Source organism: Xenorhabdus budapestensis (genome assembly GCF_017743015.1).
Classification (GTDB): Bacteria; Pseudomonadota; Gammaproteobacteria; order Enterobacterales; family Enterobacteriaceae; genus Xenorhabdus; species Xenorhabdus budapestensis.
Genome location: NZ_CP072455.1, coordinates 527,844 through 758,529 on the forward strand (window position 1 = coordinate 527,844; position 230,686 = coordinate 758,529).

Genomic DNA, 230,686 nt, shown 5'->3' on the forward strand with positions numbered 1-230,686 from the left:
AGATAATTTGCTCAAGAGTTTTGAGTTGTGCGGACTATAGCCCTTTCTATCAGATAGATACAATGAGAAAAACTAATACTGATGAATGAAAAGATTTATGAATAAAGGGGATGATAAATGGTTCTATGTCTTGGATGATATCGACAGAATTAATTTAGAATACACTTAGAAAAGCTCAAAAAAACGCAAACTGAAGTAGCCATGTTCTAATTTTTTATCGTTAATAGCCTGAACTAAAAATAAGCACCATTATCGTTCAACGTATGAACCATTATTGTGCAAATTGTTGCTTGCTAACACACTTGTTCAAGCTAATCGTTTGAATGTTAGCACATATATTATTTGGCATGCGTATTGCTGTGAAACTCCAATCATACCAATTGGAGTTTCACAGTATGGCACCAATAACAGGTTATACCTTAAGAGATTGGCAAGACTGGATACGACAAAATGCAGCATCCATTTCTGCATTATTGCAACAGCATCTGGATTCTTTTTTGCCTGATGATAATGCCTGGATCTATCTTGCGACTCCAGCGCAATTACAAATTCAGATTGACCAACTTCTACCTGCTTATCAGCGCAATCCTGACGCATTTCCCTTGTTTGGCATTCCGTTTGCTGTTAAGGACAACATTGATGTTGCTGATTGGCCGACCACTGCTGCTTGTCCGGCCTTTAAATATATCGCTGACGATGACGCTACTGCGGTTGCCAGATTAAAAGCGGCAGGAGCAATCGTCGTGGGAAAAACAAATCTGGATCAATTTGCTACCGGATTAGTCGGAACCCGTTCGCCTTTTGGTGCAGTAAAAAACAGTTTCAATGCAAGTTATGTCAGCGGAGGTTCCAGCTCTGGCTCTGCATCTGTAGTCGCCAGAGGATTGGTGCCATTTGCACTTGGAACAGATACCGCAGGCTCTGGGCGGGTGCCTGCGAGTTTCAATAATATTGTTGGCTTAAAACCGACCAAGGGCTGGCTTTCTGGAAAAGGCGTTGTACCTGCTTGTCGGCTCAACGATACCTTATCTGTTTTTGCTTTGACCGTGGAAGATGCTTTCAATATTGCCAGTCTTGCAGGTGGATTTGACAAAAATGATGCTTATTCCCGCATTAACCCGGCTTCTGCCCCTGCAACATTACCGGATAATCCCCTCTTTGCCATCCCTGAAAATCCTACATTTTGTAATGACTCCATTGCCGAAGCCGCATGGCTGGATGCCTTGAACGAGCTGCAAGCCATCGGCGTCACACTGCACTCCATTGACTTCTCAGCATTCAAACAACTGGCTGAACAACTCTATCAGGGAGCATGGATTGCTGAACGCACGGCTGTAGTTGGTGAAATGCTAAATTTCCCGGAAAAAATGGACCCTGTGGTACACCAAATTATAGCCAGTGGTGGGAATTATAGTGCTATTGAAGCATTTAAGGCGGAGTATCTGCGGGCAAAATTGGCACGGGAGATCCAACTGACGCTGACTAAGTTTGATGCTCTTGTCGTTCCGACCACGCCTACAATCAGAACCATTGAAGAAATTAAACAGGAACCGATTCGCTATAACTCAGAATTTGGCACTTATACCAATTTTACCAATCTGGCAGATCTCTCCGCACTTGCTTTACCTGCACCTTTCCGGGCTGATGGGCTGCCAGCAGGTATTACCTTACTCGCGCCTGCGTGGCATGATCGTGCACTTGCATCATTCGGGCTCCGTTGGCAACAGCACCTTACATTGCCTCTAGGGGCATTGCCTATTGAAAAAACAGGAAAAACATTTGTTGGAGATGGAGCAGAATTATCGCAGTCGGAGCAGCATATTCGTGTAGCGGTGGTTGGTGCCCATCTTCGGAGCATGCCATTGAATTACCAATTAATTAGTCGTAAGGCCGTATTTGTTGAAACCACTCAGACAGCCAGTTGTTATCAGCTTTATGCGCTCGCCAACACCCAACCTGCTAAACCCGGATTAGTGCGTAGTGCTGAAGGTGCTGCGATAAGTATTGAGCTTTGGGATATCCCACTGGCCTATTTTGGTGCATTTGTTGCTGAAGTTCCTCCTCCACTTGGTATCGGTTCACTGGAATTAGCAGATGGCCGATGGGTAAAAGGTTTTATCTGTGAACCGACAGCACTGAATGGTGCAACTGATATCACTGAATTTGGCGGCTGGCGTAATTGGATCATCAGTCAGGAGGCGACAGATGTTTAAGACCGTATTGATTGCTAACCGTGGTGAAATTGCCTGCCGTGCGATCCGCACTCTGAAACGCCTTGGTATTGTTAGTGTGGTGGTGTATTCAGATGCAGATAAAAACTCGCAACATGTCAAAGCAGCAGATATTGCATTGCCGCTAAATGGGGAAAAAGCCTGTGAGAGTTACTTGTGCATCAATAAAATTATTGATGCTGCGCAACAAAGTAGTGCAGAAGCCATCTGGCCGGGGTATGGATTTCTGTCTGAAAGTGTGTTGTTTGCAGAAGCGTGTGAAAAAGCAGGTATCGTCTTTGTTGGCCCGACATCGCAGCAAATTGCCGAATTTGGTCTGAAACATCGGGCTCGTGAATTGGCCGCAGAAGCGGGTGTACCGATGACACCGGGAACGGGGCTGCTTAACTCACTGGATGAAGCACTCAGTGCGGCTGAGGTTATCGGATATCCCGTCATGTTAAAAAGTACAGCCGGTGGTGGAGGTATTGGCCTTAGCCACTGTGACGATGCCAATGAACTGCGTCAGGCATGGGAGAGTGTACGTCATCTTGGGGAACAGTTTTTCAGTGATGCTGGCGTATTTCTGGAACGATGTATCAGGCAGGCTCGTCATATTGAAGTACAGATATTTGGTGACGGCAAAGGCAACGTAGTGGCACTGGGAGAGCGTGATTGTTCTTTGCAGCGTCGCAATCAAAAGGTGGTGGAGGAAGCACCAGCTCCTAACCTGTCAGAACAAACCCGCACTAAGTTACTGGCTTCCGCAGTACAACTGGGCAAGTTAGTTAATTATCGCAGTGCAGGTACGGTAGAGTACATTTACGATGTTGAACAGGATGAGTTCTATTTCCTTGAAGTCAATACCCGCCTGCAAGTTGAACATCCTGTGACTGAGTGTGTAACCGGACTCGATTTAGTGGAATGTATGTTACGGGTTGCTGCTGATCTGCCAATCAATTGGCAGTATCTAAACCGCGCACCAGTCGGTACTGCGATTGAAGTTCGCCTGTATGCAGAAAATCCGTTGAAGAATTTTCAGCCCAGTCCGGGCGTACTGACGGAAGTTAAATTTCCTGATGATGTAGATATTGAGGGTATACGCATTGATAGCGGTGTGAGTACGGGCAGTGAAGTTTCTGCATTTTATGATCCGATGATTGCCAAAATGATCGTTCATGGAGAAAACCGTGATAAGACACTGAACAAACTGCGAGAGGCATTAGATTGTTGCCAATTGCACGGTATTACCACCAATCTGGAATACCTGCGTCAGATTACAGCCAGTGAACCATTCCAAAAAGGGCAGGTCTGGACTCGAATGCTCGATAATTTTGTGCCACACGCAAATGTTATTGAGGTTTTGCAACCAGGAACCTGGAGCAGTATTCAGGATTATCCCGGTCGATTGGGGTATTGGGATATAGGTGTACCACCATCCGGCCCGATGGATGACTTTGCTTTCCGACTGGCTAATCGTATTGTCGGTAATCATGAATCTGCCGCCGGGTTGGAGCTTACGTTAGAGGGGCCAACGTTACGGTTTCATTGCGACGCGTTAGTTGCACTGACCGGAGCAGACTGTCCGGCTCTGTTAGACGGGAAAGCAGTGCCTTATTGGCAGCCACTGTATGTCAAAACCGGGCAAGTTCTGGCGCTTGGTCGAACACAATCTGGCTGCCGGACCTACCTTGCTGTCAGAAATGGTTTTAATGTGCCTTGCTACCTTGGAAGCCGCTCCACCTTTGTGCTTGGGCAATTTGGCGGGCATGCTGGCCGTACCTTAAAAATTGCCGATATGCTTCCGATCTCACAACCGTCATTACCTGCCTGTACAACACCAGCACCTGTAAGCGCCCCACAAGCACTTGACCCCGCGTTGATCCCCGTCTATGGCGAAACATGGCATATCGGGGTACTTCATGGGCCGCATGGTGCGCCTGATTTTTTTGCACAGGACTGCATGGATGAATTTTTATCCAGTGAATGGCAGGTACATTACAACTCGAATCGTTTAGGTGTGCGCTTGATTGGCCCGAAGCCTGTCTGGGCTCGTCCTGATGGAGGTGAAGCGGGTTTACATCCTTCGAATATTCATGATTGTGAGTACGCCATAGGTTCTATCAATTTTACCGGGGACTTTCCTGTGATCCTTACCCGTGACGGGCCTAGCCTTGGCGGCTTTGTTTGTCCGGTTACTATAGCCAAAGCTGAACTGTGGAAAGTCGGACAGGTAAAACCGGGGGATCGCATTCGGTTCTATTCCATTACTATTGAGGAAGCTATCACTCTGGAAGAAAAGCAAAATCGTGCCATTACTACTCTGAAATCAGTCCCGTTATCCAATCAAACAGTAGTATCAGACACACCGCTATCAGTATCTGAAGAGGAAAGGTCTGGCGCTGTACTGGCGGCAATTTCTGCCACTGATTCTACGCCAGCCGTTGTTTATCGTCAGGCGGGTGACAGCTATATTTTGATTGAATATGGCGAGAATGTTCTGGATCTGGCATTACGTCTGCGAATCCACCTACTGATGGATAAACTACATGATTTAGCAGAGGCGGGGATCAAAGAGATTGCTCCAGGTGTACGCTCCCTGCAAATTCGTTATGACAATCGGCAAATTGATCAGCAGAGACTTGTGGCTTTATTGCTGTCTTTGGAGAAGCAACTTGGTGATGTCAGTACGATGAAAGTACCATCACGCATTATACACTTACCGATGGCATTTGAAGACAGCGCAACGCTTGGTGCTGTAGGTCGTTATCAGGATACTGTGCGTACCCGTGCGCCTTGGTTACCTAATAACATTGATTTTATTCAGCGTATTAATGGACTGCCGGATAGAGAAACCGTACGCCATATTATATTCGATGCCAGTTACCTGATCCTTGGTCTGGGAGATGTATACCTGGGGGCACCGTGCGCGGTTCCGATCGATCCCAGACATCGCTTGTTAAGTTCGAAATACAATCCGGCACGAACCTTTACCGCAGAAGGAACCGTGGGTATTGGTGGTATGTACATGTGTGTATATGGCATGGATTCCCCAGGCGGTTATCAGCTGGTGGGACGAACTTTGCCTATTTGGAACAAGTTTTTGAAAAACGAACAGTTTGCTAAAGATAAACCGTGGTTGCTGCGTTTTTTCGATCAAATACGTTTCTATCCTGTCAGTGAGCAAGAGCTAGAGCAGTTGCGCGAAGATTTTCGAGAAGGACGTACCGCTATCCGTATTGAAGAAACTCAGTTTGACTTTGCCGAACACCTGCGATTTTTGCAAGAAAATGCGGAAGATATTGCCTGTTTCAAACAACGACAGGCAGTGGCTTTCGAAACAGAGATAAAACATTGGCAACAGGAGGAGGAAAGTTCTGTTCTGAATATTGAGGAACAACTTCAAAGGGCTGATATCAATGAAGGTGGAATACAAGTCAATGCGGATATGAATGGAAATATCTGGAAGATATTAGTCAAACCCGGTGATGAAGTGACAGAAAGACAGCCGCTGATCATTGTAGAAGCTATGAAGATGGAGCTAGTTATTTATGCACCACAATCTGGGCGGGTAAAGCGTATCAGTTGCCAGCCGGGGCGTTCAGTCAGTCCCGGTGATGCGTTGTTGTGGCTGGAATTGGAGAGCATCTAATGTATCAGTGATATCACATACTCCTATTAAATAAGACCACACCCGTTTGGGGTAAAATACGCAACAAGTTAAAATCTCTGAAAATAAATTGTTTGGAAATAAATAAGATGCGCGTATTAAAGATTATTTGCCCTGAATGTGGTGCCAAGGCTGCTATCAGTAAAACCAATCGAAAGCACCCTGAAATTGCCGATCTTTACTGTCTGTGTTCTGACATTGAATGTGGTTATCGATTCGTCATGAATCTGACTTTTTCGCATACCTTAAGCCCCAGCGCTAAAACTGGCGATAAGTTGTTGCAGACCGTGATCAACAACCTTAATCCACAACAACGCCAAGCGGCATTAGATTTGTTGAAAGTCAGCTCTGCTGCTTGATATAACGTCATGTTTTATCAAACCATATCTATGGGGTGAATTCAGTCACCCCTATCACTTCAGTCAAATAGCCTCAATTTCTTCATACTTACATCTCATTGCTATTTTATTTGGCTGTTTAATCATCAGTAGCTGCTTTGTCGGACAATTACGCGATGGAGAATTAGGTCATTAATAAAGAAGCACCTTAATTTGCAGATAATTTCGATTTGAATCGGCTATTGATTCATATCCGAATTTATCAGAACTAAACCCTTCGCAGCATTTTAATAGATCCGCAATAATACATTTGATTCAAACGGAAGGGGTTATGTGTGGGAACGCATCGGCGAAGGATTGCTACCCGCTTATGAGCTAAAGCGGCTTTTTACCCGTAGTTTTTTACCCGTAAAGAATGAAAGGATTGAAACTGAAAGCGGTATGCATGAAATGAATAAATTACAGCAATTAACAACATTTTTACGGGAAAACCTACCAGAATTCACGTGTAAAACGGAATTTACCAGTGAAACGGGAGAAATCCGCTTTATTCAGGCTCAACGGGATTTAGGGTTGGGACAATACCAGATGTTTATCCAAAAGTATAAAGCAGTGATTAAGTGGGCGAGTTTTCCACACAGGGAATATGATCCCCGATATATCTCACTGTTAATCAACGCCTGGCTGACAGAGCAAAATGATGAATTGAGGGATCGCAATCAGGGACAGGAATGCCCAACTATGACTGTCAAAGTGAATGAAGAAACTGCTGTTGTCGTGGTGTCGTTATCACTGTCAGAGCCTGTGATTATGCGTGAGGATAAAAACGGTATTGTCCCCTTTGATGGTAAGCGTTGGCTGCTGGCAAACCCTGAAATCTGGTTTGCTGAAAATGATGTTATTCATATTGTGGACGAATCAGGAACACCTGTTGGACAAATCTGACGATGATTAATGGGCAGATTTAAGGAATTGCAAAACACATCTGCAACCTTGAACAAATAAAACATAAATAAAGGAATAAATTATGTGGCCACATGTGCAGGTTAACCAAGTTAACCAACTGCAAGGCGAAACCAAGGAAATAGAGCGCGTATTGCTCTTTGTTGGAACGGGAAAAACCAACACAGGCAAAACAATCTCTGTAAATACTCAGACGGATTTTGATTCTGTATTGGGAACAACAGATACCGCTCTGAAACGTAATGTACTGGCTGCGATGGCAAACGCAGGACAAAACTGGTCTGGGTATGTCCATGTTTTGCCGGAATCGGCAGATGAACTGGCCTTTGTTGAGGTGGTGACAGCAGCACAGCGTGTTGCCAGTGTAGAAGGATATGTGCTGACGGTCGGTGCGACTAAAGCCATTATCAAGGCTGCGCAGACTTTGCGGGCAAATACCATTGCTAAATTTGGGCGTTGGCAGTGGGCTATTTTGGCTGTTGAAGGAACACAGCCGAAAGAAACCTGGTCAGATTATGTTGCTCGTCTGGCTGATCTGCAAAAAGGAGAAGCAGTTTCATCGATCCAATTAGTGCCGTCTCTGTGGGGCAATGAAGCGGGGGTATTAGCGGGCCGTTTGTGTAATCGTGCCGTCACGGTGGCAGACAGCCCGGCACGAGTCCAGACAGGGCCATTGATGGATCTGGGAACAACAGATTTTCCGCTTGATGGTGCAGGGAAGCCGATTGATTTAGCAACATTACAAGCATTGGAAAAATTACGTTTCAGTGTGCCAATGTGGTATCCCGATTACGATGGCATGTATTGGTCAGATGGCCGCACATTGGATGTGGAAGGCGGAGATTACCAGAGTATCGAAAATTTGCGTGTTGTGGATAAGGTCGCACGCCGTATTCGTTTGCAGGCTATCGCTAAAATTGCTAATCGCAGCCTGAATAGTACACCGGGCAGCATCGCCACGCATCAGGCGTATTTCGCCCGTACTTTGCGTGAAATGTCCCGTAGTACGGAAATTAACGGTGTGACATTTCCGGGTGAAGTGAAATCACCTCAGGATGGTGACATTGTTATCACATGGCGCAATAAAAACACGGTAGAAATTTATATCACTATTCGCACTTACGAATGCCCGAAAGGGATCACGGCGAGTTTGTTGCTGGATTTGGGAGGAAATTAAATGAGCCAGCGTATTTCCGGTCAGTCGGTCGATTTTAATATGGATGGAGATCTGGTTCATGCGGAAAAGGTCAGTCTGTCCGTTACTGACAATACAGCCGCCGCCCAAACACAGGGCGTACCGGATGGTTATATCTCCGGTGATGTAACAGCAGAAGGGGAAATTGAACTCAGCACTAAGTATTTGGATATCGTCACAGCCAAAGCACGTGCTGCGGGTTCGTGGCGGGGTATTCAGCCTGTTGATCTGATGTGGTACGCCAAAGCAGGTAATGAGGAAATGAAAGTTGAAGCTTACGGTTGCAAACTGATCGTGAGTGATATTCTGGATGTTGACCCTAAAGGCGGCAGCGTGATGACACATAAAATTAAATTTGTTGTCACTTCACCTGATTTTGTGCGTATTAATGGTATTCCCTATCTCGAAGCAGAATTAACCCGTAATCTGATCGGGTAAACACAGATATTCATGGAAGAACATGAGAAAACCTTTATTACATTCGTGTAATTAGGGGGCTCATTGCATCAGGGACGATGTTTACTAAAATAATCGATAAATTATTCATTGATGAAATAAAAGAAAGGAATTAAATCATGACCAAAGAAAATAAAATTATTGCTTTAATAGTTGGCGGAAATGAAATTAAATTTGAGCCAAATATTGTCGCTTATAATAACATGATTAATGATATGACAATGGACAATAAAATTGTGCCGATTGTTACTTATTTGCGTCGTATTGTTCAGTCTGCTTCTAAACCTGCTCTTGATGAACTGTTACAAATTCCGGGTGCGGCAATGCAGTTGGTTGAAAAAATCAATTCCGAATATGCACCAAAACTGGAAATTGAAATAAAAAACTAAATGCACGGGTTAAGGCTATCGACAATAGCTTATTCGAACAGGCCTTAACTTTGCGTCGTCATTATCTACCAAATGAAAATGATGATACGGAAAATTTAGCCCGTGCAATTTGGTTAGATAATCGATATTGGGAATATACACGCATTGCAACTGCAAATGGAATTGCATTGGCATTAAAAGGTGAGCCATGAGTCAGCTCGATTTTATATTAAATCTAGTCAATAGGGTTACAGAACCACTTGATCGTATAAAAAATGCAGTCTCTGGCGTTGCTGAGGAATCACAAAAGGCATTTGGCAAAATTTCGGCGGGTGGGAAAACAATAGCTGACTCATTCTGGTCAACGCATAGCTTCCTTGAGCCAGCCATTCAAATGGATGATGCCCTGCAATCAGCCTCATTACAGGGAATTGATAGCAGTGTTATGGCAAAAATTGCCAAAGATTCTGTAACCTTTAGCTCACAATATGGCAAGTCAGCCATTGAGTTTGTGAAATCAGCGACGGAAATTAACAAAGCAGTACAAGGGCTGGAGCAAACGGAATTGCCCCAGATGACCAAAATTGCCAATACCACCGCCGTTGCTCTGAAAACCAGCTCAACAGATGCGGCGAATTATATGGGGAAAATGTTTGACCTGTTCTCCGATCATGCCGAGTCCGTAGGACATCTTCAATTTGCTGAAGAGCTGTCAGGCAAGGCTGTTTTTATGGCACAGACATTCGGCACCAGTATGCCTGAAATGACACTGCTACTGGAAAATACCCGTAAAGCAGGAACAGATTTTGGTGTGGGGATAGATGAACAGTTGGCTGTATTGGGGCAGTTACAGAGCACGTTGGGAGGCGATGCCAGCCACGCTTATGAGGCGTTTTTATCGGTTGCAACGGGTGGCGCGAAAAGTCTAGGACTGAGTTTTGTTAATGCTTCCGGCCAGATGCTTTCCATGCCGGAAATGCTGCAAAAACTACAGGCCAAATATGGCACAAGCATTGAAGGTAATCTGAAAGCTCAGGCTGAGATTGAAGCAGCATTTGGTGACTCTGCTGTGGTGGTCAAAGCGCTTTTCAACGATGTTGATGCGTTAAACAAGAACATGGCTGCGCTGGGTGCGAATGATGGAATGGAACGTACCCGTGAAATGGCGGCACAGATGGCTGATCCGTGGGAGCGGTTACAGGCAATCTGGGAGAATCTTCATATTCTAATTGGTTCAGCATTGCTGCCGGTTATAAAACCTTTGGTTAATTGGCTCGCGGATACCAGCCAAGTATTAGTACGCTGGATGAAATTGTTTCCCAATATTGCTCGTTGGGTTGGATATATCACGTTGGCGATTACGAACTTTGCCGTCGTGGGTGCTGTCGCCAATATAGTGATGGGAATCAGTAAGTTTGTTTGGATGGGATTGATTGCCGTATGGAATACGGGAGCATTTATATTATCTTTGCTAACAGGAAAGTTCCGTGTGTTGGCAACAGTCAGTGCAGTATTGAGTACGGCATTAACTTGGCTTCGCTCCACCCTGATTTTCACCAATGTAGCAGCCTGGATGGCAGCGGCTGGCCTTACTGCCGTAACTTGGCCTGTATTGGCAATTATTGCTGTTATTGCTGGATTGGTTATTGTAGTTATTAAGTTCTGGCAACCCATTAAGGCTTTTATTCAAGGTTTTATTCAGGGCTTTGGTGAAGCTAGTGGTGCACTTTTTCCGATTGCATCCTTATTTGGTGCAATTGGTTCTGTCATCAGTATTGTTTGGCAGTGTGTTAAGGTTCTGTTTGGCTGGTTTGCTGATTTGTTAGCTCCAATACAATACACCAGTGAAGAATTACAAGGTGCCACTGATGCGGGACGTTCTTTTGGCCATTCTGTGGCTGGAGCTATTGAAGTTATTATGACTCCAATAAATTTGATTATTCAGCTTATTATCGTTCTGGTTTCTCTATTTGAGTTCGCAGGAGAAAAAATATCTAATTTTTTTGAAGATTTTTCTCTGGGTAATATGTTCTCTGGCCTTGGCGATATATTAAGTTTTATTCCGGGTTTCGAAATTGGATCTATTGGAGCCAAAGTAATTGGGGAAATGGTTAATGATCCAATGGAAAAAACAACGGCTTCCAATATGGGAGTGGGAAAAAATACTCAAAAGTTGATAACTCAGTCCAATAATATGTTGCAGGGACAATCCCAAACTATATCTCAGCAAATTATGCCTCAGACTGTGCAATCAGTTAATCCGTTGGAAAGTGAAGGAGTATTAACAGGTGGAAAAAAACTGGGTATTAATAGAAATGGCCTGATGAGTGAAGTGGCGAATAATTCACAGACTATTAATGATAACAGCCGCAGTATTGAAAGTGTGACATTCAATGTTTCCAATGGCATGACACCAGATCAATTTACGGAATGGGAACAAGTGGCCTATGGATGAGCCTAGATATATTGATTTGTTAATTAGTGAGCGTGATTTTACGCTCAATTCAGGGAATGAACCGCATTTCTGTAATAATCGGGTTTCTATTGGACAGGATTGTGTTCACGCGATTATTGAAAGTGGTCTGGCAACAAATTTAATTGCTGAACGCAGTCCGACATTACGTGCGGATATTCAGACTCAGATAGTGATTCTAATCGAAAATGATGAGCGGATTATTCCGGGCACTGTCAGCATCAATGAAGAATCACCGACCAAGTTATGGATCACGGCAGAAACTTACGATTTTGGCCGTATTAATGTGAGTGTGGGAAATGGACACTAAACCAACGATGGATTATGAAAAGGTACTGCGTGACAGCGGGATGCCGACGACGGAAGCCGATATTAGCAAGGCATTCGCTCAGGTCGTGGATGAGGCGGGATTAATCACCAACACCTCGCGCATGTCCCCGTTCTGGCGGCTGATTAACACCATTGTCACGCGCCCGGTACTGTGGCTGAAAGACGCATTAATCAACGTGACGCTGAAGAATATGTATCTGGCGACAGCTTCGGGTTCATGGCTGGATATGTTTGCATGGGGCGTGAACCTGAAACGCAAACCGGCTTCGGCTGCACAGGGTGTGATCCGTTTTTATAAGGCGGATGGCGCTTCCGCCGTGACCGTGCCCGCCGGAACGGTTATCCAGACTGAGCGCATTAACGGTGAAATCTACCGGGTCAGCACCACGGAAAGTGTGGCAATTGCTGAAGGCGTCAGCAGTGCTTTACTGCCTGTCACGGCAGAAATAGCAGGCGGGGCCTTCAATCTGGCCCCCGGTTATTTTCGCATTCTGCCTGTGGCAGTTTCCGGCATTGCGCGGGTACAAAATGAAGAAGGCTGGCTGTTAATCCCCGGCGCGGATGCCGAATCCGATGATGATTTGCGCGACCGTTGCCGTAACCAATATAACCTCGTGGGTAACTATCATACGGATGCGGTTTACCGGGGCATGATTGCGGCAGTGGCGGGGTTAAGCATTGATCGCATCTTCTTTCTGCATGACGCGCCCCGTGGGGCAGGCACCGCCAATGCGTATCTGTTGCTGGATTCCGGCGTCACCAGTCAGCCCTTTATTGAAGCGGTCAACGATTACATCACCCATCAGGGCCACCACGGGCATGGTGATGATATGCAGTGCCTGCCCATGCCGGAAACCCAGCATGATTTAGCGGTTACGCTGTTTGTGGTCAGTCTGGCGAACTACAGCAACGAGCAGATAGCGACCCTGAAACGGGATGTGGAAAACCTGATCCGCTGCGCATTCCGGGAAAACAGCCAGTATGCGGTGAAAAAAACATGGCCCTACTCGCGCTTTTCCTTTTCCAACTTAGGGCGCGAAATTCACCGTGAATTCAGTGAGATTGAATCCCTGACCTTTTCACTGAGGGATATTCTCAGTGAGTTAAATGTGCCGCGGCTGAAAACGCTCTCCGTGGAGGTAAAGAATGTCTGAGTTTACGGAACGCCTTAAGCGACTGGCTCTGCCCTCATGGATGGATAAGGGCGAACCCGCCAAACTGCTCAATACAGCACGGGTATTCTGGACGCAGGTTTATGACTGGCTGACTTGGCCGCTGGCGCAACTGGATGCGGAAACTTGTTCCAAAGCGCTGTTATCGGTGCTGGCCTATCAGCGGGATATCCAGCGTTTTAACGGCGAACCGCTGCCCCTGTTTCGCAAGCGGGTGAAGTATGCGTTTATCAATGCCAAAGATGCCGGCAGTATCGCGGGGTTTATTGCCATTTTTGAGCGTCTGGGCGTGGGCTATGTGGAATTGCTGGAGCGCCAGCCGGACATTGACTGGGATGTCATTATCTTGCGCCTCAGTGATGGGCAAATTGCGGCTAACCCCGATTTGCTGATGAATATCATCCGCCAGTATGGCCGCACCTGCCGCCGTTATCGCTTTGAAGTGATAGCCAAAAACCAGTTGTTAATGCGAGTGGGTAGCGTGGGCACTGAATATTGCACTTATGCCGCTGCCATCCCGACACAGCCATTATTATTGAAAGTGGGGCATATCGCAGGCGTTGCCGTCTGTGACAGTGCCAGCCTCAAGGAAAGTAGCGCACCGAACGTGACCTACGGTGCGTCATTATAAGGAAATAGTATGTCTTCAGTGATAACGACAGACTTTGAAAAATGGAAGACCCAGCAAGTGGCCGCAGGCAATCCTGTGGTGCTGGATGAATTTGTTTTCGCGTATGTACCGGATTTAGACCCTGCGCAGACCATCAGCCGTGATGAAAAATTACCTGCGGAAAGTCAAATCGTACACCGTCAGTCGGTCAACAAAACCGGACTCGCCAGTGAGAACGCGGTGGCTTACAGCGTCACATTAGGGACAGAGGTCGGTCACTTTGATTTTAACTGGATTGGCCTGATGAATAAGGCCTCCGGTGTCATTGGTATGATCACCCATGCGCCCACCCAGAAAAAAATCAAAACCGCTAACGGCTTGCAGGGCAATGTCCTTACCCGCTCTTTCCTGCTGGAGTTTGACGGTGCAGCAACAGAAACAGCGATTACCACCACAGCAGAAACATGGCAGATTGATTTTACCGCCCGTTTAACAGGCATTGACGAAATGCAGCGCCTGATTAATACCGACAGTTATGGTGAAGCCGCCTTTTTTGGGGATGGCTTTGCGGTGGTGCGTCAGGGCGAGCAGTATCTGGTGAAAAAAGGGCTGGCCTATGTCGGTGGGCTGCGTGGAGTACTGGAATTTGACCAGACATTAAACAGTCTGCGTAATATCCGTGTGTATGCCGATTTTAGTTATCAGGGCAATCTGGTGAGCCAGTGGAAAACCACTGTTAAAATTACGGCTGCAAATGACCAGAAAAACTACGTGGATGCAGCCGGATATCCGCATTATGTGTTTGCTATTGCCCTGATTGACGGAAACGGCAATGTGACTGACTTACGCCGTCAGGGAACATTAAATGCCCGTGATATTGCTGATCTACAAAGAGTCTTAAATCAGGTTCAACAGGACTATGCCACGAAAGCGGCATTATTACGCGGCCTGAATGCAAAGCAACCCAAAGGCGATTATGCGACATGGCAGGAAGTGCAAAGCGGATTGAATGCCAAACAGACGAAGGGTGACTATGCCACAAAAGAAGACCTTAAAACGGGGCTTGCGGGAAAGTTTAATCACACGGGTGGTGAAATTTCAGGCAGTATCGATATCAGAGGCAATATCACTTCTTATGGTGATGTGATACAGGTCGTCAATAATAAAAATAATCAATCCCTGCAACTGGATGTCACCAATGACGGCATTGTACGCATCAATGCCAGAAGAAAAGGCGAAGAATCCACAACCCATTTGTTACCGGGTGGGAGTGGTCAACTCATGCAACTCGGGGACAATGGATTCGCCGGGAAAGGGGTGCTGTACAATCACAACCAGAAGGCACTGGAATCCGTGTTACTGAGAGAATCCAGTCTCTCGCAAATTTTCAGAAATGATACCACCACGACCTTAGCTCATCGGTATTCACCGAGCCTGTTGATGAGAACGGGGGACACCTCCGCCATTCTCTCGGTTGATTTTAATTCGGCTAATGTCAAAGTGACCTCCGTGTTACTGAATAACAACGAAAGAAAAAAGAATGACCTGTATGGCACCGGCAACACGAAAGTGGATAGAAGTGGTTACTTACGCATTGATTCCTCTTCTACTGAATTAGTGGGTGTTCCTGTCGGCGGCACTGTTTTGTGGAACTCATCCGCGCCCATCCCTGCGGATTTCTGGCCTAACGAAGGGCGTGAATTTTCAGCCAGTGACTACCCGGAATTAGCCAGGATATTTCCAGACCTGAAATTACCCGATGACCGCGGATACGCCATCCGTATCGCTGACAATGGGAGGAAGATTGATATGGGGAGAACCGTGGGAACCTATCAGGATGATGCCATGAGAAACTTAACAGGTGCGTTTACCGCGCGGGCTGACAGTGGGGCACTCACGACCGGGGTTTTCAGTAAAGAAGGGGCGGGTCAAACGATGTCATCCGGCCCCTCCGATGTCCTCGGCACCATCCACTTCAATGCCGCCCGGCAAGTCCCCACGGCACACGAATTTCGTATGAAGAACGTGGCTAAAATTTTAATTACGAGGATAAAATAATGAAATACACAACAACGATTCAAAAAGCCCAATTCAACGATAAGGGACTGGCCATCATTGCGGGCTGGGCTGAGGTCTATATCTGCGACCCCATGACACGCGAATATATTCATGCATCATGGGATAATGTGCCGTTCGGCGGCTCAGTTGTTGGCGGTGCTTACCGGGATAAGCCTGACTTACCGACAGAATCAGCGATTGCGGTGATCCGCAGTGAAGATGAAAAGTCGTGGGTATATGTTGCTGACCATCGCGGTAAACAAGCCTACAATACCGACAATCGCCAGCCCGTAGAGATTGATTTCCTTGGTGATTTGCCACCCTCGCTGACACTTTCTGAACCCAAAACGGATTTTGATGTATGGGACGGCAAAAACTGGGTCACGGACACTGACGCACAAAAAGTCGCGCTGATTGCACACGCCGAGTATGAAAAAGCACAAAGACTAAAAGAGGCAAATAATACCCTCACTTATTTACAGGATGCGGTTGATGTTGAGCTGGCATCCGACGAAGAAATTGCCGCCCTGCAAGCGTGGAAAAAATACCGTGTTTTATTAAACCGTGTAAACACATCAAAGGCGCCTGATATTCACTGGCCGGAGCAATCCCAGTAATGCACTGGCAGCGTAAAACTCTGCAACTGTCCCCGAATTTATCGGGGCTATCGGCTGCTATTGTGCCCGTTCATCCGTTTATTTACGGTATCGGGCAGCAGACTGACAGCGGCAGTTACTTAAGCCCAACCAATGCCATTGAGACGCTGGCGACTAAACTCACGGGTGCAGGCGATATCAACAGCCTGATACTGATGGTGTGTGCCAAAACGTATGATGAGTTTATGCAGCATCTCACGCAGTTTTCATCAGTGCTACCGCTGCCTGCATTTGCTCAGGTCAAACGGATGGCAAAGACGGCGGAAAGTCTGGCCACGACCAAAATGCAATTGCCGGGCAAACTGGGTGGCGGTTTACCGCTGCCCCAGCCCTTATCCACCGCAACCAGCCGTCAGGCGGTCAATGCGCAATTGATCGCCAAAGCCAAAGCACAGGCCAGCGCAGGCAGCAGTATCGCGGGGTTAAAATCCCAGTTAACCGCGTTTACCTCCGCCCGGCAATCCGCTTTACAGCAAGTCACTGATGCCATGAGCGGATTGGCGGGAAAGTCAGCCACGGTCTGGGCGTTCTCCGGGAAAGGGAACGGCGCACATGTGGCGGAAAAGTTACGTAAGAATATCCCCGAACCGGACGCGGTTTACACGCTGGCGGTTCTGTTTGCCGGGGACGATATTCGCCCATTAGAAAGGATGCTACATGAGCCAAATTATCATCCTCGCCCTTGATGGTGAGGCCATTCCGTTAAAAAGCCTGACGGTCACGCCGTCCGTGATGTTTCAGGATCAAGACCAGAGCGGCCAGTCTTCCAGTACCGCCGTGGCCGAACAGGGCATCAAGCCGAAAGAACTGCGAATCACGGGCATTATTCCCTTTACCGAACAGAAAACCCTAGCGCGCCTGTTTGCACTGGCGGAAGCCAAAGACAGTGGCAACCTGAAACGCTACCGGGTCGCCAACCTGACCGCACAGGCTATTAACTTTCGTATTGGCACCTTTACGGGCACGATTGATGCCAGCAAGGTGGACGGCAAGCAGGCATGGCAGGTTTCTTTCACACTCAGGGAGCACTTGTCTGTGGCGGAAAAACGTGATTCTCGTGCAGCCAGCAATATTCAAGCGAAAAAACAAACAAGACATGGAGGAAGTGTAGTCAAAGAAGAGTCGGAAGAATTAAGCTGGTTTGAACGCCATGTATTAAAGCCGATTAATGATTGGATAGGACCAGCCAAATAATGACACCGATTAGCCGACTTTATCTCTCCGGTGATGAAATTCATTTGGTTGATTTCAATATCATGCTGGAGCTGTCATCTTGTGGCCGGGGCTTTATCACTGCTGAAACAACCACCGATTATACTGGAAAACTCGTCCGTCTGGATGTGGGTTACCCGGATTTGGTGTTACGCTGGTTTACGGGCTATGTAGAGCGCGCGCAACCTGCCCAGAATGGCTACCAGCGTCTGTTTGTGCGTGAGTTGGTTGGCGTGTTTGACCGTCTGTGGTCATGCTCTTTTCAGCATCCGACTTTGCGACAGATTGCGGACTGGTTGCAGGAGCATAGCGGGCTAACGTTCACCCTACCGGATGCGACTTATACAGATAAACCTATTCCACACTACACCCACAATGGCACGGGTTACCAATTGCTGGCGAATCTAGGACTGGTCTTTACCATTGAAGATTATATCTGGCACCAATTACCAGATGGTTCGGTTTATCTGGGAAGTTGGAAGCATTCAATGTTTGTCGAAAAGCCCGTCGAGATCCCCAATGAATTCAGCCATAATCAGTCGTCGGGTAATGCTATGACCATTCCGATGATCCAATCATTGCGACCGGGGTTTGTGGTCAATCAGCAGCGGCTGAGTAAGGTCAATCTGAACAATGAAAACATGACTATCACATGGTTGCCCAACGGCCAGCAGGAAAACAGAACCCCCGCCCAGCGTCAGATTGATGCAGCGTACCCGGAATTATCGGCGGGCACGCATCTGCCCAAATTCGCCCGCATTGAGGCACATACCGAAAACACAACCAGCGGCGATATGGCCGACCCGTTCCGCCCGCGCTATGCGGTCGATGTGCAATTGTTGGATGATAACGGCAAAGATGCCGCCGCCCCGGTTTATCGTGCCGTTCCTCTGTCCTTGCCAATGGCGGGCAATGAATCGGGGATGTTCCAATACCCGCCCATTGGCACGGTGGTTGAAATTGCGTTTGAAGGCGGGCGCCCGGACAAACCTTTTATCCGCCAGACCTTGAGTCAGGGCAATACATTGCCTGATATCAAGCCCGGTGAACAGTTGCAGCAGCAGCGGGCGGAAGTCTCACAGCGGGTGACACAGGAAGGCAGTTGGATACGCCAGACTGACCAGACCATTAATGAATCCTCCATGCATCGCGAAATTAAGGCTGACACGGAAGCCCGCACCGTGGTAGCCCGTGACACCACGATACAGGCTACGGATAAGACGGTGGTGTTAGGTACATCAACCCTACTGGCAGGCGCAGTTCAGCAAGTGGCTGACGGGGATTACAGTCTGGCGGCCTCCTCGAATTACCTTGCCTGTGTGGGGAAAGATGCTAATGTCGAAGTCGGGCAAAAGCTGATAGAGAAAATCGGCCTGCTTAAACAAAGCATCGCAGGCGTAAAACAGGAAATCGTCGCACCTGTGGTCTGGGTAGGCAGCCAGCAACTTAACGTCATGACTCTGATGTTAGAGACACTGGATGTGGTCAAGGAACTGGCGGAACTGACCGCCGCTCATACCCATCACAACACAGGGACACCACAGAACGCCAGCGCCATCAGAAACACAGCCCATAAATCCGATGGACTGAAACAGAAGTATTCGCCTGTGATTGGTTAGACAAATCGACCTCGCTTCGGCGGGGTTTATTTTTATCCCCTCATCAAACGTCACCAGACGCACACAGCACCGTTCACTCCTCAATTCACTACTCGCCGCTATGGTTCATTTGGATCTGCGTTACTGTGGCGTGTTCACGCTGTACAATCCCCATGAAATAAAAGTAAACCTGACGTAAAACGCACTACACCGCACCCGCTTGCATGTTTTGGATCAAAAGTGGATCGCGGGGTAAGGGGAAATTATTAAATATTAGTTAATTTTCTTATGTGAAATCAGGTAATTGGACTGTAGGGGAGTGAAAAAACCAGTACAGTAATTCATTGCACTGGTTGATTAATTTTAGAGAAAATTTTATTCGGAAATTCTTCCTAAAGAATGTTTGTGCATCGGATAACCGTCTTCATCAACACCAGGTGCTACAGATAGCAAAACCCATTCTCCACTATTTAATAGGTTATTCATTTCATATTGCTCAGGGCCTCTGACTGTATACTCAGCAACTTCTTTTACTGTAGTAATGTTGAAAGCATTATTTTCCATTTCGATCTCCCATCTGGTTTCGACTACTGGCAAACTCATATTACCTTCAGAGTAAGAGATAATGAAATATTAAGAAATCCCTGTCGCCATTTTGTCGCCACTGGTCTATAAAAACAAAAAAGCCACTTGCTAAAAAGTGGCTTAATGTGCTGATTTAACAGATAAAATTTGGTAGCCCCTGCTGGACTTGAACCAGCGACCAAGCGATTATGAGACTGAGTAAGTGGTTTTATTTATTTATACTTGTTATTAATTTTCAATTAATTACAAATTTTATAACTACTGTATAAATCCACATAAATAACCTAAAATACTTGCCTACGGTATCCTATAAGTATCCTAGCGTCTGCAAGCGATTCACAAGATACCCTAATCGTTTGGTAACAATAGAAAAGTTGATTCTTACTTTTTTAATATAGAGGGACAGATGTGGAAACTTTCAAATTCACGAAAGCTAAACTAGAAAGCCTGCCACCCGCAGAACGTGGGCAAGTTGAGTATAGTGATACAGTGGTAAACGGGTTACGTATTCGTATCGGTACGACTGGAGTTAAAAGTTTCTGTATTTCCAGAAAGAGAAAAGGAAAGTTTATCCGTGCCACATTAGGGCGATTTCCTGATTTATCTATTGATAATGCTAGGGCAAAGGCGCTTGAAGTTCTTGGTGAAGTAGCCACTACAGGCCAGAACCCCAATGTTGTTAAGCGTATCAATGAAAAAGCAGTAGTAACATTATCTGAAGCGTTAGACACCTATATTTCTAACAGAGGGCATAGATTAAAACTCACTACTGCCAATCAATATCGTTCCATATTAAAGAACTTTTCCGGTGATTGGCTGCAACAACCACTAGCATCAATAAGCAGGGAACGTGTCGAACTCAGGCATAAAGCAATCACTGAGGGTAGTGTTTGGTTTGGTGCTGATAAAGCAACGTTACGTGCGGGTGTTGGGAGTGGTAGTAACGCACAGGCCGATTTATGGGCTAGGTCGTTAAGGGCTGTTTATCGTTTTGCCCATGACCATTATCGAGATGAAGAAGAAAGGGTTTTACTCCCTGATCCACCTACTGCCGTTTTGAGTACAAAGCGTAAATGGTATGGCACGGTAAGAAAAACTGATCGTATCCGAACACATGAACTTGCACGCTGGTTAAGTGCTGTGGCCACTGTTCGGGATAAAGCCGAAAATGGAAGAGATGATGTTGCAGTCGCTGCATGTGATGCGGTGGAAATGGCTATGTTTACCGGATTACGTAAATCGGAGATATTCAACCTTACGTGGGATCGTGTGAATATGGGAGGGCGTTATTTCTGGATAGAAACAACCAAAAATGGCGATCCGCTTGAACTTCCTATTACTGATACCTTAAGGAACTTGTTTCGTCGGCGTTTGATAATGAAGCAGGGAGAACCGGATTTTGTTTTTCCCGGTCTGAGAGGTGTTATCAAAGAATGTCGTCATATCATTGATCGTATCAGCGCAGCTACTGTCCCTGAACCAAATTTAGATATGCTCCAACCAATACCATTCAAATGGCATGATGCCCGCCGTACATTTGGTACAGTCGCTGAATTGGTAGGAGTGGGTAACTATATTTTGAAGCGCTTAATGAATCACAGAACATTACGTAGTGCTGATGTTACTCAGGGGTATTTACATTTTGGTGCTGATGAATTGCAGGAGCCAGCTAAAAGAATAGAGCAGGCGATACTGGAACATGCTGGCATGGTAGAGAATAAAAAGGCATTAGATCAAAAAATTATTTCTATTCTGTCTGGAATGAGTGATGAGGATAAACGAAGAATTCTTTTTCAATTATCTGAATAGGAAAATGCAAAAATGGATTATGAAGAAAATAAAGCTAATACAACTTGAAAAAGACCTAAAGTAAGAAATTAACAACGTGATGCTATCTGCTTGTTCGATTGAGTTCGAATGAATTGAATTTAATATTTGTCTGATCACATCACTATATACCTCTATTGAGGTATAAATTTCCACCTTTCTGTATAAAACGTTATACAAGGCAGTTTACTATTTTTAATGTCTATTTATAAACAATCTATCACTACTGATAATTAATAATATATGGTGCTAAAAATGAGAATACATCCTTCCGCAACAACCTTAGAAAAATTCACCAGAGCAGAAGCCGCAGTTTATCTTGTTGTTACCGCACAAACGCTGGCTAACTGGGCGTATACAGGAAAAGAAAAAATTCCATATCATAAGATAGGTCGTAAAGTTATTTATTTAAAATCCGATCTTGATGGTTATTTGGTTTCAACTCGCCGTGTTCAGACAGCCTAATAAAAAGAAAAAATAAAAGGTGACATTGCAAAAATCACCTTCGAAATAATCAATTTTTAGGACAAAAGACCTATGAACCGAATTAATAAAATTTATTAGCTCAGCCTTTGGGTTTAATTCCTAATCGTTCTAGTTCGTTACGTCCCAAAGTTTTAAGCCAGTTAGCTAGGCTCATTCCTGATTTTAGGGCTGCATCTTCAAACTGTTCTTTCAGTTCTGGAGTTATACGCATTCTAAATTGTGGGGATTGTCCATCACCTTTAGGGCTTTTGTCTCGTTTTATTGTTGACAAGTGACCACCTATTGAATTAGCTTTATCTTTAATAGGTGGTCACCTTAACATGGTAAAACCTATAAAATCAACGCCCCCGAACAGTGCTACCAACACTGAGCGAGGGCTAACCACCAACGATATCAACACTATCGAGGTAGCTATGTATCAATATACCTTTCTAACCAGAAAGGGCAAAGTCTGTTTGCCTAAAAGCATTCCTATATGCTTTACCTCCATTCAGGAGGTAAGCCATGTTTAAACTCATTGTTACCACCACAAATCAACAGACTGGCGAGACAAAAAAAGAAACGGTTCGTTACCGATATAAAACGTTACGTGGTGCAGAAAACGCCGCTAATAATATTCGTCGTGCTTCTATACCGGATAGTAAATCCGTTGATGTTGAAATCATCAGAGAACATGAACATAAGCAGCCTGTGTCACTGGAACAAGCCATGTTTCGGGCAGGTCTGGCAACCTCTTTGTTTTATGTCATTCTTGAAAAAGCCAGTACAGAATGCTCTGCTGATTTAAATAACCTGATTGCATTGGCCTGTGATATCAATCAGGAAATTTACCGCTCATTATTTGCTATTGTTTACAGGGAGTGAACCGATGAGCAAAACACCTTATATAAGAATAGCGGCAAGATCCGCCCGATAGACTTTATCCATAACGTAAAAAAATCTGCCACTAATCACTGGCAAAGCCTGTTGCCTGCTTGTGGTGTTGATGTTCCGGCAAAGGGGAAACATGGTGCTTGCCCGATATGCGGTGGTACTGACCGCTTTCATTTTATCGATGATAACCATCATGGCGATTGGCATTGTCGCCAATGTGATGCGCCGAATCACGGTGATGGTCTGGGTTTAGTGGCAAGAACCAAAGGGATCACGGTCTTTGCCGCCGCTAAGTTGGTAGCTGATGCGCTGGCACTTCCCTTACCCGAATCTCAGCCAATCAAAGAAAAGCCCCGAACAGTAAAACCGATTGCAGAACGCATCGCTGCGCTGGTTGCAACTTCTGTCACGGGTGAATCTCAGTATCTGACTAAAAAGGGGCTGCAATGCCCCAATCAGCGGTTATTGAAAGATGGCTCTTTATTGCTGGTGGTTCAGACGCTGGACGGCAAAATCATGGGGGCGCAGACCATTAAGCTGAACGGTGAAAAACGACTTGTTACAGGCACACAGAAAAAAGGGAGTTTTATCCCTGTATCCGAGATTACCGGAACACCGGACACTTTCATCATCACCGAAGGTTATGCAACAGCGTTAACTGTTAGTCAGTTACATAAGGGCGTGGTATTGGCGGCGATTGATGAAAGTAATTTACCCACTATTGCCGAGCTGGTCAGAACCCAATGGCCTAACGCAAAAATTATCCTTGCTGCTGATAACGATTGGCACAAACCGGAAGAGCAGGACAAAAACGGCAGGTTAAAAAAGAACATTGGCAAGATAGTGGCAGAGAAAACAGCCAAAGTGATTAACGGCTGGATAACGTTACCGCCTACGGAATTAAAATCTGATTGGGACGATTATCGCCAGCATCACGGCATTGAGTCAGCAACGCAGGCATTCAGCAACGGGTTATATCAGGTTGGAGAGAAAAAACTCATGGAAGCAGAAGCGGTGATTATCCACGAAACGAAGCTCAAAAAGGCCAATAACAATCTGGCACAAATGGCAGCCAGTCAGCGCGGGGCACTATTGGTTGAGCGGTACGGCAAAGTGGCGGTTAATCCTGATAGTGAAATGGTTTACCACTATAACGGTACAACATGGGAAACCGTGTCGGATAATGAGCTGCGCCGCGCAATGGTGGCAATTTTTGACAAGCACGAAACCCCTTACAGCCCAAACGGGATTAATAACGCTATCTATGCCATGAAATTACAAGTGCCAGTTATCGGGGAGCAACGGCAGGATTTAATCGGATTTCATAATGGTGTTTATGATTTATCGGCTCAAAAGTTTACCCCACACCAGCCGGAACACTGGTTAATGAATCATAACGGTATTGCATTCACCCCGCCTGCTGTCGGTGAAAATTTACCAGACCATGCCCCAGATTTTTATCGCTGGTTATCCCATGCGGCGGGAAGCAATGAAAACAAGATGAATCGCATTACATCCGCCCTGTTTATGATCCTGGCAAACCGTTATGACTGGCAGTTATTTATTGAAGTCACAGGTGAAGGCGGCAGAGGTAAAAGTGTGTTTACTTATATTGCGACATTATTAGCAGGTGAGCACAATACCGCCAGTGGCAATATGAGAGCACTGGATGAAGCGAGAGGGCGTTATCAGTTTGTCGGGAAAAGCCTGATTACGCTGCCCGATCAGGTTAAATATGTCGGTGAAGGGGCTGGCATTAAGGCGATTACTGGCGGTGATTTAATCGAAGTTGACGGGAAATATGAGAAGCAATTTTCTACGGTCATTAAGGCCGTGGTGTTAGCCACCAATAACGAACCCATGAGTTTTACAGAGCGCAATGGCGGCATTGCACGGCGGCGGGTGATATTCCCGTTTAATATTCCTGTCAAAGAATCCGAGAAAGATCCACAGTTGCCGGAGAAAATCAGTCGAGAGCTTCCGGTGATTATTCGCCACTTATTAAACGAATTTGCCGACCAGAATAAAGCTAAGCAGCTACTACAAGCGCAACGCGACTCGAACGAAGCGTTAACGGTAAAGAGCCATTCCGATCCGTTGTATCGCTTTTGCGGTTATTTGGTATCTGTCAATGATGCAACTGGAATGAAGATGGGCAATAAGAATATCAGCCCACGCGCACCAAGATTGTACTTGTATCACGCCTATCTCTCTTTTATGGAGGCACACGGTTTTGAACGCCCACTAACGCTAACCAAGTTTGGTGAATCCATCCCCAAGATTATGCTGGAATACCGGAAGGAGTATCGGAAAGTACGAACTAAGAAAGGCTATTCTTATAACGTGGAATTATCGGAAGAAGCCGAAGAATGGCTACCGTCAGTACCTGAGTGTCGAGACTTTAAATCCCCTGTATAAAACTTTTAGTTTTAAGTCTGCACTCCATACACAATTTCAAATATCTAGCTGTATTTAAAGGAAAATAATAGATGTATAGTTAAAAAATAACTATACATCAACTCTACATTCTCTTCATTAGGGTAAAAAAAGGGTGAACAGAGGGTACAATGAATGAATATCATATTAATTACTGCAAACCCAGATGTAGCAAGGCTTTGAGAAAGATGTGCAGAGGGTGCATAACTGAGAGGGTGAAAAAGATTTATAGGGGGTATCTCTGGCAGGTAAATAAAAGCTGGATGATAGGAGACAGTAAAATAAGGTATCAGCCTGATTTGGTATTACCAGAAATTTAAACGATGTAATATTCTGATTTTATTTAAGAACAGAGATTAATCACAAATTTACTGCTGAATTTTTCTTCATGCTAGAATAGATAAATATTCCTGCTGTATCCTGTTTCATTCATTCGATTTTATCGAAAGTCAGATCACAGGAGACAAGATGTCACACGTTATCTACTTATCACTAAAAGGCAAGAAGCAGGGATTAATTTCAGCGGGATGTTCAACGCCTGAATCCATCGGAAATCGTTATCAGACAGGCCGGGAAGACGAAATACAGGTACTGAGTGTCAGCCATTCAGTAAGCCGCGACCAGAACGCGCATCATCACCCAGTCAGCTTTACCAAGCCCATTGATAAATCCTCACCTCTCTTAGCAATGGCAATCGACGGAAACGAATTACTGGAAGCGCACTTTATGCACTACCGGACAAGCCCGATGGGACAACTGGAACTCTTTTACGAAATTAAACTGACAGGCGCTACGATTGTCAATCTGGCCTACAATTATCCCCATTCCATCAATGACAACGACGTAATCCCCCATGAAGTGGTGATGTTCGATTACAAGTCTATCTCGTGTAACCACATTGCAGCGGGGACTTCGGGCTACAGCATTACACAATTAGCCGGACGTGAAGAAGGCAGGCCGCTTTTATCCGGGTTCTCGAATGTGAAGCCACTTAAGAAGCCGCTGGTTGAAGAGGCTCCGGTAAAACCCGCCAAACATCATGCCCGCTATCGTTGTGTGGATGATGACGGCAATCTTTTAACCGAATGCAAGTATCGGGTTTGCCTGCCGGATGGACAGATAAAAGAAGGAAAGACGGATAAACAAGGTTATACCCAATGGCATCTTACGGATGACAAAAAGAACCTGAGTTTTCATATTTTAAAGGATTAATACCATGCCAACTTATACTGTCTACACAAAAATAGAATCAAATGTACCTGCTGAACACTTGCTGTACGATTTAATCATTTATCGTAAGGACGCAAAAGGAAACCATCATATATTGCTTGATATTTTTCAGGCACAATTACAGAGTAATTATGAAACTCAACAGCACGTCACTGAAGAAACAGACGATGATCTTTCCGTGACGTATATTATGCAAATCATGCTTTACCGCAAACATGGTTCAAATACAATTCAGGCATTGCAAGCCCCTTTTAAAAAGATGTATACACTGGGGGAATTCGTAGAAGGTAAAGCCTGCTCGGATAAAAAACGAGAAAATGCCTGTTATTTTGAAAGTACGATTGAAACAAAACCTGTTAGCGATGGGGATAATACCGTTGAATTAAAACTTACTGTTCCTGAAAGGGTATTTATTGCGGAAGAATATCCAATTGGTCATCCTGATGATCCATTTGAGAAGAATAAAGTCGAATCACAAATTCAGGATAGGTTATCGAAAAGAACTTACCCGGATCAAAATGGAGCAAGTTTATGTGGACCTGCGGCATTTTTTTATTGTTTACAAATGGACAGACCAGATATCTATGAGCAAGCTGCTCGTGAGTTATGGGAACATGGCAGAACTAAAATTGGTCAATTAGAGATTAAGCCGGGTGATGGTTGTCGTCATCCTAAAGGATCTTTTTATAATCAGTATGGTGAAAGAATCTCAGGATTAGATTGGCTGACATTAGCCAGTTTAAGAGATTCAGAAAATACGATTATGAACTACGATGAAATTTCAGATCAAGTGGCTGGTATTACCATGTGGGAAAAATTAACAGAGTGGTTTGAAAAAGCTGGATATGAAAAGGTTTTTGACAACATAAGTGTATTCTCACATAGTAATGTGAACGATATAATAAATTTAAATCAATATATAAAAAAAGGATATCGAGTTGTAAGTTTAATATCAGCCGGAATGCTAGATAGTATCACTGGTGACACTTCAATGAAAAATCATTGGGTTGTATGGGAAGGCGAAGTTAGTTCAAAAGGGATACCAATAAATTCAAATGATATAAATAATGACAATATGGTTAATTTAAATATGTTTTCTTGGGGTAAAATTTATCAACAAGTTAAAGGGGGTAATAATTTGAATTATTTTCTTAAACATACATTTGGAGGGTTGGTTTTCAAGCCAATAAAATAAGCATGAGTAGATTTATTTTAATTATATCTTTTTTGTTTATTTCCGCTTGTTCAAAGCAAGCTGTTCATATCTATCCTGATGGAAATTATCTAACAGATGCTAAGATTGGTACACCATATAATGAATTAATAAGAATACCTGGTGTTATAGATAAGAGTTTTGGCGCAGAAATAACACCTGAAAACTCGGGTTTAACATGGAGTCCTAGTGATTATACTGTCCCTGTAAAACCAGTAACAGCAAAGGATTACAGCCGTATAAAAATACAAGGCACTCCTACACATGCTGGAGAAATACGAATAAAGGTAGCAGGGGCAATTTACGGGACAATGCTAAATGGAGCAAATGATTTTGAAAAGATATACATTATAAAAGTGAGTAAATAGGTATTAATGAAAAATGGCGAGTTAAATCGCCATTTAAAATTAATTTTTTGTAAATATTTTGTCTTCATGTTTTCCTTTGTTTTATTTCTAAATAACAGAGGCTTTTTTATTATTTTTAATGGTGTTAAATAGTATTTTAATGAAAATAATTATTCCGAAACACACCATGAAAAAACTACTCGAATTTCGCCAGAAAAAAGCCGATTTAACCCATCAAATGCGTTCGCTGCTTGCTTACTAAAGCCGAAAACGAAAAACGCTCACTCAATGCTGATGAAGCCAAACAGTTCGACGAGCTGCGCAGCCAGTCTGATTCTTTGAATACCGAAATTTCCCGTTATGAGGCTTTATCTGATGAAGAACGCAATCAGGCAAAGACTCAGCCGACCAGTAAAGCACTCAGCAATGATGAGCTACGCCACTATATCCTGACTGGCGAAACTCGTTCTCTGTCTACAGGCGTTCTGGCAGATGGTGGCTATACTGTTATCCCTGAACTGAACAAACAGATAATGCAACAATTGGCTGATGAATCGGTCATGCGCCGGATTTGTACTATCAAAACCACGCGTAGCAACGAATATAAACAACTTGTTTCGGTCGGTGGCGCAGCCGTAGCCCACACAGAAGAAGGCAAGGCACGCGGTGAGACTGCTACACCGAAGATGGAAGAAGTCAGCATCAAGCTGTTTCCTATCTACGCTTACCCAAAACCACGCAAGAAATTATCGATTTTAGCGATGTCGATATTTTAGGTTGGTTGACGTCTGAAATTGTAGATACTTTCGTTGATACCGAAGAAACAGATTTGATTAGCGGTGACGGTAGCAAAAAAGCAAAGGGCTTCCTGTCTTATCCTCGTGATGCTCAAGCCGATAAGGTTCGCACATTCGGTACGCTGCAAAAGCTGGAAGCGACTCAACTTGAAGCCGATAACTTGATTGACCTGAAATTCATGCTCAAGAACAAATACCGTAAAAATGCCGTTTGGGTGATGAACTCCACGACTGCCGCGCAAGTACAGAAGCTGAAAAACGGCAACGGTGATTATATCTGGCGCGAACGTTTACAGGCTGGTGATCCCGATATGCTGTTAGGTCTGCCAGTTCACTATCTCGAATTTATGCCCGATAACATCATTGCGCTGGGTGACTTCAAGCGCGGTTACTTCATTGTTGACCATCAAACGGGCATTCGTACTCGTCCTGATAATATCACCGAGCCGGGATTTTATAAGGTTCATACTGATAAGTATTTAGGCGGTGGGCTGGGGGACTCCAACGCGATCAAAGTGCTGGAAATCAAAGGCACGAAAGCGGGTTAACGATAAGGGGCGCGATGCCTCTTAAAGTCATGGAGTCTATCGAATGAAGAATGATTTTGAAATCCGCACTGCCTCGCTATCTGCCAGTGATAAGAAACTGACAGGTTATGTGATTAAGTGGAACAGCCTATCACATGTTTTATGGGATGAGTTTGTCGAACAGTTCGCCCCGAATGCCTTTAGCGTTAGTTTAACGGCAGGGGCAGATATCAGGGCACTTTATGAACATGATCATATGAACTTGTTAGGCCGTACCACGTCTGGCACATTGCAACTTAGCGAAGATGCTACCGGATTACGTTTCGAGTTAACCCCGCCAGATACCCAATTAGGCCGCGATGTGCTGACATTGGTTGAACGTGGTGATATTGCCGGAATGAGCTTCGGATTCAGGGCAATCAAAGATCAGTGGGATACAGGTCAAGAGCCTTATATCAGAACCGTTCTGGAAGCAGAACTTCGGGAAATCACGATCACCAGCTTACCCGCTTATCCTGATAGTGGCGTAGAAATTGCCAAACGCTCACTCAATGCGGTTAAGCTCAGTAATCCGGATTTGCGTCATTACTGGCTGCAACTGTCTGAGGTGTGATCATGTGGCTTTTTAAGCGAAAAGTCTCCGAAACTCGCAGTATGACCATTGATGAATTTTTTTCTCTGGCGGGCATGGCTAATACCAAATCCGGCGAGCATGTTTCTCCTTCTACAGCCGAGGGTTTACCCGCAGTCATGAATGCTGTCACGGTGATTAGCGAAGCGGTTGCCACCATGCCCTGTTATCTCTATCGAGTGCAGCACCAGAGCGGCAAAGAGTCCCGCGAATGGTTGAGCGAACATCCGGTAGATTATTTGCGATTGCCAGACCCCGTTTCAGTTTAAGCGAACCCTGATGCGTCATTGCTTACTGAATGGTAATGCCTATGCTGTGATTGTCTGGGGAAAAGATGGACAGCCACAATCGTTACACCCTTACCCGCCGTCAGCGGTTGTGCCACAACGATTATCCGATCATCGGTTTGCTTACACCATCACCGAACCCTATAGCGGCAAGGTCAAAACCTACCTACAGGAAGAAATTTTACATTTGCGCTATGCCACGGAAGACGGCTTTTTAGGGCGTTCCCCTGTCACGATTTGCCGCGAAACACTGGGTTTGGGGCTGGCACAACAACGCCACAGCGCAAGTATTATGAAAGAGGGCATGATGGCGGCGGGCGTGATTAAAGCCGCTGACTGGCTGGATGGCATCAAAGGGAATAAGGCGCTGGAAGCCCTCGAACGTTATAAAGGCGCTCGCAATGCAGGCAAAACGCCCATTCTTGAAGGTGGCATGGAATACCAGCAATTGGGGATGAGCAATCAGGATGCGGAGTGGCTGGCCTCCCGCCGTTTCACCATTGACGATATTGCCCGAATGTTCAATATCAGTCCGATCTTCCTGCAAGAATATTCGAACAGTACCTACAGCAATTTTAGCGAAGCATCACGCGCCTTTCTGACAATCACCATGCGCCCGTGGCTTGCTAATTTCGAACAGCAAATCAAATCCTCCTTACTGATGAACTCACCAACAAAAGGCATTCGCTACCAAGTTGAGTTCGATACCGCCGATCTATTGCGAGCCAATCCGAAAGAACGTTTCCAGAGCTATGAGACGGCGATTAAATCCGGTGTGATGTGCCCGAATGAAGCCCGTGAACGCGAGGGATTATCACCCCGTGCCGGTGGTGATGAATTCAGTCAGGCATGGAAACAAACGGTGGAAATCAAGCAACAACCGGAGGGCAAGGCATGAGGGCAGGCAGATTGCGGCATCGGATAACTATTCGTAAAAATGAAAGTACGCGTGATTCGTTTGGCGGTATCATCAATAACTGGGTGGATGTTGCCACCGTCTGGGCAGAAGTCAAGGCCATTAGCGGGCGGGAGCTGGTGGCATCCGGCGCAGTGTTCTCAGAAGCCACCGTGCGTATCTGGCTGCGTTATCGTGCTGATGTGACCACAGCGAACAACATTACCTATCACGGAGCAAACACCAGAGGGACGGCATTCGACATTATGGCGGTCATCCCCGATGCGAAACACACCCGCCTAGAGCTGCTTTGCAAGGGAGGTATATTCCGATGAGCCAGATTAAAATTTCCTTGAGCGAAATCAAACAACATTGCCGATTGGATGAAAGCGATACCCTTAATGATGCCTTGCTCATGGGCTATGCCGCTGCCGCGCTTGAAGTCTGCCAGCAACATATCGGTAAGCGATTTGGAGATGATCTGGCTTTTACCCCGGCGATTAAAGTTGGTTGCCTGCTGTATATCGGTTTGTTGTATGAGAATCGGGAGATGGCGACTGATGTTGAACTCAAAGAAGTGCCTTTTACTATCAAATCGTTGTGATCTGTCTATCGTGATGTGGGGATCTACTGATGCCGTGGCAACCGTTAAGACGTTGTGGCTATCCCGGTTGTAAGCAACGGGTAAAGTCCGGTCGCTGTGAGGAACATCGACGGGAACCAAACAGGCAGCGCGGTACACGTACCGAACGTGGCTACAGTAACCGATGGGGACGCTATCGGCTGCAATACCTGAAAGCTAATCCGTTATGTGTCTATTGCTTACAGCAAGGCTGCTACACACCTGCAATCATTGTGGATCACATCATCCCAATACAGGGTGAAGCGGATGTGCTGTTTTGGCCTGCATCCAATCATCAAGCACTATGCCATGCCTGCCATAACCGTAAGACGGTACAGACAGACCCACTCACCAAAGCGAGGCGCAAACAAGGTGCTTATCGGGAGCAGGAGGCAGAAGCAGCACGATTATTTATCACAAGAATAATAACCAAATGAAATAACGGAGTGGGGGTATCAAAAATGACAAACGCCCCTCATAGCGGAACCGCCCCCTCCTCAAATTTTTACGCCCGGCAATTTTTTTGAAAATAAAATCACAAGGAACAGCGAACATTATGGCAAGAGCACCCAAACCGCCTACTTATTTAAATGATATTGCCGCCAGTCAATGGAAGGCCAAAAGCAAAATCTTAAACGAGCGGGAAGATTTGAACGCCGCCGACTGGAATAACTTAGAGCTGTATTGCGTCAACTATGCCATTTACCGAAAGGCAGTGGCAGATCTTGATATCCGGGGCTTTAGCATTGTGAATAGTCAGGGCAGTGAAAGCCGTAATCCGTCACTGAACGCCAAAGCCGACGCTGAAAAAATCATGATAAAAATGTCGGCGTTGCTGGGTTTTGACCCTGTATCACGGCGGAAAAATCCGGTAGAAATAGAGGAAGAGGACGAGTTAGACCGACTATGAACGCATGGGATCAGTATACTTTTGATATCGAAAACGGCACAATTCCGGCCTGTAAACGGGTAAAACAGGCGGTGAAACGTTACTTTAGCGACCTGAATAACCCGCTTTATGTGTTCGATTCGGAGGTGGTGAAGCGATTTATTGCATTCTCTCGCCACTGTCCACACGTCAAAGGGCACTTGCGCGGTAAGCCCATCATTCTCGAACCGTGGCAGCAATTCGCCTTTGCTAATCTATTTGGTTTCAAAGTTAAGGCGACCGGACGCCGGAAATACCGCAGTGCTTACATTCAGGTTCCGCGCAAAAATGCCAAATCCACCGTTGCCGCAATACTGGCGAACTGGTTTCTGGTGATGGAGAACGGGCAGCAGGATATCTACACCGCCGCCGTGAGTCGTGATCAGGCGCGTATTGTATTCGATGATGCTCGCCAGATGTGCCTGTTATCAAAGCCCCTGAAAAAACGGGTTGTTATCCAGCAACTCAAAATAACCTACCCGAAGAGCAACAGTCTGTTAAAACCATTGGCAGCCAAAGCCGCCACCATTGAAGGCTCTAACCCCAGTTTGGCGATTGTCGATGAATATCATTTACACCCCGATAACGCGGTTTACTCTGCCCTTGAATTGGGAATGGGAGCACGTCCCGAAGGCATTCTGTTTGCCATTACCACGGCGGGCAGTAACGTTATTTCAGCCTGTAAGCAGCACTATGATTATTGCTGTCAGATACTGGATGACGAAGAGCAAAACGACTCCTTGTTTGCCCTGATCTACGAACTGGACGACGAGAACGAGATTGATGATGAATCACTCTGGATTAAGGCGAATCCTAACCTTGATATCTCAGTAGATAGCGCCGCACTTCATGACACCATTCAGAAAGCACGGGGCATTCCCTCACAATGGACAGAAATGTTAACCAAACGCTTTAATATCTGGTGTCAAGGCGAAACGCCGTGGATGGGTGAAGGGGCATGGAAAGCCTGCCAGTCAGATTATGATGAAAACGATCTGAAAGGGCTGGAGTGTTACGCCGGACTGGATTTATCCTCAACAGGCGATATTACCAGTATTTGCTACACGTTCCCGGTAGATAATGAGCTGTTATTACTGACTCGCCACTATCTGCCTGAAGCCCAGCTACAGAACCCGGCGAATAAGAATCGGACAATCTACCGTCAGTGGGCGCAAATGGGCTGGCTGCGCACCACGACAGGCGATTGCATTGATTATGATCGTATCCGTGATGATATTCTCAATGATAGCCAGCACTTTGATATCAAGCTGGTGGGTTTTGATACATGGAACGCCACGCATCTTAGAACACAATTACAGGGTGTAGGGCTGGATGTTGAGCCATTCCCGCAAACCTATGTGCGCTTTAGCCCCGTGGCGAAATCTGCTGAGGTGTTTGTTAACCGCAAAATCATTCGTCACAACGGCGATCCGGTGTTGGCATGGGCGATGTCTAATGTCGTGATGGAAACGGATGCGAACGCTAATATCAAACCGAATAAAAAGAAATCAGCGAACAAGATAGATCCGGCGATTGCGTTTTTGATGAGTTTTGGCACATGGCAAGTAGAACATGAAAAGTTTGCGTTTAACTTAAGTGAAGAACAGCAGCAGAGACTGGATATCTTTGATGGGGTTTAATAAAATCAAATGCTCAGAAGGTGAGATATTTCACCTTTATTTCACTAAATCTTATTAGCCATTAAATAAATTTTATTAATTTATTCTCTATTATATTATGTCATCCTGCCGACAAAACATTCTAACTATCAAATGTTAGTCAAGCCGTACTCTCCAATATTGATGAACCAATTTTATTGATGTTCACCGGCGGAGAAGTCTCCCACCGCCTTCATGTTATTTAGCAATGTGTATTGTTGATTAGATGAGGGAATAAATATGCAAGATAAAAAGCCTGAATCAAAAATCCTAGAAGATAACGTTGTAGTTGTACCAACTCGCGAATATGTGAAGGACGCGATCATAGAACACGCCCAGAGCCGCAATCATCCTTACGCAACTCAGGTAGAACCGGGATTTGTTACACTAAGTAATGAAACAGATAGTGACAGTGAAATAACCGTCGCAACATCTAAAGCTGTTAAAAAAGCATATGATCTAGCTAATATAGCCAACCAAAACGCCCTCAATAATAACTCAAATCTCTATTTAGAGAAGAAGCAGAACGGGGCAAATATCCCGGATAAAGCGGAGCTTGTAAAGAATCTTGGTTTATCTGAATTAGTTTATAGAGCCGTAGGGAATGGACCAAACCAAGTACCGGATATGAACAGTTTTGATGCGAAACTTAATGAATCTGGGTATCAAATGCTTCCTAGTGGATTAATGATTCAGTGGGGGGTTGTAATCGGTTCAACAAGTACAATAGACGTGCGTAAATTCTCAATTCCATTTAAAAACAAATGCTTTGTTGTAACTGGTAATTATGTTAGAGGTGGTGATTGGGGACAAGGTATATCTGCTGAAATTAGATCTAAAGAAGAGTTTTTAATTATTGTTCACGACTCGCTGGGAAATTGGTCAGGTTCCCGAGTGCAATATATAGCTATCGGATATTAGTCTTATAGAGATGAATTTTTCTTACCATAATTGAATAAATATCATACTGATTCGTATTGGTGTTTTTTTATAACAGTGTATATCTTCAAATATCACTACTACCGATCACATACCAATCTAGACATGGATGTCTAACCAATATCCTTCGGAATATCATAGGCTCTTCATCTCCAACCGAATAGTAACAGGCCTAAAAAGCTTCCAATGGGCCTGAATACAGAGCAGATATTTATCTTGAGTGAAGAACAGTAGTAGCACCTTAACGCGCTTAATAAGATATAACGCAAAAAGTTAAGCGTTTATACTGATTCGCTTATTGAGTCCGATAAACCAATCAGTTAAAGTAGCCCAGCCATTGGCAAAATCCAATGGTCAAGGATTAGCACCCTTGCAAAGAGCTATCCACTGGTAGGAGGTTTCTACCAGTGTGTCTGCTATCGCCCATTCAATGGCGATTCAGGCAGGGGAGGCTTCGGCCTCGCTGGAAGGTAGCTCCCAGTAGTGCTAACCCTGTCTGAATTGCCACCATCAATGTTCAATTAATGGAAGGGGTAGCAGGAATGATTGATATAAAAAAAGACTGGCATCAAGCCGATATTATTGCTGCATTACGTAAGCGTGGAACAACCCTAGCGGCTGTTTCTCGTGAAGCAGGACTCAGTTCATCTACACTAGCAAATACTCTTAGCCGTCTGTGGCCGAAAGGCGAATGGATAATTGCTAACTATCTCGAAATACATCCCTCAGAAATCTGGCCGAGTCGCTATTTTGATTCGTATGGCCGATTAATTGAGCGTCATGCTCGCAGTAAACCACTGGAATAATTACTCATCAGTTCTTGAGATTCAATCTTAGCCATTTTAGAAATCATGGCGTTTTGCATTTCAAGTGGCGATTAGGGAAGCAGAAAGGCAAACATCGTATTTTCAAGTGATGTGATAAATGTCACAGAGAGGAATACGACAACGGCTCATTACCGTAGCTGTATTAATTGGTTATACCTCGCGCTACTGCCAGAAGGTATCCTATGGGTATCCTAGAAAAAACTAAGGGGTCGCACTTTTGATGCAACCCCTTGATAATTCTGGTGGCCCCTGCTGGACTTGAACCAGCGACCAAGCGATTATGAGTCGCCTGCTCTAACCACTGAGCTAAGGGGCCGTTGAAGTGGAGGAATTATACGGTACAGTGTGGCACCAGGTCTAGTCCTCAAAATTCATATGCGCGTTTTATAGACAAAAATCAGTGCTTTTTAACGTATTTAAACTATTTATAGCCACTATAAAATATTTTTTAGTGATACTGATTGCCTTTTTGATAAATTTCTCTGGTTATATATTGTGTTTTGATTATTATTTGAACACAAAGATATTGTTGGTTATGTTTCGTGTTTTTTTGATTTGAAACCGTTCTTATATTTTCCTGTAAAAATATTTTTGTAATTCAAATATGAGCATATACAACTTATCAGAGGCCGTTTTAGCCCATCGTAAACTGGAAGATTATTTTTTCTCATCTATCAGCCGAATGTATCAACATATCGGCGCTGGAGTTCGAGCTTATGTCACAGGTGTTGAAACTGATGCATTAAATTTTTTGCTGGTGGTAGATGAATATGAACAAACCGCAGAAGAGCTAAAAACAGGGATTCAGTTACTTGATGAGAAAGCGAATGTACCGTTTTTGATTGTTACCACGGTGCCTGGTAATCAGGTTTTAGCGGTTATCCAGCAGGCTGGGTTTGTGTTTGATCCTGATAGCATAACTACCGTCATGCAGCTCGATTTAATGAATTGGCAGATTGCGGATGAGGGTGTTGAAGGATATGAAATCCGGCGTGTTGACCACTGTTTGACTGATTGGGCTATTCCGGTAGAAAGTGCATTTGAAACAGGTCATTTTATTTCCGGACAGTATCAACAATGTCATCAGATGGCCTTGAATGCTGGAAAGTATCTGCAACATTATGTTCTGTATACAGATGGTCAGCCAATCTGTGCCTTAACTTTATCAAGGCTGGACAATATTATTCGTCTTGATGATATCAGTACAGTGAGGGAAAAGAAGAGAAGAGGGTATGCTTCTGCTTTGATTAACTATGTGTTGAAAGAAGCTAAGCTTCATGGTGCGACTACATGTTATCTGGAGGCTTCGCGTGATGGAAATGGCTTATATCGTCGCATCGGTTTTAAACCATTATTTGAATGTCAGGGATTTATTCGTGAAGAGAAAGCTATGCATGAATAATAAAAAAGCGTCTGCCGGAGCAGACGCTTTTCAGGTTTTTCAGCGAGAGATCCCTTGATTAGTCATCAAGGAAGCTGCGCAGTACTTCTGAACGGCTTGGATGACGCAGTTTGCGCAGAGCCTTAGCCTCGATCTGACGAATACGCTCACGGGTTACGTCAAATTGTTTACCAACTTCTTCCAGTGTATGGTCAGTGTTCATGTCGATACCAAAACGCATACGCAGGACTTTCGCTTCACGTGCAGTTAAGCCTGCCAGCACATCATGGGTAGCAGAACGCAGGCTTTCTGAAGTGGCAGAATCCAGCGGCAGCTCCAATGTGGTATCTTCAATGAAATCACCGAGATGTGAATCTTCATCATCTCCAACTGGTGTTTCCATGGAAATTGGTTCTTTGGCAATTTTCAGTACTTTGCGGATCTTATCTTCCGGCATCAGCATACGTTCTGCCAGCTCTTCCGGTGACGGTTCACGTCCCATTTCCTGTAGCATCTGACGGGAAATACGATTGAGTTTGTTGATCGTCTCAATCATATGTACAGGAATACGGATGGTACGAGCCTGATCCGCAATAGAGCGGGTAATAGCCTGACGGATCCACCATGTAGCATAAGTTGAGAACTTATAACCACGGCGATATTCAAACTTATCAACCGCTTTCATCAGGCCAATATTACCTTCCTGGATCAGGTCAAGGAATTGCAGACCGCGGTTGGTGTATTTCTTGGCAATCGAAATAACCAGACGTAAGTTTGCTTCAACCATTTCCTTCTTCGCACGGCGGGCTTTTGCTTCACCGATTGACATGCGACGGTTGATATCTTTGACTTGATCAATAGTTAAGCCGGTTTCTTCTTCAATCTGGCGCAGCTTTTGCAGGCTACGCATTACCTCTTCTTCAACTTCCAGCAGTTTATCAGACCATGGTTTGTTCATCGCTTTTGCAGCAGTAAACCATGTATCATTCGTTTCATTGCCAGAAAACAGAGTGATGAAGTTTTTCTTCGGCATTTTGCTCTGTTCAATACACATCTTCATGATTTGACGTTCTTGAAGACGTACGCGATCCATCATGGAACGCATGTTGTTAACCAAGTAATCAAACTGTTTTGGTATAAGGCGGAATTGTTTGAATACTTCGGACAGTTTTAAAATTTCCGCTGCAGTATTTGGATGGCTGCGACCGTATTTTTTGATTGTCTGACGGGTAGTTTCATGTTGTTCACGCAGCTCCAGAAATTTCTGGCGAGCCAATTCTGGATCGATGCTGTTATCGTCTTCACTGTCAGTATCATCATCCTGATCCTCATCGTCATTATCGTCAGAATCATCAAGCTCTTCCTGAGGCAGTTCAGAACCAACGTGAGTAGCTGTCGGTGCAAGATCTTCTTCTGCATTAGGATCAACAAATCCTGTGATTAAATCAGACAGGCGGCTTTCACCTGCTTCAACAAGGTCATACTGCTCCAGCAGGTAGGTAATAGCTTCAGGGTATTCGGCAACGGAGCACTGTACTTGGTTAATGCCATCTTCAATGCGTTTTGCAATGTCAATCTCACCTTCGCGAGTCAGTAGCTCAACTGTACCCATTTCACGCATGTACATGCGAACCGGATCGGTAGTACGACCGATTTCTGACTCGACACTGGATAACACTTGCGCTGCTGCTTCTACAGCATCTTCATCGGTGTCGTTTGTGTTTTCTGCCAACATGAGATCATCGGCATCAGGTGCCTCTTCCATTACCTGGATGCCCATGTCATTGATCATTTGGATGATATCTTCTATCTGATCAGAATCGACGATATCTTCCGGCAGATGGTCATTGACCTCAGCATAGGTCAGATAGCCTTGCTCCTTACCTCGTGTGACAAGTAGCTTTAGCTGTGACTGCGGGTTTTGCTCCATAAGACGGTATCCACACTTCAGAGTATTGGTTGGTGTCGGTCGGCGAAACAAATTATGCCAACAATAACATTTAGGGGCATTTTCGTTATATTGCCACTGCCCTCAATAGCGGCAACTGTAGGGTTATCTCCCTACCTCATTCGGCATTTAAGCCGTAAATTCTGTATCTATGATCCGAAATTTTGATTCAGAGTCTGTTTTATCTGACTGTTTCAGTAACTCAGTTTCAGAAAATCAGTTTTATTAAACCATGTTACACATATAGATTGGATCAAATCTGTCAGGTAACACAGCCCTAATTGAAACAACATCTATCTTTTGGCTCCGGATTCTGTGATTAACCGGACTTCTTCACGCTCTTCCGGGGTCAATCCTTCTGTTCTCTCTTTAGCAATCAAAAAATTGAAACGTTCATCCAGAGCTGATGCGAAAAGATGATTCAACGCATCACTAAACGTTTTTTCAGCAATTTCTTCTATCTGTATATCGTTCCATGCGGCGAGTTTTTCAAGCTGTTTTGCGTACTTATTGTCGCGGTATTGCTCCAAAAGCTGCCCGGTTGTTAAGCCTGGTTGGGCAAGGCATGTGTCGACAAGCTCTATAAATAACGGTAATCCCGCTATTTGAGCAGAAAACATTCCCTGTAATGAAGGAACTAATGTCGCTAAATGCGGATTTTGTACCAGCAATGCGATAAGTATGCGCATTGTTGTTGGTTTCAGTTTTAGCGCCTGATATGTATTGGTATCTTTTTTGACAAGTTTTGCCAGAGATCGTTCCAATTGTGTCGTATCAGGTATGCCCAGTAGTTTCCCAAGTTCTTTAAGCAGATAGAGCCGCAATGCTTCTCCCGGAACCTGACTAATCAATGGCATAGCAAGTGAATTAAGCTTGGTTGCGCCTTCCGGAGTACTCAAATCAACCTGTGGTAGCAGTGAATCGAACAGAAACCCAGATAAAGTTTGTGCCTTTTCCATTCTCTGTTCGAAAGATTCACGCTTTTCTTTACGGATCAGTGAATCCGGATCTTCACCATCTGGCAAGAACATAAAACGTAATTGCCGGCCATCATTCAGATAGGGTAGTGCTGTTTCCAGTGTCCTCCATGCAGCATCACGACCTGCACGGTCTCCATCGTAACAACAGATGACGTTATCGGTTGTCCGAAAAAGTAACTGAACGTGCTCGGCTGTTGTGGATGTTCCCAGCGAGGCTACAGCATAATCAATGCCAAACTGAGCCAACGCGACAACATCCATATAACCTTCAACCACCAATAACCTTGAAAGGGAATTGTGGTTTTGCTGTGCTTCATAAAGGCCATATAATTGACGGCCTTTATGGAAAATCTCTGTTTCCGGTGAATTGAGGTATTTGGGAAGTGCATCTCCCAGCACTCTGCCACCAAATGCAATGACACGGCCCCGGCGATCACGGATAGGGAACATAATACGTTCACGGAAACGGTCATAAGTGCGACCGTTGTCATTCGTGACCAGCATTCCGGCGTCGTTTAATTGCTTGCGCTCTTCTGCGTTATGGGCAAACCGTTTTAGGGTATTATCCCACCCCGCCGGAGCGAAGCCGATTGCAAAACGCTGAATGACTTCTTCACTGAGCCCGCGCCTGGTCAGATATTGCCAGGCTGCCTGTCCGTTTGGTATTGTCAGTGAATGTTGATAGAAACTGTTTAGTTTATCCATCAACTGATAAAGATTTTGTCGTTGGTGGCGCTCAATATGGCCGCCGCCAGAACTTGCCTCATAAGGGACTTCCAGCCCGTGCATAGCAGCCAGCTCTTCAACGGATTCGACAAAGTCTAACCTGTCATAATTCATTAAAAAATCAATGGCATTACCATGCGCCCCACAACCGAAGCAATGATAAAACTGTTTATCGCCATTAACAGTAAATGAAGGGGTTTTTTCGTTATGAAAAGGACAACACGCCTGATGGTTTTTACCTTTCTTTTTAAGAGGCACTCTGACATCAATAAGATCAATGATATCGGTTCTGGCTAATAAGTCATTGATAAATGCGCGTGGAATTCGTCCAGCCATAAGCCCTTTTACGCCTGTTGATGAACGAGAATAAGCCGCGCTTTCTCTGGGAAAGCACGGCCTTTAACTGCAGTAGTTTGTCAATATAACCACTATGCGGATAGACCGCAAAGATTTAGTACAAACGAGTGCGGCGTGCGTTTTCACGAGCCAGCTTTTTAGCGTGGCGCTTAACTGCAGATGCTTTAGCACGTTTACGTTCAGTCGTTGGTTTTTCATAGAATTCACGACGACGAACTTCTGCTAATACGCCTGCTTTTTCGCAAGAACGCTTGAAGCGACGCAGAGCTACGTCAAATGGCTCGTTTTCACGTACTTTAATTACTGGCATGTGCCTCTCACCTCAATAGAAACCGGGTTTGTCGCTGGCGCGATAGTGCCAGCCGTCTTTAAAAATGGTGCGGAATTTTACTTCAATGAACACGGCCTTGTAAAGTGCCGAGGAAAATTGAAACACATAACGCCGCAGATTATAGTTTGTTTTTTTGGGACGTAAAACGAACAATCTAATGCTAGCATTATTAACATTAACCACACAGGATATTCAAGTAGGGGGCTGATTATAGACTAAACAGAAGAAAGAGTCAGCTTGTAAATAGAGACGATTGTAATTGAGTTGATGTGAATAGTGGTTGTAAGTAGATAGTGATACACTGGCGTTTGCTTTAATTATGGTGGCGAGTGACAAGTACAATGCGAGTTTTAGGTATAGAAACGTCCTGCGATGAAACCGGAATCGCAATTTATGATGACAAATCCGGTCTGCTATCTAACCAATTGTACAGTCAGGTAAAACTACATGCTGATTATGGAGGGGTTGTGCCTGAGCTTGCATCCCGTGATCACATTCGTAAAACGGTTCCGCTGATTCAGGCGGCCTTGAAGGAGGCGGGCTTAACCAGTAAAGATATTGACGCTGTTGCTTATACCGCAGGCCCGGGCTTAGTAGGGGCATTGATGGTTGGAGCAACTATTGGTCGTTCATTGGCTTTCGCGTGGGATGTACCCGCCATTCCTGTTCATCATATGGAAGGCCATTTATTGGCACCTATGTTGGAAGAAAACAGACCTGAATTTCCTTTTGTCGCATTACTGGTTTCTGGCGGGCATACTCAGCTTATCAGTGTGACTGGTATTGGTGAATATAAATTATTGGGTGAATCCATTGATGATGCCGCAGGTGAAGCTTTCGATAAGACGGCAAAATTATTGGGACTGGATTATCCGGGAGGCCCGGCTCTTTCCCTCATGGCACAGAAAGGTAAGGCAGGTCGTTTTGTTTTCCCCCGCCCAATGACGGATCGTCCGGGACTGGATTTTAGTTTCTCAGGTTTGAAAACTTTCGCAGCCAATACTATTCATAAGCACATTGGTGGTGGTGATGCTGAACAAGATGAACAGACTAAAGCAGACATTGCTTATGCATTTGAAAATGCTGTTGTTGATACGCTGACAATAAAATGCAAACGAGCACTAGAGCAGACTGGTTTTAAACGATTAGTTATGGCGGGAGGGGTTAGTGCAAACCGGGTATTACGCATTAGTATGCAAAATACGATGGAAAAATTGTGTGGTGAAGTGTTTTATGCCCGCCCTGAATTTTGCACTGATAATGGAGCAATGATTGCATTAACAGGGGTGATCCGCTTGAAAAGCGTTACCAAAGGCGCTTTAGGCGTAACTGTTAAAGCTCGCTGGCCATTGTCTGAGCTTCCTCCGTTGTAAAAGTAACTTACATGAAAAAGTGAAGCAGAGTGTTCATCAAATGAAAGAAGGAAAGTACTACTCAAATATTTAATACCATTGAATATTGAGTAGTACCTTCCTTCTGTTCAAATTAATAAATTTAAAACATCGCTATTTTTTTACTTAAAATCTATATCCTATACCAACATTAAATCCATTAATATAGTTGTTTGTCCCTTCACCATATGGAATTGTGTCAGTAAATTTTGACAGTGTACCTTCATAAGCGAGGTAAAGAGTGATATTTTTAACGGGATTAATTTCAATACCAGCACCATAGGCAATATTATTAGTGCGCAGAGAAAATTTAGTATTACGCGTGTTATCAATATATTCATTCATCCCTATCGGATCAAGACCTAGCCACGTTCCCTCGAATCCAGTAGTAGGATTTATATTATTAATATTATCACTCACTCCGAAGGGAGCGCTTATATGATATGTTACATGAGAAATACCAAGTAGACCATAAATGCTCAGATAATCATTTATGCGGTAAGCTGGGCCTGCCATTAGGGAAAAATATTTTGCTCTATATGAATTTTTTGCCTCAAAATATGCAGATCTACCAGGAATAGAATTCCCAAACGAATTATAAAACGGAAAACTCCTGTTACCATGACCCTGCATATAAGTGAATTGACCAATTATGCTGACTGGGGAGTCCCATTCATAGCGATAATGAATGTTAAATCCATTAAGATTAATCTTGTCAGCAGGTTTGGTTATCTTGCCTCTTGCATACCCTGCAGCTATGGTATGTGTATCAGCATTAGCTAATGAACCATAGATAAAGCTGAATAAAGCTAAAGTTGTTAGAAGCGCTTTTTTCGTTACCATGATGAGAGACCTTTCATATTGTTAACTGATCTAATTATAGGTGATTTATAAAATATGAAAAAACTGTTGTTTATTTTATTCACATAGCGATTTATGTTTTTCTAATTAGAACTTATATCCTATACCAATGTTAAATCCGTGTATTAACCTAGTCTTGGCTGATTTTGTGTCATATGGTCCATTTCTGCCGTTAGCAAAGGCTTCATATGCAAAGGGGTCAGTTGTCATTTTCTGGTATTTTGTTATGGAGCCTTCATAATTGAAATAAAGGCTGATATTTTTAACGGGATTAACTTCAATACCAGCACCATAGGCAATATTATTTGTCTTTTGAGGAACCCGAATAGACACATGTTTCCCCACCTTATCAACATCGCTGGCAAGTAGTCCCGGAAAGTTGGAATTCTTATGATTTTCAACGCTGGCTATATAAGGGCGATTTAGAAAATAACTATCTGTCCATCGCTTTGCATTGAATGAGGTATGTGAAATCCCCAGTAAACCATATATACTCACATAATCGTTTATACGATAGGCCGGTCCCAGCATCAGAGAAAAATATTTTGCATCAGGTTTTTCAGTTACTGGCCCAGAGTATTTCGTAAATAAGTATTTTTGAGTGTGCCCATTGCTAGTCGACTGCACGGCTCGTGAGTTGTAATCCAGGAAACTTGGTAATGAATCATCTCCTCTCATATAGGTGAATGTTCCAACAATACTGATTGGAGAATCCCACTCATAGCGATAGTAAACATTAGCTCCCTGAAGTTTTGTTACTTTGGCTATCTTACTTTTCGCATATCCTATTCCTATAGTATGTGAATGTGAATGTGAATGTGAATTTGCATTGGCTAATGAACCATATATAAGGCAGGACGTAGCCAACGTCATTAGAAGCGCTTTTCTTGTTACCATGATTATATACCTTTAATGTTTATTAGCTGAACCAAGTATAGATAATTTATAGAATATGTAAGTAAAAATTGCCAATTAAGTTACTAATATTAATGTATTTGTATTTTTTGTTATTTTTTAAATATTGATTATTATTTTTAATAAATTAGGTTGAATAACAATTCGTAGTGCATTTTTTTGATGTTTTGCTTATTTGTGTGTTTTGATGTGTTGGTTAATTAAATTTTTTTCTTTGTTGTCTTTTGGGGATCTCTAAATACCTCTATCCGGGTTTTGAAGTGGCCAATAAAAATTGGTCACTAACTTAGCGTTTTTCCAAAATAATCTTTCTGACTAATTGGGTGTTAACCCATTGTTGTACCAATAGGGGCGAAGCTGGCTATAATAACCTATTATATAATTCGTGATTGAGCGAAAGGCTTCTATAAAACCTGAATACCCCTCTTCAGGAACCCATTCACTTTCCAAGCGCCTGAAAAAACGTTCTGTTGGGCTGTTGGCGCTCCTATGTCAAGCGCCGGGTTTAGATTGCTCAACATAATGTTTCCGCCACGTATACAGGAGTTTTGTTGGAATACCTAAGGTTTCAGCTGCCTGTGGGACTGTATAGCCCTGTTCAACAACCAGATTGACCGCTTCTCTTTTAAAGTTATCGGTAAATTTTTGGGGTGATTTTCGTTTCATAAAGACACCTTAATTAAAGTTATTCTATTCCTTTACCAAAGTATCCGAATTTATTAAAGCACAACACTTTAGAACGCTTTACAAGTCTTCACACGATTAAAGACCAGTCGGAAGTTTGCCCCGTTTCCGGTAGAGGAACCTTTAACCCCTTATCCACTCCATTACAGAATGGCATTCGCTTTCTCCGACTTCCTTTACCCGCACTTTTAACAGTTCGTCTTACGACTTACCTGCCACAGGGGCAAAAATACGGGCTTACCGAGTTCCATGCTAATGACACGGATCACTTAGGTTCTGCCAATACACCGAAGGTCTGATGACAACGTATTCCCAGATGTAAGAGGAATAACCGACCTTGTACCTTTTGGTCACAGCATGTCAGTAGCTTATGCTGCTTGCGGCTGACGGTGCTTTTTAGCAGTTCACTTAACGTTAACCTTATGACCCAGCCTAGCCTCTCATCCACCTGCTACTGGTGAAATCCATTGCTTACCTCACGGCAAAACAATACCTGAAATTCAGGGAGTACATTGTCAGGACGCTTGGCACCCCACCATTACTGGTGACGCACTGTCCCTAGGCTACTGTTAGTTGCATAACAGGTCTGCTTTTGTAAATGAAATACCATTACGACCAGACAATCATTAGCACAGCTTCACACCGGTAGGTGCTTATGCTTTGATAGAAAAGGATATTCCCGTTACATCACAACAGCCTGAGGAAGTTGCTTCAACGTGTATCATTCGCTTTTGCGGGGATACAGGCTTGCGCCCATACCTGAAATCGGACTCCATACGGAGGACCGATATTCGGGCCTGGAAACAAGCCCAAATATCGGGTTTTATCAAATGCTATTTCGGCGGGTTGGTTAGCGACCACCACTATAAAAGTTAGGGGTCACTACGGACGTAGCCCGCTCGGCTAGCTACCTACGCGACTCTCGTCGCACTACATCATGCCTCCCATTCCACCCATACCGCCCATGCCACCAGCTGCGCCTAAGTCAGCTTTGTCATCTTTTGGCAGATCAGTGATCATCGCTTCAGTAGTGACCATCAGACCAGCGATAGAAGCAGCAAATTGCAGTGCAGAACGTGTTACTTTAGTTGGATCCAGGATACCCATTCCGATCATATCGCCGTACTGTTCAGTTGCCGCGTTATAACCGTAGTTGCCCTGACCTGCTTTCACGTTGTTCACAACAACGGATGGCTCTTCACCCGCGTTGTCTACGATCTGACGCATTGGCGCTTCCATTGCACGCAGTGCAACACGGATACCTACGTTCTGATCTTCGTTGTCACCAACCAGCTCTGTAATAGCTGCCGCTGCGCGAACCAGAGCAACACCACCACCAGCAACAACACCTTCTTCCACTGCTGCGCGAGTTGCATGCAGAGCATCGTCAACACGTGCGCGTTTTTCTTTCATTTCAACTTCAGTTGCTGCACCAACTTTGATCACAGCAACACCGCCTGCCAGTTTCGCTACGCGCTCTTGCAATTTTTCACGGTCATAGTCAGAAGTTGACTCTTCGATTTGCTGACGGATTTGACCAACACGCGCTTCAATTGCGCTTGCTTCACCTACACCATCAATAATAGTGGTCGTGTCTTTGCTGATAACGATACGTTTTGCCTGACCCAGATCTTCCAGAGTTGCTTTTTCCAGCTCCAGACCAATCTCTTCTGAAATCACAGTACCGTTAGTCAGAATAGCAATATCCTGCAACATTGCTTTACGGCGATCACCAAAACCTGGTGCTTTAACCGCTGCAACTTTCACGATACCACGCATGTTGTTCACAACCAGAGTAGCCAGCGCTTCGCCTTCAACATCTTCAGCGATGATAACCAGAGGCTTGCTCGCCTTAGCTACGCCTTCCAGAACTGGCAGCAGTTCACGGATGTTGGAAACTTTTTTGTCTACCAGCAGGATGTATGGGTTTTCCAGCTCAACAGAACCTGCTTCTGGTTTGTTGATGAAATAAGGAGAGAGGTAACCACGGTCGAACTGCATACCTTCAACAACATCCAGTTCGTCTTCCAGACCAGTACCTTCTTCAACGGTGATTACACCTTCTTTACCGACTTTATCCATCGCTTCTGCGATCAGTTTACCTACGGTTTCGTCGGAGTTTGCAGAGATTGTACCAACCTGTGCAATGGAAGTGGAATCAGAGCAAGGTACGGAAAGTTTCTTCAGCTCTTCAACCGCAGAAATTACTGCTTTATCGATACCACGTTTCAGATCCATTGGGTTCATACCAGCAGCAACTGCTTTCAGACCTTCGGTGACGATCGCTTGAGCCAGTACAGTTGCAGTGGTTGTACCATCGCCTGCTGCATCATTCGCTTTAGAGGCAACTTCTTTAACCATCTGTGCACCCATGTTCTCGAATTTGTCTTCCAATTCAATTTCACGTGCTACAGAAACACCATCTTTAGTAATTACAGGTGCACCAAAAGATTTATCCAAAATAACATTACGACCTTTAGGACCCAAAGTCACTTTAACTGCATCAGCCAGTACATTCACACCGCGCAACATTTTGCTGCGAGCATCATTACCAAATTTTACGTCTTTAGCTGCCATTGTGTCTTTCCTTTAAATTCGTTCAATTAAGAAGATCTAAGCGTAGTTTTTTCAATTACGCTTCAACAATTGCCAGAATATCGCTTTCAGACATGATCAACACTTCTTCGTTATCGATCTTTTCTGTTTTAACACCATAACCTTCGTTAAAAATAACGATATCACCCACTTTAACATCTAGCGCTTTCACATCTCCGCTTTCCAGGATGCGACCATTGCCAACAGCCAGAACTTCACCACGGGTAGATTTGCCCGCAGCAGAACCAGTCAAAACGATTCCGCCAGCAGATTTTGATTCAACTTCTTGACGCTTGACAATAACGCGGTCGTGTAATGGACGAATTTTCATTGATAGATCTCCTATAAATAAAGTCCATATCAGGTAAGAGGATTGATACCAGAACCCAATAGAACCAGTACCATGAAGCTACAAATTGGGGCATATAAACGTACTTCAAGGGGGGATAGCAAAAAATATTTCACTTTTTTATTACCCTCTGAAATCTCAGACAACGTAAACAGAAATTACTTTTTGTTATGACTATCATCGTGTTCATCATGACGTTTTTGGTCACCATGCTTTTGATCATCACGAGTAATAGTATAGGAAGCATCATCTTGCCTGCGCTGATACTCACCTTCAAATGTTTGCCCGTGGTCACCGTCCTGACCATATCCTCCACGGACATTCGGACGATAAAAGGTAATATGTGACAGTAATTTTGCTGTCAGTAATTTTTGTACAGGAGACAGCAGCAGCAATAACCCAAGAAAATCGGTAAAAAAGCCGGGGAGTATTAACAGGAATCCCGCTATCACTAAAGAGACACTTTTAACGGCTTCTGTCGCGGGGCTTTCTCCGGCAGCAATTTTCTGCTGCATTGACATAAAATTTTTGATTCCCTGATTACGGACAAGGGAAACACCAACACAAGAAGTCAGAACCACCAGTAACAGGGTTAGCAAGACTCCGACTTCAGAAGCAATGCGGACGAATAGAACTGATTCAATATAAACCAGCAGGCATATCAGGATAAGCGGGAGCCAGCGCACGTTGTTCTCCTTTAGTTAAGGCATAGTTGAGGCAACCTGAAAGATGAAGGGAATAAATTGGCATTTTCATCCGATTATGAATACAGTCTTCTTCCTTATCACCATGTTCATTAATGATAACTCTCCAGATGATACGCTCCAGAAGACATAGTGTGGGGATAACAATAACTGTTTTCAATACTTGTGACTCTTGACTTTTGATCTGAGTAACCGTGACCTTAATCACACATATGCCATTTCATTAAATAAAATCGTACTATAAAGTGATCCAGGTTCAAGGCATTTCTAACAAATCCAAATATGATCGCGCCAGCAATTTAGTGGTAATTGGTTAATATCACAGCAATTGCTAGCGGCAACATTATTTCAACAAACACATAACAAACAGTAAAAACGTATCCAATCTTAAGAAGGTTCTCATGTCAAACAACATTCGTATCGAAGAAGACTTGTTAGGTAAACGTGAAGTCCCTGCTGAAGCCTATTACGGTATTCACACTCTACGTGCGATTGAAAACTTCTATATCAGTGACCGCTCCATTAACGACGTACCTGAATTCATCCGTGGCATGGTGATGGTGAAAAAAGCGGCAGCACTGGCAAACAAAGAGCTCCATACTATCTCCGGCAAAATTGCAGATATCATTGTCAAGTCCTGTGATGAGCTGCTCAACACCGGTAAATGTATGGATCAGTTCCCGGTTGACGTTTTTCAGGGCGGTGCAGGCACCTCACTCAACATGAATACGAATGAGGTATTGGCAAATATCGGCCTTGAACTGATGGGACACCAGAAAGGTGAATATGAGTACCTGAACCCCAATGATCATCTGAACAGAAGCCAGTCAACCAACGATGCCTATCCCACTGGTTTCCGTATTGCTGTATACAACTCAATCATGCAGTTGATCGATTCTATTGAATTATTAAAAGCAGGTTTCGACAAAAAAGGTATTGAGTTCGAGGACATCCTGAAAATGGGGCGTACTCAGCTACAAGACGCTGTACCGATGACTTTAGGTCAGGAGTTCCGTGCTTTCTCCATGTTATTGAAAGAAGAGATCAAAAATATCACCCGTACAGCGGAATTGCTATTGGAAGTCAACCTCGGAGCAACCGCTATCGGTACTGGTCTGAATACAGCACCTGGCTACCAGAAACTGGCTGTGGAAAAATTGGCAGAAGTCACTGGCCTGCCTTGTGTACCCGCAGAAGACCTGATTGAAGCAACTTCCGACTGTGGTGCTTATGTAATGGTTCACGGAGCACTGAAACGTCTGGCAGTAAAAATGTCCAAAATTTGTAATGACCTGCGTCTGCTCTCTTCCGGCCCACGCGCTGGTCTGAACGAAATCAATCTGCCAGAATTGCAGGCAGGCTCTTCTATTATGCCAGCCAAAGTGAACCCAGTGGTGCCAGAAGTTGTTAACCAGGTTTGTTTCAAAGTTATTGGCAATGATACCTGCATCACCATGGCCGCAGAAGCAGGTCAATTGCAGTTGAACGTGATGGAGCCAGCAATTGGTCAGGCAATGTTTGAATCCATTACTATCCTGAGCAATGCATGCCGCAATCTGGTTGAAAAATGTGTTAATGGTATTACAGCCAATAAAGAAGTATGTGAAAGCTTTGTCTTTAACTCTATCGGTATCGTGACATATCTGAACCCATTCATCGGTCACCATAATGGGGATATCGTAGGTAAGATCTGTGCAGAAACGGGTAAAAGTGTCCGGGAAGTCGTTCTGGAGCGTGGTCTACTGACAGAAACGCAATTAGATGATATTTTCTCTGTTGAGAACCTAAAACATCCAACTTATAAAGCAAAACGTTTTGATGACTAATTAAATGATTATAATAACGAGTTCGTCTTAATTTTTAAGGCACGCTGTTCCAACCGGAAGCGTGCCTTTTTAATTGGCAGCAAACACAAATTATTAACCATAGATTTTCACAAAATTAAATAAATGAAGGAGTATGCAACATGTTAGCCGTAGAATTGGTTATTGTTCTGCTGGCCATTTTTCTGGGGGCAAGATTAGGGGGAATAGGCATTGGTTTTGCTGGTGGAATTGGCGTTTTGATCCTCGCCGCCATTGGCGTCAAACCAGGTAGCATTCCATTTGATGTTATCTCAATTATCATGGCTGTTATTGCTGCAATATCAGCTATGCAAGTGGCTGGAGGATTAGATTATCTCGTCCAACAAACCGAAAAATTACTGCGCAGGAATCCGAAGTACATCACGATCCTTGCACCTATCGTCACTTACTTTCTGACTTTATTTGCAGGAACGGGAAATATTTCACTGGCAACATTACCTGTTATTGCGGAGGTTGCTAAAGAACAAGGCATCAAACCATGCCGCCCGCTCTCAACCGCTGTTGTTTCTGCTCAAATTGGGATCACCGCTTCTCCCATCTCTGCGGCAGTGGTTTATATGGCATCGGTAATGGAAGAACAAGGGGTCAGTTATATTCATTTGCTCATGATACTGTTGCCAGCTACGTTTTTTGCCATCGTATTAATGTCATTCATTGTTTCATGGCTTTTCGATTCCAAACTGGCAAATGACCCTATCTATCAAAAACGCCTTACTGCTGGATTAGTAGAAATGCGTGGCTCTGCTCAGATCCAAATCAAACCTAAGGCAAAACTGTCTGTTCTGTTGTTTTTGTTAGGTGTTACCGGCGTCATTATCTATGCGGTTATCAATAGCCCTAGTATAGGATTAATTGAAAAACCGCTGATGAACACCACCAGTGCGATTCTGATTATTATGTTAAGTGTCGCGACCATTACCACCGTTATCTGCTCCGCTGATACTGACGCCATCCTGAACTCAAGTACTTTTAAAGCAGGAATGAGTGCTTGTATCTGTATTCTGGGAGTAGCATGGCTGGGGGATACTTTTGTTCAGGCCAATCTTGCTTGGATCAAAGAAACTGCGGGTAATCTGATTCATGCACAACCGTGGTTATTGGCTGTTATTTTCTTCTTTTGCTCTGCCTTACTTTATTCACAAGCAGTTACAGCCAAAGCATTGATGCCTATGGCATTAGCTCTACATGTCACACCATTGACTGCAATCGCTTCGTTCTCTGCGGTTTCCGGGCTGTTCATTCTGCCAACCTATCCGACCCTGGTTGCAGCAGTGCAAATGGATGATACCGGAACCACCCGGATCGGGCGTTTTGTTTTCAATCATCCGTTCTTCATTCCGGGAACAATTGCTGTTGGATTGGCTGTAGCATTCGGTTTCCTATTTGGAGACATGGTTCTGTAATTTTCACACCTTACTTAGTGTCATCTCAGGGGTTTAAAAAGCCCCTGAATATTTTCTTGCCCATCCTTATTTCCAATAATCTTTCCTGAAAAAAACACCACACTGTTTTAATATTAGGCAAGCAGCCTTTTGCCGTGGATCTCATCGGTAATAGCACTGATTTTGGTAACAGTACTGATTCTGGTAAATTTCCCCCATCAACCCTATAAAAAAACAGGTAGGCAAAAGATATCTTATGATGAAACGTGTTCTCATATTGTTTCTACTATTCAGTGCAATCGCTGCTTCTCCCATTACAGCTAACGCACTGTTTGAGCGCCCCGGACAGAATTTATACCTTCCCGCTGAACAGGCATTCATGTTTGATTTTCAGCAGAAAGGGGATCAACTCACACTGAGCTGGGACATTAAACCCGGTTATTACCTCTATAGAAAACAGTTCATCATCACACCGAACCAACAAGTCACCTTAGGTCATATCGATTTTTCCAAAGCAACAGCTCATGAAGATGAGTTTTTTGGCAAAACCGAGGTCTATTTCCAATCAGCACATATTTACATCCCCATTCTTGCTGCAACTAATGATTCTACTCTTCAGGTTTCTTATCAAGGTTGTGCAGAAGCGGGATATTGCTATCCCCCGGAAACACTTACCGTACCACTTCGTGCTGTCATTACTTCCGCTTCATCAATAGCATCTCTGAGTGAACCTCCACCGCAGAAAGAAACACTCCCTAAAGCACATGAGACTCCCTTTTCACCGCTATGGGCGTTATTGATTGGTATTGGTATCGCATTTACGCCTTGCATTCTGCCTATGTACCCGCTGATTTCCGGCATTATTCTTGGTCAGCAGCGACCTGAAAGCCTGAAACGTATTTTCTGGCTGGCAATGAGCTATGTACAAGGAATGGCTATTACTTATACTGTATTGGGATTAATCGTCGCTGCGGCAGGTTTACAATTTCAGGCTGCGTTACAAAATCCTTATATTCTGGTAGGGCTGTCTGTACTGTTTATTCTACTGGCGTTATCCATGTTTGGAACGTATTCACTACAACTCCCTTCCTCAGTTCAGACACGTTTGGTGAACTGGAGTAACCAGCAGAAAAGTGGCTCTTATTTAGGGGTATTTATTATGGGAATGCTGGCAGGACTGATTTCCTCTCCCTGTACAACAGCCCCACTTAGCGCCATCTTACTTTATATCGCCCAAAGTGGTAACACCGTGCTTGGTGGCCTGACACTTTACCTTTATGCACTGGGAATGGGGTTACCACTTATCGCTGTTACTTTATTTGGTCACAAATTCTTACCTCGTAGCGGCCCATGGATGCAATACATTAAAGAAGCATTCGGCTTTATTATTCTTGCACTGCCAATTTTTTTACTGGAAAGGGTCTTCGGTGAAACATGGGGAATAAGATTGTGGAGCATGTTGGGTGTAGCCTTCTTCAGTTGGGCTTTTGTGTTAACACTCAACAACAAAAATGGTTGGTTACGTACCCTACAACTCATTCTACTGACACTGGCTTTAATCTCGTCACGCCCCTTGCAGGATTGGGTATGGGGAACTCAGGCTACGGCACAACAACAAGCACCTTTGAAATTTCAACAAGTCAGCGACTGGCAAGAGTTGAACCAAATTCTGGCTGAAAACCGCCACAAACCGATAATGTTGGATATGTATGCAGATTGGTGTGTCGCCTGTAAAGAGTTCGAAAAATATACTTTCAGCGACCCACAGGTGCAAAAACAGTTAAGCAACTTCCTCCTGTTGCAGGCGAATGTCACAGAAAATAGCCCCAGACAGAAAGAACTACTGCAAAAATTGAAGGTAATGGGACTCCCCACCATTTTATTTTTTGATGCTCAAGGAAAAGAGTTATTCGATTCACGGGTTAATGGATTTATGGATGCAGAACGTTTTAACCGCCATTTACAGCATCTATACCCAATAGATTCCCAACCGGAACCAGCAATATGAAGGGTAAACAGAAATCATTTAAAAGGAGAACAACTGTGCAACGTGAATATGTGCTTAGTCATAGCTTGAACTTACTCGAGCAACATGGTCTGTCAGCAACATTGGAGACACTTTTAACTCCCCTCAATATTGATATCAACCACATAAAACATTTCTGGCCTGATCGCGAGGCCCTGCTCTACGATTGTCTACGCTATCATAGCCAACAAATTGAAGCCCGGCAGCGTCATATCTTGCTGGATGAAACCTTAAGCCCGGAGCAAAAATTATTGGCCCGCTACGATACGTTGAAGGAAAAGGTACAAGAGCAGCGCTATCCCGGTTGTCTGTTCATTGCAGCTTGTGGCGCTTTTCCTGATACTGACCATCCGATTCACCAACTGGCAGAGTTACAAAAACAGAATTCTTTTCACTATACGATCGGGTTATTACAGCAAATTGGTATTGAAGATAGTGAACAGGTTGCCAAACAGATGGAACTTATCCTTGAAGGCTGTCTCAGCAAACTATTAGTGAAAAGAGAACTTGAGGATGTGATTACGGCGAAACTACTGGCTCAGGATATTCTGATCATTGCCAAATGCCGGAAAGATGGTGCTTTGAGCTGATAAAAAGCAGCCAAAGCTGAATAATCACACCAAAACAGTATAAAAATACAACCAACAACCATTTTTCACGTTTTTTTCTCAGAAAGTCATTGACGGATTGGGCTTAATACGGTTTAATGCGTCCCCGTTAGCCCGGATAGCTCAGTCGGTAGAGCAGGGGATTGAAAATCCCCGTGTCGGTGGTTCGATTCCGCCTCCGGGCACCAAGTTTCCATGCGGGTTTGTCCTAGGTTGTTAAATTTCCTGACAAAAGCGCAAAAAAGAATCAATCGTTAATTAAATGTTAAATCCTAATCAGCTCAATTTGTACTGTTTAGTTGAAAAGAACATTTAAGACAAGATAACAGGGTAGCTGTTTTAACAGTTACCCTTTTCTCGTTTAAGGTAATGATTTCAGTAATTGATTCTGATGTCAAGTAAGGGAAAAACTTTACGGGACAGGGGATCGGAATTAGCCATTTTTTTCATACCATCCCTATTGATGCAGGGCAGTTCACTCACACCTCCACCTCAATCCTGTCTGAGACCTGCCCTGTCTTTTTTACGCCGTTTTATTCATTCTCATCGGCATGCTCATCAACAAAATCAGTATACAACCCCAGTTCCCGCTCCAGCGCTTTGCCCGTCACTTCCATATCAAGATCAATGTATTCCATCGTGGTCGCCACATTACGGTGCCCCAGTAATCGTTTCACCAGCGGCAGATTACGATCCGGTGATTTCATCAGAGTCGTCGCCAACGTATGACGAAAACGGTGAGGCGAGACCGCAAAATCACACTCTTTGGACAGCCGGCGAAAGAAAGAACGGAGCTGTTGTTTTTCCCGGTTGATATCGTATTGGTAACGGGAAAGCCGGCTTGGGTGCGGGACACTCAACCGGCTGAGATCGAAAATCGGATCGTGGGCTTTCGCACCGGCAGCGATTGCCCTTTCCACTAATTTTGTCAGCCGGCGTTTAAGCGGCGGAATAATCGGTATTTCCCATTCACTGTGGTTTTTACTGCCTTCCAGCCCCAGTTCAATATAATTGCTGTCCAGATTAATATCCCGCAGCCGCAGGTGCAGTAACTGGTTCTGACGCATCCCCGTAAAGCGCAATGTCGCCAGCACTGTTGACCAATACCAGGTCGGATACAGGGCACAACGCCCTCCCCGTGGAGTCATCTCGATTCTTTCTTCCTCAGCAAACTTGCCCATCAACAGATTAATGCGGTTTATCTGCGATTTGCTCAAAATCTTCTTCTTTTTCTTCTCTTTTTTAGCCACGGCGTTGTTAAACGGGTTTTCGGTGTGAGGCAGCAGTTTTCGCTCTATGCCGAAATTAAAAATAGCCCGCAGATGAGCCACCTTATTATTCCAGGTATGGCTCGACTGCTTTTTCTCCACCAGAAGGTGGCGTCGCCACCGCAGCACATCCCGGTGAATAACCTGTGCCGGTGATGCGGCTTCTCCCATAAACCGGATAAAACCCCGTGTGACCTTGCGATAACTCCATTCGGTATCCGGTCGCAGGATATGTGAAAAAAAATACTCTTCTAATAATTCTTCCCAACTGAGGGTGTCTACGGTGTGCAACATGTTATTTTTTCCTCGGCTCATCCTGCCGTTTCCTGTCCAAAAACAATTCGCGGCAATAGAATACAAATAACCATTTGAATTATTTACCTTTAAATGATGAGTGCAGGTGACTGTCAGGGGCAATACTTTATTTCTCCCGTTTTGACCGTTTGGTCAGTTTCGAGTCGGTGTGGTGATTTTTTCCCTGATTTTGCGGCAAAGATGCATCCGGTGACTGAAATAAGGACAATAACGTCAGAGTATCGTCAGACACAGAGGGCGGTGGGGTTGTGATTTCACTGACAGGAGGCATGAATGTCGTTTCCGGTACCGGATTGCCTTCGGCAGAGAACGCCGCTTCCTTCGCCGGAGACGGAGAAATTTCCTGTTTCCCCCGCAAAGGGGATTGAACCTGCCCGGCTGCGGCCTGAAGCAATGCCTCTATCAGCGGGACAGAGGAAGGACGCCCGTTAAGATGCTGCATCAGACAGTGCCAGACCTCCGGTACAGTCACCAGCCACATCATGGCTTTTTCCGGTAACAGACAGGCAGCCAGCAACACTTCCTGCGGAGCCGACGGTATGTTCTCCGGTGCACGAAAACGGAAACGAAACGGTTTGTCGGGGATACCGATGCCCGGTTGCCAGACCTGCCCGTCTTCCAGTTCTCCTTCGAGTTGCCGCAACAACGGCAGGTGGTAAAACAACGACGCCCAGAACACCACCGCCTGCCATAAGACACCCTGTGCTGCCTGCGTTTCCGGTGCCACACCCGGCGGCAACAAATGCCCTTTGGCCAGCCGCACGGCACAGGTGGTAAATTGCAGTGTCAGGTCAGCAAATCCACCACTGCCTGACCACTTCCCTTCCGGGGCGGCGGGTATCTGCTGAACACTGCCCAGCAGTTGTTTAATCGGGGCGAGATAAAAACGCTGATACAACCCTTCAGGCAGCGTACTGTTTTGCCATAATTGTTGCAGGCACTGACAGCGCAAGGGCGTTGCCAGCAAAGCATCCACTGATTGTGGCCGGAAATAGCCCCCGTTATCACAAGCCTCGCTCGTTTTTTGCCCTGATGATTTTTTCTGTAATGCTAGTGAGCGGGTAAAATGCGATTTAAAACGAGTAAACATCACTTTTCTCCTTTTCAAATTTGGCTCAGTGTCGGTCAATCCCAATCGGAAACAAGGAGAAACTCTTTTTGCGAAAATGAAAATTGTTTGTATGACTTACAATTAAACGTAAAAAAGCGCCCCGAAAGGCGCAGTAGTGAAACAAAGAGGGTGAAAACAGAAATCAGGCTGCTTGTTCATATGCCTGCAAACGCTGTGACCAGTTGCCCAGATAATGGGCCGGTGTGTAGCGTGTTCGTTTGCTGCCACCATCATACAGAGCATCACCGATAGTGACCGCCGCCGGAATACCGGTCAGGGAAAGCTGGATATAGGCCATCACTGCCGCCAGCGGGTCGATATCAATCGCAGACACCCACATACTGGATAACGGATCATGTCCCTGCTCTCTCAATACCTCTGCGGCCGCCAGCATCATACAGGCCGCACCGCAGCACGGTTCGTGGAAGGTAACAAACGGTTGGGTCTGCAACAATTCAGACACATCCTGCAACTGTATTTCCGCCATCATTCTGGCCACGCCCCAAGGCGTAAAGAACTGCTGGAGATCTTTATCACCCAGCTCCAGTTGCATAAAGACACTGCCGAGAAAATCGCAGGGCTCTTCTGCCAGTGCCAGCACAGTAGTCGAAAAAAGCTGCACGATCCGGTTCACATCCTCCCGTTCGTACTTGTTGATGGTTTTCAGATAGAACTGCTCCAGCTCCTCACTGAAACAGTATTTATTGTGGATCGCCGCCATCGTGCAATTACAAAAATCCCGGAAAACCTGATGGCGGTTACGGGAACGGGCGGTTTGTTTAAACAATGAAATAAATTCTTTCTGGTAGTCAGGGCGAGAAGCCATAGCGTGTTTTCCTGATAAAAAAGGAAAACACGCCCCGACAGGGGAACGTGCTTTCCCCTTCGGTTAAAGTCAAAATAAGCTGATGCTGCGTTAAACAACGGATTACTGCCCGACGGCGATCGCCGGTAATGCCCGTGGCATGTCGGTTTTGTCACCGTCAACCAGATACAGGGCCGGACGGTTCTCCCGTCCTGACTGCCCGTGGCCACTGTCTACGTGCTCACCCTGATCATAACAATCATAGCCTTTAAGCTGGCCTGACGGTTCGCTGTACCAGTGGCGGATTTCACAGTCAAACACCGAGGACAGCGCCCCCATCAGTTCGGCTGACGGCGCTGCCCACGGGGTATCAAACCGCACCGTCAGACTGCTGACATGGCGCCGTTCCCAGCGGACATGATGACCGAACGGCCACTCCAGACCGTATTGCTCGCCGTAAAACTGCACGGTACTGGCGATGCCTTTCAGCAAGCCACTGTGACCATTAATCTCACAGGCCAGCCGGGGCGGCATCATCATCAACATATCGCAGGGTTGTGCCGTTGCCGGGTACGTATTCAGTTTATCCCAGCACACGCTGATATCCGGTGTCTCAGACCAGCTCACCATGCCAAACCAGTCGGTATACTGGCGGGTCAGCAGGCGGGCAATGATGTCACGCGCCGGCACCGGGACATGCTCCCAGCGCAGCAGGCTGAGACCCGACTGACGGTACAGGTTATCGATACGTTTAATGTTGTCGCTGTTTAACGGCACATTGTCCTGTAACAACACCAACCATTGCTCAAAGGCCAGATTCTGCGCCGTTGGCGCTGCCGTGCCCCGCACCAGTTCTGGGTAAGGCGTATAGGCCTGGGGTTTGGGGGTTCTCAGTATCCCGGCACAGCCCGCCAGAAACAGGCGCAGGCTTTGCAATACCGCCTGACGGTAACGGGGGGCTTCTTCCCCGCAGACCCACTGTTGCATCACATCGAGACACACGGATTTGCCGGTAACGTCCAGTTGATTAGTGACCCAGTCTGCCATAGTTCAGTTCCTCTTGATTGATAACGTTAAAAAAGGCGGAACTGCCCCATCAGGGAATACAGTTCCCCCGGTGGGTAGATTGAAAAAAGGATTACGGCTTATTTTGCTCAGAAAGCAGGCCAGCCAGACCGCTGTCAAAAATCACTTTCAGTTCATCATGGATACCCAGATAGGGTGTTGTGCGCGGTATCCCCTGCGTATCCAGCCGGATTAAGTCGTATTTGTCTATCAGGTCATTAATGGCCTCAGAGGGCGGAATGCTGTTGGCAATGCATTCCGCCAGCGTGTCAGGTTCACACAACGCGGTGTCTGTCAGGCGCAGGCCAAAATGGTGTTGCAGCAACGTGTCCGCTATCACCTGCCAGACGGTTAAACGTAAGGGTTTCATGGTGATACCTCACCTTTAAACGCTGAGGGTTGTGCTGTGCCGGAGAATATCCTGCACTTCATGATGGTGCTGATAACGCGGCGCAACCACATGCAGCGAGAGTAAATTCGCCTGATGCCACAAGGCGCGGGCCGCCTCGGCATTCTGCCAGCTCAGCTCAAACGTGGCCGACTGACACAAGCGCTGTTGTTTCTGCGCCAGTGATAAACGCTCTGATGTCACGGTGACCGGCTGCGCCCAGATAATCTCGTCATCAATCCGGCCGCCGAGCACGTTGTTATCCTGCGCGTCATAAATCATGACGGTCAGCGGAAAAAAAATGCCCGTGGACGGTGTCGGCAGCGGCCAGTCGCCCAACAGGTGGATCACCTTCAGCCGCTGCACCGCTTCCGTGATGGAAGAGGCTTCACACACGGTCAGGGTGTTCTCCCGCCGCGTTTGTGGTGTTTGCGGGTGTTGCATCAGGCCGGTGACCTGGACGGTAAAAATGTCTTCCCGTAAGGCGGGTTCCGTATTATCCGGCACGGGTAAAAAAATCGGGTTCATGGTGTGGCTCTCCTTGATTTGACGTCAATAAAAGACAACACCCACCCAATACGGGAAGGTGTTGTCGGCTCCCCGGTCAGGCGCTTCAGAAAAAGGTTAACAGCCTCATCGACTGATAACGTCAGTGGTGATTATGGTTGTTATGGATAAGTGACGAACGGATGATGTCCTCTTTGGGCTTCAACGCCAGTACCGCACGTATCAGCCCGGTTTCCGGGTGGTGTAGCGCGTATTCGTGCAGTTCACAGAACCGGAACGCATCCGCATTCGGTTCATCCAACTCAGCGATACGGGCAAACACAATCGCGGTGACGGCCAGACCAAACGCATCCGCAGACAGCGTGGCCGTCAATGTCGTCTCCGGCAGATAAACCGAATAGGTTTTTGCCGCGGTGGGGATCATATACGTCAGGGATCCAGACACGTTCCGGCTGCGCCACTGCTCAGGACGATATTCACCACACAACTGTGAGGCGGTATTCGCCAGCAGGAAACCCAGAAACAACCGTTCCAGCGGGGTTTTGTCGGGAAACACGACCGACAGTGCCAGACTGTCCAGCATCATCAGTTCATTATCCGGCATCACGTTCTCCCTTTAAGCCCAGAGCCGTCCGGATACACTGAGCCTGAGGATGTTGCCGCACATATTCACGCAGGGCGCAAAACCGCTCAGCATATCCGTCCAGCTTCATCAGGTCAGTCAGATAACCCAATACGCTCAGGGTCACCATCAGCCCAAAGGCATCGGCGGAGACTTCACCTTTAAAGTCCGTCGTACTCACATTGACCACCGACGTATCCAACAGTACCGGCACGATATAGGCGATGCGGTCTGACACCTTCCGGTACTGCCATCGGTCACACCGCTCATCGTCACACAGCACGGCAGCAGCTTTGATGAACGTGTGCTCCAGCAACATCAGTTCCAGTGAACCGGTGTGCGGAAAAATGTCAGCAAAAGGGGAGCGTTCAGCCGGGGGCACAGTGTGCACCGTAGCCGGGGGGGTATGTTGTTGCATGGTATTCTCCTGATAAAAACAACGGAGAACACCTGACCCAATGGGAGATGTGTTCCCCGTTGGGTGACTGGCCGGTTGGCCATCATGGATGAGATTAAGAGACCTTCATCGTCATCAGACTGACGATATCTGCTTCCAAAGGGGCGCAGATGTACCACACCGTGGTGTACTCCCTTACAGGCTACGGGAGTGTTGCTGTCGCTGCCCGAAGGTGATCCTCACAAGCGACCGGATCATGGATAAGTCTGACTACGCTAATAAACAGAAATAATCAGGTCAATGAGTAATTCATTTCCCGGGACAAAAAATAATGTCAGGAGCACGACGGAATTTTTGGGGGTCAGGGAGAGTCTGTCAATACGCGGTGACCCGTTCAGACCGTGTGGTCTAACACGTTTATGCCCCATAATCATTTAAGCCAACCACTACCATTAGGCTTTACATGATGAAAAATTCTATTTCCTATTTGAATAGTTATGTGTTTACTCATTCCCTCAATTTTTAGCTAAACTTTTAAGGCCAATTAATAGCTTCACTAGGAAAATGCCATGTGGACTAAAAAAAGGTCATCCAACCGGTCAAAAAAAGCCATTTGGGCTCGAAGATATCTGGCGGATCAGAACAAGGATAGAAATTAAGTGAATATTCAATAAATTGATTTCACCAACTTAGCTATTGATAGCAAGTTGAGATCATGTGATCTACTCAGGATCAAAGTTCATGATATTAGTAGGAATGGTGTTATCCATTAACAGAGTGTTTTATCGGCAAAACAAGACTGATCGCGATGTTCAATTTGAAATAACCTCAAGAACAGCGCAATCCATTACACTGTGGGTATCACTTCGAAGGTTAACTACTTCTGATTATCTTTTTCCCAGTCCCCGTAAAATCGGTAATCCTATGAGTTATAGTTATTACGCCAGCATAATTCGACGATAGGCAAGAGAACCTGGGTATGATGAATATCTATATGGAACTCATTCGATGAGAAGAACCAAAGCAACTTTGATTTATGCCAGAACTAAAAATATTCGGGCAGTTCAGCTCTTACTCGGGCATGTCAAACTCGATAACACAATTCGGTATTTGGGTGTTGAAATTGAAGATGCTCTGAAACTATCCGAAAATATTGATTCATAAACAAGGTCATTATGTTTAATATTTCGATATGACATTCATTAAAATTAACAATATTTGCTATAAATTAATATTTTAAAAATATTATTTTAGTTTTAATGCCGTATCTATTCTTGAGATGATGTCGTATTTATTCCTGTTTTATTTCCTCTAGTGTATACTTCCTATACATAAAGAAGGAGGTCCTATGACAGCAGCAGATCGAATCAATCAAAAGTTGAAACGTTCGAGACGTTACGTCTTTGAACGCAAAGATTTTGAAGACATTGCCAGTTATGACCAGATCGGCCGTGCGCTTAATCAATTGATCAAGCAAGGTGAACTGATGAAAATCGGATATGGCCTGTATACTAAAGCACGTAAGAACAGCCTCACAGGTCGCCTAATGCCAACGAATCCTGGTGGCACCGATGCGATTTTACGTGAAATTCTTAAGATGAAAGGCGTAGACTTCGAAGTAGATAGTCTATCGTTGCAAAGTCTTTCCGGTAATAGCACACAAATCCCTTCATCTGTGCAGTATTCGTGGAATCCTAAGCAGTTTAATCGCAAGCTGGTTGTTGGTAATCGCGTACTTAACTCACCAAGTTAAAAATGAAAAAATTAAAAGATCAATTCTTAGAGGTTTCCGATGCCTTAGAGCTCGGAAACCCAGCCATTATTGAAAAAGATTACTGGGTAGTGGCTTTGCTTGCTGAGTTAGCAAAGCTTGCTTTTGATACGCATCAAATGGTTTTTTCTGGCGGGACGGCACTGGCTAAATCCAATGTAAAAATCCTCAGGATGTCGGAAGATGTCGACATCAAACTCATCCCAACGGATGCATTTAACTCATTCGGTCGTGACAAGCGCAAGGCGACACGTAAAGCTCTGGTGCAACAAATCGAAGAATCTCTAATTCACCAATCAAGCCATTTTTCTATTAAAGAAAAAAAAGCCCGTGATGAATACCGCTACGTCGAATATGAACTGAAATACCCACAGCAATTTAGACAAGCACCTTGCTTGCGCCCAATCATTAAACTGGAACTCATGGAGAGCATACCTCTGCTTCAAATAGAACAGCGTAGCATTCAATCACTGGTTGCTGAGCTGTATCATCAGCCTCACGAAGTCAACGCATTTTCTTGTATCTCCGTTCAATCCACTTTGGTGGAGAAAATCATTTCTATGCTGCGCCGTACCATGCTAGTCAAACGAGATTCTGAGCGCAAAGATGATGCTACGTTGATACGCCATATCTACGATGTACATTGTATTGACGTAGACCAGAAACTTGATTTTGAAACTCTTATGCCCCTTTTCCAAACCGTGTTACAAGAAGACATTAAGCGATTTGGTAATCAGCATGCGGAGTTTGTTGCTAACCCTGTTCAAGAATTACAGCTAGGTTTGCAAGAGCTAGAGTCTAACCCGCTGTTTTGTAAAAGGTTTACAGACTTTGTCACCCCAATGGTGTTTAATACAGAAACACCCGATTTCGATACCTGCTTTGCCTCATTTAAGCGCATTGCTCAGTCATTGATGAATAATAATTAGAGTAGAACATGAATAAACAACAACTGGCCGCCAAGATTTGGGAATCGGCTAACCAAATGCGTTCTAAAATCGAAGCAAACGATTACAAAGATTATATCTTAGGCTTCATTTTTTATAAATTTTTGTCTGATAAGCAAATTCAGTTCTTAATCCAAAACGAATTTGATGAGCAATCGATCAAAGAATTGAATGAGGGCGATACCGACACCCTCAAATACATTCAAGACGAATTAGGTTACTTCATCGCTTATGACAATCTGTTCTCAACTTGGATCAGTGATGGTAAAGATTTCGACATTGCTTATGTGCGTGATGCGTTATCGGCGTTCAGCCGCTTGATTAATCCAGATCATAAAGACTTGTTTGACGGTATTTTTACTACCCTGGAAACAGGACTAAGCAAGTTGGGTGAAAGTGCAGCAGCACAAACCAAAGCGGCGATGAATCTGATTCACCTGATTGATGGTATTCCGATGAAAGACAAGCATGATTATGATGTACTTGGTTTTATCTACGAATACCTGATCAGTTCGTTTGCTGCGAATGCGGGGAAAAAAGCCGGAGAATTCTACACTCCCCATGAAGTCTCGGTATTGATGTCAGAAATTATGGCTGAGCACCTGAAAAACCACAAACATATCAAAATTTACGATCCAACCAGTGGTTCCGGTTCTCTGTTGATCAACATCGGTCAATCGGTAGAAAGACGTCTTGATGGTGAAAATAACATCCGTTATTACGCGCAAGAGCTCAAGCAAAACACCTATAACTTAACTCGTATGAACTTGTTTATGCGTGGTATTTTGCCAAATAACATCATCACCCGTAACGCCGATACACTCGAAGACGATTGGCCTCTGGATGAAGATAAAACCCATGAACCGATGCGTGTGGATGCGGTTGTCTCTAACCCTCCTTATTCACAAAAGTGGGACCCAGAATTTAAAGACAAAGACCCTCGCTATTCGCCTTTTGGTTTAGCGCCAAAAACGAAGGCAGATTATGCATTCTTGCTACACGATCTGTACCACTTGAAACCCGATGGCATTATGACCATCGTTTTACCACACGGGGTATTATTCCGTGGTGGTGATGAAGGAAAGATCCGTGAGAACCTCATTGAAAAGAATCATATTGATGCCATTATCGGCTTACCGGCAAATATCTTCTTCGGTACGGGCATTCCAACCATTATTTTGGTGCTTAAGCAAACACGTAACAATGACGATGTATTGATCATCGACGCCTCAAAAGGGTTCGTCAAAGAGGGTAAGAACAACAAACTTCGCGCTTGCGACATAAAACGTATTGTGGATGCTGTGGTCACTCGTAAACCACAGGAAAAATTTGCAGCCTTAGTTAGCCGTGACACCATTCGCGATAATGGTTATAACCTCAATATTCCGCGTTATGTGGATTCTTCAGATGCAGCGGAAAGTTGGGATATTTACGCCTCTATGTTTGGTGGTATCCCTAATAACGAACTGGATGCGCTAAAACACTATTGGCAATCGATGCCTAACCTCAAGGCAAGCCTGTTTAAACTAACATCCAGTAATTACTCAGCATTAAAAGTTGCCGATGTGAGAGCAGAGATTGAAGCTGACTGTGATGTACAGCAATTTATGGCAACGTATCAAAAAGCTTTTAGTGATTTTGAGGCTTATTTGACAAAGAGCTTGATTAAAGAGCTGTTACAAGTCAAACCTTCGCGCCAACAAGATATCATCAGTGAAGAGATTTTCCGCCGTTTAGAAGGGATCGCACTGATTGATAAATACGATGCTTATCAATTGCTTGATGATCAATGGCAGCAACTCAGTGCGGATTTGGAAATGATCCAAACCGAAGGTATGAATACCTGTAAAGTAGTTGAACCGAATATGGTAACCAAAAAGCAAAAAGGCAAAGACGTTCAGGTTCAAGACGGTTGGTTTGGTCGCATCTTCCCCTTTGCGTTGGTTGAAAAAACCTACTTTGTAGAAGACCTAGCAAAAATCCAAATCATGGCAGAGCGTTTGCAAAGCATCGAATCTGAGGTTCAGGAGATCTTCGATTCGCTGAGCGAAGACGATAAAGAAGCGGAATATGTTAATGACGACAAAACCGCATTTGTTAACGCAACACTAAACAAAGAAGTGAAACAAATCAAAGCCGACAAAAAGAAAGGCGAAACACTTGATAATGACAGCTTTGAAAGCAAATTGCTTGCCGTAGACAAATTACAAACAGAAGATAAATCACTGAAGGTAAACCTCAAAGCCGCCAATGAAGCTTTGCTGGAAGCAACACGTAAAAAAATCGAAAACTTAACTCAAGATGAAATTGATCATCTACTGCTGCTTAAATGGATAAAACCTATTGTTAACTCCCTGGGTAAACTGCCAAATCAGGTCTTGCAGCAATTAACCAGTAAGCTGGAAGCTTTGGCAGGAAAGTATACACAAACTTATGCCGATATTGCTCAAGAAACCCGACAAGTGGAGCAAAGCTTGGCGGCAATGATGGGCGAACTGCAAGGCAATGAATTTGATATGCAGGGCTTAAAAGAGCTGCAACAGTTCCTTTCTGGTGAAAAGTTGCAAGGTGGCGCCGATGAGTAAGGAAAAAGCGTTGCAACCTGCTCTGCGTTTTACCGATTTTACTGGAGATTGGGAAAATAAAAAATTAGGTGAAGTCGTAGAGTTTTTCAGTGGCTTAACTTACTCACCAAGTGATGTTACCGGCAGCTATGGCACATTAGTTCTACGTTCATCAAACGTAAAAAATGCTCAATTATCCTTTGAAGACAATGTGTATGTTAAATCAAAGGTTGTTAACTGTAGTAATGTTAAAACTGGTGATATTGTTGTTGTTGTGCGAAATGGCTCCAGGTCGTTAATTGGAAAGCATGCTCCAATATTAACTCCCATGCCAAACACTGTGATTGGCGCATTTATGACAGGAATTCGTACTGAACAATCCAGTTTTATTAATGCACTACTTGATACTTCACTTTTTAATAAAGCGGTAGAGAAGAACCTCGGTGCAACTATCAACCAGATTACGACTGGTGCTTTTAAAGAAATGGAGTTTTATTTCTCGGCGATAGAGCAAGAAAAAAAACAAATCGGTACTTTTTTCCAAAACATCGATCAACAACTAAAACTCCATCAATCCAAACTCACCAAGTTGCAGCAATTAAAAAAGTCAATGCTGGGTAAGATGTTCCCAAAAGCGGGAGAAAAAGTGCCAGAGGTTCGTTTTGCTGGGTTTAGTGGGGATTGGGAAACTAAAGTTTTTAAAGATAGTTTTAATTATATTGCTAATAACTGTCTTTCCAGAGCGCAGCTAAATGATAAATCCGGATTGGCTATGAATGTTCACTACGGTGATGTTCTGATTAAATTCGATGAAGTATTAGACGTTTTTGAGACAAACATACCGTATATTTCTAATGAGGCGCTAGTAAGTAACCTAATGCCCAATTGTTTACAGGATGGCGATATAGTTATTGCTGATGCGGCAGAAGATACATCCGTTGGTAAATGTACGGAAATTTACAATTTAGGTGAACAGTTATTATTTGCTGGCTTGCATACTATCGCTATTAGACCATTAACACCTTTCGCGCCGAAATATTTGGGCTATTTTCTGAATTCGAACTTATATCATGATCAGTTGATACCAATAATGCAAGGAACAAAAGTGTTATCAGTATCAAAATCATCGATTAAAGAAACGTTAATCTATTACCCTAATGATTTAGCTGAACAAACTAAAATTGGCAATTACTTCCATAACCTCGATCGCTTAATTGCGCTCCAGCAGCAACACATTAATAAGCTGAAAAATATTAAGCAAGCGTGCTTAGAAAAAATGTTTGTTTAAGCACTAAATCAATACCCAATAGGATGCGCTCACCACGTTAGTTTAGGGGCGCACTCTGATATCAATTTTTTGAGTTACCTCTAGTAAGCGCGAGGTGACCGAGTTTAAAACTGTACGCTAAGGATAAGCTGTGACCTACACTAGTGAAGCCCAATTTGAACAAGATGTTATCACTGAACTATGCAAAAAAGGCTGGGAAGATAAGGTTTTAGCCAACCTCACTGAAGCCGATTTGCTGCAAAATTGGGCGGATATTCTTTATCAAAATAACAACAGTATTGATCGCCTAAACAATGTGCCACTCAGCCAGAGTGAGATGCAGCAAATTATAGAGCAAATCATTGCGCTTAAAACACCACTCAAGCTAAATGGTTTTATTAACGGTAAAACGGTCTCTATTAAACGTGACAATGCCGCGGACACCCTGCACTATGGCAAAGAGATCAGTCTCAATATTTACGACCGCCAAGAAATAGCCGCGGGGAAAAGCCGGTATCAAATTGTTCAGCAACCTCGATTTGAGCGTAAAAGTGCCGTCCAACACGACAGGCGCGGTGATCTTTTGTTGCTGATCAATGGAATGCCCGTTATCCACCTTGAACTCAAACGTTCAGGCGTCCCAGTGATTGAGGCGTGTAATCAGATTGAAAAATACACCCATGAAGGGCATTTTACCGGCGGCATCATGGCGTTAGTGCAGGTGTTTGTTGCAATGAATCCAGATAACACCTTGTATTTTGCTAACCCTGGAAAGGACGGGATCTTTAATCATGATTACTACTTCCAGTGGGCCGATTTTTCTAATGAACCCATCAACAACTGGCAGAAAGTGATCGAGGGGTTGCTATCCATCCCGATGGCTCACCAATTAATTGGTTTTTATACTGTTGCCGACAATGCCGATGGCATTCTTAAAGTGATGCGCAGCTATCAGTATTACGCTGCTAATGCCATTTCAAATAAAGTTGCCAGCCTGGACTGGTCTATTAAAAATAAAGGTGGCTACATTTGGCATACCACTGGCTCGGGTAAAACCATGACCAGCTTTAAGTCTGCGCAACTGATTGCTAACTCTGGCGATGCCGATAAAGTGGTGTTTTTGATGGACCGCATCGAGTTAGGAACACAATCCTTAGAGGAATATCGCAGCTTTGCCGATGCCAGTGATGATGTTCAAGGAACAGAAAATACCTATGTTCTGATCGCCAAACTGAAAAGCATAAAGCCAAGCGATAACTTGATTGTGACTTCAATTCAAAAGATGAGCAACATCCACGATGAAGGACAATTAAAAACTGCGGATATCGACTGTATTAATCAAAAGCGCATTGTGTTCATTGTCGACGAAGCCCACCGTTCAACCTTTGGCGATATGCTTTCTATCATCAAAGCCACTTTCCCTAATGCGGTGTTCTTTGGCTTTACGGGAACGCCAATCCAAGAAGAAAACCAGAAGAAGGACAGCACAACCAGTACGATTTTTGGTGATGAGTTACATCGTTATAGCATTGCGGATGGTATTCGAGATGGTAACGTGCTGGGGTTCGACCCTTGCAAAGTGATGACGTATCGTGATGATGACTTACGCGAGGCGGTTGCGCTTGAAAAAGCCAAAGCAACGAGTGTTGCTGAAGTGTTTGCTGACACTGCAAAAACTAAAATTTATGAAAAGTACATGGACAGTGCTCGAGTGCCAATGGCGACCCAAGAAATCAATGGTAAAAAAGTGCGAGGCATTGAAGAATTACTGCCTGCAACGCAATATGATCGCATAGAGCATAAACAGCAAGTCATTAATGATATTCTGGCTAACTGGGTACGTTTTAGCCGTGGTAATCAATTTCATGGCATTTTTGCCACACACAGTATTCCTGATGCCTTACAGTATTATCGATTATTCAAACAGCAAGCTCCTCAACTGAAGATAACAGCGTTGTTTGATCCTAATCTTGATAACAAAGGTAACGCCGTGACTAAAGAGGCTGGGTTAGTTGAGGTTATTGAGGACTATAACAAAACCTACAATACGACCTATACCTTACCCACTCATGCGCAATTTAAAAAGGATATTGCGGCACGTCTTGCACACAAAAAGCCTTATCAATATGTCGAACAACAACCGGACCAGCAATTACATTTACTGATTGTTGTTGCTCAGATGCTCACCGGTTATGACTCCAAATGGGTGAATACCCTGTATTTGGATAAAGAACTTGAGTATGCAAATATCATTCAAGCGTTTTCTCGCACTAACCGATTGTTTGGTATCGATAAACCTTTTGGCAACATCCGTTATTATCGCAAACCGCACACTATGGAACTCAACATCAATAAAGCGCTCAAACTCTATTCTGGAGACCGTCCTTATGGTGTATTTGTGGAGAAATTGGAAGATAACTTACATTCTCTCAATGAAAAATTTGCCGAAATAGAAATCATTTTCAAAAACGCGAAGATCAGCGATTTTAGTCAGTTACCAAAAGATGAAGAGACTCGTGCTAAGTTTGCCAGCCTGTTTAATGAGTTCAGCAAAACCTTAGAGGCGGCAAAAGTTCAAGGTTTTAACTGGCAGGAAAACAGCTATTCATTTGAAGAAACGGGTAATACCGTGGATATTGATTTTGATGAGAATCAGTATCAAGCGATGTTACAACGTTATAAAGAGTTGTCATCCTCTTCGGGTAATGGTGGCAGTGCGCCTGCTGTGCCTTATGCCATTTTGGGCTATTTAACCAAGCAAAACACGGGGCGAATTGATCATAACTATATGAACGCTCAGTTCACCAAATTTCTTAAGCAATGCGATCAACCGAATGTCACGTCAGAGGAGATGCAACAAACGCTTGATGAACTGCATAAATCCTTTGCTACCTTAAGCCAAGCGGAACAAAAACAGGCAAACAAGCTACTGCTTGATGTACAAGCAGGTAATTTAATCATCGAAGCAGGCAGATCCTTACAGGATTACATTACCCGTGCTCAAGCAGAGGAAGAAGATAAAGCCTTGCAGGTAATGGTCGATGCTTTGGGACTTGATGGTAAGCAGCTTAAAAAACTAACGAAAGGAAATCTCACCGCCGCTAACTTAAACGATTATGGTCGTTTTGATGCACTTAAGGCAACAGTGGATAAAGCCAAAGCTAAGGCCTATCTAGAAGATAAATTAGGCACAAAGCTAACGCCACCTAAAGTCAATATTGAACTGAACAAGCTACTGCGGGAGTTTATTTTGCAGGGTGCCACAGATTAGATACGCTACATTCGATAGAGTTAAATGTATTTTGCATAATTAGTCACTTTATGAGCTAACCATTCACGTTTGTCTTTATTCATTAAGACTAGAACCCGAATAATTGGATTTATTCGGGTTTTACTCTAAATGATTTATGTCCAGAAACGGGTTAGGGCTAACATGTGAATAATCGGCTAAGTGTCAAGGTTGGTTTGCTCGTATTCCAATGACCAAAGCAGCAGACCGTGTATGATCCAATACAACTTATTCGCCCTCAATATTCTGGTAATACACCTGCCGGATATAGCGCCCCCGACCATCGCCATGCCCTAAATCCATTGAAATCAGTGCCAGCGCTTCCCGCTCGCTAAATCCTTGCGCTATATAATGTTCCCCGGATTGCTGAGCAAAATGATAACGCATACTGTGTGGCGCTTTATTGCCGCTCAGTCCTGCACGTCTGACAATATAGCGGTAACGGTCGATGGCCTGCGTGATCGTAGGTTTATCAATCAATTTGCCACTGCGCCCGGCCTGCTCACGTTCCGCATAGGCAATGGCATGTTGAAGTGCAGCCCGATCCAGTATGACCGTCTGCCTGGGTCGCCCCCCTTTGGTGCCAAACACCACTCGCACGGCGGTATGACCATTATCCAACGCTTTTTTCCAGGTCGCTAACGATTTATAGGCTTCCACCGCTTCTTTGGTGCGTAGGCCCAACACATACGCCAGTTGCATCACCGCCGCCACGCTCCGATCTTTTTGTTCGACCTGCTGAAAGATTTCTCTGAACGCAACCGGTGTCAGCGCCGTTTTCGTTCCCTTGCGGCTCATCCCCGCGATACCCAAAGCCTGATTGCTCAAACGGGTATTTGCGGGATCAGCCAGCTTATGCTTGCCGGCCTGCGCTAAAATGGCCCGCAGCACAGACATCTCATTTTGCAGTGTCCGATGACTGATATTGTTGGCCTTACGCTCAGCAATATAGCGCTCGATATATTTCACCTTCAGACTATCCATTTGCCGGAGTTTGATGCCATTGTTTTTCAAATAATCAAGGAAGTACCGGGCAATCCGCTCACGATCCGCCACCGTGACAAAACTCCCGCCTGCTTCTCGGGCGTGGGTAATAAATGCTTTTCTGAACTGCTCAACTTTTGAACGTGTTGAGTTCTGCGCCATCCGCACCTTCCCTGTCACTTTTCATTTCTTATGCTTAAAAATTCTCTGCGTGTCGGTTCAGGTTCACCGTTCTGTGGTGCGTCAGACAATGTGTAGCAGAGCGAGGTTGTGTTGAGTTATTGCAGGAGCTCGCGGCGTGCTCAGCACGGCGATGGGATGCTCCCCGTTCAGTGCCTGATCTAATCAGGATGAACGCCTCATTATCTTGACGAGTCGTATCTCCTTTTTTACTGCATCAGCCTGTTCCAAGGCAGTGGATTGAAAACCAGACCGGATGATTGTTCATTAATCAAACAGAATGTCAGTCACTGGTCTGTTTTGAGTGGTTTCACTGAGTAATTCGGGGTTCAAATCGGTCGTAAAGCCAGACTGGACGTGCTCTGGACGTTGACGCCCGGCGGCGTCACTTGGTAATTGCTACGCTCAAACACAAGTGACGCCGCGCAATATTCGGGACGTTTATCGTGATGAATAGACAATGTGGATGAATGTTGTACCGATGAAAACGGTCTTGTTCTGCGTAAGACAGGGCCTATTCTGCCCTGCTAGATGAGTAGCCGGTGGTGAATCACACCGGGAGACTTTCATCATCAGACGGAGGGTTAGGTGTCCAATGATATCTGCTTCCAAAAGTGCGCAGATGTACCGCATTGTAATGCTCTCCCTTGCAGGCTACGGGAGTTTTGTTTCGCCGCTTCACGCTGATCCTGACAGGCGATGGATCATTGATAACAGCTAATTACCTTATCGATTAGATTGAACGAGGTCAAATTTTTGTTCGATGACGGGGTGTGGGGGAAAATATCATTATTTTCCCCTATTTATAATGTAGACAGGCTTGTGAGATGAGATGCCCGTAATTACTATACCGCGACAAAATTACTACATCTCAATAGGTTAAAAATTTGGGGCCGCTGTGGGCGGTTATCACAAGAATAAAGCCATTTCCCTTTATATGCCGTATTCTTTCACTGATCGTGACCTGTTACATGCCGTAAGAGAGATATTAAGAGCCGGATTGTGCTCATTATTATGTTTCAAGGCGGCAGGCGACAATAAAAGCCATCATACAAGTGTAAGAATTGCCTGTATCTTCTTTTTTGACTTCACGTTGCCAATGCTCAACGGTGTACCTCCAGCTATACGCTGTATATTTCCTGTTTGGTTTCTGGTTAGTCGTGGTGATCAGGTCGCTCCAGTATAAGAAATCAATGCACTGACGAACCTGCTCAATAAAATCTTCGGTTAGGCAGTCTATTGAGTGACTGTTTCCTTTGCGCTTCGTGCGCTCCTGTAAGCCATTGTCGTGAGCATCAGGATATTCTCGTTCAATTTGTACCAGTTCACGAGCTATTTCGTTCAGAGTGATGTTTTGCGGGGAATCGGTAAGGTATTGTTTCATATTATGACCTGTTATTTTATTAATGGATTACAGGGGTTCCCCTGAATCAGTCAGTTATGGCTAAATTTATTTTCACTGGTTGACCTGATACTATAGTGTTAGAAGAAGGTTATACATACCATTCATAAAGTTGTTTTAAAAAATATTGATAGATTTTTTTAAATCTGGGTAGAATATTTCTTGATATCCCAATTATTTCAAATAAATAATAACGTTTTTTAATAAAATTATTAATCTACCAATATCTAAAGCAAAAAAGGAAATAACATGAAAAAATTAGTAATTATGCTTACATTAGGAATGGTTAGCTTTGGAGCAATGGCAGTTGATGGGTATAAAGATGCAAAATTTGGCATGACAGAAGAAGAGTTTCTTTCGAAGAAGTTATGTAATTTTGAAAAATTTGAAGAAAGCCCTCGAATAAAAGAAATATCGCTTTATTCGTGCTCTGACTTTTCGCTTGCTAACAAAAAGCGTGAGGCGATGGCATTTTTTTTAAATGGAAAATTTAAGAGATTAGATATTGATATTGGCTCATACGTGAAGCCAGTCAGCAAATTGTTAGAGAAAAAGTACGGAGAACCGTCATCGTACTCATCAAAAGAAGAATATGAGGATGCGCTAAAAAATAATGGAACTATATCCGTAGGTTATGATAATAATACGATATTAGTTGATATACGTATCATATGTGTCAAAGAAGGTAAAGAAGCCAGCCAACTGATTTATACGAGTCCAGATGTTTATACGAGCACAGATTTCAAAGAAAAAACTCAGGAATTAAAAGAATCAAAGGAATTTCAGGAATTACTGGACTTAGATCGTAAAAAACTGGAAGAAGATATTTGATTTTTATTTGAGATGATATCGACGGGTTCCCGCACCAGAAAAAGCGGTTCGGGTTTCAGCATCGGGTCAGGCCACTGTGCCGCCATTGGGTCACATGTTGCTGTTTTTGTTCGGGGGTGTATCGGTTACAGCGCATAATTGGGTCTCCAAATGAAAGATAAGAAGCCGTAGCGTGCATGAGCCGAATGGACGGAACAAGGTGAGATCACCCGACGCTTACGAATGATTGACCGCTAAAAAGGAGCTCCCAGCACTTGGGCTGGGATCTTAACGTCATTTATACAATTTTAATTAGCAAAATCTCATATTTTACTCTGCTTCCTGTTCTATTTTATAACGGGCTGATTCTTCCTTTGCTAATTCTAGCCATTCATCAAAATTATTAAGATTCCCTCTATCTTCCCATCCAGTTGACGCAAAAGAATGGATAAAAAATACTTTTGGATCACCTGAGACATCAGAGCCATCAAAGCAAGCAATATCATCAGAATAAGATACTTTTGCAAATGGTACGAGTTGTCTCTCTGGATATTGCGTCTTCATTTCAGACAACCAGTATTTAGCAAATTTCTTAAATTCGCATAAAAACCACCAAGGTTCTAAATCCAAAATATATTCTTTATTTACTATTTCCAAAAAAGAGGGTGGAAAACTAAATCCTTCTGGTAGTTCTTCTGTTGAATATAAGTAACATGTCATAATGGATTAGTCCTTTGATTTTCCAGTAATTCTAGGCGGCTCATCGGAACCATAGGGGTTATTCTTACTAAACCCGCCAGTTTGCTTATTTATCCTTCCTGTGATTGCCTCTCCCCATGTTTTGTAAGCGCCTAATTAACCCCACATACCCGGCTGATTAATCTTTTGTCATAGTGTGTTCTCTTTTATTGAGAAGGGGAACCACCATGACATTAACTGAAAAACAACAACATTGGGCAGCGGTTATCGAGGCTCAGAAACAGAGCGGGCTGACGGTGACTGCGTTTTGTCAGCACCAGGAGATTAATCTGGCCACGTTTTACTATTGGTCCAAAAAATGTCGGCAACAGGCTGAGCCCCAACACCTGCACCCGGTTGTGTTCGATGAGACACTGAACACCGGACACATCGTCACACTCTGCCTGCCTGGTGGGATCCGGGTTGAGTTGTCGGCAGCGTTATCCTCCATGCAGATCCGCCACTGGATTGAGGTGCTGCAATGATCCCGTTTGGCACGATATACTTAGTATCCGGTCACACCGATATGCGAAAATCCATTGACGGGCTGGCGGGTGTCGTTGACGCGCTCGGTCTGGATCCGCTCAGTGAAGCCGGGTTTATTTTCTGCAATCGCCATCGCGATAAGCTCAAGATTTTATTCTGGGATACCAACGGCTTCTGGCTTTACTATCGCCGGCTAGAAAAAGGCCGTTTTCAGTGGCCTACATCAAGGGCCGACGGGACGGTTCACATCACGCGTCAGCAACTGAACTGGCTGTTGTCGGGACTGACACTCTCGCCTTCCCGCGCTCATCAGCCCTTACGGGGATTAAAAGTGTGACCGATGACACTAATCCCGGTATTGGACTTGCACGATCCGGTTTCACTGTCACACTTAAGCTTTCTCCTGAGCGCTTGAATGATGACTGATCTGCCCGATGATATTGACCAACTGAAAGTCCTCATCTGCCAGCTTCAGGCCGATATTCAGGGAAAAGATCGTCAGATTCAGGCGCAGGCTGAATCGCTGGCTGAGCTGCGTACCCAAATTAAACGGTTACTCGGACAGCTCAACCTCAGCAAATCGGAACGCTTTGGGAAACAGAGCGAAAAAGCCGATATAGGCACCTTCAACGAGGCGGAACAGCAGGCTGTCCTGCCTAAACCCGCCCGGCGCCCCATAAAAAAGGGCGGCAGCCGCTGCCTGCCTGCGGGGTCGAATCCACTGAAACCCTGAAAATCGTCCCGCAGAAAGTGAGTGTGATCCGTCACGAACGCACCAAATACGCCTGCCGGCAGTGCGAAAAGACGCAGACTCACAGTAAAATCATCACCGCCCCGGCGCCGGCCAGTTTGTTGCCCCGGACGATCGCCAGCCCGGACACGCAGGCCGCCATTGTCACGGCCAAATATGTCGATGCGCTGCCCCTGTACCGTCAGGCGGATATTTTAGCGCGCTCCGGTATCGAGATAAGCCGCAGTACGCTGGCGAACTGGTGTGTGCAACTCGGCGGCAAAGTGCATGTGCTGGTCGCCCTGATGCGGGCGCATCTGCGCAATGAACCCTTGATTTGTGCGGATGAAACCCCCGTTCAGGTGCTTCACGAAGCGGATCGCCCAGCGCAGAGCAAATCCTACATGTGGGTCTATCGCAGCGGCGAATTTGCCTCTCACCCGGCGGTGATTTTCGACTACCAGCCAAGTCGCAACGGGCACTGTGTCGCCGACTTTTTAGGCGATTATGCCGGGTATCTGCTGACCGATGGCTACGCGGCTTACGATACGCTGAAACAGGTCAGACAGGCGGGTTGCATGGCCCATGCCCGGCGCAAATTTACCGAGGCACAGAAAGTCCAGCCGGGTAAAAAAGCCGGCCGGGCCGAGCAGGGACTGACGTTTATCGCCCGGCTGTACGCCATTGAGCGGGAAGCCCGGTTACTCACAGCCCCGATGAACGACAGCTATTACGGCAGGAAAAAGCGATGCCTGTGCTGAAAGACTTCCACGACTGGCTAACCAAAGCAAGCCGGACGGCGTTACCGAAAAGTGCCATTGGCAAAGCCATCACGTATGCCCTGAACCAATGGCCGAAGCTGATTGTCTATCTTGAAGACGGTCATATCAGCATTGATAACAATGTCACTGAGCGGGATATTCGTCCGTTCACGACCGGGCGAAAAAATTGGTCGTTTTCCGCTTCCGCTGACGGTGCTTTCGCGAGCGCAAGTTTATACAGCCTGGTGATGACCTGCCGGGCCAATGACATCAATCCTTATTTTTACTTCCGGCATACCTTTACGGAACTCCCCAAACGCCATTCCGACGACCCCCTGCACGACCTGCTCCCGTGGAACGTGAATATTGGCGACATCATGTAAAATACACTGTTTAATTAGGCGCTTACCATGTTTTAGGCTCAAGTCCTCTCCTAGGATCAGAGAATCTGATTGTTTCCGCTGGGGTTAATTTATCGTCGAAGTTACGGACATTTGCCTTAATGTCAATACCAGCTTCCCTTGCAGCAGTTATACGTGTGTTATCCATACTCGTAAACTTCCCATAAGGCATTTTCACAACATCAACAGGATCCCCTTTCCAACCATCTTTTTTCATACCTGAAACAAGATCGTCATAACTATATTTCACACCACTGCCTCTTTCAGTTTTATTATATGAAACCGTATTCTGTGAAAACCTGATTTCATTAGGATTAAATGTCGATATATTACTTATTGTTCCTTTCGCTACATGCCCAGTCTGGCTATGCGATGTTTTCGTAGCTTCCGCTTGAACACCTTTATCAGCATTACCTTGTGATGCTTTGGGTTCGCTATTTACTGTATTAACTTGCTGGCCTTTGGCTGAGTTAGCACCTTTATTATCCGTCACTGCGTTTGAAGACGATGGTTTAGTCCCTTTGCTGTTCATACCGCCAGTCACAGCAGCCATCGCCGCGCCAGCCAAGATTTCAGCCTGCTGTTTATCGATACCGTAGCGACTAATCAACTGATGCGCAAATTCCATACTGGAGAGCACGCCTTCGGTCTCAATCTGCTGGGCCAGCAATGAAGACATGTCATTCTTCATGCGTGACGGCACATCTTCACCCAGTACGCGATCTATTGCCTGACGCACTAACAGGCCGTTAGCCGGAATATCACCGTATTTTTCCTTACAGGCCGCCGGATTCGACGCACAGACCGCAATCAGTTCTTGTTGCTGTTTGAGGCTCAGATCTTCCATTTCTTTCACAATCAGTTTGCTGTCGCCGCGCGCCTCGCCCCCTTTTGCCCTCGCCGCAAAATCATCGATTTGGTCAGCGTGCAGGTAGTTTGACTCAACCGAGTTTTTCGCGGTAAAAAGATTCCAGCGCTTGAGCTAGGATTTTTCTGACTAATACATTTTAAATAACCAAAGTACAAACCCAGCTAAAGCACCTGCTCCCCCAATTTGCAAATGAACTCCTATATTGTCTTTGATGGAACAAAAAATATCGGCTTTGTCTATAAACCATAAACTAAAGGCCTGTGAGATAACACTCAGCAAGAAGACAGCCAAGAAAAAAGAAAATGACAGATAACACATAATCGCTATTGATTTCATTTTATTTTTTTTCATTTTGCTGTTTTCCTTCTTGCATTGCTCCGCCAACAGTAGAGTTGAACCAACCTGATACAGCTGAATCACCAACGTTACCAACCACTGATGGGACTGAGCTTTTTTAATCACAGCGGCTATCGGCATCAATCAATGTTTCAGTATGCGTGATGCCATCGCCTGTTTTATGGTCTTTGCCCACATTGACGCTGGTCGAGAATTTAATGCCGTAACCAATGAAGTGCTCCCGACAATATGGTTGGGAGCACTTCTTCATGTACAACAGCGATAATGTGGCTTATTTCTTATAATAATATGATATCCATAATATTACTCCTAAGGGTACTCCCATTAATCCTAATTTTACGCGATGCTCGACTTTAACATCCTATAACGTTGGCTTGTTGAAGCCAGTCGCGTTGACTTTTACCTTGTTTAAAATTGGCAAAAATACCCAACGTGTGAGAAAGCAGTTTTCTGACAATTCGATTACTCAAATGCCACAAATCCCGTGCCCAGCACTTCTCGATAGCAAATTGTCCGGCGAGTTGACCAATCACGGTTTCAATTAAACGGCGTTTGGCGTTAATGACCCTTCTCGTTTTTCTGGGGATGGGATCATCCATATTGGCACGCACAGGGGTAATCATTTCAATACCCTCTACCTTCATTTCCTGTTTAAATTCAACGCCTAAATACCCTTTATCACCAAGCAAACAGCCTTTTATCGAGCCGATCACATCCCAGGTTGCTTCACGCTCACTGACATTGGCGGGCGTCAGTGTAAACCCGGTTACCACGCCGATTTCGTCTATCATGAGATGTCCTTTGAAGCCGTAGTAAGTTTCGTTTTTGGCGGCGCAGTACCCATAATCGGCTTGTCCTTTGAAGTTGGCACAGCCTTTTGCTCTTTTGAATCCACAGACGGGCAGCGGAAATCCGTCGATAATATGTACCGGCCTGTCGAGCGCGCCCAATAACCTCGCCCGCTTTTCTTGCAGTTGTTGTTTAACAACCCAAAGATTCGAAATCTGTTTAGCGAAATTGGCGCGTGAACCTAGCCCCGGAAACCACTCGCGCCAGTGGTCATTAAAGTACGTCCAAATGCCTTTATCTGTTGAAAATCCTAAAAATTCACCCACCACTTCCATCGTGATGGCTTCTGCATCGCTCAATTTAGGCGGATATCCCCGGTTTCTGAATCGCATACCTTGCTGTAACTGCGTTAAATTGTCATCTACCCAACAAAACACCCAAATGATAAAATCTTGCTGTGACATAGCCTTTTGTTCCTTTATTTCTCTATTTTTGACGACTGAAAGTTATAAAGGTGCGGCTATGTCATTTCAACTCACCACCATAAAAGTCGAGCATCGCGTTATTCATAGTATTTTTCAGCTCTTGCACCAGGCGCTAAAGCTCTTTGTTCATAAGGCGTTCCTTTAGGGGCAATAAATGAACCATTAGGCTTTCCATATCTATCCAAACGAGTTCCAACAGGAAGAGTAGTTTTAACAGGATCTTCAGCAAAACCTAAATTTTTAGGCCAATTCCAACTGCCATCTTTATTTCTAAACTTATCGTAATATGAATATCCACCCGCTTCTGCATCTGCGATGGTATTACTGGGCAGATTTGTCTGTTCTGGCATTGGATTTCCATTTGGTACATTTCCCTTATCAGAGAAAGACCTTGTGATCCTGTTATCCTTATACCACTACACACTCGACCATCGAATCTGTTGCCTGTCCTCATGCTAGAATTGCTATTCTTGATAGTCCTGCTCTTCAGACTGGATGACCTGTGCACCTTTAACCTATGTTATATTTTAAGCAAATTTCATAAGAGGAAATTTTCCCGTTAAGCAATTTATCGCATTCTTCTTCAGTAATTTCAGTAATACACTCCCCTCCCGCCAAGGTTCCTGATAAACATTTAAAAATGTATTTTCCATCTTCTTTTTTTACTCTCCATTGACCTGGATCTGTTGAAAATTCATTTTCTTCCAGTTTAGGTCCCGAGTATTCAGAAGCAGGTTTTTTTTAAAATACGAACTTAAGGCTATAACACACATCTCATCTAGCAAAGCACAAAACCAATGGAAATGCTGTTACAGGATTGGCTTATCCCATAAATCGATTTATGCTTGAATTCAGTGGCCGCCTAAACGGCCACGTTTAATGTGGAGTAGCGATTACATAAAATCATAAATAAGGTTTTTGATTATTAAAGGTTAAGATACATTATACTTGCGGCATAACTCATCAAATGTAATGCCATGCTCGATCGCCTGTAAGTAATCATATTTATTTATCTCCACCTCTTTCAGTTGACCAAAAAACTCACCAGAAATATAAGAAAATATGTATTTACCATTTTCAACCCTGACACTCCAGTTATCTTTGATAAATTCCCCCTCAATTGGTTTCTGATGTGTATTTTGGTAAGAAAGAGGCTCTTCTTCATAATATTTATTCATCATTTCACCTAAAAATTACTTGATTTTTATTTCAGTTACAGGAGGCTTATGTGAAAAATTCATCACAGCTTCAGGTACTCCGCCAGATGTATACCCGCCTGGTATCCACTGGTTGTTTGCACCCCCCTCATTTCCTGAAGGAATTCTTAGCCCTTGCATATTTTCACGCTTAACATGAATAATCATAACATCAGAATCATTTAATGTTCTTTTATCAAGACCTAATTTATTTTCTATGATCCTAAGATCACCTTTTGACTCATATAATATTTTATCAAATGCTGATTTAGGCATAACAAACCCACCATCAGGTCCTACTGTGTCAAATTTTTTATAGGCAGCTCTAGACGTTATCCTAACCGCTCCTTCATTGAACTTAGCTAAATGAGTTTCAATTTCAGCCTTCGCCATGTATGTAGAAGGATCAGGTCTTTGACCATGTGGCGTATTAATAATTTCATCGATTTTACTTCTTGATAAATTAGTCCTTACTTGCTCAATATATTTATGAGGAACCTTTTCAGTACTAACAATTGGGTTCACAGTACTATTTTCTAAAGGTTGCTCAGGTGCCCCAACAACTCCTTTTGTACGACTATTATGCCCTCCATCAGAAAAAGATCTCGTAACTCGGTTATCCTTATCCACCAAAACCGTGACCGTTTTCCCAGTTTTCGGTGATGTCAATACCGTGGTTACAGAGCCACTCAATCCAATTGCTGCATAGGTAATTTCCGAATACTCCGATGGGACACCCAATGCTTCAAGTCCCTTAGCCCCCATGGTTTTCACTGGTTGACCTGACACTAAAGTGTTAGAACCCGCATTCATGTTATCCAGTCCCTGTGTCGCCATCACTGCACCAACCGCACAGCCAATACCTGTACCACAAGACACGGTGCCACCGATAACCTCAACCGCTCCGCCTGCGGTTTGTAACAAACCACCTGCACGGGTTGTTAACTGGTATTTACCATCCGCATACACAAGATTGTCTGCCAGTGCATCGGCTTTTCCATACTGGAACATCGGAAACGCATAATGAGCTATTGTGCCGTCCGGTTGTGGAACATCAATCGTCAGTGTTTCTTTCGCTAACTGGTCACGCAAGGCAGCATATTCAGGTGAATTACCTTTCTCTTCCAGCTGCTTATATTTAATCCATTCTTCCGTGCCTTCCACAAACTGGGCAGAACATTTAACTATTGCACAGGCCGCAGCATCCAGTACCTCCTTCGGTGCCACACCTTTTTCCGCCAAAGTCTGTAGTCGTTCTTTCTCGACGCTGGTTGTTAGTCTATTTGCATCAACGGCATTTTGGGCTGTCTGTGCCCCGGCAACTCCGCCTGCGGTAGAGTTGGTGACCAGTCCTGCGGCAATCCCGCCTGCCAGGGTCGACAGGTTGCTGACCGTTTCCTTCTCCGCCGGTGAAAGATCTTTCGGGTTTTTATCTCCGTACAGTGCACTCATAATAGCAGACGCGGCCAGTTCGCCGCTCACCGCGCCCGTTGCCCCGGCAGTGGCCGAGCCGCCCTTCATTTCGGCAATCACCCCGCCCAGAATCGCATGCGCCATCAGGTTGGTGGCTTTTTCTGCCGGTGTCAGTTGCTCATACGTTTTATCGCCATAAGTGAGTGCTTTCACCGCGTTTGCCAGATAAGGCGCTGCCCCGCTGGCAATGGCCGATGGGATATCACCGCCCGCCAGGCCCTGCAACGCCCCGATGACTGCCGTCACCGCCTGACGCTGGCGGCTGCCGATATCCGCACCCTGCTCTCTGATGGCACTGTCGTAGGCTATCTGATATGCCCGGTCAGCCACCGATGTCGCATCGACGGGCTGGCCTTCTGCCCTCAGTTGTTTTTCCGCATCCTGTTTCAGTTTTTGCTGCGTTTGCGGGTCTTTCAGGTCTTCCGTGGCTTTCTTCGTCGCCTTAATCGCTTCATGCGTATTGTAGATATCCATCACCTGAGTGCCGATTTCAGCGATAGCCTGTGCCTGCGCCAGCCGCCGTTGCTCTTTCTCCTTGTCAAAAATCGGACTCAGGCTATTGGCGGCGTTATCAGTATCCCGGCTTAAGTCAGCCACATCCTGTGTCTGCTTATCGGCATCCCGCACCACCATCGTGCCGTCACTGACCGCCGCATGGGTGGTCGACGACTGGCTGTCATGCTTATGGGTGCCGGCCAGCATATTCGATGACATATTGGAAACCAGCTGGCTGCCCACCGCGCCGCCGGTACTGATACCTACACTCTGGTGCTCCGTTTTGTACTCTGCCTTGTTCTGGATATCACTAAAACCCAGTGTGCCGGTGTCCAGCCGGTTTTTGTCTTTCTCTGCGTGACTTGCAATCACCGCGCCGTCAAGCCGGGTATGTTCCCCCACTTTGACATCAAAGCCACCCTTGCCGGCAAAAATCCCTGTCTGCTCGTTCACCGAATCAAACGTGCTGTGCATCTTGTCACGGCTGGCATTCACACTGGCTGAACCGCTCATTGAGCCATAGGTGAAGCTGGCACCCGCACTGGCATTCTGCTGCTTGCTGTCGTAGTTATCCTTGTCCTGTTCACTTTGCAGATGCAGGTTACGGCCCACATCGGCCGTTACTTTCTCCCCGCTGACCTGTGCGCCTTTCAGCGTCGTATCCTGACCCGATTTCAGGCTGACCTGATGACCCGCATCAACCACCGTTTCGGTATGAGTGACCCCGTCGCCGGTTTCATGGCCTTTGCCCTTGTTGACGCCGGCCGAGAATTTAATGCCGTAACCGCCCTGTCCGACGGTCAATCCCACGCCGACACTGCCACCTTTACTGCTGTTTTCGCCCCGGGTGGTCTGGGTGTTTTCAGCCGATTCCAGCACGATATCGCGTTTGGCGTCCAGCGTCATATCGCGGCCGGCTTTTAAGGCACTGCCCTGCACCTGAATATCGCCGCTGTCCTGCGTCGTGCTGTCTCCGGTGGCTTTAATGCGAATATCCTGCCCGGCACTCAGGCTGCTGCCCTGTGATTGCGTCTGTTCCGTGCGGGTTTGTGATTTCGCCGACTGGCTGCCGTAAGAAAGCTGGATACCAATAGTGTCGGTCGGTTTTTGCGCCTCCCCGCCCGCCTGATTAATCGCCTCGGCTTTCGCGGCGTCGGCCTGACTGAGCTGCCACGCCTGATAGCCCTGCACCCCGGACAGCGTGGCCTGCGTGCCTTTCAGCACCTGCAGGCGGCTGTCTTTCGTGTCTTTGGCTTCATTCGCCGTCTGCACCGTCGTGTTAACCGCACTGCCGACCGCCCCGGACAATGCCAGTGTCAGGCCTGACTGCTTCTGCTCGGCTTGGCTCAGTTCCGTATGGCTGTTTTTCGCGGCCGTGACAGCCACATCTTTGGCTGCAATATCAATATCTTTACCGGCGATGATATCGCTGCCCTGCACGGTGGCCTGTTCGCCGGCATGCAAAGTGACATGGCCGTCACTGCTGCCCACGGTGCTGCCTTTTTGCAGTATAGCATCGCTGTCGCTGGACTGTTTGAGTGTCGAGCTGCCTATCGTAAAGCCCACGCCTCCCGTGCCCATCAGGCCGGATTTTTTCTCTTCTTTCCGGGTGAACCGGTGATTGGTCTCTTCGGCCGTGGTGATGTTCAGATTCTGGCCGGCATGAACAGCCACATCCCGGGTGCCCACCACATTGCTGCCCTGCACGGTGGTATCCTGACCGGACTGAATGTTCACCGTATCGCCGCTCAGGGTGCTGCTGACTGCCTGGGTGCGGTCATATTGCTCCCGGGTGGTGGTGGTGGTCGAGGAAACCCAGCTGTTGCTGCCTTTCACCTTCAGGTATTCGTCATGGGTTTGCTGCTGTTCACCCGCCACGACCGCCACATCCCGCCCCGCATCCACTTGCAGTGTTTTACCGGCCGTGATACCGGTTGCGCGAAGGTTAACATCACGTCCGGCGCGCAGGCTGACCTGCCCGGCACTGTGAATGTCCGTTCCCGTTTCCCCTGATTCTGTGTGGGCCAGATAGTTATCCCGGCGCCATTCAAGGTGTTCACGCTGCGCGGTTTTGGCTGTCCCGAACTGAATATCCCGCCCCGCGTCTAACTGAATCTCACTGTGTTGACCCTGTGACATCAGTTGTGCGGCCGACGTATCAATATCCTTGCCTGCCCGCAGGTGCAGTTTGCCATCCGCGCCCTGCACATACACCCGCGCAACGTTATCCACGTCAGTGGCACTGAACCGGTTATTGCCGGCCTGATTTTCACCGCTGCGGGTGGTACTGGCGATATCAATATTATGCCCTGCCCCTATCGTCAGTGACTGACTGGCGCCTGTCGTCCCGCCCCGCTGGACCATATCGGTCCGGGCCTGCAAATCAACCTGGCTGCCCTGCACAAACCCGCCCTGATTGCGGATATTCTCCGCCAGGATGTTAATATCCTGACCGATAATCCGTCCCTGATTAAGCAGGTCGCCATGCAGTTGCACATTGACCTGGCGGCCACTGAGCAGGGCGCCAGTGCCATCCAGTGAACCGGCCTGCGTGCGCACATACACCTGGGGAACCCGCACGGTTTGCTGACGGCCGTCCGGTAAGGTGACCGTCGCATTGACCAGCCAGACCATGTCTTCGGTGAGACGGGCCATCTGTTCCGCATTCAGGGCAATCCCCGGCGCCAGATTAAAGGCGTGCCGGGCACGCACGCCGGCATTCATCAGCGCCTTAAATTGTTCCTCGTCATTCTGGTGTCCCGGCAGATAACGTTTGCCGGTCAGGTTAATCACCTGCTCACGGATCAGGCGCTGTTCATAGAAACCATCCCCTAACCGCTTGTGCATGTTATTGTGATCCCAGCGCAGCTGCTGTTGCATATAGTCCGTCCCCAGCCATTTTTTCAGCCGGGTAAATTGCGGATCGGTTTCAACCAGCGGCAGGTTGTCGATCACCGCCACCGCCGGTGTGGGTGGCGTATTGTCGGGCGGCAGATTCAGTTTAAACAAGCTGTTGTCCGGTAACTGATAATTCGGCACTTCCGTGCGGATGATGATGGGTTTTTCGCCCACATTCGTGATCCTTTCCGCCACATCAATGGGTTTCTCGCCCACATTCGTGATTTTTTCCGCCACGCCAATGGGTTTCTCGCCCACATTCGTGATTTTTTCCGCCACGCCAATGGATTTCTCGCCCACATTCGTGATTTTCTCATCCCGTCCGGTGTTTTTTTCACCGACGCTGATCAGCTTCTCACCCACCGTGAAGGTTTTACCCGGTTCAGTCAGTTTTTCCCCTGCGATAACCGGCGTCTCTGCTGTGCCACCGGTGATGGTCGGCCTTTGACCCGTCACCGCCGCAGGCGGGATGATCACTTCCAGCCGCTGTCCCGGCCTTAAGGCGACTTCACGCAGCGGGGTTGCCGCTTCCGTCAGGCCGGCGTTAATCTGCCCGCCACGGACTGGTGTCATCTGTGCCGCGGTGCCCTGATAATCAGCCGGCCGCTGGCCAGCCAGAGTGACCGTGCCCTGTGATGACCGGACTGTCCCGGGGGTCAGGGTGATGGCCTGGATTTGCGCAGGGGGTTCATAGCGCGATGACCCCCGGCCTTGCCGGTCACGCCCTTTTTTCCTGATGCGCCAAAAATTCTCCACCCGGCCTTTATCGGTGATATAACGCTCACCCGGCACATCCCGGTTATGGATATCCCCGCCCGTGACCGTCAGCAATCCCCCTGCCACCACCTGGCTCTTATCGTTTGTCAGCGTCGTGGTATCGATGATCAGGTTTTTCCCGGCCAGTATTTTCGCCGGGTCGGTTTCTTTCACCCGGGTTTCTTCTGTCGTGCGGGTGTACCGGTAAATCTGAAAGTTATCCCGGCATCCCCTGTTATCCACACAGGCGTGAGAGACTTCATCATGACGGATAATGACTCTATGGTTTTTCGCATTATAACGTTGCCCCCAGACCTGATATTCCTCCATGGGCGTCTGCGAAATGCGCTCAAGTTCGGTCTCAAAATGGTCATTGACGTTATTGATAGTCTCGGCCGCCAGCCGCATCTCCCCCATGGCTTCAATATAGGCGCTGTGGTTATTGATGACCTGGCCTTTTCCGCTGGCCTGATACCGGTCATCCAGCTTGCCGCCAAAGGCAAAATCACCGTCACTGTAAATCAGGCTGTGGGCCTGGTTATTTAATGTTCCCACACCCAGATCAAGGCGTTGGCGGGCCGCAATCACCGCCGATTGACCTTTGGCCATGATGTCGTTGTCATTGCCCGCTTTTGTCGCGAACCACTGCTCCCGTTTTGCCTTTGTCCCGGCATCCACCCGGTTATTCAGCATCCCCGCTTCAATGGCGATATGATCACCATAAATCCGCCCCGTCCCCTGGTTGGTCAGTTCAGCGGCACGCAGATAGGTTTGGGTACCATCCAACAACCCGGTGTTGACGAGGGTATTTTTGACGGTCCATTGATGGTGATCCGCCAGGATTTTCCCGGTGGCCTCGTTGGTCAGGTTATCCGCCGCCCCCGCCAAGGTGCCGGCACTGATCAGGCCGTTATTGATGACATTGCCCTGACTGCTCAGCCGTAAACGCCCATTGGCAATGATTTCACCGGTATGAATAAAATCTTTCAGCAGTATCAGTTGGATATCGCCCAGTGAGCGCAGTTTTCCGTCACCGGTGGCCGCGTCGGCATCCACCGTCAATACTTTCCCGGCTTTGATCTCACCGTCTGTATTGGTGACCGCCAGTTGACGGCCCTGTACGGTCAGTTGCCGGTTGGCCTGTAACTGTCCCTGCGTGTTATCGAGCGCCGAAGCGAGTTTTAGCGTGGCATTTTCGGTGGCGAATAGTTGCCCTTTGGCATTGTGCAGTTTGTCCGCCGTGATAATGACATTTTTACCCTCAATCCCGTTATCCTGCTGTTGCGTGTCCTGATTGTGGATTTCCTGCGCACTCAGTTCGGCATCACCGCCACTGCGGATTAAACCGGCTTGATTATCCATGTGGTGAGTGACGCGCGCGGTCAAATCGGCCAGCGCCAGTATTTGTCCCTGGGTATTCAGCAGCGCATCAGCATCAATACGCAGCCCGGCCTCGCTCAGGATCTTACCCTGTTGACGGTTATCCAATTGTTTGGCGGTGAATGTGGCCGATTTGCCATGCAAGGTGCCGCGCGGGTTTTTCAGATCCCCGCTCTTCACCTCAAGCTCAGCCTGACTGTCAATCACGCCATCGGTGTTATCGAGTGTCTGCCCCTGCGTATCGACAGATAAATCCTGACGGGCGGTGATCCGCCCGGACTGATTATCCAGCCTTTGGCCTGTCAGGGCAAACCGGGTCTGCGCTGCCAATAATCCCTGCCGGTTAATGATGTTGTCCGCCGTGATATCCAGGCTGCCTAATGAGGCCACTACCCCCCTTTCGTTATTCAGCGCCCCGGTATTCAGCACCATAGCCTGTTTGCTGGTGATCCCGTTATGATCACCACTGTTGCGGTTAATTAAGGATTTTGCGTTAAGTGTCAGTTTGCCGCCACTTTGTAGCAAACCCTGATCATTATTCAGCACATCCACACGCAGTTGGGTGTCTTTCCCGCCCAGGAGCTGACCGTGCCGGTTAAGGACCGTGTTTCCGCTCACATTCAGTGGGTCATGGCTTTCAATATGGCCGGACTGGTTATTCAGGTCCGCGACAGTCAGGCGCAAAGCCCCCTGGCTGAACACCCCGCCGTTCTGACCACTGTCCCGGTTATCCAGTTGCTGACCGTGGGTGTCGATGGTCAGGTTTTGGCCGCTGCGTATCGACCCGTAGCGGTTCAGCAATTCACCGGTCCGCAACGTCATCTGCCGTTCTGCGGCGATAAGACCCGCGGTATTATTCAGTTGCTGCTGGTGCGTATCGATATCTGCCGTGCCCGCCCGGATTTGGCCGCTTTCGTTATTAATCGCCTGAGCGGTCAGTTGCAGGTTGTGCTGACCGGCAATTTTCCCTTCAGTATTAGTTAGCTGCCCGGTGGTCAGGGTGATATCCCCGTTCGACGCCGTTATCTGCCCCTGTCGGTTATCCATCTCGTCAACCACCACGGTCATGCCGGCTGAGGCGACTAACTGGCCTTGCTGGTTATTCAGCCGGTTTTTTACCGTCACCTGAAGCTGGCCGTCTTCGGCCGCAATGATTTGGCCCGACTGATGATTCAGTTCGCCGTTATCCAGCCGCTGTTTTTGCGGGTTCTCTTGATGATTATTCTGCTGTTCTTCCGTCAGGGTGTGGTTATTCAGCGCCGCTGCATTAACCTTCACCGTGCCGTTGGCAGAAATCGTTCCGCTGCCGTTATCCAGTTCATGCTGAACATCCAGCGCCATTATACCGGTGCCCTGTTGGGTCATCTTCCCTAAACGGTGATCCAGTGATTGAACATGGGCCGTGATATGTTGTGCCGACGTTTCGCTGTTCACCAGATGGTAATCCCCTCCATCCAGTTTCAGTTCACCGTCAGAAATCAGGCGGCCTGCTTTACCCTGAAAGTGGGCCGTGTCAAGGGCCATCACGCCGGTTCCGGCATGGATCAGCCTGCCGTTATCATTTGCAATGGTCTGCGCCTTCAACGTCAAATCCCGCCCGCGGGATTCAATGATCCCGGCCGTATTGTCAATCCCGGCCGGGTGCTCCAGGATAAGCGATGGTGGCCCGGTCTGGGTGATTTTACCCTGATGATTGTTCAGCTTCTGGCTGCGGAGGGTCAGCGTTTCAGCCCGTAACCGGCCACGCGTGTTATCAATCCGTTCGGGTGCCGATAACGTGAGGTGTTGACGGGCGCTGACGTGGGCATCCTGTAAATGTAACTGCGTGTCAGACGTCAGTGTCAGATCGCCGGCCTCCGTTTGACTGCCCGCCAGTGAGAGATCTTTTGCGTTCACCGATAACCGGTCATGGGCCAGATTCTGCCCGTGAAGCCGGGCTTCCTCTGTGGTTTTTAGGGTCAGGTTACCGTGTTGGGTCAGCCTGAGCGCGTTATCCATACCGGCTGCCAGAGTACTGCCCTGATGGCTATACAATGATGTGCTTTGGCTTTCAAGGTGGCGCCCGGCCAGTATGCGCCCCGGGTTGTCGAGGTGTCCGCGGGTGGTGATTGTCATGTCCTGCCCGGCGGTGATGTCTCCCTCATTCATCAGGTTGCCCTGATCAGGCAGGGTCACATCACCGAATGCCCTTATCACGCCGCGGTTGGTCAGCTCACCCGGGCTATGGAGCGTCAGGTCTCCCGGTTGGGATAAACGGCCTTCTTTATTATCTACACCCGCGGCCAGCACCCCTTTTTCCTGATTGGATAAGGAAGCACTGTGGATATTCAGGTGACGGCCTGCCAACATTTTGCCCGGGTTAACCAAGTGTCCGGGCGTTTTAAGCCGAATATCGCGGCCACTACTCATCTCCCCCGCATTTTCCAGTGCCGCCTGATTGTCGATAACGATATCATCCGATGCCGCCATTACCCCCTGATTGGTCAATTGACCGCGACTGTCGAGGGTCAGATTGCCCGGCTGAGTCGGTTTGCCATGAGGGTCAGTCCCTGCCGCCAGTTCACCTTTTTTCTGGTTTTCTAATGCCGCACTGTGGATATCAAGGTGGTGGCCGGCCAGCACCCTGCCCTGATTGGTCAGCTTGCCCGGGGTGTTGATCCTGATATCATGGTCAGCGCTTATCTCCCCTTGGTTCTCCAGCGCGGCCTGATTATCGAGGGTGATATCATCCGACGCCGTCATCACACCCTGATTGACCAGTTGACCGCGACTGTCGATGATAAGATTGCCCGGCCGGGTCAGGTTGCCCTGATCATCCGTACCGGCCGCCAGCATCCCGTTCTGATGGCTGACTAATGCGGCACTGTGGATATTCAGGTGACGGCCTGCCAGTACTTTTCCGGCATTATCGAGAGCATCACGGGCTTTTAGCGTGATATCGCCACCCGAAGTGATATCGCCTGAGTGAGTAAAAGCGCCTTCATTCTCAATATGGATAGACTCGGAAGCGGTAATAATGCCCTGGTTGTCCAGTTTGCCCTGACTCTGGATCTTCAAAGTACCCGGCGGCTTTTTATCTCTCCCCGCGGCCAGCATACCCGTTGTCTGGTTGTCTAAATCTGCACTCTGGATATCAAGGATATGACCGGCCAGCACCTTGCCCTGATTGGTCAGCTTGCCCGGGGTGTTGAGCTTGATATCACGACCCGCGCTGACCTCTCCCTGATTTTTCAACCCGGCCTGATTGTCGATAACGATATCATCCGATGCCGTCATCACGCCCTGATTGACCAGTTGACCGCGACTGTCGATGATAAGATTGCCCGGCCGGGTCAGGTTGCCGCGATCATCCGTACCGGCCGCCAGCATCCCGTTCTGATGGCTGACTAATGCGGCACTGTGGATATCCAGGTGGCGGCCTGCCCGCATTTTTCCGGCATTATCGAGAGCATCATGGGCGCTTATCGTGATATCGCCACCGGCGGTGATATCCCCTGAGTGAGTAAAAGCGCCTTCATTCTCAATATGGATAGACTCGGAAGCGGTAATAATGCCCTGGTTGTCCAGTTTGCCCTGACTCCGGATCTTCAGATTGCCTGGCTGGGTTTTATCCCTTCCCGCGGCCAGCATACCCGCTGTCTGGTTGTCTAAATCTGCACTGTGGATATCAAGGATATGACCGGCCAATACCCTGCCCTGATTGGTCAGCTTGCCCGGGGTGTTGAGCCTGATATCACGACCCGCGCTGACCTCCCCCTGGTTCTCCAGCGCGGCCTGATTATCGAGGGTGATATCATCCGACGCGGTCATTACTCCCTGATTGACCAGCCTGCCGCGACTGTTGATGATGAGATTACCCGGCCGGCTCAGGTTGCCCTGCTCATCCGTACCGGCCGCCAGCATCCCGTTCTGATGACTGACTAATACGGCACTGTGGATATCCAGGTGGCGGCCTGCCCGCATTTTCCCGGCATTATCGAGAGCATCACGGGCTTTTAACGTGATATCGCCACCGGAAGTGATATCCCCTGAATGAGTGAAAGCCCCTTCATTCTCAATATGAACAGACTCGGAAGCGGTGATAATGCCCTGGTTGTCCAGTTTGCCCTGACTCCGGATCTTCAGGTTGCCCGGCTGGGTGTTATCCCTTCCCGCGGCCAGCTTACCCGCTTGCTGGTTTTCTAAATCAGCACTGTGGATATCAAGGATATGACCCGCCAGCACCCTGCCCTGATTGGTCAGCTTGCCCGGGGTGTTGAGCCTGATATCACGACCCGCGCTGACCTCTCCCTGATTTTTCAACCCGGTCTGATTCTGGATGTCGATATCATCCGATGCCGTCATCACCCCCTGATTGACCAGTTGACTTCGACTGTCGATGATGAGATTGCCCGGCCGGGTCAGGTTGCCACGATCATCTGTACCCGCCGCCAGCAGCCCGTTCTGACGACTGACTAACGCAGCACTGTGGATATTAAGATGACGGCCTGCCCGCATTTTTCCGGCATTATCGAGATGCTCACGGGCTTTTATCGTCATATCACCACCGGCGGTCATATCCCCTGAGTGACTGAAAGCCCCTTCATTCTCAATATGGATAGTATTGGAAGCAATGATAATACCGTGGTTATCCAGTTTACTCTGACTCTGGATTTTCAGGTTGCCCGGCTGCGTTTTATCCATCCCCGCCGCCAGCACCCCCTGCCGGCCGCTTTCTAACGCCGCACTCTGGATAGAGAGATGATGGCCGGCCAACACCTTACCCTGATTGGTCAGCTTTCCGGACGTGGTGATCCTGATATCACGGTCAGCGTTTATCTCGCCCTGATTATCCAGCGTCGCCGGCTCTTCGATAACAATATCTTCCGTGGCGGTCATCATCCCCTGATTAACCAGCTGACCCCGGCTGTTGAGAGTCAGTTTGCCCGGCTGGGTTTTATTCATTCCCGCAGACAGTAACCCGTTTTGACTGCTCTCTAAAGATGCACTCTGGATATCGAGATGATGACCGGCTAACATTTTGCCCTGGTTGGTCAGCGCGCCCGGGGTTTTTATCGTCATCGCTTTCCCGGCGCTGATATCCCCGGCGTTAGTGAGCGCCGCTTTATTCTGAATGTCGATATTGTCTGACGCGGTCACAATCCCCTGATTATCCAGTTTTCCCCTGATATCCAGCGTCAGGTTACCCGGCTGAGTTAATTTGCCGTCTTTATCAGCGCCGGCGGCCAGAACAGGGTGTGGCTGGCGATCAGCAGGCAGCCGAACCTGTTTATGGCTTGTCAACGACGCACTGTGGATATCAAGGTGACGGCCGGCCAACATCCGTCCCTGATTATCCAGGTGATCGCGGGTGTTGACAGCCATATCCTGACCCGCCGTGATATCGCCCTGATTGATGAAATGCCCTTGATTCTTAACCTTCACCTCAGCAGAGGCGTCTATCGTCCCGCTGTTGGCAAGATGACCGCCACTGTTGAGTTTCAGGCTGCCCGGTTTACGACTGCCTGCCGACAGCCGCCCCGGGTTCGTTACATCGCCCTGATTGTCGACAGTCAGGTTATCCGATGCCGCTATCGTGCCTTTATTGCTGAGGAGACCACGGCTCTGAATGGTCAGATTGCCGGATTGAGTCCGGTTGCCTTCTTTATCGACACCCGCCGTGATATTTCCCTGATTCGCCAGCGCCCCCTGATTATTGATGGTCACATCAGCAGACGCCGTAATGACACCGCTGTTCGTCAGTTTGCCCTGGCTATCCAGCGTTAAATTGCCTGCCTGCGCCCCTAACTGCCCGGCATTGCGTACCCCGACGCCCTGCTCTGTGCCGACCAGCTTGATTTTATTGGCATACATCCCGCCCACGGCCGCCACATCCAGGCTGAATGCCGGTTTATTCTTCCGGCTCTCTGACAGCATTTCAGTCACATTGCCCTGGGCATCCACCCGGTTGCGTCCGGTTGTCACGGTTAAATGGCTGGCGTGGAGTCTGGCATTAATATTGACGGCACGGCCAATCAGACGGGTATAATCACTGCCGGTATCATTCAGCCCTTTACCTTCCACGCTGATGAGTCCCTGATGCGCCTCATCCACTTCAAACCCTTTCAGGCGCCCGCCTTCCAGCAGGGTTTTCCCCGCCGCCAGCGTGGTCTGGCTGGCATTGATAAAACCACACCCCTGACAGGTGATACCTGCCGGGTTAGCAATAATCACGTCCGCCCGTTGTCCGGCGACTTCAATAAAGCCGTTCAGTTGGCTGGGATGGCGGCTGTTCACTTCATTGAGGATGATCTTCGCTTCACCCCGGGCTAACCACGGGTTCGCGGTGATAAGGCCGCCCAGTTCGGTTTGGGTATTGATGCTGCTGTTATTGAGGATGGCCCCCCGTTGCGCCACATCAAACTGGCTGTACTGATTACGGGAAACCCCATCCCCATTCGGTGTCTGGATATTGATTTGGGGTATACCGTTGGCCGTGGCAATGACCGAGGGCTGCTGCGTACCGGGCGCATTGTTGTCCGCCACAATGCCCGCCTGTGCACTCAGGCTGACCAGTCCCAGTGCCAGTGAGACCCCGAACACCAAAGGGGTTAAGGCCACCCGGGCTGACGATAATGAAGGCACCGATATTCTGTTTCGTGCCTGTCCGGCCGTGTGGCTGCGGACTAACTCAGACACCACCATCAGCATCTGACGGGTTTTATTAAAAATCACGCGGTAGCAATGTTTATTCATCGCGCAGCCCCTCTTTCAGGTAAGTCTACGGTCAGGGGATGGTTATCCCACCATGCAGCGGCCTGTTCACGGCTGACACCGGCCCCTCGAAAACGGCGCACCTGCGCCCCGCGCGCTGCGCCTTTGTGATAAAGCGCCCGGACACACTGATAAGGAAAAATGTCATGTTTGATTAAATCAGCCATCACACGGCTATGACCAAACGGCGCTACCCAGTCCACAATCCAGAGCCGATCCCCCCGGTTCGATGCCAGGCGGCGATTATCCCCGTCATCCGTTGTCAGGTAATGGTGTTCGGTTTCTTCATCAAACCGTGACCAGCTCAGGTAAAACACCGGCTGGCCCTGCTGACTGATCAGCACATACTGTTGGGCCTTAATAAAAGGCAGGAGCAGGGTGGCAAGCGAACTTAACGGTGCATCCTGGTGCAGGGGGGAGTGCATCCACAGCCAGGTTGCGGCACCCAGCATTTCTGGGTCATTTTCATGCCCGCCCAGAAGCAGGGGAGCACGTACGTCATAATCACCGATGAACATGTCTGCCCCCTCAGTACTGCCAGTTCAGGCTGAAATTGACGTGGGCAGGGTCGGTTTTAAAGCCATCCGGTTTGGAGAAAGGCGTACCGACCGACACGTCATAGGCCATATTCACCGGGCGGATATGACCTTTCAGCCCCATCACGCCGCCCGCCAGCGTGCGGCCGATAAGGATTTCCGACCTGTGTCCGCCCACCCGGCCGTAATCCGCCCCCAGATAAAGCTGTTGATCCGGCACCGGGGTCTGCCAGGAGAGGGTATTACGCCATGCCCAGCCCTCATCGGCACTCAGCGTGCGTTCACCATCAAAACCCCGCACCGTCCAGCGACTGCCTATACTGAATTGATCCTGCGGTGTCAGCAGGGTGTGACTCCATTGCTTCTGGTATTCCATCCGGTGCTGAAAGGACTGGCTGCCCAGCTTAAAGGGCGTATTAATTGCCACCGATAACTGGATAATTTCTGATTTTGCCGTGGCGTAGTTTAAGGAAGATTTATCATTGCGCTCTTCAGACGCCGGCAGTGCCCCAAACCAGCGGGTGCCTTTTTGATAACGGATACCCGCATCCAATATCGCTGCGCCGATATAATGGCGGTGATCCAGCCCCAGGCTCCAGCGGCTGGTGCGGCGTTTCTGATTACCAATTTCGGTCTGTTGCATGAAATTGCGGGTTTCGCGCACATTCACGCCATAAGTGAATGTGGTTTTTGAACGGGCATTACGGTGCAGGACACGGCTTAATTGCGTGTTCAGACTGCGGCTTTTTCCGCGATATCGGGCATCCCCGTTAAGTTCCGGTACGGTCTGCATATAGTTGTATTTGCTGCCGGTGACCGCAAATTGCCAGTAACCGAACGGCACCGAATAATGCGCGGTATAGCTGGTGGAATCCTTGCGGCGGGAAAAAGCCAAATCACGGCTCAGGGAGAGATAAAACAGGTCACTCAGTGACATCGGGTTATCCAGCGCCAGCATCAGCCCGCCCTGCGTGCGTCCGGTGGTTTTGGTCCCGCTGTTATCGACCCAGGCTCCCACATGCCAGAAACGCGACTGCCGGCGTTTAATCACGATATCGCTCTCGCCCGGCTGTTCACCCGGCACCAGTTCCATCGACGCCTGAACATTGGGGATGCGCTGAAGGTTTTCAAGGCCTTGCTCGATATCCCGCAAATCCAGCACATGGCCATTATGGGCCGGCATCGCGGTATACAGCGTCGCGTATTTATCCGACTCATCGGTATAGCGTACCTGCCGGATTTTGCCGGTGACAACATTGAGTTTCAGTTCCCCCTGACTCAGATCCTGCTCCGGTGCCAGAATGCGGGTGGTCACCCAGCCGTGGGAAATCAGCCGGTTCTGCATAGTGCTCATCAGGAGGCCAATCCCCTGTGCACCCAGGCAGTGTCCGTTGGCCTGATTTGCCAGACGTTGTAACGGCACCCAGTGCGGCAGGTCTTCCCGGCCGGATAAGGTGACGTTATGAATCACAAAACAGGGCGATTCTGTGGGAAACGTCAATGCAGACGTGGATACCGTTTCATCCGAAAGCCGCACCGTCGGTGCCTTCGCCTCCAGGCGTTGCTCTAACGCTTGCTGCTGCTGCTTTTGATGAATAAAAGGTTGGTCATCTGCCTGCACAGGCTGAACAACGCATACAGCCCATCCGGCCAACCCTGCGAACATGCTGCTGCGAGTTACCGTTGCCATCATTGAACCCGTCGGATACTTAATGATTATTGAATGATTTTGAGAGAACTGCGCGAGAGGGTATTATGGTTGAAAGTGTTTTAATTTCAACCAACATGATCGCATGATGATCAAAAAGATGAATATTTAGACTATCCAACTGTCATTATGCAACAAAACGGCAATGGATTAACATTCACCAAACATATTGCGTGTAGTATTAAGTATATTCGTCTGCATTTTGCCTGCCTGAAAAACAAAAGCATGGCGAATATGATAAGGAAAAATAACAAATGGCATGTTTTTCAGAGTATTCTGACGGGACAACGATCCCCCCTTATATGACAAAAAACGGGTCTCACTACTTTCCCTTCGACAACATCTTCTGCATCACCATCTGCCCGAACATCCCCGCAGATTGCCTGACCTGCCCCACCCCCTGACTCATCATACCGGCCACATCACCCATTCGCACCCCGGCCCAGGCCAATGCGCCCAGCCAGACCATCGGCAGCACAATAAACAACGTGCCCATCACCAGTCCCATAATTAAATCCTCCGAGGTATTCTGAATACCGGCCAGATTCAACAGGCTGTGGGTGTCTGAGCCATACAAGGCGTCCAGTAAATAACTGTCCAGCCAGCGGGCGGTTTCCCACCAGAAGGTCAGGAAATTCAACGCAAACAGGGCGAACGTCAGGGTGAGTACCGTCTTAAATTCATAGGCGGCAAACAGCAGGATCAAGGGGATCAGAATATACAACGCCATCAGGATCACCGCCTGCATCATGGGTAAAGCCTGACGTACCGCATCAAACATCGGGGCACTGATCAATCCCCCTAATACCGTCCCCGCCGCCGCACCGACCCGGTTGGAACCGTCCCAGACCGTAAAATCCGCGTTGCCCCCATAGCCCGCATACACATAGCCTGCCTGAGATACGGTCAGATTCACCGGACTGACCAGGCGACGGATCACCGCCTCTTTATATTCACGGGTTTCTTTGCCCAGCATTTTGAGGGCTGCCGACAAACGCAGCCATAATCCCGGATCGGCCTGGGCCAATACCCTGGTCTCCAGTCCGGTTTTAGGGGTTGACCACCAGGCCTGACAGGTGGGATAACCGCCCTGCCCGGTATTGGGCCGGCCACTGTCCCGGTTTTCATTCCACAGAAAATGCGCTCTGGGCGTTCGGGATTGCAGGGTGTGGTAATCGCCGGATAAAAAGGTGCGACTGCCCAGCCAGTCAATATCATGCAGTGTGGCCGGTTCGGTGGTTTGTCCCTGATCCCGTTGCTTCCACTGATAAAGCGCCAGTGCGTAACAGTCATGGGTGAAATCCTGCAATTCCGCCGCCAGTGCCGGATGACGGATACGGGTATGCTGTACTTCAAAACGCAGCTGCCTTAAATCCGGCCGGCAGGGAATGGTGGCTACCGCTGCCTGTGTCAGTCCCTTTGACAGCCGGTGTACCACGGCCCACCAGAGGGGCATCGCAGCTGTCTGATTATTCAGGCTGGAGATCACCGGCGCATAACCACTTTTATCCGGCGCTTTCGGTGTCCAGGTGCCACAACTTTTGGCACGGGAGGGGTCATACTGGAGGGTCGTCAGGCTGACACTCACCAGCGGCACACAGCACACCACCATCACGAAAAAGGCACCGTACAAGGTATTTTCGATCCGGGCGAGCGACTGTAATCCGCCATTACCGTCCTCTTCGCCACACTCCCGCACTTTCAGCCAGACCGCAATCACCTTTATCACCAAAGGGGTGGTGAACAGCCCGGTGGCGATCAGCATTTGCCATAACCCGTTATTGACCACCCAGCCGAGCAGGGTCAGAAAGTATTCCAGATAGCTGTTGGTGGTCATTGCGTTACCTCAACAGAGCCTGACAGAGCATATTCACCCAGCACAATAAACAGCAGGCTGACCACCATCATCCGTATCAATGTTGCGCGGTATTCCGGCTGGTGTGTTGTCTTTTGCCAGATTTTCCAGCTACCCCAGGCCAGCCCCAGATACAGGCCGTATCGCCAGACTCGCCAGAGAGGCCCTGTTTTTTCCATCCAGTGATGCAGGGCGGACGCTTTTTCGGAATGAGTCAACCCCAACCAGCCCGTCACTAGTGTGATAATGATGACCAGAGTGATAATGAGGCTTGCCCTGATGCTTTTTCTCACCAACTGAATAAAATAGGCTTTTGGGATTTCTGTCATGCTCCACCTTACCGCCGTTCACTGTGGGGCATTTCCAGCTGATAAAAACGGGCATCGGTACTGTCCGGCACTTGCTTTTGGGGATGGGCTTCAATCCGGCGGTTTTCCCGTTCAATAATGGTCAGGATGGCGTTACGGGACAGTTCCCGTTTCAGCAACATTTCATTTTTTAGCGCATTAATTTCCCTGTCCAGCGCATCAATCCGCCGTTCCCCTTCTGCCAGAGCTTCCGGCTGGGCAGCCGCATTCGGCTCTGACATACCGGTGATTAACATTCGCCGCATCAGCAAGGCTGTCTCTGCGATCTCGGCCATCGCCAGTTCACCCGCCAGACGCGCGGTCAACGCGGCGCTGTCCGGGTCTCGCTGCAACGCCTGAATGACACCCTGGGTCACGGCCAGACTGCCGGTTTTCAGTTTGGCCAGATTGGCGGCAGTCGGTTTTTCCGTGCCATTGACCAGTTTCACCAGCTGTTCAATATTGGCTCTGGTGTTCTCTTCCAGCATCGGCGCAAAGCCGGTGCCGGCCACCGTCGCGCCCGGTTGCTGAGATTCCCCCTCGCTGGTGCATTCTGCGGCATTGGCACAGGTGCGAATGGCACGGTCACCCAGCACTTTCACCACCGCCTCCGCCGCTTCGGTGGCATTCTGGAATTGGCGACAGGCACCGCCATCACACTGTTTGGTACTGACTGACGACTGGCTAAGCACCGGCAGGTGATTCATCATATTAAACCCCGCGCTGGCTAAATCACGGGTGGGCCGGATGGCATTTTGCCCCTTGCCCCCCTGCTTCTTCCCGCCAATCCATTGATGCCCGCTGGTGCCTGTCGATTTGCTGCCGGCATTATTCACTCTCACCGCATCCGCATCCCCACTGTTCACCCACGTCTTATATTCCTGTAGGGCAGCAGATTGTGTCCATTTACTGTTTTGCGCAAAATCCATCATCCGTCTGGCCATGCTCTGGCAGGTAAATTGTGCCTTGTCGAACGCTACATTGGCCTGCAAGACCCCGTTGGTCAGCATGTCATAGAGACCCGGATTGGCACGCTGAATGACCATGGCAGGTAAACTCGCCACCGCGCCGGTGGCTCCCTGGATCACTTCACTCATCAGGTTCTTAAATCCGGCTGTAATACCGTTTAACTGATTGCCGACCGTGGTTTTTAAATCAAAATTGCCACACATCAAATCGGAACTCCAGCCGAGTTCCAGTCCGCCCAGTCTGGTCAGGGAACGGCGGGTGGCCGGTTGTGAAATCACCGAGCCGCCACCGAGGGTATAAAACAGCGTATCGGAGACAGCACCGGAGACATCGGCACCATAGCCCAAAGCACCGTGACTGACCTGGGGCAGGGAGACCTTCAAAACCGAGGTTCCGTTTTCAGCCCGCCCCGTTTGCAATACCCCACCGGCCAGTAAGCAGGCCATCAGCCATAAAACTTTTCTTTTCAGCATAAGATGTCCTTTTTAAGATGTCCTTTTTAAATCTCGGTACTGCCCAGAAAGCGCTGTCCCCGGCGCTGACAACAGCTATAGGGTTGCCACAGGGCATACGCCTGATTGCCGTCAATAGCAGCAGTGTGTTCCCCGTCAGGAAACACCGCGCAGGACTGACTTAACCGGGGTGATAATCGCTGCCATTGATGGTTTTTGGTGCCGGTATTTTCTGTCACCGGCTCCGGTGGCCAATAACCGTCAGAGCGTTGACCTTTTAATGCCTGATAAACATGCGGTTGCCCTGCACGGGTGATAATATCCGCCACCCGCTGCGCCACCACAGCAGACGCCTTATCATCATCGGTCTGATTGACAAAGCCTGAGCGCGGGTAAATATGGCCCCACAAATTGGCGGCCATTTGGCTGCCCAGCTCCCGCTGACCGGGAATAAGCGCTTCAGGGTAAAACGATTCCGGCAACCCGGTGCGCCATGCAACGGTATCCAGCGTACTCAAAAAATAAGACACCAACGGGGTGGCCGCACTGCGGCAGGAATAACCGGGAATTTGCCCGCCTATCAGACGGGTGGCGGGATGCCCAATGGCATCGGCATATTTGAAACGCAAACGGGTACGGCGCTGGCCTGAAATCTGATTATTGTGGTGACCGCCGCCGGCAGTCAGATGAGATAACGCACCGGTGACGGCATTTTCCAGTTCGCCGGATAATCGGCTGACCTGCGCCATTTCTGACCACGGATTGCCGCCGGGGGAGTGATAGGTGGACACCACCGCTTCAGGGAGATAATGGGTGACTTTAACCGAGGTTTTTACCGTGCAGCCATGCCAGGAACAAAATAGCCAGTAACAAAGGCCGCTGACCCGCCACTGAATACAGGATGGCGAGAGGCTGCTGACCACAATCTGGGCAGTGTTGAGGGCGGCCTGCGCAAAGGGAGTAAACGCGGTTATCAGGGTGATGAGCACAGGAAAAGCAAGGCGTGGTGTCTTCATGGTTGACTCTGCTCCCTGAGGGCACTCGCCTTTGCCACATCCGCCGTACCATACACGACATCCCGGTCATCAAATACTACCGCAGGGTATTTACGTACGCCTAATTGCCATGCCTGAACAACGGCACGGTAAGCATTGATTATGTGCTGTTCCTGTTGATGCCATTGGGAGGATTGCAGAATAGCTTGTGCCTGCATAAAAGCCTGTTGCGGGTCGGCAGAAAGCTGAGCGAAGATTTTCTGCGGCTGTTGCTCAGCCGCATCCAGCCAGACGACAGAGGTATCCTGGGAAAAATTGACGGGAGGATGCTGACTGTCGGTATAAACCACCGTTTTGGTATGACTCGCTAATGCAGTCACCCATCCCAGACAGAATAATAATGTACAGCGCTTTCTCATTCCCACCTTCCCGTCTCTGAACACAGACGGCAAGCGTGCGGAAAAAATCCGGATAAGTCAGCAAACAATTCTTTTTTGCCACCGGCAAAAAAAGAACCGACATTGCCTATCAAATTCCCTCTATATTATAAAAAAACAATTAGATTAATATTTTTAATTAATAAATATGTATGATCAGCAACCTTTCCTTTTAATATCTTCATTTAATATAAATCTCTTCAAAAAAATGCCAATCAATTATTCACTACGACATAAGAGTTAACAATCAATGAAAAACAACAAGGAACCTGCCCCTTTTCCGTCATTAATGACAAAATGCTGGATACCGAAGACAAGGAATATCATGTTGTTGCAATGAAAATCGTCTATCAGCTTTAGCCTGTACGGGCAGCACCTTACTGGTAAACTGACGGTATAGGATATCCATATCAGCGCTTACATTAGCCCTAAATTGTTTGTTTAAACCGGGCATAACACAGTGAAAACTCATAGCCAAACATATCCAGTGTGCCGAATAGTTCACGGTGGCACAAAATATAGATGTTACATTTTCTCACCAGCTAACTCCATTTGAGCCTGTTCGGGAAAATGTTCCTTGACAGAGAATTAACGAGAGCATAAAAATCTATGGTCACCCTCGTTTTTGCAACACTCATTTTGATGAATTTTGGGCTTGCTTAAATCTATCCGGCGTCACTATAGGCAAGGAACCTGCGCCTCGATGAGTTCCGCGCCTGATGAACCTAAAAAGTGTGCCGGCTTCAAGGAGCCAATTTTTATGCTAGGTTTCTCATCAGGCCGGTAGGCCGTTCATGTCATCAATTATCAGTCTTCGCAAAACCAGTAGGGTAATAGTTAAATAGATTCACAATGACGTCAGTTTCAGGCAACAAATACCGTGTGTTGTGTCGTAATAGCCCACGCTATCCGGGCGAGTTTATTAGCCAACGCACAGGCCACAATATTAGAATGCTTTCGTTCAAGTTGCTTCTTAACCCAGTCAGCCAGTTTGCCCTTTCTATGCTCGATATGCAGTATGAACGTTCGGGCACATAGCACTAACAGTTGCCGGAGTGTCTTGTTACCCCGTTTACTGATCCCCAATAAGGTTGTCTTTCCCCCGGTGCTGTACTGGCGGGGAACCAACCCCGTCGAGGCTGCAAAATCCCGGCTGTGTGCGTATTGCTTCCCATCGCCCAGTTGTGAAGAAAGCACACTCGCCGTGATGGGGCCAATGCCGGGGATCGTCATCAGCCATTGTCCGGTATCATCCTGAGCAACCTCCTGTGACAGGGCGGTTTCAATCTCGGTGATTTGTTTAACCAGATAGTGATAATGCGCCTGTAACCGCAGTAATACCTGTACCAGATAAGGGGGAAGTTCATGTTCATCCAACACAGTGGAGAGCTGTTTTATCACGGCAATCCCCTTGGGCATACTGATGCCAAACTCAAGCAGGAAAGCCTGCATCCGGTTGGTGGTTTTCACTTTATCCCGTACCAGCGATTCCCGGACACGGTGCAGGGCTCGCATGGCTTGTTGAGCTTCCGTTCTGGGCTGAACAAACCGCATTGAAGGGCGTGAGGCGGCTTCACAGATAGCTTCGGCATCAATAAAGTCATTCTTGTTACTTTTGACGAAGGGACGAACAAACTGCGGTGAAATCAGCTTGGCCTCATGCCCCAAATCAGCGATCCACCTTGCCATGAAATGCGCCCCAGCGCAGGCCTCCATGACAACGGTTGCCGGGGGACAGTTAGCTAAAAAATCCATCAATTTGGTGCGGGTAAATTTTTTATGTAAAAGCGCCTTACCCGATTTGTCCTGGCAGTGAATATGAAAGGTATATTTGCCGAGATCGATACCAATAAGTGCGGTGTTGTTCATGATGATGGCCTCTCAATAAAAAATCTCACACTGTCAACTTACGCCTACTGAGTGAGGGTGACCATCCCATTAGTGTGGGGCACGGGCTAGAGAGAGAGCCAGATGCGATAGTTAGATAATTCAGGTTTCTGAAGAGAAAGGGCGACTGGATAACTCACTCAAGTTCTCTGACAAGCAAGTTTAATTGCTTATTTTATCGCGAATTAAATAAAGTGCCCCAAGGTTTTTTATGCTCTCCTATGTATGTTCAGTTTGAGATGTCTATATGCATGTGTTTAGTTTGCAACTTGCATAAAAATTATTCGCATCGGCAAGAGCAAACATATACCCCCTAAAAATTATACTGTATATGAAAACAGTATCACCTGTGAGAAAAATTAATTCAATTGCAGGGGAGACTAAACACCTTTTGTTTACCAAACTGCTCTAAAATCCTGTCCCTTTAACCGCTGGCGTGTGCGCTTTACATAGCTATCATCGATAATATTTTCAGGATTAACATTGCAGATAACATTTGTGATGGTTGCTAATGACATATCTGAAATCCTGAAGTTTGGCCTCAAACAGTGGGCGGAACCATCACTTATGTCCTTGATACGATCGAATAAGTCTCTGAAGAAATCGGTCAATGAGCCGCGTATTGAGCCTACGATGGCTGCGGTCGCATCATCAGCAAATTCAATCTCTACAGATTCTTCACTAAGAACACGCAGCAGGCCAGGGACATCAGGCCAGTATTTCAATTCATATTCATTTAGTTCCCTAAGTTTCGGTGAGATATTTGAACGATAAAGCGAGTTTTTACGACCTGCGGCCTCAATGAACTCTGTCAGCCTTATCATCCGATTAACATAAAAATGGCCGCTAAAATTCAAAAGGTTATCCCTTTTCTCTATAAGCTGGGCAAGTTTGGTACTCGTCTCAGAGATTTCTTTATTGAGAGTTTGAAGACGTTTAAAGTCATTTCGCACCGTTGCATGATTTTCCTTAGTTGCATAAGCGCCTGCAAAGATACACTGTTCCATAAATGTCCATAGCCGTTTGCCGGTAACGTGGTTCAGGCTAAGTTCCTCATAAACAGGTATCATTTCATCGTGCCTTTCAATGAGATGTTCAAAGATAGGCCAAGTTGAATGGAGAACCTGTTCTGGACAATCGCGAAAGAGATGAAGTTTTTCTTTGAGTATCTGTAGCGCTACAGATCCAGCATTTTTTTCCATTTCAGACATGTTTTTTTCCAATTCAAAGATTATGTGGTGCCCATTATCCTTAAGACTAACAACGCTGTCGGTACCTGAAAAAATAAATTTATGTGCTTCTGAGGTACGTTGATTTTTAAGATATCCTAAGATTACTAACATCCAGCTAAAAGAGAGAAATAGTATGTCGGGGCCGTAGAGAAGACTTTTTGCCTGACTGGCGTTGCCCAACCTGTAAAAATCAGACATTAGGGCGTGTTGACGTTTTGTATTCATCATTTATTCGACCCACATGGGTAGCCAGATAATGACAAATGCCAGTGCCAATGTGCTGGCATAATTTCGTGCCAATTTATCGTATTTTGTTGCGATTGCACGAAAATGTTTGATTCTGGCAAACGCATTTTCGACTAAATGACGGTAACGATATAAACCCTTATCCACCTTTTTATCCGAGTTTCGGTTATTTTTTCGGTAGGGAATAACCGTCGTTGTCCCTTGTTCTTCGATATAATTTCTGAATGCCTGACTATCATACCCCTTGTCAGCGATGACAAAGTCCGGGGACGGTGATTGCGCCACCAAACTTTTTGCATGCACAATGTCGTGAGTTTGCCCCTCGGATAATTCAAAATGAACAGGCAAACCATAACTGCCTACGGCAAATGGATTTTAGTCGAGCGTCCTCCCCGGCTTTTCCCAATCGCTTCATTCTCCTTTGAAGCCGCGCCTGAACTGTGCTGATGAGCACGGACAATCCTGCCATCAATGAACAACCATTCAGTATCAGAATCTTTAGCTAATTCCTTGAATAATGAATCAAAAACACCTTTGTTTGACCCCGCATTAAAACGCTTAAAAACGGTATTCCATTTCCCATATTCAACAGGCAGTTCCCGCCAAGGGATCCCGGTTCTCATTCGAAAAAGGATACCTGCCAGAATGAGACGATGCGTTTTTTTATGGTAGACAAGCCGATTTTGTTGCATGAATACAAATAGCTTATCCCACACAGGGTCTGATAACATGGGTCGTGGCATGATAGTTCTGGTTACGAGTTTTTTGGCGAAAATAAGGATACCAAATTATCATGCCATTCAAATCCCCTCGTTCAAACGTCAACACGCCCTAGGTAATGAATGGCGAGTGAACAAAATCAAATCGCGGGAAACTTGCATTCTTTTAACATCACCAAAGTATAAAGATTATTCAATTAGTGTTTGGAAAGAAAAAGAACGTTTACACATCGGCGGCTCGATTAATAGCCGTTTATTATACTGTTAAATTTATTTGACTATGTCGTCACCATGGGTGCTTTTAATTGTTAATATATTACTTATATAAATGAAATATTTCCCTCCATCATAATAACTAATATTTATATTTAACTACCTTTTTTATTAGTGAGGGTAAATAATCCGTTAAGAACTTCCCATCAATCGATCGATATCTGTCAGCTCAGGGATGAGAAAAACGTCATGCATGGAGACGGATTACTCGAGAAAATTTGTTGTCCCAAAGAGATAACTACTTGAAGTGATAATAATTTTTTTGGGGGGGAACCTGTGTCTGAATCAGGATCACCACTGGATGTGATGCCGTATCCAAGAAAAGGCATTCAAAACAAAGAAAAAATAGCGGCGTTTCAAGTGACTGCCCAAACAGCCGCTCATTTCTCTTATAGGTAAAATAATGGAACATGCTATTCAGTACTGCTGCTTACCACACGCAAATGCCGTCATCGCCCAGGCATTTCGCATCCACCGGTCTGTTTCTGCCCAAAACGCCCATTTTGCCTGATGCTCTGCGGAACCTGAGCTGGCCGCCAGATAATCCGTAGAGGTCACGTAAAATTCCCGCGCCCAGCCATCATAGAGATAAAAGTTCCCCCATTCCTCATAGAGCCGTTCGAGGGCATATTTGGAGGCAATCCGGCTGCCGAGTGATTGGCAAAGCTGTTTCGCATGAGAATAAAAGTCTTTTGTCAGGCCCGAGCGCTCAAACCAGGTGTGAACCGTCAAGGTCAGTTCAGCCTGTTGCCCGGTCTCATCAGTACCGGTGAGCCTTACTCCATCAGGATTTTGCTGTACCGTCACCACATCCCCCGATACCGTCACCGCTGGCGAATCACTCTGCCAGTTCACCCGGCCTGTATTACCTGCCGTGATAAGGCGGAATTTCGCACCACGCCAGAAAACGGAAGGCCCTCGGGTGCCAAACGATTTCTGGTTGGCATTGCCGCCCTGGCTGTCAACGGCAACGGTATCAACCAGGCGTAACGGCAGGATAAATTCCACAGAGGAGACGACTTGCTGTTCACCAACGTCAGCAGTGACCGAAGCCTGTCCAGCATGACGACTGACAAGGGTTGCTGTTGCATTTCCCTGACGGTCTGTCCCGTCTTCCGCAAAAATCATCTCGCCAAGATTTCCAGACCAGTCAACCGCTTTATCCGCAAGCCCCTGCCCATGAATATCGGTGACGGTGACAGTAAAAGTCACCCGATCTTCGCCATCCGCCGCAGCACGGGTTTTATTGACCCGAATGGTGGATAGCAGCACTTCATCAAACGTGACAACAGGGGCGGCCACTTTATTATCACCGACCTGGATCTGCACCTGATGCTCGCCTGTCAACGTACTGCTCAGCTTAACCTGCGTTTGTCCCTGACTGTCTGTTTCTGTCTGTTCTGAAGACAACACACCGTGATCTGTTTGCCAAATCACTGGCTGATTTTCCACGGGTGATCCCAGTGAATCTTTCACCATAGCCGTTAACACCACCGCATCCTGCCCATCGCCTTTAGCCCGGACTTTATCCACCGTGATCGCGGGTTTCAGCCGGCGTTCAAACGCCACCGGAGCAGCATGAAGTGTTTTTCCCGCCACCTCGGCTTTCACCGTTGCCCTCCCTGCGGTGCGGCTGACTAGCCAGACTGTTGCCTCCCCCTGACTGTTTGTCTGTTCTTGCTTATCCAACAGTTGCCCGTTATCCGCTGACCATTGCACTTTGCTGCTGGCAACGGGTTGACCCGCTGCATCGTGCACGTTAACTGTATAAAGGATACTGTCCTGACCATCGGCAATAGCGGTTTGTTTGTCCGCCTGAAGCATATGCGTTAGCGAGGTAATAAAGCGGATCGGAGAAGCCATCACCGTTTCACTGCCAATCGCCACCGTCACTTCTGCATTTCCTGATACTTTGCTGGTTAAATAGGCGGTGGCCTGCCCTTTCGCATCAGTCATTAATGAAAATGAAGAGAACTGACCCAGGCTGGTCTGCCAGCCAATCGCCTGCTTGGGCACAGGTTGACCATCGGCGTTTTTAACTGTGACAATTAAGGTCGCCCTTGATTTCCCATCCGCCTTAACGCTGTGCTTATCAACGGCGATTTCGGGTATCAGCACCGCATCAAACTGTACTGAAGGTGCAATGATATCCTCTTCATCCACAGTAACACGTACCGCATGCAGCCCCTGCTGACGACTGCGTAGTACGGCCGATGCCTGCCCCTGCGCATCGGTCTGACTTTGCTTATCCAACAGTTGCCCGTTATCCGTAGACCATTGAACTTTGCTGTTGGCAACGGGTTGATCCGCTGCATCGCGCACGTTCACCGTATAAAGGATGCTGTCCTGACCATCGGCAATCGCCGTTTGTTTGTCTGCCTGAAGCGTGTGCGTTAGCGAGGTAATAAAGCGGATCGGAGAAGTCATCACCGTTTCATTGCCAACCGCCACCGTCACTTCTGCATTTCCTGATATTTTGCTGGTTAAATAAGCCGTGGCCTGCCCTTTCGCATCGGTCATTAATGACAAAGAGGATAACTGGCCAAGATTGGTCTGCCAGCCAACAGCCTGATTCGAAGTAGGTTCACCGACTGCGTTTTTGACAGTAACGGTCAGCGTCGCTATGGCTTTTCCATCCGCCTTAACGCTGTGCTTATCAACAGTGATTTCGGGTATCAGCACCGCATCAAACTGGACTGAAGGTGCAATGACAGCCTCTTCATCCACAGTAACACGTACCGCATGCAGCCCCTGCTGACGGCTGCGCAGCACGACCGATGCCTGCCCCTGCGCATCTGTGTTCTGCCGGGTTTGGGATAATGTACCTTTATCACTTGACCAGATAACAGCCTGATAAGGGACAGGAGTGCCTTCCTGATCGGTGACAAGGACGGTATAGATCACACTGTCATGACCATCGGCTTTGGCCTGCGTTTTATTCGCTGTCACCTGTAATTGTTTTTCGGTCGGCAAACTCACTATCATGATTTCTGCCCGGCTGGAGCGGTTACCCCGGCTGTCGATGGCGATTCCCGAAAGCCGGACGGGGTTTTTCGTGGTTTTCGGCAACCGTAACGTCACTTTCTCCGGCCGTTGATCAAGCATTTTTCCGCCTGCCTGCTGTAATTCAGCCGTATCCAGCTCTAAACGTGCCAGCGGATATTTGGACTGGATAATCGGTACAAAGGTCACGTCCTTGCCTTCATATCCGTTGATTGATGCAGGGAAAGCCAGTGTCAGCAACGTTTGCTTCTGATAGTCCAGCACCATATCGCTGCGGCGATTTACAAAATCCAACTGGCTGGATCTTAAATGGCGCAATGGCGCGACCGCGTTTGGATCAAACTGTTGGCTGAGCGGAACACCCAACCGATAATTGAGGTTCAGAGTAAAACGGTTCTCACTGACCCCTTGCTTACCCTGCCGAAAATCGGCACCCAGTGTGACTAACGGTACGGGCGTGTAAACCAGCCCGGCGGTGACGCTGTACGGGTTTTTCTGGCGATCTGCTTCACCGAATAGCGCAACCTGCTGTCCGTCATAGTGTTCATACTTCAACTGCCCGCCCCAGTGAGGAAAAGCAGGCAACCAGGCTTCGGCCTGAATATCCCAGCCATTGGCGGGTCTTGCATCGAAATCTGTGAGCCGGGAGGGCTTCCAATGGGATAAACGCTGATAAAGGTTGGCAGAGAGTTTGACGTTATCATGCCAGGCTTCTAATCCAAGACTATAACGGTGATGCTGCTCCGGCCGCAACGCATCCCAGAAGACATTGGCACCCCATAACCAATTATCGGCGACATAACGATAGCCGAATCCGACAGCCGTTGTTGTCTGACCATGGTGGGTTTTTACCCCGAACTGACTGAATGCCGTACCCGAAACCGATTGATAAAAAGGCAGTAACCAATCAAATGCAACGTCTTTTAACGAAAAGTGGCTGTCGAAAGGGAGTGTGAGGCAGGCATTGCCATATTGGTTCAACCACGGTGTCAGTGTTGATATGATCGCAGACGATAACTGCTGGGCGACCATTGTTTTTGCCGCTTCGTTGGGGGATTGTGACTGCGTAAGTTGCCCCCATTGGGTGGTGATTTCGGCCAGGGTATGCTCATGCTGATCCGGGATTGGAACTTCCGGCATGGCCTGACCGGGAAAACTGAGTGACAGGCTTAACAGACCGATAATCGAAAATTTTACCCTACTGAACCGATGGGACTGGATTTTTTGCACCACGGATTGTGACCCTTTTCATTCATACTGAAAGGGGTAACATGCAGAAAAAGTGCTTTAAATACTGTGGGTAATTCTTTTTCCGAAAAGGAAAATTTATCCATTTATATGCCCACTCAACATAAACAAGCATTTTAATATTTATTTCAATATGCTACGAACAATGAAATATCCAAAACGTATTTTAGACATATTTACATAAGCAACTCAAGTTGCATCCTATAAAACAAAAATAGTTTGCAACTTGAAATGAGATGAGTATATACATGACCAATGCCGTTGCAATGCAGACATACTTTTTGGGGGGAGGAAACTTCAAATGACCTTGACACAAAGAGTCCATCTTATAGACATTTATCCAGATGCACACACGTATATTACATCAACCACTCATGGTGGATACGTAATAAACGAATTTACAATTGCTTGTCACGGACTCGCCGTTTTTCCCGGAAGAGTGGAAAGCCTTGCGATAAACGGTCAACTCTGGACTTATGACGTAGTAGCCAGATACATTCAGTCACAAACGGTAGTAAATCGATTGCATAAAATCCATCTTCTTGCTTGCAATTCAGCGAATTACGATATCACTTCTCTTGCAGCAAAAGTATCAGCAAATATACGAGAGACTGAAGTCAAAGGATATGTAGGTTCCGTTTATATAAATTTTAGACATAACGAGGTTTATCAGCTTTATCTGAATAGTGGGTGTGACAGAGCTTCTCTCGAACAGCATATTGAGCAAACTGGCAGGTTTCGAGTTCATACTAATAATGTTCCCCACTATTATTGCGTGGTATTCAAAAATGGCATCATGGAAAGACAAGATTATTTAAAAACTTGAAAAGTTTTATGGACAAAAACTCTTATCCTCATTCTTTTATTACAAGGGAATAAGAGTTTCTTTCTCCATCAGGAATTTTTATTAAGAATATTCAAAATCTGCTTTCAATCCTCGGGCTACATCCATCCGCCTTGCAACCAACACCGCCGCTTCCAGTTCACTGCACTGATGCGCCCGCATTAATGCCCGCCGTTCGGCCTTTTCTTCTTTTTCCGTCATCCCCAGCGCCAGATAGAGGCTCGGTGGCACCACCCGGAACAAGGCTTCAATTTTCTTCGCCAGTACCACGCCTTCCGTATAGCAACGGGGTAATTTACTGGCAGAAAGCAGCACGGCTTTTTGCTCTTCCGTCAGTTTCTTAAAACGGGCGATTTGTTCCACTTCATCCGGTGGCATGGTCAGGCACAGCCACCATTCGGCCATATTCAACATTTTCTCAGCGGTATCCGGGTAATCGGCCAGGTTTTGCGTTGCCAGCCACAGCCAGGCACCCAGTTTACGCCACATTTTCACCACCTTGGTCATATAGGGGGAGAGCAGCGGGTTGGTGGTGGTGATATGCCCTTCGTCAATCACCAATTGCAGTTCCCTGTCCTGATACTGGTCGCGTTCGGCCAGGTTATTCACGGTATTGATCAGTGAAACCATCGCCAGCGCCATTTGCGCCGAATAGTTTTCCCGCGCCAGCGTACCCAAATCAATCAACGTGACATCGACTTCCGGCCAGGGCGTGCCGGGACGGTTAAACAGTTCCCCTTCAAAACCCTGAGTAAACATCGACATGGCACCGGCCATTTCATCCGCCCGTGCCCGACGATGTGCCGTGATTAACGGCTGGCCGTGTTCATCCTGTTGATGGTTGCGGGCGATGGCATAGAGGGCATTCTGTAAATCTGAGGCCACCATCTGACGTTGTTCTTCATGGCTGGTGTGAGCCGCCATCATAATGGCTTCGCGGATCAAACCGCGATCTGAGCGGGTCAGGCGCTCTTCCTCTCTTTTCTCACCGCCGGTGATCATCAGCCGGGCAGCAATTTCCATCTCACCCAGAATATCGCGCTGTTCATCCCCGTCATCCTGCGATTCACCGGTATCCGGAATATCGGTTTCATTAATCCGTAATTGTTGGGGGCTGAGTTGCAGCAGTTGATGGGCATCAGCAAACAGCGCCAGACTCACGCCACAGCCCGGCTTGATACCGATTTTATTGACCGTCAGCCCCAGACTGGCGTAGTAATCGGCCAGTAAACCAAAGCTGTTCCCCGCTTCGACAATAAACAGGCGTGGCCGGTGTATCGCCATCAGTTGCACCAGGGAGGCGCACAGCGTGGCCGATTTACCTGCCCCGGTCGGACCAAACAGCAATAAGTGCGCATTCTGGGTGCGATCCTGTTTGTTCATCGGATCGAAGGTCAGCGGTGCACCACCGCGATTAAAGAAGCTGAATCCCGGATGCCCGGTGCCGGTTGAACGGCCGGTAACCGGCAATAACCCAGCCAGATGCTGTACCCAGGTCAGACGGCTGTACCAATGTTTCCTGTCCTTCTGTGGGTTAAAACACATGGGCAGGGCGCGTAAATAGGCATTCAGCGGGGAAACACTGAACTCTGGTCGCACCGGTTGTAATCCGGTGCTCAGCAGGGTTGACGATAACTGATGCACCCGCTGGTTCAGGTCAGTGACATCGTTGCCGCGCACCAGAAAGGTCAGCGCACTGCGATACAGTTTATGGCGTCGTCCCAGTAATGTTTTGACTTCCTGCACATCCTGCCGGACACGCGCCGATTCGGTATTTTCGCCCACGGCATTTTTTGCCAGCCGGGTAAAACTCTCTTCCAGCGTATCCTGTGCCTGCGCCACGATGGTCAAAGAAACTACGGTGCCTTCCGGCATCATATCCATCAGCGCATTGATATTATCCCCCCGTTTCACTTCACCCGTCAGCGTACCCGGCTCCGGCGGGCGGCGCAGGCGTTCAACCGGAATGGCTTTATGTGGCAATCCATCAAACCACCAGAGTCCGTTTTCGGGATCGGATACCGGTGGGTTAAACCACAGGCTTTCAGCAAAGTCATTGTGGATCGGGAGCTCGGGCTGTATGGGCGTTTCATCACTCACCGTGTGATAAAAATCGGCTTTTGCCATGCCCCAGTCCGGGGATGGATTAAAATGACGTAACAACCAGCTATGAATCTGGCGGCCATTTTGCCGAACAGCCACAATACCCGCTGCTGCCAGTGAAGACATCAGTCGCTCGCAAACCTGATTGAGTGCAGCAACGGAAGATAACGTTGAGTGGTTTGTCTGTGATTGGTGAGCAGGCAGCCAGCGATAGACTGCCATACGCGTCTGGCGTTGCTGCCCCCGCCACGGTTGCCCGGTAATTAAGCTGTCGTGAAATATCCCGTCAGGCCGGGCAATGCTGTTCAGATGGCGTTCGGACTCGGCCAGAAAGGCCTCCGTAAACGCGGTACCTTGCGCCCAGGGTTTGACATAGTTCCGTAACGTGTTGAGGTAACTGGCTGGATCATCCTCATCCTGACAAAAAAATTGTACTACCCACGGCGAAATATCGTCTTCCTCCAGACTGTCCTGGATCGCATCTTCCAGCTGATCCCGGATTTCAACCAATCGTTCAAGCGGACGCCCTTCGGTGGCAACCGGTTCGATGCGACAGACCGCCCCGACAGAGACACCATCATCCAGCAACAGGCATTGTCCGTCGCCCAGATATTCCACCCAGGGCAGATAGTCGATAATGGACGGATTGGTCCGATAAATCGCCGCTTCATCAGCGTCCCGCAGTTTGCCGGGGCGGTTCAGTGGTTTGGGATTGGCCATTACCGTGCCTCCGTGCGTTCACCCGGTAAGGCATACTGCACCTGCTGATAAAACGGGAACACCGTGCTGTAGCCCGGTATCGGCGTATTGCCGGCCGCCAGATGCGGAAAAACATACATCACCATATCGGGATTGGGGAGACGGGGAAACTGCCGGCTGATTTCATGCTCAACCGAACGGCTGTAATAATAAGGGTCTTCCAGCGCTCGCCTCCGTTCGGTCCCGGTCAACGTTCTGCGCAATGCGTTTCTCGCCTGTACGACAGTGTGACCCGCTTTATTGCCCTGCCACATCGCCAGCACCGTCTGCTTTCCGGCAGGCAGCAACGTGTCTTTCGAGGTTGAACAACCTGCTATCAGCTCTGACAGACACAACACGACAACTGCGTTTATTTTTCGCATAGCTGAATCTCCGTAGTGCCAATGGCGGTAAAGGTGGCAAACTCAGGATGGACGGCCAGCTCCGATACCGTAAACGGCAGACGTTCCCACTGTTCAGACTTAGCCCTGATTTTGCCTGCAATAACCGCTTGCCACTGGATTTCTGTCAGACGAAAGACGGTAAAATCACCGTCACTCAGTAGCCGGCATCTATTGCCAATGGTGAGATATAATCGGCTGTCTTTTTTATGAGAGGGTCGCCAGTCAAGCTGAATCGGTGCCTGTTCAACACAGGGCGTCATATTGATTTGCAGACAGTAAGGCTGGCTGGTGCAAAACAGCCAGTGAGAAGGCGTGTGTTCCATTAATCTAAATCTTCCTGAATATCATGTTGAGCAGGTTCACTAAAGTCGTAGCGCACTTTACGGCCTTTCGTTTCGTAATCCATCGCCAGACTTTGGGTGATATGTACCACAACACCGGCACCGGGCGGGACGTAGACTGCATCAAACGTCTGGCTGTAACGTTGTTTGAGCCATTCGGTGATGTCATTCATGCCACCGGCCAGGGCTTTTCCTAATGCCGCCTGTCCGGCGTTACCCGTTAAAGCAGAAGTGATGCCGCCCGCGCCGTTGGTTTGGGCGGTTCGCTGACTTTCGTTCAAAGCGTCCCCGGCTGAATTCATGGCTGAAAGGGCAAACAGCGTCGGCAGATAGGTGCTGGCATTGGATTTACGTTCGCCGCTGATACAGGGAATGCCGTTTTCATCGGACAGCCAGCCGATACCCTGCTGATTTTGCCCTTTGCCCGGCAGGGTACGCACGGTGCCATCCTGAAACACAAAGGTGATGGAATTGACCTGCCCGCGTACACAGGAGAGGGTCCAGTCACCACTGGCCGAGCCGGAAACCACGGCGCCTTCCACTTCCGGCAACTCAATGCCGTTGGCGGTCAGGTTGTCTTTGCCAATCAGAATTTTGAACGGGTAAGGGTCAGTGACTGTGCCATTGACAGGCACCCGGCCTAATAACGCGGTCATCGCCTGACTGCCCACCAAAGTGGCATTTTCCGGCAAGGTATAGACCGGTTTTTCGTTTTCTTCCTTCAGCGAGGCATTCGGTGAGGTATTTTGCTCCGTTGCCGGTTGTTCACTTAAAAAAGAAGTCGGAAATTTCGCGTCCGGTTTGCCGTAAGCCACGTTTTGGTTCTCAACCGGTTTTTCATCGGCAGGCGTCACCCAAATGAGTTCATCCTGCCCCCTGACTGGATTGGACGCATACTGATTCCCTGCCAGTCCCAACCCAAGGGGTATTGAACTATCCTGAGAAGGCAACGGTGCTGAATTTAATCGTTCTGTCAGTAAATCAATCTGTGCCAGCAAACTTTGTTGCTCATCCTGCAACGTACGCTGACGCTGTTCATCGTCCTGACGGATGGCGGCAACCGCTGCATCTATCTGGCCGGCAACATCAAGGCGCTGGTGCTTTAACTGGTCATTTTCTTTCAGGATATCGGTATTCTGCTGACTTAAACGTTTCTGCTCTGCCCGCACTTTATTGAGTGTCCCCACCAGAGTGCGCAGGGTATCTTCCGGCGTATCTCCCCCGACACCCAGCGCCTGTAACTCCTCCGGTGACAGCGTGGCCAGCACATGATTCGACGTCGTGTTGGGCACGGCACCTTCCGGTGAGCTGCAACTTTTGATACCGATAAATCCACCAATAACCAGCACTGTCGGCACCAGTATTTTCACCAGACTGTTGGATTTAATCTGCATCGCGGCCTCCCGGTTTCACCGATACCGGCTCAGGGATAAAGGCGTTCTCCGGCCGCCCTTTTGTGACGAGGTACAATACCGTCGTATCCTCCGGAGACCCCGTTTCACCCAGCCAACGATGCTGGAACGTAGCCGCGACAAATTTCCCCTGTAAGGCTCGCGGGTCGAGGGTGAGAGTGCGTTTAGCCGTATTGCGCAGTTTCAGCGCGATGACCGTGTGAGGGTGTAATCGCCAGCCTGCCAGCGGAGAGATGGCTATCGGCTCTGACGGGTAGAGGGTGGTGATGGATGGGGTCAGATGCAGATTCACTGGCTGGATGCCGGCCACCGGCTCGACGGTACGTAACGGGGCATACAGTTGCTGCGCGGCATAACGGGTTAAGGCGACCGGAACGGGTGCCAATAATTTGGCGTTGCTTTGCGATTGTGATTTTCCAGTCGGAAGGGATTGTTTTTCATCCGGGTAAACAATACGCACGGGTTCCGTTGCGCCCGTTTTACTGGCGGTGATATCCAGTAAAATGATTTCGCCGTTTTCGCTGTCCTGCAATTTCAGACGGGTTGGCGAAAAGGCATTGTGGGCTTTCAGGTACACCGCCCCGCCGGCACTTTGTACCCGCAATTTATCGCGAAGCGTTGGTGGAAAACCGACACGGATATTCCGGTCAGCAAAAATTATCCGCTCCTGACCGACCTTGAGTGCAATGGACAACGGAATGCGTTCCCATTTCATCAGTTCATCAGCTTTTGCGCCCACGCTGAACAGCAATATGCTGACCAGTCCTAACCAAATACGACGGCAGCCAGGTAGATATCCTCTCATTGAAACACGCCCTTTTTCTCTTCCTGTGGTTGTGGCATGGCTTCCAGCCGCTGTGGCATGCCGTCGTAACAGTCCAGTGCCAGCCCGAAAGGGTTACGCTCGGCATCGCCCTCCCAGCGCACCACTTTCAACGGATAACGTACCAGTGCCCGTTTGACCGGTTCGGCGTGATAGTATTCATCGGCCACCAAATCCAGCCGGACCACCCAGTTATCCCGGTCACGCACCGTCACACTGCGCGTCCCATAGCCCCGGCCAGGAATTTCATACACCACCCGCACCCGGTCGGGCAGCTCGGCACTGTCGGCACGGGTTTTGGCATCTTCCCGTAAAAAATCCTGACAGGCCGGCGTCAGATAAGGTGATAAAGAGTAAATTTTGGCCGGATAGTCCTGTGCCCCGTTTTTCGGCCAAGCATTCAGTTGCTGGAAAATATAGAAGGCAAAGCTGTAGACGCTGGGCGCAGGCACTTCCCACCACGGGCGCGTGCTGCCGCTGCGTAAATCTGGCGGGTTATGAATAGTGAGATTGCGCGGGGAAGCCATCCAGCCCAGCAGGCTCAGCAGCAGCACCCCCACCAAAATCCCACAGGCGATCCGCAGGGTCAGAATATGCTGATCCCGGTTTTTGACTGCATGACGAAAGCGACTCATCGCATTCTCCTGCTACGGCGTAACGACCAGCCCCGGGCGGCAATAATCAAGGCCGGATCACCGATACCCAGCCGACGTTTTTTCTCTTCCAGTTTCAGCCAAAGATAATTTTCCGGCTTGCCACGCTTAAGCTGGGCGAGCCAGCACCCGCCAAAGCTAATCAGTAACAAGGGCATAATCAGCATCCCGGTCGGGATCATGACCCAACCGACTAACGGGAGCAGGGGAAGACTGACGGCCAGTCCAAGCACGATCCCAGCCAATGCGGCCAGTCCCATCTCAGGGGTGGTGAACCCACGAAACACCACCGGTTCGGCGTTTAAACGGTCAGGTAAGAAAGCGATCGTCTGCATGGTGACGGCCTTAAAAGATAATGCTGGCCGATTTCGACAGCAGCCAAATCACGGCAACCAACAGCACCACGCCGACCACGACGATGGCGCCAAACTGGGTCCAGGTCGATTTGCCATCCCGCACTTCGGAAAAGGTTTCGACGGCGGCCGAGGCAACCTTAAAGAACGCCACCGCCGAGAGGATCAACCCGCCAATCACAATGCCATCCTGCGCGTACCCTTTCGCCTGTCCCAGCAATCCGCCACCGCCACCACTTTTAGGCGGTTCGATAGCCGGTAAATCGGCCCAGGCTGATCCACAGGAAAGGCCGAATAACAGTATGAACGTACTGACCCGTGTCATCAGGCTTGTGCTGATACGCCGGCAGACGGTAAAAATTTGCTTCATATTGACTCTGTTCCTTTTCATTATGTTCGCTGCATTAACTGGCAAACATCCAGACAGCCACGACCAGTAATACCGCGGTTCGGATGGCAAACTGGCTGAGGGTCTGATTACGCACTTTTTCATTCGCCCAGCCATGCCAGACATCCACCGCGGCCCAGGCCGCCCAGAAAAACAAGGTGGCCAGGAAAAACCCGACGCATACCAGATACAGAAAAGTGATATCAAAGTGCCCGGAGGCCACTTCAAAGGCATTGCGTTGTGCGTCAGTCATTGTGGGTTTTCCTGACGGTAATGGCCGGATAACGCGCCGGATTCATGGGGCTGGTCGCGGGAAGGCGTGAGATAGTGATCGATACCGGCTTTGATGGTGTTGAGATCAGCCTGGATGCGCTGATAATCAAAGTCATAACGAGGGTGTTTTAAAGTATCAGACTGATTTTCTGCGATATTTGCGCGTTCCAGTGCCATTTGTACCTGCTCAATCAGACGCTTTGCACTCGCCAGTTCGTCTTTTTCGGCCGCCTGAGCCAGCGGCATACACCACACAGCCAGCCCCAGCAGACAAACAGAACAGGATATCGAAAAGCTACCGCGCATAAATACTCACCTTATGATGGGTTCCAAAATGCCAAGGATGCGGCGTTTTTTAGCGGTGGTCAGCAATAAACTCTTTATGCTTTGGTAAAAATTAGCTAAATAGTCTGACTAATTTATTTGATTAACGGTTTAATAATGAAGGAAGACCCATGCTGCGGATTGATTTAAATGTTCCCGACGATGAATACGAAAAGGTACGAAAGCTGGGCGCGCACTGGGATGCGGCCGCCCAAACCTGGTATATCGACCACAGTTTTGACCCGACCCCGTTTATGAACTGGTTACCGTTCTACAATGTCCACGCTGAATTCTGGTATCTGGCCCAAACCCGGACACCATGCCCGCACTGCCATCAACACACCACCGTCACGGCGTTTATGTTGCCTGCCGGACACCAGCTACTGGAAGCAGATAACGGCGATGAACCCGGCACGGAAGTGGACTACTCAGAGCAGGACAGCCCGGCGTTTCTGTTTTATATCGCCGATATTCCCACTATTGTGCGTAGCGTGTTGCCCGGTTTTCATCACACGCTGCGCAAAGCGGTCAGCCAACGGCTGCGCAGACAGCACTGGGTAAACCATTGCGAACACTGTGGGGCACAGCAGGATGATACCGACCTGTTTGCGGAAGTCGGTGGGGCATTTTTCCCAACCTCTAAAGAGCAAGCGGCGACTATTCAGCTTCACCGTATTGATCAACCTTTTGTCGGCTATTGTGAAGACATTTCACATCATCACTACCATTTTGATCCGAAGGGGGAGAGCCATATCGGTAAAGCCTGTGACTGGTTTGAATGGATGACACAGGTAGTAAATGCGCCGTCAAAGTATCAGCATTAACAAGAAAGACTAACGCGCCGCCAAGAGGCTTGTCTGCTAACGATGGAACAAAAAACTGTTTTGCATTCCATCGTTAGCGATATTTTATATGTGAATGTAATAACAACTATTCAAAATAACTTTGGATACATTTAAGTATTGTTAAACCATTAAATGAGAAAACATTAACAAAAATCAATCAAGAGAAATAAAAGTGATAATTTAATTAACCAGTTAATAATACAGGGAGGCATAAATGTATAACTCAAAATTACTTCCATTACTGTTTATGTGTCATTCATATGCAACGTGTGCTGCAATGATTGGTTATTTTAACGTATATCTACAATGGAATTTAATAGTATCTATTATATTATCTGTAATGATAACATGTTTCTTTTCAAGGACAGGTATAGATACACTATTAGGTATACTTGGTGCAGTCAATGTATAGCATTTCAATTACTTAGAATCAATATTATTATTTGCTTCTCCTATGATTCCCCCCACTATTTTCACACTATTTTATCAGGAAGAACAAAAAAACTTACTTCCACCTGATTAACGGATAACTAGACAAAATTTAACTTCTTTTTTGTATCCCACCATTCGGTGCTCATATATATTTCTTAAACATCGACGCTGTTATCACCACCGCCATGCCCAATACTATCGCCGCCAGCAATAATATCACTGTAAGGTAGATCACATCCAGCTAGGACAAATACAACACACAGGTATCGTACAGACCTGTTTAATTCCCCGTTTAGCGTGACAGTAAACAAAACTGGATTCATCTCCCGCGCCATAACGTCGTAAATTCCACTGCTTCAGCTCATCCACCAACTCGACCAAAATCGCTAATATAAACAAGCAGCACCAATTTGAAAGATAAAAGGTATAGATTATGAAAGATGTTCAGAGAATAAATGAGCAATATAAAAGGAAATATTAAATAGAGGCGAGCTATGGGATATTTACAATGACCTTAACATAGCAAATATATCGAGGATAATTATATGACAAATATCTTAGAAATGCTCGTCAAGGCAAATATGTCATCAGTTGACAATGCCAATGATTTAGTTTCCGTCACAAATATTCGTCTCGAAAAAGGATCTGATGGGGTTAAATACATATTAGCTGACGCACAAAACAATACAAATCAGATATTAAAATATGTGTTTGTTCATTTCAAACTTTACGAAGGGGAAAATCTGGTTGCTATCAATATAAGTTATATTCTAAATCTTGGCCCAAAAGAAAAGTGGAAAATAAACTCGAGGGTAGACCCTTCTATAAAATTTGACTCTGTCAAACTCGGTGCAATAAACGTTTATCAATAATTATTTCTGACGCGCCGCTTACACGGCTTGTCTGCTGACAGTGATCGACAAAACAAAAAACCGTTTTGTCGATCACTCTCCAGCGTCTTTATCAAAGATATTTTTTAAACATCGACGTTGTTACCATCACCACCATGCCCAATATTATTGCCGCAGGCAACAATATCACCGTGGGATACACCACATCCGGCCAGGATAAATACATCACACAGGGAATCGTGCAGGCCGGTTTAATGCCCCGCTTGGCATGATGATAAACAAAACTGGATTCATACCCCGCCCCATAACGCCGTATGTCCCGCCGCCCTAATCCATCAACCAGCGCGACCAAAACCACCATCACAAACAACGGAACGGATAGCATCAGGATCGCCAGCCGGATCAGCGTCACCATCGTGATGAACACGGCAGCCAGACAATATTCCCGTAAATAACCCGATACCCCCTGCAATACGGCATTGAATTCACGCAGAAAATCATTGCGACTATTAAGCTGATATTGCCGCTGCCCCTGTATCCAGGGCATAAAACCACTGTTCACAAAAATCCATTGATACGCCTGTACCAGCCCGTCTGAGATCGTTTGTGCGGGATTTGACAACAGCAGGCTCTGAGTAAATTCCGCGGATAAAAATTGCAGCTCCGTTTTCATCATCGTCTGGCTGTGAGAAGCGCCTTGTTCCGGCCAGAAAAAAGTCATACCAAAATATTCCAGTAACAGACTGAATAGCCAGGACATCACAATAAACCCAATGAGTTGCCACGGCCATTCCCATAACATACGATACAACAGGCTATGCTTGCGAGGCGGTTGGGAAGCCGGGCGGGATTGATTTTCTGACTGAGCCATGACGTGAAATTACCCTTTCTCTTCCCACCAGTTTTCACTGGTGCGGTAGTGCCGTCGCATATGCTCAGCGATGTTCTGCAAACTCGCCGGCATCAGGGTATCATCGTCATCGCCGGTGGGCAAAGGCATGCGAATTTTCCATAACTGCCCGCCTTCCAACAGGGCAAACGCCTGTCCTTTCGGCAGGTTAATCATCTCAGCCGGCGTCACCAGCGGTGTTTTGACCGTGCCGACCCTGTCCTGTGTCGAAGAAGTAAAATCCTGCCCCTGTTCAACATCGGTAATATCCGAATGCCCTGAGACCAATGTCTTGCTGTAGATTTCCACTTCCGGCAGCTGGCTGGTGAGCAGTTCTGCCGTGCGATTATCCCGCACTCGCAGCATAATCAATGTGTTAAAGTTGCCTATCACCTGCGCCGTTTTGGCCGGGCTGCCGATACGGGCCTCAATATCCGATGAAGTTTGTGTATAGGCGGTAACCTGCATGCCCGCACCGCCGCCTTTGTTGATCAACGGGATAAATTCATCCCCCATCAGCTCATTGAATTCGTCACAATGCAGGTTAATCGCCAGTTTTCCGTCCTGACGCACCGGCAAACCCGCATTCATGCCGTATTTATAAATCTGCCCGGCGACACTGACCAAATCCGCAAACATGCTGTTGCCCACTGCCGAAGCCACATCGCTGTCAGACAGCGCATCCAGCCCGATATAAACAATGCCGTTTTTGCGGATCACCTGTTCCCAGTCGAAGATAGGGCGTAGATCTGCCATATTGAGATAATCCGGCGAGAGCAGTTCTGAGATTTTTCCCGTGGTCAGTTTTTCCAGCAGGGGTAATAAGGAAGCCACAATTTTATCAAAATAGGTGCGGTCATAACGTACAGCAGAGCGTAATCCGTCCAGGATCGGGTCATAGAGTTGTTTACCCACGTCTGAACTCAGCGTGACCTCCATCGCCCAGAGTCTGAGTGCATCCGGCTGCCCCTGCATATTGCGCGGGATATCTTTTTCTTTCAGCTTGCTGAGAGACTGGTTGATTTGTGCCAGCAGGGCGGGTTGCCTGTCTGCCATCACTTTGGTCGCATAGAGTTGATACAGCTCACTGATATTATTGACGTAACGTGTGATAAGCGTGTAATCCGGCCGGTGTCCCAGGGCAACTAAAGCACGGGCGACAATATTGACAAACCGCCAGGCAAATTCACGGAACGCGGCACTGTTGCCCTCACCACTGAGCTGCCCCGCCAGACGGGAAGCCACTTCCGATACCCGGCCAAACCGCCCGACCGCATTATAACGCGCTGAGATTTCCGGCCAGCCCAGATGAAAGAGAGACAGTTCATTGCCCCGACCTGCCCGGTGCGCTTCTGCCCAGATGCGTCTTAACAGATCAGCATCCCCTTTGGGATCAAAGACAATCACCACTTCACCGCGCCGGATATCCTGCGTTATCAGTAACTCAGCCAGCCGGGTTTTCCCTACGCGCGTTGTTCCCATTATCAGCGTATGCCCGACCCGCTCACGCAAATCCATAAACACCTCCGCTTCCTGTGGCTCAATACCGTGGATCATGGGATTGCCGCCAACCGGTGGCAGTGGTCGCACCGGATTGAACGGGGAATCGTTGCGCAACAAATTTGACAATGCCGGCCAACGGTATTCCGTTTGGTGCTCCAGTAAACGGGCAAGCTGATATATCTGAGACGGCTGCACAAATCGCTCAATTTCCGGCCGCCGCGTATCCTGCAAACGCTGGGTATGCTTCTGCTGCCAGCGAAATCCCTTGCCCAGAAACAGGCGCTGATGGCTGACGGGGATCCGTTTTGTGCTCATCTGATAACGCGGCAAGCGACGCAGGTTTCGGCGATAGCGGAGGACCTGAATACCCTGCCACATGCGTATTATCGCTAATACCGCAAAACCGCCTGCCATGACATAACTGACTGAGGGGGCCAGTGCAATTGCCCAGGGTGCCCTGATGCAGACAAACGCGGCAACGGCTGAGACCACCGCAGTATTCAGCTCGACGGCAGGACGTAACAGGGCTTCAACAACATAACGGCGGCCCATGGTGATAACTACTGAGAGAGCGCAGTTTCGGTGATTAACACCGGATAATGTCGCAGTTGCAAACGGCGAGCCAATTCCGAACCGGAAGCAGGCGATAACAAGACATCCGGCGCTAATGCCCGCAGTGACTGTAAGCCTGCCATTTCACTGACATTGACGACCAGTCCAACAGCGTGCAATGTCTTCAGTCGTGTTGTATTCTGGCTTAACCACCGACGTGAATCAGCGTCATCACCAATCAGAAATAACGCGCCAATTCCCGGCAATTGCAGTGAGCGGTTGACCACTTTTCCCGGTGTCAGTTCCGGTGTGTTAACCGGCAGCATGGCCGCTTCACCCGCCACTTCTGGCGAGAAAGGGTGTGGCTGTGCAGAACGATAATTCGGCTGGGCATTAATGCTTTCATAAAAAGGCGAGGCATCTTTACCACCCAAATCGGCAATCACGTTCAGTTCGGCATGGCAGGGAGTCATCCATAACAGACCGATAATGGGAAATACGTTCAGCCGTTTCATGGTAATGACGTGACCTGCCATCCTTGTTCCCCTTGTCGCAATAATACCGGCATCAATCCTTTACCAAACCGGAACCAGTATCCCGCATCATGATTCAGCGTGATGTGTCGGTTACGGACCTGTTCAAGGGGAATGTGATGCGTTTTAGCCCACTGCCGTAAGATGTCATCATTACGTTGACTGTCGACCAGATAGATATCCACCGGCTGCTTTGCCGCCAGGACTTCAGTCAAGCGGGTGTCACATTGCGGGCAATCTTTGGCTCTGACAAACAGAGCCAGCCGACCGTTTGCTTCATGCGATTTTTCCATATTGACCGGCAAAACATCCGGAAACAGCCGCTGCCAGGCAGCATTCACTTCCCGCTGGAAACGCAGCTCTTTATCGGTACGGGCAAACTCCGCCCTGACCCACTGTTCAGCATAACGACGGCGTTCGACATCGCTTTCGGCTTCAATACCTAATGCGGTCAACGGATCAAGCCCCGGCGACCGGATACCCCGTGGCCCGTTCATCAGGTGCTGATAACGCTGGTATTCATCGGCACTTAACTTCCACTGTTCAGCCTGACTTTTCAGGGCGTGCTGCTGGCTTTCTGTCGATTGTGTCTGCTGTGAAACTAACGGTGTCGGTGTGGCTGCCCAGACCGAATTGCTCAGCAGTAACCACATCAATAGACCGGATCGGTGCGATGTCATCAACGCTCTCCTTCCTGCTGGGCTTGTTTAGCCGGAGCCGGGTGCTGATAACCCTGTCGCAAATGGTGACACACCACACGCAGCACCTCATCCACTTCCAGTTGCCAGGCCGGACCTGCCATCACCTGCAACGCAGTGCGTAACCGGACAGGGCCTAACTGAGCGTGCACTGACGGCAGCGGCTGACGATATAAGATGGCATTGGTTTTTTCCGGCGTACATAACGAATAGCCCGATTGACGCAATACGTAACGCATGGCATCAGCAACAGTAGGTTTCTGGGAAGCAGAGATATGGATATCAATCAATTGGGAAAGCGGGTCACGTTGTGCCTCTGTCGGGTCGGTACTCACCAGTAAATAACGCCCGTAGCGGACAATTTCAGGCATTGGCTGATAAATATCCGGTGAAACAGACTGGATGTTTTGTGTCAGCGTGACGGAAGAAAAACTATTTTGGGAAGGCTGAGGTAGCGGTTGTTTTACGGGAGCCGTGCATCCCGTCAGTATGACCGCCATTAAGCCGATTAACGCGTTTATTTTCATGCCAAATAGGTTCCTGCTCAGTCGTAAAATAATCCTGACTATGCAAGGAACCCGGTGATGTATTCAATGAATAACTCAACTGTGTTTGCTGGAAATTAACATGCCGAAAAAGGTATTATCACATTATTGTTTATATCAGCGCGTTATTCAGCCACTGGCTGGCTTTCATCAAACGGCTGACGTATTTTTCGTTCAATAAAATTGCCGTAATCATCGAAATAACGGCTGGGCCAGATTTCAGCGGGTTCCATTCCCAAACGGGTGGCGATGATGAGTTCCCCCTTCGGCCATGAGCGGGATAAGGTATTAGCCAGAGTGGAAGAACTGAGTCCCGATTCGCGGGATAAAGCGGCGAGTGTCGTACCACGTTTGCGTAATGCACAAATAATTTCGGCTGGGTGCCAGTCTTTCTGAGTGTGAATCATCGTCATACCTGCTTCCCCTTCTGTAGATTATTGGTGGTGGTTCAGACAGGGTTTCCAATACCGGAGGTCAATCGATCCGGCGAGACCTGAGTCTCCCCTGCCTGAACCGCCATTGAAAGGGCGACAACAGGCACACTGGTAGAAACTACCTACCAGTGGATTGACCTTTCAGGGTTGGAAATCCCTGACTATCGGATTTTGCCGATAGCGTTTCTACTTTAACGAATTCCGTTATCTAATTCAATAATCGAACGTGTAAGTTCAACAAGTAAAGTAAGTTACCTAAGTTACTTGCATTCCGTTTAACCATTAATTCTGTCTGAAGGGTTTTCTTTTTCACGTAGAGTACTTTTACTCCCACAAACTGCCTTTATTTGATACTGCTAAGCCAGCCACACATGTCAATCTGAATGAAACAACAAAGAATCTGTATTTTACTGCCAGAGTGATGTGTGATCCCAATTATCAATAAATCCCATCGTTTCCCATTTTACACAGCAAGGTTTTTCTTTCATTAGTTCCGTCAATTGTGTTTTTAAACCATTATGATAAGACACCTGAGCTGAAAGATACTTCAAAATAGCTAACCGACTGTAAAGCGTCGTTGGATTAATAATATGTTGTTCTAATTCACGCCCTTTTTTCGGCGGGAATGCCCGGAAGGATCGATTCCAGATACGATTGTGGTGCGCACAAAGATTGCGAATATGGCTTAATGTGTGAAACCACGAAGCCATGACTTCATAACTTTTTACATTAAACTTGTGTGCAATTGTTTTCTGATCAACATGCAATAACGACTTATATATTTTTGACCATGAACCAAAGCTCAATGTTTCTGTGATCATCCAGGAAGGCGGGTATTTTGGAGTGTGATATTTCTTCTTATAATGTTCAATAAATGTTTCTTTGGCCTCATTAATCTGACCAAAAAAGTTTTCATAGTGGTAGTCATTACTCAGAACAGATAAGTTCATGAACCAATGAGCACCATATTTTCCGCACATATGTTCCGACAAACACGTTCGTAATGCTATTTCCACTTTTTGTATTTGCTCAAGGATAATCAGGCGCAATTTACGGTCGAATTCATAAAGCTGAAGAACATCTTCTAACGTAGTTCCTTCAACAAAATGTTTCGGCTCAATCGGTTGTGGTGTACGCTGTTCATCCAGAATATAAAAAGGATAAAAATAACCGCGTAATCTATAATAACCGATAAATGTCAGTGCATGCTCCGCAACCATGTGATCTTTTATTATTAAGCCGCGTTCCCGAAGTTTATTAATAAGAAAAGAAATATCTTCTGGACGCTTTTGATAAATCTTCTTTTGCGTTGTCGTCATAAATGTCACAGAAAGTAAAATTCAGGTAAAAAAAAACCTGCCAATTTGCGCATTCCCTGATTCAGGGACTCAGCGTGGCAGGTGTACTTGCGATTAATTATACGTATCTAAGTCAACATTTTTTAGCAAAAAGTGCTATTTATATACAATAACCATTTCATATCATTAAGATAGATAACATTTTCGCGTTACACGTTAAAACAGTACCCAGCTCTGTTTTAATTTAACAGGCACTATGTTTATGATAAAAATACCACTCAAAACGGGATATCCGAATCCCAATCATCGTTCTCTTCTTCCGGTAAAACAAAAGGTTGTGCTGCTTGCGTTTTTTTTCTCTCCTTACTGGTGGGTTTAGAAGGCGGTTGCTGCTGTGCGGGCTGATGCCCAGCCTGTTGTACCGTCGTATTCTTTGTATAGCCACGGCTGCCCAGCATCTGCATCGTGCCATTCACACTCACCACCACTTCTGTTGAATAGCGATCCTGCCCCTGTTGGTCCTGCCACTTACGCGTTTGCAACTGACCTTCAATGTAAACCTGGGCGCCTTTTTGCAGGTATTCCTCGGAAATTTCTGCTAACTTGCCAAAGATCACCACCCGGTGCCATTCGGTTTTCTCCCGAGTTTCGCCGGTTTGTTTATCCCGCCAACTGTCTGACGTTGCCAGTGACAGCGTTGTCACCGTGCCACCCGTTGGCAGGTAACGGATTTCCGGATCTTGCCCCAGATGCCCCAGTAAAATGACCTTGTTTACTCCACGTGAAGACATACCCATTTCCTCTCTGTTACGATGACTGACGTTGTGTCCATTGCCCCTGCTTCAGGGCAAACTCCGCCTGTTCTCGGCTGGCAAAATATTCTATAGACTCACGGGAGCAGGGCACGCCGCCCTCTATTGTACCGATATAAAAGCCTGCACGGGTTTGCAACACCGTTAACGGTAATTGCTTATGACAATATTGCAGTGCCAGAATTCCAATGGGGGTGATACTCATATCTGTACCCTATTGTATTTGTTAGAAAAGAGACTGCCCTGAAAACATTCAGGGCAAGTCAGTGGAGTAGAATGAATATCAGAATGAATTTTCTGCATATTCAGTTTGCGCAACACCGTTTTGTGGCGGCGTCGAATCGGATTGTTCGGCCTGATAGACCTTGTCCTGACCGATTTTAATCCAGTCCACCTTAATCAAACGGGCTTTCAGGCTGACGCGCTGTTCACCGGCATGATCCCCGCGTTTCAGGGTAAAAATATCGGTGGACGGGTTGCTTAAGGTGAAGCCCAGCAACACTTTTTTGTCCTCATCTACCGATTTCTGGCAACGGGCAATCAGACTGGTCGCCTCCTTGCCGACCACAGTAATATCAAAACGCACATAGACCGGATTATCACTCGGGCCATTTAACGCATTGATCACGCAGCTCAGGAACGTACCATTGGCAGTGCTGACATGGCGGATATTATTCAAATAGCCGAGTCCCTTAATATTCAGATTGAAATAGTCATTTTTGGTTAACGAAGTTGTGTTCTCAGACATACGATTTTCTCCATGGAGGTAACAATAAGGAATGACGGAGAAAACCCTACTCCCTGACGGGAATGGTTTTTCCCGCCGGGCGTCAGACATATACGTTGCTGACGTTCTGATAAAGAATAATGAACCTTCATTGCCGTTGGATCGGCAATATCTGCTTTCAAAGGTGAGCAGATGTACCGCAGTCACGCGCTCCCTTTCAGGCTACGGGAGTTTTACAGCCACCCAAAGGCGATCGTTGCAGGCTCACCGATCATTTAAGAAACAGGTTGATTCTTAAAGCATCCTGTCTGAACGTCAATCAACAATCAGATCTTCAAACTTTCTGATTTGCCCGCCTGACCTTGCGCGATTGTGTTACCGCTTTGTCATTCAGCATCCCTTTACAGCCCGGGTAGTTCACACAGCCCCAGAATAGCGAAGTTTTTCCCTGCCGCTGCCGCATCCGGCCGCCACAGTTCGGGCAGTCCGGAGTTTTCGGTAACGTCAGGTGTAACGGTTGGGTCTTTCCGCGTTCGACTAAATGCAAAATCCATTGCATTTGTTTCTGCATAAAAACATCCAGCGATGTTTTGCCCTGCGCAATATCCTCCAGCAACTGCTCCCATAACGTAGTCATGCCCGGACTGGTCAATACTTCCGGTAACCCGGCAATCAGTTCCCGTGCCAGTGGCGTTGACTGAATCGCTTTCTTTTTCCGCTCAATCAGCTGGCGTTTAAACAAGGTGTCCAGAATGCCGGCACGGGTCGCTTCCGTACCCAACCCGGCACTTTCTCGCAAGACTTGTTTCAGTTGTGGATCACTGACCAGACTGGCGGCATTTTTCATCGCGGCAATCAGCGTACCTTCAGTAAACGGTGTCGGCGGTTTGGTGTGGAGTGACTGAATTTTTGCCTCAATAATCTGACAGAAATCGCCCTGATTAAGGGTCGGTAACGGTAAATCAGCTTCCTGCTCTTCTTCCTTCTCATGCTCTCCCGTTCCATCTGCAAACAGCGCTTTCCAGCCCGTAACCACATTAACCCGACCTTTTACCCGGAATAACTGCCCGCCGATCTCCAGTGTTACCTCAGTCACATCGGTTTCCTGAGCAGGCAGAAACTGCGCCAGATAGTACTGACGGATAAGCTGATAAACCTTTAGCTCATCGGTCGTTAAGCGGCTGATATCAAAAGCATGACGCGTGGGAATAATGGCATGGTGGGCCGTAATTTTTTTGTCATTCCAGATGCGGGAAACACGTTGTTTATCCAACTGGCCAATAATGGTATCCATAGCCGGGTCGGTTCGCGCCAGTGCTGTCAGCACGGCAGGAATATCTGCCTGCATGGACACAGGCAGATAGCCGCAATCCGTGCGCGGGTAAGTCGTGGCTTTATGGGTTTCATACAGAGACTGGGCAATCGCCAGCACCTGGCTCGCCCCCATGCCCCACAAACGGGAAGCAGCCTGCTGGAGTGTGCCTAAATCAAAACACAGCGGGGGCGGGGTTTTCTCCCGTTTTTTGCTGGCTTCCATCACGGTGGCGTGTGTTGCCTGCTGACAACGTTGCTGCACGCCCTGCGCCACAGCCTCCCGGATACAGCGGTTCTCATCATCACAATCATTTTCTGAAGGCAACCATTTAGCCTGAAAGCGGACAGTGCCTTTTTCCAGCTTCGCCAGAACCTGCCAGTACGGTTTTGGCACAAACTGACTGATGGCCTTATCCCGGTTCACCACCAGTGCCAGTGTCGGAGTCTGCACCCGCCCGATGGACAACACCTCACCAAAGCCCAGTGCCTGTGCTTTCAGAGTATACAGGCGGGTCAGGTTGATGCCCGTCAGCCAGTCGGCCCGTGCCCGCCCCAGTCCGGCCTGATAGAGTGCTGCCGTCTGCTCACCCGGCAAGATTGCCGCCAGCGCCTGCCGGATGCTGGTTTCATCCAGGGCCGACAGCCACAGCCGCCTGACCGTGCCGGTGAAACGGCAATATTCCAGCAGCTCACGGGCAATCACTTCGCCTTCACGGTCGGCATCGGTGGCAATAATCACCTCATCCACCTGTTTCAATAACTGCTGGATAACGGCAAATTGGTCAGCGGTCTCTTTTTTTACCGACCATTGCCATTGAGCGGGCAGCACCGGCAATACATCCATGCGCCACGGCGGAGCAAACTGCTCGCCATAGTGTTCGGGCGCGGCTATCTCCAGTAAATGCCCGATGGCCCAGGTGACAATGATACGGGCACTGAAGAGAAATCCCTGCCCGCGCTGTCTTACCCCCAGGACTTTGGCAATGTCTTTGGCCTGAGAGGGCTTTTCACACAGATAAAGCTGCATCGCATCCCCTCCATTAATTTGGTTCAACCGAACGTAAAGGTGAAGAGAAAACCGAACGCAACTTGCCTGACAAAATATCGGGATGGGGTTCACCCAGCAGTTTAATCGCCTCAAGCCCGGCCGGCGTTTTTTCCGCAATATCATGCCGGGTGACCGCCAGTGAACGGTAGGAACGTACCATGCCGTAAATCTGACGAATGGCACGGCTGCCATTGTGCAGAAAGGCATCACGCTCTGCCCGTGAAATCAGCCCATAATGGAAAACCTGAAACGTTTTCATCGCCAGCTGGTCATAGCCAACCAGCAGCCAGACACAGCGATAGCCCAACGGGGAGTGGCTGTAGACGCCGATATTCAGCGGTTCTACAGAGGATACTGAGGACAAGGTGATCTGCTGCGGTACCGCATTCAGGATATCCTGCAACGTGGCAAGACTCTGCTGGAGATTGGCGGAAGCTGTGTCCAGCGCGTGTTCCAGTTTCACCAGCCAGGCATCGGCATACGGGTTATCCGCTGCCGAATCCACGCTGATATTACCGGCACGCTTAATCACCTGTGGCATCCCGAGAATGCCTGAAAATTTTCGTGGATTACTGATCTCTTCCCGTCTGCGCCCTGCCCACAGCCGGATCGCATAGTGAGTATGCAGTTCAATCGTTAATGAGGAGGTTAAAACCCCAGCGCGTAAACGCGGCTGAGATGCGGTTTTTTCTTCTGCATCAGACATGCACAAAAACTCCTGTTTGGCCTTGATAAGTCAGTCAAACTATTAAGGCAAAGGAGGCGGTGACTCAATGGATAACCAGTTATGGAAAAAAGAAAAATGATGGGTTTTGTTCATTGTCAGAAGTGATGATTTTTTAGTCTTGTGTGCCACGGGCACACCCGTATGGTTTTTAATCACCATTGACTCAGACAACACCGCAGGGTTTTCCATCTTCATTGCGCGGGCCAAAACAGTCTGTTTTTTAATCTTGTGTGCCACGGGCACACCCGTATAGTTTTTAATCACCATTGACTCAGACAACACCGCAGAGTTTTTCGTCTTCATTGCGCGGGCCAAAACAGTCTGTTTTTTAGCCTTGTGTGCCACGGGCACAGTCGTCTGCTTTTCAATCAATATTATCATGACGGTATTTCGCCATTGTCAGTCGCTGACGAATATCTTTCACCACACTGCGCACATGGGCTTGTGAGGAAGGTGAAGCAGGCCGCTCAACAGGTTGAGTAAATTCAACCGATGTCTTCGCAGGGGCAGGCGTGGTAGCCGCAGTTTCAGCCTGCCCGTATAATTTTCCGTCCCGTGCCCGTTTCATCATCGTCAGCAGCCAGCCGACCGGATTGCCGATTTTGCCAGCCCGTAACGCCTTGTCCAGACAGCTCAGTACGGTCTGCGCCTGTTCAGCGGGCAGTGCCTGCAACTGGCTGGTCAGCATCGTCACATCATCCGGCTCCAGTTGTCGGCACAGCCCTTCCGGCAGAAAAAACGCGGATTGCGGATCCACGTATGTTTTTTTATTCACACGCTGTGTGAAAGAACGTACATAACAGTTCGGTTTAGTGGAACCCCGATAAGACGTTGATTTCAGACTGAGTTCGGCATCCGAATTCAGTGTATTCTGCCCCTTTGGAAGACTGGGTTCGGTTTCCGAACCCGGCTTAATTTCCCTGAGTTCGGTTTGCTGTTTGCCTGGTTGAGGCGACTGACGCATCACCCTTTGCTGCGGTGTCTGCACCGCATTCAGCCTCTCTTCCAGCAAATGAATATGACTGTGGCGATGGCGCATCAGCGGGTCTTCTTTGATATCAGTCAGCACATCCCGGGCTGTCTGGCTGATAGTCCGGTTTTTACTGCGACACGCTTCCGCCACGGTATCCAGCCAGTGCGGATCGAGCATTTCGGCATCACGGCAGGTCAGCGGCTCATCGTGTTGCGCATAGATATTACCCCGCACCCGCCCGTGCTCATCCCGGATACGTTTGCATAAACTCAGCCAGCCGGTTATTCGCAGCATCAGTAATACCCGGCTGACCGTTTCCCGGGATGCCTTGCCTTTGTAGGGGGATGCCAGCAACACCTGCAATTCGTCATAGCTGGGAAACACCGCGCCTTCATTATTCAACGCATACAGACGGATCATCATCCAGCCGGTTTTATCCAGCGGCGACAGACGATCATCCAGTAACAGGCGGCGGGGATAGGCATCCTGAATATTGCCCATAAACAACAGACCACTGCGAAGCTGTGAAACGTCATCGTCTGAATGTTGTTCCAGACGTATTTTCATCCTGGCAATTGTGTGTGCAATTATACTGTCTGCTGACAGGTTTATCATGAGCCCGTATCTCCGGCTTTTGCCTTTCCATTTAATCGGTAAAAATAATGTCAGGGCTGCATCCTGTTGCCTTGAACAGGATGCAGAATGACACCACTTCAGGACTGACTATTTACGAATTTCATTGTTGTAACGTTCATGGAGCATCAGCTCCCACGATTGGCCGTCATCCCGGCTTAACAACCGCCAGAACAACCCCACATTGATTTTCAGATACCCGTTGCCTTTTTCTTTCAGCCGGACGTAATTGCGCTCGCCCCGCTGGTAACACCGCACCTGATGTTGCGCCTTGCGACGCAGTGACAGCGGTGTCGTTGCGGGGACATGCAGGCCGGGCATCATTTCCGTTAATTTTCCTGACATCGTTTCCTTTTCTGTTTATTTTTCACTGAGTGCTTTCAGGCCTGTTTTTTGATCGATTCAGACGCTTCGCTGTGCGGCCAGTCTTTCACCGCATGCCAGACGGCCGTCAGCGAGAGTTGATGATGCGCGGCCATCTCCAGCATCATATCCAGCCCTTCGGCGCTGTCCGCATCGACAATCGCCGCAGCCTGCCAGCGTTGCCACAACTCACGATTCTCCTCTTCCGTCAGGGGCGAGTTGCGTCCCGGTTTTACGGTCACCCCGGAAATACGCCGGCGGGCGGCGATTTCCAGACTGGACAAGCCGAAAAAATAGCGCATCAGTTCAATCGAGCCGCCTAATTCCAGTGCCCGGTCAATACGTTGTAACCGCTGCTGCTCAATCCGCGCCTGATGTAAAATGCGCACCAGATTACTGTGATGGATCTGGATGGTCAGCACCGACACCGGGCTGTTGCCCAGATAGTGCAGATCTTCAATCGTCAGATTCTGCAATATCAGCATTTCACCGGGTGCTAATCCCAGCGCCTCACAACGGCGGATATAGCCGTTCTTCAAATCCATCACCAACTGCAACAGCAGGCTGTTGGTGGCTTGCGATAAATGATGCATACATTTCCTCCAATATCAGGTCAGTCAAAACAAATTGAACAACGCATTGGAAACAGGCACGCGCTCCGGTCTGGTTACCCCGTTATAGCCTCCGGCGCTATCTGGCGCTGAAGTTCACGCAAACGGCGGAGCACCCGGATAAGGCGCAGGAACTTCACCGTCTGGGTATCATCCAGTAACGGCATATCCTCCCGTCCTGCGGTGCCGAGCAGAACAGCGGTCAGCGTTAATGCCGGGGCGTCAGTGGTGTTTTCTCCGGTCAGGCTGAACAATAAACGCGAAAAAGCCCGGGCTTCCTGCACATTCACCAGACAAAAACCGGCAGCGCTTTCCTCTGAAGCAGGTAACAAATCACTGTCACAGCCCATCACTTCCGCCAGTTCAAAGGCCAGCCGGAACGCCATATTTTGCAGATGCTCGATATCGTCCTGCATCGGGGAAATGTCCCAGACCGAACTGACCGGCTCCAGCCCGGTTTGGGCAAAGTGCAGGCATTCAGCCTCCGCAGCAGGCTGGGACGATTCAGACGGGTTATCCTCGCTATCCGGCGGGTAAGGCGGAAGCACCGGATTTTTTCGGGAAGCAGGGGCGGGTGCCTGTGCCTTATTGGTCGACGCATTTTCCGTATTAGATGACGGCTCCCTGTCAGTGTCAGGTTGAGCCATTATTCGCGGGTTCGATTCCGGGTTTTGCACCCGACCCCGGCTGACATTATCCGGCTCAGTGGCTTCCGGCACCGACACGGTGTCAGAGGCGATGGCCTGCCCGCCAAAGAGCTGTCGGCGGTTGCTTTCTTTCGGATCCAGTTCCAGTATCCAGCGGTCATAATTGAGTTGCGGGTGTGGCAGGGCCTGCAATAAATCGCCAATCAGTTCATCGAGGAACATTGCCGGCGACCAGTCTTCCAATGCATCAAACTTGCGACAACAGTTCCCAAAAACCTCACCAAAGGTCAGCGTGGGTTCCGGGTTTATACTGAAAACATGTTGTTGCCAGACCGCCTCGGCATCCTGTCGTAAGGCCAGTAACACCCGGATTTGCGGCACATTCAATCCCGAATTCAGCAGATTCGGTATCCACGGGTACAGGTGCTGCACGGTATCTTCCATCCGGCTGATGTAGCTGATACTGATGGGGAATCCGGCTTCACCCAACAGCGCAGACAACTCACGCAGAGTGATTTTCTGCTGTTTCTGCGCCTCATACAGGGTCCGGGCCTTGCAGACACCTAACGCTTTTTCAATAAAACTGAGATCGCCCCGCAGTTCATTTTCAGCTAAGTGCCCGATGACACACTGCAACCGTCCCGGCCACGGTTTAAACAGGCAATGCACCCGGTAAAACCGCTCATCACCGGTTTCCTGCCACAACTCGGACAAAATCTGATAGCGCGTATTACCGCCATCACTGAAGATATAAACCTCGTCACCGTCCGGATCACGGGTGACTTTCGGCACGGTATCCAGCCCACGGGCTTTGATTGACGCTTTGATATCGTCATAACGCGGATTGCGGCTGGTCCGGGGGTTATCCGGATTGGGGCGAAGTTGATCCAGCGTTAACACCATTGGCATTTCTGCCATTGGCGGGCTGTCATTGAGCGTGGCGACAGCCTGCCGCCCCTGTTGTAACAAGGCGCTGCCTAAATTCAGTGTATTGCGTCCCATCCTTTACCTCCCGCTGCCATCGAAATCCGAAAAACGGGTATATTGCGCCTCAAACCGCACACGTACCGTGCCTGTCGGCCCCTGACGCTGCTTGCCGATAATGATTTCGGCAACACCGATATCTGGGGTATCCTCGTGATAGACCTCATCGCGGTAAAGGTGTAGGATCAAATCGGCATCCTGCTCCAGTGAGCCGGAATCACGCAGATCCCCATTGTTAGGGCGTTTATCCGGACGATTTTCCACCTGTCGGTTAAGCTGGGACAGCGCCAGCACCGGGCAGTCCAGCTCCTTACCTAACGCTTTCAGGCTGCGGGAGATATCGGCAATTTCCTGTGTGCGGTTTTCCTGTCCGGGCGCGCACATCAGCTGGAGGTAATCCACCATGATCAGGGCGGGTTTACCGTATTTGCGGGTGTAACGACGGGCACGGGCGCGCAAGAGTGCCGGTGTCTGGAGGCTGCAATCATCGATAATCAGCCGCTGATCCCACTGGCTGAACTGTTCCAGACTCTGGCTGATACGTCCCCACTGTTCATCATCCAGCAGACCGCTGCGCAGGGCACTTAATGCTACTCTGCCTTCCATCGCCGACAAACGTAGCATCAGTTGGGCGATCGGCATTTCCAGACTGAAAATCTGCACCACCGCATCCTCACGGCTTTGTAATGCACCGAGACAAAACGCCAGTGCCAGTGCTGTTTTGCCCATTGAAGGGCGGGCAGCCAGCAGAATGAGGTCGCCAGCCTGTAAGCCACAGGTCATGTCATCCAGCGCCTGAAAACCTGTCGGTGTACCGGTGATCCCGTTGCTGCCCTGTATGCGCTCCAGATGAGAAATCAGGGCATCAGCGCCTTGCAGCAGGGTCACGGCCTGGTGCTGCCGGGCTGCACCTTTTTCCGCCAGATTAAACAGTTGATTTTCTGCCTGCTCAATCAGGGTTTCTGACCGGATATTGGGCTGAAAGACTTCCGCGCTGAGGGATTTACCCAGTGCCAGTAACTGACGTAACCGGCTTTTTTCTGCCACAATGCGGGCATATTCCTCAATATTGGCGGCACTGGGCGTGTTTTTGCAAATTTCCGCAACATAGGCAAAACCGCCGGCGCTGTCTATTTGTCCCCACTGTGTCAGCCTGTCGGTCAGGGTTATCAGGTCAAACGGACAGTTTTTTTCGCTCAGTTCAGCAATGGCCTGATAGATTATTCGGTGCGCCGGGAAGAAAAAATCGTCGGCAACCAGCAGCTGAACAACGCTATCCCAGCGATCATTGTCCAGTACCAGCCCGCCAATCACCCCCACCTCGGCATAAGCATAGCTGGGTTCCGCTTCACTGATGGCCTGTAAAGCCTCATGATCCAGATTCATTGGTCACCTCCCTGTTGACGGCATTCAATGCCCTCACTAAACGCTGTTGCAAATGCGGAGAAGAAACCCAGAACAACACTTCTTTTGCGGTCAAATACTGTGGTTTGCCCTTTTCCCAGCCGCACTCCAGCAGGGCCAAATCATCCGGTGTGCCAGGCATCAATGACAGTTCACGCAATTCATCTTCATGACGGGGACTGAAATGCTCGACGTTCTTAGGCGACACTTCCCAGATAATGGGTAATAATGTCTGGTATTTCGCCAGTGCCGCTTTACGATCAGGCGCATCGACAAACACAAACCATTCATCCTGTGTATCCGTAAAGGGTAATTCCGCATTGTCATAACAAAAACAAACGGCTCGCCAGATAATATTCATTGCCCGTTCCTCGTCGGTTGGTTGACCAGCACGGCATCAAATTTCGCTTGCCATTCAGGGAACAATTCACAGGCAAGACAGTGCATGGTTTGCGCCGCCGCCGGGCTTTTACGGGGGGTTTTGTATTCCAGACGATGAACAGGCTGAGCACGAACATGCCCCAGTTTGTAGATATCCAGCAGATCAATGCGGGTGCTCAGCAACTGATAAACCTTTCTGCCACCCAACGCTGACGTGTCGTAGCGTTGCTGTTCGATAATATCGGTCAACTCATTAAGTGTATCTCTGTCCAGATTGGTGCCTTCAATGCCATTGGCCAGTATCTGGATCAGCGGCAGCTGAATACCGTAATTCTCAAAGGATTGCAGTCGGATCAGCATCCGCAACGTGCCGCGCAGAAACTCACGGACATCCGGCAGGATAGGTTTAATGATCCCCAGCACAAACTGAGTTGCAGTCAGTACTACCAGTTCCGTCATCACGCCGGTCGCGCCCTTGGAGTCGATGAGAATGACGTCATACTGATGAAACAGGGGATGTTGCAGAATATTACGCAGACGCAAGCGACCATCCGGGGCATGCAACATCGCGGTTGGCAACAATTCATCGGGATCGTTGGACACAAGGATATCAAGATGTCGGATCGTCGAACGGGAAATGATCGTGTCGGCCTGACTCAGATCCACCGTCTGCATCAACAATTCATACAACCCGGCGGGCGCTTCATAAACCAGATTAAAAATACTGCTGGCCGTGGGTTGGGAATAATCGGCGTCAATCAGGAGCGTTTGCAGACCGGCATCAGCAAAAAAGCCGGCCAGATTTGCCGCATGGGTGGATTTACCTTCGCCACCTTTGGGGGAAATTATCGGAAGAATTATCATGTTGTACACTCAGTAATTTGAGCATACAAACTAAGTACAAAATCAAATGGTTACATTTTATTAACTTAGCAGGGGATTGAAAATCCCCGTGTCGGTGGTTCGATTCCGCCTCCGGGCACCACTTCAACTTCCAGTGAAGTCCAGCCCAGTAAAAAAATTTCTGCTAAATCCAGCAAAATCAACATCCATTCTTATTTTTAGGTTTAGTTTCGTCTGTTGCAATCAAGATGCAGCGAAGGGCATAATTCGGGGCACTTACCGTTCGATTACAAGGATGCCCTTAATAATGAAACTGAACGCCCGGCAAATCGAAACTGCAAAATCCAAAGAAAAAACCTACAAACTCGCCGATGGTGGCGGTCTCTATTTAGAAGTTTCACCGCGCGGCTCAAAATACTGGCGCATGAAGTATTACCGCCCCACCGATAAGAAAGAAGATCGGCTGGCATTCGGCGTTTATCCGGCGGTATCATTAGCCGATGCCCGCGCTAAACGCGATGAAGCCAAAAAGCTGATGGCACAAGGCATCGATCCCAAAGCCGACAAGAAAGGCACACCAACGCCCGCCAGAGTGAACGCGTTTGAAGAAGTCGCCCGTGCATGGCACGCCAGCAACAAACGCTGGAGCGACAGCCACCGTCAGAAAGTGCTGCGCAGTCTTGAGCAATATATTTTCCCCCCTATCGGTACCTGCGATATCACCACATTACGCACCAGCCAGCTTTTAGCGCCCGTCAAGGCCATTGATGAACAGGGCAAACACGATATCGCCCAGCGGCTGCGCCAGCGTGTTACCGCCATCATGCGTTATGCTGTCCAGAATGATATTCTGGAAACCAACCCGGCCAATGATATGACCGGCGCACTCACCACCGCAAGATCCCGTCACCATCCCGCTCTGCCCCATGACTGTTTACCGGATTTCCTGAACCGGTTGTCTGCTTATCGCGGTCGCTTGCTGACCAAAATCGCCGTCGAGCTGGCGCTGCTGACGTTTGTCCGCTCCAGTGAGCTGAGATTCGCCCGCTGGCAGGAAATCGACCTTGAAAATGCGGTGTGGAAAATTCCGGCCACAAGGCAACCGATTAAAGGCGTTCGCTTCTCTGAACGTGGCATGAAAATGAAAACCGATCATATTGTGCCGCTGAGCCGTCAGGCAGTTTTGCTATTCAAAGCCTTGCACGTACTGAGTGGCAACTGTGACGTGATGTTCCCCAGCGATCATAATTCCGCGAAAGTCATGAGTGAAAACACGGTTAACAAGGCATTACGGGCGATGGGCTACGACACTCAAACCGACGTCTGCGGGCACGGATTCCGCACAATGGCACGCGGTGCAATGGGCGAATCCGGCCTGTGGACATCTGGATGAACGGCGGCTGATGGTGCAATGGTGGGCGAATTATCTGGATGCGAACCGGGAAAAAGCAGTGACGCCGTATGACTTCGCGAAGCCACTGCGTGACAGAAAAAATCGATAGTACGATTTGTAACCCATTAATTCTCATCATGAGAAAAACAATTAACGCTGTTCATTACGTCTGGCTTTTTAAATAATCCGCCTGTCATCAAACAACGTTCACGATGAGCGCTCAAGGACTCGGTAACAGGAGAATTAACATGACAATGACAGCATCGAAAACACACTTTATTCGTTTACCGGAAGTACAGCGCAGAACGGGTTACAGCAAGGCGTGGATCTACAAACTGATTAGCGACGGCGCATTCCCAAAGCAGGTCAAAATCGGCCCACGTTCTGTAGCCTTTATCGAAGCAGAAATTGATGACTGGATTGCCCAAAGGATCGCCGAATCACGAGCGGCATAACACAGAAAAGAATATGACATAAGACATGTAACATAAAAATACAACGCCCCGAAGTGCGGTAACACTGCGAGGCGTTTCACCAACAACCATTAAGCAAGGTAAAAATTATGGCTGATACACAGCATACCCAAACTCGTCCCAAATTTACAGTTCAAAAAACATCAAGCAATCAAAAACCGTTTGACCTGATCCAAACCGTGAAAACCTCTGCCATGTATTCCTGGCAAAATCTGCTGCCTGCCTGCGGTATTGATATCCCGGCAAAGGGTAAACAGGGTACCTCCTGTCTGTGGCGGCACTGACCGTTTTCACTTTATCGACGATCACCATCACGGCAACTGGCACTGCCGCCAGTGTGATGCCCCAAACTACGGTGACGGGCTGGATTTGGTGGCAAGAACCAACCGGATCACAATTACGGAAGCAGCCAAAGTTGTTGCGAATGCGCTGGCATTGCCTTTGCCCGAACCCAAGCCCGCCACGAAAACCATTCAAACAACACAACTGATCGCCGAAAAAGTGGCGGCATTGATGGCGCAAACTGTTGCCGGGCAATCTCCCTATTTGATTGCAAAGGAGCTGCATTGTCCTAATCAGCGGCTATTGCTCAATAATTCGACTTTGTTGGCACTGACAACACTGGATAAAAAAGTAACAGGTGCGCAGATTATCAAACCCAATGGAGAGAAAAAATTACTGTCTGGCAGCCAGAAAAAAGGTGCTTTTGTTTCTGTCTCAGAACTGGAAGAAAACTCCGATACGGTGATCATTACCGAGGGCTATGCTACGGCACTCACTGCCAGTCAGTTATATAAAGGTGCAGTTCTGGCAGCATTGGATGCAGGTAATTTGTATTCTGTCGCTAAAGCTGTTCAGGAACGTTGGTCGGACACAAAAATTATTCTGGCAGCAGATAACGATTGGCATCATCCCGACGAACTGGATAAAAACGGCAAACTAATGGTAAATATCGGCAAGATTTCAGCAGAAAAAGCAGCTATTGCGGTTAATGGTTGGGTTACGTTACCACCGACAGAGTACAAAGCCGACTGGGATGATTACCGCCAACAACATGGTGTGGAAATAGCAAAACTGGCCTTTTCTCAGGGGCTTTATCAACCCGCACCAACAAAGAAAAAAGCAACCACTCAGCCCAATGATATCGAGTATTCAAAACTGACATTATGCCAGATGGGGGCCAGCCAGCGTGGGGAAGTCTTACTGGCACGTTATGACGGTGATTTAGCATTGGATGGCGCTTCGGAAACCGTTCATCACTATGACGGTATTGTCTGGCGTCCGGTCAGTGACCGCGATTTAAAGCGGGAAATGGTGGCAGCCTTTATGGAAGAAAAATTGCCTTACTCACCGCATGGCATCAGCTCTGCCGTGGATGCTCTTAAATTACAGCTTCCCATGATGCAGCTGCCAGAACGTCACTTAATTGGATTCAGCAACGGCGTGTTTGACCTGAAAACGTGCCAATTCCGGCCTCATCGTAAACATGACTGGCTGCTGCTTGCCAATGATGTTGCGTTCAATTCCCCTGTCTCGGGGAAAACTCTGAAAAATCATGCACCGCAGTTCTGGCAATGGCTTAACCGGGCAACAGCCAACAGTGAGAACAAATTTGATCGGGTACTGGCAGCCCTGTTTATGGTGCTGGCAAACCGTTACGACTGGCAGTTGTTTCTGGAAATCACCGGTGCCGGAGGCAGTGGAAAAAGCATCTTTGCTGAAATCTGTTCAATGCTGGCAGGCAAAGGCAACACTGTTTCTGCGAGTATGGCTGCACTGGAAAACCCACGGGAACGGGCGCTGATTGTGGGGTATTCGTTGATTATCCTGCCAGACCAGACTCGCTATGTGGGCGATGGCTCCGGCATCAAAGCCATTACAGGCGGGGATGAAGTTGCTATCGATCCGAAGCACAAACAACCCTATTCAACCCGTATTCCTGCTGTGGTGTTGGCGGTAAACAATAATGCCATGAGTTTCAGTGATCGCAGTGGTGGTGTAGCGCGGCGTCGGGTTATTTTCAACTTTTCCGAAGTTGTGCCCGAAAATGAACGTGATCCACGCCTGCGGGATAAAATCGCGGCAGAATTGCCTGTGATTATCCGGCATCTGCTTCATCGGTGTGTTGACCCACAAGCTGCAAGGCGTTTACTGGCAGAGCAACAAAAATCAGAAGAAGCGCTGGATATCAAACGTGGCACCGATCCATTAGTCGATTTCTGCGGCTACCTGATTGCGTCTAATGAAACTGACGGCCTGTTAATCGGTAATGCGGAGATTGTGCCGTTCAATCCCCGTAAGTACCTTTATCATGCCTACCTTGCCTATATGAAAGGTAACAATTTGCATAAACCTATTTCCGTGACCCGTTTTGGGATGGATATGCTGGGCGCACTGGCTGAGTACAGCCAGCATTACCTGCGCAAGAAAAGCAAATACGGCATTCGCAGCAATCTGAGCCTGAATATCGACACGGCCATTGAGTGGATGCCAAAACTGACAAGGAATGACCAGCCAGAAGAATAATTTTTTCTTTATTGCTGACAATTTTCAAAGAAATATAAAAAAGTGTTCACCACTGTTCACTATGTAATTTAAACAAGATATATCAATGTATTATAGGGTGAATAGTTATTTTTTAACTGTTCACAACTATTCAACCCTGTTCACCTTTTTCAGATCTGAGGTGAACGGTTGGGTGAAGAGTGGTGATGAGTTTATTTTCAAGTCATCATCCTTTAGCAATATGAATTTAAATTAAAATACTTAAAGGTGAACAGTTTTATCCCTATTTCTTTAATACGGTGGGGTAAGCAAAAAAGTTTTCTCTGGCAGGTATTTTTCAGCTCTCCGATTTACCGGGTTAATGTATTAGCTCGGTAAATCGGAGAAGACAAGCGCAGCGCGTCAGTGTGATTTTAGATTTATCATGCGCATCAGACACATAAGACACATAAGATATGTGGACACTTACTTACCCCTAATACCACGATAAGCAAGAATACTTCCATATTTGAATGTCTCACTATTAATGAAACAGTATTTAGGGTAATTGTTTTATAATACTCTTCATATGAGTGATAGTGATATCATATTCCAAATAGTTTCTTAATTTAAAAATATTCTCATTTGATTGTTTTAACGGAAATATTTTTACATCTGGAAACCATAAACTACTCCCAACAACTTATTAGAATATTTATTTTTATTACTTGCTTATTTTTATTACTACATTAATAATGCGTCTTACATAAGATTTTTTATTTGTCTGTTTGATTTTAATATTTACACATTGAAATAGTAACTTTTGTCAAAAATAATATTACAATTAATTAGGGTGATTATTTTATGTATGATAATATTCTTAATGAAAAGCTAATGAAGTTAAAGGAAAATGGGCAATATCGTGAATTTGTAACATTAAATCGCATCTGCGGACAATATCCTTTGGCAAAAACAAATCATATAGAAAATGAAAATTCCGTTGTCGTTTGGTGTAGCAATGATTATCTAGGAATGTCCCAAAACCCTATTGTAATTGATGCTATGCATAAGGCAATTGATTTATTTGGTGCTGGATCTGGTGGTTCTAGAAATATTGGAGGAAATCACTATCAATATAAAGAATTAGAATCATCATTAGCTGAATGGCATAATAAAGAATCCGCATTAGTATTTCCAACAGGTTACAGTTCGAATGATGCAACTTTGCAATGTTTACTACGCCTATTTGAAAACTGCATTATTTTCTCTGATGAGCTAAACCATGCATCTATTATTAATGGGATACGTAGTACAAAAGCAGAATGTTTTAAATTTAAACATAACGACACAAAGCATTTAGAAAAATTACTATCAGAACAACCTTATAACCGACCTAAGATCATAGTTTTTGAATCAATTTATTCTATGGATGGTGATATTTCTCCAATTAAAGAAATTGCAGACCTTGCTAAGAAATATAATGCGTTAACTTATCTTGATGAAGTACATGCTGTTGGTATGTATGGCCCTAGAGGAGCAGGAATTGCTGCTGGGCTAGGTATTTCCGATTCAATAAATATTATTCAAGGTACTATGGCTAAAGGAATTGGTGTTATAGGTGGGTATGTCACTGCCTCTGATACAATAATTGATGCAATTCGTTCTTTCGCTTCTGGTTTTATATTCACAACTTCATTACCTCCGGCCATAGTAGCGGCATGCTATGCAAGCATTGAATACTTAAAGACTTCTTGTATAGAAAGAGAAAAGTTACATTCAAAAACTGAAACACTTAAAAAACATTTTAAAAATGCAGGTATTCCGATTATGAATTCCAGTGAATCACATATACTGCCAGTATTAGTTGGAGATGCAAAAAAATGTAAAGCTGCAGCACAGCAGCTATTGATGAAATATAATATATATTTGCAAGCAATTAATTCACCTACAGTACCCATTGGAACAGAAAGATTTAGAGTTAATATTACTCCAAATCACTCCGATGAAAAAATGATACAATTAACGGATGCATTAGTTGAAATTTTCTCTCTATTTAATATACCTTTTTCTCATTCAATGAGTAAAACTATATAATAAATTATTTTATCATGTCACAATAAAATAATCCTACATTACTAAAACCTTATTAAAATTATTATGTTGGACTAACTATAATGAAAGAAAAGTTATCAATTAGAAAAGCAATAATTGAAGATACTGAAGATTTAGTTGAGCTACGAAAAGTATTATTATCTAATGGAAATCTTCATTATTCAGCAAAAAATAAAGAGGATGATCTAGCTTGGCAAAAAGCATATCGCTCTTGGATTGAAAAGAACATATCAAATGAAAATGTATTACTTTTAGTTGGTACATATGGTAAAGATAAAAATATTTGCTCATGCGTAATAGGAATCATTGATTTACGTCCACCTATTGTAGGAGTGCTCGATGGCCGAATCTGTTGGGCACAATCTCTTGTAGTGCGTAGTGATAGAAGAGGTTTAGGAATTGCAGAGGCCATGGTGAATAGCTTAGAGAATTCTCTAATAGAGAATAATGTCCATAAAATACTTATGCAATCTAGTAAAATTGCAGAAAAATTCCATATAAGAAAAGGTTACATACACACTGGAGAAGAGTTATTTTTCAAAATAATTTAATGGGTAAACAGTATGATGAAGGTGCTAATTATTGGAATGGGTTTTTCAGGGAAAATATTTGTTGAATCATTTAATAAAATTTCTCATGAATATGAAAATGGCATTGACATAGCTTATACGTGTAGAACAGAAAAGAATATTAATTTAGTGTATTACCCTACTGTAAAGTCAGCATTAGAATTATTTAATCCTGATGTATTAGTAATATCTGTGAACGATGAAAATCATGGGGAGATATTATCTTTAATTAAAGATTATAAGGGATTTGTTATTTGTGAAAAACCCTTTGTAGATTCCAACTTTAAACTAAATACCGCAGAATATTTATTGAAAAATGCATCAGGATTCTGTTTAAACATGGTTGCGAGATATACAAAAGCATCTAGACTACTAAAAAAATATGTTGAAGATAATAATTTAAAATTAGTAAGAGCAAACTTTTTATGGAAGAAGAACAGAATTAATGATTATAGACCAACTACAGGTGTTATCAGCGAAATAATTCATCCATTAGATCTTATTCAGTGGATTAACAATAATCTATTATCCTTAGATGAAATAAATGGTGTAAAATCGGACTACTCAATATCCGGGGATGAAATTCCCGATAGTTCATTTATAGTTGGTAAAATAAATGGCTCTCTTGTTACCGGATATAGTAGTTTTGTTAGCTTATTTAGAAGAAGAGAATTAGATTTTGTTTTTCAAGACTCTTTAGGTAAATTAATATTTGCTCAATTATCGTTTGATACACCAAACTGGCATGAGCATTCAGTAAAAATTTGGACAGAAGAGAAGACCCACACTGATAACATTTTATACTTTAACTCTCTTGACCATGAATATATTGGAGACCGTAGATTAGAGCCTATTGTTAATATTATAAAGGATGTTACTGATTTCGTTATTCTAGGAAAAAAACCTGATTTCGATTTCCCGAACCTAAAAGATGCTATATATCTTCAAAAAAATCTTAATGAAATTAATAATAAGAAAAAATCATTTTATAAAGTAAAATACAATAACACAGAAGAAAGAATTTTACTAAGTGAAAATAGTGGGCTTGATCGATTAGGGTGAAAAATAGCAAGGGGTTTAAATTAAACTCCTTGCTGCTTTTTCAACCTCCCCAATAAAAAAATGATCTACTCTATCAAAATAATGTTTCTTATGAGAAAGATATATACTTCTATGTAACTTAATAGGTAAATCATGCAATTTTATTTTTTCAAAATATTGTAAGAATAACTTTGGACCGATGGAAACACCAATTCCTAAATCAACCATTTTTGCAATTGTATTACAATCACTTACATGGGAATAAATATTAGGACTTATATTATTTTCATTAAAAAAAATCTCTATTTTATTTTTATATGGTGCCATTGGCATAATGAATTTATTGATATTGAAAAAACCGTTTAATGATACACCGTCTAAAGGTGACTCCATGTCTATCTTTGTTGCCATCACTAACTCATCCTCTAATATTGGAATTGACTCACACCCAAAATCATCACTAATTGTAAAACCAAAATCTATTAAATCATTTATAATCCATTCCTTAATTTCATCATACCCCCCTTCAAATAGTATAATATCAATAAATGGGTATGATTTATTTATCTCCTTTATAACTGAGGGTAGAATTGTTCTCTTTACACTCTCAAAAACTCCAATCCTCAAAACATAAGGAATATTTTCATCAATAAATTTCTTTTTCATCAAATTTCGGTTAATCTCTAATATCCTACATATATATGCATAGGCATTTATGCCATGATGAGTTAAACTCACTTTTCGGCCATTTCTCACAAATAAGAAAACCCCTAGTTCTTTTTCTAAAGCTGAAACCGCATGGCTTATTGCAGACTGTGTTTTGTTTAACTTTTCAGCAGCCTTAGAAAAACTTCCTGTCATAATCACTGTTTCAAAAATTTCATATTTAGTTATACTCATGATTTTTTTTCATACCTTCGCATTTAAATATTTCATTTTATTTATTACATCTTGTTGTATATACTAAAAAATGTACTAATATGAGGCTTTACCCTATTTAATGATTAACCATAATAACATTTTTACATAGTATATTATTACAACTTTATTAAATGCAAATAACCTTATTTACATAGGAAAGTGTAACTAAGCTAAATTACAAACTATTTGGGTGTAGAGCTGTACTCTATTACTACATTTAAAATCGCATCAAGTTCATCACCATACTAATTAGTCACATTAATAAATTAAAATATGATATAAAGGCATAGCTGCATGAAAAAAATTATTTTTTTAGCTATAGGTATGTTTGCTCTGGGGTTTAATACCTATATTATAGCAGGAATTATACCTGGAGTTAGTGAGACATATCAAAAAAGTGCATCTCAAATTGGACAGGCTGTAAGTATATTTACTTTATGTTATGCAATTTCAGCCCCATTATTTGCTTCTCTCTTAGCAGGAAAATCGATAAAAAAAATTCTATTAATTTCTATAATAATTTTTGGGGTTGCAAATGCCTTAACCGCCATTGCTCCAAATTTTTCTGTATTCCTGATCTCTAGAGCGATTGCTGGGGTTAGTGCTGGCTTATTCTCTCCATTAGCTATAGCAGGCTCTACATTGCTAGTTTCTGCCGAAAAGAAAGGACGTGCCCTTGGATTAACAGTAGGTGGAATGAGTATCGGAACTGTGTTAGGCGTTCCTGTTGGCCTTTATCTCGCAAACCAATTTGGTTGGCAAGCTACAATGTGGTTTACTGTTATCCTTAGCTTTATCGCAGCCTTAAGCATATTCAAATTTTTCCCTTTTATCCCAGCAACCGCCCCTCCATCCATGAAAGATAGGGTTGTAATGTTTTTAGATAAACGAGTGACAATCACAGTGCTTATAACTCTTTTTGCTGGCCTTGCAAGTTTAGGGTTATATACATACTTATCTCCTTTATTACAGGATATTAGCGGTTCAAATAATATAACATCATATTTATGGGCATGGGGACTAGGTGGATTATTTGGAAGTTTATTAGTTGGATACTTAATCGATTATTTTAAAAAAACAAAGTTATTAATTTTATTTATTTTAATATTATTAGCATGTTCTGTCATATGCATCCCGATAATGATTCACATACCATTTATAAAGTATCTACCATTCTTCATATGGGGCGCGATGGGATGGGCTGCGGGAGCACCTCAGCAACATATTTTATTGTCTTATCAACCTAAACATGGCAGTGCAGTCATTGCTCTTAATAGCTCAATCAACTATCTGGGAAGCTCAATAGGTGCGATGTTAGGTGGTGTTGTCATATCTCTTGGAATAGGTACTATGGTTTTAATCTATTTTGCAGTATTTTTTATTTTAATTTCATTAATTCTACAATTTTATAGCATGAGAAATAGTGCGTTCAGAACAATATCTTCCGAGCAATGATTTATCACTCATAGTGACAATCGCTGCCACATTATTTTATATACTCTATGGATTTTGAGTTACCTCGCGATAGCAAGGGAATGCCCCCGTGAGCCTATATACCTTTTCATAATAGTGAGAGTATCAGTATGCGGTGTTCCTTACCCCGCGTGTCACGCGGGGTAAGGAGTACTCCTATCATTTTGAAATAATGAAATGGACACCTCCCCAAATCGGCTTCAGTGAGCCATGCTGAATACATCAGCAAAATACGAAGAGGTGTCCCATGGAACAAATTATCGGAATTGACCTGGCAAAGCGAGTTTTTCAGTTAAATATCGTGTCTTCCTCCGGGAAACCCATTCAGAACAAAATGGTATCTCGTGAAAAACTGACGGCTTTCATTGCCCAACAGCCCCCATCAAGGATAGTGATGGAAGCCTCTGGCAGTGCCAATTATTGGAGCCGACAATTCAGACAGTTTGGCCATGAAGTTAAACAAATTAGCCCTCAATACGTCGCACCTTTCAGAATGGGCAGTAAGAATGATAAAAATGACGCGATTGCTATTGTGGAGGCTGACAGCCGGCCGGGTATGCGGTATGTGCCGGAAAAAACGATAGAACAACAAGATATTCAATGCTTGCATAGGGTTCGTCAGCGTCTAATGAAAAACCGAACTGCGCTGATTAACCAGATACGCGGATTAGGGCTGGAATATGGCATTGCCCTGCCTGAAAGTGCTCACAAGGTAGAACAATGTTTACCTGAACATCTGGAAAATGCTGAAAATGAATTGACCGTATTGAGCCGTCAGTTGTTTCAGGAATTGTTGTTTGAGCTGAAAGGCCTTCAGCAACGTCTGAACGAACTGGATAAGCGTCTTGCCCATCTGAATACCCAGCATGAAGATACCCGCAGACTGTTAACATTACCGAGCGTTGGGCCATTGGGGGCTTCAGCCCTGATGATAACACTGGGTGACGGTAAGGATTTTAAAAATGGCCGCCACTTTGCCAGCTACTTGGGGCTGGTTCCCAAAGAACATAGCAGTGGGGGAAAAGTCAGGCAACTCGGTATCAGTAAACGGGGAGATGCCTACTTGCGAGGAATACTGATACATGGAGCCCGTTCTATTGTGTATCGAGTCAGCAAGCGGCCCGATGAACAATGCGATGAATTACAGCGCTGGATAAAAGGGCTCATAGAGCGTAATGGAGTGAATAAAGCGGTGGTTGCATTAGCGAATAAAAATGCCCGGGTTGCTTGGGCATTAGTTAATCAGCAGTCTGTTTATATTCCTCAATGAAAAGTGAATAGTGTGATCGAAAAAGTCTATAAGTTGATGTCACTGACAGGTAGTACCGACTCTCTGTGAACCTGATAAACTGTTTGGTCTGCCACGACTGTTGGGCTAATGAGGGCAGAGAGTGCGGATTTTCATCAGGGCTCCTGGAAGCCGAATATATGCTTGCGACTACTTTTGTCAGAAAATTGATTTACCTGCTTGAATTAAATCGGTGTCCATATAAGCATTTAGATACCTATTTGATAGGAACGAGTAAGTACAGCCAACAAAGGGACACTAAGGAATATGAACACTAACGATCGAGAGTAAAAACTGGGAGTCCCCTTCTTATGATGAAGATCTCAATACAATTATTCTTATTTCAATAATTCATTGAACAAATATTTGATTTCATCCTGCATAGCTCCTAATATCTTTACTTACCATAGCGAGCCATCTCCTTAAGAATGGCGAAACAAAACTCCTGTAGCCTGAAAGGGAGAGCAAGTATTGCGGTACATCTGCGCCCCCTTTGGAAGCAGATATCGTCAGACACATACCCCACCGTTGACGATGAAGGTTACCCGATTAAGTTGAATCGGTTTATCACACATTAGGCAGTTCCCTGCCACGTTCACTATCACCATTTTGCCTTATACGATATTTACTCACGCTTTGATTTACGCACGATAAACATCCCGAAAACTTCGCGGCGTCACTTGCGTTTAAGCGGAGCGATTACCAAGTGACGCCGCTGGGCGGCAAACGTCCAGAGCCTATCCGGTCTGGCTTTACGACCGATTTGAACCTCGTATTACTCAGTGAAACCACCCAAAACAGGCCATTAACCGCCATTTTGTTTGATGGATAAACGATCGTCATATCGGATTTTTAACCCACTGCCTGATTGCAGGCTGATGCAGTGAAAATTAAGGAGAAATGAACCACGTCACGATAATGAGGCGTTCACCCTGAGTAACATCAGGCACTGAACGGGGAGTATTTCATCGCCGTGCTGAGCACGCAGCGAACTCCTGCAAAAACTCAACATAACCCTCGCCCTGCTACACATTATCTGACGCACCACGGAACGGTGAACCTGAACCGACACGTAGGGAAAATGTTTCTAAATGAGTAAAATTAGTCTGAAAATCACAGGAGAAATACGGATAGCGAAGCAATCACGAACGAGAATAAACAATAAAGATTGATTTAGCCGTCCGTATTCTCCTCTGAGTTTGTGCACTATTGAGAGGAGTTATAGCCGTTAAACTTAGCCGTTCAGTTATTGAGTTAGCTAAAACAATCAGTTAAAGTATCCCCGCCATTAGCAAAATCTAGTGGTCGGGGATTCGCAACCCTGCAATGATCAACCCACTGGTAGGATGTTTCTGCCAGTGCGCCTGCGTTCGCCTTTTCTATGGCGGTTCAGGCAGGGGAGGCTTCGGCCTCGCCGGACTGGTTGATCTCCGGTATTGCGAACCCTGCTTGAATCGCCACCATCAATAGTGATTAATGGAAGGGGTAGCAGGAATGAATAACAACAATCTTCAAAATGACTGGCATCAGGCCGATATCATCGCCGCATTACGGAAACGTGGTACAACCTTAGCGGCGGTTTCCCGCGAAGCAGGACTCAGTTCATCAACATTAGCAAATGCATTCAGCAGACCGTGGCCGAAAGGTGAATGGATTATCGCAAATTACCTTGGCATCCATCCCTCAGAGATCTGGCCCAGCCGTTATTTCGATTCTTATACTGGAGAATTATTAGAAAGGAAAGTCCGCTCTAAGCCACAGGAATAACCTACTTTAATTTGTGATCAACTTCGTAAAAATGATAAATTTTAATGTGAAGCCCTGAGATTAAAATGGCAGCTAAATTTGACCATTTTTAACCCTCACGGCTTTTTTGCTTTAACATGATAAAAAAGCACATAATAAGCAATATAAATAAGCAAAATCAGTCAAATAGAAAATAAAAAGCAAGCAAAAAAATCTAGGGGCATTAAAAGGGGCATAAACGGAAGGCAAGAGAATAGACTTTATAAATTCAACAAGTTATAATGCTTTTCGATTCCGCCTCCGCACCACTTTTAAAACTCGCTTGTTGAAGAAATATCAATAACTTAGCAGGCCAGTAAGCAATAAATGCTGTTAAGAAAATGTTAATGAATATAACCTATTACTTTGTGTAAGTTAACAGACTAAAAACAGCTAATTTACGAAGTCAGGTGAACACAGATTGTGCTCACCTTTTTACGTTTAAAGTAATGATTTCAGTAATTGATTCTGATGTCAAGTCAGGTGATTGTCAGAATTGACCATCGAGTACACTTCCCGGTTTTTTTATTTTGTGTCTCCACCTCCAAGCCATCCCTTAACCTAGTGACACAGTCAGGGCAATCCCGCTGATATCTTGCCCTGTTTTTTTACATCGCGTTAACGGGTTACACTGAAATATCCAGATATATCGCCAGTTCATTCTCCAGCGTTTTCCCTGCGATCTCCATATCGATATCAATATATTCCAGGGTGGTTGCCAGACTACGATGACCCAGCAAACACCTGACCAGCTGCAAATTACGATCCGGTGCTTTCATCAGCTCTGTCGCCAGCGTATGACGAAAACGGTGAGGAGAGACGGCAAAACCACACTCTTTCGACAACCGGTTAAAGAAAGAACGGATATGCTGCCTTTCTTTATCGTGATCATACCGGTAACGGTTCATCCGCCCGTGAGCATGGAAATCCAGACGACTTAAGTCAAACAGCGGATCATCGTCTTTCGCCCCGCAGGCTTTTGCCTGTTTAACCAGTTGGACCAAACGGGGTTTAAGCTGCCGGATCATCGGTATCCGCCATTCACTGTGGTTTTTACTGCCCTCGACACGCAGAACAATATAATTGCTGTCCAGATTGATATCCCGTAGCCGCAGGTGCAATAGCTGATTCTGGCGCATTCCTGTCAGTCGAAATGTATCCATTACCGTCAGCCAATATCCGGTCGGGTACAACGCACAGCGCCCTCCCCGGGGAATCACCTGCATGCGCTCCTCTTCCTCATACTGTCCCATCAGCAGATAGAGGCGGGTTATCTGGGATTTACTCAGGATTTTCTTCGTTTTTTTCTCTTTTTTCACTGCTGCATCGTTAAACGGGTTTTCAGTGAGCGGCAGAAGTTTTCTTTCCATCACGAAATTAAAAATCGCCCGCAGGTGGGCTACCTTATTGTTCCAGGTGTAGCTCGACTGTTTTTTCTCGGTCAGAAGATGGCGTCGCCACCGCAGTACATCGTGGTGAGTGACCTGTTCCGGCAACACCGTATCGCCCATAAACCCGATAAAAACCCGGGTCACCTTGCGATAACTCCACTCCGTAGCCGGTCGCAGCATATGCGAGAAAAAATATTCTTCCAGTAATTCATCCCAACCCATTTTTTCCTCATTATTGAACATTATGGTTTCCTTAGTGTGTCAAGTGGTCATGCTCCCAATAATTAGATATCGTGATAAACTCCTTGCTTTTTATTATTGGTCAGATATGGCTAAAGTTGATGTGGTTTGTCGTTATTGTCACAAAACAAAAGAGGTTAAAGGGCATGGAAAAGGAAGTAGTGGGCATCCTCGTTATCATTGCTATGCCTGCCGTAAAACCTTTCAACTGAACTACACCTATCAAGCCTGTAAGCCCGGTATGAAAGAACAACTCGTTGATATGTCGCTGAATAACGCCGGTGTCAGAGACACAGCACGTGTCTTGAAGGTTGGCATTAATACCGTCATCCGTACGTTAAAAAACTCACGCCAAGACAGGTAACTACACTGCCTCTGTCAGGAAGTGCCGTCCAGATTATCTGTGAAATAGACGAACAATGGTCATTTGTCGGTAACAAGAAAAATCAGCGCTGGCTCTGGTATGCCTGGGAGCCGAATATGAAGCGGATAGTAGCGCATGTATTTGGTGATCGCAGCAGGAAAACGTTGGAAAAACTGCTTGCGCTTCTATCTCCTTTCAATATCCAATTCTACTGTACGGATAATTATGCTGTTTACGATTACCTTCCTGAAGAAAAACACCTTACAGGAAAGAAACTTACCCAGCGTATCGAGACAACCAATCTCACTTTGCGTATCCGCATAAAAAGACTCAATCGAAAAACGATAGGGTATTCTAAATCCGAAGAGATGCACGATAAAGTAATAGGAGCGTTCATTGAAAGGGAGTACTACTTTTTTTGAGTGATCTAACTATTGGGTTCATGACCAGACTGAGCAGGAAAGGTGCCAGTTTTTCCCTTATCCGCTCAAGTACCTCCGGCATCGCTTTATCCAATGAAGCTCTGCCCTTATGCACAGTTTCACCGAACTCCAATAGCAAACCATGCAGCGCATTGATTTGCACGGTTCTGAATTTCACTAATTGGTAACGCATCCTATGTAACGACAGAATAGCCTGTTGTTCTTCGTTTTTGACGGCAACCGATTTACCGGGTTGTTGAACCGCCTGCCATATGGCCCGGGCATCCTGAACATCATTCTTATTTCCCATCCGGAATGCCCTGACGAATCGCGCCTGAAGCAAACGCACTTCATGCCCCAGTTTTCTCAATTCCCGTGCCCAGTAGTGAGCACCGCCACACGCTTCCATGCCAATCAGACAAGACTCGCGGTTACTGAAGAACGTTAAAAAATCCTGCCGCCGCAGCTGCCTATCAATAACTTCACCTGTGTATTCATCGACAAAATGAATTTGCATCAAATGTTTTGCAATATCGACGCCAAAAGGAGTAAATTTCATGAGTGGTTCCTCCAGTCATCAGGGAGCAACAGGCTCCCGTTTTTAGGCACTATAAGGCCGGAAATCTGCGAGGAACCACGCCTCATCTCTCAATTCCAGCACGGTGTCAAAGGCTCAGTTGTTGGGATGTGTTCATTACATTCCTCCTTTTTGCAATACTAATTTTTGATGAGTGGTTGGCTTGCTTAAATCTATCCGGCGTCACTATAGGCAAGGAACCTGCGCCTCGATGAGTTCCGCGCCTGATGAACCTTAAAAGTGTGCCGGCTTCAAGGAGACAATTTTTATGCTAGGTTTCTCACTATCCTGAATGCCATGGTCAAAAAGAACGAGGAATGGGATGAGGCATACCATAAAATTACCTCATAAATTATTGTTCAAGACAGTTGCTCCTCAGAACCGGACGTGCGGAACTACCGCATCCGGCTCCCGACAGACCTGTGTCCCCACACATATTCAGCGAGAATTGAACATTGAATGTGTTTTCCATTGAGACGGATAACCCAACATTTTCAGGAGCAGATTTAGCTTTTCCCACGTCAATCGGCGACGCCCACCTTTCCGGTTAAACCATCAATAGATTATTCGCGTACTTTGGTAGATAAATTGCTCGACTCTTCTCTGGTTGTCAGAAATACCGTGATAGTTTATCCAGCCTCTGACTACTCTGATGATGGTATTCAGGATAAGCCTTATATCGGTCGTATTCAGGTTCTTCCAGAGGAAGTCCCTGAGTCCCTTCAATTTGGCTGCGAACCGGTCTTTTCGGCTAGTAAACTTCAGCCGCCAGAAACCTTTTCGCGTTTTCCCCCAATAACAGGTGAATCCCAGAAAATTGAACGTTGGTAAGCGTTTCCCTGACAAATCGGCTTTCATTGCTGTAACGTGCCCCGCAGGGATTAACTGCGATTTGTTACTGTGCAATTCCAATCCATATTTGTTCAGCCTTTTCTGTAATACCGCATAGAAACGCTTTGCTTCTCTGGGGTACTGGAAGGTAAACACCATGTCATCGGCATACCTTACCATCTCTGCCCGTCCGCGAATATGTGAATGGCTGATTTCGTCAAACCACTCATCAATTACGTGATGTAGATAGATATTGGCAAGCACCGGTGACAGAATTGAACCTTGCGGACACCCACTGACATTGCTGGAAACTTCGTTGTCCATCATGACTGGAGCCGTTATCAGTACCTCAATCAATCTAAGAAAACGGCGGTCTGATATCTTCTTCCGAAGCAGATCCATCAACTCGATATGCGGTATCATGTTGAAGTATTTTCGGATGTCAATTTCCACTATAGCACCATTCCAGTTACGGAATGTTTGTTGCTGTAGTGCCCTTAATGCCGCATGACAATTTAACCTCGGTCGAAGCCCGTAGGAGCAGGGCATAAACAGCGGTTCATAAATCCGGCTGAGGATATCACTGACCGCAAGCTGGATCAGTTTATCTTCTATGCACGAAATAGCTAAAGGCCGTTTACTGCCGTCTTCTTTCGGGATCTCAGTGATACGGGCTGCTTTCGGGTGATACGTTCCCCTGCGTATCCGCAGAATGAGACTTTGAATATTCTCATCAAGGTGTTCACCGTAAGCGGCTTTTGTCATGCGATCAGTACCCACGGCTTTATTTCCGTCCAGCCGCTGGAATTGCCCTTTCAGCATGTCACTGTTCAACAAATGTCCCAAATTATTGAACACACGTTGTTTGTTGCCTGCTGATTTCTCGCCTATACGCTCAAGTTTCGTTAACCATGAAATTCCGTCGTTGCTGTGTACGGTCATTGTTTCTCTCTTACGTTCGATCTGTCTGCCAACCCTTCGCTCCACGATCATTACTCGCTTCAACGCTACTATAGCTGACTCCGACTTCCTGATATTCTTTTCTCCGGCCTTGTGTTTTAGCACTTGTGCCCGAAATACTCATTCCCTCGAGAAATATCAGGATCTCCTGGGTTCTATACTGTTCTCTACAAACTCGCCGACGCCTGCGGCTCCGGTGTGTGCTGCTAAATGGATATTTGCCAGTATGACCATTCAGTCGCTATTGCCTACTAGCTGGACGAAGCTATCGGCACACACGATCAGCTGTATTTCGGCGCTATCACGTTCACCCTTTGGTTTTGGCTCGAATGTTTCGCTGTCTACGCTTCGTCTCCTTTGTTACCGCCGGAAACGCAAGACTCGCTACGTAGTGGTCTGGCTAACCTTCTACGACGGGACTTTCACCCGCAAGATCAGTACAGCTTTGCCCAGCGCACCGCCCAATTCTGCGAAAAGTTCCACGAATTCAGATAAATTATTTTAAATCATGTGGTTATATTTAAATTACTTTTGATACCGTAACCCCACATATCGGCGTTTATTGGTGCATTACACATAAATTTTAGATATTTTCTGCACTTAGCTTTAGCTAGTGCATTAAAGGTATACTTAAATAGCACCGAAAATTAAGGCTCAAATGCTCCTGCTAGACTACGATGGAACTTTTCGCTGAAAAGGGCACAATACCCCTATAATCCTGTCGTGCATTTCTGGTGACTTCGAATACCCCAAAGTCTTACGATTGAGTCGCTTCAGGCGGTTACGGAGTGTCAGGTTTTCTCGCGTTTATTCTTAGCTGAATAACCACATTTTGTGGCGTGATCAACAGCAGATTCTGACTCTGTTTCTAAAGTAACAAAAATTACAGTATTTATATTTAGGACTTTTCGTTCAGCCTATTAGAGCGAAATTAATATCGATTTATTGGGGAGTTATTTTTACTGAACTTTCCCAGCTAGATTACATTTAAATAAATACTTTTCAATATACGTAATATAAAAAACATTATTATATTGAAAATCGTTCAATACTATCTTTTTTCGACTTCTCTTTATCGCAAAACTGAGTAAAATAAAAACAATGTGATTATTGGTCAGATAATGGTGTCAAGACTACTTGCTATGCTAAGCAACAAAAAATACTACATTTAGAGATAATTAAACTGTGTCTGAAATGACATATTAATATAGTTGGCTCTGTCGCATTAACAGGATTAGCGGTTGAGTAGACCCGCCGGTTACCCGGACGTGCGAAACTACCGCATCCGGATCCCGACAGCTCAGTGTCCCCACACATATTCAGTGAGCCCTGAGTATTAATCGGTTTTTCCATTTCGTTGGATAACCCTGCATTAATGGGATGGTCACCCTCACTCAGTCGGCGACGACCACCTTAACGGTTGAACCCTCTGTAGATTATTCGCGTACTTTGGTAGGTAAGCTGCCCAACTTGTCTCTGGTTATCAGATATGCCGTGATAATTTGTCCGGCCTCTGACTACTCTGATGACGATATTCAGGGTAAGCCTTTTGTCGGTCGTATTCAGATTCTTCCAAAGAAGTCCCTGAATCCCTTCAATTTGGCTGCGAAACGGTCTTTTCGGCTGGTTAACTTCAGTCGCCAGTGTCCTTTTCGCGTTTTCCTGACTTTTACATTGTAAACTCCGATATGATTTTCAAAAGAAATAAAAACCAAGTAATCATTTTGTTCACTAATCATAATTGACTTTGGTTTTTCAACTTTCCCATCCCATACACCAACAGCATAAGGAAGATGTTTTTCAATTAATTTCATTATAAAAAGTCAACAAAATAACTTATCGTTTTATAAGTGGTAGTGAAAATGGATTTTTTAAGAATAATGTTTCATCAGAAACAACGAATTCCAATATCTAATTAAGGATTAGAAAAAATAAAAAAAACAGTTGCATGTAGAGAAACTTTATTATAGAAATATTTAAGAAGATTATCTTATTATAGGGCGGGTATTTGTTCTATCGTGGTTTGAGAGGCAATGCCTTATTGTGCGATTAGATAAAACCTTAGTTAATTACGCTGGGAAAGTCTTACGTGCGCACTAAAAACCTATAAATCTGCTTTAGCTATTGGGAATAGCCATTTTTTTCTTTCTCAGTCTGATTTTGAGTATAACTTATTTTTATATAAGGAAAATCATGAATAGTGATAACGTAGCTGAAAGGCCAATAATAAATGAAGTAATAGATAGAAAGAATCAGTTTAAAAATATAATACGAGCTAAACAAAGTTGGATTAATCACAAAAATCATTTCGAGAGTGCAATCTTTGATCCGTGGTATAAATCTGTCACAAAAATACACTCAATAATCTCAGTTAAAACAAGTGATTTCTTTAACTCAAGAGGATTATTACCTGTTCTACTTCCAGTTACAACAGGATCAATTTCAAGCCCGATGGGTCTAGGTTCAGATTCGATGCCAGTTAAGATTAACCTTGGTGGGGTAGATACTTATCTGGCAGATTCGATGCAATTTCTATTGGAGTATGCATTAAGACTAAATGATAAAGGCGTATATTACATAATGCCAACATTTAGAGGAGAAGAGCAAGATAAAAGGCATCTTAATCAATTCTATCATGCTGAAACGGAAATTATAGGAAGTCTTCCTGATGTTATTGAACTTGCAAGTTCATACGTAACGTACTTATGTGACCACTTTTTATATAGCGAAAAAACACTAATTTCTCAATTCACGAATAACCTAAACCATCTGGAGAAACTTTCAAATTTGAAGGGAAAAATCCCTCAATTAAAGTTTCAAGATGCAGTCAAGCTATTGGAAGATAACAATCAATACATTAACAACACTGAGCATGGATTTAAGAAAATAACCGATGAGGGTGAGAGAAAATTAATTGAATTATTTGATGGCCCCGTATGGCTAACTCACTTCCCAAGTTTATCAGTGCCATTTTATCAGGCTAATTCTAACGAGGCTGGATACTCTTTAACTGCGGATTTACTAATGGGAATTGGAGAAACTTTGGGAGCAGGTGAAAGAAACACTTATGCAGAAGACGTAATAACTAACTTAAAAGACAGGAATGTATCTCAAGATGAGTACGATTGGTATATTCGCATGCGGGAATTAATGCCTCTAAGAACTTCTGGCTTTGGAATGGGCATTGAAAGATTTATCCTCTGGTTGATAAATCATGATGATATTAGAGATTGTCAACTGCTTCCTAGAGTGCATGGAGAGGATATTCTCCCATAATCTTATTTTAAAAAAATTATAGTGCATTATCAATGTACTGACATAATTTAATTTCCAAAAGGAAAGGTAATGAAAAAATTAACGTTAGAGTCAATTCCTAAAATAAAGTACTTTCCAATGATCGGTATAGTAAAAGAAACAAATAGGCCGCCTGGAGGAATGAAAAGTATTAGACTAATTGCCAAAAATGCTTTTTTGGATAATACAAAAAAGATACTTGAGGTTGGAACTGCTACTGGTGTAACTGCAATCGAGCTGGCAAAATTAACCGGATGCTACATTACTGCAATCGATATTGATGATAATAACCTTATGGTTGCACGAGATAGAGCAACAAAAGAAAATGTCACAAGAAATATCTCATTTGAGAAGGGTGATGCAACCGAAACTCAATACGAAGATAAAACTTTCGATATGGTTTTTTGCGGGAATGTTACGTCATACTTTGATGACAAAGTTAAAGCAATCAAAGAGTATGACCGCGTCCTTAAAGATAATGGCCTAATCGCAGCCATTCCAATGTATTACATCAAAGAACCAAGTGACAGTCTAGTCAGTGAGGTGTCAGATGCAATTGATGTCAGAATTAGTCCTTTATTTAAAAAGGATTGGGTAAAGTTTTTTGATTTACCCGGCTATGAGCTTGTGTCATGCGAAGATTTTTCATTCGATAAAATTACCGATGAAAAAGTAAAGGAATATGTAGATATCATATTCCAGCAGGCACATTTGCAAGAGTTGAAGGATGATATTAGGGAGGCTCTATATAACAGGTATAGCTACTTCATGCATCTTTTCAGAACAAATCTAGCACACATGGGTTTTTCTCTAATACTACTGAGAAAAGTTACATGCCCAACTGAACCAGAATTGTTCACAGCTGCTGCACTCGATTAAAAACCAAGAAATTATCATATCAGCCGTTTTGATCTGATATCAAGCGGCTTAAAAGCACAATTTTAACTGAGTGTGAAACATGTATGAATGAGATTATTGTGGTTGCTCCAGCTAACACTATGAAGCATTTAAATGCCTGTATGATTGATATTGGCAAGAGTAACCTACTGAAGTTAGGTTACAAAGTATCCATCAGTGAAGAATCTTTTAGAGATGTAAATAATATAGCAGGTACTATTGAGGAACGAGCGTCTAGCATCAATCGTGCGATTTCAGATAAATCGGCTGAAATAATCATGGCTGTATTCGGAGGTTACAACAGCAATGATTTACTACAGTATATCGACTTTTCATTAATGAAAAAGCTAAATAAAAAACTTTTTGGATACAGCGATATTACATGCCTACTGAATGCATATTATGCAGTTACCGGTGGTTGCGCTTATCATGGTCCTGGGTTCGGAACGTTTTGTGACCCAAACATCTCGGATGATACAGTTGCAAGCTTTACGAAAGTACTAAACATTAATGATGAAAAATACGAAGTTAAGCAACCAGAAACTACTGCAAGCGATTTGTGGTTTATGAAACCTGGGTACGGCCCAAGAGAATGGGTAACACATCCCCAATGGACTGTAGTTAATGAAGGTGAGGCTAAAGGGATTCTTGTTGGTGGTAACATTGAATCCTTACTTAACCTGATTGGCACAAAGTATTGCCCTGAATTTAAAGACAAGATTCTACTTATTGAATCAAGTTTTAATACTGACCCAAACAGATTTAGAATGTGGCTTTCACATCTCAATTTATGCAATGTTTTCGATAAAATAAATGGGTTACTTATAGGTAACTTTACGGCCTGTACCAGAAAAAATTTAAGTGATAGCTTGCTAAAAAATATGTTATCTGATTATGTGCCAAAGCATGTACCCATTTTAATAAATTTTTCTTCATCCCATACCGACCCCATTCTAACTGTACCAATTGGTGGGGAAATATATGTGCGATTGCAAAAAAACATCGGAAAAATTTTTATTTCGACTGACAATAGAGAACAAAAAGAGGTTTTATGAGTAATAAATCAGTTGTTGACCCCAATAAGTTTATCAATTATTTGAAGGAAAATGGTTATCTAAGTAAATGCGTTCCACCAAAAATAGTTATAGTAGTATTTTTAGAGAGCCTTTTAAACTATTGCAAAGAAAAATATCCTCTTAAGAAAATTGAAGGATTCGATGCTGGTGAATTATTTTTATTAGAAGATAATAGTTCAGTTGCTATTTTCTTTTGCAAAGGTATCGGTGCACCTGTTGCTGTCATAAACTTGGAAGAGTTGATCGCTTATGGCGTTAGTAATTTTATAGTTGTGGGTTCGGCTGGAGCAATCAGTCCAAATTTATCAATCGGAGATATTGTCATCTGTAATAGTGCGCTTCGTGATGAAGGTACTTCACGTCATTACATTGATAAAGGTACAATATCATCACCCACTGAAAGTTGGACGAAAGAGATAAAAGTTCATCTAAGTGAAAAAGTTGCTGAAGTTCATGAAGGGGGAACTTGGACAACAGATGCACCGTATAGAGAAACAGAATCTAAAGTGGTTGACCTGCAAAATAAAGGGTATTTATGTGTAGAGATGGAAGCCTCTGCAATGTTTACTGTTGCTGATTTCTATAATGTTTCAATTGCAGCTTTATTTGCTATTAGCGATTCTTTAGCTGACCTACAATGGACTCCGGGATTTTTTTCAATAAAGGTAAGCGATTCATTACACGAACTTATTGATTTTTGTCTGGAATTCTCGGTTAAAGCAGAGGCCAATGTATGATAGATGTTATTGATTTTGGTCATATTAATATTGTTGTAGATGACGTTGATGAAGCAACTAGTTATTACCACAAATTATTTGGTTTTGAGTTAGTTCAATTTTTCCCTCGATTTCGAAACGTCGGATTTGCTAAAGGTGCTGGGTTTTTAAAAGAACCAAACGATGTCGATGTTTCAATAAATTTTTTGAAAATACCAAATACTATAATTTATATTGAGTTGATTAGTTATAATTTTCCTAAAAATAATACTCCTCCTAATAGATTTCAGCCAAATGAGTTAGGAGGTCCTAGGCATATTGCATTACGAGTAAAAAATATAGAAGATGCGTATTCTAAGGTAATAAGTTCACCAGATGTTTTTCCCCTTATAACGGATCCCTGCTATAAACCAGCCCAATTATCTCTAGTAGAACCTAGTGATTTCGTGTTCGCAGATGAAGAGATGGAAAGTAATACGGAATTAAAGTTGAAGGCAGCAATGGTTTCAAGCGGGATTAGCTTTGTATATTTTTCGGATAAATATGGTGTAACATGGGAGTTAGAAGAAGCGCCGTCAGATGTTGATGATCCTGCGTTATCAATTTAAATTTTTTCACAGGAGGACGTGTGCGTTTAGCTCATACTATGATTAGAGTATCAAACTTAGAGCGATCTATTGATTTTTATACTAAAACTTTAGGGATGGATTTATTAATTTCCAAAGACTTTCCTGAAGGTAAATATACTATTGCCTTTGTAGGCTATGGTGGGGAATATGATGGAGCTTTAATTGAGTTGACTCATAATTGGGATACCAATTCCTACGATCTCGGTGATGGATTTGGTCATATTGCTATTTATACACATGATGTGTGTGCAATATGTAAAAAAATTGAATCTCATGGAGGCAATATTGTTCGTCAACCTGGACCAAAAAAATATGGTACTACCATAATTGCTTTCGCAACCGATCCTGATGGTTACAAAATCGAGTTCGTTGAGTGTGAACAAGAAAAAGCTAAGAAAAAAGCTGAGAATAAAAAATGGTAAATATATCTATGTCATTACAAATTAACGAAACCTATGATCCAAGAAAGGTTGAAAAAGAAGCACAATCATTTTGGTCATCTGCTGGTACTTTTGTGACTAATGAAGATAGTCCAGGAGATAAATTCTATGCACTATGTATGTTTCCATATCCAAGTGGAAACATTCACATGGGACATGTAAGAAACTATTCAATTGGTGATGCAGTTGTTCGTTTTCAGAAAATGCGCGGAAAAAATGTTCTACAGCCAATGGGGTGGGATGCTTTTGGTCTTCCCGCCGAAAATGCAGCAATTAAGAACGATACTCATCCTGCTGTGTGGACATATAAAAATATGGACAATATGCGTAATCAATTGAAACAAATGGGTTACGGGTATGATTGGAATAGGGAAATATCAACTTGCACACCTGATTATTATCGTTGGGAGCAATGGTTATTCATAAAATTATTTAAAAAAGGTTTAGCGTACAAAAAAAAATCTCTAGTTAATTGGGATCCTGTAGATCAGACTGTACTTGCGAATGAACAAGTCATTAATGGCCGTGGTTGGCGTTCGGATGCTATCGTTGAAAAAAAAGAGATTTCTCAGTGGTTTTTGAAAATTACAGCATACGCAGATGAACTACTTTCTGGTCTTGATACATTAAATGACTGGCCTTCTCAAGTAAAAACTATGCAAAAAAATTGGATAGGAAAGTCTGAAGGAGCTTTAATTTCATTCAAGGTTACTGACGCTGAAAGCAGCGTAGAAGTCTTTACATCAAGACCTGATACCGTTTTTGGATGTACATTTGTAGCAATATCACCCGATCACCCTATATCTATAAATTTATCCGAACATGATAGAGATATAAAATATTTTATCGATAAATGTAATAAAACGTCTACAGCGGAAGCAGATATTGCGGCACTCCCGAAAGAAGGTTTGTTTACTAATCTATATGCTATTAATCCTATAAATAATGAGTCTGTACCAGTTTGGATTGCAAATTATGTTTTATCCAGTTATGGAACTGGCGCTATCATGGGGGTTCCTGCTCATGATGAGCGAGATTACGAGTTTGCTGCACGCTATGACCTGCCTGTTAAACAAGTAGTTTCACCTAACAAGCCTCAGCAACTAATAGATCAACCTGCTAATAATGTTTATTCTGACTATGGCACTTTACTTAATTCAGAATTTTTAAATGGTTTGGAAAGTAAAGAAGCGGGTAAAGTCATTATTGAACGATTAGTAGCTATGAATGCCGGTTCCTCTAAAATACAGTATCGTTTACGTGACTGGGGTATATCACGACAGCGATATTGGGGGGCACCTATACCTATTATATATTGCGAGGAATGTGGAATTGTACCAGTACCTGAAAAGGACCTCCCTGTAGTACTACCAGAGAATTTTGATTTTTCTGAGAAAACAAATGTTCTAAAAAATCTTCCTGATTTCTATAATGTCGACTGCCCATGCTGTGGAAAGAAAGCAGTTAGGGAAACTGATACATTTGACACGTTTGTTGAGTCATCATGGTATTCAGCTAGATTTACATGTGCTGATAATACTAATGAAATGTTAGATGAAAGGGCTGATTATTGGTCACCTGTTGATCTTTATATAGGCGGTATTGAGCATGCTATTTTGCATTTACTTTATGCTAGGTTCTTCCATAAAGTAATGCGTGATGAAGGTTTGATGAAGTCAGATGAACCCTTCATCAAATTATTTACTCAGGGTATGGTACTGAAGGATGGTGCCAAAATGTCAAAATCCAAAGGAAACGTTGTAAACCCTCAAAACTATATTGATACCTACGGTGCTGATACTTTACGTCTCTTTATGATGTTTGCAGCTCCGCCAGAGCAGCAGCTTGAGTGGTCTGATTCAGGCGTTGATGGTGCCCATAGGTTTATAAAAAGACTATGGAATACGATATATCGTCATTCTGAAGTCTTTTCTTCATCGCATGATGTAGTGATTCAAAAATACACTTCAGATCAGCAAGTGCTGAGACGAAAACTTCATGAGACGTTACTCAAAGTCACTGAAGTTATGGAGGTTAAATTCAGTTTTAACACAGCAATTGCTGCTGTTATGGAATTATTAAATGCGTACAATAAATTTAATATTGTCGATGAGAAGGACAGAATTGTATGCCAGGAAGTTTTAGAGAAAATAGTTATTATGCTTTCCCCCATTATCCCACATGTTACACATGTTCTCTGGTTCGCATTGGGTCAAAAGAAACCATTGATCAATGAGCCTTGGCCTGAAGTAGATGAGTCGGCTCTTCATCAAGAGATAGTCACAATTGCTGTACAAGTAAATGGTAAATTTCGAGCTGAATACTCAATCAAAGTGGGAACCACAGGCGACATTCTTACAGAACAGTTATTAAATCTTAAGGAAGTAAAAAGACACATAACTGGTAGGGATATCAAGCATACAATTATTATACCTGATAAGCTTGTCAATTTTGTGACTTCCTAAAATTTAAAAATATAATTTTGATGTTTGTAATGTAGATGGTATCTAGGAATGACTTTCAGAATAAAGTCATTCCATTCTTATTCATTGAATATACTTCATGTAAAAATTACTTTAGAAGGGGGTCGACTTGCGACTATCAAAACAGATGTTTCCTGATAAATACAGATTACCCAAACTTTTGGATCAAAACTCCACAATGTCATTATTAGATTCTGGTCCATTCTATCAAATGGTCGAGCGTGGTATACCGTTATTCTTACCTATTGGTAATAAGATAATGACGGCCATTGAACATTCTTGCATCAAAGAAGCTGAGTTATTTGACTATAACCATATAGACATGACACAAATGATCCCAACAGATATTCTTTCTTTGGGAGAACAGTTTAGTGATGGTTTTCTAGAACAATTTATTTTTCTTAAAGGGAAAATGGATCGCTACCATTTGCTGTCTACCCCAGAACCTTTACTGTTAAATTTTATGAGGGAAGGACTTATCAGTTATAGACAGCTTCCGCTAAAAATGATGTTTTCGGCAAAATTTTACCGACAACTGAGCCAAGTACATAGTATCCTTAAGACTCGTGAATTCAAAATGCTTGCTGGAGCTTGTTTATATGAGTTCAATAAAAATTTACAGTCATTCAAACATTTGTTTCATGATTATATGTTGCATTTGTCTGAACTTTATTCCTTACCAATAGAATATCAGATAAATTATGATAAAAAATTTAATGAATACTTCTATTTACATCCAGATGGGGATGAAAAATATGGAGATATTTCCGCAATAAGTATTTCCATGGCTTATGAATATGGACAAGATAAGAAAGTATACGCGCGATATTGCAGTAAGTATAATAAAAAAATGAACGCAAAATTTGTCACGTTTGGGCTTGGATTGCAAAGGCTTTTCTTTGCAATACTCGATAATTGTAGAGATAAAAAGGGCTTTAATATCCCTAAGAATTTACGTCCATTTGATATATGCATCATACCACGACATAGCGAAGATTTAAAATACTGTCAAGAGTTGGCAAGTATGCTTGATACTTCACCTGATCGTGTCTTAATAGACGACCGTAGTAAAGTAAAATTGTCTGATAAGGAGCGTTTTGCTGATTATCTCGGCATACCTCAAAAACTATTAATTAATAAGCATGAGGTTGTAGTCACTCATAGAGATTCCGACACATTGCTCAAAGAGGCTTTTCAATTATCACAAGTAACAGGGGGGGGTAATTCAATTTTCCACATCAGATTATCATAATTAGTTCAATATTAGATGAGTATTTACAATGCCACTATTTATAGTTTTCGCCTTTTAATCCTTTATTACTAATTATTTGTTAACACTAAGGGATTTTATGCACAAGGGCGAAATATCAATTCACTTTTAAAAAAAGTTGAGGTTTTTTATGTTTCTTATTTGTAAATATTGGTTTGATTCATACAAGGCTCTTGATTCTCTAGGCCAAAACTACATAGCTATTATTGAGAGTTGTGATGTTCATAATGTACACCCCTCTCATGAAACTACTGGTTGTATGAAAGGAAAATTCGTAATTCCCACTATAGACAGCATCGAGTCACTCACTAGTATTGTGAACACAATCAAACTTAGCGGTTTAAATATTGATCGCGTCATATCCATAGGTGAATTGAGTCAGTACGGGGCAGGCTTTTTAACGGACCAACTGAAATGCAAAGGGCTATCATTTGATGCAATTAACTTAACTAGAGACAAACGGTTGATGAAAACTAAGTTTAAAGAGTTAGGTGTGCCCTGTGCTAATTTTTATAGTTATCAGGATAACGTTAATTTTGATATGCTTAGTTATCCTTTAGTCGCCAAGCCAGCATGTGGCTTTGGATCTTTTAATACAAAACTGATGCATAATAGTAATCAATTGCACGATTATGCAAATAATTTCAAAGATTTTAAAGACCATCATCTGATTTCAAATGCCATAATCATTGAAGATTTTATCGATGGGGATGAATACGTTGCAGACTGTTTTATCAGTTCCAATAAGGTTGTTTTTCTATCAATATCAAAAGATAATCTTCCACGTATGCAAGTCACTAATGAACCGGGAAGGTTTGATAGTGCAGAACATCTTAATATCAAGCTTAATCATGATTTGTATAAGTGTATTCACTACTACTATTCTAAAATAGTGGACGGTTTCAATATCAATGAATGTGTTTGTCATATGGAGTTTTTCATAAATAAATCTGGCGAAATTATTGTTTCCGAAGTTGCCACCAGACCTGGCGGTAGTTATTTTAATCACATGGCAAAACATGTTTATGGTAAAACCCTTTATGAAATTTGGTTTGAAGGTGTGCTCAGTCCTAATGAGGAGATTTTACATGAGTTAGAGCCTGATGATTTTTTTACTATTGTAAATATGATTCCTCAGAAAAATGGAGGGCTTGCTTGTTTACCAACTTTAAATTCATTATCGGATTACAGAACTTTGATAGATATTATACCCAGAAAAAAATGTGGTGATGCCATGCATACAGGAGTAGCACTAGATTATACTTGCTTTTTTGTTTTCAGAAGTAAAGATAAAGCAATGTTAGATGGCGATGTGAATAAATTTGTGGTGAATTTTGATTTTATCATTTTTTGAATTCAATTTTATGGAGGGAAGGTATGTCAACCATTTTATCCAAATTTAATTTGTTTCAGTTAGTGACTTTCTCAATTATGATAGCCAACAGGGGGGCTTTTTTCTTCCTCACTTGGCTCTCAATTCCTAAAGGACCTTTATTTATATCTTATGTTATAGGCTTATATTGGTGGGTTTATACAATTTCAATGCCTTTTGCTGGTGCATTAGTGGATACCAGCTCGAAATATAAAGTTTCTTTATTAGGTTCAATCGTCACTTTAATTGCGATAGCCATGCTATATCTAGGCCATGATAATTACTCTGAATTAGTGATCCTTTTCATTTCTCTTATTTTGTCTGTTGGAGCGATGATATTCACTGTGTCTTCTATAAGTTATTCTGCATATCTAGTCGGCAAAAAAAAAGATTTAGTAAGATCTTTTAAAATTAGGTCTATCGTAATGTCTTTGACTTTATTTGTTGGACCAGGGTTAGGTGGGGTGTTTTTATCATTTGTCGGTGAGAGATTAATGTTAGTTTTATTGCTAATTTTTTCTGTGCTTGCAATTTTGATGTATATAAAATTACCTGTCGATTATAAGGCCAATGAAACTAAGCCACTTAGTTTCATTGGATGGTATGAAGATACTAAACGGGGTTTTACTGCTGTAAGAAAAGTTCCAACTGAGTTAAATATTGCATTATTTATGATGTTGATAAACTTTTTTATTACTCCTTATCTAAATATAGCTATGCCGTTGTTGGTTGTTAAACTTTATCATTTCACATCTTATGAACTTGGTTTCCTATTGGCCTTGTTTGGGGCTGGAGTGATATTTGGCAGTTTCGTGATAACACTCATACGCTTTAATAACTCAATGAATTTTCGTTTATGTTTATCGGGTGTCATAATTTTGGGGTGTAGCCTTGTTTTATCAGCCTTCGTTTCCAGTCGCTATACGCTTTATTTTCTTGTTTTTATTGCTGGGCTAGGTGTAGCTCAGTTCAATGTTATTGTCACTTCCTCCAGAGCCTCCGCTATTCCAGATCGCTATCGCTCACGGATTGAAGCTTTCGTATTGTTTATATCCCAAATAAGTATCCCTTTAGGCTCATCACTATGTGGTTTACTTATCACATGGTTAGGTGCTAGATATTCAGTTTTAATTTTCGGGGTAGTCATAATTTTTGCTTCTTTTCTTTTTTATAAGATACCTAATATCAAAGGGCTCTTAGGCCAAGATATAGTAGAAGATAAAGAAATGCCTTATTACGAACTAAAGTATCCAGATGCTTTTAAAAACGAATAAATTTATTTTTAATTAAATTTATTCGACCAATATATACAGGAAATTAAAAATTAAGGCCATGACTCCAAAGCGTTGTAATGATGTTTTTCAATATATGCACCAATCAGCTTTTCGTGGACTTCTATCGAACGTGAATAACAAATTGTTTTTCTTGCCAATCGTTTGATATGAATACGCAGATTGAGATTATGCCGCTCAATGCGTTGAGTAAAAATTTTTCCCACTAAATGCTTTTCAGACTCAATTTCTCGGGTGTAACTCCCCCAGTCATCCGTCGTGATGAAACGAATGCTAAAAGGGGTCAGTAAGTCGAGCAATTTGCGGCAGGTTGCATCGGTTCGCGGACCGAATACATGGGCTATGACCTGTTTTCTTTTTGTATCAAATGCATACCAAAGCCAGTGGCGTTGTTTTTTGTTGCCCACAAAAGACCATTGTTCATCTAATTCACAGATGAGAGTCACATCTTCGTAAACGGCCTGTCTCGTTGTTACTTGTTTTGGCGAGAGTTTTTTAAAGTGCGTATTACCGTATTGATACCGACACCTAAAACGCGGCCAGTGTCTCTCACACCAGAGCCATTCATTGCCATATCAACAATTTTCTCTTTCATGTCAGGTTTATGGCCATTGTAACGATAGTTAAGTTGAAAGGTTTTCCGGCAATCCTTGCAATAATGGCGCGGGAAGCCTGCTTTACCTGTCCCGTGTTTACGTACAGGTTCGGTTTGACCGCAATATCGGCAAACAACTTCTATCTTGACAGTCACATGTGGGTTCCACTAAAAAAACACAAGAATATCAAATTAACGCTTTAGAGTCACGACCAAAATTAAGTCTTTCAAAACACGCATTCAATGCTTTTTTTAGAGGTTTTCTGACCATAGCCCCGATTTGTTCCCTTGCTCCCTCTTAGCCCTTGCTACGTTTGGCTTTCAACGGAAAAATCGATTTTGAATAGCACTTGATAAAACGTGATAACCTGTTGAATATAGGTTTTTTTGTTTTTTTAAAAAATTCATGTAATCCGTTTGGCTACCTTTGGCATCATTCCTGTTTATTTTTTCTGTCTTGACCTATACGATTCAATGTGTCAATGAGGGTTGTTCTTTTTACACCAAAATTACGGCAAATAGCAGCTTTGGACTGTTGTGGTCAAGAAGTTTCGGACACATTTCTAGCCTCTTCCCACAGTCTTTCGTATTCAGCGGGAGAAATTCCCCCATTAAAGCGATGAGGACGAATGTCGTTGTAATACCTGCCAAAATAGTCTGTGATATCCCGCATTGCCTCATGAATGTCCCGATAGCCTTCAGGCGGGCTCCATTCACTTTTTAAACTCCGGAATACCCGTTCCATGGGGGAATTATCGTAACAGTTACCCTTGCGGCTCATGCTTTGAATAATTTTATTTTGCCAAAGTAAGCGACGAAACTTTTTACTCCTGTATTGGCTACCTTGGTCGGAGTGAAAAACCAGCCGTCCTTCAATATGACGTGTTTCCAGTGCGTTATTCAAGGCCCGGCAGACCAGCTCAGCATCCGGCGAAGAAGCGATGGCCATTCCCACTACCCGACGGGAAAATAAATCCGTCACCACGGCCAGATAGCTCCAGCCCGCTTTTATACGAACGGATGTGATATCTCCGCACCACTGGCTATTTGGGCAAGCCGGCGCAAAATGTTGCCGCAAGAGATTAGGGGAAACGAGAGACGCTTCTCCGACCTGATGATAACGGTGCCCTCCAGGTTGACGGCTTTGCAGACCGCATTCCTGCATTAAGCGTCTGGCCTTCCAGCGTCCCACCGGCCAGCCTTCATTGGTCAGCAGGTGGCTCAAGGTATGGCTGCCTATCGCCCCCCGGCTTTAGTTATACAGTTCACGAACCCGGATGCGCAACTGCAGACGTTCCGTGTCAACCGGCCGTTGCCGCCAGTCATAATAGGCACTGCGTGACACCTGGAGCATTTGACATAATTCGGTCACCGGACATCGGGGGCTCAGCCGTGTGATCAACGCATAGCGCCACTGCGCATCTCGCTCATCAACACGGCCGCCTGCTTTAGGATTTCTTTTTCCATTTCCAGGCGTTTCACCTGTTTTTCTAAGGCTTGTATCTGGCGTTGTTCGGGCGTCATCGCCTTACCCACAGGCGTGATCCCCTGAATTTCGGCTTTGTACTGGTGAACCCATTTTCCCAGCGTGCTGTTATTGATCCCCAATGAATGGGCGACATCGACAACTCGTTGTTGATGGAGAACAACCTGTTGAACCGCTTCCAGCTTAAATTCAGCGGAATACTGGCGTTTGGTGAGTTTCAATTTCATGGTCACACCTCATTGTCATGTGAATAACATTAGCAGGCTTTTGAGGTGTCCGAGATCCTTATACCACTACAGGAATTATGGGGCATACTGATCGCCTACAATCTGGTTCGGCTGGAGATGAGTCGGATGGCAAAGGCCTAGCGTGTTGAACCGCTTAGGATAAGTTTTATCAATGCGTTACGGTTGATACAGGATGAATTTTTATGGTGTTCAGGACGCAGTCCGGGCACGATACCGCAAAAATTAAAAGCCCTCAGGGAAAGTGGTAAGTGGCTGATCTTACCCCAAAAGCGAAAACGTCAATCGATTCCAAGGCAAGTGCTCTTCAAAGCACCTCGTTACCCTTATAAAAAAAGAACCGCTCGTGCTTAAGCGAGCGGTATTACTTATGAAGCGGGGCATTTTTTAGAAATAGGTATTGTTGAAGTTTAATGTAATAGTGAATATCAATGTACAAACATCCCTTACTAATCAATGAATAGCGTCTAAAATGATTTTGTTACATTGAATTTCATTATTCATTAGAATATATTTGTAAATACTATCTCTATAGTTTTTTGAAAAGTGATTATTGTTATTTAAATAATTATTTAAATATCCAGGATAATCACAAATATCATGTAAAGGAAAATATATTGATATTCCTTTACCTTTTAAGTGTTCAGGTGTTTTTATATTCAATAAAATGGATTTGTTAATATAATTTTCTAGTGAAATTAAATCTGTATTGGATAGGGTTTCAGTAAACTCAGTTTTAAGATTTTTTATGAAGTCATATAAATCAATCATATTTGCTTCATTTTCATAATCTTCGGTAGCTCTTCTTGCTCTCTCTATTTTACTAATATAGTTTTGTTTTTTCATATTAGAAGATAATTTATAAAATATTCTATCAACAAACTCAACAAGATCATTTATTTGATTTAAATTTATCACAGAACCTTGAATGTCATCAGATGCATCATTTTGTGTGATAGATTGTTCTACATAAGATGATAAAATTTTTGCTGCAATAGCTTCTGAGGAAAAATATAAGTTAAATGATTCAATAATATCCTTGTAGTTCCATCCATTTTTATGTGTATAATCTACTGAGCCAACAAGATAGTTTCCGTAAGGTTGAAGCGCGTATGCTGTTTCTATATTAGCCATTTTACAGTTATCAAATCCAATGATTTCAAATTTAGTTTGTTTGACAGAACTGTTTTTAAATGCAAGAGCCATATCATTGATGCTCATTTTTTTATTTCCATAATTCTCATCACCTCCATAACCTCCTGCAGCCCCCAAACCATGCCCCCAAAAGAAAATATAATATGAATTGGAAGGAAAAGATTCTAATCCCCATGTAATGAATGATGATAACGTATTTGATGAATCCATATTTTGATCAGGTAGCTGATCTATTAAATTTAATTTATTATTAACAACCTTCCATCTCTGAATAAAATTATTTTTAATTTGTGGTAAATGCCATTTTAAAGCACCTCCTGTTTGAATTATTATGTTTAAATTATCGGGTTTTTTAGCGGAAAGTATTTCCTGAATATCATCAGTTGCTATTTTAAAATCGGACTCCATATCTCCTCCTGTAATATAGATAAAGATAGTATTAATATCATTTGTATTAGACGAAGCATGGCTGCCTTTCATTAAAATAATAACTGAAGAAATTAATAGAAAAATACTTATGCAAAGAAAATTATTTCTCAAATAAAATTTTGACATATTCACTATCCTCAATGCTGTTATATTTCCATCCATTTTTCTAAAAAAAGACAGAGCGTTTTTATTTTCAAAAGACATTATTGCTTTCCAAGTATTAGTTTTTTTATATTCTTCACAATTCATTAAGTAATTAAGGATCCTAGTACCATAACCATGTTTATGAAAAATAGGGTTAACCGCAAATTCAAGCATGGTATAATAATTATGTTCTATATTTGGTAAACAAATGCCAACAACGCCAATAAGTACATTATTATCATAAAATACTAATTGTGATATCTCAGGTGAATTTAAAGTACAGTTCAGCCATTCGTTATCGATGTCACCTAAAAATTTTGAGACACTTTCATCATTAAACCATGTGGAATACTCAGAATATTCATTCTCAGTAAACTTACTTGCCTTTATTCCCATTATATTATCTTCTTTTGTTAATAAGTTTAACCTTAACAGCGTTATCATCTAAATAATCTTCTATTTTTTTATGGCTGATTATTATTAAAGTTGTTCTTGAATTCAAATAATTTATAAGCATGTAAAATAAATTATCACCATTTGAATCTAATGCTGAGTTTATTTCATCTAATAAAATCAAATCATAGCTTAAATAGTTTAAATATGACTTAGACATTAAAATCCTTTGCCATTGCCCTCCTGATAATTTTAAATAATTCTCAAATCCCTCAACCAAATAATAGTTAAAATCTATTTCAGATATGAAGTCTAGTTCAAAAAGATGCATAACCTTAAGAAGGTCATTGTTATTGAATTTATTAAAAGGATCAATGAACTCTTTCAACGTGATGGGTAAAGGTTTAAAGTTTTGAGAAATATATAATATTTTTTCAGGATTAATGCTTGATGAAATTTCACCTGAAAAATTTGAATATAATCCACTAATTATATTTGTAAGTGTACTCTTACCACTTCCATTTTCACCATCAAGTATATATGTTTTATTTTTTTTAAATTGTAGGTTTATGCTATTCAGCACGTTATCTTTCATCCTATTATAGGAGAAATTAACATTTCTCATAGTTATAATATTTTCATTGTCATTTTTAGATACAATATCAACATAACGATAGTTTGAGTTTTCGATTTTATCAAGAGATAGTGTTGATAAAAAACCATAAATGAGTTGTGAAAAATTGGCTATCAATGTTGTTAAACTAGTTCTAATTTGCATAATAGAACCGAATATAATCATCAGATTTCCAGGTGTAGGGTTAATGCTTTCTCTTGTCTGATATAGGGTAAAAACTAATAAAAATAAACCTGGTATAGAGCAAAATACTAAGAATCTAACACCTTTGAATCTTTCTTTAAAAACTCTATTCAATATTATATTGTAAGTACGATCCCATTTTGAAAATAAAGTTTTTCGAAAATTATCAACTCTTATAGAGTGTGAGGACTCAATTCTTGTCAAACATTCATAATATTTAGATATATAACTAAATTCAGAAGAAAATTGAGTTTCAATTTCCCAAATTTTAGATTCAGCTTTGAATCTTGCATAGATTATCGGAAACATTCCAATTATAACTGTAAACGGTATCCACCAATCTAAACTAAATAATAAGGTGGAAATTGAAATTACACTTATAAACCCAGTCATAAATTGTGAGACATCACCAATAAAATCAGATATATGATCTATTTTTGACTCAGTCAGATAAAAATTATTTTGAAATTCTTTTTCATTAAGATGATTTATGCTATTAGGTGATGAAGCTTTCCTTATTAAAAGTTCTCTTACGTTTTTTTTAGCAAAATCACTTATTATACTAGAAGCTACCGCTTCAACAATCTCAATTATCTCACTAAAAACAATTAACACACATAAGAAAAATATTAACAATAAATATAAGCTTTCATTGCTTAGATTATTAATTGCAGAACCCATTAGGTATAAAGTAATAGCAGGTAAAATACCTAATGCAACTTGAAAGAAAGTAATAAGTATTAAATATTTTTTCTTTCCATTCATCAATATGTTGAAGATGTTTTTAGATAGTAAATATTTTTTCATTATTAATTAATCTTCTCTGCATCAATTTGAATTTTAATTTTTCTTGGTTTTATTCGATCAATAAGCCTGTTTTTTTCCATTGTAATATTTCTTAGCCATATTTCAAGGTTTATAACACTATGTATAAATTGATAGTTTGTATCAAAGGTTGAATCCATATCCTCCGCCTTCAACAAATATACAGTAAGAGCCTCTATAAATTTTTTTCTGTCTACTAATTCCATCTTATAAACCAAGCAATGATCAAAAGAAAAAAATAATTCATGTAAACTTGACTTGGAATTTAATAATATTTTTTTTGCCATTCCTTCATAAGAAGTTTTTTCTTTTTTAAATTCAAATATTTCAGGTATTATTTTTTTAAATGATTCTCTGGCTAATCGTTTACTTGAAAAATATGATCCATACTTTATTGAATCGATGTATATATGCTCATGAGGTGGTATTTTTAAAACGAAATTAACCAGCCTCAAATCTAAAAAAGGGTGTGCCATGAAACTATTTAAACTCAAAGAGTCAAAGTATCTTGCTTTTGGCCATAAAAAATCTAACATAAATCTATGTCCATCTAACATATTTTTATATTCATCACTGCACAGTTTATTAGTTGAAAAATTTTTTGATTGGCAAATGTATTCTGGCACTTTAATTATTCCATCTTGCCATTGTGTCTTTATATATGTTTTTTTTGCTAACCTCTTATTAAACTTAGACAAAAAAAGGTTATAAAAATTCATATAATATTGCATATTATAAGGAGGTGTTTTTCTTTTTTCACTTATTACCTTAAATAATTCAAATGCATTTTTAGTTGCACCGTAAGTAATTAAAGAGTCTAATATAACTTCATCAAATTGTTCGCCTAAAATCACATCGCCGGATTCTCCCGTTATTGCCTGGACGGCATCTAATTCATTTATTAATTGATCTATTTGTAAACATGCCAGGCTATTTGCGCGTGGTTCTGGCCCATCGATATACAATAAGGGATCATTATCTATTAAATTATTTTGAAATCTTAATGTATTGTCAGCCCATAAAATATAAGAAGGTCTATCCAGATATTTTGATACTTTCTTGACTATTTCAGAATCCTGACTATACATTAAGTCATTGTTTTTAAAACTCATATTAACACATAAAAAATCTAAATTATTTTCTATTGCCGTTGCCAGTATACTTCCAGAATCTAACCCTCCACTAAATTGAATTGCAGTTAAGCCATTCTTCATTCTATCTATTGTTGATTCTCTAAATTTCTCTTTAAATTGTGTAATTAAATCCGTTTTGATAAATGATAATGAATCAAATTTAAAATTATAATTAATAATTTCTTTTGTTAAAAATTTATTGTTTTTTATCGTAGCTTTACTACCTTTTGGTATTTTTTTTATATTCATAAAAAAAGTATTGTTATTTGGCAATTCACTCTCACCTATAGAAATATCATTACCAAGGTGAAGTAAAACTGATTCAAAATTTATATTTACTGTAAATCCATTATATATAATGATAGCCCTTATATCATTTGTTATTATATAATTATTGCCATTGTAAAAATAATAAATTGGTATTGATGAATAAAAATCAGTGACGAAATTTAAACCTTCTTCATTGAAGTACACGAGAGAAAACTCCCCATGTATCTCATCACTTTTTTTATTTCCTATAATTGTATTTAAACACTCATCTTTTACCCAACCATCTAAAATTATTTTTTTGTTTCTGATATTATCAATTGGTGGTCTAATCTTCGATGATATAACTACGCAATTATAACTTTGCTCTTCAAATTGTATGAAATCATGGCTATCATTTAAATTCTCATAGAAATTTTTCAAGTTTAAAATGTAACAATCAGCATTGTAAAATGCTAGGTTTGTGACAATCCAAAATGATTTATTTTTATTTAAAGACATAATTTAATAAATCCTCAACCATTATTTTTGAATCGATTATTTTCATTTCATCCAAATTTACTCGTCCTGGATTAAATACTTCTTCCTTATTAAATCGAGAATATTTAAATTCAACCCATGCGTGTCCAAATATTCTTTGGTCAACTTTTGTTAAACCATAAATTAACTTTGAATCATAACCATTAGAATACAAATATAATTGAATACAAAGTGATAATGTATAACAAGTACTATCTTCTTTATACATCCCATCTTTATCATGCATTTTTCGTAAAAATCTTTTTATATGATAAATTTTACTATAAATATCAATGACATTATTCTTTTTCCTGTTGTCTAAATAATCTTTATAAAATTGTATGCATAATCTTGTATAAACTAGACTGCTATTATCTAAAATACTCATGGCTTTTACGAATTTATGTGTATTCAAGAGTATGTTTATTTCATTGGATAATATATTCAAATATTAGTCCTTCTTTTTCTAATAAGTAGAGAGCTTCTTTTAGATTATCTATGTCAATATCATTATCTGTTTTTAGTTCTTTAATTAATTCAGGCATTGAAATTAGTTTCATATTACACGTCCAAATATCTTTTGCTGCTCCAATTAGCCCGATGTATACATCATTTTCTTTGTCTAGTAATATTATTTCTTCTTCATCCAATATTGTGTATATAATATTGTTTTTCTTTATGAAGTGTTTTTCTTTTTTATCATTCATGTCTAATTTTAATTCCAGAATATACCCTATGAATTTCAATATTCATTGTAATGATAAGGAAGCTAATTCCTTTGTGATATAGCTTACCTATCTTTAAAGGAAATTTACTGGTTTGTAGTTATCAAGAATAAAATAGCATAGTCAAAAAAAATGAAATTTGAAATACGATGGGTATAGATAAATGAAATAAATTATAGGAGATAAGCAAGGTTTATAATTTCATCGATCCTTTCTTATCTCTATATTTTAAAATTATCCGCGCCGAAATCCTCTTCCATTCACACCATCACCTGGCCTGAGCCCTCTACGTAAAGTAATAGCAATAAATGAGCCATAGATTTTTATTGAAGGTTTTTGAATTTTCATAATGTATATCCTTTGTTGGTTTTAATGAAAGATTTAAAACGAAGTGCAAAGTGAATATACGATCTTTTTTACCCAATACATAACTTAAATTCTATTGGTCTTATATTAAATTTTTTTAAAATATCATATAATTAATATGCGTTGACATAATAATCACAGAATTGGATTAATGTAACAGACAATTTTTTATTGGGGAAGATAATTTTATTTTTGGTGAATCCATCGCACTTGGAATTATTATTAAAGGGGTAGTCGCTTTTTCTATAACACCACTAACCATTGTGGTGTTATAGAAAATGAATTATTTCAACTTAATAAAACAACGAGCTACAGCATCAACATTACGTTGAATATCTTCTTTCGAATGAGCAATGGATATAAAGCCGGCTTCAAATGGAGGTGGTGCCAGATACACACCTTCCTCCTGCATTAAATGAAAAAATCTCTTGAAGCGTTCAACATCGCATCGCATTTCATTACATTCTGATAGAAAGTAACTTTTCGAATTCTTTATGCATAGAATTCAAATCATTGTAGACACAGGTCAGAGTGTGTTTGGAAAGATCGGCAGTAACTCACGGAGAATTTGGCTATCCGATAATCAAGGCACCTGAACCTGCTTTTATCAGCAGACAGTCAGCATGACCATGATAGTCATCTTCGAATTTGATGATTTTATCGCGCTGGGTAGTGGGTAGGTATATAGCAGAACCAAAATAACATGACGTAACATCTAAATTCAAATAACAAGGCTGCATTGTTTATGAGGCATGTAGACTGAGTCAAATTATGCTGATTTAGCTATAACTACGTGCCAGACGAATGGTGCTCATGATTGCTTCAGAGCCTGAGTTCAGCATACGAACCATATCCATTGAAGGAACCAGATCTTTTCGTCATTCTGAGTGGGCTGCGTTCTGAAACCATACCACAGGTTGGGTTTTATTTTCAGGATGGTCAGCGGAATGGCTGTCACCTTGAAGATCAGGGTGACAATGGCATGAAGTAAAAAAAGTTGTCTATTGAGTGTGCTCCTTTTGTGTTTGGTTAAAAAAACGAAGTAAATGTGCATCTTAATCTTAGCGTATATTTACGCAGGAACTTACGATTCCGCGCATGGGCTTATTTAATGGACATAGCTTTATTTTTTGCGGGAAATAATGGATGCCAGTTAAAAAAGTAGCTCTTATTACGCGAGCATACAACTCTATTTAAAGCGTAATACCGCTCGCTTAAGCACGAGCGGTTCTTTTTTTATAAGGGTAACAGGGTGCTTTGAAGAGTACTTGCCTTGGAATCGATTGACGTTTTCGCTTTTGGGGTAAGATCAGCCACTTACCACTTTTCCTGAGGGCTTTTAATTTTTGCGGTATCGTGCCCGGACTGCGTCCTGAACACCATAAAAATTCATCCTGTATCAACCGTAACGCATTGATAAAACTTATCCTAAGCGGTTCAACACGCTAGGCCTTTGCCATCCGACTCATCTCCAGCCGAACCAGATTGTAGGCGATCAGTATGCCCCATAATTCCTGATAGATATCTGCCCGTGTCTGGCTTCTCAGGAGAGCGGTATTATTGAGTTGCCTTTGTTTCAGTTCACCATATCCTTCCTCGGTTTCCCATCGTTCCCAGTACACGGTCAGGATCTCTTTGAGGGGATACGTCACAGGGCATTCCAGAGAGGTAATAGAACCTTTAATTTCGCCTTTCGGTTCCGGGATCAGAATAAGGCGCGCCCGCCAAGTTTTTTCAAGGTGAGGATGCATTTTCCGGGCTTGGGGAGATACCGGCATCTTGATGAGTTTGTCATAAGGACTGTATTCCTGAATGACGTCATAACGCATTTTGCTTTTTATCGGGGTGAGCCAATGGGTATTTTTGCCGGTGCCCTGCCATGCCTGAAATAACTTTGCCGAGAGAAAGCCCCGATCAAACAACGTCAGGGTATTTTCGGGGGCAGAGTCCACCAGTTGTTGGGCGTAGCTAATCTCACTTTGGCTGATGGGGCCAAACGCTACATCGGAGATAAAGTGTGTCCGGGCGGACATCAGGGTCACCGCCAATACAGAGGGAAAGGTCGCTTTACCGGAGGCATAACCCAGTTGTTGATTCTCGCCGGTGTCGGGCACTTTAAACTGGGTGCCATCCACACAGAGGATTTTCAAGCCACACGTGGAATAAGCCGTCTCTTCTTTTTCCCATTCGGTGGCCGTGGTATGAAAAAGGTGTCGCAAGGGTTCAGCACCAATTCGGTGTCTGGCTTTTGAGATACTGCTTGAAGCTAATGACGGCAGTTCCCCTTTCGCGTCAGGAAACGCCAAATCTAATAACAGCATTGAGATTTGTCACAAACATCATTGATAGAACGATTTCTCATGAGACCGATACCCAGCACTAACCAGACGGCTTGTTCAGCGGTGAATCGACGTTTTCGCACGGCGGCTCGCCCCGTTTCTTTAACCGCTTCAGTTACCCATTCCATCGGAATGTTTTGACTGAAGGCATCCAGGGATTCTGGGTAATTCAATTCCACAGTAGCTTGGAGTTCACGAGAAAATTCAGACATAAAAATCGGCCTTAGACAATCATCTGAGGCCGATTATGGCTTATCTTAATTTGCTTAAGTGAGCGGTATTACGTTAATGTGTGGCTTTTTACTATGAATTATAGTACAAGGTATATTATTGGAACTGAAAACAGCTATGTGAATTAAAGTTCATCCCCAGGTACACGATGATGAATGGCAAAAACATCAACGTGATGAGTCGTTAATAATTTAATTTCATTGAATGGCGGTATTAATTTTGATATAACATCTGTTTTATGGTGTATTACCTTATATTTTCTTGGTATATTACCAATTTCATTTAACAACCTTTCAAATTTAGATGTTACATCAATATCTAGACCATAAAGAAAAATACCACCATGCCTAGGTTGTTTATTGAAAACTCTAATCATCTCTTTCATGGTTTCATCATTTAATGGTGATCCCATTAATGTGATATATTTGCATGATCCGTCTGGTATGTTGAATTTTGGATAGTCATAGCTATCAACAGGGCTGAGATTGGGAATGTCTTTTTTTTCATCGGGGCCGTTAGAAATTTTTTGATCTTTATGGTTTACATTAATTGCATTCGGAAACCCCGTAATATGAAGGTCTTCTTCCCACGCTTTACAAGGATACTTTCTGGAAAGGCAATCAATAATTCTACCTTCCCCCCAGACATCCAGTATTTCAATCTCGCCTTCAATCATAATTTTCATAAAATTCACTTATGTTGTTATATGTATTTTATACAATAATTTATTTAAATAAATTATAAACAATAAAAATAATCAGCAGGCTAATATCATTCTTTTATAATTAAATTGAAATAACTTCTGACTCTTAATATTAGAGTTGTTACTGTGTTGTTGAAGTGGGTATTTAATTTAAATATGGGGGATCTTCAAAAAATAAAACTTAATAATGAAGGTGTATATTGTTAAGACTTAGTGCCTATATAAATTTTCAAAATGATAGGAGTATTCCTTACCCCCGCGTGGCACACGGGGTAATGGAACACCACATGCTGATACTCTCACTATTATGAAAAAGTATATAGTACATTGTTCATAGTGATTTTTTTATTTTTCAAGATAGAGTTGTTTGTTGAATTTGATCTCGTTCCTCAGCAAAGTTAGGAAGATAAATTTTATATAGGAACAGGATAAATGTAATGAACGGTGCGCTGGGCAAAGCTGTACTGATCTTGCGGGTGAGAGTCCCGTCGTAGAAAGGGGTTAGCCAGACCACTACGTAGCGAGTCTTGCGTTTCCGGCGGTAACAAAGGAGACGAAGCGTAGACAGCGAAACATTCGAGCCGAAACCACAGGGTGTTCTGCTCAAGAAAAATCGGACACTTTTACGAAGGCCATTTCAGATTCCACGGGTGTTAAATCATTATTGGCCGTGTGCAATCGTGTTAAATTGTAATAATGCAGGTAATCCAATCCATCTTTTTTCCTCTCTGCCTGGTTTTCATGATGGGTTTTGAAGAGCCAATCCTGTTTCAAACTGCCAAAGAAACGTTCGACAACAGCGTTATCCCAACACGCCCCGACATCCCCTGGCTTGCTCTCATGTCATAACTGCTAAGCAAGTCCCGGTATTGCTGGCTTGTATATTGGCTCCCTCTATCACTATGAAAAACACAGCCTTGTGACGGCTGACGTAAGTGATACGCTTTCATTAAGGCCTGGCTGATCAAGGTCGTATCTATTTCCGTTGAGCTCTGCCATCCCACTATCCGACGTGAGGACAAATCCATCACAATAGCCAGATATAACCAACCTTCGGGCGTCTTCAAATAGGTGATATATCCTGCCCAAACTTCATTCGGCGCCAACGGATTAAAGTTCCGGTTAAGTAGATGACAGGCTGTTGAGATCGCTTTACCTTTGCGCGGAGCCCGGTAGCGCTGCCGCTGTCTGACGGATAATCCGAGCTGATTCATGAGCTTTTGGGTCCGATAGTCACTGATGGTAAAGCCTTCTTTGCGTAATTTTTTTGCCAACATCCGATAGCCTAAACTTTCCCGGCTTTCTTTAAAGAGCGTCGTCGCTTTTCGCTGTAATGCTTGTTGCTCATCAGAAAGTAACCGAACGGGTTTTGCCTGCCAGGCATAAAACGTGGAACGACTGACTTTCATCACGCGACATAACTGGCAAATGGGAAATGGCTCTGCATGTTCTTTTATGAACCAACATCTTACAGCAGTTCTCTCGCAAAGAAGGCGCTCGCCTTCTTTCAGATCTCCTTCTCCATTTTCAGCTGTTTATTTTCTTTACGAAGCTGCAACAACTCCTGTCGCTCATCGGGGGTTAAAGCACCGGGTTTAGATTGCTCAACATAATGTTTCCGCCACGTATACAGGAGTTTTGTTGGAATACCTAAGGTTTCAGCTGCCTGTGGGACTGTATCGCCCTGTTCAACAACCAGATTGACCGCTTCTCTTTTAAAGTTATCGGTAGATTTTTGGGGTGATTTTCGTTTCATAAAGACACCTTAATTAAAGTCATTCTATTCCTTTACCAAAGTGTCCGAATTTATTAAAGCACAACAGTCACAAAGCACCGCGGCGGCTTTAATGAACGTGTGTTCCAGCAGCATCAGTTCCAGTGAACCGGTGTGCGGAAAAATTTCAGCAAAAGGGGATAGTTCAGCCGGGTGCACCGTGGCTGGGGTAGTATTTTGTTGCATGGTATTCTCCTGATAAAACAACGGAGAACACCTGACCCAATGGGAAATGTGTTCCCCGTTGATCGGGCATCAATGGCTAATTGAAAATATTCAAATAGACAAACGGATGCTGAAGCAGTGGCTTGGATCGGGTTTTATCGATAAAGGATTGTTTTATCGAACAGCGGAAGGAACACCGCAAGGCGGTATTATCTCGCCAGTGCTGGCTAATATGGCACTAGATGGGCTGGAAAAGGTACTCGAAACCCATTTTGGGAAGAAGAATACCAAAGCCAGTTATAAGACCAAGGTCAATTATGTGCGTTACGCAGATGATTTCATTATTACGGGTATCTCGAAAGAGTTGCTTGAAAATGAAGTTAAACCTTTAGTTGAAGCTTTTATGGCGAAGCGAGGGCTGCAATTGTCACCGGAAAAAACGGTTATTACGCATATTGCAGATGGGTTCGATTTTCTGGGACAAAATTTACGTAAGTATCACGGTAAGATGTTAATCAAGCCAAGTAAGAAAAACTTGCGAAATCATCTCCAGAAACTTCGGGGCATAGTCAGAAGTAACCTTATGGTCAGACAGGATGTATTGATTCGTTTGCTCAATCCGGTTTTACGTGGCTGAGCAAATTATCATCGTCATGTTGTGGCTAAAGAAACATTTGGCTATGTGGATACCGTGTCTGGAAGCTCCTTTGGCGTTGATGCTGTCGTAAGCACCAGAACCGCAATAAACGCTGGGTGAAGGAGAAATATTTTCACGCAGTGGGCGTTGAACAATGGGTATTCCAGTGTGTTGATACTCAGGGCAAGCTAGCTCGATTGCTCAGAAGTAAAGACATCCCGATTAAGCGGCATATCAAGATAAAATCGGAGTCTAATCTCTACGACCGCAGTGATGAGTTGTATTTCGAACAGCGCCAAATTAAGCACTGGAAGGAAAACAAACTCTACCTCGGAAAATTGCGGACGATATGGGAACGCCAACGATATAGGTGTTCAGTCTGCGGACAAATGTTTAAGAATGATGAAGATTGGGATATCCATCACATTATTCGAAGAACAGATGGAGGCGGGGACAAAATCGATAACTTGATAATGTTGCACCCAAATTGTCACAGAAGCATTCACCATGGAATGGCATTTTTAACTAAATTAAATCACTTAATTAACTCTTAGTATGAGGTTGGTTATTGCTATTGAATAGAGTGAATTTAGAAGTTCTGAGCATACTTAACCAGCTTTTAAACTGATAACGGAGATAATTAATGAGAGTTAGAAATATTAATGGCACTGGTGATAATACCTGTAGTAGATGTGGCAGTTGGTTAAACCATTGGATAAATCACACAAGGCAAAATCCTCATGAATGCAGTGTACTTTCTTGTAGGAATTCGGCACAAGTAGGTGCGCATGTCCAAAAAGTTGGTAGTACTGATAGGGGTTGGTATATTGTGCCTTTCTGTCGTGAACATAATGGCAGACGTAATGAGGAATTTGAGATAAGAGCAGTAACATTAGTTAGCGCATCAATATCTCAAACTTGTGGTACTCGGTAATAAAATCGTCGGTCTATGCATAAGCATAAACTTATAAAGGCTTGAGCCTATGCAGGGAAACTTGCACGTACGGTTCTTAGGGGGCGGCGGTGCAGTAATGTACTGCTGCTACCCGACGTGCTGTTCATCCTGATGATGGAATTGCCCATCCATTAGGATAAAAGTTTGAAGGCGAGCAGAAAATATCTGCTCGCCTTTTTACTTTTTGCTCTTAATGAAATACAAAAGGGTATATTTATCATTGTGGTATAAGTTCCAATAACCGATGAGGGAAGAAATGCGAATTAAAATTTTGCTCGGAATGTCAGTACTACTGCTGGCTGGTTGTACAACGAATAATCAATTAACTTCCACTGGCTCTAATGTACGTTTTGTGGATACTCAGCCGGGTAGCGAATGTCAGCGGTTAGGTGAAGTGACTGGTACTCAGAGCAACTGGTTCAATGGGGTTGGTAATGAGAGCAGTTCTATGCGTGGCGCGGCTAATGATTTACGTAATAAAGTGGCTGCAATGGGGGGAAATGTTATTTATGGTGCAAATAGCCCATCAGAAAATCTGTTAGGTAGTTTTGTTCCCCTTGATAGCAAAATGGTTGGACAAGTCTATAAATGTCCCTAGGTATCAGTAAGAAGATATAGCAAAGAACATGGTGTGCAAGTGTGGGCAATGTCCAGAAAAACGTTTTGTAACACGATAAGTGGCCTAATCGTTTGAATTTCTGTGCACTGCCCATTATGAAATGTTTTCGACGGTGAGTTTGTTGAATTAGTGATGGGTAAACATCATTTTGATGAGTTAATGCCGCCCTAAGCCTAAATCCAACGGTGTTTTACTCGGTTCGCCACCGATTTCCCTTGTCAGACGCGGAACCAAATAGCCGGAGACTTTAGCCAATAGCTCCCTCATAATGGATTTTGCTTCTTCATCAGTGACAAGAAAATGTGCAGCTCCCTGAACTTTATCCAGCACATGGATATAGTAAGGTAAGATACCCGCATCAAATAACACATTACTTAAGTCTGCCAGAGTATCGGCATTGTCATTTATATCACGCAACATGACGCTCTGATTCAACAGTGTTACTCCCGCTTGTTTCAATCGCATCATGCTATTGCGAAAAGCATCATCAATTTCGTTTGCATGGTTAATATGGGTTACCATAATCACTTGCAAATCTGATTGTGCCAAACGGTTACATAATGAAAGAGTGATCCTGTCGGGGATGACGACAGGTAAGCGAGTATGAATACGTAACCGCTTAATATGCGGGATGGATTCAAGATGAGTAATTAGCCAATCCAGTTCATGATCCTTTGCCATAAGCGGATCACCACCAGAGAAGATGATCTCATTCAGCTCAGTATGTTGTTCAATATAATTGAGCGCCGCATGCCAGTTATTTTTATTACCTTTATTATCCTCATAAGGGAAATGGCGCCGGAAGCAATAACGGCAATTTACTGCGCAACCTCCTTTGACCAGTAACAAAGCGCGGTTGCAATACTTATGCAACAATCCAGGAACCACAGGATGTTGTTCATCTAATGGATCAGTGGAAAAACCAGCTGAAATATCAAACTCTTCTCGTGCAGTGAGAACCTGTAGTAATAAGGGATCACGCGGATCACCTTTTTTCATTCGTGATACAAATGCTCTTGGCACACGTAAAGGAAATAGACATCGCGCCTCATTGCCTTCTTTCAATATGGCGTGCGTGTTCAGGGACAACAATTGCAACAACTCATTGGGATCAGTGATAACATCCGTAAGTTGTTGTAGCCAGACTTCTCTGGCAGGGTGAATTTGGGTTATAATGTGTGCCATTTTTTGGCTAAGCCATTTCGTTAAAAATTAGAGGATCTCCATGGCTACTTATAGTACCAATGAATTCCGTTCAGGTCTTAAAATCATGTTAGATGGCGAGCCGTGCGCTATTCTTGACAGTGAATTTGTCAAACCTGGTAAAGGGCAGGCATTTGCCCGCGTCCGTATTCGCAAGTTGATTTCTGGTAAACTGCTGGAAAAAACTTTTAAATCAACAGACTCTGTTGAAAGTGCAGATGTTATGGATATCAACCTGACTTATTTGTACAACGATGGTGAATTCTGGCATTTCATGAACAACGAAACTTTCGAGCAATTAGCTGCGGATGTGAAAGCCGTTGGTGACAATGAAAAATGGCTGATCGATCAGGCAGAATGTATTCTGACTCTGTGGAATGGCCGCCCTATCGCTGTTACTCCACCAAACTTTGTTGAACTGGAAATTGTTGACACTGATCCGGGCCTGAAAGGTGATACCGCAGGTACTGGTGGTAAACCAGCTACTCTGAGCACTGGCGCGGTAGTGAAAGTACCTCTGTTTGTACAAATCGGTGAAGTCATTAAAGTTGATACCCGTTCTAACGAATACGTTTCCCGCGTCAAATAATCGCGTGTTGTTATTTTAAAAATAACCGTAGCCTCTTCGTCTAGAGGTTGCGGTTTTTTGTTGTACTCGATTTTGTTACACGTTGCGACTCTCTGATCTGATAGTTATAATCCAGTTGCATTTCTTATCGTTATCTGGGACGACCTGGATAAACGCCATCTGATTGGGGACGGCCCCGCTTTTCATTGGATAATTTTCCATTAGATATAAGGTGAAAAGGCATGTCTTGGTTGATACTTCTCATCGCAGGTTTACTTGAAGTTGTGTGGGCTGTGGGCCTGAAATATACTCAGGGTTTTTCTCGTTTAGTTCCGAGTCTAATTACCATCAGTGCGATGAGTGTCAGTGTAGGGCTACTGGCTTATGCCATGAAAAACTTACCAGTAGGAACTGCCTATGCGGTATGGACGGGAGTTGGGGCTGTAGGTACAGCGATTTTCGGTATCATGGTATTGGGGGAATCTGCGAACTTTGCCAGGATATTGAGTCTTGGTCTAATTATTGTTGGTATTATTGGTCTGAAACTTGCCAACTGACTGTCAGTAAGGTTTGATGATTTGTAAATGAACCCAGCATTATGCTGGGTCTTATTTTTGCTCATTTTTTCTCATAACGGGAAGGCCATATCTCTTCCGGTGTAAGCCCTAGTGCGGCTGCGATAAGACGTTCTCCTTTTGGCCAGTGGCGTTGTAGAGCATTGGCAAGAGTTGATGATGCTAACCCGGCAGTACGTGACACTTCTGATAGTGTTGTACCTCTTTTTTTCAATTCAGCAATGATATCAGCGGAATGCCAATCTTTATTTTCCATTCTTAAGTTCTCCTGTTACCTGTCATTTTTCAATTAAAAAGAAATGAATTAATAGTAGACTATGAGTCACACATAATAACATAACTAAGATTTAAATGTGACTCATAGTCCGTGGTCGGATAAGTAACATGAATCGATACTTATCGGATGAAAACATCGAACAACATCAAATCCGTTTTTGGACAAAGAATTAGATATCTCAGGAAAGAAGCCGGGATGTCGCAGGAGGCTTTTGCCGATAAGTGTGGTTTGGATCGAACTTATGTCAGCGGCATTGAACGCGGTGTCAGAAATCCTACCTTAGAAATTATTTATGTCATTGCGAATGGATTGCAAATTGAGTTGAATGAACTGTTCAGTTTTGAGGCTTCTGTTTCTTCTAATTAAAATTTCTACAAATTATTTCATCAGTCATGGTAAGACACTGTCTAAGCTCTGTGGCGTAAGATCACCTTTGGACTTTGTGAACTATATGCCCAAAGGTGAATTGAATATAGTACATGATGTTATCAGAGCGCTGTCTCCCCAATATTATTTATGGCATCAATGACCATTTGCCAAAATTTGTTTTGATCCAGCTTTACGGCAACTTGAGTATGGCAGTCTTCTGGAGGAGGAACGCGGAAGTCAGCGACTGTCATACCTGTCGTTAAAACTCCTGTCATCTCGATATTTACGGGGACTTTTTGGGTAGTCATAACCGTAGGATCAATGACATAAGCGACTGCGCAGGGATCATGGACTGGAGGATAATTGAAGCCTTGCCATATCCGATAACTTTCTCCATAAAATTCCAGTGCATCCAATACGAACTGAGCCGGACGTGTTTTTATCCGGGCGATTGCTTCAATCACTTCTGGAGTTGCCTGAGCTTGATGGGTAAGATCTAATCCGACCATTGTCAGTGGCCACTTCTCATTAAAAACAATGTGAGCCGCTTCAGGGTCGATCAAGATATTAAATTCAGCAACAGCACTTCTGTTACCTATATGGTAACCACCTCCCATTAATACAACTTCTTTTACTCGTTCAACAATGTGGGGCGCTTTTCGGGCAGCAAGGGAGATATTAGTCAAACCTGCCGTTGGAACTAATGTCACGCTTTTAGGCGGCTGTTCCATGATGATATCAATGATCAAATCAACTGCATGCCGCGGATCTAATTTTATTACAGGCTCAGGCAATTCAGTGCCATCCAGACCAGTTTCTCCATGAATGTCAGGTGCAGTTTTGATCTCTCTTACCAGTGGGCGATGACACCCCGCAGCAAACGGAACATTGTGGATGTTAGCGATACGGGCAATGGAAAGCGCATTACGGGTAACTTTATCTAAGGTTTGGTTACCAACAACGGTCGTCACAGCTAAGAGTTCGATATCGGGGTTCCCATGGGCAAGCAGCATGGCAATGGCATCATCGTGACCAGGATCACAATCGAGGATAATTTTTTTAGGAAGCATATTTATTCCTTTTTAAGGTGCCTAAAAGTTATGGTGCTCAAATATACATATCAAGAATAATTCACCGTCAGTAAAAATTCTTCTGCTGACTATCACAAAATGACTTGATAAAAATCATAACTTATTAACAATGACTTTAATTATTGTGATTTAATTAACATACTAATAACAAATGATTTGAGCATTTCTAATACATGTGATTCATATATGGAGTAAAAATTTGCAGATGAACTTATCTTGTTTTTGTTAACTTATTATTTATTTTCGTACCCTTTTGTTATTCCACTTGAATAACAAATATTACCTGAATAAACGATTTTAAATAAATGCGATACACCTCCCTGAATAGAAAGCTGTTGGCAGTGCATATCAGGGAATAGACTGATGCTCACGGGGTGTAATATGAACAATCAGATCGATTCATTAACATACTATGCAGCCACCAAAAAATATGACCTCCGCTTCCCAACACTGACAGAAGATCTGGATGTTGATGTCGTTATCATTGGTGGTGGATTTTCTGGTGTCAATACTGCCCTGGAACTGGCAGAAAAAGGCATTACCAATATCGCGATTTTGGAAGGAAGGACTCTGGGATATGGTGGAACGGGACGCAATGGCGGGCAGGTTATGACTGGTATTGGTCATGATTTGGATCGGATTAAACACCATGTCGGTGAGAAAGGTCTGGAGACAATATTTAGAATCAGCAATATGGGGGCTGGAATTATTCGTGACCGGATTGCCAAATATGATATCAAGGCGGATTTCTGCCGGGGTTATGGTTATCTGGGTTATAACTCCCGACAAGAGAAGACACTGCGAAGCTGGCTGAAAGAATTTCGGGAAGCCAGTCCTGATGAAGAGATCGAACTTTATACTGGTTCAGATGTTAAAAAAGTCATTGGTTCAGATCTTTACACTTCTGCATTGAAACATATGGGCGGAGGACATGTTCATTCATTGAACCTATTGTTGGGCGAAGCCAAAGCGGTCACAGAATATGGCGTCAAAATTTTTGAAAACAGCCAGGTTTTGAACGTGGAATATGGCTCACGGGTTACCGTTCGTACAGCAATGGGCTCTGTGCGGGCAAACAAAATGCTATGGGCGTGCAATGCTTTTCTGAATGGTCTTGAACCGACCATTTACAAAAAAACAATTAATACTTACGCATTCCAGTTAATGACAGAAGAATTATCGGATGAACTGATAGAAAAAATCAGTCCGATCCGTGGGGCATATAGTGATATCAATCCTGTTATCAACTACTACCGGGTCACTAAAGAGAACCGATTGCTATTTGGTAGTGCGACAAAATATCTCGAATATATTCCTTCGGATTTAAAAGAATGGAACCGTAAGCAGATGCTGGATGTTTATCCCTACCTGAAAGATGTGAAAATTGAATTGGCATGGGGTGGGCCTATGAATTGTAGCGCCAGTCTCTTCCCGCAAATAGGTTCCTTACCAAAACATAACAACGTGTTCTATGTCCAAGGTTATTCGGGTTTTGGTGTGACGCCAAGCCATATTATCTGCAAAATACTGGCAGAAGGCATGAGTGAAGGCTCCGAGCGCTATTCACTGCTAAGTTCTATCCCACATCTGAATATTATCGGCAAAGATAAATTGAGGCATTTGCTTCTTTCTGCCGGAAAGATTTGGCATCAAGCGTCAGGCTATTGGAAAGGGCGTCGTTAGTTTTATTGATTTTGGAATTTTCACTTTTTGTACATGAACTTTTTTGCACAATAAATTCTGAAAGGTAAAAGTCATGATAAAGCCGTTATTGTTAGATAAAGTACTTCCTGAATTAATGCCAATTGGTAGTGTCACCAATCTTGGTTCTATCGTTGTAGAAGGTGATCCACAGGCAAGTGGTGCAATGATCCACGGAGAGCCAACGGATAACCTGACTTGCGGTATTTTTGCCTGTACCAAAGGAAAATTTAAGATGGTTTATCCCTTTGATGAAATGGCAACCGTTCATGAAGGCTCCGTGAAACTGACGGATGTTAAAACGGGGGTTATGGTCGAATACCACGAAGGTGACTCATGGTTTGCGGCAAAAGGCACTGAAGTCCTGTGGGAAATCACCAGTGAACGTTTCGTTAAACACTATATGGCATGTGTCAATGCTCAGGTTTCAGACTGACAAGAGGGAAATATAATGAGTGAAATCACTTTGCTAGAGTCCGTTACAGCTTTTTTGCAACGTTCTCATGGCCATTATATCAATGGACAAGTTGTTCGTGGCCAGGAAGGAAAAATCTTTTCGGTCGTCAACCCAGCATCTAATGAGGTGATCGCTACCGTCAACCGGGGAAGCCAGGCAGAAGCTAATGCTGCTATGGAAGCTGCATCAACGGCTTTTCATGGTTCATGGGCACAGACTTCTCCTATGGAACGTGGTAATTGCCTGATTCGATTGGCGGATTTACTGCAAAAACATAGAGAAGAACTTGCCCAGCTTGAAAGTCTGTGTTCAGGAAAAACCATTCAGTTATCCCGGATGCTGGAAGTTGGTGCTTCTGCTGAATATTTGCGCTACTTTGCCGGTTGGTCGAGCAAAATAAGCGGTGAAACGCTGAATGTTTCATTGCCATCGTTCAAAGGGGAACAATATACCGCCTTTACCCGCCGTGAACCGGTTGGTGTGGTAGTCGGGATTATTCCATGGAATTTCTCGATTATGATTGCTATCTGGAAACTGGGAGCGGCATTGGCCTGTGGTTGTACGATTGTTCTGAAACCCAGTGAGTATACTCCCTTAACTATGCTGCGTGTAGCAGAATTGGCGAAGGAAGCCGGAATTCCTGATGGTGTGATCAACATTGTCAATGGTTCTGGTACTGGTGTGGGTGCGGAACTACTCACTCATCCACTATGTGCCAAAGTCACTTTTACGGGATCAGTCCCTACTGGCTTACTGATTGGTAAATCCGTGATGGAAAACGGCCTGCTCCGTGCAACGTTGGAGTTGGGAGGCAAAAATGCGGCGGCTTTCTTGGCGGATATGTCTATCGAGAAAATTGTTGAAGGAATATTGGAAGCTGGTTATGTGAATCAGGGGCAAATTTGTGCAGCAGCGGAACGTTTCTATATTCCCTCTGTTCACATGGATGCGGTTTTGAAATTACTTTCTGAACGTTTGTCTGCGATGAAGATTGGCTCTCCTCTTGATGAAACAACAGAGATGGGGCCTTTGGCAAACAAAGAACATTACGAAAAAATTCTGTCTCTGTTTGAAAAAGCGCGTCAGGAGGGGAATGAAATCATATATGGTGGCCGTGCCCTGGAAGGGAAAGGTTTCTTTGTTATGCCAACCGTGATCCGTGCGAAAAGCGCCGAAGATACATTAATGAAAGAAGAAACGTTCGGCCCGATAGGGACTTTCCTCAGTTACGATAGTGAGGAAGAGCTGATTTCCATGATGAATGCAACGCCATTCGGTTTATCTGCCAGTTTATGGACAAACGACTTAAGTAAGGCAATGCGCATGATCCCACGTATTCGGGCGGGTATTTTATGGATTAACATGCACACGTTCCTTGATCCCGCAGTTCCGTTTGGTGGTATGAAATCTTCAGGAATTGGTCGTGAGTTTGGCAAGGCATTCATTGAGCACTACACAGAACTGAAATCGGTCATGATGCGGTATTGATAGCAACAGGCCATTTATACTAACAGATTTCAGGTTGTCTCATAGAGTGTAAACGGGGCAACCTGAAAGATATCGGGCCTAGCCGTTGGGTTGTATTTTGAAATCTGTTGGGTATTCACATGGTTCCAATACATATTGCAAGAAATTGTCATCAATGTGTTATTAATCTTTCACAGTAATGTCATATTAGGTGTTCACTATTTGGGGGAGAAATTCATATTTATAGTGTTTTGTTTAATTTTCCCGAAAGTCAGGAATACTCTATGCCTTATAGCTACATCCCCTCCCGTAATTACACAAAAAACTTGCTAACTCTTACTATCGCCATATTAATGTCAGGAACTTGTTTATCTGCACGAGCCAGTAATACAGGGAACATCATGGCAGAACCTCGTTTAGCTCGTGGAGATATAACCCAGTTTGGTGGTGCTCGTCGTCTTACCGAAGATCAAACGGATGCCCTTAAGGCAGCATTGAGAAACAAGAAAGCGAAGAATGTTATTCTGTTTATCGGTGATGGTATGGGGGATTCTGAAATCACGTTAGCTCGCAATTATTCACAAGGCGCTGGTGGTTTTTTTAAGGGAATTGATGCACTGCCTTTTACTGGACAATACACTCATTACTCTCTGAATAAAGAGACGAAGAAACCAAACTATGTCACGGATTCTGCGGCTTCTGCCACTGCGTGGTCAACAGGGACGAAAACCTATAATGGTGCGTTGGGCATTGATGTTTTTGGTAAAGCTCATCAGTCATTACTGGAGTTAGCAAAGAAAAACGGAAAAGCGACAGGGAATGTTACGACTGCTGAAATTCAGGATGCTACACCAGCCGCGTTGTATGCCCATGTCACAAACCGTAAATGCTATGGCCCACGGGAAACTTTGGCAAAATGCCCTACCGATGCTTTGGAAAACGGTGGTAAAGGGTCTATTACAGAACAGCTTTTAGTTGTGCGTCCCGATATTACTTTGGGAGGTGGTGCTAAAAGTTTTGAGCAACAATCGTTATCCGGCGCTAATAAAGGAAAAACTCTGAAACGACAAGCCCTGGAACAAGGGTATCAATGGGTAACGGATATAAAATCATTACATGGTATTCAAGAGGCCAATCAGAAAAAACCGCTGTTGGGATTGTTCAATAATGGAAATATGGATGTAATCTGGGAAGGGCCAAAAGCGGTTTATCACGGCAACATTAATGAAGCGCCAGTGAAGTGTAAAATTAACACTGATCGTAATTCCGCTGAACCCACATTGGCACAACTAACAGAAAAAGCGATTGATTTATTGAAAAACAATAAAAATGGTTTCTTATTGCAGGTAGAAAGTGCTTCGATTGACAAACAAGATCATGCAGCTAACCCTTGTGCCCAAATTGGGGAAACAGTGGCATTCGATGAAGCTGTACAAGCGGGTTTGAAATTTGCAAAGCAACATGGAGACACCTTAGTTATAGTTACGGCTGATCATGCCCATTCCAGCCAGATTATTGAACCCGATGTTAAATCCCCCGGGCTGACTCGCTCATTGATTACTAAAGATGGTGCAGTCATCACTGTAAACTATGGCAATTCAGAAAAAGACGAACAAAATCATACCGGAACACAATTACGTGTTGCCGCTTATGGCCCTTATGCAGCCAATGTTGTTGGCTTAACTGATCAAACCGATTTGTTTTTTACCATACGTAATGCGATGGAATTGAAATAATAAGGTAATGAATGTTGTTATAGATTTTTAATTTGTGATTAAGATGCCACAATATATGATAGTGGGAATCATTATCATTTGTTTTGGCGGTTGATTATGAACAGTGCAAAGCGGAATCTAAAGCTGACTGTCTGGCACAGCATTACGGGATTGTGGGGTATTCTGTTATCCAGTTTGGTTGCATTCGCATTAGTAATAACAGGAGCAGGGTTAGAACAATTTAAAATTAGCATCCAGGGGGCAATGATTTTAACGCTTTTGCTATTGTTACATCGTAATGCCCGCCATTTTTTGCTTCTCCCCGCCGGGATTGTTGTGACGTGTAGCCTGTTTGCTGGCTTGCGTTGTTTAGGGCACTTTCATTTTTGAGAACAATAAGATGTATTACAAGGATAAAACCAGAAAAGAGAGAGAAAATGTGAGAAAGAAAAAGCAAGAGAGTATGGAATATAAGAGATGAGCAGATAAATATTAACAGTGGTGCGAAGGGGGGGACTTGAACCCCCACGTCCGTAAGGACACTAACACCTGAAGCTAGCGCGTCTACCAATTCCGCCACCCTCGCAGATACTGCTATTTATCTGGTTTGTTTAATTGATTTATCCGGTTGATTCATTTAACTAATAGCTGTCTGACTTGGTGCGAAGGGGGGGACTTGAACCCCCACGTCCGTAAGAACACTAACACCTGAAGCTAGCGCGTCTACCAATTCCGCCACCCTCGCAAATTCAGACACTATCATTTAAAGACAACCAATTAAACAGATAGCACGGAGGCGCATTCTAGAGATTTTACGGCTGACGTCAATCATTATTTATCGGGAGAAAGCATGATTGATGCAAAAATCGACATATTGAAATTGCCCACCCATTTGGGAAGGGCAATGGCTGTTTGATTCGTTACTTCTTGGTGGCTTGATAAATTTTGAATTTACCTGTCTGAGCAATCACTTCGTGTCTACCAAAAGCGCTATCCAGCAGCTCTGGATAAGGTAAAAAAGCGTTTGCTACGATCCGGAACTTACCACCATATTTCAGATATTTGGGTGCCATGCGGATCATATCGTCAGCCGCTGACAGACTTGTCTTCAGGCCGTCATGGAATGGTGGATTGGAAATGATCCAGTCGAATTTTTCTTCAATAGCGGAGTAAACATTACTGGTAATGACACTCCCTTCCAGTTTATTCGCTTTCAATGTCGCTTTACTGGATGTGATAGCTGCTGCATTGACATCGCTGAGTGTCAGTGACAAGCCGGGGTTATTTTTACCCAACACCGTTGCTAAAACACCAGAGCCACAAGCGATATCCAGCAGGCTGCCAGAAATCGGTGTATCAAATGTAGAGAGCAGAAGACGGCTGCCAACATCCAGATCATCCTGGCTGAATACGCCGGGCAATGTATTGACGGTGACATCGCCGACTTGATAGCTGTTCCACCAATTGTTCTGATCAAATTGAACCTGATACTCCAGTTGACCGTAAAACAGGCTGCAACGGCGGGCGCTGTCTACTTTGCGGAAAGTGGCAATGCCTTCCATCAGTTTATCAACGCTACGAACACCACTGCGATTTTCGCCGACAATAAAAATATCGGTTCCGACAGGCAAAATGGAAAACAGACTACGCAGTTGGAAACGTGCTTCATGCTTGCTTTTTGACCAGTAATAAATCAGCGTATCACATCCTTTGACAAATGTGCTGTCCGCGGTAAGACCAAACGAGGCATTATCACCCAGTGTGCGGATCAGCGACTGCCAGTGATGATATTGATTAGTATGTACTCGCACACTTGCAGCTTCAATTTCCGTTGCCAGAGTATCCTGAAGGTCACCAGCAAAAAGCAGATGATGGGAGCGGAATTGCTCTTGATGGCGCAGGATAACTTCACTGGCCGATGTTAATACTGACATCTATGATTAGCTCCTTATAAATCTTTATCCAGTAATAATTATCTGTGGGCAAAACTGAGATGCCGCATTGATTGGCACAGAGATAAGCCCTCTGATAATATACCTTTCATCTTTCAAGTTGCAGTTTTGTTGGCTGCAACTTGAAATCTATTAGGTATATATTACCTGTTATTTTTTATGGCTGATGGAATAAAACACGATGACAAAGCGTGACAGATCACTGACTCGATTAGGCATCATCCAATGGGTTTTGCGTAGCCCTGCGACCCTGCGAGGTGAATTATCTGTCCTCATCCCTGACTCAACCCGTCTGTTGATCATTAGCCATGATCACATTGACTTAAATCATTCATTATTTGCTGATATTTTCACAGCCATGGGGATTAATGTCTCATCAGTTTATTGCATCACGACAAAAGACGTTGAGTTACTTTCGGAATCAATCCATTGCCCATGCTGGCTGTTGGGGGTTGATATTACCTTATCAATACAAGGGATTTCTTTGAGAAGCCCTGCATTAAATGATTTATCCCTTGATGGGGATGCAAAACGCGCTCTTTGGCAACAAATTTACCATTATGAAGAATATTTCTCTATTAACTCCCGTTGATCTTCCCGTTGCATTTCAAATAGAACAGGCCAGCCATGCTTTTCCCTGGAGTGAAAAAACTTTTTACTCTAATCAGGGAGAACGTTATCTCAATTACAAAATCGCGCTTAATGACCAGATGATTGGTTTTGTAATAGTGCAGTGTGTTTTGGATGAAGCGACACTCTTTAATATTGCTATTCATCCTGAGTATCAATCTCAGGGGCATGGGAAAACATTGCTGAAATACTTGATCGATGTATTGCCTCAAAAACAGATTAATACACTGTGGCTTGAAGTACGACGTTCAAACAGGTCGGCAATTCGTTTGTATGAAGATTTGGGATTTAACGAGGTTTCTATTCGCAAAAACTATTACCCAACCGCGACAGGAAAAGAAGACGCAATCATTATGGCGTTGCCATTATTTGGAGAGTAACGAAGTTTTATACCATCTTGAACATCATTGGTTGTCTATAATGCCAAGTTCAGAGAAAATAAGCGCCAATCACGATTAACATGCCGGATCCGAAGGTGAAGCGTTATTCTGTGCTTCACAAACGGTAGCTATCCGCGCGTAGACTGGAAGATTTCAATTAATGTCAAATTCCTCATTCTTGCAAGAAGTCGCCAAGCGAAGAACCTTTGCAATAATTTCTCACCCCGATGCGGGTAAAACGACTATTACTGAAAAGGTATTGCTGTTTGGACAGGCGATTCAAAAAGCGGGGACGGTAAAAGGCCGGGGTTCCAATCAGCACGCTAAATCAGACTGGATGGAGATGGAAAAGCAACGTGGTATCTCCATTACCACTTCGGTAATGCAGTTCCCTTATAGTGATTATCTGGTTAACTTACTGGATACTCCCGGGCATGAGGATTTCTCCGAAGATACTTACCGTACTCTGACTGCGGTTGACTGTTGTTTGATGGTAATTGACGCTGCGAAAGGTGTTGAGGATCGTACCCGTAAACTGATGGAAGTTACCCGCCTGCGTGATACGCCGATCCTGACATTCATGAATAAACTCGACCGTGATATCCGCGATCCGATGGAATTGATGGATGAAGTTGAAAACGAGTTGAATATCGCCTGTAGCCCGATCACATGGCCGATCGGCTGTGGTAAATCATTTAAAGGGGTTTATCATCTTTATCAGGATGAAATTTATCTGTATCAATCCGGTCAGGGGCATACGATTCAGGAAGTCCGGGCTATTAAAGGGTTGGATAACCCTGAGTTGGATGCGGCAGTTGGTGAGGATCTGGCTAATCAGTTACGTGAAGAGCTAGAACTGGTCAAAGGTGCATCACACGAGTTCGATCTGGATGCCTTCTTACAAGGTGAATTAACCCCGGTATTTTTCGGCACTGCACTCGGTAATTTTGGTGTTGATCACATGTTGGATGGCCTTGTTAAATGGGCACCGATGCCAATGCTTCGTCAGACTGATGTACGTGAAGTCACTGCAAAAGAAGAAAAATTCACGGGTTTTGTTTTCAAAATTCAGGCCAATATGGATCCGAAACACCGTGACCGTGTGGCGTTTTTGCGTATTGTTTCTGGTAAATACGAAAAAGGTATGAAACTGCGTCAGGTACGCACCAAAAAAGATGTGGTTATCTCGGATGCACTGACCTTTATGGCCGGAGATCGTTCCCATGTTGAAGATGCGTATCCGGGAGACATTATTGGCCTGCACAATCATGGCACGATTCAGATTGGTGATACCTTCACTCAAGGTGAAGAGCTGAAATTCACAGGCATTCCAAATTTTGCCCCTGAATTGTTCCGTCGTATCCGGTTGCGTGATCCGCTGAAACAAAAACAATTGTTGAAAGGTCTCGTTCAGTTATCAGAAGAGGGAGCCGTACAGGTATTTCGCCCATTAACCAATAATGATCTGATCGTTGGGGCAGTGGGGGTACTTCAGTTTGATGTCGTTGTTGCTCGTTTGAAGAGTGAATATAACGTTGAAGCACTGTATGAACCTGTCAACGTTTCTACTGCACGTTGGGTAGAATGTAATGATGTCAAGAAACTAGAAGAGTTCAAACGCAAGAGTGAGCAAAATCTGGCACTTGATGGTGGCGATAACCTGACTTACATTGCACCAACCATGGTTAATTTAAATCTGACCAGTGAACGTTATCCTGATATTGTTTTCCGTAAGACGCGGGAACACTAATATTTTTTCGGGGCCAACAAGTAGTTGGCTCTTTTTAATTTGTTACTCCATTCTAAATATATTGGTTATGCTTTATTTAAAGCATAATTTTCTGGCTTAGAAAATATACGTTATTTATTGTAAAGTCCATTTCATCCCCATAATTTGATGATATATCATCTTTTAACAATTTGGCTTAGTTAAGGGAAGGTAGTAGGATGAAAAAATTAAAGTTCACACACTCACTCTTGGCCGTTGTTTTAGGTTCGGTTTTAGGCTCGATATTAATAAATGGCAGCGTATCAGCCGCAGAAACATCTTCAGGCAGTACTATAGAAGGTAATTCTTTAGAAAATAAAATATTAGAAGATAAAGCGTTAGAGAATACGGGCCAAAAAATTGATTCTTCAATCAAGAATGCAGAGGAAAAAATTGATAACTCACTGAAAAAATTAGGTGGTTCTTTTGATGATAGTGTTATTACTGCCAAAATAAAAGAAAAGTTACTGGAATATAAAGGGATTAATAGTAACGATATTTCAGTGAAAACGGAAAAAGGCGTAGTTTATCTTTCCGGTTTTGTCAAAAATGAAGAGCAGGTTAAACGGGTGATTAGAATTGCCCATCAAGTCGATGGTGTAAAATTCGTAAATAGTACGTTAACTATCAGAAAATAAAATGTATTTTGATGGAGTGGCAGATAATAGGCCACTCTTTTTGTTCCTATTCTCCAAATAAAACCCAACCTGATTAAGCGATTATCTTTTCAAGAGCATGATATGTGCAGTCTATTCAGAGAGTAAGCAAATGCTTGCCTGTTAGTGAATTAATCTTCATTATTTAATGCAATTCTCATAAATACATCGTTTTTTACAAGCACACTGTTTTTTACGAGCACTTTGTTTGCATAACTATATACTGATAGACAGTCATATACCCAATGGATGTCAAGGGGCATCGCAGCCAACAACAAAGAGGCAACTTGAAAAACGGAGAGTATAACTCAAATTGTATTTTGAAACTGGCATTGACTTTGTAGGGGGGATTATGGGGAAACATATTCCGATTACGCTGGGTAATATAGAGCCGTTAACTTATACATCACGGATCAAGCCGGGAAAAATTGCACTTGTCTGTGAAGGTGGTGGGCAACGAGGAATTTTTACCGCAGGTGTGTTGGATGAATTTCTCCGGCTTGATTTTAACCCGTTCGAATTGTTTATTGGCACTTCCGCTGGAGCGCAGAACCTTTCTGCTTATATCTGTGGTCAGAGAGGATATGCCCGTAAGGTAATTAAAAATTACACAACTAATACTACCTTTTTTAATCTGTTGCGCTTTGTCCGGGGTGGGCATCTAATCGATCTGGATTGGTATATTGATATCGTTTCTGAAAAATCACCCTTGAATATTCCTATTGCGATGCGACATTTTGATGCAGGGCGTGAATTCTATATGTGTGCCTGTCGAGTGGATGATTTTGAAGCCAATTATTTTCATCCTGAGGAAAATAATTGGATGGAGATTATAAAGGCTTCCAGCGCTATACCTGGTTTTTATCGCAATGGCGTGACACTTGATGGCATTGTTTATCAGGATGGTGGCATTTGTGATGCTATCCCAGTAGAAGAGGCTTATCGCCGTGGTGCAGATACCATTGTGGTGGTCAGAACAGTGCCTTCACAGCTTTATTACACGCCACAGTGGATTAAACGAATAGAGCGCTGGCTGGAAAGCAGTAGCTCACAAAAGATGATTCAGATGTTGAAGCTGCATGCTAAAAGCTACTATCGGACACAGCAATTTATTGAAAATCCGCCGGATGATGTGCAGGTATTCGAAATTTATCCACCAGCACCATTGGCTACAATGGCACTGGGAAGCAGGATTAGTGCATTGGATAAGGATTATTACTTGGGGCGGCGCTGTGGGCGGTATTTTCTGGCAACTATCGGACATACTTTTGTCGGAGGTAAATTCGGGTTAGCAGAACGTAAAAGTTATGGTGTTTGTCGCAATGGCTTAAATCATGATGAAATGAACCGTAATGGTTTCAGGCACAATGGCTTTTTGGACAATATGAATAGCCCGGAGATTGAGGGAACTGAGGTGAATGATATTACCCCGACTCCACTGACGGGTATTACCATGATGGATAAGTAAATGTTTATCGATACACATTGCCATTTTGATTTTTTCCCTTTTGTTGACGATGAAACAGCAAGTTTAGAACGTGCCAGACAAACAGGGGTAGAAAAAATCATTGTCCCGTCAGTCAGTCAGGTGAATTTTCAACGTGTTGCCGATCTGGCCGCTACCCATGATTCAATTCATGCTGCGTTTGGGTTACATCCTTTGTATATCAATGAACATCATGACATGCATCTGGATGAACTGGAGCAGAAACTCAAGGAAAAGCAGTCTAACTGTGTAGCGGTAGGTGAAATCGGGCTTGATCTTTATATGCCGGAACCTCAGTTTGAGAAGCAAAAAAGCCTATTGGCAGCGCAGCTCATGCTGGCCAGAAAGTATGAATTGCCTGTGATACTTCACTCCCGCAAAAGTCACGATCAATTGGCAGCAATGTTACGAAAACACAGTGTGCCACGTACCGGGGTGATCCATGGCTTTGCCGGAAGCTTGTCTCAGGCACAGGCTTTTATTCGTTTGGGTTTTTACATTGGTGTTGGTGGAACTATTACTTATGAGAGAGCAAAAAAGACGCGTGATACGATTGCACGATTACCGCTGTCATCTCTTGTGTTAGAAACGGATGCACCTGATATGCCATTATCAGGGTTTCAGGGGCAACCAAACCGACCAGAAAGAGTTGCTCAGGTTTTTTCTGCATTGTGTGAATTGCGTCCTGAGTCTACGGATGAAATTTCCCACCAAATTTATCAAAATAGCATGACATTGTTTGCATTAAGCTAGTTTCTTTTGAGTAAAAATCAGGCAATTTTTTGTCAGGTAAAAGGCGGTCTTCCGTCTTAAATAAACATTAATAATATTTAACTGGCATTATCTTCTTATTTCTCCCTTTTTTTCCACAAAATTATCTAAATCCTTGTAAATAGCATGGTCATATGTGATGTAGATCTCATTTTCTGTTTTTATATTACTTTTTGCTGTATTAATTTGTGATGTTAGTTGCTTGTTCTTTTTTACTACTAGGTATAATCGCCCCCACACACAGTGTCAGTAGGAACTCACAAAATAACTGACATATTTTTAATTCAATTAGTGAACAGGGATTCTTCCAATGCAACTCATTATGAGCCTGATAGGGATGGTAGTGCTGATTTTTATCGCAGTACTTTTCTCCAGTAATTACCGAGCTATTAAAATCCGTACTGTCCTCGGCGCCTTTCTTATTCAGGTAGCTATTGGGGCATTTGTACTTTATGTGCCGGCAGGTAAAGACATTCTGGGCGGAATGTCAAAAGGTGTTTCCAATGTAATCGGATATGGTCAGAAGGGAACTGATTTTATCTTTGGTGGATTGGTTTCTGACAAAATGTTTGAACTGTTCGGCGGCGGTGGCTTTATTTTTGCTCTGCGTGTTCTGCCGGTCATTGTTTTCTTCTCTTCTCTGATTGCAGTTCTGTATTACATCGGCGTTATGCAGTTTATCATCAAAGTTCTTGGTGGTGGTTTGCAAAAATTGTTGGGAACATCACGTACAGAGTCTCTGTCCGCAACAGCGAATATTTTCGTAGGTCAGACTGAAGCCCCTCTGGTTGTTCGTCCTTATATCGCGACCATGACTCAATCTGAACTATTTGCTGTTATGTGTGGTGGTCTGGCTTCTGTAGCAGGCTCTGTATTGGCAGGCTACGCATCCATGGGCGTTCCATTGGAATACCTGATCGCAGCTTCATTCATGGCAGCACCGGGTGGCCTCTTGTTTGCAAAACTGATGGTGCCAGAAACTGAAAAAACACACGATACTGTTGATGCAATGTCTCTGGTTACTGCTGAAGAGCGTCCGGCTAATATTATCGATGCGGCGGCATCTGGTGCGGCATCCGGTATGCAGTTAGCTCTGAATGTAGGTGCAATGTTGTTGGCATTTACTGCATTGATTGCTTTGTTGAATGGTATGCTAGGTGGCATCGGTGGTTGGTTCAGTTATCCTCAATTGTCGATGGAACTGGTTCTGGGCTGGGTGTTTGCGCCAATTGCTTATCTGATTGGTATACCGTGGCATGAAGCAACAGTTGCGGGTTCTTTCATTGGACAGAAATTGGTTGTTAATGAATTCGTCGCATTCATGAACTTTGGTGAATATCTGAAACCAGATGACGTAGTTAAAGCAGCGGGTTTGCAGGTACTTTCTGATCACACCAAAGCGATTATTTCTTTCGCACTGTGTGGCTTTGCTAATTTGTCTTCTGTTGCCGTTCTACTCGGTGGTCTGGGTGGTATGGCGCCAAACCGCCGTGGTGACATTGCGCGTTTTGGTCTGAAAGCCGTATTGGCTGGCTCACTCTCTAACCTGATGAGTGCCACAATCGCCGGATTCTTCTTTTCTCTATAATAATTAGAGAAATCTGATTAGGAAACGTATACTAAATTGGATGCAGGTGAGTTGATCTCACCTGCATTTTATTTTTCTTAAGGCTAATAATTGTGATTAATTTCACAATGAAATGATTATCGTTGCAATTCTTATCCAATTAATGTGATTTTAAACACTCATTATTGTGTGTTGACATGTTCAAATAATGATGTTCTAAGATTTCATGGATTAAGCTGATGCCTGTCGGGGGCAGTACAAACTAAAGAAATATGTGCGGAGAGAAGGAACTCTGTTGTTGCGGGGGAATATAATCATCGCAACATCTTCAAGGAACCAAGTCCGCTCGCCAACATAAGCGTTTAAAGAATGTGTGAACTGATTGAGCCACAATAATACCGTTGGAGAGTTCTATGACCGATTTAACCGCAGCTGCTCAGCGTGCGCTGAGTTTGATGGATTTAACAACACTCAATGATGATGATACTGATGAGAAAGTGATGGCACTTTGTTATCAGGCGAATAGTCCGGCAGGGCATACCGCAGCCATCTGTATCTACCCACGTTTTATTCCGGTTGCACGTAAAATATTACGTGAACAAGGAACACCTGACATTCGTATTGCCACTGTTACCAATTTCCCACATGGTAATGATGATATTGATATCGCACTAGCGGAAACCCGTGCAGCCATTGCTTATGGTGCAGATGAAGTGGACGTTGTTTTCCCTTATCGTGCATTGATGGCGGGTAACGAACAAATTGGTTTTGACTTGGTTAAGGCCTGCAAGGATGCCTGCGCTGAAGTAGGTGTTTGGCTGAAAGTTATTATTGAAACCGGCGAACTGAAAGAAGCTGATCTGATCCGCAAAGCATCTGAAATATCAATTAAAGCGGGAGCAGATTTTATTAAAACTTCAACCGGAAAAGTACCCGTGAATGCGACACTGGAAAGTGCAGAGATCATGCTCAGTGTCATCCGTGATATGAGGGTAGGTGATACTATTGGATTTAAACCTGCGGGCGGTGTGCGTACCGCAGAAGAAGCAGCACAATATCTGGCTCTGGCAGATCGGATCATGGGTGATAAATGGGTAGATTCCCGCCATTTCCGTTTTGGTGCTTCCAGTTTATTGGGAAGCTTATTGACAACGTTAGGGCACCAGGGGCAAAAGCAAAGCAGTAGTTACTGAAAACCGTTATTTAGAACCATCATTTATTGAAAACAGTCGTTATTGAGATCAATAACGACATATTGAAGGTTTGCTAAGATAAGGTGCATTACTGCCATTCTTTTCAAATAATAATGATGATTGGGAGGTAGCTTTGTTTTTGGCACAGGAAATTATTCGCAAAAAACGAGATGGTTATCCACTGAGCGAAGAAGAAATCCGTTTCTTTATTAACGGAGTGTGTGATAACACGGTATCCGAAGGGCAAATCGCCGCATTAGCAATGACCATCTATTTCCGTGATATGACGATGGAGGAACGTATTGCTTTAACATTGGCAGTACGTGATTCCGGTACAGTTCTGGATTGGAATAAATTGAATTTGCATGGCCCGGTTGTTGATAAACATTCGACGGGCGGGGTTGGTGATGTAACATCCCTGATGTTAGGGCCGATGGTAGCAGCATGTGGAGGTTATGTCCCGATGATCTCAGGGCGCGGACTGGGGCATACCGGAGGAACGTTGGATAAATTAGAATCCATCCCCGGTTTTGACATCTTCCCTGATGAACATCGTTTCCGTGACATTATCCGGGATGTTGGCATTGCGATTATCGGTCAGACTCATTCATTGGCACCTGCGGATAAGCGTTTTTATGCAACACGTGATATTACTGCTACTGTTGACGCTATTCCGCTGATTACCGCTTCTATTCTGGGCAAAAAATTGGCTGAGGGATTGGATGCCTTGGTCATGGATGTGAAAGTAGGTTCCGGGGCATTTATGCCGACTTATGAGCAATCGGAACAACTGGCGGAATCCATCGTTGCGGTAGCTAATGGTGCGGGTTGCAAAACAACCGCATTGTTAACCGATATGAATCAGGTGCTGGCATCCAGTGCGGGTAATGCACTGGAAGTACGTGAAGCGGTTCAGTTTCTGACGGGAGAATACCGTAATCCCCGGTTATTTGAAGTCACTATGGCATTGGCTGCTGAAATGCTGGTATCAGGTAAATTGGCAGAAGACCGTGATACTGCATATCGTAAGTTACAGACAGTTCTCGACAGTGGTAAAGCAGCAGAAGTTTTTGGACGTATGGTTGCTGCCCAAAAAGGGCCGGTCGATTTTGTTGAAAACTATACTCATTATTTGCCGACGGCCTCTTTCAGCAGACCTGTATTTGCTGAAAAGCGTGTTATTGAAAAACAATGCATTGTGACAGAGATGGATACCCGGGCATTAGGTATGGCCGTGGTGGCGTTAGGAGGTGGCCGTCGTAAGGCTACGGATACGATTAATTACAGTGTGGGACTGAGTGGTATTATTGCACTTGGTTCAGAAGTCAACACAGATACCCCTCTGATGACGATCCATGCCAATAGTGAAGATGAGTGGCATACAGCGGCGGAGACTGTGCGTAAGTCGCTTGTTCTACAACAGAAAGCTTTACAACAGACGAATGTTTTGGCAGCGGAATCAAATGTAGAAACGAAAGTCACCACACAGATGGTTTATCGTCATATCAGTGGATAAACCAACATAAGCACTGAAAATAGATTTTAATAGCTGGCAGTTTCCGCATTGATAGCGTGAATTGACGCAGGAGAAAATTATGAAACGTACATTCATCATGGTATTGGATTCCTTTGGCATTGGTGCGAGTGCAGATGCAGACAGATTTGGTGACAAAGGATCTAACACTTTAGGACATATTGCGGAGCAATGTGCCTGTGGTGAAGCTGATATCGGTCGTCAGGGATTATTGAAGTTGCCCAATTTGAGCCGCTTGGGGCTGGGTAAAGCGGCAGAAGAGTCCAGCGGAACTTTCCCGATTGGTTTAGACAAAGATGCCGACATTATTGGTGCCTATGGCTATGCAAGTGAACTTTCTTCTGGTAAAGACACGCCATCAGGTCATTGGGAAATTGCTGGTGTTCCGGTTTTGTTCGACTGGGGTTATTTTCAGGACTTAGAAAACAGCTTTCCGCAGGAATTGCTGGATAAATTGGTTGAGCGCGCTAATCTCCCAGGGTATTTGGGCAATTGCCACTCTTCCGGTACAGTTATTCTGGACAAACTGGGAGAAGAGCACATGGAAACCGGCAAGCCGATTTTCTATACCTCTGCGGATTCCGTTTTCCAGATTGCCTGCCATGAAGAAACATTCGGTTTGGATAAACTGTATGAATTATGTGAGATCGCCCGTGAAGAACTGAATATTGGCGGTTATAACATCGGTCGTGTTATTGCCCGTCCGTTTGTGGGTGATAAAGCGGGTGATTTCCAACGTACCGGTAATCGCCATGATTTGGCGGTTGAGCCTCCTGCCCCAACCATTCTGAAGAAACTGGTTGATGAGAAACAGGGCGAAGTGGTTTCCATTGGCAAGATAGCGGATATTTACGCTAATGTTGGTATTACCAAAAAAGTCAAGGCAACAGGGATTGATGCTTTGTTTGATGCTTCATTGGTTGAAATGGAACAGGCCGTGGATAACACAATTGTGTTTACCAATTTTGTTGATTTTGACTCATCTTATGGTCATCGCCGTGATGTGGCAGGTTATGCGGCAGCGCTTGAACTATTCGACCGCCGCTTGCCGGAAATGCTGAAGCAGGTTAAAGAAGATGACATTCTGATCCTGACGGCTGACCATGGTTGTGACCCGACCTGGCCAGGCACAGATCATACTCGTGAGCATATTCCAGTGCTGGTTTATGGGCCAAAAGTGAAACCTGGCTCATTGGGGCATCGTGAAACATTTGCTGACATTGGTCAGACAGTGGCGAAATATTTCGACCTGACACCAATGGACTATGGTAAAGCGATGTTCTGATTTTTCTGGGGGCAGCTATTGGCTGCCTCGATATTTACCTATTTTTAACTACTTAATAAAAACAAGGAATAGATTTATGGCTACTCCACATATTAATGCTGAGATGGGCGATTTTGCTGATGTTGTTCTGATGCCAGGTGATCCACTACGTGCAAAATATATTGCGGAAACCTTTTTAGAAGATGCCCGTCAGGTTAACGATGTCCGTGGTATGTTGGGTTTCACTGGTACTTACAAAGGCCGTCGCATTTCAGTGATGGGACACGGAATGGGCATTCCATCCTGTTCCATTTATGTGAAAGAATTGATCACCGAATTTGGTGTCAAAAAGATTATTCGCATTGGCTCCTGTGGCTCAGTGAGTGAAGACATTAAAATTCGTGATGTTGTGATTGGTATGGGGGCTTGCACTGATTCCAAAGTCAACCGTGTGCGTTTTAAAGATCATGACTTCGCGGCAATCGCCGATTTTGATTTGGTTCGTAATGCGGTTGATGCAGCTAAAGCGAAAAATATCAACACACGTGTTGGCAATCTTTTCTCTATAGATCTGTTCTATACCCCTGACCTGCAAATGTTTGATATAATGGAAAAATATGGTATTTTGGGTATTGAAATGGAAGCAGCAGGTATTTACGGTGTTGCAGCCGAATTTGGTGCAAAAGCACTGGCGATCTGTACTGTTTCTGACCATATTCGCACAGGTGAGAAAACTACCGCTGAAGAGCGTCAGACAACGTTTAATGACATGATTGAAATTGCACTTGAGTCTATTTTGTTGGGTGATAATTAAAAAAGCCTAAGTAATTTTATCCCCTGATTAAAAATAAAAGCTCTTCTCAATAATGGGGAGAGCTTTTTTGTTGCTCAAATTAATACATTATTTGAACAGATCGGTTAAAAATGATTCTCATCTATTTATTCAGTTGCCATTTCATTTCACATTAATTTACCTGTAAAAAGAATGGAAAAATTAATTTAACAAAAAATAAATCTGTTAAATAAAAAATAATGATTTAATTATATTATAATTAGCTTGTTAATTGTATGGATTGGATAAATGGTTTGTTTTTATTTTGATATAAGCCATAAAGACAATAGTAAAAACTATATTTAATAATTATCTTGATATAATTATATAACTATTTTTTCGGAAAGATAAAGTTGCTCAATAAAAACACACAAACTAAGATCCTGAACTATTCATCTTTGTTCGATATAATTTAGGAAAATAACCCAAATTCACAAAATTGACAGTAAAATATACTACTTCTTATCGATGCTTTTTGATAAAAACTCATATTTCATACGCAGTTAAGGAGCATTGCCAGTTTTATCAGCTGAAATTTGACTTAAGGATTTTTGTGTAGAATGATACAGCCGGTTTGGTTTATTTGAATCAGTCAAGCTATCTGTCAAAAAACTAAATAGTAATTATTCTGAGTATCAGAAATTAATTTCTGTACTTCGGTTTCTCTTTGTATATCAGTCTGTCATTTTTTAATTAAAAGGTATAAATTCGATTATGAAAATGAATAAATTGGCAATGATTTTAGGTTTTGGTGTGGCTTTAACTACAGGTGCTGCAAATGCGGCTAACCAAGGTAATGGTACGGTTACATTTACTGGTTCTATCATTGATGCACCTTGTTCAATTAAAAATACCAATGTTGAAGTTGATATGGGGGCTGTTTCCAGCCACATCTTGAAAAAGCAAGGGCGTTCAGAATCTAAGTTTTTCAAAATTGAATTAGAAAACTGCACTACACAGACGCTGAAAGGTGTAGAAACTACTTTCACTGGCTCTATGGCTAGTGGTGAGTCTGGTTATTTAGGTATTGAAGGAACAGCAAAAGGCGCGGCAATTGCTATTACTGATGCTGGTAATAACAGACTGCCTCTGGGAACAGCAAGTAAACTACTTTCTCTGCACGAAGGTAACAATGATCTGCAGTTCGCAGCACACCTGCAAGGTACTAACTTGAGTGATGAGAAAGGTGAGAACTCAGTTGTCCCTGGTAACTTCACTGCTATTGCTAACTTTACATTAAACTATCAGTAATATTTTTACTGACTAGATAATTTTGGTAATTGAACATCAGGAAATTCATTGCTATTGATTTACTGGGTTTCTTGATAGCGTATTTAGGGTATTTCTGGGAACTAATATGCTAGCAGAACGTGATTAGAATATTCTGTAATGTGCTTTTTCTTATTGATATAAATCAATATTATTGTCAATTGAGTCAACAGAGTATGGCATTAATAGAACTATTCCCATAGAAGTAATTTGAAATACCCTTTTTTATTGATTTAATCTATGGTGTTCTCTATTGGTGGTATTCGGAAAATAAAGATATTTTGCCATTTTAACTAATTTTTAATGGCTACCGATGGTGACATGTTTCCTCTACTTCCCGCTATACGGTAATTCAGTGAATCACAAACAGAGAACGTAATATATTACGGATAAGCAGTGCATGTGGTTACCTCTGCAATCCCCGGTATCTGTAGGATCCTCAAGTGAGAGCGATGAACTTTAATGATGCGATCTATTAGGCGATAGTCCTATACGCATACAGACTTGGCAGTATCAGGTAACAGCTAAATTCAAATTGGGTTATTAACGATTCATTGCTCAGAGGATGTTATGGCTTTGTTTTCAGATTCTATGAATCATTATTTTTCTTCTATTAATAAAAAAAAGAACAGTAATAGGAAAAACACCTTTAATAAAAAATACGTGATTAATAAAAATAAGATAACAAATAAAATACAAATAGAACATTTAATATCTGGAATTAAACCTCTTTCTGCTTTGATATTGTTTGTGGTATCTGGTATTCAGATCGCCTATTCTAAGCCAATTGAATTCAATATTGATGCTCTGGATATCAGTGAACGCGGCAATATTAATTTAGAACAGTTCTCTCGGGCAGGTTATATCATGCCGGGGAATTATATGATGGCTGTTCGGATGAATAAGGAGGAATTTCCGGATATCTATTCTATCGATTTTATTGCTTCGGCTGATGATTCTAAAGGTAGTGAAGCTTGTATATCCCCCGAATTAGTCAAACAAATTGCTCTTAAACCAAAGTGGGCAGAAAAATTAAGTTGGCAGAATGAAGGAAAATGTCTTGATCTCAATACACTGCCGGGCATGTCAGCAAGGGGAGAGTTGGCCACTTATACGCTGTATCTGATTGTTCCTAAAATCTATCTGGAATATAACTTGCCGGATTGGGATCCTCCTTCCCGTTGGGATGAGGGGATAACCGGATTATTGTTTGACTATAACGTTAATGCGCAAACATCGAAACCGACCGGTGGTCGTAATAACCAACAGATCAGTGCTAACGGAACGGCGGGCATGAATGTTGGTGCATGGCGTTTTCGGGCTGACTGGCAGGCCAGATATCATCGTTTCAAGACCAAACATGATGACGCAGATAACTCACATCGATCAGGTGGCAAAGAGCGCCGCGATTGGGATTGGAGTCGTTACTACCTGTATCGTGCACTCCCTGGTTTAGAAGCAAAGTTGACGTTGGGAGAGGATTACCTCAATTCTAATCTCTTTGATAGCTTCCGTTATACCGGTATCAGTTTGGTAACTGATGAGAATATGTTACCACCGAACTTACGTGGCTATGCCCCTGAAGTTACAGGTGTCGCGAGAACCAATGCCAAGGTGACGGTTAGCCAAATGGGGAGAGTATTGTATGAAACTCAGGTTGCGTCAGGGCCATTCCGCATCCAGGATCTCAGTGATGCAGTGTCAGGCGCTTTGGATGTCAGAGTTGAAGAGCAGGATGGAAGTGTACAGCAGTTTCAGGTTAACACCGCAACGATCCCTTACCTGACACGTCCCGGACGTGTGCAATACAAGCTGGTTGGTGGGCAATCTACCAATGATAAGCATCGTCGTGAAGGGCCGGCCTTTGGTCTCGGAGAATTTTCCTGGGGGATCAATAACGGCTGGTCATTGTATGGTGGTTTTTTGGGATCAGGTGACTACAACGCTTTATCACTGGGGATTGGTCGTGACTTGATGGTGTTGGGTGCGTTGTCGTTTGATGTGACGGAATCAAGGGCAAAATTGCCTAGAGAGAACAAAACCCTTACGGGGGGATCTTATCGTTTCAGTTACTCGAAACGTTTTGATCAATACAATAGCCAGGTGACTTTTGCTGGGTATCGTTTCTCTGAACGTAACTTTATGAACATGGGGCAATATATCGATCGCCGCTATCGCAACGTTTCTTCCGATAGTGGAAAAGAGATGTATACCGTGATGTTCAATAAACAGTTTACAGATATTGGTCTCAGTGCTTACCTCAGCTATAGCCATCAGACTTATTGGAATCGGTCAGCAAACGATCACTATAACGTCTCCCTGTCTAAATATATTGATATTGGACGTTATAAAAATATCAATGTGAACCTGTCAGCCTACCGTAACAATTTTGACAATAAAAAAGATGACGGTATGTATCTGAATCTTTCTATTCCGTGGGGAGAAAGTAGCACACTCAGCTATAACGGAATGGCCAATCGTCAAGGAAATTCCCATTCGGTGGGTTATTTTGAGCGTATTGATGATCGCAGTAACTATCGCATATCAGCAGGTACTAACATTCATGGTAAGGAGTCAGCAAATGGTTATTACACCCACTATGGTGATCGGGCATTGCTGACTGCCAGCGCCAGTTATCAGAATGGTGGCAATACTACCGCAGCACTTGGCTTGCAAGGGGGAGTCACTGTCACTGCCAATGGTGCAGTTTTGCATCGCACTAATATGCCTGGCGCAACCCGGCTGATGGTGGATACAGAAGGTGTTCGCAATGTTCCTGTCCGCGCATTCGGTTCGGCAGTATATACCAACCATTTTGGTAAAGCCGTGCTGGCAGATGTAAACAATTACTACCGTAATACCGCAAATATTGACTTAGACAAATTGCCGGACGATGTAGAGGCGTTGCGCTCTGTTCAATTGGCAACATTGACGGAAGGCGCGATTGGCTATCGTAAATTCCAGGTTATATCAGGGCTCAAAGCTATGACAACTGTTCGTTTGCCTGATGGTTCATTTCCACCTTTTGGGGCATCTGTTGTTAATGAAAGCCAACGGGAAATTGGGATTGTAAATGATGACGGATATGCCTATCTGACCGGAATGAACAAAGGTGAAAAACTGAAGGTGTATTGGGATGGACGTGCTCAATGTGAGATTACCGTGCCAGATGAAATTTCGGCAGATTATTTAACTGCATTTTTGTTACCTTGTCAGTTTTTAAAAGATGAAGATAAATAAAATGTAATAAAAAAATCCATTTAATTGATCTTTAATAGAGTATTGCATTGCTTTATTTGGCATAGGTATACCGATATTAGTCGGCACCAGCAATATAAATATGATCTTTTTTGAGCATAAGCAGATGACACTATGAAACTGAAAAAAATTCTAATGATAGCGGCTATAACGGTAACAAGTTCAATGTCAGTGCATCAGGCAATGGCGGCGATAGCATTGGATCGTACCCGTGTTATTTTTAATGGAAATGAAAAATCGGTCAGCCTGAATATTGAAAATCAACATCTTGATTTGCCGCATTTAGCACAGGCATGGTTTGAAGATGATAAGGGAAATAAGATCAACAGCCCACTCGTCGTTATTCCCCCTGTGCAGCGTGTTGAAGCTGGAGCGAAGAGCCAAATCAAGATCCAGACACTGCCAGCAGTGGCCCAATTGCCACAAGATAGAGAAAGTTTGTTTTATTTCAATGTTCGTGAAATACCACCGCGCAGTGGGAAACCAAATGTTTTGCAAATAGCTTTACAGACGAAAATCAAATTGTTCTACCGCCCGGAGGCAGTTATCGCACGTCGTATTGATCATGATAACCCGTGGCAGGAAAAACTGACCTTAAGCCGTCAGGGAAACCAATATGTGGTGAACAATCCAACACCTTATTACATCACGATTTCAGAAGCTTCGAATAAGATAAATGGTAAAAGTGTAGACGGTTTTAAACCTTTCATGCTGGCGCCCAAAAGCAGTGACAAACTGGGAGGAACGGTTAGTTCATTCGGTAATCAACCGGTACTGACTTATGTCAATGATTATGGTGGACGTCCACAGTTAACATTCAACTGTAGTGATAATACTTGTGTAGTGACAAAGGTTGTAGATGAAGGGAACTGATCGGTCCTTGGTAGTCATATCCCGTCATAAACAGCTTGATGGGATCATAAAGCAGACTTCACCAGATCGTAACGGATTTTGGGATAAATGATAATGAATTTGTTAAGTATGAAGCTCTTTAACTACGCACTGAAAACATTGGTGCTACCGGTATTATTTCTGTTGGGGATTGGCAGTCAGCAAAGTGCTTATGCAAAAGATAGCTTACGCCAAAATGTCAGAATCACGATGACCGTACTCGCTCCCCCTTGTGTGATTAAACCGGAAGATAAAATCATGGAAGTCAATTTTGGCAACATTATCAACCGGGATCTTTATTTGTATCACCGTACACCAGGCCAACAGTTCCGGCTGCATTTGGAAGAATGTGATCCCAGTGTGGCCCAGAAAGTAAAAATCAGGTTTGTCGGGCAGGAAAGCAGAGAGCAGCCCGGATTATTAGCATTCAGTTATGGCAGCAGTGCTTCAGGTGCAGCCATTGGTATGGAAAAACTGGATGGTACACCACTCTCTTTTAATAAAACGGCCCAATTTAGACTCTCTGATACGAGCAGTAACAATGTAATCCCATTTCAGGCATATGTAAAAGCTGATCCCAGTGCACTGCTGCAAAACAAGATTGGTGTAGGAGAGTTCAATGCAATGGCAACTTTTGAGCTCAGTTATGAATAGTGATTTCGGCTTCTTTTTTACCCCATGATATTCAACCTGAGTTTGATGTTATTTAGGGAAATAAATTATGCATCATATTAAAAAATCGTTGATGAAGTTTGCAGCATTGTTGATTTTCTTTAGTGCTTCATATGCCTATGGTGGAGCTTATGTTATGCCAGTGAATACTATTATATCGGGTAAACGAATTATCACTACCATGGAGATTATTGAATGGACAGAAGAAGAGGGGTTCGGCAATCCTTGTTATGGTAATGATCCATGTTATGTTGGCCCTGATGTTCAATATAATGACAACCAGCCGGGCATGTATGGTTCCTGTATTGATGCAAAGGCATGCCTGAATGACGCGCATAAGTACCGGACAACTGCGGAAGTAATGCGAGCCTATAAAAGACAGCTCGGAATCCCTATACGGGTGACGTTTCCTATTATTACCGCAGATGCTAGGTGTATAGGTTTATTTTACACCAAGCGGATATCATCGGGTTATGGTATCGCAGCGAAATTTCCTAACTCTACTTGCAACAAATTACCACCTGTAAATCAAAGTTGTGAAATCAATATACCTTCTGAAATTGCTTACGGGGAATTAAAAGCTTCAGAAGTTAATAACGCCACTCGCTCAATTAATGGGCAATTAAAATGTGCACTTCGTAGCAACAAAATAATGTTGCAAGTCAAATCCATTAATAATGAGTCAAAGATTTATCTCGATGCTAATAAGCAAATTTACTCGACATTGCAGATTGATGGAAAGAATGCGGCAGATGGTGTGCATGTTATCGCCCGGGGGAAAAATATTCCCTCGAATTTTACCCTGACATCAATATTGCACACATTAATACAACCAAAAGCCGGTAAGTATGCAGGTACAGCAGTTGTTTTATTAACCTATTTATAAATTGAGAGTAAAGAAATTATGCGAGTCAGTATGCTGGTAGGTAAAAGGATCCAAATGAAGCGAAAAGAGCTTGGGATAACAGCAGCAGAGCTGGCGGACAGAATTGGCGTCAGCCATCAGCAGTTATCACGTTATGAACGGGGAACTAACAAAATCAGTCTGGAACATTTGGTAGTCGTCTCTATTACCTTAAAAACACCGGCAAGTTGGTTTCTGGAAGATTGCTTTATTAAGCCCGCACCTCAAATGAAAAACCAACATACCTGTGTGGCTGAAACAATATTAGATTTATATTGAACAAAAAGTATTAATTAAAAAGGCAGTTATTAATTTGGTATAAAAGCCATCTCAAAACAGGGATGGCTTTTTCTTTATCAGAACACTCACAGATGGGATGAATTCTGAGACTAATGTGGATATCAACCACATTAACCCCTTACAAAAAATTAATTGATTGTTGTATTTTGAAAATAAAATTAATTTTATTTGTCGTTGTTTTGTTGTTCAATTGTAATTAAATATGCGGATTTCAAACTGTACATAAAATTATAGAGGATAGTGTATAGCCATATTTCGTAGTATTACTGCTGGAAGCAGTAACTGTGAGGACATTCTCTCTTAATCCTAATCAACGTATCTAAAGATACGAGAATCTGGTTTATACAATTAGCGCCAGTTCTGGATTAACTGATTGAAGTATCTTGGATACAAATTGAGGATGGATATAGGTAGATTGCTACAAATAGGCTAAAAAATGACAGGACAAAATATACTAACTATCTTATTGCCCTTATTTTTAATTAGTATAGTGATAGAAGCTCTGGTGCTGAACCTATTCCGACGACGTTCTCAATTGAATATCATAGAGAGCTTGGTTAATCTTTCATTAGGTGCTACTAATCTGGTAGCCGGAGTGCTTTTCACGGGCTTGCATTTATCGGTCTATTACTATGTGCAACAACATTGGGCGTTGATAGCCCCATTGCCAAATACCTTCTTACAGATACTGGCTACTTTCATACTCTACGACTTTTTCTATTATCTTAATCACTGGGTCCACCATCGCTGTAACCTACTATGGGCTAATCATCTTGTGCACCATAGCGGACAACACTTTAATCTTAGCACTGCTGTGCGCTTAGGTTTTTTCGGTAATTTTACGGTATGGGTGTTTTTTCTCCCCATGGCATTTCTAGGCATTAAATTGGAACACTATCTTCTGGCTATCGCTGCACAGTTGGTCTACCAATTCTTTATACACACAACGTTTATCCGTGAATTGGGATTTTTAGAAAAGATTTTTGTCACACCTTCTCAACATCGGGTGCATCATGCCAGTAACTCGCTCTATATAGACAAAAATTTCGGCTGCTTTTTAGTTATTTGGGACCGAATATTTGGAACCTATCAACGAGAATTATCGGAAGAGCCGCTACGTTATGGTATTACCACACCAATAGCCCAGCCTCATTCGCTAGGGTATCTGAATAGCTTTATGTATTTGGCATGTCTGCGGCAGGCAATGAGCCAGCCTAACCTGAAATCTGCTTTTAGAGTTTTATTTGGATCACCTAAATACCTGAATTTTAAAAATGAAGTTACCGCTTCACCGAATTCAAGCCCGGCAATATTTACTACCTTGTTAATGCTGATATCTCCAACACTAATTAGCTTCTACATCATTTTCAATGCAGACCAACTTAACACTATGGATGCATGGGTAGTACCGTTGATCTTCTTGTTTACCAGTTGCCTGTACTCCAGTCGTACTGAACAGAATTATTTATCGTTAGTCACTCTGTTTATAAAGGCTTTAGAAGGAATATTCATCGTTTATTTGCTAACACATTACTCCAATTTTCAGCCGTTACTTTGGTTGAGTCTGGCTATCAATATTGGAGCATTTATCGTCATTGTTACTTTTTATCTTTATGCAAGGAAAAATCACTATGAATAAATTGAGCCTTACTGATCCCCAAATAGACAACCGTCACCGTGACATCACGCGATCTAACGACTACTTACAAAACATAGCCGAGCGTTACGATAATTTTGTCTCAGACGGCAAAATGGATGTGATTGGCAGAGTATTTCATAGAATACCTTGTAAGCATGTTTCTGTTAGCTACAACCCTGCCAGTGCTGGTAGTACGCATGCACGTGAAGTTTTGCATTTAGGTTCCTATAACTATTCTGGACTCAATGGTCATCAAAGAATCATCGAATCCAGTATCAATGCAACTCATCAATACGGAACCACATCCAGCGGCGTACGCCTTCTCAATGGTACTAGCGACTTACACCTTGAAATGGAACAACGGTTGGCTAAATTCCTTGATGTGGAAGAGGTCATTACTTTCAGCTCGGGATTCTCTGCGAATCTCGCTGCTCTTTCCACGCTATGTCGTGAAGGTGACATAGTTTTCAGTGATATTCTCAACCATCAATCTATCGTCGATGGTCTGAAACTGAGTGGTGCAACGACCCGGGTTTACAAGCATGCTTCTCTGCAAAGTCTCGAAAACAAGCTTCGCCAAACTTCATTTCAGGCACGCAAATTTATTATCACCGACGGTGTCTTCAGTATGGATGGTGATTTGGCACCATTGCCCGGGATTGTCGAATTAGCACGAAAATATAATGCGTTCGTCATTGTTGATGATGCTCATGGCACCGGACATATTGGCCCGAACGGCCGGGGAAGTTGTGCTCATTTTGGTATAACGGATCAGGTTGATGTTATCACTGGCAGCTTGAGCAAAGGCCTGCCTGGGATTGGCGGGTTCATTGGTACAAATAAGAAAACAGGAAACATTATCCGTGTTGCTGCAAATCCTTATATTTACTCCGCTTCGCTGCCTCCAGCTATACTCGCTTCAATCATCAGTGCCATCGACATTCTTGAGAGCTCTCCCCAGTTGACTCTGGAGTTGCAAACCAAGGCTAAGTATTTCCGCCAAAAATTACGTGATGCAGGATTCAACATACTCAACAGCGAAACAGCCATTGTGCCATTGATTACGGGTGATGAGCATTGTTGTTACGTGATGACTCGTATGCTTCATGAGAAAGGTATCTACGTTAATCCTGTGACATATCCTGCTGTAAGTAAAACACGTGCACGAATACGGATTAATCTGAGCGCAAACCTGAACAACGAAGAATTGGATTATAGCATTCGTACTTTAATCCAAATTGGTCAGCAGCTGGCTTTGATATGACCTTATAAGGGATTCGCAGTTATGGAAATAAGCTGTAAGTGGACAGAAAGTGTCAGTCTCTTTTCCAGGGAGGACTGGGAACACTGTTACGACCCCGAAAATGTGATTACTTCATATTCATTGCAACTCGCGTTAGAACGTTCTGAATTAGTCGAAAGTTTTTACTACCTTAGCCTTTATCGCAACGACAAACTGACTGCTATCATCAGTTGCTTCAGTATGTATTATTCCCTTACTGATCTTGCCCCTCCGAAATGGCAAGGTTGGATTATGACCTTGCGCAAGATATTCTCCAACTTGCTAAAACCAAGGATTTTTGTCGTCGGTAGCCCAATTGCAACTTGCAGCCACATGCTAGGCATTGCCCTACCACCGGATCATCCTGATTACCCTCGATTGTTACAAGTCATGGAACGAGAGATTGATAGGAAGATAGCCGAACTACAAATTAAATTGCAGTGTATCAAAGAGTTTGACGAATATTTTCATCAACGCTTGCAGCAAGTCTTACAGAGCAAATTTGTCGTCTGCCGTAGCCCTGACACGACTTATGTTTATACTGATCAAGTTGGAGGCTTAGAGTACATCAATAACATGCTAAAACGTTATAGGAATGTCTTGAGAAGACGCAAACGAAAGTTTGATGCTATCGGCCTACGTTGGGTTATGGTTGATGACTTTGGTTCTTACTCTAACAAACTCAATAGTTTATATCGTAATGTTCTGCAACGTAGCCATACAAAGTTTGAATGTTTAACACCTGCATTCTTCCGTGCTGTTAACGAGGAACTCGGCGAGCAAGCACAAGTATTGTTGTGTTTGGATGATGATTGTATTGTCGCTTTCGAATTATTCCTCAAGGGCAAAAACCTACATCCGTTATACTTAGGTATCGACTACAGTTATCGCGATGCCAGTGCTCTCTATTTCAATTGCTTATATAGAGTTATTGAAGAAGCTCAAAATCAACAATATCCCTACATTGAACTTGGGCAGACAAGCTACGACGCGAAATTTAGTGTAGGTGCCATATCATCCAAGCTGTACTTTTATATAAAACACTCTAACGCCTTTTATAACCACATTTTATATCGGTTCAGAAAACTGCTATTTCCTGCCCCGAAAATCCCGGAACAACGAAAAGTGTTCAAATTGAGTGAAGATTACATTGATGCCTTAAAATCTTCAGGAGCACTAAAACATGTTGATTGATATGTTTAGTATCAATAAGTTTCATATTGAAGTTTATAACAGTATCGAAGATATTGACGCCTATACATGGAATGAAACTTTGTCTCAAGCGCATCCATTTAAAACTCATAGTTTTATGGCTGCCTGTGAACAAACTCTTCCCCATCGTGAATATCGATATTTCCAAGTCTTCGCTTCCAATTTGAGGTCTTCTTCTCTGGGATTGTTCTTTGCCACACAAGAATCCATTGATTTAATTTCTGATCCTCACTCCGCATTACAATCACAGATACAGAAATTTTGTCCGAAGTTCGGTTGCATCACAGCAGCCATGATTGGTAGCTATGAAACCAGCGGTCGCCATTGGTGGTTTTCTCATGAAATTACTCCCCAGCAACGTATCACTATAATTAATCATTCTTTAGCTTTAAGCTTTCCCCGTGCTTTTGTCAGGATCATTCGCGATGTGGAACATAAAGAGACGGATTATGCTGCATTGCATTCACAGTTGTTAGCACAGGGTTTCAATCCGGCAATGAATTACCCCTTGGCATTTATTCCCTTACAAGGCAGATCATGGGAGCAATATAGCCGAAATTTGAAAGCCAATTGCCGCAAGGTTCTTAACCGCATAAAGTCTCAGTTTCACCAATCGGGATGGCGTATTGTTCACTATTATGAACAGCCTGTAGAACTCGAGGGTTTTTATGAGCAATACCTCAATACTCACCGCCGAGCAAGCGAATACAAGCGTAAGGCGTTACCCTTAAGCTTTTTTGAGCAGGTACAAAAACAATGCCAAGTTGTAGTATCCGTACTTTATGATAAACAGGATCAGGTACGTTCATTTATTTTTAGCGGTATAAGTGAAAATATTATTAACCCTTTTGTTTTTGGCCGTAATTATCAAGAAGAAAGTGAAGTAAATTCCTACTATATTTTGCATATGGATCTGATTCAGCGTTTCAGTCATTTTCAGACTAAAATTATCGATCTTGGTATTACTAATTACTTCGTTAAACAAAATCTCGGTGCATGCCTATTACACAATGATATTTATATGAAGTTTAGGAATCCTTTGTTCAATTCATTATTTGGTCGTATTCTTGCCAAGAAATTTGATGTTACTCAACCAAAGGAACGGCGTGTTTTCAAAAATGATGATAAACATTAATTCTAACACCCCCGAAAAATGTCCATGGCAAACACGAGTTGATTATTTATCTCAAAAAGTGCTCGTGTTACAGCAACGTCTGAAATACATGGAATTAAGTCGATTCATCGTATTTATTAGTCTGCTCGTGTTCGTTTATTACTTATGGCAACAATCAGAGTGGTCATTTTATTCATGGCTACTGGTAACTGGTGGTATATTGTTATTTGCAGCCTTAGTCTTCTTGCATCATCACATGCAGGAGCAATTACAAAACCATCTCACACTGATCACTCTTAATAAAGAAAGCTTAGAGCGCATTAACCGAAATTTCTCAGCACTGGCACCCTGCCCGATACATGTTGCGGATCATTTCAGTGAACAGGATCGTGCTCTCAACTTATATGGAACAGCCTCTTTAGGGCAACTACTATTCAACCTGTCGACAAGTTGCGGTGATTCCAAACTTGCTGTATGGCTAACGCGCGGATGCCCTATATCGCAACTTTCACAGCATCAACAAGCCATTCAAGAGTTAGCTCCACAATTAGACTTACGCCAGAAACTGTACGCTTGCGCGCGAAATCCAGACCGCACAAGGGGAGGTTATTATCTGGAGAAATTTCATGAGTGGGCTACAAGCACAACTTTCCCTTATATCAGTGCCAGGCTAAAACGAGTGGGGCAAATGCTAACCCTGCTTTCTTTAGTTTGTATCACTTTTGCTGTAACTCGCCTTGCTCCTGGCTGGATTGTTATACCTCCTATGGCCTTGAATATCGTATTTCTTATATTACGAGGGAATCAGTTTAAGCAGGCGCTTAACCGTGTTGATCTTCAATTTAATGCTCTGAATAGTCTTTCGAAGATAGTCAGTAATATTAATTCTGGTGAGTATGACGCACAGATTCTGCGCAATATTAGTAAATTGCTACAAAACCCTTCTGAACGATCAGATCTGGCATTACGTAAACTTTCAACCATCATCCATTATTCACACTTACGCTTTAATACCTTGCCGTATCTCGTCCTACAATGCACATTGCTCTGGGACTTTCATATCACTCTGAATCTTCAGGGCTGGCATAAGCAGTATGCGCAGCACGTCCCCCGTTGGCTGGAAGCTATCTCATTATTTGAGGCGCTAAGTGCCATGGCAAATCTGAGCCATGAAAATCAATGCTGGCACTTTCCGACAATGAGTGACGATTGCAAACTCCATGCAAAGCAAGCCATCCATCCTCTATTACCTGCACAGCAGGCAATTGCTAACGATATCTTACTTATTCCCGGTCAGGTGACTATTATCACCGGCTCTAATATGTCGGGGAAAACCACCTACATGCGTACACTTGGTCTCAACCTGAAACTTGCCATGGCAGGCGGGCCTGTAGCCTGTTCTGAACTGATATTTCATCCTTGTGAATTATTTACAGTATTCTCAGCCGCTGATTCTCTACATCAAGGACTGTCATATTTTATGAGTGAGGTTTTGCAGATTAAAGAATTACTAACAAGGGTCGAGCAAAGTGGATTACAACCCATATATCTATTAGATGAGCTTCTAAAGGGAACGAATGAACGGGAGCGTAATATAGCGATCATTGCTATTTTAAAAAAACTTTGTGCTCAGCAAGCCATGGGAATGATCACCACCCACAGTACCGTATTAGCGACTGATTCTGATTTACAGCCTATCTCTCGTAACATTTACTTTGAAGAAACTATTGATGACCAATCACCAGAAAAAATATTCTTTAGTTATCGCCTCAGGGAGGGAATATCGCATCAGACAAACGCCATTAAACTATTTCGTATGCTTGGTGTGGAGCTAACATGAATAAATTGCACAGCGAAAATCTTCAATACTGCCCAGCTACCCCAGATTATGCTCCTCAGGTAGTTAATCTGTTGGGCAATATATCTACTGATACCCTGAATTTTATTTATGGGGCTGAGGAGTTACGTTCCAGATATTTAATAAAGGAGTTTCGTGGTGAAAAAGGTTATTTTAGTTACTCCCAACATCGTTTGATGTTAACTGATGATCGATGCATCGGGGTGATTGCAGCCTATGATCGTAGTGAAATTAATCGGCTAAATTGGGGAACATTGAATGCTGTTTTTGCATTTTACCCTTTACCTCAAGCCATCAAATGTCTATATAAATTACTTGTTTCCACATCTGCCACGCCTAAACCGAAAGGTGATTCCTGCTTTCTCTACAACCTTTCTGTTGATCCGGAATTTTCCCGTCAAGGGATTGGTTCCCAACTATTGGAACAGGAAATTCTCCGGGCTCGAAACCGAAAATACAAAATGATTGAGCTGGACGTTGCTACTACCAACCAGCGCGCTATCAGCCTATATCGACACCACGGTTTTCTAGTAAAACAACAGATTAATAACCCTCGTATTCTTAACGGCTTTCGCTTTGATAGCCACTTACGGATGTCTCTCGAACTACAATAATCTGTTGTGTTTTAACTGATGTAATGTAGGTAGTGAATATTCGGCTTTAAGATAAGTACAATTCCTGGATTCAACATTTTCACCAGATAAAAAATAGCTCCCTTACTTATTGGAGAACCAACTTTGGGGGAGTTGTTTTTTACACGATTAAATTACCCAGTAATTTTTGCGTGCATTTCCTGTACAGAAATTACCTGCTCAGTCGGATCAGCACTGAGAGCCATAGTGGTTGCAAAACCGCCATTCAGGGTGGTGTCATAGTGCACTTTATATTGTAGTGCGCTGCGACGAAGCAGTTTTGAATCTTCAATTGCCTGACGACCAGCGGCGGTATTGACGATATAGTCATACTCACCGTTTTTGATTCTGTCTTGAATATGTGGACGGCCTTCATGAACTTTGTTCACCAGACGTGGGTTGATTCCGGCTTCACCCAGTACAATGGCTGTACCGTGAGTCGCGTCCAGTTCAAAGCCATGCTTGAGCAATTTGGCTGCTAAATCAACAATACGCTCTTTATCCTCTTCACGTACTGACAGTAATGCCCGGCCTTTTTTACGCATAGTGGAGTTACTGCCTAGCATCGCTTTGGAGAAGGCTTCCGCAAAAGTGCGACCAACACCCATCACTTCACCTGTAGAGCGCATTTCTGGCCCCAGAATCGGGTCAACTCCCGGGAATTTGTTGAATGGCAATACTACTTCTTTCACGGAGTAGTAAGGAGGAATGATTTCTTTAGTCACCCCTTGTGACTGCAAGGATTGCCCGGCCATCACACGTGCTGCAACTTTCGCCAGTGGCAGACCTGTTGCTTTGGAAACGAATGGAACAGTACGTGCCGCACGTGGGTTCACTTCGATCAGGTACACTTCGTTATTTTTCACCGCGAACTGGACATTCATCAAACCACGGACACGCAATTCAAAAGCCAGTTTTTCAACTTGTTGACGCATAACATCTTGAATCTCCTTGCTTAATGTATATGCGGGTAAGGAGCAGGCTGAGTCACCAGAGTGAACACCCGCTTGTTCGATATGTTCCATGATGCCACCGATCAGGACACGTTCCCCGTCACAGATAGCATCAACATCGACTTCAACAGCATCATCAAGGAATCGATCCAACAGAACCGGAGCATCGTTGGAAACACTCACAGCGGTTTGGAAGTAACGGCGCAGGTCTGATTCATCGTACACGATTTCCATGGCACGACCACCTAATACATAGGAAGGACGAACCACCAGCGGGTAACCAATGTTGTTCCCTTTCTTTATTGCCTGTTCAATAGTGGTGACAGTGGCATTGGCAGGTTGTTTCAGACCAAGACGATTTACAGCCTGCTGGAAACGCTGACGGTCTTCTGCACGGTCAATAGCATCCGGGCTGGTGCCGATAATTGGTACACCTGCCGCTTCCAGTTCACGGGCCAGTTTCAGCGGAGTCTGACCACCATACTGGACGATCACACCTTTTGGTTGTTCAACGCGTACGATTTCCAGTACGTCTTCCAGTGTTACCGGTTCAAAGTAAAGGCGGTCGGAAGTGTCGTAATCTGTTGAAACCGTTTCTGGGTTACAGTTAACCATGATGGTTTCATAACCATCTTCACGTAGTGCCAGTGCAGCATGTACACAGCAATAATCGAATTCAATACCCTGGCCGATACGATTCGGACCACCACCCAATACCATGATTTTCGGTTTGTCGCTATTCGGATTAGCTTCGCACTCGTCTTCATAAGTGGAGTACATGTATGCAGTATCAGTTGCAAACTCAGAGGCACAGGTATCTACCCGTTTGTAAACCGGATGCAGGTTGTAATCATGGCGCAGTTTGCGGATCTCTTTATCGGATACGCCGACTAGTTTTGCCAGACGTGCATCCGCAAAACCTTTACGCTTGAGCTGACGCAGGAAGCCGGAAGTCAGACCGTTGATGCCCTGTTCTGCTACTTGTTCTTCCAGACGTACCAGTTCTTCGATCTGTACCAGGAACCAGCGGTCAATGTTGGTCAGGTTAAAGATGCCATCAACGGATAGGCCTGCACGGAAAGCATCTGCAACATACCAGATACGCTCAGCGCCCGCATCTTTCAGTTCGCTGCGGATTTTGGTCAGAGATTGCGGGTCATCCAGATTGACTTTCGGATCGAAGCCGATTGCTCCGACTTCCAGACCACGCAAAGCTTTTTGCAGAGATTCCTGGAAAGTACGGCCAATTGCCATTACTTCACCGACAGATTTCATCTGAGTTGTCAGGCGATCATTGCTGCCGACAAATTTTTCGAAGTTAAAGCGAGGGATCTTAGTAACTACATAGTCGATTGATGGTTCGAAAGAGGCTGGAGTACGCCCACCCGTGATATCGTTCATCAGTTCATCAAGGGTATAACCAACTGCCAGTTTTGCTGCAATTTTTGCGATAGGGAAGCCTGTCGCTTTGGAGGCCAGAGCAGATGAACGGGATACACGCGGGTTCATCTCAATGACAATCAGGCGGCCATTTTTCGGGTTAACAGCAAACTGTACGTTTGAACCACCGGTCTCTACACCAATTTCACGCAGTACTGCCATCGAGGCATTACGCATGATTTGATACTCTTTATCAGTCAATGTTTGGGCGGGAGCCACAGTAATGGAGTCACCAGTATGGATCCCCATTGGATCGAAATTTTCAATGGAGCAGACGATGATGCAGTTGTCGTTTTTGTCACGCACTACTTCCATTTCATACTCTTTCCAACCAATCAGAGATTCATCGATCAGCAATTCATTGGTCGGAGAGAGATCCAAACCGCGTTCACAGATCTCTTCAAATTCTTCGCGGTTATAAGCGATACCACCACCTGTTCCGCCCATGGTGAAAGAAGGGCGAATGATACAAGGGAAGCCAACGTCTTCAGTTACAGCCAGCGCTTCTTCCATCGAATGGGCAATCCCAGAACGAGCAGTATCCAAGCCGATTTTTTTCATCGCCTTATCAAAACGCTGACGATCTTCTGCTTTATCAATTGCATCTGCGGTGGCACCAATCATAGTTACACCGAATTCTTGCAGTACACCCCGACGTTCCAGCTCCAGTGCACAGTTCAGTGCTGTTTGCCCACCCATGGTTGGCAAAATTGCGTCCGGGCGCTCTTTTTCAATAATTTTGCGTACAACTTCCCAATGAATTGGCTCAATGTAAGTCGCATCTGCCATTTCTGGATCGGTCATGATAGTGGCTGGGTTGGAGTTCACCAGTATGACCCGATAGCCTTCTTCCCTCAGAGCCTTACAAGCCTGTGCTCCTGAGTAGTCAAATTCACATGCCTGACCGATAACAATCGGACCTGCACCCAAGATCAGGATACTTTTAATATCAGTACGTTTTGCCATTTTTCCTCTTCTCCTGATTATTTGGTGTTCTGAGTGTTTTGCTGGCGATACAGTTCAATCAATTCAATAAAGTGATCGAACAGAGAAGCGGCTTCATGTGGACCAGGACTGGCTTCAGGGTGCCCTTGAAAACT

Annotated in this window: 199 protein-coding genes, 4 tRNA genes and 14 pseudogenes (1 of these 217 running past the window's edge); 113 read left to right on the plus strand and 104 right to left on the minus strand. The window is 44.5% G+C overall.

Going from position 1 to position 230,686, the window contains the following annotated elements; genetic code table 11:
* Positions 1 to 395 precede the first annotated feature (395 nt).
* The 17 genes from atzF (at position 396) to HGO23_RS02315 (ending at position 19,330) form a co-directional block, all read left to right on the plus strand.
* Positions 396 to 2,213, plus strand: a complete 1,818-nt coding sequence (gene atzF / locus HGO23_RS02235; RefSeq protein ID WP_209027828.1) for an allophanate hydrolase — start codon at positions 396 to 398, stop codon at positions 2,211 to 2,213.
* Positions 2,206 to 5,862 carry an urea carboxylase gene (gene uca / locus HGO23_RS02240; protein ID WP_209027830.1) on the plus strand — a complete coding sequence of 1,219 codons (3,657 nt, stop codon included), beginning with the start codon at positions 2,206 to 2,208 and terminating at the stop codon, positions 5,860 to 5,862. Before atzF ends, uca begins: the two co-directional genes overlap by 8 nt.
* Before the next feature lie 107 nt (positions 5,863 to 5,969).
* Complete coding sequence (locus HGO23_RS02245) at positions 5,970 to 6,239, plus strand: Ogr/Delta-like zinc finger protein (protein WP_099136193.1); 270 nt, start codon at positions 5,970 to 5,972, stop codon at positions 6,237 to 6,239.
* Positions 6,240 to 6,551: 312 nt separating this feature from the next.
* Positions 6,552 to 7,163 carry a phage tail protein gene (locus tag HGO23_RS02250; protein WP_244589923.1) on the plus strand — a complete coding sequence of 204 codons (612 nt, stop codon included), beginning with the start codon at positions 6,552 to 6,554 and terminating at the stop codon, positions 7,161 to 7,163.
* Between the two features lie 79 nt (positions 7,164 to 7,242).
* Positions 7,243 to 8,358 carry a DUF2586 domain-containing protein gene (locus HGO23_RS02255; RefSeq protein ID WP_209028677.1) on the plus strand — a complete coding sequence of 372 codons (1,116 nt, stop codon included), beginning with the start codon at positions 7,243 to 7,245 and terminating at the stop codon, positions 8,356 to 8,358.
* Positions 8,359 to 8,814 (plus strand): DUF2597 family protein, encoded by a 456-nt coding sequence (locus HGO23_RS02260; protein WP_038266791.1) that lies wholly within the window; start codon positions 8,359 to 8,361, stop codon positions 8,812 to 8,814.
* 137 nt (positions 8,815 to 8,951) lie between these two features.
* Positions 8,952 to 9,221, plus strand: coding sequence for a putative phage tail assembly chaperone (locus HGO23_RS02265; RefSeq protein WP_099136195.1), 270 nt, complete (start codon positions 8,952 to 8,954; stop codon positions 9,219 to 9,221).
* A 50-nt stretch (positions 9,222 to 9,271) separates the two neighbouring features.
* Positions 9,272 to 9,412 (plus strand): DUF6890 family protein, encoded by a 141-nt coding sequence (locus tag HGO23_RS02270; protein WP_169923060.1) that lies wholly within the window; start codon positions 9,272 to 9,274, stop codon positions 9,410 to 9,412.
* A complete protein-coding gene (locus HGO23_RS02275) occupies positions 9,409 to 11,655 on the plus strand; it encodes a phage tail tape measure protein (protein ID WP_209027832.1) in 2,247 nt (748 codons plus the stop codon). Before HGO23_RS02270 ends, HGO23_RS02275 begins: the two co-directional genes overlap by 4 nt.
* Entirely contained in the window at positions 11,648 to 11,983 is a 336-nt protein-coding gene (locus HGO23_RS02280; RefSeq protein WP_209027834.1) for a DUF2590 family protein, read from the plus strand. The genes HGO23_RS02275 and HGO23_RS02280 overlap by 8 nt, the downstream gene beginning before the upstream one ends.
* The gene (locus HGO23_RS02285; RefSeq protein ID WP_209027836.1) at positions 11,973 to 13,157 is read left to right on the plus strand and encodes a baseplate J/gp47 family protein; all 1,185 of its coding nucleotides are present in this window, start codon (positions 11,973 to 11,975) and stop codon (positions 13,155 to 13,157) included. Before HGO23_RS02280 ends, HGO23_RS02285 begins: the two co-directional genes overlap by 11 nt.
* Positions 13,150 to 13,806, plus strand: coding sequence for a phage tail protein (locus tag HGO23_RS02290; RefSeq protein WP_209027838.1), 657 nt, complete (start codon positions 13,150 to 13,152; stop codon positions 13,804 to 13,806). The genes HGO23_RS02285 and HGO23_RS02290 overlap by 8 nt, the downstream gene beginning before the upstream one ends.
* Positions 13,807 to 13,815: 9 nt before the next feature.
* Positions 13,816 to 15,843, plus strand: a complete 2,028-nt coding sequence (locus tag HGO23_RS02295; protein WP_209027839.1) for a phage tail-collar fiber domain-containing protein — start codon at positions 13,816 to 13,818, stop codon at positions 15,841 to 15,843.
* On the plus strand, positions 15,843 to 16,460 hold the full coding sequence (locus HGO23_RS02300; protein WP_099136201.1) for a tail fiber assembly protein: 618 nt from the start codon (positions 15,843 to 15,845) through the stop codon (positions 16,458 to 16,460). The genes HGO23_RS02295 and HGO23_RS02300 overlap by 1 nt, the downstream gene beginning before the upstream one ends.
* Positions 16,460 to 17,185: a hypothetical protein gene (locus tag HGO23_RS02305; protein WP_209027840.1), complete on the plus strand. Its 726-nt coding sequence runs from the start codon at positions 16,460 to 16,462 to the stop codon at positions 17,183 to 17,185. The genes HGO23_RS02300 and HGO23_RS02305 overlap by 1 nt, the downstream gene beginning before the upstream one ends.
* Complete coding sequence (locus HGO23_RS02310; protein WP_099136203.1) at positions 17,157 to 17,693, plus strand: baseplate complex protein; 537 nt, start codon at positions 17,157 to 17,159, stop codon at positions 17,691 to 17,693. Before HGO23_RS02305 ends, HGO23_RS02310 begins: the two co-directional genes overlap by 29 nt.
* Positions 17,693 to 19,330, plus strand: coding sequence for a hypothetical protein (locus tag HGO23_RS02315; protein ID WP_209027841.1), 1,638 nt, complete (start codon positions 17,693 to 17,695; stop codon positions 19,328 to 19,330). Before HGO23_RS02310 ends, HGO23_RS02315 begins: the two co-directional genes overlap by 1 nt.
* Before the next feature lie 354 nt (positions 19,331 to 19,684).
* Here the strand turns inward: HGO23_RS02315 and HGO23_RS02320 are convergent, their stop codons facing one another.
* The gene (locus HGO23_RS02320) at positions 19,685 to 19,873 is read right to left on the minus strand and encodes a hypothetical protein (RefSeq protein ID WP_209027842.1); all 189 of its coding nucleotides are present in this window, start codon (positions 19,871 to 19,873) and stop codon (positions 19,685 to 19,687) included.
* A 429-nt stretch (positions 19,874 to 20,302) separates the two neighbouring features.
* Here HGO23_RS02320 and HGO23_RS02325 point away from each other — a divergent pair, with 429 nt between their 5' ends.
* Complete coding sequence (locus tag HGO23_RS02325; protein ID WP_209027843.1) at positions 20,303 to 21,703, plus strand: integrase family protein; 1,401 nt, start codon at positions 20,303 to 20,305, stop codon at positions 21,701 to 21,703.
* Between the two features lie 273 nt (positions 21,704 to 21,976).
* Positions 21,977 to 22,186 carry a helix-turn-helix domain-containing protein gene (locus HGO23_RS02330; RefSeq protein WP_244967865.1) on the plus strand — a complete coding sequence of 70 codons (210 nt, stop codon included), beginning with the start codon at positions 21,977 to 21,979 and terminating at the stop codon, positions 22,184 to 22,186.
* A gap of 100 nt (positions 22,187 to 22,286) precedes the next feature.
* On the opposite strand, the gene HGO23_RS20015 is transcribed toward HGO23_RS02330, so the two are convergent.
* Entirely contained in the window at positions 22,287 to 22,478 is a 192-nt protein-coding gene (locus HGO23_RS20015; RefSeq protein WP_422645745.1) for a toxin-antitoxin system HicB family antitoxin, read from the minus strand.
* Between the two features lie 233 nt (positions 22,479 to 22,711).
* On the opposite strand from HGO23_RS20015, the gene HGO23_RS02340 reads away from it, so the two are divergent.
* The 15 genes and pseudogenes from HGO23_RS02340 to HGO23_RS02410 all read left to right on the plus strand — a co-directional run bounded on the left by HGO23_RS02340 (position 22,712) and on the right by HGO23_RS02410 (position 36,396).
* Positions 22,712 to 23,071 (plus strand): hypothetical protein, encoded by a 360-nt coding sequence (locus HGO23_RS02340; RefSeq protein ID WP_209027845.1) that lies wholly within the window; start codon positions 22,712 to 22,714, stop codon positions 23,069 to 23,071.
* Between the two features lie 39 nt (positions 23,072 to 23,110).
* Complete coding sequence (locus HGO23_RS02345) at positions 23,111 to 25,498, plus strand: primase-like DNA-binding domain-containing protein (protein WP_209028678.1); 2,388 nt, start codon at positions 23,111 to 23,113, stop codon at positions 25,496 to 25,498.
* A gap of 486 nt (positions 25,499 to 25,984) precedes the next feature.
* Positions 25,985 to 26,728: an Hcp family type VI secretion system effector gene (locus HGO23_RS19970; RefSeq protein ID WP_342355493.1), complete on the plus strand. Its 744-nt coding sequence runs from the start codon at positions 25,985 to 25,987 to the stop codon at positions 26,726 to 26,728.
* Between the two features lie 4 nt (positions 26,729 to 26,732).
* Positions 26,733 to 27,941, plus strand: coding sequence for a hypothetical protein (locus HGO23_RS02355; RefSeq protein ID WP_209027846.1), 1,209 nt, complete (start codon positions 26,733 to 26,735; stop codon positions 27,939 to 27,941).
* A 2-nt stretch (positions 27,942 to 27,943) separates the two neighbouring features.
* Positions 27,944 to 28,327, plus strand: a complete 384-nt coding sequence (locus tag HGO23_RS02360) for a hypothetical protein (RefSeq protein ID WP_086114235.1) — start codon at positions 27,944 to 27,946, stop codon at positions 28,325 to 28,327.
* A gap of 166 nt (positions 28,328 to 28,493) precedes the next feature.
* Positions 28,494 to 29,651 (plus strand): annotated as a pseudogene (locus HGO23_RS02365) (phage major capsid protein).
* A 43-nt stretch (positions 29,652 to 29,694) separates the two neighbouring features.
* Positions 29,695 to 30,243, plus strand: coding sequence for an HK97 family phage prohead protease (locus tag HGO23_RS02370; protein ID WP_209027847.1), 549 nt, complete (start codon positions 29,695 to 29,697; stop codon positions 30,241 to 30,243).
* Between the two features lie 2 nt (positions 30,244 to 30,245).
* Positions 30,246 to 31,446 (plus strand): annotated as a pseudogene (locus HGO23_RS02375) (phage portal protein).
* Positions 31,443 to 31,778 (plus strand): phage head closure protein, encoded by a 336-nt coding sequence (locus HGO23_RS02380; protein WP_099136213.1) that lies wholly within the window; start codon positions 31,443 to 31,445, stop codon positions 31,776 to 31,778. The pseudogene HGO23_RS02375 and the gene HGO23_RS02380 overlap by 4 nt, the downstream one beginning before the upstream one ends.
* Positions 31,775 to 32,047 carry a head-tail connector protein gene (locus HGO23_RS02385; protein WP_209027848.1) on the plus strand — a complete coding sequence of 91 codons (273 nt, stop codon included), beginning with the start codon at positions 31,775 to 31,777 and terminating at the stop codon, positions 32,045 to 32,047. Before HGO23_RS02380 ends, HGO23_RS02385 begins: the two co-directional genes overlap by 4 nt.
* A 29-nt stretch (positions 32,048 to 32,076) precedes the next feature.
* Entirely contained in the window at positions 32,077 to 32,502 is a 426-nt protein-coding gene (locus HGO23_RS02390) for an HNH endonuclease (RefSeq protein WP_099136215.1), read from the plus strand.
* Between the two features lie 119 nt (positions 32,503 to 32,621).
* Positions 32,622 to 32,975 (plus strand): phage terminase small subunit P27 family, encoded by a 354-nt coding sequence (locus tag HGO23_RS02395; protein ID WP_209027849.1) that lies wholly within the window; start codon positions 32,622 to 32,624, stop codon positions 32,973 to 32,975.
* The gene (locus tag HGO23_RS02400) at positions 32,972 to 34,633 is read left to right on the plus strand and encodes a terminase large subunit (RefSeq protein WP_209027850.1); all 1,662 of its coding nucleotides are present in this window, start codon (positions 32,972 to 32,974) and stop codon (positions 34,631 to 34,633) included. The genes HGO23_RS02395 and HGO23_RS02400 overlap by 4 nt, the downstream gene beginning before the upstream one ends.
* 258 nt (positions 34,634 to 34,891) lie before the next feature.
* Positions 34,892 to 35,572: a gp53-like domain-containing protein gene (locus HGO23_RS02405; RefSeq protein WP_209027851.1), complete on the plus strand. Its 681-nt coding sequence runs from the start codon at positions 34,892 to 34,894 to the stop codon at positions 35,570 to 35,572.
* A gap of 560 nt (positions 35,573 to 36,132) precedes the next feature.
* On the plus strand, positions 36,133 to 36,396 hold the full coding sequence (locus HGO23_RS02410; protein ID WP_209027852.1) for a helix-turn-helix domain-containing protein: 264 nt from the start codon (positions 36,133 to 36,135) through the stop codon (positions 36,394 to 36,396).
* A 261-nt stretch (positions 36,397 to 36,657) separates the two neighbouring features.
* On the opposite strand, the gene HGO23_RS02415 is transcribed toward HGO23_RS02410, so the two are convergent.
* Positions 36,658 to 36,733, minus strand: a tRNA-Ile gene (locus HGO23_RS02415).
* Positions 36,734 to 37,021: 288 nt separating this feature from the next.
* Between HGO23_RS02415 and HGO23_RS02420 the strand changes: the two genes are divergently transcribed.
* The gene (locus tag HGO23_RS02420; protein WP_209027853.1) at positions 37,022 to 37,819 is read left to right on the plus strand and encodes a GNAT family N-acetyltransferase; all 798 of its coding nucleotides are present in this window, start codon (positions 37,022 to 37,024) and stop codon (positions 37,817 to 37,819) included.
* A 58-nt stretch (positions 37,820 to 37,877) separates the two neighbouring features.
* Here the strand turns inward: HGO23_RS02420 and rpoD are convergent, their stop codons facing one another.
* The 3 genes from rpoD to rpsU all read right to left on the minus strand — a co-directional run bounded on the left by rpoD (position 37,878) and on the right by rpsU (position 42,119).
* Complete coding sequence (gene rpoD / locus HGO23_RS02425) at positions 37,878 to 39,728, minus strand: RNA polymerase sigma factor RpoD (RefSeq protein ID WP_209027854.1); 1,851 nt, start codon at positions 39,726 to 39,728, stop codon at positions 37,878 to 37,880.
* A gap of 311 nt (positions 39,729 to 40,039) precedes the next feature.
* Positions 40,040 to 41,788, minus strand: a complete 1,749-nt coding sequence (gene dnaG / locus HGO23_RS02430) for a DNA primase (protein WP_209027855.1) — start codon at positions 41,786 to 41,788, stop codon at positions 40,040 to 40,042.
* A gap of 115 nt (positions 41,789 to 41,903) precedes the next feature.
* Positions 41,904 to 42,119 (minus strand): 30S ribosomal protein S21, encoded by a 216-nt coding sequence (gene rpsU / locus HGO23_RS02435; protein WP_001144069.1) that lies wholly within the window; start codon positions 42,117 to 42,119, stop codon positions 41,904 to 41,906.
* Between the two features lie 362 nt (positions 42,120 to 42,481).
* Here rpsU and tsaD point away from each other — a divergent pair, with 362 nt between their 5' ends.
* Entirely contained in the window at positions 42,482 to 43,513 is a 1,032-nt protein-coding gene (gene tsaD, locus HGO23_RS02440; RefSeq protein WP_209028679.1) for a tRNA (adenosine(37)-N6)-threonylcarbamoyltransferase complex transferase subunit TsaD, read from the plus strand.
* Between the two features lie 144 nt (positions 43,514 to 43,657).
* On the opposite strand, the gene HGO23_RS02445 is transcribed toward tsaD, so the two are convergent.
* The 8 genes and pseudogenes from HGO23_RS02445 to HGO23_RS02475 all read right to left on the minus strand — a co-directional run bounded on the left by HGO23_RS02445 (position 43,658) and on the right by HGO23_RS02475 (position 49,799).
* Positions 43,658 to 44,374 carry an Ail/Lom family outer membrane beta-barrel protein gene (locus HGO23_RS02445; RefSeq protein WP_209027856.1) on the minus strand — a complete coding sequence of 239 codons (717 nt, stop codon included), beginning with the start codon at positions 44,372 to 44,374 and terminating at the stop codon, positions 43,658 to 43,660.
* A 105-nt stretch (positions 44,375 to 44,479) separates the two neighbouring features.
* Positions 44,480 to 45,289 (minus strand): Ail/Lom family outer membrane beta-barrel protein, encoded by an 810-nt coding sequence (locus HGO23_RS02450; RefSeq protein ID WP_209027857.1) that lies wholly within the window; start codon positions 45,287 to 45,289, stop codon positions 44,480 to 44,482.
* A gap of 333 nt (positions 45,290 to 45,622) precedes the next feature.
* Positions 45,623 to 45,787: pseudogene (locus HGO23_RS19510) on the minus strand (IS3 family transposase); the annotation flags it as partial.
* 12 nt (positions 45,788 to 45,799) lie between these two features.
* The gene (locus HGO23_RS02455) at positions 45,800 to 45,973 is read right to left on the minus strand and encodes a transposase (RefSeq protein ID WP_209027858.1); all 174 of its coding nucleotides are present in this window, start codon (positions 45,971 to 45,973) and stop codon (positions 45,800 to 45,802) included.
* A 948-nt stretch (positions 45,974 to 46,921) separates the two neighbouring features.
* Positions 46,922 to 48,568 (minus strand): chaperonin GroEL, encoded by a 1,647-nt coding sequence (groL, locus tag HGO23_RS02460; protein ID WP_099137325.1) that lies wholly within the window; start codon positions 48,566 to 48,568, stop codon positions 46,922 to 46,924.
* Positions 48,569 to 48,623: 55 nt separating this feature from the next.
* Positions 48,624 to 48,917, minus strand: a complete 294-nt coding sequence (locus HGO23_RS02465; RefSeq protein WP_099137326.1) for a co-chaperone GroES — start codon at positions 48,915 to 48,917, stop codon at positions 48,624 to 48,626.
* Positions 48,918 to 49,093: 176 nt separating this feature from the next.
* Positions 49,094 to 49,621 (minus strand): FxsA family protein, encoded by a 528-nt coding sequence (locus HGO23_RS02470; RefSeq protein ID WP_099137327.1) that lies wholly within the window; start codon positions 49,619 to 49,621, stop codon positions 49,094 to 49,096.
* A complete protein-coding gene (locus HGO23_RS02475) occupies positions 49,575 to 49,799 on the minus strand; it encodes a hypothetical protein (RefSeq protein ID WP_209027859.1) in 225 nt (74 codons plus the stop codon). Before HGO23_RS02475 ends, HGO23_RS02470 begins: the two co-directional genes overlap by 47 nt.
* A 241-nt stretch (positions 49,800 to 50,040) precedes the next feature.
* Between HGO23_RS02475 and aspA the strand changes: the two genes are divergently transcribed.
* From aspA to HGO23_RS02500, 5 genes are all read left to right on the plus strand, one after another.
* Positions 50,041 to 51,465, plus strand: a complete 1,425-nt coding sequence (gene aspA, locus HGO23_RS02480) for an aspartate ammonia-lyase (RefSeq protein ID WP_209027860.1) — start codon at positions 50,041 to 50,043, stop codon at positions 51,463 to 51,465.
* 140 nt (positions 51,466 to 51,605) lie between these two features.
* Positions 51,606 to 52,907: an anaerobic C4-dicarboxylate transporter gene (locus HGO23_RS02485; protein WP_099137329.1), complete on the plus strand. Its 1,302-nt coding sequence runs from the start codon at positions 51,606 to 51,608 to the stop codon at positions 52,905 to 52,907.
* 235 nt (positions 52,908 to 53,142) lie between these two features.
* Complete coding sequence (locus HGO23_RS02490) at positions 53,143 to 54,894, plus strand: protein-disulfide reductase DsbD (protein WP_209027861.1); 1,752 nt, start codon at positions 53,143 to 53,145, stop codon at positions 54,892 to 54,894.
* Between the two features lie 35 nt (positions 54,895 to 54,929).
* Positions 54,930 to 55,502: a division control transcriptional repressor DicD gene (gene dicD, locus HGO23_RS02495; protein ID WP_099137332.1), complete on the plus strand. Its 573-nt coding sequence runs from the start codon at positions 54,930 to 54,932 to the stop codon at positions 55,500 to 55,502.
* Positions 55,503 to 55,632: 130 nt separating this feature from the next.
* Positions 55,633 to 55,708: transfer RNA gene (locus HGO23_RS02500), tRNA-Phe, on the plus strand.
* 345 nt (positions 55,709 to 56,053) lie between these two features.
* Here HGO23_RS02500 and HGO23_RS02505 read toward each other — a convergent pair.
* From HGO23_RS02505 to HGO23_RS19515, 8 genes are all read right to left on the minus strand, one after another.
* Positions 56,054 to 57,103, minus strand: coding sequence for a tyrosine-type recombinase/integrase (locus tag HGO23_RS02505; protein ID WP_425330506.1), 1,050 nt, complete (start codon positions 57,101 to 57,103; stop codon positions 56,054 to 56,056).
* Positions 57,104 to 57,209: 106 nt separating this feature from the next.
* Entirely contained in the window at positions 57,210 to 58,193 is a 984-nt protein-coding gene (locus HGO23_RS02510; protein WP_209027863.1) for a TraI domain-containing protein, read from the minus strand.
* 163 nt (positions 58,194 to 58,356) lie between these two features.
* Positions 58,357 to 59,040 (minus strand): N-6 DNA methylase, encoded by a 684-nt coding sequence (locus HGO23_RS02515; protein WP_209027864.1) that lies wholly within the window; start codon positions 59,038 to 59,040, stop codon positions 58,357 to 58,359.
* A gap of 102 nt (positions 59,041 to 59,142) precedes the next feature.
* On the minus strand, positions 59,143 to 60,066 hold the full coding sequence (locus HGO23_RS02520; RefSeq protein WP_209027865.1) for a DUF1281 domain-containing protein: 924 nt from the start codon (positions 60,064 to 60,066) through the stop codon (positions 59,143 to 59,145).
* Positions 60,067 to 60,157: 91 nt separating this feature from the next.
* Positions 60,158 to 60,454 (minus strand): TA system toxin CbtA family protein, encoded by a 297-nt coding sequence (locus tag HGO23_RS02525; RefSeq protein ID WP_010846350.1) that lies wholly within the window; start codon positions 60,452 to 60,454, stop codon positions 60,158 to 60,160.
* A gap of 15 nt (positions 60,455 to 60,469) precedes the next feature.
* Positions 60,470 to 61,000 (minus strand): hypothetical protein, encoded by a 531-nt coding sequence (locus HGO23_RS02530; protein WP_010846351.1) that lies wholly within the window; start codon positions 60,998 to 61,000, stop codon positions 60,470 to 60,472.
* Between the two features lie 121 nt (positions 61,001 to 61,121).
* Positions 61,122 to 61,583: an antirestriction protein gene (locus tag HGO23_RS02535; RefSeq protein ID WP_010846352.1), complete on the minus strand. Its 462-nt coding sequence runs from the start codon at positions 61,581 to 61,583 to the stop codon at positions 61,122 to 61,124.
* Complete coding sequence (locus HGO23_RS19515; RefSeq protein WP_209027866.1) at positions 61,573 to 62,019, minus strand: antirestriction protein; 447 nt, start codon at positions 62,017 to 62,019, stop codon at positions 61,573 to 61,575. Before HGO23_RS19515 ends, HGO23_RS02535 begins: the two co-directional genes overlap by 11 nt.
* 987 nt (positions 62,020 to 63,006) lie before the next feature.
* Between HGO23_RS19515 and HGO23_RS19520 the strand changes: the two genes are divergently transcribed.
* The 6 genes from HGO23_RS19520 to HGO23_RS02570 all read left to right on the plus strand — a co-directional run bounded on the left by HGO23_RS19520 (position 63,007) and on the right by HGO23_RS02570 (position 71,818).
* The gene (locus HGO23_RS19520; protein ID WP_038189488.1) at positions 63,007 to 63,162 is read left to right on the plus strand and encodes a site-specific integrase; all 156 of its coding nucleotides are present in this window, start codon (positions 63,007 to 63,009) and stop codon (positions 63,160 to 63,162) included.
* A gap of 184 nt (positions 63,163 to 63,346) precedes the next feature.
* Positions 63,347 to 63,751: a DUF6088 family protein gene (locus HGO23_RS02550; protein WP_038189491.1), complete on the plus strand. Its 405-nt coding sequence runs from the start codon at positions 63,347 to 63,349 to the stop codon at positions 63,749 to 63,751.
* A gap of 2 nt (positions 63,752 to 63,753) precedes the next feature.
* The gene (locus tag HGO23_RS02555; protein ID WP_209027867.1) at positions 63,754 to 64,698 is read left to right on the plus strand and encodes a nucleotidyl transferase AbiEii/AbiGii toxin family protein; all 945 of its coding nucleotides are present in this window, start codon (positions 63,754 to 63,756) and stop codon (positions 64,696 to 64,698) included.
* A gap of 8 nt (positions 64,699 to 64,706) precedes the next feature.
* On the plus strand, positions 64,707 to 67,301 hold the full coding sequence (locus HGO23_RS02560; RefSeq protein WP_038189494.1) for a type I restriction-modification system subunit M: 2,595 nt from the start codon (positions 64,707 to 64,709) through the stop codon (positions 67,299 to 67,301).
* Positions 67,294 to 68,568: a restriction endonuclease subunit S gene (locus HGO23_RS02565; RefSeq protein WP_209027868.1), complete on the plus strand. Its 1,275-nt coding sequence runs from the start codon at positions 67,294 to 67,296 to the stop codon at positions 68,566 to 68,568. Before HGO23_RS02560 ends, HGO23_RS02565 begins: the two co-directional genes overlap by 8 nt.
* A 130-nt stretch (positions 68,569 to 68,698) precedes the next feature.
* On the plus strand, positions 68,699 to 71,818 hold the full coding sequence (locus HGO23_RS02570; RefSeq protein ID WP_209027869.1) for a type I restriction endonuclease subunit R: 3,120 nt from the start codon (positions 68,699 to 68,701) through the stop codon (positions 71,816 to 71,818).
* Positions 71,819 to 72,064: 246 nt separating this feature from the next.
* On the opposite strand, the gene HGO23_RS02575 is transcribed toward HGO23_RS02570, so the two are convergent.
* A complete protein-coding gene (locus tag HGO23_RS02575) occupies positions 72,065 to 72,982 on the minus strand; it encodes an integrase domain-containing protein (protein WP_209027870.1) in 918 nt (305 codons plus the stop codon).
* A gap of 1,030 nt (positions 72,983 to 74,012) precedes the next feature.
* On the minus strand, positions 74,013 to 74,384 hold the full coding sequence (locus HGO23_RS02580) for a hypothetical protein (RefSeq protein ID WP_209027871.1): 372 nt from the start codon (positions 74,382 to 74,384) through the stop codon (positions 74,013 to 74,015).
* 267 nt (positions 74,385 to 74,651) lie between these two features.
* Between HGO23_RS02580 and HGO23_RS02585 the strand changes: the two genes are divergently transcribed.
* Positions 74,652 to 75,233 carry a hypothetical protein gene (locus tag HGO23_RS02585; protein WP_209027872.1) on the plus strand — a complete coding sequence of 194 codons (582 nt, stop codon included), beginning with the start codon at positions 74,652 to 74,654 and terminating at the stop codon, positions 75,231 to 75,233.
* Between the two features lie 309 nt (positions 75,234 to 75,542).
* Here HGO23_RS02585 and HGO23_RS02590 read toward each other — a convergent pair whose 3' ends face one another.
* Positions 75,543 to 75,932, minus strand: a complete 390-nt coding sequence (locus tag HGO23_RS02590; RefSeq protein WP_209027873.1) for an SMI1/KNR4 family protein — start codon at positions 75,930 to 75,932, stop codon at positions 75,543 to 75,545.
* Between the two features lie 206 nt (positions 75,933 to 76,138).
* Between HGO23_RS02590 and tnpA the strand changes: the two genes are divergently transcribed.
* From tnpA to tnpC, 3 genes and pseudogenes are all read left to right on the plus strand, one after another.
* On the plus strand, positions 76,139 to 76,435 hold the full coding sequence (gene tnpA / locus HGO23_RS02595) for an IS66 family insertion sequence element accessory protein TnpA (protein ID WP_209027874.1): 297 nt from the start codon (positions 76,139 to 76,141) through the stop codon (positions 76,433 to 76,435).
* A 41-nt stretch (positions 76,436 to 76,476) separates the two neighbouring features.
* Complete coding sequence (tnpB, locus tag HGO23_RS02600; RefSeq protein ID WP_244967867.1) at positions 76,477 to 76,773, plus strand: IS66 family insertion sequence element accessory protein TnpB; 297 nt, start codon at positions 76,477 to 76,479, stop codon at positions 76,771 to 76,773.
* Between the two features lie 81 nt (positions 76,774 to 76,854).
* Positions 76,855 to 78,310 (plus strand): annotated as a pseudogene (gene tnpC / locus HGO23_RS02605) (IS66 family transposase).
* 22 nt (positions 78,311 to 78,332) lie between these two features.
* Here the strand turns inward: tnpC and HGO23_RS19525 are convergent.
* From HGO23_RS19525 to HGO23_RS02695, 18 genes are all read right to left on the minus strand, one after another.
* Positions 78,333 to 79,175, minus strand: a complete 843-nt coding sequence (locus HGO23_RS19525) for a hypothetical protein (RefSeq protein ID WP_244967936.1) — start codon at positions 79,173 to 79,175, stop codon at positions 78,333 to 78,335.
* 150 nt (positions 79,176 to 79,325) lie between these two features.
* Positions 79,326 to 79,679 (minus strand): hypothetical protein, encoded by a 354-nt coding sequence (locus tag HGO23_RS02615; RefSeq protein ID WP_209027876.1) that lies wholly within the window; start codon positions 79,677 to 79,679, stop codon positions 79,326 to 79,328.
* Entirely contained in the window at positions 79,654 to 79,806 is a 153-nt protein-coding gene (locus tag HGO23_RS02620) for a hypothetical protein (protein ID WP_209027877.1), read from the minus strand. Before HGO23_RS02620 ends, HGO23_RS02615 begins: the two co-directional genes overlap by 26 nt.
* Before the next feature lie 103 nt (positions 79,807 to 79,909).
* On the minus strand, positions 79,910 to 80,809 hold the full coding sequence (locus tag HGO23_RS02625) for an IS982 family transposase (protein ID WP_209027878.1): 900 nt from the start codon (positions 80,807 to 80,809) through the stop codon (positions 79,910 to 79,912).
* A 98-nt stretch (positions 80,810 to 80,907) separates the two neighbouring features.
* Entirely contained in the window at positions 80,908 to 81,180 is a 273-nt protein-coding gene (locus tag HGO23_RS02630; RefSeq protein WP_209027879.1) for a TNT domain-containing protein, read from the minus strand.
* Between the two features lie 582 nt (positions 81,181 to 81,762).
* Positions 81,763 to 82,008, minus strand: a complete 246-nt coding sequence (locus HGO23_RS02635; RefSeq protein WP_209027880.1) for a hypothetical protein — start codon at positions 82,006 to 82,008, stop codon at positions 81,763 to 81,765.
* A 15-nt stretch (positions 82,009 to 82,023) separates the two neighbouring features.
* Complete coding sequence (locus HGO23_RS02640; RefSeq protein WP_209027881.1) at positions 82,024 to 95,763, minus strand: hemagglutinin repeat-containing protein; 13,740 nt, start codon at positions 95,761 to 95,763, stop codon at positions 82,024 to 82,026.
* The gene (locus tag HGO23_RS02645) at positions 95,760 to 96,299 is read right to left on the minus strand and encodes a toxin-activating lysine-acyltransferase (protein WP_209027882.1); all 540 of its coding nucleotides are present in this window, start codon (positions 96,297 to 96,299) and stop codon (positions 95,760 to 95,762) included. The genes HGO23_RS02640 and HGO23_RS02645 overlap by 4 nt, the downstream gene beginning before the upstream one ends.
* Positions 96,300 to 96,309: 10 nt before the next feature.
* Positions 96,310 to 98,007 (minus strand): ShlB/FhaC/HecB family hemolysin secretion/activation protein, encoded by a 1,698-nt coding sequence (locus tag HGO23_RS02650; RefSeq protein WP_209027883.1) that lies wholly within the window; start codon positions 98,005 to 98,007, stop codon positions 96,310 to 96,312.
* A 168-nt stretch (positions 98,008 to 98,175) separates the two neighbouring features.
* Positions 98,176 to 98,313: a hypothetical protein gene (locus tag HGO23_RS02655; protein ID WP_209027884.1), complete on the minus strand. Its 138-nt coding sequence runs from the start codon at positions 98,311 to 98,313 to the stop codon at positions 98,176 to 98,178.
* Positions 98,314 to 98,347: 34 nt separating this feature from the next.
* Complete coding sequence (locus HGO23_RS02660; protein ID WP_209027885.1) at positions 98,348 to 99,862, minus strand: conjugal transfer protein TraG N-terminal domain-containing protein; 1,515 nt, start codon at positions 99,860 to 99,862, stop codon at positions 98,348 to 98,350.
* Complete coding sequence (locus tag HGO23_RS02665; protein ID WP_209027886.1) at positions 99,859 to 100,209, minus strand: hypothetical protein; 351 nt, start codon at positions 100,207 to 100,209, stop codon at positions 99,859 to 99,861. Before HGO23_RS02665 ends, HGO23_RS02660 begins: the two co-directional genes overlap by 4 nt.
* Positions 100,210 to 100,217: 8 nt before the next feature.
* Positions 100,218 to 101,642, minus strand: coding sequence for an integrating conjugative element protein (locus tag HGO23_RS02670; RefSeq protein ID WP_244967937.1), 1,425 nt, complete (start codon positions 101,640 to 101,642; stop codon positions 100,218 to 100,220).
* A 53-nt stretch (positions 101,643 to 101,695) separates the two neighbouring features.
* On the minus strand, positions 101,696 to 102,664 hold the full coding sequence (locus HGO23_RS02675) for a TIGR03756 family integrating conjugative element protein (RefSeq protein ID WP_209027888.1): 969 nt from the start codon (positions 102,662 to 102,664) through the stop codon (positions 101,696 to 101,698).
* A complete protein-coding gene (locus HGO23_RS02680) occupies positions 102,661 to 103,062 on the minus strand; it encodes a TIGR03757 family integrating conjugative element protein (RefSeq protein WP_209027889.1) in 402 nt (133 codons plus the stop codon). Before HGO23_RS02680 ends, HGO23_RS02675 begins: the two co-directional genes overlap by 4 nt.
* Positions 103,063 to 103,944: 882 nt before the next feature.
* On the minus strand, positions 103,945 to 104,949 hold the full coding sequence (locus HGO23_RS02685; RefSeq protein WP_209027890.1) for an IS110 family RNA-guided transposase: 1,005 nt from the start codon (positions 104,947 to 104,949) through the stop codon (positions 103,945 to 103,947).
* Between the two features lie 413 nt (positions 104,950 to 105,362).
* The gene (locus HGO23_RS02690; protein WP_244967868.1) at positions 105,363 to 106,427 is read right to left on the minus strand and encodes a hypothetical protein; all 1,065 of its coding nucleotides are present in this window, start codon (positions 106,425 to 106,427) and stop codon (positions 105,363 to 105,365) included.
* A protein-coding gene (locus tag HGO23_RS02695; protein ID WP_209027891.1) for an IS5 family transposase occupies positions 106,428 to 107,188 on the minus strand; the annotation gives its coding sequence in 2 pieces (ribosomal slippage) (positions 106,428 to 106,813 and positions 106,813 to 107,188; 762 coding nt in all).
* 525 nt (positions 107,189 to 107,713) lie between these two features.
* On the opposite strand from HGO23_RS02695, the gene HGO23_RS19885 reads away from it, so the two are divergent.
* Positions 107,714 to 107,836, plus strand: a complete 123-nt coding sequence (locus tag HGO23_RS19885) for a hypothetical protein (RefSeq protein ID WP_280529524.1) — start codon at positions 107,714 to 107,716, stop codon at positions 107,834 to 107,836.
* An 18-nt stretch (positions 107,837 to 107,854) separates the two neighbouring features.
* Here the strand turns inward: HGO23_RS19885 and HGO23_RS02710 are convergent, their stop codons facing one another.
* Positions 107,855 to 111,673 carry an Ig-like domain-containing protein gene (locus HGO23_RS02710; protein ID WP_244967869.1) on the minus strand — a complete coding sequence of 1,273 codons (3,819 nt, stop codon included), beginning with the start codon at positions 111,671 to 111,673 and terminating at the stop codon, positions 107,855 to 107,857.
* A gap of 316 nt (positions 111,674 to 111,989) precedes the next feature.
* Between HGO23_RS02710 and HGO23_RS02715 the strand changes: the two genes are divergently transcribed.
* Entirely contained in the window at positions 111,990 to 112,514 is a 525-nt protein-coding gene (locus tag HGO23_RS02715; protein ID WP_099137209.1) for a hypothetical protein, read from the plus strand.
* An 81-nt stretch (positions 112,515 to 112,595) separates the two neighbouring features.
* On the opposite strand, the gene HGO23_RS02720 is transcribed toward HGO23_RS02715, so the two are convergent.
* The 10 genes from HGO23_RS02720 to HGO23_RS02765 form a co-directional block, all read right to left on the minus strand.
* Positions 112,596 to 115,355 carry a conjugative transfer ATPase gene (locus HGO23_RS02720; RefSeq protein ID WP_209027892.1) on the minus strand — a complete coding sequence of 920 codons (2,760 nt, stop codon included), beginning with the start codon at positions 115,353 to 115,355 and terminating at the stop codon, positions 112,596 to 112,598.
* Positions 115,355 to 115,756, minus strand: a complete 402-nt coding sequence (locus HGO23_RS02725; protein ID WP_209027893.1) for a TIGR03751 family conjugal transfer lipoprotein — start codon at positions 115,754 to 115,756, stop codon at positions 115,355 to 115,357. The genes HGO23_RS02720 and HGO23_RS02725 overlap by 1 nt, the downstream gene beginning before the upstream one ends.
* Positions 115,744 to 116,100: a hypothetical protein gene (locus HGO23_RS02730; protein ID WP_047685858.1), complete on the minus strand. Its 357-nt coding sequence runs from the start codon at positions 116,098 to 116,100 to the stop codon at positions 115,744 to 115,746. Before HGO23_RS02730 ends, HGO23_RS02725 begins: the two co-directional genes overlap by 13 nt.
* The gene (locus HGO23_RS02735) at positions 116,100 to 117,512 is read right to left on the minus strand and encodes a TIGR03752 family integrating conjugative element protein (protein WP_209027894.1); all 1,413 of its coding nucleotides are present in this window, start codon (positions 117,510 to 117,512) and stop codon (positions 116,100 to 116,102) included. Before HGO23_RS02735 ends, HGO23_RS02730 begins: the two co-directional genes overlap by 1 nt.
* A complete protein-coding gene (locus HGO23_RS02740) occupies positions 117,502 to 118,335 on the minus strand; it encodes a TIGR03749 family integrating conjugative element protein (protein WP_209027895.1) in 834 nt (277 codons plus the stop codon). The genes HGO23_RS02735 and HGO23_RS02740 overlap by 11 nt, the downstream gene beginning before the upstream one ends.
* On the minus strand, positions 118,332 to 118,988 hold the full coding sequence (locus HGO23_RS02745; protein WP_209027896.1) for a PFL_4703 family integrating conjugative element protein: 657 nt from the start codon (positions 118,986 to 118,988) through the stop codon (positions 118,332 to 118,334). Before HGO23_RS02745 ends, HGO23_RS02740 begins: the two co-directional genes overlap by 4 nt.
* Positions 118,985 to 119,341: a TIGR03750 family conjugal transfer protein gene (locus tag HGO23_RS02750; protein ID WP_209027897.1), complete on the minus strand. Its 357-nt coding sequence runs from the start codon at positions 119,339 to 119,341 to the stop codon at positions 118,985 to 118,987. The genes HGO23_RS02745 and HGO23_RS02750 overlap by 4 nt, the downstream gene beginning before the upstream one ends.
* Before the next feature lie 10 nt (positions 119,342 to 119,351).
* The gene (locus tag HGO23_RS02755; protein WP_244590010.1) at positions 119,352 to 119,684 is read right to left on the minus strand and encodes a TIGR03745 family integrating conjugative element membrane protein; all 333 of its coding nucleotides are present in this window, start codon (positions 119,682 to 119,684) and stop codon (positions 119,352 to 119,354) included.
* Positions 119,685 to 119,763: 79 nt separating this feature from the next.
* Positions 119,764 to 120,000: a TIGR03758 family integrating conjugative element protein gene (locus HGO23_RS02760; RefSeq protein WP_209027899.1), complete on the minus strand. Its 237-nt coding sequence runs from the start codon at positions 119,998 to 120,000 to the stop codon at positions 119,764 to 119,766.
* Complete coding sequence (locus tag HGO23_RS02765) at positions 119,997 to 120,326, minus strand: integrative conjugative element protein, RAQPRD family (protein WP_099137091.1); 330 nt, start codon at positions 120,324 to 120,326, stop codon at positions 119,997 to 119,999. Before HGO23_RS02765 ends, HGO23_RS02760 begins: the two co-directional genes overlap by 4 nt.
* 149 nt (positions 120,327 to 120,475) lie before the next feature.
* Between HGO23_RS02765 and HGO23_RS02770 the strand changes: the two genes are divergently transcribed.
* Entirely contained in the window at positions 120,476 to 121,168 is a 693-nt protein-coding gene (locus HGO23_RS02770) for a DUF5710 domain-containing protein (protein WP_209027900.1), read from the plus strand.
* A 684-nt stretch (positions 121,169 to 121,852) separates the two neighbouring features.
* Here HGO23_RS02770 and HGO23_RS19530 read toward each other — a convergent pair.
* Positions 121,853 to 121,990, minus strand: coding sequence for an IncC plasmid conjugative DNA transfer DtrJ family protein (locus HGO23_RS19530; RefSeq protein ID WP_244590009.1), 138 nt, complete (start codon positions 121,988 to 121,990; stop codon positions 121,853 to 121,855).
* Between the two features lie 176 nt (positions 121,991 to 122,166).
* Here HGO23_RS19530 and HGO23_RS02780 point away from each other — a divergent pair, with 176 nt between their 5' ends.
* Positions 122,167 to 122,493 (plus strand): FxLYD domain-containing protein, encoded by a 327-nt coding sequence (locus HGO23_RS02780; protein ID WP_010846393.1) that lies wholly within the window; start codon positions 122,167 to 122,169, stop codon positions 122,491 to 122,493.
* Positions 122,494 to 122,584: 91 nt separating this feature from the next.
* Here the strand turns inward: HGO23_RS02780 and HGO23_RS02785 are convergent, their stop codons facing one another.
* The 10 genes from HGO23_RS02785 to HGO23_RS02830 all read right to left on the minus strand — a co-directional run bounded on the left by HGO23_RS02785 (position 122,585) and on the right by HGO23_RS02830 (position 130,484).
* A complete protein-coding gene (locus tag HGO23_RS02785) occupies positions 122,585 to 123,343 on the minus strand; it encodes a TIGR03747 family integrating conjugative element membrane protein (RefSeq protein WP_209027901.1) in 759 nt (252 codons plus the stop codon).
* Positions 123,344 to 123,352: 9 nt separating this feature from the next.
* Positions 123,353 to 125,416 (minus strand): type IV conjugative transfer system coupling protein TraD, encoded by a 2,064-nt coding sequence (gene traD, locus HGO23_RS02790; protein ID WP_209027902.1) that lies wholly within the window; start codon positions 125,414 to 125,416, stop codon positions 123,353 to 123,355.
* Between the two features lie 8 nt (positions 125,417 to 125,424).
* Complete coding sequence (locus HGO23_RS02795; protein ID WP_209027903.1) at positions 125,425 to 125,952, minus strand: integrating conjugative element protein; 528 nt, start codon at positions 125,950 to 125,952, stop codon at positions 125,425 to 125,427.
* Positions 125,928 to 126,629 carry a TIGR03759 family integrating conjugative element protein gene (locus HGO23_RS02800; protein WP_209027904.1) on the minus strand — a complete coding sequence of 234 codons (702 nt, stop codon included), beginning with the start codon at positions 126,627 to 126,629 and terminating at the stop codon, positions 125,928 to 125,930. Before HGO23_RS02800 ends, HGO23_RS02795 begins: the two co-directional genes overlap by 25 nt.
* On the minus strand, positions 126,629 to 127,174 hold the full coding sequence (gene pilL2 / locus HGO23_RS02805; protein WP_099137395.1) for a PFGI-1 class ICE element type IV pilus protein PilL2: 546 nt from the start codon (positions 127,172 to 127,174) through the stop codon (positions 126,629 to 126,631). Before pilL2 ends, HGO23_RS02800 begins: the two co-directional genes overlap by 1 nt.
* A gap of 143 nt (positions 127,175 to 127,317) precedes the next feature.
* On the minus strand, positions 127,318 to 127,605 hold the full coding sequence (locus HGO23_RS02810; protein ID WP_099137394.1) for a helix-turn-helix domain-containing protein: 288 nt from the start codon (positions 127,603 to 127,605) through the stop codon (positions 127,318 to 127,320).
* A gap of 428 nt (positions 127,606 to 128,033) precedes the next feature.
* Positions 128,034 to 128,945 carry an Abi family protein gene (locus HGO23_RS02815; RefSeq protein WP_209027905.1) on the minus strand — a complete coding sequence of 304 codons (912 nt, stop codon included), beginning with the start codon at positions 128,943 to 128,945 and terminating at the stop codon, positions 128,034 to 128,036.
* Positions 128,946 to 129,202: 257 nt separating this feature from the next.
* Entirely contained in the window at positions 129,203 to 129,715 is a 513-nt protein-coding gene (ssb, locus tag HGO23_RS02820; RefSeq protein WP_209027906.1) for a single-stranded DNA-binding protein, read from the minus strand.
* Positions 129,716 to 129,731: 16 nt separating this feature from the next.
* Entirely contained in the window at positions 129,732 to 129,941 is a 210-nt protein-coding gene (locus HGO23_RS02825; RefSeq protein ID WP_209027907.1) for a hypothetical protein, read from the minus strand.
* A gap of 78 nt (positions 129,942 to 130,019) precedes the next feature.
* Positions 130,020 to 130,484 (minus strand): STY4534 family ICE replication protein, encoded by a 465-nt coding sequence (locus tag HGO23_RS02830; protein WP_187650411.1) that lies wholly within the window; start codon positions 130,482 to 130,484, stop codon positions 130,020 to 130,022.
* Positions 130,485 to 130,515: 31 nt separating this feature from the next.
* On the opposite strand from HGO23_RS02830, the gene HGO23_RS02835 reads away from it, so the two are divergent.
* Entirely contained in the window at positions 130,516 to 130,761 is a 246-nt protein-coding gene (locus HGO23_RS02835; protein ID WP_145956665.1) for a hypothetical protein, read from the plus strand.
* Between the two features lie 36 nt (positions 130,762 to 130,797).
* Here HGO23_RS02835 and HGO23_RS02840 read toward each other — a convergent pair whose 3' ends face one another.
* The 10 genes from HGO23_RS02840 to HGO23_RS02885 form a co-directional block, all read right to left on the minus strand.
* A complete protein-coding gene (locus HGO23_RS02840) occupies positions 130,798 to 132,804 on the minus strand; it encodes a DNA topoisomerase III (RefSeq protein ID WP_209027908.1) in 2,007 nt (668 codons plus the stop codon).
* A gap of 13 nt (positions 132,805 to 132,817) precedes the next feature.
* Positions 132,818 to 133,531, minus strand: coding sequence for a PFL_4669 family integrating conjugative element protein (locus HGO23_RS02845; protein WP_099137388.1), 714 nt, complete (start codon positions 133,529 to 133,531; stop codon positions 132,818 to 132,820).
* Between the two features lie 42 nt (positions 133,532 to 133,573).
* Complete coding sequence (locus tag HGO23_RS02850; RefSeq protein ID WP_099137387.1) at positions 133,574 to 133,933, minus strand: hypothetical protein; 360 nt, start codon at positions 133,931 to 133,933, stop codon at positions 133,574 to 133,576.
* A complete protein-coding gene (locus tag HGO23_RS02855; RefSeq protein WP_209027909.1) occupies positions 133,917 to 135,140 on the minus strand; it encodes an STY4528 family pathogenicity island replication protein in 1,224 nt (407 codons plus the stop codon). Before HGO23_RS02855 ends, HGO23_RS02850 begins: the two co-directional genes overlap by 17 nt.
* Positions 135,141 to 135,248: 108 nt before the next feature.
* The gene (locus HGO23_RS02860; protein WP_209027910.1) at positions 135,249 to 135,503 is read right to left on the minus strand and encodes a ParE family toxin-like protein; all 255 of its coding nucleotides are present in this window, start codon (positions 135,501 to 135,503) and stop codon (positions 135,249 to 135,251) included.
* A gap of 35 nt (positions 135,504 to 135,538) precedes the next feature.
* Positions 135,539 to 136,114 (minus strand): DUF2857 domain-containing protein, encoded by a 576-nt coding sequence (locus HGO23_RS02865; RefSeq protein ID WP_209027911.1) that lies wholly within the window; start codon positions 136,112 to 136,114, stop codon positions 135,539 to 135,541.
* A 74-nt stretch (positions 136,115 to 136,188) separates the two neighbouring features.
* Positions 136,189 to 137,781, minus strand: coding sequence for a ParB family protein (locus HGO23_RS02870; protein ID WP_209027912.1), 1,593 nt, complete (start codon positions 137,779 to 137,781; stop codon positions 136,189 to 136,191).
* Between the two features lie 3 nt (positions 137,782 to 137,784).
* A complete protein-coding gene (gene dnaB-PI / locus HGO23_RS02875; protein ID WP_209027913.1) occupies positions 137,785 to 139,149 on the minus strand; it encodes an SPI-7-type island replicative DNA helicase in 1,365 nt (454 codons plus the stop codon).
* Positions 139,133 to 139,528, minus strand: coding sequence for a hypothetical protein (locus tag HGO23_RS02880; RefSeq protein WP_209027914.1), 396 nt, complete (start codon positions 139,526 to 139,528; stop codon positions 139,133 to 139,135). The genes dnaB-PI and HGO23_RS02880 overlap by 17 nt, the downstream gene beginning before the upstream one ends.
* Positions 139,525 to 140,412: a ParA family protein gene (locus tag HGO23_RS02885; protein ID WP_209027915.1), complete on the minus strand. Its 888-nt coding sequence runs from the start codon at positions 140,410 to 140,412 to the stop codon at positions 139,525 to 139,527. Before HGO23_RS02885 ends, HGO23_RS02880 begins: the two co-directional genes overlap by 4 nt.
* Before the next feature lie 286 nt (positions 140,413 to 140,698).
* Between HGO23_RS02885 and HGO23_RS02890 the strand changes: the two are divergent.
* The 7 genes and pseudogenes from HGO23_RS02890 to HGO23_RS02915 all read left to right on the plus strand — a co-directional run bounded on the left by HGO23_RS02890 (position 140,699) and on the right by HGO23_RS02915 (position 148,484).
* Positions 140,699 to 141,893 (plus strand): annotated as a pseudogene (locus HGO23_RS02890) (tyrosine-type recombinase/integrase).
* A gap of 139 nt (positions 141,894 to 142,032) precedes the next feature.
* Positions 142,033 to 142,239, plus strand: coding sequence for a helix-turn-helix transcriptional regulator (locus HGO23_RS02895; protein ID WP_209027916.1), 207 nt, complete (start codon positions 142,033 to 142,035; stop codon positions 142,237 to 142,239).
* 107 nt (positions 142,240 to 142,346) lie between these two features.
* Positions 142,347 to 142,541: a hypothetical protein gene (locus tag HGO23_RS19975; RefSeq protein WP_342355494.1), complete on the plus strand. Its 195-nt coding sequence runs from the start codon at positions 142,347 to 142,349 to the stop codon at positions 142,539 to 142,541.
* Positions 142,489 to 144,783, plus strand: coding sequence for a phage/plasmid primase, P4 family (locus HGO23_RS02900; protein WP_342355495.1), 2,295 nt, complete (start codon positions 142,489 to 142,491; stop codon positions 144,781 to 144,783). Before HGO23_RS19975 ends, HGO23_RS02900 begins: the two co-directional genes overlap by 53 nt.
* Positions 144,784 to 145,605: 822 nt before the next feature.
* On the plus strand, positions 145,606 to 146,835 hold the full coding sequence (gene hemA, locus HGO23_RS02905) for a 5-aminolevulinate synthase (RefSeq protein WP_209027917.1): 1,230 nt from the start codon (positions 145,606 to 145,608) through the stop codon (positions 146,833 to 146,835).
* A gap of 80 nt (positions 146,836 to 146,915) precedes the next feature.
* Positions 146,916 to 147,404 (plus strand): GNAT family N-acetyltransferase, encoded by a 489-nt coding sequence (locus tag HGO23_RS02910; protein WP_209027918.1) that lies wholly within the window; start codon positions 146,916 to 146,918, stop codon positions 147,402 to 147,404.
* Positions 147,405 to 147,416: 12 nt separating this feature from the next.
* Positions 147,417 to 148,484 carry a Gfo/Idh/MocA family oxidoreductase gene (locus tag HGO23_RS02915; RefSeq protein WP_209027919.1) on the plus strand — a complete coding sequence of 356 codons (1,068 nt, stop codon included), beginning with the start codon at positions 147,417 to 147,419 and terminating at the stop codon, positions 148,482 to 148,484.
* Positions 148,485 to 148,499: 15 nt separating this feature from the next.
* On the opposite strand, the gene HGO23_RS02920 is transcribed toward HGO23_RS02915, so the two are convergent.
* Positions 148,500 to 149,363, minus strand: a complete 864-nt coding sequence (locus tag HGO23_RS02920) for a LysR family transcriptional regulator (protein WP_209027920.1) — start codon at positions 149,361 to 149,363, stop codon at positions 148,500 to 148,502.
* A 315-nt stretch (positions 149,364 to 149,678) separates the two neighbouring features.
* Between HGO23_RS02920 and HGO23_RS02925 the strand changes: the two genes are divergently transcribed.
* From HGO23_RS02925 to HGO23_RS02935, 4 genes are all read left to right on the plus strand, one after another.
* Positions 149,679 to 150,839: an MFS transporter gene (locus HGO23_RS02925; RefSeq protein ID WP_209027921.1), complete on the plus strand. Its 1,161-nt coding sequence runs from the start codon at positions 149,679 to 149,681 to the stop codon at positions 150,837 to 150,839.
* 265 nt (positions 150,840 to 151,104) lie between these two features.
* Positions 151,105 to 152,127, plus strand: a complete 1,023-nt coding sequence (locus HGO23_RS02930; protein WP_209027922.1) for an IS110 family RNA-guided transposase — start codon at positions 151,105 to 151,107, stop codon at positions 152,125 to 152,127.
* Positions 152,128 to 152,851: 724 nt separating this feature from the next.
* On the plus strand, positions 152,852 to 152,977 hold the full coding sequence (locus tag HGO23_RS19890) for a hypothetical protein (RefSeq protein ID WP_280529525.1): 126 nt from the start codon (positions 152,852 to 152,854) through the stop codon (positions 152,975 to 152,977).
* A 662-nt stretch (positions 152,978 to 153,639) separates the two neighbouring features.
* Positions 153,640 to 153,912 (plus strand): helix-turn-helix domain-containing protein, encoded by a 273-nt coding sequence (locus HGO23_RS02935; RefSeq protein WP_209027923.1) that lies wholly within the window; start codon positions 153,640 to 153,642, stop codon positions 153,910 to 153,912.
* Positions 153,913 to 154,556: 644 nt separating this feature from the next.
* Here HGO23_RS02935 and HGO23_RS02940 read toward each other — a convergent pair.
* Positions 154,557 to 155,564 (minus strand): tyrosine-type recombinase/integrase, encoded by a 1,008-nt coding sequence (locus HGO23_RS02940; protein WP_209027924.1) that lies wholly within the window; start codon positions 155,562 to 155,564, stop codon positions 154,557 to 154,559.
* An 85-nt stretch (positions 155,565 to 155,649) separates the two neighbouring features.
* Here HGO23_RS02940 and HGO23_RS02945 point away from each other — a divergent pair.
* A protein-coding gene (locus HGO23_RS02945) for an IS1 family transposase (RefSeq protein ID WP_209028682.1) occupies positions 155,650 to 156,347 on the plus strand; the annotation gives its coding sequence in 2 pieces (ribosomal slippage) (positions 155,650 to 155,899 and positions 155,899 to 156,347; 699 coding nt in all).
* Between the two features lie 16 nt (positions 156,348 to 156,363).
* Here HGO23_RS02945 and HGO23_RS02950 read toward each other — a convergent pair.
* The 4 pseudogenes from HGO23_RS02950 to HGO23_RS02965 form a co-directional block, all read right to left on the minus strand.
* Positions 156,364 to 156,906, minus strand: a pseudogene (locus HGO23_RS02950) (IS110 family RNA-guided transposase); the annotation flags it as partial.
* 456 nt (positions 156,907 to 157,362) lie between these two features.
* Positions 157,363 to 158,697 (minus strand): annotated as a pseudogene (ltrA, locus tag HGO23_RS02955) (group II intron reverse transcriptase/maturase).
* Positions 158,698 to 159,387: 690 nt separating this feature from the next.
* A pseudogene (locus tag HGO23_RS02960) lies at positions 159,388 to 159,519 on the minus strand (IS1 family transposase); the annotation flags it as partial.
* Positions 159,520 to 160,034: 515 nt separating this feature from the next.
* Positions 160,035 to 160,376 (minus strand): annotated as a pseudogene (locus tag HGO23_RS02965) (group II intron reverse transcriptase/maturase); the annotation flags it as partial.
* 532 nt (positions 160,377 to 160,908) lie between these two features.
* Here HGO23_RS02965 and HGO23_RS02970 point away from each other — a divergent pair.
* From HGO23_RS02970 to HGO23_RS03015, 10 genes are all read left to right on the plus strand, one after another.
* Positions 160,909 to 161,991: an asparagine synthetase A gene (locus tag HGO23_RS02970; protein ID WP_209027925.1), complete on the plus strand. Its 1,083-nt coding sequence runs from the start codon at positions 160,909 to 160,911 to the stop codon at positions 161,989 to 161,991.
* A gap of 69 nt (positions 161,992 to 162,060) precedes the next feature.
* The gene (locus HGO23_RS02975; RefSeq protein WP_244967870.1) at positions 162,061 to 162,888 is read left to right on the plus strand and encodes a class I SAM-dependent methyltransferase; all 828 of its coding nucleotides are present in this window, start codon (positions 162,061 to 162,063) and stop codon (positions 162,886 to 162,888) included.
* 83 nt (positions 162,889 to 162,971) lie between these two features.
* Positions 162,972 to 163,961, plus strand: a complete 990-nt coding sequence (locus HGO23_RS02980) for a S66 peptidase family protein (protein WP_209027926.1) — start codon at positions 162,972 to 162,974, stop codon at positions 163,959 to 163,961.
* Positions 163,958 to 164,719 carry a nucleoside phosphorylase gene (locus tag HGO23_RS02985; protein ID WP_209027927.1) on the plus strand — a complete coding sequence of 254 codons (762 nt, stop codon included), beginning with the start codon at positions 163,958 to 163,960 and terminating at the stop codon, positions 164,717 to 164,719. Before HGO23_RS02980 ends, HGO23_RS02985 begins: the two co-directional genes overlap by 4 nt.
* Positions 164,716 to 165,306: a VOC family protein gene (locus HGO23_RS02990; protein WP_209027928.1), complete on the plus strand. Its 591-nt coding sequence runs from the start codon at positions 164,716 to 164,718 to the stop codon at positions 165,304 to 165,306. The genes HGO23_RS02985 and HGO23_RS02990 overlap by 4 nt, the downstream gene beginning before the upstream one ends.
* A gap of 20 nt (positions 165,307 to 165,326) precedes the next feature.
* A complete protein-coding gene (gloA, locus tag HGO23_RS02995) occupies positions 165,327 to 165,749 on the plus strand; it encodes a lactoylglutathione lyase (protein ID WP_209027929.1) in 423 nt (140 codons plus the stop codon).
* 8 nt (positions 165,750 to 165,757) lie between these two features.
* Positions 165,758 to 168,232, plus strand: a complete 2,475-nt coding sequence (leuS, locus tag HGO23_RS03000; RefSeq protein ID WP_209027930.1) for a leucine--tRNA ligase — start codon at positions 165,758 to 165,760, stop codon at positions 168,230 to 168,232.
* Positions 168,233 to 168,359: 127 nt separating this feature from the next.
* On the plus strand, positions 168,360 to 169,502 hold the full coding sequence (locus tag HGO23_RS03005) for a His/Gly/Thr/Pro-type tRNA ligase C-terminal domain-containing protein (protein WP_209027931.1): 1,143 nt from the start codon (positions 168,360 to 168,362) through the stop codon (positions 169,500 to 169,502).
* A gap of 148 nt (positions 169,503 to 169,650) precedes the next feature.
* On the plus strand, positions 169,651 to 170,874 hold the full coding sequence (locus HGO23_RS03010) for an ATP-grasp domain-containing protein (protein WP_209027932.1): 1,224 nt from the start codon (positions 169,651 to 169,653) through the stop codon (positions 170,872 to 170,874).
* A 23-nt stretch (positions 170,875 to 170,897) separates the two neighbouring features.
* Positions 170,898 to 172,166, plus strand: coding sequence for an MFS transporter (locus tag HGO23_RS03015; RefSeq protein WP_209027933.1), 1,269 nt, complete (start codon positions 170,898 to 170,900; stop codon positions 172,164 to 172,166).
* Between the two features lie 50 nt (positions 172,167 to 172,216).
* Here HGO23_RS03015 and HGO23_RS03020 read toward each other — a convergent pair.
* From HGO23_RS03020 to HGO23_RS19540, 10 genes and pseudogenes are all read right to left on the minus strand, one after another.
* Positions 172,217 to 172,935, minus strand: a protein-coding gene (locus HGO23_RS03020; RefSeq protein WP_209027934.1) for an IS1 family transposase whose coding sequence is annotated in 2 segments (ribosomal slippage) — positions 172,217 to 172,689 and positions 172,689 to 172,935 — 720 coding nt in all. Because the reading frame shifts where the segments join, the coding sequence is not laid out codon by codon here.
* A 385-nt stretch (positions 172,936 to 173,320) separates the two neighbouring features.
* Positions 173,321 to 174,492 (minus strand): annotated as a pseudogene (locus HGO23_RS03025) (IS3 family transposase).
* Positions 174,493 to 174,963: 471 nt separating this feature from the next.
* The gene (locus HGO23_RS03030; RefSeq protein WP_209027935.1) at positions 174,964 to 176,682 is read right to left on the minus strand and encodes a GNAT family N-acetyltransferase; all 1,719 of its coding nucleotides are present in this window, start codon (positions 176,680 to 176,682) and stop codon (positions 174,964 to 174,966) included.
* Positions 176,639 to 178,255 (minus strand): ATP-binding cassette domain-containing protein, encoded by a 1,617-nt coding sequence (locus tag HGO23_RS03035; protein ID WP_209027936.1) that lies wholly within the window; start codon positions 178,253 to 178,255, stop codon positions 176,639 to 176,641. Before HGO23_RS03035 ends, HGO23_RS03030 begins: the two co-directional genes overlap by 44 nt.
* Positions 178,256 to 178,257: 2 nt before the next feature.
* Entirely contained in the window at positions 178,258 to 180,174 is a 1,917-nt protein-coding gene (locus HGO23_RS03040; protein WP_209027937.1) for an asparagine synthase-related protein, read from the minus strand.
* Positions 180,161 to 180,580: a lasso peptide biosynthesis protein gene (locus tag HGO23_RS03045; protein WP_209027938.1), complete on the minus strand. Its 420-nt coding sequence runs from the start codon at positions 180,578 to 180,580 to the stop codon at positions 180,161 to 180,163. The genes HGO23_RS03040 and HGO23_RS03045 overlap by 14 nt, the downstream gene beginning before the upstream one ends.
* A gap of 40 nt (positions 180,581 to 180,620) precedes the next feature.
* The gene (locus HGO23_RS03050) at positions 180,621 to 180,899 is read right to left on the minus strand and encodes a hypothetical protein (RefSeq protein WP_209027939.1); all 279 of its coding nucleotides are present in this window, start codon (positions 180,897 to 180,899) and stop codon (positions 180,621 to 180,623) included.
* Positions 180,900 to 181,151: 252 nt separating this feature from the next.
* Positions 181,152 to 181,265, minus strand: coding sequence for a lariocidin family lasso peptide (locus HGO23_RS20020; protein WP_425330507.1), 114 nt, complete (start codon positions 181,263 to 181,265; stop codon positions 181,152 to 181,154).
* A gap of 301 nt (positions 181,266 to 181,566) precedes the next feature.
* A pseudogene (locus HGO23_RS03055) lies at positions 181,567 to 181,948 on the minus strand (hypothetical protein); the annotation flags it as partial.
* 112 nt (positions 181,949 to 182,060) lie between these two features.
* Positions 182,061 to 182,155, minus strand: a pseudogene (locus HGO23_RS19540) (hypothetical protein); the annotation flags it as partial.
* On the opposite strand from HGO23_RS19540, the gene HGO23_RS19895 reads away from it, so the two are divergent.
* Entirely contained in the window at positions 182,140 to 182,274 is a 135-nt protein-coding gene (locus HGO23_RS19895; protein WP_280529526.1) for a hypothetical protein, read from the plus strand. The pseudogene HGO23_RS19540 and the gene HGO23_RS19895 overlap by 16 nt on opposite strands.
* Positions 182,275 to 182,728: 454 nt before the next feature.
* On the opposite strand, the gene HGO23_RS03060 is transcribed toward HGO23_RS19895, so the two are convergent.
* The 5 genes and pseudogenes from HGO23_RS03060 to HGO23_RS03080 all read right to left on the minus strand — a co-directional run.
* Positions 182,729 to 183,604 carry an IS4 family transposase gene (locus HGO23_RS03060; protein WP_209027940.1) on the minus strand — a complete coding sequence of 292 codons (876 nt, stop codon included), beginning with the start codon at positions 183,602 to 183,604 and terminating at the stop codon, positions 182,729 to 182,731.
* Complete coding sequence (locus HGO23_RS03065; RefSeq protein WP_209027941.1) at positions 183,592 to 183,834, minus strand: transposase domain-containing protein; 243 nt, start codon at positions 183,832 to 183,834, stop codon at positions 183,592 to 183,594. The genes HGO23_RS03060 and HGO23_RS03065 overlap by 13 nt, the downstream gene beginning before the upstream one ends.
* Positions 183,835 to 183,977: 143 nt before the next feature.
* Entirely contained in the window at positions 183,978 to 184,538 is a 561-nt protein-coding gene (locus HGO23_RS03070; RefSeq protein WP_209027942.1) for a hypothetical protein, read from the minus strand.
* A gap of 621 nt (positions 184,539 to 185,159) precedes the next feature.
* A pseudogene (locus HGO23_RS03075) lies at positions 185,160 to 186,312 on the minus strand (IS3 family transposase).
* A 66-nt stretch (positions 186,313 to 186,378) separates the two neighbouring features.
* Positions 186,379 to 186,516, minus strand: a pseudogene (locus HGO23_RS03080) (antirestriction protein); the annotation flags it as partial.
* A gap of 46 nt (positions 186,517 to 186,562) precedes the next feature.
* Between HGO23_RS03080 and HGO23_RS19545 the strand changes: the two are divergent.
* From HGO23_RS19545 to HGO23_RS03090, 3 genes are all read left to right on the plus strand, one after another.
* The gene (locus HGO23_RS19545; RefSeq protein WP_244589886.1) at positions 186,563 to 187,132 is read left to right on the plus strand and encodes a reverse transcriptase domain-containing protein; all 570 of its coding nucleotides are present in this window, start codon (positions 186,563 to 186,565) and stop codon (positions 187,130 to 187,132) included.
* Positions 187,133 to 187,521: 389 nt separating this feature from the next.
* The gene (locus HGO23_RS19550) at positions 187,522 to 187,686 is read left to right on the plus strand and encodes an HNH endonuclease (protein WP_244967939.1); all 165 of its coding nucleotides are present in this window, start codon (positions 187,522 to 187,524) and stop codon (positions 187,684 to 187,686) included.
* 657 nt (positions 187,687 to 188,343) lie between these two features.
* A complete protein-coding gene (locus tag HGO23_RS03090; RefSeq protein WP_209027943.1) occupies positions 188,344 to 188,685 on the plus strand; it encodes a DUF4156 domain-containing protein in 342 nt (113 codons plus the stop codon).
* Positions 188,686 to 188,862: 177 nt separating this feature from the next.
* Here the strand turns inward: HGO23_RS03090 and epmB are convergent, their stop codons facing one another.
* On the minus strand, positions 188,863 to 189,891 hold the full coding sequence (epmB, locus tag HGO23_RS03095) for an EF-P beta-lysylation protein EpmB (protein WP_209027944.1): 1,029 nt from the start codon (positions 189,889 to 189,891) through the stop codon (positions 188,863 to 188,865).
* A gap of 40 nt (positions 189,892 to 189,931) precedes the next feature.
* On the opposite strand from epmB, the gene efp reads away from it, so the two are divergent.
* Positions 189,932 to 190,498 (plus strand): elongation factor P, encoded by a 567-nt coding sequence (efp, locus tag HGO23_RS03100; protein ID WP_099135642.1) that lies wholly within the window; start codon positions 189,932 to 189,934, stop codon positions 190,496 to 190,498.
* Positions 190,499 to 190,719: 221 nt separating this feature from the next.
* Positions 190,720 to 191,034, plus strand: coding sequence for a quaternary ammonium compound efflux SMR transporter SugE (sugE, locus tag HGO23_RS03105; RefSeq protein WP_099135641.1), 315 nt, complete (start codon positions 190,720 to 190,722; stop codon positions 191,032 to 191,034).
* 61 nt (positions 191,035 to 191,095) lie between these two features.
* Here the strand turns inward: sugE and HGO23_RS03110 are convergent, their stop codons facing one another.
* The gene (locus tag HGO23_RS03110) at positions 191,096 to 191,308 is read right to left on the minus strand and encodes a helix-turn-helix domain-containing protein (RefSeq protein WP_038260439.1); all 213 of its coding nucleotides are present in this window, start codon (positions 191,306 to 191,308) and stop codon (positions 191,096 to 191,098) included.
* A gap of 147 nt (positions 191,309 to 191,455) precedes the next feature.
* Between HGO23_RS03110 and HGO23_RS03115 the strand changes: the two genes are divergently transcribed.
* Positions 191,456 to 191,695 carry a helix-turn-helix domain-containing protein gene (locus HGO23_RS03115; protein ID WP_099135640.1) on the plus strand — a complete coding sequence of 80 codons (240 nt, stop codon included), beginning with the start codon at positions 191,456 to 191,458 and terminating at the stop codon, positions 191,693 to 191,695.
* A gap of 122 nt (positions 191,696 to 191,817) precedes the next feature.
* Here HGO23_RS03115 and uriH read toward each other — a convergent pair whose 3' ends face one another.
* Positions 191,818 to 192,768 carry a uridine-preferring nucleoside hydrolase UriH gene (gene uriH / locus HGO23_RS03120; protein WP_209027945.1) on the minus strand — a complete coding sequence of 317 codons (951 nt, stop codon included), beginning with the start codon at positions 192,766 to 192,768 and terminating at the stop codon, positions 191,818 to 191,820.
* Positions 192,769 to 193,170: 402 nt separating this feature from the next.
* Between uriH and HGO23_RS03125 the strand changes: the two genes are divergently transcribed.
* From HGO23_RS03125 to HGO23_RS03145, 5 genes are all read left to right on the plus strand, one after another.
* Positions 193,171 to 194,472: an NAD(P)/FAD-dependent oxidoreductase gene (locus HGO23_RS03125; protein WP_209027946.1), complete on the plus strand. Its 1,302-nt coding sequence runs from the start codon at positions 193,171 to 193,173 to the stop codon at positions 194,470 to 194,472.
* 73 nt (positions 194,473 to 194,545) lie between these two features.
* A complete protein-coding gene (locus HGO23_RS03130; protein ID WP_099135637.1) occupies positions 194,546 to 194,926 on the plus strand; it encodes a cupin domain-containing protein in 381 nt (126 codons plus the stop codon).
* Between the two features lie 15 nt (positions 194,927 to 194,941).
* On the plus strand, positions 194,942 to 196,435 hold the full coding sequence (locus HGO23_RS03135; RefSeq protein ID WP_099135636.1) for an aldehyde dehydrogenase family protein: 1,494 nt from the start codon (positions 194,942 to 194,944) through the stop codon (positions 196,433 to 196,435).
* A 263-nt stretch (positions 196,436 to 196,698) separates the two neighbouring features.
* On the plus strand, positions 196,699 to 198,150 hold the full coding sequence (gene phoA, locus HGO23_RS03140) for an alkaline phosphatase (RefSeq protein WP_099135635.1): 1,452 nt from the start codon (positions 196,699 to 196,701) through the stop codon (positions 198,148 to 198,150).
* Positions 198,151 to 198,246: 96 nt separating this feature from the next.
* Positions 198,247 to 198,519 carry a DUF1435 family protein gene (locus HGO23_RS03145; protein WP_099135634.1) on the plus strand — a complete coding sequence of 91 codons (273 nt, stop codon included), beginning with the start codon at positions 198,247 to 198,249 and terminating at the stop codon, positions 198,517 to 198,519.
* 109 nt (positions 198,520 to 198,628) lie between these two features.
* On the opposite strand, the gene HGO23_RS03150 is transcribed toward HGO23_RS03145, so the two are convergent.
* The 3 genes from HGO23_RS03150 to rsmC all read right to left on the minus strand — a co-directional run bounded on the left by HGO23_RS03150 (position 198,629) and on the right by rsmC (position 200,063).
* Positions 198,629 to 198,715 (minus strand) — tRNA-Leu (locus tag HGO23_RS03150).
* Positions 198,716 to 198,787: 72 nt separating this feature from the next.
* Positions 198,788 to 198,874: transfer RNA gene (locus HGO23_RS03155), tRNA-Leu, on the minus strand.
* Positions 198,875 to 199,049: 175 nt separating this feature from the next.
* Entirely contained in the window at positions 199,050 to 200,063 is a 1,014-nt protein-coding gene (gene rsmC, locus HGO23_RS03160) for a 16S rRNA (guanine(1207)-N(2))-methyltransferase RsmC (RefSeq protein ID WP_209027947.1), read from the minus strand.
* A gap of 199 nt (positions 200,064 to 200,262) precedes the next feature.
* Here rsmC and HGO23_RS03165 point away from each other — a divergent pair, with 199 nt between their 5' ends.
* From HGO23_RS03165 to HGO23_RS03275, 23 genes are all read left to right on the plus strand, one after another.
* Positions 200,263 to 200,673, plus strand: coding sequence for a DNA polymerase III subunit psi (locus HGO23_RS03165; protein ID WP_209027948.1), 411 nt, complete (start codon positions 200,263 to 200,265; stop codon positions 200,671 to 200,673).
* Entirely contained in the window at positions 200,642 to 201,091 is a 450-nt protein-coding gene (gene rimI, locus HGO23_RS03170) for a ribosomal protein S18-alanine N-acetyltransferase (RefSeq protein ID WP_099135631.1), read from the plus strand. The genes HGO23_RS03165 and rimI overlap by 32 nt, the downstream gene beginning before the upstream one ends.
* Positions 201,092 to 201,251: 160 nt before the next feature.
* Positions 201,252 to 202,841: a peptide chain release factor 3 gene (gene prfC / locus HGO23_RS03175; RefSeq protein ID WP_209027949.1), complete on the plus strand. Its 1,590-nt coding sequence runs from the start codon at positions 201,252 to 201,254 to the stop codon at positions 202,839 to 202,841.
* A gap of 197 nt (positions 202,842 to 203,038) precedes the next feature.
* Complete coding sequence (locus HGO23_RS03180) at positions 203,039 to 203,497, plus strand: BON domain-containing protein (protein WP_209027950.1); 459 nt, start codon at positions 203,039 to 203,041, stop codon at positions 203,495 to 203,497.
* Between the two features lie 370 nt (positions 203,498 to 203,867).
* Positions 203,868 to 204,983, plus strand: coding sequence for a patatin-like phospholipase family protein (locus HGO23_RS03185; protein WP_209027951.1), 1,116 nt, complete (start codon positions 203,868 to 203,870; stop codon positions 204,981 to 204,983).
* The gene (locus HGO23_RS03190; RefSeq protein WP_099135627.1) at positions 204,984 to 205,754 is read left to right on the plus strand and encodes a TatD family hydrolase; all 771 of its coding nucleotides are present in this window, start codon (positions 204,984 to 204,986) and stop codon (positions 205,752 to 205,754) included.
* Between the two features lie 340 nt (positions 205,755 to 206,094).
* Positions 206,095 to 207,360, plus strand: coding sequence for a NupC/NupG family nucleoside CNT transporter (locus HGO23_RS03195; protein ID WP_209028684.1), 1,266 nt, complete (start codon positions 206,095 to 206,097; stop codon positions 207,358 to 207,360).
* A gap of 392 nt (positions 207,361 to 207,752) precedes the next feature.
* On the plus strand, positions 207,753 to 208,532 hold the full coding sequence (deoC, locus tag HGO23_RS03200; RefSeq protein WP_099135625.1) for a deoxyribose-phosphate aldolase: 780 nt from the start codon (positions 207,753 to 207,755) through the stop codon (positions 208,530 to 208,532).
* A gap of 133 nt (positions 208,533 to 208,665) precedes the next feature.
* Entirely contained in the window at positions 208,666 to 210,048 is a 1,383-nt protein-coding gene (gene deoA, locus HGO23_RS03205; RefSeq protein ID WP_099135624.1) for a thymidine phosphorylase, read from the plus strand.
* 79 nt (positions 210,049 to 210,127) lie between these two features.
* On the plus strand, positions 210,128 to 211,351 hold the full coding sequence (deoB, locus tag HGO23_RS03210; RefSeq protein WP_209027952.1) for a phosphopentomutase: 1,224 nt from the start codon (positions 210,128 to 210,130) through the stop codon (positions 211,349 to 211,351).
* 76 nt (positions 211,352 to 211,427) lie between these two features.
* A complete protein-coding gene (gene deoD, locus HGO23_RS03215; protein WP_209027953.1) occupies positions 211,428 to 212,144 on the plus strand; it encodes a purine-nucleoside phosphorylase in 717 nt (238 codons plus the stop codon).
* A 732-nt stretch (positions 212,145 to 212,876) separates the two neighbouring features.
* Positions 212,877 to 213,413 carry a fimbrial protein gene (locus HGO23_RS03220; RefSeq protein ID WP_099135621.1) on the plus strand — a complete coding sequence of 179 codons (537 nt, stop codon included), beginning with the start codon at positions 212,877 to 212,879 and terminating at the stop codon, positions 213,411 to 213,413.
* 546 nt (positions 213,414 to 213,959) lie between these two features.
* Positions 213,960 to 216,671 carry an outer membrane usher protein gene (locus HGO23_RS03225; protein WP_244967940.1) on the plus strand — a complete coding sequence of 904 codons (2,712 nt, stop codon included), beginning with the start codon at positions 213,960 to 213,962 and terminating at the stop codon, positions 216,669 to 216,671.
* A gap of 132 nt (positions 216,672 to 216,803) precedes the next feature.
* A complete protein-coding gene (locus HGO23_RS03230; protein ID WP_099135619.1) occupies positions 216,804 to 217,562 on the plus strand; it encodes a fimbria/pilus periplasmic chaperone in 759 nt (252 codons plus the stop codon).
* A gap of 93 nt (positions 217,563 to 217,655) precedes the next feature.
* A complete protein-coding gene (locus tag HGO23_RS03235) occupies positions 217,656 to 218,234 on the plus strand; it encodes a fimbrial protein (protein WP_099135618.1) in 579 nt (192 codons plus the stop codon).
* Between the two features lie 67 nt (positions 218,235 to 218,301).
* Positions 218,302 to 219,138 carry an MrpH family fimbial adhesin gene (locus HGO23_RS03240; RefSeq protein WP_099135617.1) on the plus strand — a complete coding sequence of 279 codons (837 nt, stop codon included), beginning with the start codon at positions 218,302 to 218,304 and terminating at the stop codon, positions 219,136 to 219,138.
* Between the two features lie 30 nt (positions 219,139 to 219,168).
* Positions 219,169 to 219,435, plus strand: a complete 267-nt coding sequence (locus HGO23_RS03245; RefSeq protein WP_280529536.1) for a helix-turn-helix domain-containing protein — start codon at positions 219,169 to 219,171, stop codon at positions 219,433 to 219,435.
* 457 nt (positions 219,436 to 219,892) lie between these two features.
* Positions 219,893 to 221,095: a sterol desaturase family protein gene (locus tag HGO23_RS03250; RefSeq protein ID WP_209027955.1), complete on the plus strand. Its 1,203-nt coding sequence runs from the start codon at positions 219,893 to 219,895 to the stop codon at positions 221,093 to 221,095.
* A complete protein-coding gene (locus HGO23_RS03255) occupies positions 221,088 to 222,359 on the plus strand; it encodes an aminotransferase class I/II-fold pyridoxal phosphate-dependent enzyme (RefSeq protein WP_169923035.1) in 1,272 nt (423 codons plus the stop codon). The genes HGO23_RS03250 and HGO23_RS03255 overlap by 8 nt, the downstream gene beginning before the upstream one ends.
* A gap of 21 nt (positions 222,360 to 222,380) precedes the next feature.
* Positions 222,381 to 223,571 (plus strand): GNAT family N-acetyltransferase, encoded by a 1,191-nt coding sequence (locus HGO23_RS03260; protein ID WP_209027956.1) that lies wholly within the window; start codon positions 222,381 to 222,383, stop codon positions 223,569 to 223,571.
* Positions 223,561 to 224,724, plus strand: a complete 1,164-nt coding sequence (locus HGO23_RS03265) for a hypothetical protein (protein WP_209027957.1) — start codon at positions 223,561 to 223,563, stop codon at positions 224,722 to 224,724. Before HGO23_RS03260 ends, HGO23_RS03265 begins: the two co-directional genes overlap by 11 nt.
* The gene (locus HGO23_RS03270) at positions 224,708 to 226,543 is read left to right on the plus strand and encodes a MutS-related protein (protein ID WP_209027958.1); all 1,836 of its coding nucleotides are present in this window, start codon (positions 224,708 to 224,710) and stop codon (positions 226,541 to 226,543) included. Before HGO23_RS03265 ends, HGO23_RS03270 begins: the two co-directional genes overlap by 17 nt.
* The gene (locus HGO23_RS03275; RefSeq protein ID WP_209027959.1) at positions 226,540 to 227,175 is read left to right on the plus strand and encodes a GNAT family N-acetyltransferase; all 636 of its coding nucleotides are present in this window, start codon (positions 226,540 to 226,542) and stop codon (positions 227,173 to 227,175) included. The genes HGO23_RS03270 and HGO23_RS03275 overlap by 4 nt, the downstream gene beginning before the upstream one ends.
* Positions 227,176 to 227,327: 152 nt before the next feature.
* Here HGO23_RS03275 and carB read toward each other — a convergent pair whose 3' ends face one another.
* Both carB and carA read right to left on the minus strand, forming a co-directional pair.
* Positions 227,328 to 230,552 (minus strand): carbamoyl-phosphate synthase large subunit, encoded by a 3,225-nt coding sequence (gene carB, locus HGO23_RS03280; protein WP_099135609.1) that lies wholly within the window; start codon positions 230,550 to 230,552, stop codon positions 227,328 to 227,330.
* Between the two features lie 17 nt (positions 230,553 to 230,569).
* Positions 230,570 to 230,686: the 3' end of a glutamine-hydrolyzing carbamoyl-phosphate synthase small subunit gene (gene carA, locus HGO23_RS03285; protein ID WP_099135608.1), read on the minus strand. 1,044 nt of this gene lie beyond the right edge of the window; only the last 117 of its 1,161 coding nucleotides appear in the window; its start codon lies beyond the right edge, outside the window; its stop codon occupies positions 230,570 to 230,572.

Excerpts from the sequence above, each read along its gene's own strand:
- atzF (WP_209027828.1), top strand. The coding sequence starts at position 396 with ATGGCACCAATAACAGGTTATACCTTAAGAGATTGGCAAGACTGGATA.
- uca (WP_209027830.1), top strand. The coding sequence starts at position 2,206 with ATGTTTAAGACCGTATTGATTGCTAACCGTGGTGAAATTGCCTGCCGT.
- HGO23_RS02245 (WP_099136193.1), top strand. The coding sequence starts at position 5,970 with ATGCGCGTATTAAAGATTATTTGCCCTGAATGTGGTGCCAAGGCTGCT.
- HGO23_RS02260 (WP_038266791.1), top strand. The coding sequence starts at position 8,359 with ATGAGCCAGCGTATTTCCGGTCAGTCGGTCGATTTTAATATGGATGGA.
- HGO23_RS02265 (WP_099136195.1), top strand. The coding sequence starts at position 8,952 with ATGACCAAAGAAAATAAAATTATTGCTTTAATAGTTGGCGGAAATGAA.
- HGO23_RS02275 (WP_209027832.1), top strand. The coding sequence starts at position 9,409 with ATGAGTCAGCTCGATTTTATATTAAATCTAGTCAATAGGGTTACAGAA.
- HGO23_RS02280 (WP_209027834.1), top strand. The coding sequence starts at position 11,648 with ATGGATGAGCCTAGATATATTGATTTGTTAATTAGTGAGCGTGATTTT.
- HGO23_RS02285 (WP_209027836.1), top strand. The coding sequence starts at position 11,973 with ATGGACACTAAACCAACGATGGATTATGAAAAGGTACTGCGTGACAGC.
- HGO23_RS02290 (WP_209027838.1), top strand. The coding sequence starts at position 13,150 with ATGTCTGAGTTTACGGAACGCCTTAAGCGACTGGCTCTGCCCTCATGG.
- HGO23_RS02295 (WP_209027839.1), top strand. The coding sequence starts at position 13,816 with ATGTCTTCAGTGATAACGACAGACTTTGAAAAATGGAAGACCCAGCAA.
- HGO23_RS02300 (WP_099136201.1), top strand. The coding sequence starts at position 15,843 with ATGAAATACACAACAACGATTCAAAAAGCCCAATTCAACGATAAGGGA.
- HGO23_RS02305 (WP_209027840.1), top strand. The coding sequence starts at position 16,460 with ATGCACTGGCAGCGTAAAACTCTGCAACTGTCCCCGAATTTATCGGGG.
- HGO23_RS02310 (WP_099136203.1), top strand. The coding sequence starts at position 17,157 with ATGAGCCAAATTATCATCCTCGCCCTTGATGGTGAGGCCATTCCGTTA.
- HGO23_RS02315 (WP_209027841.1), top strand. The coding sequence starts at position 17,693 with ATGACACCGATTAGCCGACTTTATCTCTCCGGTGATGAAATTCATTTG.
- HGO23_RS02320 (WP_209027842.1), bottom strand. The coding sequence starts at position 19,873 with ATGGAAAATAATGCTTTCAACATTACTACAGTAAAAGAAGTTGCTGAG.
- HGO23_RS02330 (WP_244967865.1), top strand. The coding sequence starts at position 21,977 with ATGAGAATACATCCTTCCGCAACAACCTTAGAAAAATTCACCAGAGCA.
- HGO23_RS02340 (WP_209027845.1), top strand. The coding sequence starts at position 22,712 with ATGTTTAAACTCATTGTTACCACCACAAATCAACAGACTGGCGAGACA.
- HGO23_RS19970 (WP_342355493.1), top strand. The coding sequence starts at position 25,985 with ATGTCACACGTTATCTACTTATCACTAAAAGGCAAGAAGCAGGGATTA.
- HGO23_RS02355 (WP_209027846.1), top strand. The coding sequence starts at position 26,733 with ATGCCAACTTATACTGTCTACACAAAAATAGAATCAAATGTACCTGCT.
- HGO23_RS02360 (WP_086114235.1), top strand. The coding sequence starts at position 27,944 with ATGAGTAGATTTATTTTAATTATATCTTTTTTGTTTATTTCCGCTTGT.
- HGO23_RS02370 (WP_209027847.1), top strand. The coding sequence starts at position 29,695 with ATGAAGAATGATTTTGAAATCCGCACTGCCTCGCTATCTGCCAGTGAT.
- HGO23_RS02380 (WP_099136213.1), top strand. The coding sequence starts at position 31,443 with ATGAGGGCAGGCAGATTGCGGCATCGGATAACTATTCGTAAAAATGAA.
- HGO23_RS02385 (WP_209027848.1), top strand. The coding sequence starts at position 31,775 with ATGAGCCAGATTAAAATTTCCTTGAGCGAAATCAAACAACATTGCCGA.
- HGO23_RS02390 (WP_099136215.1), top strand. The coding sequence starts at position 32,077 with ATGCCGTGGCAACCGTTAAGACGTTGTGGCTATCCCGGTTGTAAGCAA.
- HGO23_RS02395 (WP_209027849.1), top strand. The coding sequence starts at position 32,622 with ATGGCAAGAGCACCCAAACCGCCTACTTATTTAAATGATATTGCCGCC.
- HGO23_RS02400 (WP_209027850.1), top strand. The coding sequence starts at position 32,972 with ATGAACGCATGGGATCAGTATACTTTTGATATCGAAAACGGCACAATT.
- HGO23_RS02405 (WP_209027851.1), top strand. The coding sequence starts at position 34,892 with ATGCAAGATAAAAAGCCTGAATCAAAAATCCTAGAAGATAACGTTGTA.
- HGO23_RS02410 (WP_209027852.1), top strand. The coding sequence starts at position 36,133 with ATGATTGATATAAAAAAAGACTGGCATCAAGCCGATATTATTGCTGCA.
- HGO23_RS02420 (WP_209027853.1), top strand. The coding sequence starts at position 37,022 with ATGAGCATATACAACTTATCAGAGGCCGTTTTAGCCCATCGTAAACTG.
- rpoD (WP_209027854.1), bottom strand. The coding sequence starts at position 39,728 with ATGGAGCAAAACCCGCAGTCACAGCTAAAGCTACTTGTCACACGAGGT.
- dnaG (WP_209027855.1), bottom strand. The coding sequence starts at position 41,788 with ATGGCTGGACGAATTCCACGCGCATTTATCAATGACTTATTAGCCAGA.
- rpsU (WP_001144069.1), bottom strand. The coding sequence starts at position 42,119 with ATGCCAGTAATTAAAGTACGTGAAAACGAGCCATTTGACGTAGCTCTG.
- tsaD (WP_209028679.1), top strand. The coding sequence starts at position 42,482 with ATGCGAGTTTTAGGTATAGAAACGTCCTGCGATGAAACCGGAATCGCA.
- HGO23_RS02445 (WP_209027856.1), bottom strand. The coding sequence starts at position 44,374 with ATGGTAACGAAAAAAGCGCTTCTAACAACTTTAGCTTTATTCAGCTTT.
- HGO23_RS02450 (WP_209027857.1), bottom strand. The coding sequence starts at position 45,289 with ATGGTAACAAGAAAAGCGCTTCTAATGACGTTGGCTACGTCCTGCCTT.
- HGO23_RS02455 (WP_209027858.1), bottom strand. The coding sequence starts at position 45,973 with ATGAAACGAAAATCACCCCAAAAATTTACCGATAACTTTAAAAGAGAA.
- groL (WP_099137325.1), bottom strand. The coding sequence starts at position 48,568 with ATGGCAGCTAAAGACGTAAAATTTGGTAATGATGCTCGCAGCAAAATG.
- HGO23_RS02465 (WP_099137326.1), bottom strand. The coding sequence starts at position 48,917 with ATGAAAATTCGTCCATTACACGACCGCGTTATTGTCAAGCGTCAAGAA.
- aspA (WP_209027860.1), top strand. The coding sequence starts at position 50,041 with ATGTCAAACAACATTCGTATCGAAGAAGACTTGTTAGGTAAACGTGAA.
- HGO23_RS02485 (WP_099137329.1), top strand. The coding sequence starts at position 51,606 with ATGTTAGCCGTAGAATTGGTTATTGTTCTGCTGGCCATTTTTCTGGGG.
- HGO23_RS02490 (WP_209027861.1), top strand. The coding sequence starts at position 53,143 with ATGATGAAACGTGTTCTCATATTGTTTCTACTATTCAGTGCAATCGCT.
- HGO23_RS02505 (WP_425330506.1), bottom strand. The coding sequence starts at position 57,103 with ATGAGCCGAGGAAAAAATAACATGTTGCACACCGTAGACACCCTCAGT.
- HGO23_RS02510 (WP_209027863.1), bottom strand. The coding sequence starts at position 58,193 with ATGTTTACTCGTTTTAAATCGCATTTTACCCGCTCACTAGCATTACAG.
- HGO23_RS02515 (WP_209027864.1), bottom strand. The coding sequence starts at position 59,040 with ATGGCTTCTCGCCCTGACTACCAGAAAGAATTTATTTCATTGTTTAAA.
- HGO23_RS02520 (WP_209027865.1), bottom strand. The coding sequence starts at position 60,066 with ATGGCAGACTGGGTCACTAATCAACTGGACGTTACCGGCAAATCCGTG.
- HGO23_RS02525 (WP_010846350.1), bottom strand. The coding sequence starts at position 60,454 with ATGAAACCCTTACGTTTAACCGTCTGGCAGGTGATAGCGGACACGTTG.
- HGO23_RS02530 (WP_010846351.1), bottom strand. The coding sequence starts at position 61,000 with ATGAACCCGATTTTTTTACCCGTGCCGGATAATACGGAACCCGCCTTA.
- HGO23_RS02535 (WP_010846352.1), bottom strand. The coding sequence starts at position 61,583 with ATGCCGGATAATGAACTGATGATGCTGGACAGTCTGGCACTGTCGGTC.
- HGO23_RS19515 (WP_209027866.1), bottom strand. The coding sequence starts at position 62,019 with ATGCAACAACATACCCCCCCGGCTACGGTGCACACTGTGCCCCCGGCT.
- HGO23_RS19520 (WP_038189488.1), top strand. The coding sequence starts at position 63,007 with ATGAGAAGAACCAAAGCAACTTTGATTTATGCCAGAACTAAAAATATT.
- HGO23_RS02550 (WP_038189491.1), top strand. The coding sequence starts at position 63,347 with ATGACAGCAGCAGATCGAATCAATCAAAAGTTGAAACGTTCGAGACGT.
- HGO23_RS02555 (WP_209027867.1), top strand. The coding sequence starts at position 63,754 with ATGAAAAAATTAAAAGATCAATTCTTAGAGGTTTCCGATGCCTTAGAG.
- HGO23_RS02560 (WP_038189494.1), top strand. The coding sequence starts at position 64,707 with ATGAATAAACAACAACTGGCCGCCAAGATTTGGGAATCGGCTAACCAA.
- HGO23_RS02565 (WP_209027868.1), top strand. The coding sequence starts at position 67,294 with ATGAGTAAGGAAAAAGCGTTGCAACCTGCTCTGCGTTTTACCGATTTT.
- HGO23_RS02575 (WP_209027870.1), bottom strand. The coding sequence starts at position 72,982 with ATGGCGCAGAACTCAACACGTTCAAAAGTTGAGCAGTTCAGAAAAGCA.
- HGO23_RS02580 (WP_209027871.1), bottom strand. The coding sequence starts at position 74,384 with ATGAAACAATACCTTACCGATTCCCCGCAAAACATCACTCTGAACGAA.
- HGO23_RS02585 (WP_209027872.1), top strand. The coding sequence starts at position 74,652 with ATGAAAAAATTAGTAATTATGCTTACATTAGGAATGGTTAGCTTTGGA.
- HGO23_RS02590 (WP_209027873.1), bottom strand. The coding sequence starts at position 75,932 with ATGACATGTTACTTATATTCAACAGAAGAACTACCAGAAGGATTTAGT.
- tnpA (WP_209027874.1), top strand. The coding sequence starts at position 76,139 with ATGACATTAACTGAAAAACAACAACATTGGGCAGCGGTTATCGAGGCT.
- tnpB (WP_244967867.1), top strand. The coding sequence starts at position 76,477 with ATGCGAAAATCCATTGACGGGCTGGCGGGTGTCGTTGACGCGCTCGGT.
- HGO23_RS19525 (WP_244967936.1), bottom strand. The coding sequence starts at position 79,175 with ATGGAAGATCTGAGCCTCAAACAGCAACAAGAACTGATTGCGGTCTGT.
- HGO23_RS02620 (WP_209027877.1), bottom strand. The coding sequence starts at position 79,806 with ATGAAGAAGTGCTCCCAACCATATTGTCGGGAGCACTTCATTGGTTAC.
- HGO23_RS02625 (WP_209027878.1), bottom strand. The coding sequence starts at position 80,809 with ATGTCACAGCAAGATTTTATCATTTGGGTGTTTTGTTGGGTAGATGAC.
- HGO23_RS02630 (WP_209027879.1), bottom strand. The coding sequence starts at position 81,180 with ATGCCAGAACAGACAAATCTGCCCAGTAATACCATCGCAGATGCAGAA.
- HGO23_RS02635 (WP_209027880.1), bottom strand. The coding sequence starts at position 82,008 with ATGAATAAATATTATGAAGAAGAGCCTCTTTCTTACCAAAATACACAT.
- HGO23_RS02640 (WP_209027881.1), bottom strand. The coding sequence starts at position 95,763 with ATGAATAAACATTGCTACCGCGTGATTTTTAATAAAACCCGTCAGATG.
- HGO23_RS02645 (WP_209027882.1), bottom strand. The coding sequence starts at position 96,299 with ATGTTCATCGGTGATTATGACGTACGTGCTCCCCTGCTTCTGGGCGGG.
- HGO23_RS02650 (WP_209027883.1), bottom strand. The coding sequence starts at position 98,007 with ATGGCAACGGTAACTCGCAGCAGCATGTTCGCAGGGTTGGCCGGATGG.
- HGO23_RS02660 (WP_209027885.1), bottom strand. The coding sequence starts at position 99,862 with ATGACCACCAACAGCTATCTGGAATACTTTCTGACCCTGCTCGGCTGG.
- HGO23_RS02665 (WP_209027886.1), bottom strand. The coding sequence starts at position 100,209 with ATGACAGAAATCCCAAAAGCCTATTTTATTCAGTTGGTGAGAAAAAGC.
- HGO23_RS02670 (WP_244967937.1), bottom strand. The coding sequence starts at position 101,642 with ATGGCCTGCTTACTGGCCGGTGGGGTATTGCAAACGGGGCGGGCTGAA.
- HGO23_RS02675 (WP_209027888.1), bottom strand. The coding sequence starts at position 102,664 with ATGAAGACACCACGCCTTGCTTTTCCTGTGCTCATCACCCTGATAACC.
- HGO23_RS02680 (WP_209027889.1), bottom strand. The coding sequence starts at position 103,062 with ATGAGAAAGCGCTGTACATTATTATTCTGTCTGGGATGGGTGACTGCA.
- HGO23_RS02685 (WP_209027890.1), bottom strand. The coding sequence starts at position 104,949 with ATGAACAACACCGCACTTATTGGTATCGATCTCGGCAAATATACCTTT.
- HGO23_RS02690 (WP_244967868.1), bottom strand. The coding sequence starts at position 106,427 with ATGATGAATACAAAACGTCAACACGCCCTAATGTCTGATTTTTACAGG.
- HGO23_RS02715 (WP_099137209.1), top strand. The coding sequence starts at position 111,990 with ATGACCTTGACACAAAGAGTCCATCTTATAGACATTTATCCAGATGCA.
- HGO23_RS02720 (WP_209027892.1), bottom strand. The coding sequence starts at position 115,355 with ATGGCCAATCCCAAACCACTGAACCGCCCCGGCAAACTGCGGGACGCT.
- HGO23_RS02725 (WP_209027893.1), bottom strand. The coding sequence starts at position 115,756 with ATGCGAAAAATAAACGCAGTTGTCGTGTTGTGTCTGTCAGAGCTGATA.
- HGO23_RS02730 (WP_047685858.1), bottom strand. The coding sequence starts at position 116,100 with ATGGAACACACGCCTTCTCACTGGCTGTTTTGCACCAGCCAGCCTTAC.
- HGO23_RS02735 (WP_209027894.1), bottom strand. The coding sequence starts at position 117,512 with ATGCAGATTAAATCCAACAGTCTGGTGAAAATACTGGTGCCGACAGTG.
- HGO23_RS02740 (WP_209027895.1), bottom strand. The coding sequence starts at position 118,335 with ATGAGAGGATATCTACCTGGCTGCCGTCGTATTTGGTTAGGACTGGTC.
- HGO23_RS02745 (WP_209027896.1), bottom strand. The coding sequence starts at position 118,988 with ATGAGTCGCTTTCGTCATGCAGTCAAAAACCGGGATCAGCATATTCTG.
- HGO23_RS02750 (WP_209027897.1), bottom strand. The coding sequence starts at position 119,341 with ATGCAGACGATCGCTTTCTTACCTGACCGTTTAAACGCCGAACCGGTG.
- HGO23_RS02755 (WP_244590010.1), bottom strand. The coding sequence starts at position 119,684 with ATGACACGGGTCAGTACGTTCATACTGTTATTCGGCCTTTCCTGTGGA.
- HGO23_RS02760 (WP_209027899.1), bottom strand. The coding sequence starts at position 120,000 with ATGACTGACGCACAACGCAATGCCTTTGAAGTGGCCTCCGGGCACTTT.
- HGO23_RS02765 (WP_099137091.1), bottom strand. The coding sequence starts at position 120,326 with ATGCGCGGTAGCTTTTCGATATCCTGTTCTGTTTGTCTGCTGGGGCTG.
- HGO23_RS02770 (WP_209027900.1), top strand. The coding sequence starts at position 120,476 with ATGCTGCGGATTGATTTAAATGTTCCCGACGATGAATACGAAAAGGTA.
- HGO23_RS02780 (WP_010846393.1), top strand. The coding sequence starts at position 122,167 with ATGACAAATATCTTAGAAATGCTCGTCAAGGCAAATATGTCATCAGTT.
- HGO23_RS02785 (WP_209027901.1), bottom strand. The coding sequence starts at position 123,343 with ATGGCTCAGTCAGAAAATCAATCCCGCCCGGCTTCCCAACCGCCTCGC.
- traD (WP_209027902.1), bottom strand. The coding sequence starts at position 125,416 with ATGGGCCGCCGTTATGTTGTTGAAGCCCTGTTACGTCCTGCCGTCGAG.
- HGO23_RS02795 (WP_209027903.1), bottom strand. The coding sequence starts at position 125,952 with ATGGCAGGTCACGTCATTACCATGAAACGGCTGAACGTATTTCCCATT.
- HGO23_RS02800 (WP_209027904.1), bottom strand. The coding sequence starts at position 126,629 with ATGACATCGCACCGATCCGGTCTATTGATGTGGTTACTGCTGAGCAAT.
- pilL2 (WP_099137395.1), bottom strand. The coding sequence starts at position 127,174 with ATGAAAATAAACGCGTTAATCGGCTTAATGGCGGTCATACTGACGGGA.
- HGO23_RS02810 (WP_099137394.1), bottom strand. The coding sequence starts at position 127,605 with ATGACGATGATTCACACTCAGAAAGACTGGCACCCAGCCGAAATTATT.
- HGO23_RS02815 (WP_209027905.1), bottom strand. The coding sequence starts at position 128,945 with ATGACGACAACGCAAAAGAAGATTTATCAAAAGCGTCCAGAAGATATT.
- ssb (WP_209027906.1), bottom strand. The coding sequence starts at position 129,715 with ATGTCTTCACGTGGAGTAAACAAGGTCATTTTACTGGGGCATCTGGGG.
- HGO23_RS02825 (WP_209027907.1), bottom strand. The coding sequence starts at position 129,941 with ATGAGTATCACCCCCATTGGAATTCTGGCACTGCAATATTGTCATAAG.
- HGO23_RS02830 (WP_187650411.1), bottom strand. The coding sequence starts at position 130,484 with ATGTCTGAGAACACAACTTCGTTAACCAAAAATGACTATTTCAATCTG.
- HGO23_RS02835 (WP_145956665.1), top strand. The coding sequence starts at position 130,516 with ATGACGGAGAAAACCCTACTCCCTGACGGGAATGGTTTTTCCCGCCGG.
- HGO23_RS02840 (WP_209027908.1), bottom strand. The coding sequence starts at position 132,804 with ATGCAGCTTTATCTGTGTGAAAAGCCCTCTCAGGCCAAAGACATTGCC.
- HGO23_RS02845 (WP_099137388.1), bottom strand. The coding sequence starts at position 133,531 with ATGTCTGATGCAGAAGAAAAAACCGCATCTCAGCCGCGTTTACGCGCT.
- HGO23_RS02850 (WP_099137387.1), bottom strand. The coding sequence starts at position 133,933 with ATGATAATATTGATTGAAAAGCAGACGACTGTGCCCGTGGCACACAAG.
- HGO23_RS02855 (WP_209027909.1), bottom strand. The coding sequence starts at position 135,140 with ATGATAAACCTGTCAGCAGACAGTATAATTGCACACACAATTGCCAGG.
- HGO23_RS02860 (WP_209027910.1), bottom strand. The coding sequence starts at position 135,503 with ATGTCAGGAAAATTAACGGAAATGATGCCCGGCCTGCATGTCCCCGCA.
- HGO23_RS02865 (WP_209027911.1), bottom strand. The coding sequence starts at position 136,114 with ATGCATCATTTATCGCAAGCCACCAACAGCCTGCTGTTGCAGTTGGTG.
- HGO23_RS02870 (WP_209027912.1), bottom strand. The coding sequence starts at position 137,781 with ATGGGACGCAATACACTGAATTTAGGCAGCGCCTTGTTACAACAGGGG.
- dnaB-PI (WP_209027913.1), bottom strand. The coding sequence starts at position 139,149 with ATGAATCTGGATCATGAGGCTTTACAGGCCATCAGTGAAGCGGAACCC.
- HGO23_RS02880 (WP_209027914.1), bottom strand. The coding sequence starts at position 139,528 with ATGAATATTATCTGGCGAGCCGTTTGTTTTTGTTATGACAATGCGGAA.
- HGO23_RS02885 (WP_209027915.1), bottom strand. The coding sequence starts at position 140,412 with ATGATAATTCTTCCGATAATTTCCCCCAAAGGTGGCGAAGGTAAATCC.
- HGO23_RS02895 (WP_209027916.1), top strand. The coding sequence starts at position 142,033 with ATGACAATGACAGCATCGAAAACACACTTTATTCGTTTACCGGAAGTA.
- HGO23_RS19975 (WP_342355494.1), top strand. The coding sequence starts at position 142,347 with ATGGCTGATACACAGCATACCCAAACTCGTCCCAAATTTACAGTTCAA.
- hemA (WP_209027917.1), top strand. The coding sequence starts at position 145,606 with ATGTATGATAATATTCTTAATGAAAAGCTAATGAAGTTAAAGGAAAAT.
- HGO23_RS02910 (WP_209027918.1), top strand. The coding sequence starts at position 146,916 with ATGAAAGAAAAGTTATCAATTAGAAAAGCAATAATTGAAGATACTGAA.
- HGO23_RS02915 (WP_209027919.1), top strand. The coding sequence starts at position 147,417 with ATGATGAAGGTGCTAATTATTGGAATGGGTTTTTCAGGGAAAATATTT.
- HGO23_RS02920 (WP_209027920.1), bottom strand. The coding sequence starts at position 149,363 with ATGAGTATAACTAAATATGAAATTTTTGAAACAGTGATTATGACAGGA.
- HGO23_RS02925 (WP_209027921.1), top strand. The coding sequence starts at position 149,679 with ATGAAAAAAATTATTTTTTTAGCTATAGGTATGTTTGCTCTGGGGTTT.
- HGO23_RS02930 (WP_209027922.1), top strand. The coding sequence starts at position 151,105 with ATGGAACAAATTATCGGAATTGACCTGGCAAAGCGAGTTTTTCAGTTA.
- HGO23_RS02935 (WP_209027923.1), top strand. The coding sequence starts at position 153,640 with ATGAATAACAACAATCTTCAAAATGACTGGCATCAGGCCGATATCATC.
- HGO23_RS02940 (WP_209027924.1), bottom strand. The coding sequence starts at position 155,564 with ATGTTCAATAATGAGGAAAAAATGGGTTGGGATGAATTACTGGAAGAA.
- HGO23_RS02970 (WP_209027925.1), top strand. The coding sequence starts at position 160,909 with ATGAATAGTGATAACGTAGCTGAAAGGCCAATAATAAATGAAGTAATA.
- HGO23_RS02975 (WP_244967870.1), top strand. The coding sequence starts at position 162,061 with ATGAAAAAATTAACGTTAGAGTCAATTCCTAAAATAAAGTACTTTCCA.
- HGO23_RS02980 (WP_209027926.1), top strand. The coding sequence starts at position 162,972 with ATGAATGAGATTATTGTGGTTGCTCCAGCTAACACTATGAAGCATTTA.
- HGO23_RS02985 (WP_209027927.1), top strand. The coding sequence starts at position 163,958 with ATGAGTAATAAATCAGTTGTTGACCCCAATAAGTTTATCAATTATTTG.
- HGO23_RS02990 (WP_209027928.1), top strand. The coding sequence starts at position 164,716 with ATGATAGATGTTATTGATTTTGGTCATATTAATATTGTTGTAGATGAC.
- leuS (WP_209027930.1), top strand. The coding sequence starts at position 165,758 with ATGTCATTACAAATTAACGAAACCTATGATCCAAGAAAGGTTGAAAAA.
- HGO23_RS03010 (WP_209027932.1), top strand. The coding sequence starts at position 169,651 with ATGTTTCTTATTTGTAAATATTGGTTTGATTCATACAAGGCTCTTGAT.
- HGO23_RS03015 (WP_209027933.1), top strand. The coding sequence starts at position 170,898 with ATGTCAACCATTTTATCCAAATTTAATTTGTTTCAGTTAGTGACTTTC.
- HGO23_RS03030 (WP_209027935.1), bottom strand. The coding sequence starts at position 176,682 with ATGATAACGCTGTTAAGGTTAAACTTATTAACAAAAGAAGATAATATA.
- HGO23_RS03035 (WP_209027936.1), bottom strand. The coding sequence starts at position 178,255 with ATGAAAAAATATTTACTATCTAAAAACATCTTCAACATATTGATGAAT.
- HGO23_RS03040 (WP_209027937.1), bottom strand. The coding sequence starts at position 180,174 with ATGTCTTTAAATAAAAATAAATCATTTTGGATTGTCACAAACCTAGCA.
- HGO23_RS03045 (WP_209027938.1), bottom strand. The coding sequence starts at position 180,580 with ATGAGTATTTTAGATAATAGCAGTCTAGTTTATACAAGATTATGCATA.
- HGO23_RS03050 (WP_209027939.1), bottom strand. The coding sequence starts at position 180,899 with ATGAATGATAAAAAAGAAAAACACTTCATAAAGAAAAACAATATTATA.
- HGO23_RS20020 (WP_425330507.1), bottom strand. The coding sequence starts at position 181,265 with ATGAAAATTCAAAAACCTTCAATAAAAATCTATGGCTCATTTATTGCT.
- HGO23_RS03060 (WP_209027940.1), bottom strand. The coding sequence starts at position 183,604 with ATGCTGTTATTAGATTTGGCGTTTCCTGACGCGAAAGGGGAACTGCCG.
- HGO23_RS03065 (WP_209027941.1), bottom strand. The coding sequence starts at position 183,834 with ATGTCTGAATTTTCTCGTGAACTCCAAGCTACTGTGGAATTGAATTAC.
- HGO23_RS03070 (WP_209027942.1), bottom strand. The coding sequence starts at position 184,538 with ATGAAAATTATGATTGAAGGCGAGATTGAAATACTGGATGTCTGGGGG.
- HGO23_RS19545 (WP_244589886.1), top strand. The coding sequence starts at position 186,563 with ATGTGTTCCCCGTTGATCGGGCATCAATGGCTAATTGAAAATATTCAA.
- HGO23_RS19550 (WP_244967939.1), top strand. The coding sequence starts at position 187,522 with ATGTTTAAGAATGATGAAGATTGGGATATCCATCACATTATTCGAAGA.
- HGO23_RS03090 (WP_209027943.1), top strand. The coding sequence starts at position 188,344 with ATGCGAATTAAAATTTTGCTCGGAATGTCAGTACTACTGCTGGCTGGT.
- epmB (WP_209027944.1), bottom strand. The coding sequence starts at position 189,891 with ATGGCACACATTATAACCCAAATTCACCCTGCCAGAGAAGTCTGGCTA.
- efp (WP_099135642.1), top strand. The coding sequence starts at position 189,932 with ATGGCTACTTATAGTACCAATGAATTCCGTTCAGGTCTTAAAATCATG.
- sugE (WP_099135641.1), top strand. The coding sequence starts at position 190,720 with ATGTCTTGGTTGATACTTCTCATCGCAGGTTTACTTGAAGTTGTGTGG.
- HGO23_RS03110 (WP_038260439.1), bottom strand. The coding sequence starts at position 191,308 with ATGGAAAATAAAGATTGGCATTCCGCTGATATCATTGCTGAATTGAAA.
- HGO23_RS03115 (WP_099135640.1), top strand. The coding sequence starts at position 191,456 with ATGAAAACATCGAACAACATCAAATCCGTTTTTGGACAAAGAATTAGA.
- uriH (WP_209027945.1), bottom strand. The coding sequence starts at position 192,768 with ATGCTTCCTAAAAAAATTATCCTCGATTGTGATCCTGGTCACGATGAT.
- HGO23_RS03125 (WP_209027946.1), top strand. The coding sequence starts at position 193,171 with ATGAACAATCAGATCGATTCATTAACATACTATGCAGCCACCAAAAAA.
- HGO23_RS03130 (WP_099135637.1), top strand. The coding sequence starts at position 194,546 with ATGATAAAGCCGTTATTGTTAGATAAAGTACTTCCTGAATTAATGCCA.
- HGO23_RS03135 (WP_099135636.1), top strand. The coding sequence starts at position 194,942 with ATGAGTGAAATCACTTTGCTAGAGTCCGTTACAGCTTTTTTGCAACGT.
- phoA (WP_099135635.1), top strand. The coding sequence starts at position 196,699 with ATGCCTTATAGCTACATCCCCTCCCGTAATTACACAAAAAACTTGCTA.
- HGO23_RS03145 (WP_099135634.1), top strand. The coding sequence starts at position 198,247 with ATGAACAGTGCAAAGCGGAATCTAAAGCTGACTGTCTGGCACAGCATT.
- rsmC (WP_209027947.1), bottom strand. The coding sequence starts at position 200,063 with ATGTCAGTATTAACATCGGCCAGTGAAGTTATCCTGCGCCATCAAGAG.
- HGO23_RS03165 (WP_209027948.1), top strand. The coding sequence starts at position 200,263 with ATGACAAAGCGTGACAGATCACTGACTCGATTAGGCATCATCCAATGG.
- rimI (WP_099135631.1), top strand. The coding sequence starts at position 200,642 with ATGAAGAATATTTCTCTATTAACTCCCGTTGATCTTCCCGTTGCATTT.
- prfC (WP_209027949.1), top strand. The coding sequence starts at position 201,252 with ATGTCAAATTCCTCATTCTTGCAAGAAGTCGCCAAGCGAAGAACCTTT.
- HGO23_RS03180 (WP_209027950.1), top strand. The coding sequence starts at position 203,039 with ATGAAAAAATTAAAGTTCACACACTCACTCTTGGCCGTTGTTTTAGGT.
- HGO23_RS03185 (WP_209027951.1), top strand. The coding sequence starts at position 203,868 with ATGGGGAAACATATTCCGATTACGCTGGGTAATATAGAGCCGTTAACT.
- HGO23_RS03190 (WP_099135627.1), top strand. The coding sequence starts at position 204,984 with ATGTTTATCGATACACATTGCCATTTTGATTTTTTCCCTTTTGTTGAC.
- HGO23_RS03195 (WP_209028684.1), top strand. The coding sequence starts at position 206,095 with ATGAGCCTGATAGGGATGGTAGTGCTGATTTTTATCGCAGTACTTTTC.
- deoC (WP_099135625.1), top strand. The coding sequence starts at position 207,753 with ATGACCGATTTAACCGCAGCTGCTCAGCGTGCGCTGAGTTTGATGGAT.
- deoB (WP_209027952.1), top strand. The coding sequence starts at position 210,128 with ATGAAACGTACATTCATCATGGTATTGGATTCCTTTGGCATTGGTGCG.
- deoD (WP_209027953.1), top strand. The coding sequence starts at position 211,428 with ATGGCTACTCCACATATTAATGCTGAGATGGGCGATTTTGCTGATGTT.
- HGO23_RS03220 (WP_099135621.1), top strand. The coding sequence starts at position 212,877 with ATGAAAATGAATAAATTGGCAATGATTTTAGGTTTTGGTGTGGCTTTA.
- HGO23_RS03230 (WP_099135619.1), top strand. The coding sequence starts at position 216,804 with ATGAAACTGAAAAAAATTCTAATGATAGCGGCTATAACGGTAACAAGT.
- HGO23_RS03235 (WP_099135618.1), top strand. The coding sequence starts at position 217,656 with ATGAATTTGTTAAGTATGAAGCTCTTTAACTACGCACTGAAAACATTG.
- HGO23_RS03240 (WP_099135617.1), top strand. The coding sequence starts at position 218,302 with ATGCATCATATTAAAAAATCGTTGATGAAGTTTGCAGCATTGTTGATT.
- HGO23_RS03245 (WP_280529536.1), top strand. The coding sequence starts at position 219,169 with ATGCTGGTAGGTAAAAGGATCCAAATGAAGCGAAAAGAGCTTGGGATA.
- HGO23_RS03250 (WP_209027955.1), top strand. The coding sequence starts at position 219,893 with ATGACAGGACAAAATATACTAACTATCTTATTGCCCTTATTTTTAATT.
- HGO23_RS03255 (WP_169923035.1), top strand. The coding sequence starts at position 221,088 with ATGAATAAATTGAGCCTTACTGATCCCCAAATAGACAACCGTCACCGT.
- HGO23_RS03260 (WP_209027956.1), top strand. The coding sequence starts at position 222,381 with ATGGAAATAAGCTGTAAGTGGACAGAAAGTGTCAGTCTCTTTTCCAGG.
- HGO23_RS03265 (WP_209027957.1), top strand. The coding sequence starts at position 223,561 with ATGTTGATTGATATGTTTAGTATCAATAAGTTTCATATTGAAGTTTAT.
- HGO23_RS03270 (WP_209027958.1), top strand. The coding sequence starts at position 224,708 with ATGATGATAAACATTAATTCTAACACCCCCGAAAAATGTCCATGGCAA.
- HGO23_RS03275 (WP_209027959.1), top strand. The coding sequence starts at position 226,540 with ATGAATAAATTGCACAGCGAAAATCTTCAATACTGCCCAGCTACCCCA.
- carB (WP_099135609.1), bottom strand. The coding sequence starts at position 230,552 with ATGGCAAAACGTACTGATATTAAAAGTATCCTGATCTTGGGTGCAGGT.